This window comes from Nocardia sp. NPDC050718, assembly GCF_040654235.1.
In the GTDB taxonomy this organism is placed as follows: Bacteria; Actinomycetota; Actinomycetes; order Mycobacteriales; family Mycobacteriaceae; genus Nocardia.
The window spans coordinates 895,991-1,114,216 of sequence record NZ_JBFAHQ010000001.1 but is presented as its reverse complement, the minus strand read 5'-3'; the positions used below and the strand labels follow the sequence as shown (position 1 = coordinate 1,114,216).

Here is a 218,226-nt window from a genome sequence, read left to right as displayed (position 1 = left end):
GCCCCTCTCACCCTCTTGGTGTGTGGGGGGGGGCGCCCGCCGCGCCCCCCCCCCCCCCCACGCCGCACCTCAGTTCCAGGCGGCGAGCAGCTTGCTCGCTTCGGCGCCGAGTGCCGCCTGCAGCAGCGGCCCGAAGCTGATCCGGCCGACGCCGAGTTCGGCGAGATGCGCCCTGGCCGGCGTCCCCGGCTGTGCGATCGCGTTGATCGGCAGCGGCAGTTCGGTGGCGAGCCTGCGCTGGACCTCGTCGGAGTGCCAGCCCACCGGGTACAGCGAATCCGCGCCGGCGTCGGCGGCCAGCCGCAGCCGGGCGATCACCCGGTCGACCCGGTCGGCCTCGTCCCCGTCCTGACGCAGGAACAGATCGGTGCGCGCGTTCACCACGACGTGCACCCCCGCCGCGTCGGCCGCCGCGCGCAGCCCGCCGACCAGCTCGGCGTGCTCCTCGGGCGAGCGCAGCCGCTTGCCCTCGCTGTGCACGGTGTCCTCGATATTGAGCCCGACCGCGCCCGCGCCGAGCAGCCCCTCGATCAGCCGCGCGGGTTCGAGCCCGTAGCCCGACTCGATGTCCACCGAGACCGGCACCTCCACGGCCCCGGTCACCTGGGTGACGCGCGCGAGCAGTTCGTCGAAGGTCATCCCCTCGCCGTCGCTACGCCCGACCGAATCGGCGACCGGATGGCTACCCAGCGTGAGCCCCGAAAAGCCCGCGGCCACAGCGACATTCGCCGACCACGCGTCCCACACGGTCGGCAGCACCACCGGATCACCGGGCTGGTGCAGTTCGAGCAGAGTCTTCGCTTTCGCGTCCAGAGAGGTCATACCCGCGATGATGCCGCACCGCGGCCGCGCGCGCCGTAGACCGAGCTAGACGCACCCCGATCGCGGCGGGCAGTTGAGCTGAACATCGAGCACGCGCGCGCCTGGCCCCTCCGCGCCGAGCCGGTCGTGCTCGTTGACGAGCTTGCACGAGCCCAGCGACAGGCACCCGCAGCCGATGCAACCGGTGAGGTTGTCGCGCAGCCGGGTGAGCTGGGTGATGCGGTCGTCGAGGTCCTCGCGCCAGGTGGTGGACAGCGTCTCCCAATCGCGGCGGGTGGGTGTGCGGCCTTCGGGGAGCCGGTCCAGCGCCGAGCGGATCTCACTGAGTGGGATGCCGACGCGCTGGGAGATGCGGATGAAAGCGACCCGGCGCAGCGTTTCGCGAGCGTAGCGCCGTTGATTGCCACTGGTTCGACGACTCGATATGAGACCTTCACGTTCGTAGAAGTGCAACGCGGACACTGCAACTCCACTACGATCGGATAGCTGCCCGGGGGTCAGCTCCTTCGTTTGCCAATCGGCCGTCGTCATCTGCGCTCCTCCCGTTTTCGCCCTCAACAATACTTGAGGTTTTCGTGGCGTGTACGAAAAACGGGAGGACTCCGCACCCACCGGGTCTGCGGGTCTTCCGTGCCGACGCGCGCTCCGCGGATTACGGTTTCCGCATGGGAACCGCCCCCGACTCGCGCCTGGCCGTCACCTCCGAGGTCGGCACGCTCCGGACGGTGCTGCTGCACCGCCCCGGCGACGAACTGCGCAGGCTCACCCCCAGCAACAATGATCAGCTGCTCTTCGACGGCATCCCCTGGGTCGAACGCGCCCAAGCCGAGCATGATTCCTTCGCCGCCCTGCTGCGCGAACGCGGCGTGGAAGTCCTGCTGCTGTCGGACCTGCTCGCCGAAACGCTCGAGGTGAGCGGCGCGGCCAGGATCCAGGGTATCTCCGCCGCCGTCGACGCCCGCAGGCTGGGCCACGGCCTGGCCGATCAGCTCGCGGCCGAGCTGCGCAAGGTCGAGGCCCGCGAGCTCGCCGACATCCTGATGGCCGGGATGACCTTCGACGAGCTGCCGTTCGGCCCGGACACCACCTCGCTGGTGCGCCGGATGCACCACGGCGGCGACTTCGTCATCGACCCGCTGCCCAATCTGCTGTTCACCAGGGACTCCTCGTTCTGGGTCGGCCCCAAGGTCGCGATCACCTCGCTCGCGCTGCCCGCCCGCATCCGCGAGACCTCGATCACCGATCTCGTCTACGCCTTCCATCCGCGCTTCCTCGGCGTGCGCCGCGCCTACGAATCGCACACCGCGCCGATCGAGGGCGGTGACGTGCTGCTGCTCGCGCCGGGCGTGGTGGCGGTCGGCGTCGGCGAGCGGACCACCCCCGCGGGCGCGGAAGCGCTGGCGCGCAGCCTCTTCGACGACGACCTCGCGCACACCGTGCTGGTGGTGCCGATCGCGCAGAACCGCGCGACCATGCACCTGGACACCGTGTGCACGATGGTCGACACCGACGCGGTGGTGATGTACCCGGGCGTGCGGGAAACCCTGCGGGCGTTCACGATCCGCCGCGAGGACGGCTTCTCCGGCCGCGGCGACCTGGACCGGATCAGCATCACCGGACCCGAACCGTTCCTGCCCGCCGCGGCCGCCGCCATGGGCATCGCGAACCTGCGGGTGATCGACACCGGCCGCGACGGGCCGACCGCCGAACGCGAGCAGTGGGACGACGGCAACAACACGCTGGCACTCGCGCCCGGCGTCGTGGTGGCCTACGAGCGCAACGAGATGACCAATTCGCGGCTGATCGACGCCGGTGTCGAGGTGCTCACCATCCAGGGCTCGGAGCTGGGCTCCGGCCGGGGCGGTCCGCGCTGTATGTCCTGCCCCCTGGCCCGAGACGAGGTGTGAGCGAGCGTGTTCCACGTCGAGCTGTCCGCCGATTCCGCCCAACCGCCCTACGAGCAGTTACGCATGGCCGTGATCGAACAGGTCCGCGCGGGCACGCTCACCGCGGGCACCAAGATCCCGACCGTGCGCGCCCTGGCCGCCGACCTCGGCATCGCGCCGAACACCGTCGCCCGCGCCTACCGGGAACTCGAAGCCGACGGCGTGCTCGAGACCCGGGGCCGCCAGGGCTCGTTCATCGCCTCCTCCGGCGACCCCACCCGGGACATCGCGGGCCGCGCCGCCGTCGACTACGTGACGACCATCCGGCGGCTGGGCCTGCCCGACGCCGATGCCGTCACCTTCGTCCAGCGCGCGCTGGACAGCTGACCCGGGCTAGCGCCAGCTCGGGAGCCAGAGGTGGTCCTGCCAGCTGGCCGGACTGATCGGCTGGGCCGTGAGAATCGGCCACAGCCAGACGAAGTTCGCGATCACCAGGCCCAGATAGATGCTGACGATCAGCAGGCCCAGGGCGTAGCGCTCGTTCACCGGGGCTGGGAGATAGGTGCCGGTGGGACTGCGGGGTATCCCCGCCGGCCGGGCCGAACCGAGGATGTCACCGAGGATCAGCGCGACGCCCATCGCCAGGAACGGCGCCAGGACGACCGCGTAGAAGAAGTACATCTGCCGGTCCAGGGTCAGGAACCAGGGCAGCAGGCCCGCGCCGTAGCCGACCAGCACCGCCGCGTAGCGCCAGTCCTTGCGCACCACCGAGCGCCACAGCATCCAGCCGAGCGCGGGCAGCGCCAGCCACCACAGCGCGGGAGTGCCGACGGCCATCACGGCCTTGACGCACTGCGACTCGCCACAGCCGGTGACGGTGCCGTCGGCGTAGTAGTAGAGCATCGGGCGCAGGCCCATCGGCCAGGTCCACGGCTTGGATTCCCACGGGTGATGGTTGCCCGCGGAATTGGTCAGGCTGGAATGGAAGTCGAGGGTCTCGCCCTGGTAGTACCAGAGCGAGCGCAGCGCGTCGGGCAGGAACGCGAACGGTCCGCCGGTGCCGACCTGATTGCCGACCGCGTACCGGTACACCCCGGACTCGCTGGCGAACCAGGCCCAGTACGAGGACAGATACACCACCAGCGGAATCACGACGAGCGCGTACAGCGCCGGACCGACATCGCGGACCAGCGTGCCGACCCACGGCCTGCGCACCCCGTACGCGCGCCGCGCGCTGACGTCGAAGGCCACGCTGAGCAGGCCGAAGAACATGATGAAGTAGATGCCCGACCACTTGGTGCCGCAGGCCAGCCCGAGCAGCACGCCCGCGCCGAACCGCCACCAGCGCACGCCGAGTCGCGGTCCCCAGTCGGTGATCCCGACCCGGCCCGCCAGATCCGCGCGGGCCAGCCGTGCGCGCACGTCGTCGCGGTCGACGATGAGACAGCCGAAGGCGGCGGTCACCAGCAGCGCCATGAAGATGTCGAGCATGCCGATGCGGGAGGAGACGAAGGTCAGCCCGTCGGCGATGAGCAGGATGCCGGCGAACGCGCCGATCAGCGTCGAGCGCGACATGCGCCGCACGATCCGGATCACCAGCAGGACCAGGACGGTGCCCGCCAGCGCCGCCGTGCCGCGCCAGCCCCAGGCGTTGTAGCCGAACAGCGCCTCGCTGATCGCGATGAACTGCTTGCCGACCGGCGGATGCACCACCAGGCCGTAGGCGGGGTTGTCCTCCACGCCGCCGCCGGTGACCATCTGCCAGGCCTGCGGCGCGTAGTGCTTCTCGTCGAAGACGGGGGTGCGCGCATCGGTCGGATAGTTCAGGTTCGCGAACCGGGTGATGGCCGCGATCGCGGTGAGTACCAAGGTGACCGCCCAGCCGCGGGCGGTGTCGAGCGGGCCGAAATCCGGCGTCGGTCGCAGCGGAGCCGGACCGACCAGCACGGAGGCGGGCCGTGACGGTGGCATCGCACGCGTTTCGGTCACCGGGATCACGCCCCGATCGTAGGCGGTGCGCCCAGTGAAGTCCGACCCGACACTTGTCCCCCTCCTCCGATGCGCGAACCGGCGGGGCGCGCGCGCCTGACAGAATGACCCAAACTACCGGAGAGGCTGGACGACACTGTGTTGGTCTTAGCGGCTACGCCGATGGGCGACATCGGGGACGCGTCCCAGCGACTGCGCGACGCGCTCGGCTCGGCCGATGTGGTCGCCGCGGAGGACACCCGCCGGACCAAATCGCTGGCCAAGGCGCTGGGCGTGGAGATCACCGGCCGGGTGGTCAGCTTCTACGACCACGTCGAAACCGCCCGTATCCCCGCCCTGCTCGACGACCTCGCCAGCGGCCTGACCGTGCTGCTGGTGACCGACGCGGGCATGCCGTCGGTCAGCGACCCCGGCTATCGCCTGGTCGCCGCCGCCGTCGAGCGCGATCTCCCGGTCACCTGCCTGCCGGGCCCGTCCGCGGTCACCACCGCGCTCGCGCTGTCCGGGTTGCCGGTCGAGCGGTTCTGCTTCGACGGTTTCGCGCCGCGCAAGGGTGGTCAGCGCCGGGAGTGGTTGCGCACCTTGGCCGCCGAACAGCGCGCGTGCGTCTTCTTCGAGGCGCCGCACCGGCTGGCCGACTGCCTGGCCGACGCGGTCACCGTCCTCGGGCCCGACCGGCGCGCGGCCGTCTGCCGGGAACTCACCAAGACCTACGAGGAGGTCGTGCGCGGCACGCTCGGCGAGCTCGCCGCCTGGGCCGTCGAGGGCGCGCGTGGGGAGATCACGGTGGTACTCGCCGGGGCCCAGCCGGTCTCGGCCGATCCCGCCGATCTCGTGGCCGAGGTGGAGGCCCTGGTCGAGTCCGGCCTGCGGCTCAAGGACGCGTGCGCCGAGGTCTCGGCGGGGCGTGGCGCTTCCCGGAAAGACCTGTACGAGGCGGTCCTGGCCGCCCGCAGCGAGAGCTGAGCCGCCGCGCGGCTCCGCCCGGGTCGGCGAGTTCCGCACCGGCTCAGCGATCGAGGACGGCGAGCATGCCCGCGACGGCCCGCGGCCAGGTGAACTGTTCGGCGCGGGTGCGGGCCGCTTTGCGGCGGCCCGAGGTGGGCATGGCCAGGACGTCGGTGACGGCCTGGGCGAAGGCGCGGGGGCGGTCGGCGGCGATGGCTCCGCATTCGGCGGTGACGATGTCGGCCAGTGCCGAGGAGCGGCTGGCGACGACCGGGGTGCCGGCGGCCAGTGCCTCCAGGGCGGCGAGGCCGAAGGTCTCGTGTGGGCCGGGGGCGAGTGAGACATCTGCGGTGGCAAGCAGTTTCGCGACCATGGACCGGTCGCTGATGAAGCCGGTGAAGTGGACCGACGGCGCGCCGCCGGGCAGGGCGGGCAGGGTGCGGGCGCGGCGTTCGAGCGATTCGCGGCGCGGGCCGTCACCGGCGACGACCAGCCGGGCGGGTAGCCCGGCGCGATGCAGCGCGCCCACCGCCTCGATGCTGCGGTCGACCCGCTTCTCCACCGACAACCGGCCGCAGTGCACCAGCAGCGGATGCCCCTCGACCCCCAGGTCGGCGCGCAGCCTGCGGTCGCGGCGGCGCGGACTGAACAGGTCGAGGTCGACGCCGAGCGGCACCAGTTCCACATTGGGGGCGCCGATACGCTGGAACTCCTCGCGCGCGAAGTCGGTCGTGCACACCACCATGTCGTAGTCGTCGGCGGTGCGGCGGTTGGCCACGTCGGCGCACCGCCGCGCGGCGGGCCCCGGCAGGAACTGCCCGAGCAGCCGATCGAGCCGCTCGTGCGAGATCATCACGCTCGCCACCCCGCGCCGCCCGGCCCACCGCCCGAACCCGCGCAGCGTGAGCCGATCCGACACCTCGAGCACATCGGGCCGCAGCCCACCGAGCACATCGGCGACCCGCCGCGGATCGGCCGCGCGATACCCACCGGTGAACGGAATCGCCACCGCGGGCAGGGTGATCCGCAACGCCCCGGTCGGCAGCACTTCCTCACCGCGCCGCGCCCCCGGCACGATCAGCACCACCTCGTGCCCCGCCGCGACATACCCCTCCCCCAGATGGTGCAGGGCGGTGCGCAACCCACCCGATCGCGGGCCGTAGAAATTGGCGAGCTGCACGATGCGCACTCGCCGATCGTCCAGCCGCGCGGGTTACCCACGGAACCGGGCCGTGGAACAGCGCGTGAACAGCGGCGAAAGAAGCGGCTAACCGGGTTCGGGTGGGTCGTCGGACCAGACGCGGAGGAGGCCGTGGCCGGTGGCGGCGGTGGTGATGGTGACCAGTTCGGCGTTGGCGCGGATCCAGGGGGTCTCGGCGAAGCGGACGCGGAGGGCGAGGCGGCGCGACGTGCCGGGGTGGTGGGCGACGTCGGCGCAAGCGGCGCGGAGGGCGGCGAGGTCGATCGGGTCGACCGTGGGGCGTTCCACCGCCCAGCGGTCCAGTGGGGGTGGCGGGTCGCCCGCCCACTCGTAGATGAGGCCGCTGGACAGCAGGATCAGGCCGACGCCGACGCCGCTGTGCTGGGAGACCGCGCGCAGCATCGTGATGTCGGGGTCGACCGCCGCGGCGTCGTCGTCGAGTTCCGGGATGGCGTGCATCAGGGCGCTCACCCGGCGCGGGCCGGGGCGGGCCCTGGTGATCATCTGGAACCGGCGCGGGCACTCGTCGTCGCCGAGCATGTCGACCTGGCCCTGCCAGCGTCCGCCCGGTACCAGCTCGGTGGCCATGGCGAAGTACTCGACCCGGCCGTCGAAGCGGACCATCCGGCCGAACGCGTCGGGCGGGGTGCGGATCACCCGCACGTGCTCGGGTTCCCTGGCGAAGACGAGTTCCTCCAGGCCGGGACCGTGGTGGGCCAGCTCGGTCACCGAGTCCCAGTCCCAGGCCGCGACCCGGCGGCGGGGCCGCACCGGCTCGTCGACCGGGCCGGTCCAGACCTGCACGCCGTGGACACCGCCGAACGCGCACCGCACGGGCTCGGTGAGCACCAGGGTGTCACCGACTACATCGCGGGTCGATGCACCGCGCTCCTGGCACCGCCGCACCGCCTCGCGCAGCAGCCGCGCCCTGGCCGTCCCGATCGCGCGCGGCCACCGCGACGGTGGGAGCCAGTCGCGCGCGTGCGCGTCCACCGCGACCAGCGTCGGCGCGAGATCCTCGGCGAGGGTCTCCACCAGCAGCCATCCGCCTGCCGACATCACCGCGATCAGCTCGGCGCCACGCCGCGTCCCGCGCGGGGCAGATCGAGGTCGAGGGGGATGCGTCCTTCCCGCAGTTGCGCTTCGACTTCCTCGGCGGGCATCGGCCGGGCGATGAGAAAGCCCTGCGCGCGGTAGCAGCCGAGGCCGACCAGGGTCCTGGCCGCCATCGGCGTCTCGACGCCCTCCCCGACCACGCCGAGCCCGAAGGACCCGGCCAGGCCGATGATCGACTTCACGATCGCCAGGTCGTCGTTGCTGTCGCCGAGGCGCTGCACGAAACCGCGGTCGATCTTGACCGCGTCGACCGGCAGGGCCTTGAGGTGCGAGAGCGAGCTGTAGCCGGTGCCGAAGTCGTCGATGGCGATCTGCACGCCCATCCGCTTGAGCCCGCGCAGGGTGAGCCGGGTGCGCACGAGATCCTGCACGACCACGTGCTCGGTGATCTCCAGGCAGACCGAGCTGCCGTCGATCCCGAACAGCCGCAGGATGTCCTCGATCCGCTCTACGAAATCGGCGCTGACCAGCTGCACCGGCGACACATTGATCCGGATCACCACATTGGCGGCCAGCCCGCGGCGGCGCCAGTCGGCGAATTGCGAACAGGCCGACCGGATGACCCAGCGCCCCAGCTCACCGGCCAGATTGGTGGCCTCGGCCACCGAGACGAACGCGCCGGGCGGCAGCAGGCCGCGGGTGGGATGCTGCCAGCGGACCAGCGCCTCCAGCGCCACGATCCGGCCGGTACGCAGGTCGACCTCGGGCTGGTAGTGCAGCACCAGCGAGCCGTCGGACACCGCGCTGCGCAGGTTGAGTTCCACGTCGTCCTGGAGTTCGAACTGCGCGCGCATGGCGTCGGTGAACACCGCGACCCCGTTGCCGCCGCCCGACTTCGCCGACAGCAGGGCGTGATCGGCGCGGCGCAGCACGTCCGACACCGAGGTCTCGCCCGGAAGGCCGAGCGCCACACCGACGCTCACCCCGCGGCTGACCGATTCCTGCCCGACCGACACCCGGCGGCCGATCAGCTGCTGGATCCGGGTGGCCTCGAGTTCGGCGGCCACCGCGTCCATCGGCGCGGCGGGCACGATGACGAACTCGTCGCCGCCGAGCCGGGCGATCATGTCGCCGGGTTCCAGGTTCTGTTTGAGCCTGCGCGCCAGCGTGCGGATGAAGTTGTCGCCCGCGCTGTGGCCGAGGAAGTCGTTGAGTGCCTTGAGCCGGTCCAGGTCGAGGAAGAAGGTGGCGATCGGGCCGGGTTCACCCGCGCGCAGCCGCTCCTCCATGTACTCGAGCAGGGCGCGGCGGTTGGCCAGGCCGGTCAGGTCGTCGTGCAGCGCGATGTAGCGCAGCTTCTCCTCGGCGACCACGCGCGCCTGCAACTGAGCGAACAGCGCGGCGATGGCCTTGAGCACGTTGAGTTCCCGCTTGGACCACGCCCGGTCGCCCATCTTCACGAAACCGAGCACACCGGTCGACTCGCCGCGCGAGACCAGCGGCACGCAGGCCATGGCCACCTCGGGAATGCCCGAGGACTTGCGGATCGTCTCCTGGTAGTCGGCGCTCTCGCCGCCCGGCCGCACGATCAGCGGCTCGGTGGCGAACTCGAGGGCGCGGAACACCGAATCCGCGTGTTCGAACTCGACCGTGTGCAGCGGGTCGGGGTCGGGGACCTCGGGGCGCCGCGGCCATTCCGCGACCAGCACGGTCGCGCGCTTGGCGCGATCGGTGTGGCGCAGATAGCTGACGTCGACGTCGAAATGATCGACGAGGGAGGCGAGCACCCGCTCGCTCGCCGCCACCATGGTCGTGGCGTCGACACCCATCAACTCGGAGGCGACCTGCGTCACCAGTGAGTCGAGCGTTTGCCGAGGCACGTTGTCTCCGATCCGCGCTATCCGTCGTTCCTACTGCCGGGCACCGGCAACCGTCGACTGCGAACGCTCGCAGCCGCGGCGTAGCTCAGACGAAGAACCAATGCCACGTTCTCATCCTCAGGGATCCCCAGCAGGTCCTGGAAAAGCCTCTGAATGTTGGCAAGTGTATCTGTGAACTCGGAAGAAACGATGCGCAAATCCTCGCGCCGGTCGGCATAGAGGAACACCGGGGACACCGGCTGCACCGCCAGCCCCAGTAGTTGCGCCCGTAGCCACACCCTTTCCACTGCGGCACCGGCCATCGCGTAGTCGGCAAGATCAGGCGTACCCCCTGCTCGCGCGCGGAAACCGATCGCGACCAGAGCCGAGCTCGAGCGCACCCGATCGACGGTGAATTCACCCAGCGCGGTGCCCGCCGACCACTCGCGCAGCCGGTCCATCACATCGGTGCGCCTGCCGACCTGGAGCTTGGCCAGTTCGTCGGGCGCCGGGTCGAGCGTGCGCACGTCGATGCCGGTGCGGACATCCTCACCGGGCCAGCGCAATTCACCGTAGAGCTGCTGGTGCAGCTGCGGCGTGAGGTAGCGGACCCGATCGCTGGCGCCGAGCAGCGCCGCGGCCTCGGCCAGCGCCTCGACCCCGGTGATCGCGTGCACGGTGGCGCCCTCGGCCGCGGCGGCGGTGCCCAGGGCGGGCACCACGGTGCCGGGCAGCGGCGCGACGTCACCGAGCCTGCGATTGGTGTGCCTGGCCAGCGCGAGCGGGTAATCCGCGGCCAGATCGGCGTCGGTCCCCGCGCGCAGCCGCAGCCGGGCGAGCAGGGGGCCCGCCGGATCGTCGACGCGCAGCTCCGGCTCGCCGAGCAGGCCGTGCGCGGCCGCGGCGGCGCGGGCGTTGTGCAGCGCGGCACCCACCGCGACGGCGCTGCCGCGCAGGCCGATGTCCATCGCGGTCGAACCGGCCGGGTCGAGGGCGATCTCGATCAGGTCCGCGGTACCGCGCAGCCGCCACGGCTGCACATTGCCGCCCGAGGGCGCGCGCTGGGCGCAGGCCAGGATCGCCGCGACCGGGTCGGCGGGCGGCGGTTCGTCGGCGGGCGGCTCGGGGGCCTGGTCGACGCCGTCGTCGAGGTAGCCGGGTTCGGCGAGGGAGTCCAGCGCCGCCTCCAGGTCGACGCGGGTCCGGCCGGAGGACAGCTTGGCGCCGAGCCCGATCCGGCGCACCGCCGCGGTCACGATGGCCGCGCCCAGCTGCACGTCACTGCCCAATTGCGGCCAGGTGGTGATCGTTTCGCCGATCTCGGCCAGGCTGGCCGCCATCCGCGAGGACAGCTGGCCCGGGTCGAGGATGCGCAGCACGTGCGGCGCCTTCCCCTTGGTGTCGAGGTCGGCCAGCTGGGCGCCGGTGGTCGTGCCGAGCAGCCCGTGGAAGGGTTCGCGGCCCGGTTCCAGGTCGTAGCGCTCGACGTCGAAGAGCCCGCGGTCGCTGGTGTCCATCAGCAGCGGGATCCGGTGCCTGCGGGCGGCCTCGCGGACCGCGAACTTGATGTCGAGCGAATCGCATTCCTCGACGACCACCGAGAGCCCGTCGAGGAATTCGTCGGCGGTGTCGGTCAGCACGCCGGCGGACCAGATCTCCACCGGCAGGAAGGGGTCGAGCTCGGCGATCCGGCGCGCGGTGACCACGGCCTTGTTGACGCCGACGTCGAACAGCCCGCCCGGCACCCGGTTCAGGTTCGACAGCTCGATGGTGTCGAAGTCGGCCAGCCGCAGCAGCCCGCACGCGCCCTCCAGCGCCAGCGTGTACGCGACGGAGTGGCCGACACTCTGCCCGACCACGCCGACCGTCAGCCCGGCGAGGCGCTGCTGTTCGGCCCTGGTGAGCTTGTTGCGGTTGCGGTCGGAGCGGATCACCTGGAAGGCCGCGGGGCCGAGGATCGCGACGAGCGCGTGCCGCCACGGGTAGTAGACCCACCGTTCCTCGTCGGGGTCGAGCCCCGGCGGCAATCCGGTGAGCTGAGCCAGCTCGGCGCGCAGGCCCGCGCGCAGGTCGTAGGTGCCGATGCCGGGCGCCGCGGCGAGCTGCCGCAGGGTTGCCGCATCGGTGGGGTCGGTCGGATCGAGCACGAGGGGGCGGTGGTCCGCGGCAGGCGGGTCCGGTTCGGTCATCTACGGATCCGACCCACGAACCGCGCCACCGCGTCCCGACCGGCGCGACGGTGAACGCGCCGCAACCTCTTCTCGTTGCGCGCTGCTTCGACAGCCATCGTGTTCCTAGCTCCGTGCTACGCGCCCGCGCGCGGTCGGCGTCCTACCGATGCCGACTGGTGCAGTATCCGTCATCCGCAACGTTTGCACCAGACGAGTGGCTATTTTTCCGATAACCGTCCGAGACGGTTGAAATAACCGCAGCTCAGAAGGGGTGTGAATACGGAAGCCCCCGAGATCCAGACCGATCGGTTCGAATCCGGCTAACCGTCAGCTATCGACTGTGATCGAAACGAACAATTCTACGGTGTCCGGGCCGTGCCAGACCTCGATCTCCTCGCGATAGGCCCGCGAAATCTCCGCCGACGCCGTCGCGTCGTCGACCTGGGCCCAGACATCCTCGACCGGATCGTGGTAATCGCCGTTGGGAGCGAAGCGGGCGTAGATGCCCTTGGGCACCCGCACCATCAGGTCACCGACCGGCACGTCGTCGGGCGTCGCGTACTCGCGGGCCACCAACGCGTTCCAGTTGCCGGCCGGATCGGGGACGTAGACGGTGTGCAGCGGCTCGCGCCCGCCGGGGCGGTCGCGCAGGCGGTCCTTGAGGAACTCGATCAGGTCGCTGTTGCTCACCTTGAAGCTCGGATGGACCCGCGGCACGGCCAGGCCGCCGTACAGTGCGCCACCGCGCACCACGATCGTGTAGCTCATCGCGGATCGACCGCCAGGTACAGGTCGATCTTGTACGCGTGCGGGTAACACTCGAAATCGCCGGTGAAGGTGCGCTTGATCTGGTTGTGCTCCTCGGCGTAGGCGATCTGGGTCCACAGATCCGTCATCACCTGGGGAAAGTTACCGACCGAGGAGAAGCGCGCGTAGGTGCCGCGCGGCAGCCGCGCCGCCAGATGTCCGCGGGTGACCTGATCCAGCGACGCGCACTGGTAGCCGACGATCTGGGTGTTGTAGGTGCTCAGCTCACCGGTGTAGTCGGTGTAGGCACTGGCCAGCGGGCCGCCCAGATCCTGGTGCAGGACGGCCGACCACGCGGCTTCGAGATCCCGGTCGCGCAGCTCTCCGAGCGCGCGCTTGGGACTGCGGACCGGCAGACCGGCCACCCATGTCTCGTCCCGCTCGACGATTTCGAACTGCATTGATGACTCTCTCGAAGGGTCGGCTCGGTGGGGCCATGCTACCAACTTCGCGCTCGACAGCCACGACACACCGAGTTGTGCTTACCCCAACCTAACCACACCTGAGCTGGTCAAACGTCCACCACCACGCCGCGACACCCCGGCTTATTGTCGGATTCACCTGAATGCCCTATGCTCCCGCGCTCGTGTGGGTACGCGCGGCGCTCGAACCGCGAAAACAAGTGGTGCAGTGGGCGATCGTCGTCGTGATCGCGGTACTGGCCGGGTATATCGCGGTCTTGCTCGGCGACTCGCGGCACTTCTACACCGACGACACCGAGGCGCAGTACGTGCCGATGTGGCAGCTGCTGGGCAACGAACTCAGGGCGGGCCGGTTCCCGGCGATGGTGCCGTGGGAGTGGATGGCGGGCAACTACAGCCTCGAGGAGGCCGGGCTCTACAACCCGCCGCAGCTGCTGGTCTACCTGCTCGCGCCCTCGTTCGACGATCTCGCGCTGTACGCGACCGCGGTGAAGCTGGTGTTCTCCACGATCGCGGCGCTCGGCGTGTTCCGGATCTGCCTGGCCTACGGCGCCCGCGCGCCCTGGGCCGCCGTGGCCGGGGTGGCGTTCCCGTTCAGCGGCTGGTTCCTGTTCTTCGACGAGGCCAGCTGGTTCACCTCGCACACCGGCACCGCCTGGCTCGTGCACGCGTGGGCCTCGGCCGTGCTCTACGCCAGGGGCCGCTCGGGACCGATCCCACTGTTCGTGTTCCTGTACCTGGCGCTGACCATCCAATACGCCTTCCCCGCCGTCGAATCCGGCCTGATGATCGCCGCCGTCGCCGCCGGCGAGTTCCTGTACCGGCGCCGCTGGGCGCCGGTGCTGCGGCTGCTCACCGTGTCCGGTCTCGCGGTGGCCGCCTCGATGGTCGCCAACCTGCCGATCCTGCTGTCCTCGCAGGCCACCTGGCGCGGCGACGTCTCCACCATCCACAACGACCCGTTCCTGACCGTGCCGTGGTCGGAATCGCTCAATGCCAGCCTGCCGAGCACGGTGCCCGCGTTCACCGCGTGGTGGGGCCACGTGCAGCCGCTGCCGATGGTCTACATCGCCTGGTTCGTGATCCCGGCGCTGGCGTTCATCGACTGGAAGGCCGCCGCGCGCACCGCCGCCGAATGGAGCGGGATCGCGCTGTTCGCCGTCGCCGCGCTGATGTGGACCGCCGGACCCGGCGCGATCGGCCCGCTGCGCTGGCCCGCCCGGGTGCTGCCGATGCTGGCGATCGCCCTGCTGGTGCTGGTCTGCGTGCTGCTGAGCCGCCACGGGGTGTTCGCCTCGTCCCGGCGCCGGTACTCGGCCGCGGGCGCGCTGATCGGCCTGCTGTTCATCCGGTCGTTCTCGGCCGCGCCGAAACTGCTCGAACGGCATCTGATCGCGGTGGTCTTCGTGGTCGCGCTCGGCGCCGGCGTCCTGTGGCTGGCCAGGAATCGCGGGATCGGCGCCGCCGCCGCGCTGACCATCGTCGCGACCTTCCCGATCGCCTTCGTCCAGGTGGCCGCCGCCCCCGCGACGCCGCTGTCGTACGGCTTCCCCGAGCGGCGCTCCGAGATGACCGCCGCGTTCCCCGACTTCGGCGGTCGCACACTGCAACTGGCCGACCGGATCATGGTCCGCGACGAGGACCGCACGCTCGCGGCGACCTACGGCTCGATCGCGCTCGGCAGCTACGCCAAGAACCTCGGCCTGCAGTACGTGAACGGCTACACCCCGGTCGGGCACGCGGCCTTCGCCGGGCTGCTGTGCATGGCCTGGGACGGCGGCACCTGCCCCGACGCGTATCGCCGGGTGTTCGCGGTCGAGCCGTCGACCGATACCCCGGTCGTCGACCTGATGCGGATGGATCGCGTCGTCCTGCAGCGGGCCCAGTACCCCGACGCGGGCGAGAAGCCCGCGCCGCCCGGCTGGAAGTTCGTCCACTACCCCGGGCACGAGCAGCAGATCTGGGTGCTGGAGCGGGTCAATCCGCTGCCCTCGCCCGGCGACCTCATCGCGCACGAGTCGGGCGTGCACGCCACCGTGATGCCGGAGGCGGGCCTGACCAACCGGGCCACCGTCTCCTCGGGCACCGGCGGCCGGATCGTGCTGGCCCGCCTGGCCTGGCCCGGCTACACCGCGAGCCTGGGTGACCGGGAGATCCCCGTGCGCGCCGTCGCGGGCACCTTCGTCGCCGTCGACATCCCGCCCGGCACGCACAACGCGCAGCTCACCGTCACCTGGCGGCCGCCTGGCCTGGCGATCAGCTTGACCAGCGCGCTGCTGGCGGTGCTCGGGATCGGGCTGCTGCAGTGGTGGTTCCGGCGCGGCGGGCGCGAGCCCGAGCTCGACCCGGTCGTCGACGACGCCGCCACGCCGCAGGCGCAGCGCCCGGTCGCCGTCGAGGCCTGAGCTCAGGCGCCGATGGCGGCGGCCAGGTGCGGCCACGCCTCGTGCAGGTCGGCCTGGAACTGTCCCCAGGTGTGCGCGCCGGTCGGCCGGTGGACGTAGGTGGCCGGGATGCCGAGCTGCCCGAGGCGACCCGCGAAGGCCGCGGTGCACGCCCCCGCGATCGTCTCCAGCGGCGGCATGGGGAGCCCGCGGTCGGCCGCGCCGGGCAGGCCGGTGGCGGCCGACAGGAAGATCGTCTTGCCCGCCAGCGCGCCCGCGTTGGCGAAGACGTCGTGTTCACGCCAGACCGCGCCGCCCGGAACGCCCCACATGTTGCCGGGATTGCCGCCGCCGCGCGCCGCCTGCGCGCTGACCATCGTGATACCGAGTGGGTCGGCCGCCCAGGGGCAGCCGCTCAGCGCGGCCACCGCGGTGAAGCGGGAGCCGCCGCGGATGGTCAGGTCCAGCGCCGACGACGCGCTCATCGACACGCCCGCGATGGCATTGCGCCCGCTGGTGCCGAGCGCGCCGTCGATCACGCCGGGTAGCTCCTCGGTCAGGTAGGTCTCCCAGCGGGCCCGGCCGACGCCGGGATCGTCGGCGATCCAGTCGGTGTAGAGCGTGAACGCGCCGCCGACCGGCATCACCACGTTGACGTGCTTGTCGGCGAAGAAATCCCGCACATCGGTGTTGTCCCACCAGGAGATCCCGTCGGCGCCGCCGCCGGCGCCGGTCAGCAGGTACAGCGTCGGCGCACCCGCCCCCGCCGCCGCGAGCACCCTGTTCTGGATCACCCGGCCCATCGCGGGCGAGTACACATCGAGCTGAGCGGCCCGCCCACCCAGCGGCGCCTCCCCCGCCACATACGCCCCCGGATCGGCCTTCGCCTGCACACCCCCCAGCGAAGCGACGATCGCGCACACCACAGCAAGCCACAGTCTCGATGCAGTCACCCTTCCGGTATACCCCTCGGAATCACGGCGCACACGTGGTCACACCCGCCCCATCTGTCACAGGTTCCAGACAGTGACGAGGGTCACGCATGAGCTGATCGATGGTCCAGATTCTGCCCCCAGCTGCGGTTTCGCGCGCCACCATAGAGCCCTGAACGGCGAAAACAAGGTGATTTGTGTCAGAGGTGAACGGAATACTGGCCCGCGCCCGATGAGTTGGACCGACGGACTCCGTCTTCTCTCACGTGGTGCCGGGACACAGCCGACCCGGCATCGGGGCACCGCACGCCCAGCCGATCCCGCTCCTGGAGGTACCCCGATGCCCGCCGAACTAACCCCGCCGACGACGAAAGGCGGGACGCCGACCGTCATCCGGGTGCTGGTGCTCGCGACCTTCGTGGTGATCCTCAACGAGACCATCATGATCAACGCCATCCCGCGGCTGATGAGCGATCTGCACGTCACCGAGGTGGCCGCGCAGTGGGTCTCCACCGCCTTCATGCTGACGATGGCCGCGATCATCCCCACCACCGGCTGGTTCCTGCAGCGGGTCACCACCCGCCAGGCCTACGCGATCGCGATGGGCGTCTTCATCGCGGGCACCGTGCTCTCGGCGCTCGCGCCCACCTTCACGGTCCTGCTGATCGGCCGGATCATCCAGGCCGGCGGCACCGCGGTGATGATGCCGCTGCTGATGACCACCCTGATGACCGTGGTGGCCGAGCAGGATCGCGGCCGGGTGATGGGCAACGTCACCCTCGCCATCTCGGTCGCGCCCGCGATGGGCCCGGTCATCTCCGGGCTGATCCTGCAGATCGACGTCCCCGCGATCGACTCGTGGCGGCTGCTGTTCGTGGTGATGCTGCCGATCGCCGGTGTGGTCACCTGGCTGGGTCTGCGGCAGCTCGAGAACGTCGGCGAACCGCAGCCCGGTGTGCTCGACATCCCCAGCGTGCTGCTGGCCGCGCTCGGCTTCGGCGGCCTGGTGTTCGGCCTGAGCAAGTTCCACAGCGGCAACTACGCCACCCCGGCGCTGATCGTCGCGGGCGGCGCGCTGCTGATCGCCACGTTCGCCTGGCGTCAGATCCGGTTGCAGCGCACCGGCACCCCGCTGCTCGACCTGCGGGTGCTGCTGTCGGGCACCTACGCCAAGGCGCTGGTGCTGATGGCCATCGCGTTCCTGGCGATGATGGGCTCGATGATCCTGCTGCCGCTGTACCTGCAGAACCTGCGGCACCTGAGCCCGCTGGAGACCGGTCTGCTGGTGATGCCGGGTGGTCTGGCCATGGGTCTGCTCGGCCCGACGGTCGGCCGACTGTTCGACAAGTTCGGCGGGCGCCTGCTGGTGATCCCCGGCTCGATCGGCATCGCCGTCTCGCTGGCGGGCTTCACCCAGATCTCGCTGACCATGCCGTACTGGCAGCTGCTCGCCCTGCACATCCTGCTGATGATCTCGCTGGCCGCCGCCTTCACCCCGGTGTTCACGCTGGGTCTGGGCGCGCTGCCGATGCACCTGTACTCGCACGGCAGCTCCATGCTGGGCACCCTGCAGCAGGTGGCCGCGGCCTTCGGTACCGCGCTGGTGGTGACGATCATGTCGGCCCGCAGCACCTCGCTCATCGCCGAGGGCACCGACCCGGTCACCGCGAGCCTGGACGGCATGCGCCTGGCCTTCGCGGTCTCGGCGGGCCTTGCGCTGATCGTGATCGCCATGGCGGTCCTGCTGCCGAACCGCTCGGCGGGTGACCCGCACGGCGCCCACACGCCCGAGGTCGCCGACGAGCCGGAGACGCCGCAGCTGGTCAAGAACTGAGTCATCGCTGGTAGCAAGCCCCCGGTCGCCGCGCGCGGCCGGGGGCTTTCTTCGGTCGGCCCGGCGTTGCGTGCCACGATCCGGCGCCGCGGGCGGGTTAGGTTCGCTCCCATGGTCGCCGACGCATCGCGGGTACGCGTGGACAGTGAGTTCGCTCCGCTGCGCACGGTGGTGGTGTCCCGCAGCGAGTTCCGGGCACCGGCCGACGCCGCGGTCTTCGGGCACACGCTGCCGGTGGAACCCGGTGCGGTGGAGATCCTGGACGCGGTGTGGGGCAAGGACTTCGGCGAGGTCTACCCGGACAAGCAGCGGGCCTGGGAGGCCGAGCGCGCCGAGCTGACCGCGGTCTTGCGCAGATACGGCGTCGAAGTGCTGCGCCCGCGCCTGTTCACCGATGCCGAGAAGGCGGCGACCGGACCGGCCGGCTACGCCAACTTCTTCGTCCGCGACCCGTGGTTCACCGTCGGCGACCACGTCATCGAGGGTGTGCTGCAGTTCCCGCACCGCAGGGCGGAGGTGCTCCCGAGCCGGGAGCTGCTGCTGGACCGGGTGCTGCCGTCCACCGCGCGCTATGTCTCGCTGCCGCAGCCGGAGATCGTCGCGCCGGGGCAGGCCGGGCCGGGGCCGTTTCTCGAGGGCGGCGATGTGCTGGTCCTCGGCGATCAGGTCTTCGTCGGCTGCTCGGGGATGGCCACCAACGAGCTGGGCTACCGCTGGCTCGCGAAGTACCTGGAGCCCTTCGGTTTCACCGTCACCCTGGTCCGGCTGCCCGCGCACGTCCTGCACCTGGACTGCGCGCTCGGGCTGGTCCGGCAGGGCCTGCTGATCGCCTGCCCCGACCGGCTGCCCGACGGCCTGCCCGCCCCGCTGCGCGGCTGGGACATGATCGAGGTCGACGAGGACGAGGCCGCCGCCATGGCCACCAACGGCCTGCCCATCGACGCCGACACCTACATCACCGACCCGGAGTTCGCCCGGGTCGGTGACGCGCTGAAGGAGCGCGGCGTCATCGTCGAGTACATCGATTTCTCGGTCTCGCGCCTGTTCGGCGGCGCCTTCCGCTGCTCCACCCAGCCCCTGCTGCGCGCCCAGGCCGCCACGCACCGCTAGCGATCGGTCCAGCTGACCGGCAGGGCGTGCACGCCGTAGATGTTCATGTCGGTGCGCAGCCGCACCTCCCCGGCGGGCACGGCGAGCGCGAGGGTCGGAAAGCGGCGCAGCAGGCCGGCGAAACCGGCGCGCATCTCGATGCGGGCCAGCTGCTGGCCGAGGCACTGGTGGATGCCGTGGCCGAAGCTCGTGTGGCCCCGCGCTTTCCGGTGGACGTCGAGGGTATCGGGATCGTCGAAGCGCAGCGGGTCGCGGTTGGCGGCCAGCAGCGAGACGACGACGGTGGACCCGGCGGGAATCGTCTCGCCGCACAGTTCGATGTCCTCGGTGGCGTAGCGATAGAAGATGTCGGCGACCGACAGGTAGCGCAGCAACTCCTCGACGGCATCGGGAACCAGCTCCGGGTCCGCGTGCAGCAGGGCCAGCTGCTCGGGGTGCTCGAGCAGCGCGAAAGTGCCGAGCGCCAGCATGTTCGCGGTGGTCTCGTGCCCGGCGAGCAGCAGCAGGAAGGCGATCCCGGTCAGCTCCTCGATGCTCAGGTCGTCGTGGCGGGCCAGGTCGGACAGGATGTCGTCGCCGGGCTCGGCCCGCTTGCGCTGCACCAGTTCGGCCAGGTACATGTTCATCGCGCCGAACGCGGCCATCTTCTCCTCCAGCGTCTGGTCCTTGACCAGGAACTGGGCGGAGTTGGCCTGGAAGTCGGCCCGGTCTTCGTAAGGGACGCCGAGCAATTCGCAGATCACCAGCGAGGGCACCGGCAGCGCGAAGGCCTGGACCAGGTCGACGGGCGGGGTCAGCCGCGCCATCTCGTCCAGCTGCCGCTCGGTGATCTCGACGATGTGCTCTTCGAGCTGCTTCATCCGCTTGACCGTGAAGGCGCCGGTGAGCTTGCGGCGCAGCCGGGTGTGGTCCGGCGGGTCCATCGCGACGAACAGGCCGGGGATCTGCGGGGACGGCTCGGTCGCGACCGGCATGCCGGGGGTCTCGTAGGGCACGTGCACGATGCCGAGGTCCTGGCGGGAGCTGAACCGGGTGTCGGCCAGCAGCCTGCGCACCGCCTCGTACCCGGTGACCAGCCAGCCTTCGTGCCCGTCCGGGAAGATCAGCGGGCTGACCGGCCGGGCCGCGCGCAGCCGGGTGATCGCGCGGGGCGGATCGAAGGGGCCGGCGTCACGGTCCAGGGGCAGGCCGTGCGGGACGGGAATGGTGTCACTCATTGTCTTTCCTTGTCGGAGAGGAGGATTCACGGGAGACGAAGGTGATCGCTCCCGACGGGCACAGCAGGACGGCCTCGTGAACGGCCTGCTCCCACTCGGCCGCGCGGGTGGTGGCATGCGCGAGAACGCGACCGTCGTCGGGGTCCTGGTCGAAGACGTCGGGAGCGGTCAGCGCGCACATGCCCGCGCCGATGCAGCGCTCCCGGTCGACCCGCAGTTCCAGCACGGCCGGGCTCAGACGGCGGCGGTGTGCCGGATGACGATGTTGCCCAGCGCGTTCCGCGCGGACACCGTGACGGTGTCGCCCGACGGCGCGACCGGCGCCAGCAGGTTGCGCACGCTGCCGACCGTCGCCGCGGTCTCCAGCCGCACCGCGCTGCCGGGACGCACGCCCACCTCGACCTCGCCCACCGAGGTCTCCAGCCGGAACTCGCCGCGGGTGGCCTCGCCGATGCGGATATCGCCCTTGGCGGTCTTCGCGGTGACCGAGCCCAGCGGACGCTCGACGACGATGTCACCGAGGGACACCGTCAGGTCGCACTCGCCGAGTTCGCCCGCGCCGAGCAGGCGGCCCACCCCGGCGGTGCCGGTGAACCGGGAGCCGGTGGGGACCTCGATGGTCACCTCGATCGAGGGGTTGCCGCCGAAGGGGGTGTAGGTGCGCCAGTTCTTCGGCGTCGTCACCGTGAGAACGCCGTCGGCGCACTCGACCCGGGTCTGCTCGGCGGCGCGCACGTCGGCCTTCTTGGCCGCGTCGGCGGGCCGGATCTCGACGACGGCGTCGCCGCGATCGGCGGCGACGACGGTGACGCTCGCGGACAGGACGTCGACGGTGACGGCGATCGGCTGCGGGGTCTGGAAGGTGTACATGCGAATCTCCTGGAGATCGGGGCTCCCGGTGGGGGCCGCGTCGTTGATGGGACTACTGTCGCGAGCCCGCCTGACACCGACCTGACACCGACCTGACGCCCCCGCTGACGCGTATCCGGACCGGCGACCAGTTGACGCGCGAGGCACAATGGGCCGGGTGCAGATCGGGATATTGGGGCCGCTGGAGATCCGGACGAAGGACGGTGGATCGATAGCGGTACCGGGCGCCCGGCTGCGGGCGCTGCTCGTCGCGCTGGCCCTGGAACCCGGCCGCGCGGTGTCGAAAGAGCGCCTGGTCGACTGGATCTGGGGCGAGCAGCCGCCCGCCGACGCGGCGAACGCCCTGCAGGCGCTGGTCTCCCGTCTGCGCCGGGTGCTGCCCGACGGCGCCATCGACGTGCAGGCCGGCGGCTACCGGCTGACGGTGGCGCCCGACGCCGTCGACGCGATCCGGTTCGAGCAGCTCGTCGACCGCGCGCGCGGCGGCGACGACGCGCACCGGGCCCGGCTGCTGAGCGAGGCCACCGATCTGTGGCGCGGCGACCCGATGCGCGACCTCGGCGACAGCGCGGCCGTCGACGCGGTGATCACCCGCTTCGACGGGCTGTACCTGGCCGCCCTGGAGGACCGCTACGAGGCGCAGATCCAGCTGGGCGACGGCGCCGACCTGGTCGCCGAGCTGACCGAGCTCGTGGCCAGGCATCCGGTGCGGGAGCGACTGGTCGCGGCGCTGATGCGCGCCCTCGGCGCGGCGGGCCGGGCGCCCGAGGCGCTGATCGTGTACCAGCGCGCCCGGACCGCTCTGGCCGACGAACTGGGCGTCGACCCGTCACCGGAGCTGTCGGCGCTGCACGTCGCGCTGCTGCGCGGCGAGGTCGGCGCGCGGCCGCAGGAACGCACGACCAACCTGCGCGCGGAACTGACCACCTTCGTCGGCAAGGACGCCGATATCGCCGTGGTCCGCGAACTCATCGCCGAGCACCGGCTCACCACCCTCACCGGCCCCGGCGGCTCGGGCAAGACCCGGCTGGCCGTGGAGACCGCGCGAACCATGCTCGGCGACCTGCCCGACGGCGCCTGGCTGGTGGAACTGGCCGCCGCCGACGCCAACGGCGACCTGGCGCAATCGGCCCTGGCCGCGCTCGGCCTCCGCGACGCGCTGCTCGGCAGCTCGCCGAACGCCGAACCGATGGACCGGCTCGTCGCCGCGATCCGCGACCGCGAGACCCTGCTGATCCTGGACAACTGCGAGCACGTGATCGAGGCGGCCGCGACCTTCGCCCATCGGATCCTCGGCGAGTGCACCCGGCTGCGCATCCTGGCGACGAGCCGGGAACCGCTCGGCATCACCGGCGAGGCGCTGTGGCAGGTGCGGCCGCTGACGTTGCCCGGCGCGGTGGCCGATCCGCGCGAGATCGAGTCCTCCCCCGCCGTCGCCCTGCTGCGCGACCGGGCGAGCGCGGTGCGCACCGACCTCGGCACCGATCCGGACACCTGGGCCACCATGGCGCGGGTCTGCCGGGCGCTCGACGGCATCCCGCTGGCGATCGAGCTGGCCGCGGCCCGCCTGCGCACCATGTCCCTCGACCAGCTCGCCCACCGCCTCGACGACCGGTTCCGCCTGCTGACCGGCGGCAGCCGGACCGCGATCGCGCAGCACCGGACCCTGCGCGCGGTGGTCGACTGGAGCTGGGAACTGCTCAGCGACGCCGAACGCCGGGTGCTGTCCCGGCTCGCGGTGTTCGCCGGTGGCGCGAGCCTGGAAGCGGCCGAACAGGTCTGCGCCGGCGACACCGTCGAGCAGTGGGAGGTGCTCGACCTGCTCACCGCGCTGACAGAAAAGTCGCTGCTGGTCGTCACCGAGGACCCGGCCCCGCGCTACCGCATGCTGGAGACGATCAAGCAGTACGCCGCCGACCGGCTGGTCGAAGCCGACGACGCGGAGCAGGCCCGGCGAGCGCACCTGGACTACTTCACCGGGCTGGCCGCAACCGCCGAGCCGCACCTGCGCCGCGCCGAGCAGCTGACCTGGCTGACCGTCCTCGGGGCCGAGCACGACAACCTCGCCCTGGCGATGCGCGGCGCGCTCGCGAGCGCGGACGCCGCGGCGGCGATGCGGCTGGCCGGGGCCGCGGGCTGGTACTGGTGGCTGGGCGGGCACAAGGGCGAGGGCACCGAGCTGGTCATCGCGGCCGCCGAACTGCCCGGCGAGGTCGACGACGAGACCAGGGCGCTGGTGTACGGGCTGGTCGTGCATTTCGTCACCTCGGGCCGCAACGACGAACAGCAGGTCGCGGAATGGATCCGCAAGGCGCACCGATTCGGCCGCGATGCGATCGGCAGCCATCCGGCGCTGCGGTTCACCGCCGCGCTGGAGCGCATGCTGGGCGGCCCGGACGAATACCTGCCCGCCTTCGAATCGGTCCTCGGCGACGATGATCCGTGGGCGCGCGCACTCGCCCGGCTCCAGCTGGGCAAGCTGCGCACCGTACTCGGGCACAGCGGACCGGAGCCGGACGAGTATCTCGCGCAGGCGCTCACCGAATTCCGCGCGCTCGGCGAACGCTGGGGCATGTCGTTCGCCCTCACCGAGCTGGCCAACCGGACCGCGATGCGCGGCGAATTCGCCGACGCCGTCGTCCTTCTCGACGAGGCCGTGGCGGTGGTGACCGAGGTCGGCGCGATCGAGGACGTGGTCGCGATGCGGGCGCGCCAAGCGCAGCTGCACTGGCTGCTCGGCGATCCGGACGCCAGCGCGGGCGCGCTCGCCGAGGCGCAACGCTGCGCCGATCTCAACGGCTGGCCCACCGCGCTGGCCGAAGTTGCCCTGGCGCGTGCGGAACTGGCCCGCTGGAGTGGCGACCCCGCCCTCGCGCACGGGCAGATCGTCCGCGCGCGGACCCTGCTCGGCGCCGACGCCGAACAGCCGAATGTCGGTGCGATGGTGGAGATCTCGCTCGGCTACCTCGCCGACGACCTCACCGAGGCCGCGAATCACTGCGACGCCGCGTTCCGTTCGGCGACGGCGGCGGGCCACGCGCCCCTGCTGGCCTACGTCCTCGTCGGGATCGCCGACCTCGCGGTGCGCACCGACCAGTACGAACAGGCCACGCGGCTGCTCGCGGCCGGCACCGCGGCGCGCGGACTACCCGATCACTCCCATCCCGACGTGGCCAGGATCGAGCGGATCGCCCGAGATCGCCTCGGCGACACGGCCTTCACCGAGGCGATGCGCGAAGGCGCGGAAGCCGACCGACCGGCCCTGGTCGCGCTCACCCTCACCCGGTGACCACAGCCGACATCGCCTCGGTGACCACATGGTCACCGAGGCGATGAGGAGCTGAGCCGGGCCGCGCCGAGACCGGTCACGCCCGCTTGGTGAAGGTCGCCCGCGACCACAGGTAGCCGACGACCGCGAAACCCGCGCACCAGGCCAGTGCCGCCCAGGTGTGGCCCGCCGAGGGGTGGCCGGTCAGGAAGCCGCGCACCGACTCGATGATCGGAGTGAACGGCTGGTACTGGGCGAACTGCCGGACGCCCTGGCCCATCTTGTCGGCGGGCACGATCGCGCTGCTCACGAAGGGCAGCATGATCAGCGGCACCACCGACATGCCCGCGGCCTCCGGGGTTTTGGCGGCCATGCCGAGGGCGACGGTGAGCCAGGCCGCGGCGAAGGCGGTGGCCAGCAGCACCCCGAGCGCGCCGAGCCACTGCGCCGCGGTCGCCGGCGAGCGGAAGCCCAGGGCGAACCCGACACCGAGCACGGAGGCGATGGCGACCACATTGGTCAGCATGCTCGCCGCGACGTGGCCGGTCAGTACGGCGCCCCGGGAGACGTCCATGACCTTGAACCGGTTGATGACACCGGTGGTCATATCGGAGCTCACCGACACCGCGGTGCCGGACAGGCCGTAGCTGATGGCCAGCATGAGCATGCCGGGCACCGCGTAGTCGATGTAGTTCTCGCCGACATCGAAGGCGTCACCGAAGACGTAGACGAAGATCAGCATCATCACCACCGGCATCAGGGCCGCGTTGAAGATGGTGACGGGCGAGCGGGTGATGTGGGTGAAGTTGCGGCGCAACATGACCGACGAATCGAACAGCGCGGCGGACAGGGTGCTGGGTGCGGTGGTGGTGCTCATCGGGCTTCGGCCTCCGTGGTGGGGTGCCCGGTCAGGGCGAGAAAGACGTCGTCGAGGTCAGGGGTGTGCAGGGAGACCTGCTCGGCCTCCAGGGCGTGGGCGGCGAGCCGATCCAGCAGGGCCCGCAGGGATTTCGAGTCACCGTCGCCGGGGACGTTCAGGGTCAGCGCGTCCTGGTCGGGGGTGGCGCCGGGCAGGATCCGCGCGGCCGTGGCCAGTTCGGTGGCGTCGGCGAAGCGCAGCCGGACGTGGCTGCCCGGGATGCGGCGCTTGAGCTCCTCGGCGGTGCCCTCGGCCACGATGCGGCCCTGGTCCAGTACGGCGATCCGGTCGGCCAGCTGGTCGGCTTCCTCGAGGTACTGGGTGGTGAGGAAGATCGTCACGCCATCGGCGGTCAGCTCGCGCACGATCTCCCACATGGTGCGCCTGCTGCGCGGGTCGAGTCCGGTGGTCGGCTCGTCGAGGAAGACGATCTCGGGCTTGGTCACCAGGGTCATCGCCAGGTCCAGCTTCCGGCGCATGCCACCGGAGTAGCTCGCGGCCGGCTTGCCCGCCGCTTCGACCAGGTCGAAGCGTTCGAGCAGCCCGGCGATCACCCGCTTGCCCGCCGGACCGCGCAGGCGGTGCAGGTCGGCCATGAGTTTCAGGTTCTCCGCGCCGGTCAGCAGGTCGTCCACGGCCGCGAACTGGCCGGTGACGCCGATCGCCTTGCGGACGGCCTTGGTCTCGGTCGCGAGGTCGTGGCCTGCCACCCTGGCGGTGCCGCCGTCGGCGGTCAGCAGGGTGGTCAGCACGTTGACCGTGGTGGTCTTGCCCGCGCCGTTGGGGCCGAGCAGGGCGAAGATCGTGCCCGCGTCGACCCGGAGGTCGATGCCGTCGAGGACGGTCTTGTCCCCGTATGCCTTGCGCAGCCCGGAGGCCGCGATCGCTGTGTTGTTCATGACGATCACCGTCGCCGGTGCAGCTGATACCGGGCTGACACCGCCCTGACATCCCCGCTGACGCCATCGGCGGCGGCCGTGCCAGTGGCATGTCAGTCCGGCGTCAGGTCGGCGTCAGCGCAGGCGGCGACGGTGGTTCTCGTGAACAGCACCGCCTTCGCCGCCCCGCCCCTGCGTCCCGCCCTCGTCGTGCTGCCGCGCATGGACCTGTCCGGCCGCGTGCGGCGGTTCCTGCGCGCCGATCACCCGCTCGCGCAGCTGATCCGCTTCGCGCTGGTCGGCGGCGCCAGCAATATCGCCTACGTCGCGCTGTTCGTGGCCTGCGCCGGGCTCGGCCCGCTGGCCGCCAATGTCACGGGGTCGCTGGTGAGCACGGCGATCGCGAACGAGCTGCACCGTCAGCTCACCTTCCGGGCGGCGGGCCGGGTCGGCTGGTTCACCGCGCAGTGGGAGGGCGGCGGCCTGGCCCTGATCGGCCTGCTGACCAGCACCGCCGCCCTGGCCGGGCTGGACGCGCTGGCGCCCGGCCTCGGTCAGTTCGCCCAGGCGGGCGCCGTGCTCGCCGTCATGGCGACGGCGGGTGGCCTGCGCTTCCTGGCCCTGCGCGGCCTGTTCTGAGCCGGGTGGCTCAGCGCGTCGGGCGGGTGGTGGCCTTGGGGTCGCGCCAGAGCCCGAGATCGAAGTACAGGGTGGTCATGTCGTCCCACATGACCGACCACGGCTGCTTCGGTCCCGTGCAGCGCCAGACCGCGACCATGCGGTCGATGCCGGGGATGCCCATCGGATCGTCGAGCTGCGTGACCCGCTCCACCTCGGTGAACCGGGCGCGCAGGTCGGCCTCGGCGGTGTCGAGCCCGAGGTAGATCACCGAGGTCGCCGAGTCCGGCGGCGGCCCGAAGAAACCGAAACCCCGGCTCGGGCTGTAGGTGGCGGGCAGACCGTGTTGCCCGCCGAATTGCTCGACGGCGCCCGCCTGCCAGTACCCCTGCACGACGACGGCGGAGTTCGCCTTTTCCTCGGGCGTCAGCGTGTGGTAACCGGCACCGACCGCGGCCACCATTTCCGACCAATTGGTGGTGCCCCAGAACGCCGATCGGAAGCCGAGATCGATGGCGTCCTCGGCCTGCATGCGCCAACTCGCGGGCAACGGTGTGACGGTGATCATGGCGATGAATGTCAGCACCGAGATTCCGGCGATCGGAATCAATGCCAGGTTCATCCAGCGTTTACGGTCGAACTGCCAGAGGCCGACGGCGCCGAGGGCGAACATCGCGGGAAAGAATCCCGTCGGGTAATACGGCCGGCCGTGCGTGACGACCACGAATGTGGTCATGATCACCAAGGCGACCGCGATGAACCGATACGGGCGCAGCGATTCCTGTTTGTACACTGCCCAAAAGCCGAACGCGAGCAACAACGCGCCGAGCGCGCCGGCCAAGCCGACCCACTGCGGAAAGAAACCGGGCGGACCGTAGCCGGTCGCGTCCTGCTCTGCGCCGATGATCGAGCCCATGGCCAGCTGCGGCCAATTGTGCTGGGACTGCCAGATCAGGATCGGGATCAGCGAGGCGGCGAGGATGCCGGTGGCCACCCACAGCGCGGGGCGGCGCAGGATCTCCCGCGGACCACACAGCACCACGGCCAGGCCCAGACACGCCCAGACCAGCGGAATCATCCACTTCACCTGCATGTCCAGCGCGGCGACCAGGCCCGCGACGACGAGCAGCCGGTCCTGGCGGGTGCGCACCCAGCGGATGAACAGCCAGGTGATCACCGCGGTGAAGGTGGCGTCGAAGGAGAAGGTGCTCAGGATGACCTGGGTCGCCACCAGGTACGACGTCGCGTAGGTGCCCGCGGCGAGCAGCTGCGCCCGGTGACTGCCGCGCAGTTCGTAGGCGATCAGCGCCGACACGACGACCGCGCCGACGCCCATCACCACCGCGGGAAAGCGCAGCGCCGTCGTCGATCCCGGCGCGAGCACATCCGCGATCCAGGCGAACAGCGGCACCACCACGCCCTGATCGGCGTAGGTGTAGTCGAGCCGCCTGCCCGCCGACAGGAAGTAGAGCTCGTCACCGAAGAACTCGTAGCGTCCCGCCGTCACGGTCAGCGCTATCGCGGTGATCGTCGCGATCAGCGCGACGCCGCGAAAAGCGAACGACGGGTCGGTATTCGGAATTTCCGGCTCGGCGCGAACCGCGACGACCGCTGTCATGAATTACCCCTGGTACTCCCACAGACGCATTCGGCGCCCCCTCCCGACTGGTGGCGCCACATCTGTTCGCTGATGAACCGATTCCTCCCCGGCAGCGAACTTGATGAGCGCGAGCGCTCGCGGTCCTGCTCGGATTATCCAGTTTCGGAGAACGTTAATACTTGCTACCAGGCTCCGCAAATACACAGCACAGCCATAGCGGATCGCTGTAAATGGGCAGGGTGAGGCTACCGCGAAATTGTGACCTGGGTAATAAATTCCAGGTGAACAAATGTGTAACGCGAGTCATTCGATGTGCCGGAACGCAGAACGAGTCATTCGGATACGCGTCGGTAACCATTCAGCGGACCGACAAAAAACGAAGTACCCCACGAACATCGGTGCAAACCATATTTTTATGGGCATGTTCGCGGGGCACCCCGTACGTAGAATCCGCGCCGCGCCGACCAGGACGACGGCGGCCGGCTCACGGCAGCAGCTGCTCGATTCTGGCGGTGCAGAAGCCGGTGATGTCCATCTCCGGCGGCAGCCGCACCCGGTGGGCCATCCGCAGCAGCGGCACCGAGAGCAGGACGGCGGCGAGGATCTCGTGGTAGCGCAGATTGCGCACCGCCCTCCCGGTACGCCGCTCGTAGTACGCGATCGTCTCCGCCCGGGTCGGCGTACCGGGCAGGGGCGCGATGCCCTCGAATTCGCTACTGGCCCAGTCCAGGAACAGCAACCACGCCAGATCCGCCTCCTGGTCGCCCAGGTAGGCGATCTCCCAGTCGAGCACGCCGGTGACCTGGAATTCGCTGTCGTAGAGGATGTTCGACATCCGCGCGTCGCCCCAGCAGAGCACGACCCGCTCCGGCTCGTACGCGTGTTCGCGCAGGTACGACACCGCGCGGCGGTAGATATCGGGCACCGCGCCGCCACACGCCCAGACCAGCGCCGCGTCCAGGTAGTTGACCACCTGCTCGATCGGCCCGCCGCCGTGCCGGGGCAGCGCGAGGAAGTCCAGGCGCAGCGCCCGCCAATCCAGGCGATGGATCGCCACGATGGTATCCACACACCCCCACCACATCCGGGCCCGCTGCTCCGGCGTCGCCTCGAAGTAGTTGCCCGCCACGTGATAGGACGGGAAGTCGCTCGGCGCTTCGCCGTCCAGCCTGCTCATGACGAAATAGGGGCTGCCAAGGGAGTTCTCGGCGCGATCGACCCACTGCACGGTCGGCACCGGGATGTCCGTCGCCGCCAGCCGCTGCATGACCAGCACCTGCCGCAACAGGTCGTAGTCGGGGAACAGCGAGACCTCCGGCGGGCGCCGCAGGACCAGCGGCAGCGCCCCGGTTTCCCGCTCCACCTCGAACAGATAGGTCTCGGTGGCGAATCCCCGTGTGGTGCGGGCGAAGTCGCGGATACGCGCGCTGTCGCGGATCGAGAGGTGCCGGCGCACCATCGGTTCGAGCGCGGTGCCGAGCTGCTCGGCGGGCAGCCGGGCCGCGCTCACGGCCGGTACCCCGGGAACCCGTAGCGCGCGTTGCGGCCGAGGAAGACCATCTCCACCAGGCCGTAGCCCACCCGGCCCGCGGATTCGATGCGGCAGAACGTCTCGCTGAGCATGCTGGCCTGCTTCAGGTCATCGACATCGGTGAGATCAGCGACGAAGTGGTCGCTCCAGGACTCCCCGCGCCACATCCCCGAGGCGTAGCCACGATAGGTGTCGTAGCCGGCGATGCCGGGCCAGAAGTCCGACACCGGCGTGATGGTGAATTCCCGATGCCGCTCATCGGCGCTGCGCACCGTGAAACTGCCGCCGCTGACGATGCGGAAGTCGTCCCGGAACGTCAGCGCGTGACCGGCGTCGACGACCGGCACGATCGGCTTGCCGGAGCCCAGTTTCGGCAGCACGTTTCCTTCGAAGTGCCAGCGTTGCCCGTCGGCCGTCTCGCGCTGGGCGAAATGGACCAGCTCGTCCTCGAACTGGAAGATGCCCATGTAGTAGAGGACACCGTCGGGAACCTCGCCGGGCTGTAGGTGCTCGCCCTCGCCCAGGCTGCCACCTCCGCCACCGTGGCGGGTGCCCCAGGAGTGGTCGCGGCCGAACCACCACGTCTCCGGATCGATCTCGTAGCGTTTGCCGTCGGCTTCCAGCCAGCCGGTTATGCGGCCGTTCTGGTAGTAGCGGCGGGCGTCCTCGCGGATCCGGCCCCGGGTCCGGAAGAACGCGGGTTCCTGCTCATAGGCGGGGAATTCGCCCTCGAAGTCCAGCTGCAACGCCACGCCGGAGTCGTTGGCGCCGAGGGTCGCACGGACCTTGCGCAGCGGCTCGATCACCTCGTAGCGGTAGGGCCCGACCTGCCAGGCACCCAAACCGTCGTAGCGGTCCCCGATTTCGCGCGACATCCGCACCACGTGCGCGGTCTTGTTGCCGACGGTGATCATGGCGTACGCGTCGGCGACATTGCGGTTGGGGTAGCGCGCCATTCCGGTCATGACACTCACCGATCCGGTGGTGTCGAATCCGTACATGACGACCCGCTCGGTCCAGCGCAGATCGCTCTGCAGGACGTGGTCGAAGGTCGTCGGCAGCTGATGGCAGAGCAGCTCGTCCTGGGGAGTCAACATCGTTGGAGACCTCTTCTCGGGATGGTTGGCGCCGGCGCCGGTGACGATGGGGGCACCGCGCCGGTGGAATCGAACGGAATCGATGCGGTGACGCTCGGCAGCGCGAGCTCAGCCGATCAGGTCGGCGCGCAGGGCGGCCACGGTCTCGTCGCTGAGCCCGAGGCCGTCGGTGAGGTAGTTCTCGACCGAGCCGTAGGACTGGTCCAGCTGCGCCAGCCCGGCTTCCAGGAAGCTCGCTTCGACGCCGAAGATCGGGTCGAAGATCGCGGCGGCCGCCTCGCCGTATTCGGCCACGATCGCGTCCCGGCGCGCCTTGATCGACGCCGCGGCGTACTCGTTGGAGAGCAGGAAGTCCGACATGATCGTCTCCCGCGACACTCCCGCCAGCCCGAGCAGCGTGGCGGCCACCCACCCGGTGCGGTCCTTGCCCATCTCGCAGTGGAAGAGCTGACGGCCGTCGGTCGTCGCGAGTTCGCCGAGCAGCTGCCCGATCGCCGCGCGTTCGGCGGCACCGGTCACGAACGTCCGATACACGCGCTGCGCGAGCGCACGGGCTTCGTCGGGCGTGCGCACCCCGGCCGCCTCGTCCGCGATATTGCCGCCGAGAATCGGGATGTTGCGATAGCCGGCACCGGCGGGCAGCCGATCGGGCGCCTGCGCGACCTCGGCGGGGCCACGCAGGTCGTAGACCATCCGCACACCCACCGTCTGCAGCGTCGCCAGGTCGACGTCGTTCGGGTCGACGACATTGGACCGGTAGAAGACGCCCTGATTGACCCTGCGCCCCTGCGCGCCCACGTATCCGGAACCGGTGCCCGCGACATCGCGGAAATTGTCCACCGAGGTCAACCGGGGCGCATCGGACCCGACCGGGTCACCGAAACTGCCTGAGCCGCTGGATGATCCGCTGCCGAGACCCGGAGCGGACGGCTCGGCCACGGCGAGTCCGCCGCCGAGCAGCACCGCCCCGGCGAGGACGGCGGCGCACGCGACGCGAGCCAGGGAATGAGCGCGATGTGTCATGAGAATCCTTTCGGCGGCACGGCGAAGGCCCGTGCCGGGCACCCCACATTTGCCGTTACAGACTGTAACGACGGGGTCGTGACACAATGTAACGGCAACCACAGTCGAGCGCAAGGGGTATCGGTGACCACACGACGTACCGAGGGACATCGCCTCGGCTCCAAACGCGATGCCGCCGTGGACACCGCGGTGCTGGACGCGACCCGCGCCCTGCTCGTCGAACGGGGTTACAGCGGTACGAGCATCGACGCCATCGCCAAACGCGCCGACGTCGGCAGGCCGACCATCTACCGTCGCTGGCCGTCCAAGGCGCACATCGTCAACGACACCATCTACCCGGCGGTCCTTCCCGAGCTGGACCCGGCCGACGACCTCGCCACCGAGCTCGGTCGACTGATCGGCGGCGCGGTCACGGTCTTCGCCGACCCGGCGGCGCGCGAAGCCGCGCCCGGCCTGATGAACGAGGTGCGCACGGACGCGGCGCTGCACGATTCCCTGATCAGCGGCCAGCTGGCGGGATTCCGCGCCGCCCTGGCCGACCGGATCGAGGCGGCCGCCCAGCGGCACGAGGTCCGCGACGGCCTTGACGTGGACATCGTCATCGACGTCATCGTCGGAGCGGCGATCTTCGCCCTGTCGGTCCGCGATGTCGAGGACACCGACGCGCTGACGTCGGGCCTCACCGACCTGCTGCTCCGCGGGATCCTCGCCCCACCGGACACCACCACGACCGCGCCATCCGTGGACTGACACCGGCCCGGCAAAGCCCGGGTTACCGGTTCGCCCCCCGGAAAAGCAGAAGGGCCCGGTCTGCCGACCGGGCCCTTCGTTGTGGAGCTAAGGGGAATCGAACCCCTGACCTTCTCGATGCGAACGAGACGCGCTACCAACTGCGCTATAGCCCCGTGCGGCTCTGGCGAACCGCGCTGTGACACTGTATCAGGCGTTGCGCCCAGATACCGAATCGGTACTCTGACCTGCTGTTCTGCGTGGTTCGACCAGTTATTCGCCGACGGCGCGCCCGAGGTCTTCGACCCGGGTGCGGAGGGCGCGTGCGGTGGCCGGATCGAAGGTTTCCAGGTGCTCGAACATCGGGTCCTCGTCGTCGGTGTCGAGCAGGGTGGAACGGCGGCGCAGGGCCCGCGCGGTGTCGCGGTCCATGGTGCGCCGGGTCGTCGCCGCCTCGGGGGTGGCGGTCTCCTCGCGGCGCTTGCCCCGGGTGAGGCGAGCCGCGCGCCTGCGGCGGATCTCCTCCTCCACGTGGACCTGCTTGCGCAGGTAGGCCAGATAGCCCACCAGCACGGCCGTGGACAGCCCGCACGCCCACCAGAACATCGAGTTCAGCAGCAGGCCGAACGCGGCGAACAGGATGGTCGCGATGATCAGCCCGAGCACGGCGCGCTGCCGGAAGCTGTAGCGGGCGGCGCGGGCGATGGCGTCGGCCTCGGGGTCGTAACCGCCGCGGCCGCGCCGGTTCGGGACGAAGTCCTCGTCGTCGTCGGCCGGCTCGGCGGTGTCCTCGGCGATGTCATCGAGCCGGGCGGGCGGCGCGGGTGGGATGCGCGCGGCGACCGGCGGGTCGACGGCGGCATCGTCGTCCGCGGCGGCATCGTCCTCCGGATCCGATTCCGCCGCAACGTCATCGATCGCGGGAGGTGCGGAATCGGCCGCCTCGGTGGCGGCTCCGGGCTCGTCGCCGGTCGCGGCGTCGTCGAGGTCGGCCTCGGCGTCGGCCGCGGCCTCGAGTTCCGGTGTGGGGGTGAGCAACTCGTCGTCAGCTTCGGTGACGGGCTCGTCGGCCGGTGTCGTCATCCGATCCTCCGAATCAGTACGGTGGGGGCGCTTGGTCAGCACACGGGGGCGGTAGTCGGGGTCGGTCTCGTGACCGCCCGCAGCCCCGATGCGAATCCGTCGTTCGGCCCCGCCACGGTGCAGCACACGCGTGGCGAGTGCGGCATCGGTGGTGCGGCGGATCCGGGGATGCCGGTCCGCCAGGATCGGGAACAGGACGAAGACCCACAGCACCACAAGTCCGATCCACAGGATCGAATTCGGCATCGCGGTCATCACCTCCCGTCCCCGCCTGCGCGTTTATCCATAGTTGGACGCACTACCGACGTCCGTAGGTTAATTCGGACACGCCTGCCCTCGCGGCAGGCGCGCCGTGCACACCTGCCACATGAGTAACAGAAATTTCACGGCAGCGCCGCTCGACCCTCTCTGACCAGGCGATCGACGACGGTGCCCATAACTTCTTCGACCGTCAAGCCCACCAGCAGGTGATCCCGCCATTCGCCGTCCACATCGAGATAGCGGCGCAGCAAACCCTCTTCGCGGAACCCGACATTGCGCAGGACCGCCTGGCTGGCCAGGTTCTCCGGCCGCACCGTGGCCTCCACCCGGTGCAGGCCGACCGGCCCGAAGCAGTGGTCCAGACCCAGGGCGAGCGCGGCCGTGGCGACGCCCTGGCCACCGAGATCCTTGGCCACCCAGTAGCCGATCCAGGCCGAGCGCAGCGCGCCGCGCACGATGTTGCCGATCGTCAGCTGTCCGCTGAACTGCCCGTTGACCTCGATCACCAGCGGGATCATCGCGCCCCGCCTGGCCTCGGCCTTCAGGCTCGTCCACAGCGACGGCCAGTTGGACGCGTGATTGCGCGCCTCCCAGCTGCCGCGCCCGGTCGGCTCCCAGCGCTCCAAATGGTCGCGATCGCGCAGCCGGATCCGGCTCCACGCCGCGGCGTCACGGAAACGCACCGGGCGCAATGTCACCTGGCCACCCGCGACGATCACCGGACCGAGCCGGGCGGGCCATCCGGGATGCTGACCTGCCCGGAATACGTTCATCGAGTCCACTGATCAGCCGCGCTGCGCCAGGAAAGCGACCCGCACCTCGTCACCGGTGCGGAAATCGGTGTCGTCGGGCTCCACCACGATGAGGCTGTTGGCCTCGGCCAGCGTCGCCAGCAGATGCGACGACCCGCCGTTGCCGTTGCCCAGCGGCTGCACCAGATAGTCACCGGTGGCCTCGTCACGCAGCAGCTGCGCGCGCAGATAGCCCTTGCGACCTGGCATCGAGGTGATCGGAGTGATGGTGCGGGCGTTGACGATCCGGCGCATCGGCTGCCTGCGGCCCAGCGCGATCCGGATCAGCGGACGCACCATCACCTCGAAGACCACCAGCGCGCTCACCGGATTCGACGGCAGCAGGAAGGTCGGCACCTCGTCGCGACCGAGCCTGCCGAAACCCTGCACCGAGCCCGGATGCATGGCCACCCGGTCCACCTCGAGTTCACCGAGCCCGTCCAGCGCCTCGCGCACCTGCTCGGAGGCCCAGCCGCCGACCGCGCCGGCGATCACCACGACCTCCGAGCGCACCAGCTGACCCTCGACCACATCGCGCAGCCTGCGCGGATCGGCGCTGACGATGCCGACCCGGTTGACGTCGGCGCCCGCGTCGCGCGCGGCCGCAGCCAGCGCGTAGGAGTTCACGTCGTAGACCTGACCGGGGCCGGGCGTGCGATCGATATCGATCAGCTCGCCGCCGATGGAGATCACCGACAGGCGGGGGCGCGGATGCACCAGCACCTTGTCCTGCCCGACCGCGGCCAGCAGGCCCACTTGGGCGGCGCCGATGATGGTGCCCGCGCGAACGGCCACGTCGCCGGGCTGCACGTCGTCGCCGATGCGGCGGACGTAGTCGCCCGAGCGGACCGGCTCGAAGACCTTGATCCTGGCCCGGCCGCCGTCGGTGAAGTCCAGCGGCAGCACCGCGTCGGCCAGCGTCGGCAGCGGAGCGCCGGTGTCGACACGCACGGTCTGGCGCGGCTGCAGCCGGATGGGCTGGCGCGAACCGGCGACCACCTCGCCGACCACCGGCAGGGTGAGGTCGATCAGTTCGCCCTCTTCGTCGCGCACGTCGGTGCCGGCGGCGGAGACGTCGACGCTGCGCACCGCGTAACCGTCGATGGCGGCCTGATCGAAGCCGGGCAGCGGCCGTTCGGTGACGACGTCCTCCGCGCACAGCAGACCCTGGGCCTCGGATATCGCGACCCGGACCGGCCTGGGTGCGACCGCGGCCGCGGTGACCTTGATCAGCTGATCCTCAACCGAGCGCATCGAGCTCCTGTGTCTATGTGTCCATCGCTTGCCGCGCTTACGCGTTCGGGGAGTTGGGATCCCACTCCGGGCTGAGCCGGAACTTCAGCCACTCACGCAATTGCGGGCCGTATTCCTCCCGCTCGAGGGCGAAATCGACGGCAGCTCGAAGATAGCCGCCCGGGTTACCCAAATCGTGGCGCGACCCACGGTGGACGACCACATGGACCGGGTGTCCCTCCGCGATCAGCAGGGCGATCGCGTCGGTGATCTGCAGTTCCCCGCCCGCGCCCGGCTCGATCCGGCGCAGTGCGTCGAAGATCACCCGGTCGAGCAGGTAGCGGCCGGCCGCGGCCAGGGTCGAGGGCGCGTCGGCCAGCTCGGGCTTCTCGACCATGCCCTTGACCCGCAACACGTCGGCCTCGGCGCCCTCGGTCAGCTCCTCGACGTCGAAGACGCCGTACGCGCTGACCTGCGACTTCGGTACGTCGATGGCGCACAGCACCGAGCCGCCGCGCTCCCGGCGCACCCGGCTCATGGTCTCGAGCACGCCGCACGGCAGCACCAGGTCGTCGGGCAGCAGCACGGCGATGGCGTCCTCGTCGTCGTCGAGCGCCGCCTCGGCCTGGGCCACCGCGTGGCCGAGACCCAGTGGCTCCTCCTGCACGACCGAGGTCACGTCGAGCAGGCCGGGCGCCTTGCGGACCTTCTCCAGCAGCGCGAACTTGCCGCGCTCGGCCAGGGTGCTCTCCAGCACCAGATCCTCGACGAAATGGGCGACGACGCCGTCCTTGCCCGGCGAGGTCACGATCACCAGCCGCTCGGCGCCGGAATCGGCGGCCTCGGCGGCGACGAGCTCGATGCCGGGGGTGTCGACCACCGGCAGCAATTCCTTGGGCACCGTCTTGGTGGCAGGCAGAAACCGCGTTCCGAGTCCGGCCGCGGGTACCACCGCAGTGCGGAAACCGGAAGTCTTGTCTGTCATGCGCATACCCTATCCATTCAGCGTGCCGTCCGATCGCCCGTCGCGACGATCCGGCGTCGGCAAGAGCTTAGGGTGGTCGCTGTGGAGATGCCCGGTGAGCGCACCAAATATGCGTGGCGCAGCCACATCCTCGCCGAACGTGCGCAGGTCGGGGCCGCCGAGCACGCGCGCGAGGCCGCGGCGCTCGCCGCCGCGATCGGCCCGCTGGCCGGGGCCGATGACGTCGTCTGCGCGTATGTCCCGATCCGCGGCGAGCCCGGCGATCTGCGCATGCTCGACGCGCTGCGTGTGCGCAACGCCACGGTGTTGCTGCCGGTGACCGGGGAGCCGGGGCCCCTGAGCTGGGCGCGCTACGAGGGCCCCGATTCGCTGCGCAAGGCCCGCTTCGGCCTGCTCGAACCGACCACGGCGACGCTGCCGCCGGACACCGTGGCTACCGCGGCGACGATCCTGGTGCCCGCGCTCGCGGTGGACCGCCGTGGCGTCCGGCTGGGGCGCGGGGCCGGGTACTACGACCGCACGCTGGGTGCCGCCGGGATCAGCACTCGCCTGATCGCCGTCGTCCGGGATAATGAACTCGTCGACCGGCTGCCGGAGGAACCGCACGACCGGCGAATGGGGTGGGCACTGACGCCCGGCGGTGGCCTGCGTGAACTCGGCGGTGACCGGCCCGTTCCCCCGGAATGAAACGGCGATTTCCGACGTTGGCAGTGTCGGCGGTAGAGTGCTAGATCGACGAGACTTGCGGAGGATCCTGTGCCAACTTATTCATACGCGTGCACCGAGTGTGACAACCGCTTCGACATCGTTCAGTCCTTCTCCGACGACACGCTGACGGAGTGCCCGCAGTGTTCCGGGAAGCTGCGGAAGCTGTTCAACTCGGTGGGCATCGTGTTCAAGGGCAGCGGTTTCTACCGCACCGACAGCCGGGGCGGCGCGTCCACCGCGAGCGAGCCCGCGAAGTCCTCCTCCTCGGACAGCGGCAGCAACGGCAGCAGCTCCACCTCGACGTCGACCACGAGCTCGACGCCCGCCGCCGCGAGCTGATCCCCGCCGGTTTGTCCACAGCCCCCGAGTTGTCCACAACCAGGACTTTCACCGGCTGATCCCCGCTGCCACGCTCCTAGGCTTCGGGCATGACTCGCAGTCTTGCCGATCTGGGACGTGGCAGTTCCTGGCGCTTCGCCCTCGGTAACCGCCCGGCCTGGGCCGACGCACTGCTCGCCCGCCGCATCGCGGCCGCCGTGCTCGCGCTGGTCGCGCTGGCGCTGTTCGTCCGCGGCGATCCAGGCACCACCCGCGACGACGTCGTCGTCGCCGCCCGCGAGCTGGCCCCAGGCCGACTGCTCACCGCCGACGACCTGCGCGTCGATCGGCACGAATCCCGTTCGCTGCCTTCGGGTTCCGTCACCGACCCCGCCGTCCTGCTCGGCGCGACACTCACCGGCGCGATGCGCGCCGGGGAAACCTTCACCGATCTGCGCGTGGTCGGCCCCCGGCTGGCGGCGGCCGCCGCGGGCAGTCCCGAGGCGCGGATCGTGCCGATCCGGCTGGCCGATCCCGCGGTGGCCGAGGTGTTGCGCGCGGGTGACCGGGTCGATGTCGTCGGGGTCGAGGACGCGGGCGGCCCCGGCGCGAGCAAGCCGGCGCGCACCCTCGCCACCGATGCCGCCGTCGTTCTGGTCACCGCGACCGGTGAGCGGCGCTCCGGAGCGGAACGGGTGGTCCTGGTCGCGCTGGACGCCGAATACGCCACGGCCGTCGCGGGCGCCTCGTTACGCACGGCGCTGACGGTGGTCTTCCATTGACGGCGGGAGGGTGGCGCCGGACGCACCCGGACGCAGTTCGCGAGAAATTTGCCGCAACTCTCGTTAGCATCACACAGGAACCAGCACGACCGTTCGCAGCATTCGACACGGAGCGCAGCGCCTGGGGCCGGCTCCTGCACGAAGGAGACATCGGCAATGCTCAAAGGTTTCAAGGATTTCCTGCTCCGCGGCAACGTAGTCGACCTGGCGGTCGCCGTCGTGATCGGCACGGCCTTCGTCGCGATCGTCACCGCGTTCACCACCGGAATCATCAACCCCTTGCTGGCGGTCTTCGGCGGAAGCAACGAGCTGGGTCTCGGTTTCCAGCTCGTCGCCGACAAACCGGCCACCTTCGTCCAGATCGGACCGATCATCACGGCGGGCATCAACTTCCTGCTCATCGCGGCGATCCTGTACTTCGTCCTGGTGCTTCCGTCCACCCTGGCCAAGAAGCGGATGGGTATCGAGGACGACCTCACCGACAACGAGGTGCTGGTCCAGATCCGCGACCTGCTCGCCGAGCAGGGCAACACCTCCAACGGCAAGCACGGCATCCTGCCGGAGCCGTCGCGGGGCAACGGCGACCACAACCGCTGAGGCCGGACGACACCGTAAATCGGGGCTGGTCCAGGGAACTCGCGTTCCGGGACCAGCCCCGATCTCTGCCTACCGAACCGTCAGCCGAGGCTGAAGGGCTGACCCCACAGCGTGACCCAGCTGATCACATTGTCGGTCTCCACCTCGACGCTCACGAACGAGCGCGCCTGGGCGTAGCCGCCACAGCCGGACAGGCCGATGGTCTCGTCGGCCCAGGTCACCGAGCCGCTGCCGTTCTTGAAGGCATTGCGGGTCTTGTGGGATTCCTCGCCGTAGTCGTCGGGCATCTCCAGGTCGAGGACGTAGAACGACTTGGACTGGCCGGGGCCGAGCGAGAGCGCTCCGCCGCCGAGGCCCACCGCGCCCTCGGAATCGAACCCGCCTTCGGCGCGCGGGCCGCCGCCTTCGATATTGACCTGGCAGCCGACGGTGTAGCCGGGGAAGATCTTGCCGCCGCCACCGCCCGAGACCGACACCTGCGCACTGCCCGACACCCAGGCATTCCGGTGCGCCGGCGTCGATCCCATCGAGGGATTGATGTTCGCGGACTCCCCGACCATGCTGATGTCGACGACGGTGCCGTCGGACAGGGTCTTGCTGATATGCCCGCCCGGCAGCGGAACGAAGGTGTCGGCGTGTGCCGCACCGGTGGAGAACAAGCCCAATGCCACGGTCGCCGCGGCGGTGAGACCGGCCGCGCGCGCCATGCTTCCAACATTGATCATCACTGTTGACCCCTCGAGGGTGAATTCGTGTGAGCTAGCGAGAATTTCGTCGACTCGGCCGCGATCAGCCGATGCTGAACGGCATGCCGTACAGGGTGGTCTTCGAGTAGTGGTCACCGATGATCTCGACCACCGTGTACGACCGGGCCTGGGCATAGCCCGCGCACCCCTGGATCTGGATCTCGGCGTCCTGGTACTCCACCGAGTAGACGCCCGGCTTCAGGATGTCCTTGGAACTGATCTGGGCGAAGCCCACCTCACCGGGACCGAGATCCAGGCCGATGGAGGCCTCACCGATCGCGCCGTCGGTGTCAAGACCGACGCCGACCTGGCCCCCGATCGCGTCGTCGCCGATGCTCACCTGGCAGCCGACGATGTAGCCCGTACTCAGTTGCGACGCACCGTGGGTCGACGAATTGTTGGAACCGGGACGGTTGGACGGGCCGTTCCACGGACCCACCTCGCCCTCCGGGGTGACCTGCACGTCGGCGCGAGCGTTGCCGGAAACCCAGACGACGCGGCCCGCACCGTTGGCGGCCAGCGACGGCGACACGATCGCGCTCTCGCCGGTGCGGCTGACGGTGACGCCGGGACCGTTCTTCTGGCCGTCCGGCAACGGAACGAAGGTATCCGCGTTGGCAGCACCGGCCGACAACAGGCCGATCGTCACGGCCACTGCGGCACCGGCGCCGAAGGCGCCGCGACGCACGCGGTTGGTGCGGTTCTCGCTCATACTTCCCCTCGAGGTGTACGCAAAATCGACCTCGACCGTCGAGGTCGATATCTGTGCTGCGCCCGGACCCAGCCCAGACGGGTCCGCGGACCGCGTCGCTGGCAACAGGGCGGACTCGCCCAGCCGGAAGGTGTATCGAGAAGCTGAAAAGCAAATTTCGCCACAAACATAATGAGGCAACCCGGCAATGTCCAGCGCCACAAACATTGCAGAGACAACAAAACGGGCCGGTCGCAACTGCGACCGGCCCGTTGTGCGTTCGTGATCGAACAATCAGCCCAGGCTGAACGGCTGACCCCACAGGGTCACCCAGCTGATGACGTTGTCGGTTTCGACCTCGACGCTCACGAAGGCACGAGCCTGCGCGTAGCCGCCGCAGCCGGACAGACCGATGGTCGAATCCGACCAGGTCACCGAGCCGGCGCCGTCCTTGAACTTGTTCGACTTGCCGTGCGACTCGGAGCCGTAGTCGTCGGCCTTCTCGATGTCGAGAATGTAGAACGACTTCGACTGGCCGGGGCCGAGCGAGAGCTCGCCGCCGGTGCCGACGCCACCGGAAGCATTGCCCTCCCAGTCGCTTTCGACCGTCGCGTCACCGGAGACACCGCCGCCGGCGATGTTGACCTGGCAACCCACGGTGTAACCGGGGTAGATCTTGCCGGAGCCGCCGTCGGAGACGGTGACCTGCGCGCTACCGGAGACCCACGCGTTGCGGTGCACCGGGGTGGAGCCCATCGACGGGCTGATGTTGGCCGACTCGCCCACCAGGCTGATGTCGACGACGGTGCCGTCGGACAGGGTCTTGGTGATGTGGCCACCCGGCAGGGGAACGAAGGTGTCGGCGTTGGCCGCGCCCGTCGAGAACAGGCCGACGGCCACGGTGGCCGCGGCGCTGACGCCCGCCATCCGCGCCATGAACTTACGGTTGATCATAGGAATTGTCCCTCGAGATTGAGTTCGCCGCAGCGAGAAGAAGATTCGGGCCGGTTCGAAAGACGTCAGCCGATGCTGAACGGCATGCCGTACAGGGTGGTCTTCGAGTAGTTGTCACCGATGATCTCGACCACGGTGTACGCCCGGGCCTGCGCGTAGCCGGCGCAGCCCTGGATCTCGATCTCCGCGTCCTGGTAATCGATCGCGTAGGTGCCGGCCTTCTGGATGTCCTTCGAGCTGATCTGCACGAACTTGACCTCGCCCGGGCCCAGGTTGACGCCGATCGAGCCGCCGGCGCTCACGCCACCGGTGCTCAGGCCGCCGGAGACGCCGGCGCCGATCGCGTCGTCGGCGATGCTCACCTGGCAACCGACGATGTAGCCGGTGTTCAGCTGGGAGGTGCCGTGGGTGGAGGAGTTGTTGGAACCGGGGCGGCCGGACGGGCCGTTCCAGGGGCCGACCTCGCCCTCGGGGGTGTCGGCGACCTCGGCCAGCGCGGTGCCGGAGACCCAGACGACGCGACCCGCGCCGTTGGCGGCCAGCGACGGCGAGATCAAAGCGTGCTCACCCGTGCGGGTGATGGTCACGCCGGCAGGGCTCACCTTCTGGCCGTCCGGCAACGGCACGAAGGTGTCGGCGTTGGCGGCACCGGTCGACAGCAGGCCGAAAGCCACGGCGGCCGCGGCAGCGCCGACGCCCGCGGCACGGGCGCCGCGGCGCACACCGGTGGTGCGGTTCTCGCTCATACTTCCCCTCATCAGTGTCTAACAGCCGGTCTCGACTTTCGAGACCGGACGGGTGGACCTCACAGGCCCAGCTCAGTGTGTCGCCCCTTTGTTGCCGTTACGTAACCAACTGTTATTTCGACGATACGGACGGGGCCGGTGTGGCGAACCCGAGCCAGGGTTCCACCGGATGGTTCAACGCACAGAAGCGGGGTACTGCGGGGACCAATAGTTGATGGCTCGATGGCGAACATTAAACGCTGTGCAGCCGTTCCGGCAACGAAAGAGTTCGTAAATTTCAATGTGACCCCAAGCACAGGTGCGCACATCGCCACATGCTTTGACGTGCATAAATGCATCGGAGATCAGCGGCGTCAACGGGACTGAACCGGAGATGGTTACTGGTGAGTTTCGAACACTTATACGACAAAGGACCACGCTTTCGCGTGGTCCTGAGGAATTGTCACCCGTTCGCAATCACACCCGAAACGGCATTTCGGTGAGTGCCTATTACGTAGCGGCTACGTAGATAACGGTAAGGTCACCCGTGGTGCGGTGGCACCTGCGAACGTAACCATTCGTCGTTATCCGAGCGCCCCCCGCGCTCGTCGCCGGTGGTTTCGGGCAGCACGTCGCCGAAAATACGGGCCAGGCGCGCGGCCTCGGCGGCCTTGCGCCGGACGGCCTCCTGGTCCCCCGGCGACGTGCTGTCCGACGACGTCATCGCCGTCACTCGTCCAATCCGGAGAGCTCATCGATCACCCGGCTCGCGAGCGGGCCCAGCGTGGCCATGCCGTCGCGGATGGCGGAGCGGGTGCCCGGCAGATTCACCACCAGGGTGCTGCCGGAGATGCCCGCGACGCCGCGCGACAGACCCGCGTCCAGCGAGCCGGCCACCCGGCCCGAGGCCCGCAGCGCCTCGGTGATGCCGGGCAGTTCCCGGTCGAGCACCTGCACGGTGGCCTCGGGGGTGATGTCGCGGGGCGACATGCCGGTGCCGCCGACCGAGATCACCAGATCGACGCCGCCGATCACCGCGGTGTTGAGCGCGTTGCGGATCTCGACCTCCTCGGCCTGCACCGTCACCGAGGCGTCGACGAGGAAGCCCGCCTCGCTGAGCAGTTCGGTGACGAGCGGGCCGAACGAATCCACGCCGCCATGCGCCGTCCGATCGTCGACGACAACAACCAGTGCACGCCCTGCCACGGGAGCATCGATGTCCATGCTCATCACCGTAGCGCCTACACACGACAGCGCCGCGCTCGAACGCATCATCGGCCGCCCTCCGCCGCGGCGCCGGTGAGGGTGACCTCGACCGTCTTGGCATTGCCGCCCTGCTCGTCGGTGTAGGTGAGCTTCACCTTGTCGCCCGGCTGATGCGAGCGGACCGCCGCGATCAGCGCGTCGCCGGAGTCGATCGGCCGGTCGTCGAGCCGGGTGACGACCGCGCCCGCGGGCACGCCCGCCTTCGCCGCGGGCCCGTCCGGGGTGACCTCGAGTACCCGGGCCGCGGTGTCCTGCGGCCGCAGCTTGATGCCGATCTGGGCGTAGGTGGCGTGGCCGGTCTTGATCAGTTCGTCGGCGACCCGGCGGGCCTGATCCACCGGGATGGCGAAGCCGAGGCCGATCGATCCGCTCTGCGCGCCGCCGGCGGCCTCGCCGCCGAGGCTGGCGATGGCGGTGTTGATGCCGATCAGCTTGCCCTGGCCGTCGACCAGCGCGCCGCCGGAGTTGCCCGGGTTGATCGCCGCGTCGGTCTGGATCGCGTCGATCACCGGGTTGACCTGGCTGGGGGTGCCCTCACCGCTGGTCGAGACCGGGCGGTTGAGCGCGGAGACGATGCCGGTGGTGACGGTGCCCGCCAGGCCGAGCGGCGAGCCGATCGCGATCACCGGCTGCCCGACCGCGAGCCCGTCGGAGGTGCCGAGTTCGATCGGGGTGAGCCCGCTCTTGCCGCTGACCTTGATGACGGCCAGGTCCGAGACCGGATCGGCGCCGATCATGGTGGCCGGCGCGGTGCTGCCGTCGCTGAACACCACTTCCATCTTCGCCGAGGCGCCCGCGCCGGCGGCGACGTGATTGTTGGTGAGGATCAGGCCGTCGGTGGACAGCACGACCCCGGAGCCCTCGCCGGAGGCGCGCGCACCGGCCACCTTGATCATCACGACGCTGGGCAGCACCCGCTGGGCAACCGCCTGGGTCGACCCGGCCGGGGCGTTGGCGACGTTGTTGACCGCGGGCTTGGGCGCGTCGAGCGCGTTGGTCACCGGGGCGGACTCGGAACCGGTCGCCAGCACGCCGACGACACCACCGATACCGCCACTGACCAGTGCCAACGCCGTGGCTCCCGCCACCAGACCGAGCCGCAGCGGCTTCCGTGGCGGCGCGACGACACCGCCGGGCTGTCCCCCGAAGGCGGGCGGAACCTGCTGACCGTGCGACACGCCGTAAGCGGACACGCCGGGCAGTGGCGCCGTGCCATAGGAATCCGCGGCGCCGTAGGGCTGCGGCGAGCCGTACGGCTGCTCGGCGCTGTGGGAGGACGCGGCGCCGTACGGCTGCTCAGGGGCGTGGGGCGGCACCGGGCCGGTGGGATGGCCGCCCGGCTGAGCCCCGGGGAACGGGCCCGGCTGACCGGGGTGCGGCACCCCACCGAAGGGTTGGGCGGCACCGGCGGCGGGCAGCTGGCCCGAGGCCGGACCCGGACCGGGGAACGGTGCCCCGGCGGGATGATCCGCGCTGCCCGGTCCGGAGTCGGCGGGCTGGTCAGCAGGTCGCTGCTGGGGATCGTCGGTCATGGTGTCTGTCTCCTCACGCTTGCCTACCAGCTTCGTGACGGGTACTGAGAGGCGGCTGAGATCGTCCCGTCAGTTCGCCGAGACTCCGCGGATCACACCGAACCGGGCTCGGAGTCGTCCGGAACCGCCGGTGCCTCACCGGGCAACACGATCCGGACCAGAGCGCCGCCACGGTCGGAGGTGTCGATCGCGATCGTGCCACCGTGCTTGGTCACCACCTGCTTGACGATCGCGAGCCCGAGCCCGGAACCCGGCATCGACCGCGAGGCCGTGGTCCGGTAGAAGCGCTCGAACACCAGCTCCCGTTCGTCGCTGGGGATGCCGGGACCGGCGTCGGCGACCACCAGCTCGAGCAGGCCGGGCCCGGCCGGGCGCATGGTGATCCTGACCTCGGCGTCGCCGGGACTCCACTTGGCGGCGTTGTCGAGCACGTTGAGCACCGCGCGTTCCAGGCCCGCCTCGTGCCCGTAGACGAACCACGGGCGCAGTTCGGCGGTGAAGGTGATGCCGGTGCGCCTGCGCCGCGCACGCTCGAGCGCGCGCTCGGCCACCTCGCCGAGATCCACCCGCTCGTAGACGGTTTCGGGCGCGTCCTCGCGGGCCAGGTCGACCAGGTCGCCGACCAGCGTCGAGAGCTCCTCGATCTGGGCGACCACGTCCGCGCGCAGTTCCGCCATGTCCTCGTCGGGCAGCTGCGGCGCGCCCGGCCTGCCCGAGGCGATGAGCAGCTCCATATTGGTGCGCAGCGAGGTCAGCGGGGTGCGCAGTTCGTGGCCGGCGTCGGCGACGAGCCTGCGCTGGCGGTCGCGGGATTCGGCCAGCGCCCGCAGCATCGTGTTGAAACTCTCGGTGAGCCTGGCCAGTTCGTCGTCACCGGTGACCGGGATCGGGGTGAGGTCGTCGGTGCGGGCGACCCGCTCGGTCGCGGCGGTCAGCCGGGCGATCGGGCGCAGGCCGGTACGGCCCACCGCGGTGCCCGCCGCGGCCGCGAGCACGACGCCACAGGCGCCGACCACGAACAGCAGCCAGGCCAGCCGATCGAGCACCTCACGGGTGCGGTAGAGCTTCTGCGAGATGATCAGCGTCGCGCCGCTGTGCGTGCGCGCGGCGAGCACCCGCTGGTCACCGACGGTGCGCAGCGACGAGTTGATCTTGCCGTCGGCGACGGCGAGCTCCTGCGCGCCGACCGGCGGAATCGTCTGCTGCGGCGGCATGTACGGCTTGTGATCGGCGTAGATCAGCGCGACGCCGACATCGTTGGAGAACAACCCGGCCAGCACGATCGACTGGAAGCCGAGCGTCTCGAAGTTGTTGTTGATCATCGTCGCCGCCCTGGCCTCGAGCTGGGCGTCGACGTCGGCGTAGAGCGCGCGGGCCACCATCGCGTAGGCGGCGATGGAGGTGACCGCGACGGCGATGAGCACCACCGACGCGGCCAGCAGGGTCACCCGCCAGCGCAGCGACACCGAGCGCGTCAGCGGCATCGGTGGGCGCATCTCCCCCGCGTCCGGCGGGCGCCGCAGCACGGCGACGGCGGGTTCCTTGGATGCCATCGCGGCCGCCTACGGAGGGGTCTCGCGCAGCACGTACCCGACGCCGCGCACCGTGTGGATCAAGCGTTCCTCGCCGTCGGCCTCGGTCTTGCGCCGCAAATAGCCGATGTAGACCTCCAGCGCATTTCCCGAGGTGGGAAAGTCGTAGCCCCAGACCTCTTCGAGGATGCGGCCGCGGGTGAGCACGCGACGCGGATTGGCCATCAACATCTCGAGCAACGAGAACTCGGTTCGGGTGAGGCTGATGGCGCGATCGCCGCGCGAGACCTCCCGGGTGACCGGATCCAGCGACAGATCAGCGAACACCATCGCTTCCGACGCCTCGCCCGGGTCGGGTGCGCGCCTGCGCAGCAACGCGCGCAAACGCGCCAGCAATTCCTCCAACGCGAAAGGCTTCGGCAAATAATCGTCGGCGCCCGCGTCGAGGCCCGCGACTCGTTCGGAGACCGAATCCCGGGCGGTCAATACCAGAATCGGCAGATCATCGCCGGTGCTGCGCAGGCGGCGGCACACTTCGAGGCCGTCCAGCCTGGGCATCATCACATCGAGAACCAGGGCATCGGGCCTGGCCGCGGTGACTTTCTCCAACGCGTCCATGCCATCCACCGCCAAGTCGACGGTGTAGCCGTTGAAGCTCAGCGACCGGCGCAGTGATTCCCGCACCGCGCGATCGTCGTCGACTACCAGAATGCGCATGTGCCCAGTTTGCCGTGAACGACTGAGAACGTACTGAGAGGGGCACGCTCCGCGTGGCGGTCGCGATGTGCCAGCGTATATTCGGCGAATTGCAGACCGTGTGGTCCGGATTGCCGATGCCCACCCAGCCGGGTATCTTTCCTGCGGTAAAAGAAGACCTCCAGTTGGTTCTGCGCTCGCATCGCTCCGCGACCTCCCCGCGCGGGCCGGGGTCTCACGTGGAAGCAGAGGCAACGCACGCGGATGGAACCTGCATCGCGCTCCTGGCAATTCAGCCTGTCGAACTGGTCGGTTACGCGCAAGGTCGGTGTGGTGCTGGTGCTGCCGGTGATGCTGGCGACCACGTTCGCCGTGCTCCGGATCAACAACGAGCTGCAAATGATGACGCAGCTCAGCGCCGCCACCGAGCAAGCCACCGTCATTCGCCCGGTCGTCAAATTCGCCACCGCCACCGAGCAACTCGCGGTCGCGGCGACGGCCAACTGGGGCGCGATCGCCGACCCGCAGACGGACGCGGCGCTCACCACCTACGACCAGGCGCTGGCCGAGGTACAGAGCGCCATGCGCTCGGCCCGGCTCTCGCCGACGATCCAGACCGAGCTCACCGCGGCCACCGCGACCGGCGCCACCCTGCGCAACACCGTGCGCGGCGGCTCCCCGGCGATGGTCGGTGAGCAGTCCGACGAGATCGCCGAGCGGATCGCGAACGCGCTCGCACAGACGCCGAACGTCGAGGACTTCGTCGTCCAGCGCTACTTCCTGCAGCTGACCGCGCTGCATCAGGCGCGCCGGATCCTCACCCACCAGCGTCTGCTGGTCGTCTCCCCCGACGCGGGCCGCAGCCAGAGCGCGCGGGCGCGGATGCTGGTCGAGCTCGGCTCCGAGATGACCACGATCATGACCTACGCCATGATCATGCCGGAGAAGGCGGGCAGCCGGGCCGCGATGATGGACGCCGTCCAGACCAGGATGAGCGTGCTCAGCCAGAACGCGGGCGACCCGACCAGCAACGCCGCGGTGCTCAACACCCTCCAGGTCAGCGCCGACACCTACGCGTCGAGCCTGAACCAGCTGCTCGACAGCATCGACCACACCCTCGAGACCAACACCGCCAACGCGCAGACCGGCGCGCTGCGCGAGACCACCCTGGTGCTCGGCATGCTGCTGGCCGGCCTGGCGCTGGCCCTCGCGGTGGCCCGCACGCTGGTCGTCCCGGTGCGCAGGCTGCGGCGCGACGCGCTCGAGGTCGCGCACGTGAAGCTGCCCGACGAGCTCGCGGTCGTCCGCAGCGGCGGCGCGACCCCCGAGATCGCCCCGGTCGGCGTGCATTCCACCGACGAGATCGGCCAGCTGGCCCGCGCCGTCGACGAGATCCACGAGCAGGCCCTGAACCTGGCCGCAGACCAGGCCCGCCTGCGCCTGCAGATCGGCAACATGTTCGAGACGCTGTCGCGGCGCAGCCAGTCGCTGGTCGAGCAGCAGCTCGCGCTCATCGAGGAACTCGAGCACGACGAGGACAACCCCTCGCGCCTGCAGACGCTGTTCCGGCTCGACCACCTCGCCACCCGCATGCGCCGCAACGGCGACAACCTGCTGGTGCTCGCGGGCACCGTGCTGCGCCGCGGTCACCTGCCGCCGGTGCCGCTGTCGGACATGCTCTGGAGCGCGGTCTCGCAGGTGGAGGACTACCAGCGGGTCGAGATCGGCAACGTGCCCGACGGTGTCGTCGCCGGTGAGTCCGCGGTCGACATCGAGCACCTGCTCGCCGAGCTCATCGACAACGCCCTGCGCTACTCGCCGCCGAGCACCTCGGTGGCGGTCATCGTCGGCCGCGCGGTCGACGGCGGCTACCTGATCGAGATCACCGACCGCGGTCTCGGCATGTCCGCCGACGACCTGCAGACCACCAACGACCGGCTCGCCTCCGGTGGTGAGGTCACCATCGAGACCGCCCGCCGGATGGGTCTTTTCGTCGTCGGCCGACTGGCCAAGCGGCACACCATCACCGTCAGCCTGCGGCGCACCTCCACTCAGGCGCCGCAGCCGGGCATCACCGCGAGCGTGCACCTGCCCAGCGCGCTCGTCTCGCCGCCGCCCACGGTGTCGGGTCCGCCGACCGGCCCCAACCCGATCGTGTCGACCGGCTCGCACGCGCTGGTGCCCTCGGCCATCGGCCCGCACGCCCTGACCCCCGCCGACATCACCGGCCCCAACCCGGTCATGTCGCCGACCGGCCCGAACCCGCTCGTCGTACCGGTCCCCGCGGGCCCGAACCCGCTGGTGCCGACGGGCCCGAACCCGCTGGTGCCGACGGGCCCGAACCCGCTGGTGCCGACGGGACCGAACCCCCTCGTGCCGACCGGCTTCGGTCCCACCGAGCACATCGAGCCGCCGAGTGCCCCGCTGACCGGAGCCGGCCTGCCGCAGCGGCGGCCCAACGGCCAGGAACCGCCCGCACCCGTCGAGCCCGAGCCGGAGCCCGAGGAACCGACCGGACTGTGGGCCGAGCACGAGCACGACACCGACGACCTGCCGGTCCCGGCGACCGCCCCGGCTGACGAGGCCCCGGCCAGGACGATCGGCCTGCCGCAACGCGTTCCCGCCTCCGCGCTCAGCGAGCTCACCGAGACACGGCAGGTGCCGCGCTTACCCGAGCCCGAACGGGCACCCGAGCCGACGCCCGCGCCGGTCGCCGCGGCGGATCCGATGCCGACCGCGAGCACCCGGCTGCAACCGGTGCCCGGCGAGGCCCCGACCCCCATCTATCAGCGGATGGTCTCGGAATGGCTCGTCGAACCAGCTTCCGCCACTGCCGAATCCGGCGGCAACGGCGCATCATGGAGTTCCCCCGGAGACGCGGGCTGGTCGGCAGCGGCCAGCGCGGGCAATCCACCGACATCGTCGCGCACCGTCGGTGGCCTACCGATCCGTAAACCGGGCGCCCAGCTGGTCCCCGGCGGTCTCACCCCGGCCGAGGAGGCGGGTGCTCGCGATCCCGAGGAGATCCGCAACAACTTGACCAGACATCTCAGCGGCGTCCGCAGTGGCCGTGCCGAGATCCAGTACAACGACGGAGGCCTCGAATGAGCAACGCGCACCCCACGGACGAGAATCTGAATTGGCTGGTCGCCCGCTTCACCCGGGACGTGCCCGGCGTCTCGCACGCGGTGCTGGTCTCGGCGGACGGTCTGCTGCAGGCGACCAGCCCGCACCTGCCCTCGGACCGGGCCGAGCAGCTGGCCGCGGTGACCGCGGGGCTGGCGAGTCTATCGATGGGCGCGGCGCATCTGTTCGACGGCGGCAAGGTCATGCAGTCGATCGTCGAGATGCAGCGGGGATACCTGCTGGTGATGAGCGTCGGAAACGGCTCGCACCTCGCGGTTCTGGCCAACAAGAGCCACGACATCGGCCGCATCGGCTACGAGATGGCGCTGCTCGTCGACCGAGTGGGCTCGGCGGTCACCGCCACCGCCCGCTCCGCCGGCTGAGGTGAGATGTCGAGTCCGTACGGATCAGAAAACCGGCCGACGACCAGGGTCAGGCCCTACGCTCTGACCTCGGGCCGGACCGAGCCCGCGATCTCGCTGCCCTTGGAGGCAGTGGTGGAGACGGTCTCCTACACCGCGCACATGGAATGGCCCGTAGGGGACTTGCGCACCGAAATCGTGCGACTGGGTACACATCGGCTCTCGGTCGCGGAAATAGCTGCATACCTCGGACGCCCACTGGGTATGGTCCGGGTGATGATCGGCGATCTCGTAGTCGGCGGGATTCTTCGAGTGCATTCGACGCTGACCGAGCAGGCGAGCTATGACGAACGCCGATCACTGATGGAGAGGACTTTGCGTGGACTCCGTGGCCTCTGAGGGCATGCGCCCCCCGAACCCCGATCAACGGGTCGCGTCGACCAAGATCGTCGTGGCAGGCGGATTCGGCGCAGGCAAGACGACTTTCGTCGGTGCGGTGTCGGAGATCGTTCCGCTGCGCACCGAGGCGATGGTCACCCATTTCTCCGACGGCATCGACGATCTCGCCGAGACGCCGGAGAAGGAGACGACCACCGTCGCCATGGACTTCGGCCGCATCGTGCTGCCGGGCAACCTGGTGCTGTACCTGTTCGGCACGCCCGGCCAGAAGCGGTTCTGGTTCATGTGGGACGACCTGATCCGCGGCGCCATCGGCGCGGTGGTGCTGATCGACACCCGCAGGCTGGAGGACAGCTTCGCCGCGGTCGACTTCTTCGAGGCGCGCGGGCTGCCGTTCCTGATCGCGGTGAACCGCTTCCCGAACGCGCCGCGTTTCCCGATCGCCGAACTGCGCGAGGCGCTCTCGGTGCGCGAGGGCATCCCGATCGTCGACATCGACGCGCGCAACGCGGTCGAGGTCAGGCAGGCGCTGGCGGCGGTCACCGAGTACGCCATCGCGCAGCTCGAGCCGCAGCAGTTCGAGGAGGCCGGCCGGCGTGGCTGACCTGCTCGCCGCGACCGGCGCCGAGACGTTCGGTCGCGGCACCGGCATCGCCTGGCTCGCGTTCGGCCTGTCGGTCCTCGGCGCGCTGGTGGCGTTCGCCTGCGTGCGGCACGCGAAGTACTCCCAGCGGTTCCGGCTGCTCTGGCTGACGATGGCGGCGGTCTCGCTCGGCGGGGTCGGCCTGTGGCTGGCGAATTCGGTGGCGCTGCTCGGCATCCGGGTGCAGGAGACCACGCTGCGGTACAACGCGGCGCTCGGCGCCGCGGCGGCCGCCACCGCGGTCGTCGGCGTGCTGGCCGGCCTGCTGATCGGCGGCCGGACCCCGCAGTTGCCGCGGCTGATCATCGGTGGGCTGACGATGGGCCTCAGCGTCGGCCTGTCGACCTACCTGACGCTGGACGCGCTGGCGGTGCAGGGCACCGTGGACGAGTCGCTCGGGCTGATCGGTGTCTCCGTGCTGGCGTCGATGGCGCTGTGCACCGCGACGCTGTGGGCGTTTCAGGTCGTGCGGGTGGTCCTCGTGCGGGTGGCGGCCTCGGCACTGTTCGCGGTCGGCGTCGCCGCCGTGTACTACACCGCGCTCGCCGCACTGGAGTTCACGATCGATCCGGGCAGCCGGACGCCGGGCGGGCTCACCCCGTTCGACCTGGTGTTCCCGATGTTCGTGCTCGGCGCTCTCGGCCTGACGGTGCCGATCACCGCGGTGCTGATCGCGCCGGACCGGCGGGACGCGGCCGAACGCCAGCGCGAGGCGCGCACCGTCGCCGCCCGGTGACCAGCTAACGTCCGGTTTGTCGGAAAATTTGTGAACGAGCGCCCCGCTCGCGGAATCCATCGCGGCGGACCGCATTCGGCCCGAAAACCGCCCCTGAAGTGGCGATGAGCGGGTTCTCCTTAACCGGAGAACCCGCCCTCCCGCACGAGAGTACATACCCGCCAAGGACTCCGCATCAGTCACTCGGGAATTTTCTTGTGCCACAAAACAAACCAAGAGTTGGTTATGCGCCTTCCAGCAATCACCCGGCAAGCCGTCCGCCCTGCTCACGCCAAGTGGCATCTGTCACATCGGTAACCGGCCGATTGCCCGGCACCCACCGATCCGGCGCTGAGCAGGCACGACAACCGCACCGAAAGCCCCCTGGACAGCGTGCGCGGAAGAACCGGCCGCTGACGGCGCGTTCGGCCCCCACCAGGCCCGTCAGCGGGTTATCGTCGGCCGGGGCGCATTCGTCTCGCCCAGCACATCCAAGGTTCGTTCGAAGGAGTTCGCATGGCCGTCAACGTGGTGCTCGACAAAGTTCTCGACAAGGAATACGAGAACAAGACGCTGAAGGAAATCCTCGCCGCGCCGCCGTCGGCCCTGGCCGGCCTGACCGAGGCGCACGACAAGCAGCTGCTCGAGGCCCTGAAGATCAAGACCATCGCCGACCTCGGCAGCAACAAGTTCTTCCAGCTCGCCGCGGCCCTGGCCGAACTGGCCGAGCGCGAGGGCTGATCCCTCGCACCAGCGACGACAACGGCCTGCCGGACGTATCCGGCAGGCCGTTGCTGTTGTCCGATCCCCGATCCGGGTTGTCCCCTCCGAACCAGCTCTCGAACTCCGCGTACGGGCGAACCTAGATCCGCGACGGGTCGATCAGACCCTTCCGCACTGCCCCAACGATACGACGCGGCACCCGGTATTCCACACCGGCGACGGTGACCGGAACCAGCTGCGGAACGGCGGCTTTCCACTGCGACCGCCTGCTGCGGGTGTTCGACCGCGACATCCTGCGCTTCGGCACTGCCATGGCTCAGCCCTCCTTGCCTGCGCGCGAACGCTTTCCGTACTTGCGCTCGAACTTCTCCACCCGGCCCTGGGTGTCGAGATTGCGATGGGTGCCGGTCCAGAACGGATGCGAATCCGAGGTGACGTCGACGACCAGCAACGGATACGTCGCGCCGTCGGTCCATTCGACGGTGCGGTCGCTGGTCGCGGTCGACCGGGTCAGGAACCGCTTGCCGGTGCTCGAATCCTCGAAGACCACCGGGTGGTAGTCGGGGTGGATGCCCGCTTTCATGACGTTTCTCCTCTCTCGGTGCGCTCGCCCGCCGTGGCCGGGGCCTCGGACGGATCGGCGCAGGGGTCTTCGTGCCAGTCGCCGAAGGGGTCGTCCCACAACGCGACTCGTTCCGGCGCCCGGTCGACCAGCAGCAGCTCGTCGTCCTCGACCAGTGCCCAGTGCAGCGCGTGCCGGATCTCGGCGGGATCGGCGTCGTGGGCCAGGATCACCAGCGACACATCGCGATCGCCGAACCGCTCGTCCCAGCGCAGCGCGGCCATCGCCCGGCGGTCCGGATCGGCCTCGGCCTGCTCCTCGGCGCTCATCGCGGCCAGCCAGCGACCGGCGCCGCCGACCCGCAGGCCACCGCCCGCCGATTCCAGCCAGACCACCTGGTCGGGCTGGGTGGCCAGCCAGATCCGGCCGCGCGCGGTGACCACGCCGTCGAACAGCACGTCCAGCGCGTCGTGCAGCCGGCCGGGATGGAACGGCCTGCGCGCGGCGAATTCGATGAGCGAGACGCCGCAGTCGGTGGTCAGCGGCGGCTGACCGCGCAGCAGCGGAGCGTGGGCGTCGAAGATCCGGCCGCGGCGCGCGTCGGCCGGGACGCGGGTCAGCAGCGCGCCGACCTCGACCGCGTCGAAGGCGGGCAGCTCGTCGAGCCAGGCGACCGGCGCGGTGGGCGTCATCCGGCCGAGGACGGCGCCGAGCCGTTCGCGATCGAGCGCGTCGACACCGGTGGCCAGCACCACCAGCGCGTCGGCGAATTCGACCTGGCCGACGGCCACCTGCGCGACCGTCCGCTCGTCGTCGGCCGCGGCGAGCCCGCGGTCGGCCAGCACCTCGTCGCCGGTGGCGTCGGCCAGCCACTGCTGCCCGTCCAGGCAGGTCAGCGTGGCCTCGATCCGTACGTTCCGGCTCGCGGGCCCGTCGACCCGGTCCGCCACTCCGGTCACCTCGACCGTGTCGATCGCGTGGCACAGCGCCTCGGCCTCGATGGCCGGGTCGAGCGCGAGCACGATGCGGCGCACGTGCTCGCGGGCGGCGAGCGTGCACAGCATCGGCAGCAGATCCGCGCGCAGCGTGCAGGACACGCAGCCGTGCGCGAGCTCGAGCACGGTGGTCGTGACGGTGCCCGCGGTGCGCACCGTGCGCCGCACGACGCCTTCGCGCAGCTCGGCGAGGTCGTGGTGCACCACCACGGTGCCCGCGTCCTCGCTCAGTGTCGCCGCGATGTGCTCGACGCCGGTCATGGCAGGTCCGGAGAAGCCGGCCAGCAGCACGACGGGCGTTCTCCGGTCGGACTGGTCCAGCACCCGAAACCCCTTTCGATAACGATTTTCATTTACGTTACCCCAACGGTACAGTGCAGAATAACTGTTGTCGAAAATGGTTGTCATCACCATGGAGGGAGGTCGCATGTCGGCCCACTGCCAGGTCACCGGTCGCAAGCCCGGCTTCGGAAAAGCCGTCTCGCACTCACACCGGCGCACCAACCGGCGCTGGAACCCCAACATCCAGCGCAAGACCTACTACCTGCCCAGCGAGGGCCGCCGCATCACGCTGACGGTCTCCGCCAAGGGCATCAAGACCATCGACCGGGACGGGATCGAGGCCGTGGTGGCCCGCATCCGCGCCCGCGGCGACAAGATCTAGGAGGAGCGCCCATGGCCTCGAAATCGACCGATATCCGGCCGATCGTCAAACTCAAGTCCACCGCGGGGACCGGCTACACCTACGTCACCCGCAAGAACCGCCGCAACGACCCCGACCGGCTGGTCCTGCGCAAATACGACCCCGTCGTGCGCAAGCACGTCGACTTCCGCGAGGAGCGCTGATGGCGAAGAAGTCCAAGATCGCCCGCAACGAGCAGCGCCGCGCGATCGTCGAGCGCTACGCCGCCCGGCGCGCCGAGCTCAAGGAGCTCATCCGCAAGCCGTCCACCGGGGACGCCGAGCGGGCCGCCGCGCAGGCGGAACTGCGCAACCAGCCCCGCGACGCCAGTCCGGTACGATTGCGCAATCGGGATGCAGCCGATGGCCGGCCACGCGGCCATCTCCGGAAGTTCGGCCTCTCCCGTGTTCGTGTGCGCGAGATGGCCCACCGGGGCGAGCTCCCTGGGGTCCACAAATCGAGCTGGTAGACACCCACTGATCTCGTGAGAAGGAACATCGCATGGCAGTGAAGCGAGCACCGTCCAAGAAGGCACGCGCCGAGCAGGGCCGTAAGCCGAAGAAGAACCCGTTGATCGCCGCGGGCATCGAAGTCGTCGACTACAAAGACGTCAACCTGCTGCGCACCTTCATCTCCGACCGCGGCAAGATCCGCAGCCGCCGGGTGACCGGCCTGACCCCGCAGCAGCAGCGTCAGGTCGCCGTCGCGGTGAAGAACGCGCGCGAGATGGCGCTGCTGCCCTTCACCAGCCGGTAGACATCGCGGAATCAAAAGTGGCCCCGAAGCTGTTGCCTCGGGGCCACTTTCGTTGTGCAGGCGATGAACGCTGCGGCTACGTCATCACGGGATGGTGAGGACCTGGCCCGCGTTGATCAGGTCCGGGTTGTCGATACCGCTGGCCGACGCGATCTCGTGGTAGCGGTTGCCGTCGCCGTAGAAACGCTCGGAGATGGCCCACAGGGTGTCGCCCGGCTCGACCGTGTAGGTCTGCGCCGCGGGCGGCGGGGGGACCTCTTCGGCGATCGGGGCGGCGGCGACCGGCTCCGGCTCGGCAGCCGGGGCGGGCAGCGGGTTGTCGGTGTTGGTGGCGGTGGCCCACGCGACCGAGTCGTCGGTGCCGTAGAGCACGACGTTGCGGTCGGGCTGCACCACCAGGCGCTCGACGTTCTTGCCGCTGGTGTCGGTCGCCCAGACGCGCGAGCCGTCACCCTTGTAGATGACGAAGTCGCCATCGTGCTGCAGGGCCGCGCGCTGCACGTCCTGCCCATGAGTCTGTGCGGCCCACACGACGTTACCGTCGGGCTCGGTCAGCACAAGGTTGCCGTCCGGCTGCAGGGCCAGGGTGTACGCACCGCCGGTCAGGGACTGTCCCAGTCCCAGTTCTTCGCCTACGCGCAGCGTGTCGCCCACGTTTGTCCTTTCGAAGATCCAGTTGCAGAGCATCCAACATCAGTGATGCTCGCCGCTTGCCACGGCGTCGCATCGGAAGCGAATGTAGTCCCCACCGAGCCGAAACGGGTGAGTTACGCGCAGGGTTCGCGGAAAGTTCACTGTGGGGAGTATCGCGTTTAGAATGCCCCACTCGGCCGGGCGAGCGCGCACGCCACGCCGACTAGGCTCACGGTATGCGAACGACGTCGCGTTTCACCGCCGCCGCGGCCGCCCTGGCCGTGCTGCTGGGCCCGATCACCGCCTGCTCGAGCTCCGATGACGCTGCACCCCAATCGAATTCGACGACAACGAGCGCCCGGCCGGAAGACGGCAACGCGAGCCTCGGCCATCGATTCACGCCCGATCCCACCATCGTCAACCCCCATCCCCTACCCTTCACCTCGTGGACCCGCCTGAGCGACAACACGATCGGCGTGAATTTCCAGACCGGTAACCCGGAGTGCTACGGCGTCGACGTCACCGTCACCGAGTCGGCCACCGCCGTCGCGGTCGCCCTGCGCGGGGGCACCCGCGCCGACGCGGTCGGCAAGATGTGCACCATGAACGCCGTCTTCGGCACCGTCGAGATCACCCTGGAGTCGCCGCTGGGCAGCCGCCAGGTGGTCGACGCCGGATAACGAGAACGGGTGCCGCACCGAGGATTCGGTGCGGCACCCGTCCGGGTTCGCCGTGACTCAGTGCGCGAAGTGACGCGCTCCGGTCAGGTACAGGGTGACGCCGGCTTCCTTGCAGAGCTCGACGGTGTCCTTGTCGCGGATCGAGCCACCGGGGTGCACGATCGCGCGCACGCCGGCGGCCACCAGGATCTGCGGGCCGTCGGAGAACGGGAAGAACGCGTCGGACGCGGCGACCGAGCCCTTGGCCCGCTCACCGGCCCGCTCGACGGCCAGCTTGCAGGAGTCGACCCGGTTGACCTGACCCATACCGACGCCGACGGCGGCACCGTCGTCGGCCAGCAGGATCGCGTTCGACTTCACGGCACGGCAAGCGCGCCAAGCGAATTCGAGGTCGGCCAGGGTGGTGGCGTCGGCCGGGTCGCCCGCGGCGAGGGTCCAGTTGGCCGGATCGTCGCCGGTGGCGTCGAGGACGTCGCGGTCCTGCAGCAGCGCGCCGCCGCTGATCGGGCGCAGCTCCACACCCTTGCGCTGCGGCGCCTCGGCCACCAGCACGCGCACGTTCTTCTTGCGCTGCAGCACCTCGACCGCGCCGGGCGCGTAGCCGGGCGCCACGATGACCTCGGTGAAGATCTCGGCGACCTGCTCGGCCATCTCCACGCTGACCTCGCGGTTGGCCGCGATCACGCCGCCGTAGGCGCTGACCGGGTCGGTGGCGTGGGCCTTGCGGTGCGCCTCGGCGATATCGGCGCCGACGGCGATGCCACACGGGTTGGCGTGCTTGATCACCGCGACGGCGGGCTCGTCGAAGTCGTAGGCGGCGCGCCAGGCGGCGTCACCGTCGGTGTAGTTGTTGTACGACATCTCCTTGCCGTGCAGCTGCTCGGCCTGCGCGATGCCGACCGTGCCGTCGTTGCTGGTGTACAGCGCGGCGGCCTGGTGCGGGTTCTCGCCGTAGCGCAGCACCGCGGCGCGCTCCCACGAACCGGCGACCCAGCCGGGGAACTGCTCGGTCTCGGGCTGCACGGCGGGCACGGCGACCGAGCCCATCCAGCTCGCGACGGCCACGTCGTAGCTCGCGGTGTGCTGGAAGGCCTTGGCGGCCAGGCCGGTCCGCTCGGCGAGGGTGAAGCCGCCGGACTTCACCGCGGCGAGCACGTCGTCGTAGTCGTTGACGTCGACGACCACACCGACCGAGGGGTGGTTCTTCGCGGCGGCACGCACCATCGACGGACCGCCGATGTCGATCTGCTCGACGCACTCGTCGATGCTCGCGCCGCTGGCCACCGTCTGGGTGAACGGGTAGAGGTTCACCACCACCAGCTGGAAGGCGTCCACGCCCAGCTCGGTGAGCTGGTCGACGTGCTCCGCGCGGCGGGTGTCGGCCAGGATGCCCGCGTGCACCCGGGGGTGCAGGGTCTTGACCCGGCCGTCGAGGGTCTCCGGGAAACCGGTCAGGTCCTCGACCTTGGTGACCGGAATGCCCGCCTCGGCGATCTTGCCCGCGGTCGAACCGGTCGACACCAGCTCCACGCCGGCGGCGTGCAGTCCGGTGGCCAGCTCGATGAGCCCGGTCTTGTCGTAGACGCTCACCAGCGCCCTGCGGATCGCCTTACGTTCACTCACCGGCGTGCTCGCTCATCTGGAATTTCTGCCTTTCGTCCGTCGGAGACAATGCCTCGGGTGGCGACAGCGGCGATGACCTCCGCCAGCAACCGTCGCTCGACAACCTTGATGCGCTCGTGCAGGGCGGCCTCGTCGTCGCCGGGCAGCACGTCGACCGCCTCCTGTGCGAGGATCGGGCCGGTGTCGACGCCACCGTCGACCAGGTGCACGGTGCAGCCGGTGACCTTGGCGCCGTAGGCGAGCGCGTCCCGCACCCCGTGCGCGCCGGGGAACGAGGGCAGCAGCGCGGGATGGGTGTTGATGAACCGGCCGCCGAACCGCTCGAGGAACGCGGGGCCGACGATCTTCATGAAGCCGGCCGAGACGACCAGGTCGGGCCGGAAGGCGTCGACGGCCTCGGTCAGCGCGCGATCCCAGGCGGCCCGATCGTCGAAGTCCCGCACCGCGACCCGGAAGTGCTCGATCCCGGCGGTCTCGGCGTGTTCGGTCGCCTGGCACACCCGGTCGACGCCGACCGCGACGATCTTCGCGGGATAGCCGGGCTCGCGCGCGGCGGCCAGCAGCGCGTTGAGCAGCGAGCCGGTGCCCGAGGCGAGGACGACGACGGTAGCCGGTGTCCCTGCGGGCTTCCACTGGGCAAACGAGGACGTCAGCGCTCTACTCCTGCGTGTGTCGGGTGGCGGCGATCGGCGATACCGCCGGGTCGAGCTTAACGACCGGTGCTCTTGTCACCTTCCGGCAGGTCCGACTCGACGACCTCCGCGTCGACGATGTCGTCGGTCGGCGGGGCCGTCGAGCCCGGCGCGGCGATACTCACCTCGACGTCGTCGTCGAAGTCGGTGACCAGTTCGGCGTCGACCTCGACGGCGGAATCGTCGTCGTCGTAGTCGGGTTCGTCCTCGTCGTCGTAGTAGTAGTCGTCTTCGTCGTCGTACTCGTCGTCGAAGTCGTCGTGGTCGGCGTAGGTGTCGTCGTCGTACTCGTCGAAGTCGTCGGCCGGGGCGGCGGGGGCGAGGAAGCGCCGGGCGAAGAACATGCCGACGAAACCGCCGAAGCCGAACCAGGTGACCATCAGCACGACCAGCATCAGCAGGTCGACCCCGGCGCGGCCGACGGCGCCGAGCTGTCCGCCGCCGAGGATCGCGAGCACGAGGAAGATCAGGGTGGACAGCGCGGCGGAGGTGAGCGTCGCCCACGGCGCGCCCGGCCGGTCGTCGCTGGTGCGGCCCAGCTCGATACCGCCGAGCACCCCGACCGCGATCGGGATCAGCAGCAGCACCGGCCACCAGGCCGCCGACGGCCCCTCCGGCAGCGGGATCAGCGCGGGCAGCGCGGGCACCGGTCCGGCGGTGACCCCGAACAGCCCGACCGACCCCGCGCCGAACTGCACCGGCGCGCCGCACAGCATTCCGGCCGCGGCGATCACCACGTTCGGCAGATAGAGCAGCGACAGCAGCGTCATGCCGAGCACGTCGGTGACGTTGTGCGCCTGGTCGTACGCGCCGTCGAGCCGGGACAGGTGCAGGAAGAACGACACCGCCGTGGCCAGCGCGGCGCAGCCGAGCATCCGCAGCACGGTGCGCCGGGCGGCGCGGGCGCCGAGCACGGCCCACGCCGGGATCTCGACCGGCAGCAGCGCGCACACCGAGGGCCAGGCGCGGGTGGCGATCCCGCCCGCCGCCGCGCCGAGGTAGAGCACGAGCACCCAGCCGAACGCGGTCACCGGGCCGGGTGGTTCGAGCGGGGTGACGCCCGCGGCGTCACCGGTGACGGCCAGGCAGACGGCGGTCATCAGCAGCGGGCCGGCGAGCACGGCGCCGACGAGCCAGCCGAGGTCGACCGGGGTGGGACGGCGGGGCACCGCGCGGGCGCATTCGCGGGCGGCCATCAGGACCAGGATCATGGTCGGGACGAGCGGCAGCACACCCAGCGTCGTCCGGCCGACGGTCAGCGGAACCTGATGGGCGGCGAGCCAGGTCGCCGCGACCGCGCCGGGCGCGCTGGTCAGATCGGTATCGGTGGTCAGCATGACCACCAGGACCAGCAGGACCGTCGCCGCCAGCCCACAGATCGTCGGCCGGGCGGCGACCAGCAGCAGCGTGCGCGCCCGCTCGGGCGACAGCAACCACCAGGGCGGTTCGTGACCGTGCCCGGACGGCGGTGCGGTGGCCTCCCCGTCACCGCGTGACCCGGAGGTCCGGCGCACGAGGGCGTTACGGGAGCTCATGACAATTCAGCGTGGCAGCTTCCCCGGCGGGCGCGGGTCAGGCGCGCCGCGAGCCCACAGGCGCACCTGTGGGCTCGCGATCGAACCTGTGCCACGCGCGGCGGCCGTCGGTTTACTTGTTGTCGTCGGTCGGGCGGAACGCCGTCGTCGCGTCGGACGCCGGGTCGGCGTTCTGCTCGCCGCCGAACGGCTGGCCCTGCTGCGGCGCGGCCGCACCGGGCTGCGCGCCACCGTAGGTCGGCGCGCCGAAGGGCTGACCCTGACCGGGCTGCTGCCCGCCGAAGTGCTGGGTCGCGCTCTCGTCCGGCCGCGGCTGCGCCTGCGGCGCGGCACCGTAGGGCGACTGCTGCTGCGGCGCACCGTACTGCTGGCCGTACGGCGACTGCGGCGGCTGCTGGCCGTAGGACGGCTGCTGGCCCGGCTGGCCGTAGGACGGCTGCGGCGCCTGCGGCACCGACGGCTGGCTCTGCTGGCCGTACGGCGACTGGGTCGGGTACTGGCCGCCGGTCTGGCTCTGGCCGTAACCGCCCTGCCCGTACGCCTGCTGGCCGGTGCCCTGGCCGTAGCCCTGCTGGCCGTAGCCCGGCTGCTGGCCGTACTGGCCGTACTGACCCGGCTGCTGCTGCGGCTGGGCGGGCTTGGGCGCGGGCGGCTTGATGATGCCCAGCTCGAACAGCACCGCGACGATCGCGGCGGCCGCGGTGAGCAGCGCGAAGACGATCACGATGTAGGCGCCGAACTCCAGCTCGGCGCCCTCGGGGACCGAGAAGGTCAGCGCGAGCACGGCGAACAGGCCCGCCACCGCGGCCGCGGCCGAGGCGCCGAGCAGCTTCTGCTTGGGCAACAACGACACACCGGCCAGCAGACCGGCCAGCAGCACGATGCCCAGCGTGGCCGAGCCGCCGAAGTAGGCGAAGAAGCTGTCGGTCTCGTCGCTGCTGACGGTGGTGCCGCCGATCGTCACCGGCTTGGTGCCGACGAACGGCAGGAAGCCGAGCAGGAAGGTCAGCACACCGAGGCCAGCGGTCGCCGCGGTCAGAATGAAGGGCAGCCCTTTGCCTTCCGCGTCGGTCGCGGACGATGGCGCAGCGCCGGCGGCACCGGTGCTCGGGCCCTGGCTGGGCGCGGCGGGTGTCGCGGGTGCGTTGTACCCGGAGCCCCCGGTCGGGTAGGACATGTCGTCGTCTCCTTGTCGAGTCGTGCGCACGGTCGCGTCGAACTGACTGGTGCTGATCCGGTTACTGACGCTACTGCACGTCCTGTCCCCGGTCATCACCTACCGAGCGGGCTGTGGACAACCACCGCCCTGTGCAGAATCGACGAAGGCCGCCCCGGTCAAACCTGGAGGCGGCCTTCGTAGCTGTTGCGTGCGGATCAGGCGGAGGCGATGGACGCCTTCTCCAGGATCTCGCGCGCGAGCGCGGCGGTGGCGGACGGCGTCTTGCCGACCTTCACACCCGCGGCCTCGAGCGCTTCCTGCTTGGCCTGCGCGGTACCGCCGCCGCTGGAGACGATGGCGCCCGCGTGGCCCATGGTCTTGCCCTCGGGCGCGGTGAAGCCGGCGACGTAGCCGACGACCGGCTTGGTCACGTTGGCCTTGATGTAGGCCGCGGCCCGCTCCTCGGCGTCGCCACCGATCTCGCCGATCATGACGATGATCTTGGTCTCCGGGTCCTTCTCGAACGCCTCGATGGCGTCGATGTGGGTGGTGCCGATGACCGGGTCGCCGCCGATGCCGATCGCGGTCGAGAAACCGAAATCACGCAGCTCGTACATCATCTGGTAGGTCAGGGTGCCCGACTTCGACACCAGGCCGATCGGGCCCTTGCCGGTGATGTTGTTCGGGGTGATGCCGACCAGCGCCTCGCCGGGGGTGATGATGCCGGGGCAGTTCGGGCCGATGATGCGGGTCTTCTCGCCCTTCTCCACGTTGTAGGCCCACGCGTAGGCGGAGTCCTGCACCGGGATGCCCTCGGTGATGACCACGAGCAGCGGGATCTCCGCGTCGATGGCCTCGACGATGGCGTCCTTGGAGAAGGCGGGCGGCACGAACGCGATGGAGGTGTCGGCGCCGGTCTTCTCCATCGCCTCGGCGACGGAAGCGAACACGGGCAGCTCGATCTCGTTGCCGTCTTTGTCCGTGTGGGTGACGGTGGTGCCGGCCTTGCGCGCGTTCACGCCACCGACGACGTTGGTGCCCGCCTTCAGCATCAGCGCGGTGTGCTTGGTGCCCTCGCCGCCGGTGATGCCCTGGACGATGACCTTGTTGTCCTTGTTCAGGAAGATGGACATGTTCGTGTTCCTTACTTGGCTGCGGCCAGTTCGGCAGCCTTGTCGGCGCCTTCGTCCATGGTCTGGGCCAGCGTCACCAGCGGGTGGTTGGCCTCGGCGAGGATCTTGCGGCCCTCGTCGACGTTGTTGCCGTCGAGACGGACGACCAGCGGCTTGGTGGCCGCGTCGCCGAGGATCTCCAGCGCCTTCACGATGCCGTTGGCGACCGCGTCGCACGCGGTGATGCCACCGAACACGTTGACGAACACGCTCTTGACCTGCGCGTCGCCCAGGATGACGTCCAGACCCGCGGCCATCACGGAAGCCGAAGCGCCACCGCCGATGTCGAGGAAGTTGGCCGGCTTCACGCCGCCGTGGTTCTCACCGGCGTACGCGACGACGTCCAGGGTCGACATGACCAGGCCGGCGCCGTTGCCGATGATGCCGACCTCACCGTCGAGCTTGACGTAGTTGAGGTCGTTCTCCTTGGCCTTCAGCTCGAGCGGGTCGGTCGCGTCGACGTCGGCGAAGTTCAGGTGATCGGGGTGCCGGTACTCGGCGTTCTCGTCCAGGGTGACCTTGCCGTCGAGGGCGAGGATCTCGTCCTGCGGGGTGCGCACCAGCGGGTTGACCTCGACCAGGGTGGTGTCTTCGGAGATGAAGACCTCCCACAGCTTCTGGATGGTCACGGCCGCGGCGTCGAGCACGTCGGCGGGCAGGTGGCCCTTCTCCGCGATCTCACGGGCGAAGGCCAGGTCGACACCCTTGACGGCGTCCACGGCGATCTTGGCGAGGCGCTCGGGGGTCTTCTCCGCGACCTCTTCGATCTCCATGCCGCCCTCGACCGAACACATGGCCAGGTAGGTGCGGTTGGACCGATCGAGCAGGAAGGAGATGTAGTACTCCTCCGCGATGTCCTTGGCCTCGGCGACAAGGAGCTTCTTGACGATGTGGCCCTTGATGTCCAGGCCGAGAATGTTCTGCGCGTGCGTGAACGCGTCCTCCGGGGTGGCGGCGTACTTGACGCCACCCGCCTTACCACGGCCGCCCACCTTGACCTGCGCCTTGACCATCACCGGCTTGCCGATTTCCTCGGCAATCGCGCGAGCTTCTTCGGCCGTGTCGCAAACACGACCCTCGGACGAAGGCACTCCGTGCTTAACGAAGAGCTCCTTCGCCTGATATTCGAAGAGATCCATGTACTCACCGTCTCGTCTGCGTTGCTATGACAACGTCTTTGTTGGCGGCCCGACGTCGGTAGCGGGTCGGGTCGGACTCTAACCAGTCACATGGAGGGCCAATCGGCCACATTCATCCTAAGTGGCGCAGGTCACGACGTGTTACGGGAGGTCGGGAAAACCGCTGGCCAAGGCTACTGGTGAGTAGTTTTTCGGCGATTTCCGACACCGTGGCAGGTCGGGACATGTAAACCCGTGACCCCTCACGATCTACTACGTTATGTCGTCGAAGGTCCTCACCCGAGAGGCCTCGAAATGGTGAGATATTCCGACGCGTTACGGTGACGAATCTCACACACTACGGTACGTTTTCGACCAGCGCTTGCCACTCTGCAATCGCTTCGTTACCGTCAATGCGGTCGAAGTCACAACCAGGTCACGACAACCAGGTCACGACTGGCAAGTCAGGACTGAGGAGGACGACAAGCTTGAGGCACGTCAGCACTCGCTTGGAACAGCCGTCGGCGATTCGGCGCAGCCGATGAACCACCGCTCCACCTTCACAGTCGAAGATCGCACCAACTCCGGCCACCGTTACCGGTACACCGACGAGTACACCTCGCACCCGCAGGGCAGGCGCGCGCCCGCCGCGGCGCCCGAGCCCGCGTGGCCGCAGCAGAACACCTGGCAGGACCAGAACCACTGGAACGCCGACAACGCGTGGACCCCCGCCGAGGACGAGTGGACTCCGGACGAGTCCGACACCTATGACTCCGGCACCTACGCCACCTCGTGGGAGCCCACCCGCGCCACCGAATCCGAAGAGCAGGCGCCGCGCCGCGCCGAACGTCGTGGTGGCGCGCACCGCGTGCCCGCTCCCCCCGCCGCGCTGAAGGGCCGCGCCGCGGTCATCGCCGTCGCCGCGGGCGCTGTCGTCGCCGCCGGTCAGGCCGCGATGGCCGATCCGGGCCAGCCTGCGCACGGTGTCGACTACGAGGCCGCCGGTCAGATCCACGAGATCGCGGCCCAGTCGATGAGCACCGCCGATCTCGACGAGAACGGCACCGGCGCTTCGGTTCTCGACGCCACCACCATCGCCGACAAGAGCCACTTCGACGACATCCTCGCCAAGGGCCAGAAGTTCGCCGAAGATCTCGCCGCGCAGGAATCGGCCAAGCTGCGCCCGCTGTTCGCGAAGTTCACCTCCGGTAACTACACCTCCGGTTTCGGCGCCCGCTGGGGTGTGCAGCACCTCGGCATCGACGTCGCCGGTCCGATCGGTACCCCGATCTACTCGGTCGCCGACGGCACCGTCATCGAGGCCGGGCCCGCCTCCGGCTTCGGCATGTGGGTGCGCGTCCTGCACGACGACGGCACCGTCACGATCTACGGCCACATCGACACCGCGACCGTGGTGCAGGGTGAGCGGGTCATGGCGGGCGATCAGATCGCCACCATGGGCAACCGCGGCTTCTCCACCGGCCCGCACTGCCACTTCGAGGTGTGGCTCAACGGCACCGACAAGATCGATCCGGTCCCGTGGCTGGCCACCCGCGGCATCAGCCTGGGCGCCCAGCGCGACTGAGGTGAGGTGATCAGCGGCACCCTTCCCAGTGCCGCCGGTCCCGGTTAGCGTTCCAGTCATGGCTGGTACGACGAAGTACACGCAGTTCATCGCGCTCCCACCGGAATCCGTGTGGAGCGTCCTGGGGGATCTCGAACAGTGGCCGGAGTGGAATCCGGGCGTGCGGTCGGTGCGGATGCACGGGCCGGTCGCCGTCGGCGCCACCGGTGACTACCTGCCGAGCGGACAGGTCGCGGCGCGTATTCACGGCCGATTCGGCGAATCGTTCACCGTCACCACCGTCATCCCCGACCGGGAACTGAGCATCGAACAGCCCGAACCCGCCGGGACCATGCGGCTCACCTGGCGGCTGACCCCGCGCGACGGCGGCACCGAGATCACCCAGGAGCTGCGGTTCACCGGTCCGTCCGCCGCGGCGGCGCGCGCGGTGGTCCGGCCGTTCATCGAAACCGATGCGCGCGTGAACTTCTCGCGGCTGGCGCGGCTGGCCGGGCTGGTGCCCGCCGACGACGCGCTCACCGTGGTCATCGCCGGTGGCACCGGTGCGCTCGGCACCCAGATCGCCGCCGACCTCACCTGTCGCGGCCAGCGCGTCACCCTGCTCACCCGCAGGCGCGTGCCCGCGCTGCCGTTCCGGCAGACCGAATGGGACGGCCGCTCGGTCGGCGCCTGGGCCGCGGAACTGCGGGAACCGGGCAGGCTCGCGGTGATCAACCTGGCGGGCAAGCTGGTCGACTGCCGGCCCACCGAACGCAACATCACCGAACTGCGCACCAGCCGGGTCGATTCCACCGCCGCCCTGGTCGCCGCCGCCGGGCTGCGCGACACCCCGGTCGACTACTGGGTGCAGGCCAGCACCACCGCGATCTGGTCGGACGCGGGCGAAACCCGCTGCACCGAAACCACTCCCCTGCCCGTGGGCCTGCCGCAGATGACCGGCGTCGCCCAGCCGTGGGAGGAGGCGTTCGATCCGGCCCGCGCCGCGCACTGGACGATCCTGCGCACCTCCATCGTCCTCGACCCCGACGCGCCCGCGCTGAAGCGTCTCGCCCAGCTCACCAAGGCGGGCCTCGGCGGCCGGGTCGGCCCCGGTGACCAGTGGTTCAGCTGGATCCACATCGAGGACTGGCTCGCCGTCGTCCGGGCGACGCTCGGCCTCGATCCCGACCTCGGCCTCCCCGACGGCATCCTCGTCGCCGCGACCGAATTCCCGGTCCGCAACACCGAACTCATGGCGACCCTGCGCCGCCTGCTGCACCGGCCACCGTCGCCGCCGACCCCGGCGGCGATCCTGAAGGTCGGCGCCGTCGTCCTGCGCACCGACCCGGCTCTCGGCCTGACCGGCCGCCACGCCACCTCGGAAGTCCTGCACAAGGCGGGCTTCGCCTTCCGCTATCCGACTCTCGACGAAGCCCTGACGGATCTACTGCCGCACTGAGGTTCGCCCTACAGCTTCACAATGGTCCGGCTGAACTGGGGGATCAGCCGGATCTTTCCGGCCGTGCCGAAGTCGATGGTGACGGTCGCCAACGGGCCGACACCGTCGGCGGCGACCACCCGGCCCAGGCCGTACTTGTCGTCGCTGACCCGATCGCCCACGGCGAGTACGAGATCGGTGTTGTTCCGCTTGACCGCGCCGCCGCCCGGCGCGGGCCTGCGCTGGCCGGTGCCGCCGCGCACACCGGGACGCTGGTCCCAGCCGTCGCCCCTGGTCCAGTCGCGTTCGAAACCGCTCTCCTCGCGCCTGCGGCCACGCTGGACGGGCGAGACCACCGGCTCCAGGCGACGCCAGTCCAGCAGGTGCTGCGGGATCTCCTGCAGGAACCGCGATTCCGGGTTCGACACCGGCTGGCCCCAGCCCGAGCGCACCACGGCACGCGAGAGATAGAGCCGCTGCCGCGCCCTGGTGATGCCGACGTAGGCGAGCCTGCGCTCCTCGGCCAGCTCGGTCGGATCGCCCAGCGCGCGCATGTGCGGGAACTGGCCGTCCTCCCAGCCGGTCACGAAGACGACCGGGAACTCCAGGCCCTTCGCGGTGTGCAGCGTCATCATCGTGACCACGCCTGACCCCTCGTCGGGGATCTGGTCGGTGTCGGCCACCAGCGACACCCGCTCGAGGAACGCCGCGAGCGAGCCGGGCTCGGGTTCGCCGTCGCCCGCCTCCGGCAGCAGGCCCTCCTCGCGCGCGGCCTCGGCGTTGTTGAACGCCTCGGAGCTGAATTCGCGGGCCACGCTGACCAGTTCGTTCAGGTTGTCCAGGCGCGCGCCGTCCTGCGGATCGTCGGAGGCTTCCAGTTCGGCCCGGTACCCGGTGCGGTCGAGCACCGCGTCGACGACATTGCCCACGTCGGGATACTCGCTGTCGGCACGCTTTCCGGCCGCGCGGATCTCGTCGAGCAGGTCGAGGAAGCCGGCGATGGCCCGCACCGCCCTGGTGTTCAGCAGCGCGACCTTGCCGTCGGCGGCGTCGCGCAGCGCGGCGGCGAAGCCGATGTCGCGCTGTTCGGCGTGCACCGCGACGCACGCCTCGGCGCGATCGCCGATCCCGCGGCGCGGGGTGTTGAGGATGCGGCGCAGGCTCACCGCGTCGTCGGGGTTCTCCAGCACGCGCAGGTAGGCCACCACATCGCGGACTTCCTTGCGCTCGTAGAACCGGACGCCGCCGACCACCTTGTACGGCAGGCCCATCCGGATGAAGATCTCCTCCAGCGCCCGCGAATTGTTGTTGGTGCGGTAGAAGACCGCGACATCGCCGTAGTTCGCGTCGCCCGCGTCGACCAGCTTGTCGATCTCCTTGGCGACGAACGCGGCCTCGTCGTGCTCGTTGTCGGCGACGTAGCCGGTGATCAGCTCGCCCTCGCCCGAGTCGGTCCACAGCTTCTTCTCGCGCCGGCCCTCGTTGCGCGAGATCACCGCGTTGGCGGCGGAGAGGATGTGCTGGGTGGAGCGGTAGTTCTGCTCCAGCAGAATGGTTTCCGCGTCGGGGAAATCGCGCTCGAATTCCTCGATGTTGCGGATCGTCGCGCCGCGGAAGGCGTAGATGGACTGATCCGCGTCGCCGACCACGCACAGCTCGCTCGGCTCGACGCCGGCTTCCTCGTCGGTCTGCGCGCTGTGGTGGCCGACGAGTTCACGCACCAGGACGTACTGCGCGTGGTTGGTGTCCTGGTACTCGTCGACCAGGACGTGCCGGAACCGGCGCCGGTAGTACTCGGCCACCTGCGGGTGGTTCTGCAACAGCGCGACCGTCTCGCCGATCAGGTCGTCGAAGTCCATGGCGTTGGCCGCGCGCAGCCGCTTCTGGTACTCGGCGTAGACCCGGGCCACCAGCGCGGGCAGTTCGGTCTCGTCGGCCTCGGCGTCGGCGGCGGCCTGCTCGGGCCCGATGAGTTCGTTCTTCAAGTTGGAAATTGCGGTGGCCAGCAACCGCGCCGAATACTTCTTGGTGTCGATGTCGAAATCGCGGCTGATCATCGTCAGCAAACGGCGCGAATCGTCGGCGTCGTAGATGGAGAAATTCGAATTCAGGCCCGGCAACAGGGCGGCCTGCATCCGCAGAATGCGCACACAGCTGGAATGGAACGTCGAGACCCACATGCTGGCCGCGCGCGGGCCGACCAGCCCCGCGACCCGCTCGCGCATCTCGGCGGCGGCCTTGTTGGTGAAGGTGATCGCCAGGATCTGCCCGGTGTGCACGCCGCGCGCGGCGAGCAGGTAGGCGATGCGCCGGGTGAGCACCGCGGTCTTGCCCGAGCCGGCGCCCGCGACGATCAGCAGGGGCGAGCCCGCGTGCACGACGGCCGCGCGCTGCTGCGGATTCAGTCCGTCGAGCAGGCGTTCGGTCTCCTCGACGCGGCGCTGCTCGCGTTCCTTGCGGCGCTGTTCCTGCTCGGCGCTGTGCCGCGCCGCCGCCTCGGCCAGCCCGCCACCGGACGCGCCGGAACCACCACCGTCCCGGCGCGATAGCTCCGCGGGCGCGGACGCTGGTTCACTGGGATCGGCGGCTGAGGCGTGGGGAGCGACCGTGATATCCATCGTCTGTCCACGCTACCGGCGGGCACCGACAGGCGGCGAACCGCGGGCTTCTCAGCTGATTCACAAACACAACTGTTTTGCATGGCTGGGGGCCCGTGGCACACTGGGCCTCATGGCCAGTGCTTCTCCGCATGCCCGGATCGGCAAACGATCCGATATCGTGGCGGTGCGCGCGGCTATTTGCGCACTCCCGGGGGGATCACGTACCGCCCATCGGGAAAGTTTCAGGGTGAAGGAACAGATCGGGTAACAGGCCGTGCGGCCCCACCGATCCAAGTTCTGACACGAGGAGATGAATGATGAGCACCCCTGCTACGACCACCGGGTCCGATTCGGCTCTGCCGCAATCCGAGGCGGAGATCGAGAAGCTCCGCCTCGAGATCGACCAGCTCGACGCCACGATCCTCGCCGCGATCAAACGCCGGAGCGAGATCTCCCGGATCATCGGCCGTACCCGGATGGCCTCCGGTGGTCCGCGCCTGGTCCACAGCCGCGAGATGAAGGTGCTCGAGCGCTTCAGTGAGCTCGGCCAGGAGGGCCACACCCTCGCCATGCTCCTGCTCCGCCTCGGCCGAGGTCGCCTCGGCCGCTAGGCACCGACCAAGCCACGCGGCGGACCACCAGTTCGCCGCATCCACAAAGCCGCCCCGGGTGCGACACCTTCCCCGGGGCGGTTTCGTGTCTCAGGTCAGCGCGACGTACTTCGTGTTCAGGTATTCCTCGATGCCCTCGATGCCGCCCTCGCGCCCGAAGCCCGATTCCTTGACGCCACCGAACGGCGCGGCCGGGTCGGAGATGACGCCGCGATTGACGCCGACCATGCCCGTCTCCAGCGCCTCCGACACCCGCAGCGCCCGGTCAAGGTCCCGCGTGTACAGGTAGCTGACCAGGCCGTATTCGGTGTCGTTGGCGGCGGCGACACCCTCCTCCTCGGTATCGAAGGCGACGATCGGGGCAACCGGGCCGAAGACCTCCTCGCGCAGGATGCGCGCCGAGGCGGGCACGTCACCGAGGACGGTGGCCGGGTAGAACCAGCCGGGGCCACCGGGTGCCTTGCCGCCGAGCAGCAGCTGGGCGCCCTGGTCGACGGCGTCGTCGACCAGCTCGCTGACGATCTCCCGCTGCTCCTCGCTGACCAGCGGACCGAGGGTGCTGGCCGGATCGGTGCCCGGCCCGAGCACCACGGTGTCGGTCATCGCGGCGACCAGCTTGGCGGTGAACTCGGCGACCACCCCGCGCTGCACGTGGAAGCGGTTGGCCGCGGTGCACGCCTCGCCGCCGTTGCGCAGCTTCGCCTGCATCGCGCCCGCCACCGCCGCGTCGATGTCGGCGTCGTCGAACACGACGAACGGGGCATTGCCACCCAGCTCCATCGAGGTGCGCAGCAGCCGGTTCGCCGACGCCGAGACGAGCTTTTTACCGACCTCGGTGGACCCGGTGAAGGTGAGTTTGCGCAGCCGCGGATCGTCGATCAGCGGGCCGGTGACGGCACCGGAACGCTGGGTCGTGACCACCGACAGCACGCCGTCGGGCAGCCCGGCCTCGCTGCACAGCTTGGCCAGCGCCAGCATGGTCAGCGGGGTCGCCGAGGCGGGCTTGACGATCATCGTGCAGCCCGCGGCGAGCGCGGGCCCGATCTTGCGGGTGCCCATGGCGAGCGGGAAGTTCCACGGCGTGATCGCCAGACACGGACCGACCGGTTGTTTTGTCACCATGATCCGGCCGGTTCCCGACGGCGCGTGCAGGTAGCGGCCGTGCACCCGCACCGCCTCCTCGCTGAACCACCGGAAGAACTCGGCGCCGTAGCGCACCTCGTTGCGGCTCTCGGCCAGCGCCTTGCCCATCTCGAGGGTCATCAGCAGCGCGAACTCCTCGGCCCGCGCGGTCAGCTGCTCGAACACCGTCCGCAGGATCTCGCCGCGCTCGCGCGACGGGGTCGCCGCCCATGCCTCGCCCGCCGCGACGGCCGCGTCCAGCGCGCGCATCGCGTCGTCCGGCGTGGCATCGGCGACCTGCGCGATCACCGAGCCGTCGGCGGGATTGCGCACCGCGAAGGTGCCACCGCCCGTCGCCTCGACCGGCCCGGAGCCGATCCACAAACCCTTCGGTACGAATTCGAGTACGTCACGTTCGGACACCATGGGAGTCAGCGTAGGCCGCGGGCCGGGAGCGCACATCCAACTGCGGCGCCGGACTTCATCGGACGCTGTAATGTCGGCTGACGTGAGCAGCGACATCACCGCGTCGGCGGCTTGGCAGGCACTGTCGGACAACCACCGCAGCGTCGCACCCCTACACCTGCGCAAACTGTTCGCCGATGATCCGGCGCGCGGCAAAGACCTAACCGTGCGGGTCGCCGACCTGCACATCGACTACAGCAAGCATCGGGTGACGCGCGAAACCCTCGCGCTGCTCGTCGATCTCGCCCGCACCGCGGGCGTGCCGGAACGGCGCGACGCGATGTACGCGGGCGCCCACATCAACACCTCCGAGGACCGCGCGGTCGGGCACATCGCCCTGCGGCTGCCGGTCGGCGATCAGCTCAGTATCGACGGCACCGACGCCGACGCCGAGGTGCACGAGGTGCTGGGCCGGATGGGCGAATTCGCCGATTCGGTGCGTTCGGGCGAGTGGCGCGGCGCGACCGGCGAGCGCATCACCGCCGTGGTCAATATCGGCATCGGCGGCTCGGATCTCGGGCCCGACATGGTGTACCGCGCGCTGCGCCACTACACCGATCCCGGCATCGAGGCAAGGTTCGTCTCGAATGTCGACCCGTGCGATCTGGTCGCCAAGCTCACCGGGCTCGACCCGGCGACGACGCTGTTCATCGTCGCCTCCAAGACCTTCTCCACCCTGGAGACCCTGACCAACGCGACCGCGGCCCGGCGCTGGCTGGTCGCCGCGCTCGGCGAGGACGCCGTCGCCAAGCACTTCGTCGCGGTGTCGACCAACGCGCAGCGGGTGGCCGAGTTCGGCATCGACCCCGCGCACATGTTCGGCTTCTGGGACTGGGTGGGCGGCCGGTATTCGGTCGACTCCGCGATCGGCCTGTCGGTGATGGTGACCATCGGCAAGGAGCAGTTCGCCGAATTCCTCAGCGGAATGCACGCCGTCGACCGGCATTTCGCCACGGCTCCGCTGGAGCAGAACGGGCCGGTGCTGCTGGCCATGCTCGGGGTCTGGTACACGAATTTCTTCGGTGCGGAATCGCGCGCGGTGCTGCCGTATTCGAACGACCTGGCCCGCTTCCCCGCCTATCTGCAACAGCTGACGATGGAATCCAACGGCAAGTCGGTGCGCGCCGACGGCACCCCGGTGACCACCTCGACCGGCGAGATCTTCTGGGGCGAGCCGGGCACCAACGGCCAGCACGCCTTCTACCAGCTGCTGCACCAGGGCACCCGGCTGATCCCGGCCGATTTCCTCGGTTTCGCCCGCTCCACCGACGACCTGCCGACCCGCGACGGCACCGGCAGCATGCACGACATCCTGATGAGCAACCTGTTCGCGCAGACCAAGGTGCTGGCCTTCGGCAAGACCGCCGAGGAGATCGCCGCCGAGGGCACCGATCCTGAGCTGGTGCCGCACAAGGTGATGCCGGGCAACCGGCCGAGCACCACGGTGCTGGCGCCGGAGCTCACGCCGTCGACGGTGGGTCAGCTGATCGCCCTCTACGAGCATCAGGTGTTCGTCGAGGGCACCGTGTGGGATATCGACAGTTTCGATCAGTGGGGCGTCGAGCTGGGCAAGCAACAGGCGCTGGAGCTGATGCCGCTGCTCAGCGAGCCCGCGCAGCCGGTGACGCAGGGCGATTCGTCGACCGACGAACTCATCGAGTGGTATCGGGCCCATCGTCGCTGACCTCGGTGCCCGTCGCCGCCCGCGCGGCGGCGGCGCGGTCCGCGGCGGCGATCCGGGTGTTCACGCTGTTGGTCGCGATGGAGATCAGCGTGCCGAGGACGACCAGGTCGAACACGATCTGCACCATCGTCGCGATGCGGGCCGCCTGACCCACCGCGTGCACGTCGCCGTAACCGATCGTGCCCAGGGTGACCATCGTGTAGTAGAGCGCGTCGGTGCGCGTCGTCAGACCCTGGAACTGGCCGGGTTGCAGCTGCTGGAGCCGGAAGTAGTACAGCGAGAAGACCACACAGACGACGCACACCACGAGCAGCACACCGTCGACCCGGCCGCCCGCCGAGGTCGGCGCGTTCAGGAAGTGCTCGACCCGACGCCAGACCAGCCAGCCGAGCCCGATGATCCCGGCGATGAAGGTGCACACCCCCATCACCCGGCCCGGCCACGCGTTCAGGTCGAAGAAGAACCCCACCGGCACGCTGTAGTAGAGCAGCAGCGCGAACACGGCCGCCGCCGCGTTGCGCAGCGCGTGCCCGGGCATGCGGGTCCGCCACCGTCGCGTCATCGCTCCATGATTGCCCGCCGAGCGCCCATTTCCGCGCGTACGCGCCGACAGCGGGCCGCGACCGACCACCACTGCCGAGTCAGCTAGCCGATCCGATAGCCCTCCCCGTCCGCCGTCAGCACCTGATCGGCACGTGGTCTGCTCCCCGCGACGAGGTCGGCATTGCGCAGATCGCTGTCGGTGACCTTCACTTTCGCCTGCGCCGGCGTGCGACCACCGACGGTGTGCCGGTGCAGCAGCCGCTCGGTGAGGACCTCGCGGGGCGCGTCGAGGTACCAGCAGGCGTCGAGCAGCCCGCGTACCGCTGCCCACCCGGGCGCTTCGGTGTCGGTGAGCAGCAGGTAGTTGCCCTCGACGACGACGATGTCCTCGTCGCGCACGACCACTCCGGCCTCGGTCGGCTCGTCGATCGCCCGGTCGAACAGCGGCCACGGCACCGGTTCCCCGATCCGCGACCGCCGCAGCGCGCGCAGGTCGGCGACGAATCCGGCGGCGTCGAAGGTGTCGGGCTCCCCCTTTCGCGCCAGCGCGCCCCGCGCGCGCAGCGCCGAGTTGCGCAGGTGGTAACCGTCCATCGGTGCCACCACCGCGCGCCGCCCCGCACGGGCGAGTTCGGCGCACAGCCCTTGCGCCAGCGTCGATTTGCCCGCGCCCGGCGGACCGGCGATACCGAGCAGGTACCGCTGCCCCGGCACGCCGGCCGCCGGAACGCGCCGGGCGAGGTCGCGCACCGACAGGAGGTCGCTCGTCGAGGTCACCGGATCACCCTAGGCGACAGCGAATGCCCGTCGGCGGTCGTCGACAGGCGCACCGGTGGCGGTCCGCTCGATCCGCCACGCGCCGCCGGGCACGAGCATCCAGAACGCGGGCGGGAACGCCACCTGCCACGGCGGCGCGTGGCGGTGGCCCCGACCGGCTCGGCGCCACCGGCCGCGATCGGCGCGGAGACGGCGGCCGCGATCGGCGCGGAGACGGCGGCTCAGGCCAGGTCGACGAAGGCCCGTTCGATGATCGAGCCGGTGTCCGCCCCGACGGGCAGCGTGCCGAAGGCGATGCCCCAGTCGGCACCGAGCCGGGTCGCGCAGAAGGCGTCGGCGACCGCCGGGTGACCGTGGCGCACGAGCTGCGCGCCCTGGAGGACCAGTGCCATCAGTTCCACGACCCGGCGGGCGCGGTACTCGATGTCGGACAGGTCGCTGAGTTCCTTGCCGACGCGGTCGATCGCGTCGTCCAGGCGCGGGTCGGCGCCGCGGGCGAGGCCGACCTCGGCGAAGTACGCCTCGACGGTCTCGGGCTGACGGCCCATGGCGCGCAACGCGTCCAGCGCGGCCACATTGCCCGAGCCCTCCCAGATCGACATGAGCGGCGCCTCCCGGTACAGCCGGGGCATGCCGGACTCCTCGGCATACCCGTTGCCGCCCAGGCATTCCAGCGCCTCGGCCGCGTGCGCGGGCGCCCGCTTGCACACCCAGTACTTGGTGATCGCCAGCGCGATCCGGCGCAGCGCCGCCTCGGCCGGGTCGCTGCCCGCGCGGTCGGTGGCACCGGCCAGGCGCATCATCACCGTGGTCGCGGCATCGGACTCGATCACCAGATCGGCCAGCACATTGCGCATGGCGGGCTGGTCGATGAGCTTGGCGCCGAACGCCTCCCGGTGCCTGGCGTGGTGCACGGCGGTGACCGCGCCGAGCCGCATGCCGGTGGCCGAGCCGATCACGCAGTCGAGGCGGGTCATGTTGACCATCTCGATGATCGTCTTCACGCCCGCGCCCTCGGCGCCGACGAGCCAGCCGGTGGCGTTCTCGTACTCGATCTCCGAGGACGCGTTGGACTTGTTGCCCAGCTTGTCCTTGAGCCGCTGGATGCGGATCGGGTTGCGGGTGCCGTCGGGCAGCACGCGCGGCAGCAGGAAGCACGACAGCCCGCCTGGCGCCTGGGCCAGTGTCAGGAACATGTCCGACATGGGCGCGGAGGTGAACCACTTGTGCCCGACGATCCGGTACGCGCCGTCCGGCTGCGGGGTGGCGGTGGTGGTGTTGGCCCGCACATCCGAGCCGCCCTGCTTCTCCGTCATCGACATGCCCGCGATGAGCCCGGCCTTGGTCGACGGTTCGCGCAGGCCGAATTCGTAGGTGCGCGAACCGAGCAGCGGTTCGTACTTCGCGGCGAGCTCCGGATTGTGGCGCAGCGCGGGCACCACCGCGTAGGTCATCGAGATCGGGCACATGTGCCCGGCGTCGGCGATGCCCCAGGTGTAGAACTTGGCGGCGCGGGCGGTGTGCGCGCCGGGCCGCTCGTCGAGCCACGGCGAACCGTGCAGGCCGTGCGCGACAGCGACATTCATCAGGTCGTGCCAGTGCGGGTGGAACTCCACCTCGTCGACGCGATGCCCCCAGCGGTCGTGGGTGTGCAGCACCGGCGGGTACTCGTTGGCGAGCCTGCCCCACTCCTGCGCGGCGACATCGCCCGCGAGCCTGCCGAGTTCGCGGACCTCGGCCTCGGCCCAGCCCGCGCCCTCCCGGTGCAGGCCCTCGAGCAGCGCGGGGTTGCGCGCGGCGTCGAAGGGGACGAGCGGGGGCACCTGGTTGAACACTTCATGGGTCGGCATGGCCGGAACTCCTTCGACTACGACGTTTCCGGGCGCGCACCCAGGGCGCGCACGGCGAAAGCAACCAATTCGGGGATGACGGTCTCGGCATGCGGCGCGGCGGCCAGCGGACCGACCAGCACCTCGCCGATCGCGCCGACCAGCGCGGCGGCGCTGATCGCGGTGTCCTGCGCGGGCAGGCGGCCCTCGGCGATGCCGTGCGCGATCGCGGCTTCGAACGCGGCGGCGAACGCGCGCCGGAACTCGAGCCGTTGCGCGTCGACAGCGGCGTCGACCGGCTCGGCCAGCAGCACGTACGCCAGTTTCGGGTTCTTGAGCGCGCGCCCGGCGAAGGTCTCCACCGCCGCGCTCACCCGCTGCAGGACATCGCCCTCGGCCACCGCGGCGCGGACCGCCTCGACCTCGCGGGCGACCACGGTCTCGAAGACCGCGGCGACCAGTTCGGCCTTGTTCTCGAACTGCTTGTAGACCGTGCCGGTGGCCACGCCCGCCTCCGCGGCGACCGCGGCCATCGAGAGCCCGGCGAAGCCGTCGCGGGAGAGCACGCGGGTGGCGCCCTGCACGATCAGCGCCCGTTGCGCGTCGAGCCGGGCCTGCACGGCCGGGGTCCTGCGGTACACCATACGAAGAAGTGAACCACCGATTCACCCCTTCACACAAGGGGCGATCCGCCGTATGGTCGAACGATGTCAGTACGTGTCGAACACGCGGGCCCGGTCACCACCGTGATCCTGGACCGGCCGGAAGCCCGCAACGCCGTCGACGGCCCGACCGCCCGCGCCCTGGCCGACGCCTTCCGGGCGTTCGACGCCGACCCGAACGCCTCGGTGGCGGTGCTGTGGGGCGAGCACGGCACCTTCTGCGCCGGCGCCGACCTCAAGTCGCTGGGCACCGAGAACAGCAATCAGGCCACCGTCGAGGGCGACGGCCCGATGGGACCCACCCGGCTGCGGCTGTCCAAGCCGGTGATCGCCGCGGTCGCCGGCTACGCCGTGGCGGGCGGACTGGAACTGGCGCTGTGGTGCGATCTGCGGATCGCCGAGCAGGACGCCACCTTCGGCGTCTTCTGCCGGCGCTGGGGCGTGCCGCTGATCGACGGCGGCACCGTGCGGCTGCCCCGGATCATCGGTGAGGGCCGGGCACTGGACCTGATCCTCACCGGCAGGCCGGTGAGCGCGCCGGAGGCGTTGCAGATGGGCCTGGTCACCCGGGTCGTCCCGACCGGTGACGCCCGCCGGGTCGCCGAGGAACTGGCCGCCCAGCTGGCCGCCCTCCCGCAGACCTGTCTGCGCTCGGACCGCGCCGCGCTCTACGAGCAGCACGGCCACCCCGAGGACGCGGCGATGCGCATCGAATTCCAGCACGGCCTGACCGCGCTCACCGGCGGCGCGCTCGACGGCGCCGCCCGCTTCGCCGCGGGCGCGGGCAGGCACGGTAGCGCCGACCAGCGGTGATGGACCGACTGACGGTCGTCGACGAGATCTTCCTGCGCACCCATCGCGGTATGGGCACGCCCATCGCCCTCCAGGGGCTCTGGCGGATCCCGGACGCGATGGAACCCGCACTGCTGCACCGGATCCACGATCGGCTGCGGGTCGGCGACCTCGGCCGCCGGGTGGTCCGCGCACGTGTCCCCGGAGCGCGGCGCGGCTGGCGGCCGAACACCTCGGCCCATCCCCTCGACCGCGCAGGCACCCCGCTGCCGGAGCACGCGATCCTCCCGTGGGCCGACACACTCGGCACCGACCTCGACCCGGAGTTCGGTCCCGGCTGGCGGCTGTCCTGCGCGCCGCTGCACGACGGCGGAACCGTTGTCGCCCTGACCTGTTCGCACGCGCTGGCCGATGCCCGCGGCCTCATCCACGCGGTCGACGCCGCCCTCGGTGAACTCGGCGCCATCGACGACGACCTACCCGACACACTCGCAACCGCATCGGACTGGGCCGATGCCCGCGCCCAGTGGGTCACCATCATCGGCGGCACGGCACGCGCCCTGCGCCGTGGGATTCCCCGGCCCCCCGCCACCACTACGCACGAGCCGTCGCCGGACAGGTCCGTCCACAGCACGCTGCTGGTCTTCGACGCCGCCGAGTGGGACGCCACCGCCGCCGCGACCGGCGGAACTCCCAACAGCCTGTTCATCCACCTGGTGGCGAACATTCTGTGGGAGACCGGCTTCCAACATCCGGGGATCGCCGCGAGCCTGCCGGTCGACACCCGCGACGAACCGCGCGTGGACAACGACCTCGCGATGACCGAGATCGCGATCGACCGCACCGATACCCCCGCGACGATCCGCGACAAGGCCCGCACCGCCTACCTGCGCCGCATGTCGAGTCCCGCGGGACTGCCGGAGGAGATCCTCCAGGTCCTCCCCGACCGCTGGGCCTACGCGCTCAGCCGGGGCGCGGGCGAGCGAGACATCCTGTGCTCCAACATCGGAACGCTGCCCGACAGCCTGCGCGCGGTCGGCACGCACCACTGCGACCGCGTCGCCGCGCGCGCGATCCACCCGGGGATCACCGATCTCCCTCGCACCCGGCTCGCCGGGTATCTGTCCCGACTCGGCGATACCTACACCCTCGCGCTGGTCAGCCTGGCCGCGGACCGCGAGACCCTGCGCACCGCGCTGTCGCGGGCCTGCGCCACGGCCGGAATATCCGCCGCGAGTTGGTGATCCGGCCGGACCGGTGTCCGGCCACGCCCGCGTACCTCGACCTCAGCTAGCCGTCATTCCGGTGAGCAGGGCCCGCAACCCCCAGACGAACTGATCCACCGAGTTCCACGCGGCGATCTCGTCCAGGTGCGCGGCCGTGCGCGGCCACCGGGTGCCGTCGAGTTCGTCCAGGGCGGCCCTGCGCTGGGCGATCCGCTCGGATTCCGGTGGTAGCGGCGGCTTCCCGTCGGTCTCGGCGACCTCGAGCGCGACCGCGCCGAGTACCTGCACGATCACCGCGTACACCCCGTGCGCCCGGGTCTGCGCGGGCAGCCCGCCGCGCGCCAGACAGCCGAACATCGCCTCGCCGACATCGCGCGCCGCCGGGCCGTCCATGGGACCCGACATCATCAGCGTGGCGACCGCCGGATGCGCCAGCAGCTGGTCCCGCAGGCCGAGGGCGAACTGGATCACCGCGGCGGTCCACTCCACGCCGGGATCGACGAGCGGGCCGAGCGGCACCGCGGCGAGCACCCGTTCGATCACCGCGCGCTCCAGGTCAGCGCGGCTGGCGACATAGGTGTACACGGCGTTCGGGTTGACCCCCAGCCGCCCGGCCACGGCCCGGATCGAGAGGGCGCTCGGTCCGCCTTCGTCGAGCAGGTCGAGCGCGGTGTCGACGACCTGCCCCTCGGTGAACGACCGCCGCGTCGGCCGCGGCGCACCGGCCGCGGCGCGCCGACCTGTTGACTTCTCCTCAGGCATGCGATGGACTGTACCCCGTACAGCTACCTGTACTCCGTACAGCCAGAATGGAAATCTCATGCGCACCAAGCCATGGCCCGCCATCACGCTGCTGATCGCGGCCCCGCTCCTGATGAACCTGGCCTTCACCGGTCTGGGTGTGTCGTTCGACTACCCCGACGTCCTACAGCTGCCCGCCACCGAGGCACTCGCGAAGTTCCGCGGCGAGCAGACCACCGTCGTCGCGCTGTTCACCCTGCTCGCCGCCGCGGCCTGCGCCTTCGCCCCGCTGGCCGTCCTGGTCGGCGGGCTCGACGACGCGCCGACCATGCGGTGGGCCGTGCGGGTCGGCATCGCGGCCGCGATCGTCCAGACGGTCGGCCTGCTGCGCTGGCCGCTGCTCGTCCCCTGGCTCGCCGACCGGGTCGCCACCGAGGGCCCCGGCTCCCCCGCGATCGGCACCTTCGAGACTGCCAACACCGTCCTCGGCACCGTCATCGGCGAGACCGCCGGCTACACCCTCACCGCGCTGTGGACGGTCCTGGTCGTCCGCGCGCTGCGCGATCGCGTCCCCCGCTGGTTCGCCGTCCTCGGCTACCTCGGCGCGGCCGCCGTCGCGACCGGCGTGCTGGTCCCGCTCGGCGTCGAGGCGGCCGGGCTCACCAATTTCCTCGGCTACCTGCTGTGGAGCGGCTGGCTGCTGGCCTTCGCCGCGCTGCTGATCCGCTATCCGGTGAGGCCGAGTCTGGTGGCCAGCCAGGGGAGTTGATCGCGCAGCCCGGCGGACCACAGCGCGAAGCTGTGCCCGCCGGGCAGCACCCGCAGCCGGACGTCCATCCCGGCGTCCTTCGCCGCCTGGTACATCCGCTCGACCTGCGGGCGATAGGTGTCGTCGTCGGCGCCGACCACGAACGCGCCGGCGGAGTCCGGGTAGGACCGGCTGCGCAGCAGGTCGAGCGGGTTGACCCGCAGCAGGGCGGCGGTGTCGCCGCCGAAGGCCGCGTCGACCGTGCGCCGGCGATCACCGAGCGTCGGCTCGTCCTCCCCGGACAGGTCGAGGAAGGTGGGATAGACCTGCGGATAGTTGGTCGCCAGTTGCAGCGCGCAGGTCCCGCCGTAGGACAGTCCGCCCACCGCCCAGGCGCGCGGATCCGGGTCCACCTGGAGATTCGCCCGGACCCACGCGGGCACGTCGACGGCCAGATACGTGGCGACATTGCCCAGCCGGGAGTCCAGGCACAGTGGATTCGCCAGCTGACTACCGGTGCCGTCGGCGACCACCACGATCGGCGCGAGCCCGTGGTGCGCGCGGGCGAAGGCGTCCATCGTCTCGACCAGCTGCCCGCCGACGATCCAGTCGTCGGGCGCGCCGGGCTGACCGGCGAGCAGGACCAGCACCGGCAGCAGCGGCCGTGGATCGGCGAAATAGGCCGGTGGCAGATAGATCTCGGCGGCGCGGGCGGTGAACCCGGACTCGGTCGGCGGCACCGTCGCGGTCAGCACCTTGCCGCCGGGCGGCAGTCCGGCGGGCTCGGTCCACACCGCTTCCAGCGGCCGCCCGCTCACCACCGACGCGGTCCTGCTCAGCGCGCTCGCGTCGACGCGCTGGATGTCGTCGATGCCAAGCGCCGAACCCACCGTCGGATACGACGCGTAGACGAGATTGATCCGGACACCGACCGCCACCAGCACCGCGACCGCGGCGAGCAGGGTCACGAGCGCGGTCCACACCCTGCGGCGCACCAGGATTCGCGGCACCACCAGCAGCACCGCCGCCACGCCGACGCCGATCAGCGCGTAGACCGACACCGCGATCGGATCGGGGAACGGCCGCCACACCTCTTCGACGAACAGGTACAGCGCGACGGTCACCACGGCGGCCGCCAGCAGCACGATCGGCATCGTCGTCGTGACGTAGCGCCGCGACCGCGCGCACAGCAACCACACCGCACCCAGGACGCCGAGCAGGGTGAGCGTCACCGGGAGCCATCCGGCGAGCAACGACAGATCGGTGATCCTCGACATCGCTGACCTCCACAGATGCCACCTCGACGCGCGGACCCGGGTCCGCGCGCGGCCACGATGACATACGGTACACAGACGACTTCACCGCGTCCGCGTGGCGCACTCGCAGCAAAGGGTGGATCGATGGACGACGACGCAGCTGCCACCACGCCCGCCCCGCCGGGCGCACTCGCCACCGCCGCTACCGTGCTCCGGCGAGTGCCGTTCACGGTCGGCTTCCTCGTCCTGGTGATCCTCCTCGGCCTCGCGACCGGTGGCCTGTGGCGGCGGCTCGACGCCAGGTCCTGGTTCCCCGACATCGCCTACGGCTGGCCGCCGCTCACCGAGGGCAAGTGGTGGACCCCGGTGTCCGGCTGGTTCTTCGGGCTCACCCCGTTCCAGTACGCCGTCATGACAGTGCTTTTCGCGCTCGCGGTGGGCTGGGCCGAGTGGCGGCTCGGCACCGCGCGCACCGCACTGGTCTGCGTCAGCGCCCAGCTGATCGGCGTGCTCGTCGCGTCGACCCTCGTCGGGGTGCTGCAACACACCCATCTCGGCTGGGCCGATCGGCTGGCCGAGGTCCGCGACGTCGGATTCACCACCGCGGCCCTCGCCGCGATCGCCGCGGCCTCGGCGACGCTGCGCTCGCCCTGGCGGCTGCGGGTGCGCGCCGTGCTGGCCGCGCACGTGTCGATCACCTTCCTGTTCGAGTCGACCTTCGCCGATCTCACGCACCTGATCGCGGTGGCGCTGTGGTTCCCGCTGGGCGAGAAGCTGTTCAGCACCACCGAGCACGGCTTCTGGCCGCGCACCCGGCGCGAGGTGCGGATGCTCGCCTTCATCGGGCTGCTGCTGATCGCCGCGGTCTCGGTGCTGGTGTACTTCTTCCCGACCGACAGCCTGCTCGGCCCGACCGGGGAGGAGCGCGGCTCGCTGTGGAGCACGATCGTGACCGTCGCGGTGATCGCGGTGATCGCCGATCAGCTGCGCAAGGGCAGGCGCTGGGCCTGGTGGATCGCGATCGGCTACGGCACCGTGCACGTGGTCCTCACCCTGGTGCTGCTCGGGGTGGCCATGGGTACCGACTACGCCACGACCGGCGCGGTGACCGTCGGCACGGCGCTGCTGTGGGCGGGCGAAGTGGCCCTGCTCTACGGCGGACGCGGCGCGTTCCGGGTGCCCAACCGGCGCAAGATCACCGGCGGCGCGCTGTCGGGGACCGAGCCCGGCGCCGCGGCGCGCGCGCTGCTGGCCCGCTTCGGCGGCAGCACCATGTCGTGGATGATCACCTGGCCGGAGAACAAGTACTGGTTCGCCGCCGACGGCGAACGCTGCGTCGCCTACCAGCGGCACGCGGGCACGGTGATCGTGCTGACCGATCCGGTCGGCCCGCCGGACCTGCTGCCCGACACTCTCGCCCGCTTCACCGACCGCTGCGAAGCCGACGGCCTGGTGCCCTGCCTGTTCTCCACCACCGGCGCCGTCGCCGAGCTGGCGGGCGAACTCGGCTGGCGCAGTGCGCAGATCGCCGAGGACACGATCGTCGACCTGCCGCAGCTCGAGTTCAAAGGCAAACCGTGGCAGGACATCCGGTCGGCGATCAACAAGGCGAACAAGGAGGGCATCTCCTTCCGGATGGTCCATCTCGCAGAGGAGCCGTTCGCGGTGCTGGCGCAGGTGCGCGCGATCTCGGAGGAGTGGGTCGGCGAAAAGGGCCTGCCGGAAATGGGATTCACGCTCGGCGGGGTCGAGGAGGCGCTCGACCCCGAGGTGCGGGTCGGCCTGGCGATCGATACCGACGGCAGCGTGCACGGCGTCACCTCGTGGCTGCCGGTGTACGCCGCGGGCGGCGAGATCCGCGGCTGGACCCTCGATGTGATGCGCAGGCGGCCCGACGGCTTCCGGCCGGTCATCGAATTCCTCATCGCCTCGGCCTGCCAGACGTTCAAAGAGGAAGGCGCCGAGATCGTTTCGCTCTCCGGCGCCCCGCTGGCGCGCAGTGCGGGCACCGACGACGCCGAGCCGATCGATCGACTGCTCGAAGGACTCGGCGCCGCCATGGAGCCGTACTACGGATTCCGGTCGCTGCACACGTTCAAGGCGAAGTTCCAGCCCCGCCACGAACCGGTGTTCCTGTGCTACCGCGACGAGGCCGACCTGCCGCGGATCGGCATCGCGCTGACGAAGGCGTACCTGCCGGAGGTGTCGGCCAAGGACCTGATGGCTCTGAGCGCGGCACCGCGCTGAGGCCGCCTCAGCCGACGATCACCGGACTCGGCGTCACCCGGGCCGCGACATCGGCGGGCACCTCGACGCCGGGTTCCAGATCGGCGGCGTCGATCGGTTCGCCCCAGACCTGGCGCAGCGGCAGCACGCCCGCCCAGACGCCGCCGGTCTCGATATCGGCCGCGTCGTCGTTGGGGCCGCCGGTCCGCACCTTCACCGAGGCCTCGGTGAGATCCAGCGCGAGCACCATGGTGGCCGCCATCTCCTTGCGACTGGGCGGGCGCACCCGGTCCCAGGCGCCCGGCGCGGCGTGCTCGACGATCACCCGCAGCGCGTTGTCGCGCTCGGCCTCGTCGGTGACCAGCGCCGCGCGGCCCCGGATCACCGCGGACCGGTAGTTCATCGAGAAGTGCATGGCCGAGCGCGAGTAGACCAGTCCGTCGACGTGGGTCACCGCGATCGAGATCTCGGTCCCGATGGCGGCGCGCATGTTGCCCGCACCGGTGGAACCGTGCAGGTAGAGGGTGTCGCCCGCGCGGCCGTAGACGGTCGGCAGCACCACCGGCGAGCCGCCGAGCAGCACGCCGAGGTGGCAGACCAGGCCCGCGTCGAGCACCGCGTCGAGCTCGGCGCGGTCGGCGCGGCCACGTTCCTTGGACCGCGTCAGAGTGGTGCGCGGGGTCGGCGACAAGGGGGTGCGGGTGCTGTCGTGCGTGGTCATAAGATGAGCTTCGCCGATGAAGTGGACCGCAGACAGGTCCACTTCGGCAGTAGATCAACAGGCCAATTCGAGGTGGGCGATGCTCGACGATCTGCCGATTCCGCTCGACCGGACCGCGCCGGAACCGCTGTCGGTGCAGGTAGCCGACGCCCTGCGCGCCGCGGCGACGGGCGGGGTGCTGCGCGTCGGCGAGCGGCTGCCGTCCTCACGCACCCTCGCCCGGCGGCTCGGGGTCAGCCGGGCGGTGGTGTCGACCGCCTACGACCAACTGCACGCGGAAGGCTGGATCGCCGGGCGGCGCGGGTCGGGCACCTATCTGCGCACCGCCCCCGCCGCCGCGCCGCCGCGCACCGCCCCCGGTGGCGACACCGATCCCGACGCGGGCCTGCTCGATCTGGGTCCGGGCGCGCCGTGCGCGGACGCCGTCGACCCGGCCGCCTGGCGCCGGGCCTGGCGCGCGGCGGGCGACCAACCCGCCGATGCCCGCAAGGACCGGGCGGGCGAACCCGCCTTCCGGACCGTCGTCGCCGAGCACCTGCTGCGCCATCGCGGCCTGGCCGCCGGGACCGCCTCGGTGGTGCTCGCCACGGCGGGGACCAGCGCGGGGGTCGGCGAGCTGGCCTCGGCGCTGCTACGTCCCGGCGACACCGTGGCGATCGAGGACCCCGGCTATCAGCGGGCCGTCGGCGCGTTGCGGGCGGCGGGCATCCGTGTGCTGCCCGTCCCGGTCGACGCCGACGGTCTGCGGGTCGACCTGATCCCGGCCGGTGTGCGCGCGGTCTACTGCACACCGGCGCACCAGTTTCCGCTCGGCGCGCGGATGCAGGCCGCGCGCAGGGTCGAGCTGATCGAATTCGCCAGGGCGACCGGCACCTTCGTCATCGAGGACGACTACGACGGCGAATTGCGCTACGACACAGCGCCGTTACCACTGCTCGCCGCGATGGCGCCCGACGTGGTCGTGCATCTCGGCACCACCAGCAAGATCATCGCCACCACGCTCGGCGTCGGCTGGCTCGTCGCCGGGCCCGAGATCGCCGACGCGGTGCTCGCCCACCGCGCCGACACGGGCACCGCCCCCAGCCCGGCAGGCCAGCGGGTGCTCAGCGAGTTCGCCCGGCACGGCGACCTGGCCCGGCACCTGCGCAGGCTGCGCCGGGTGGTGCCGCCGCGACGCGCCCTGGTGGTCGACGCGCTCGCCCGCCACGGCCTGCCGGTGGTCGGTGACGACGCGGGCTCGCACGTGGTGGTCGAGCTCCCCGACGCGGCCGCCGAGCAGCGCGCGATCGCCGCCGCCCGCGCCCGCGGCGTCCTGCTCGACGGCCTCGCCCGGCATCATCTCGGCGCGGAGTACCGGTTCGGCGTCGCCATCGGCTACACCGCGCCGAGCCGGGCCGAACTGGCCGCCGCGGTGCCGATCGCGGCCGACTGCCTGGCCGCCGCCCGGCCCGATCTCCCCCGGTAGCGCCGCTGATCGCCGCGCCGCCACCCGGCACGGTCGTAGCATGGACCCCGACCCGGTGCGGGTCGCTGTTCGGGCACTACCCCTCCGACCATCGAAGTGGTGAGCACATGAACGATCAGGACATTCTGGCGCGGATCAAGCAACTGGTCGACGACGAGCACGCCCTGCGCGCCAAGGCCACCGCGGGCGAGATCGACCCGGTCGCCGAACGCCAGCAGCTGGCCCAGCTGGAGGTGATGCTCGACCAGGCGTGGGATCTGTTGCGGCAGCGCCGCGCCCGCTCCGGCGCCGACGAGTCCCCCAACGACACCGAGATGCGTTCCCCGCGTGAGGTCGAGGGCTATCTGCAGTGACCGACGCCGAATACGATGTCGTCGTCCTCGGCGCGGGCCCGGCCGGTGAGAACGCCGCCGCCTACGCCATCGCGGGCAGCGACCGCACCGCCGCGCTCGTCGAACGGGAGCTGTACGGCGGCGAGTGCAGCTACTGGGCCTGCATCCCCAGCAAGGCGCTGTTGCGCTCCGGCGCGGTCCTCGGCCTGAGCCGGGCGATGCCGGGGGTGACCGCGAGCGGCCCGCAGGTGGCCGACGTGCTGGCCCGCCGCGACGCCTTCACCCACGATCGCGACGACAGTTCCCAGGTCGACTGGGCGAAATCGGCCCGCATCGACCCGGTGCGCGGCTCCGGCAGGCTGCTGGGCGAACGACTCGTCGAAGTCGCCACCGATGACGGCGTGCGCGTCCTGCGTGCCCGCCACGCGGTCGTGCTGGCCACCGGCACCACCGCCACCATTCCGCGTATTCCCGGCGTCGCCGAGGCCCTGCCGTGGATCTCCCGCGACGTCACCAATCTGACGGTCGTCCCGCGCCGGGTCGCCATCATCGGCGGCGGCGTCGTCGCCTGCGAGGCGGCCACCTGGCTGGCCGAGCTGGGCGCCGAGGAGGTGACGCTGCTGGTCCGCGGCGACCGCCTGCTGCCGCGCGCCGAACCGTTCGCCTCGGAGCTGGTGCTGCGCGGCCTGCGCGACACCGGCGTCGTCACCGTGCGGCTGCACACCGAACCGTCGCTGATCTCCCGCCGCGACCCCGCCGACACCGGTGTCGGCCGCATCCACGGCGGTCCGGTCACCCTGGTCCTCGACGACGGCGAACTCGAGGTCGACGAACTCGTCGTCGCCACCGGCCGCACCCCCGCCACCGACGGGCTCGGCCTCGACGCCGTCGGCCTGCCCGCGGGCTACGTCGAGGTCGACGACCAGCTGACCGTGCGCGGGGTGCCCGGCGACTGGCTCTACGCCGTCGGCGACGTGAATCACCGTGCGGCACTGACCCACATGGGCAAGTACCAGGCCAGGGTGTGCGGTGACGTCATCGCCGCGCGCGCCGAGGGCAGGCCGCTGGACCGGCCCCGGTTCACCGCGAGCGCCGACCACCAGCAGGTGCCCCAGGTCGTCTACACCGCACCGGAACTCGCCTCCGTCGGCATCACCGAACACGAGGCGCGCACCGCCGGGCACGCGGTCGGCACCGTCGAGATCGATGTCGCCGTGGCCGGTTCGTCGCTGTCCCGCGACGATTTCCGCGGCCGCGCGAAACTCGTCGTCGACACCGCCTCGGACCGCCTGCTCGGCGCGACCTTCGTCGGTCCCGACATGGGCGAGCAGTTGCACGCGGCGACCATCGCGGTGGTCGGCCGGGTGCCGCTGGAGACGCTGTGGCACGCCGTGCCGTCGTTTCCCGCCGTCAGCGAGTTCTGGCTGCGCCTGCTGGAAGCGTGGCGCGACCGCTGAGCCCTACTTGAGCAGCCGCGACATCCGCCGGTCGGCGAGCACCTTGCCGCCGGTCTGGCAGGTGGCGCAGTACTGGAACGAACGCTCCGCGTAGGACACCTCGCGCACGGTGTCACCGCAGACCGGGCACTTCAGCCCGGTGCGCGCGTGCACCCGCATGCCCGATCGCTTCTCGCCCTTCAGCCGGGCCGCGTCCTGCCCGACCGAGCGCTGCACGGCGTCGAGCAGGACCTCGCGCATCGCGGTGTAGAGCTGCGAGACCTTGTCCGCCGCCAGTGTTCTCGTATTCGCGAACGGCGAGATCTTGGCGGTGTGCAGGATCTCGTCGGAGTAGGCGTTGCCGATGCCGGCGATCAGTGTCTGGTCGACCAGCGCGGTCTTGATCCGCTGCGAGGTGCCCGCCAGCAGCGCGGCGAACTCGTCCTCGGTGACCGCCAGCGCGTCCGGTCCGAGCCGCGCGATGCCGGGCACCGCCTTCGGATCGTCGACGACATAGACCGCAAGCCGCTTCTTCGTCCCCGCCTCGGTCAGGTCGATCGACGGCGTCGCCCCCTCCGGCGTGAAGAAGTGCACCCGCAGAGCCAGCGGCGATTTCCCGCCCGGCTTGGGCGGCAGTGGATTCGGTTCGTCCACCCAGCGCAGCCAGCCGCCCCGCGACAGATGGGTGATCAACCACAGCCCGCCGCAGTCCATCCCGAGGAACTTGCCCCAGCGCCCCGCCCCGGTGACATCGCGTCCGGACAGCGCCGTGACCGGCGGGTCGAACGTCTTCACCGCGCTCAGCGCGGCCACGTCGACTCGTCCCACCACCGCGCCGACGGCATGATCCCGCAGGAACTGCGCCAGCGCCTCTACCTCGGGTAGCTCGGGCACCCGGCCAGTTTATCGGTCATCGGCCGCGCAGGAGATATACGTCCATGATCCAGCCCTTGGCGGCGCGCAGCTCCGCGCGCCGGGCCACGATCCGCTGCTCGACCTCGCGCAGCGGTCCCTCGATCAGGGTCTCGTCGGGCATGCCGAGGTAGGCGCCCCACCAGATGTGCACGTCGTCGCCGGGGATCTCGGTGAACGCGCAGTCGCCGTCGAGCATCACCACCGTGGAGCCCGCGCCCAGACCCTCCTCGCGAAGCCTGCGTCCGGTGGTGACGTGGACCGGCTCGCCGATGCGGTGCAGCACAACGCGGTGGCGGGCGGCCAGGGCGGCGACGCTGGTGACGCCGGGGATCACCGCGTAGTCGAACTCCGCGCGGCCGCGGGCCAGCACGTGCTCGACCATGCGCAGGGTGCTGTCGTAGAGCGCCGGGTCGCCCCACACCAGGATCGCGCCGACCCCGTCGACCTCGGCGAAGGCGGCCTCGAGCAGTTCGGCGCGGCGTTCGTGCCAGTCCCGCACGACACCGGCGTAGTCGTCGGGGGTGCGGTCGCGCGGCGGGTCGGTGATCTCGATGATCCGGTGCGGGCCGGGGACGTGCTCGGCCAGGATCGCGGTGCGCACCTCGACGAGTTCCCGTTTCTCGGCACCCTTGCCGATGACGAAGAAGGCGTCGGCGTGTCGCATGGCCTTGATCGCCTGCATCGTCACCTGGTCGGGGTCACCGGCACCGATGCCGATCACGTAGAGCTTGCGCATACGCGGAGACTTTGCCAGGTGCCGCGCACCGTAGAATCGCCAGGCGTGGCCACCCCTGATACGCAGTACGAGGATCTGCTCCGGCACGTGCTGGAGAACGGCACCCCCAAAGCGGATCGCACCGGCACCGGAACCCGCAGCATCTTCGGTCATCAGCTGCGCTACGACCTGGCCGAGAGCTTCCCGCTGATCACCACCAAGCGGGTCCACCTCAAGTCGATCGCCTACGAGCTGCTGTGGTTCCTGCGCGGCGATTCCAACGTGTCCTGGCTGCAGGAGCACGGGGTGACCATCTGGGACGAGTGGGCCGACGCCAAGGGCGAGCTCGGCCCGGTCTATGGCGTGCAGTGGCGCTCCTGGCCGACGCCCGACGGCACCCACATCGACCAGATCGCCCAGGTGCTGCACACCCTGCGCACCGACCCGGACTCGCGCCGGATGATCGTCTCGGCCTGGAACGTGGCCGACCTGGACAAGATGGCCCTGGCGCCGTGCCACGCCTTCTTCCAGTTCTACGTGGCCGACGGCAAGCTGTCCTGCCAGCTGTACCAGCGCAGCGCCGACCTGTTCCTCGGCGTGCCGTTCAATATCGCCAGCTACGCGCTGCTCACCCTGATGGTGGCCCAGCAGACCGAGCTCGAGCCGGGCGAGTTCATCTGGACCGGTGGCGACGTGCACATCTACGACAACCACGTCGACCAGGCGCGCGAGCAGCTCGGCCGCGAGCCCTACCCGTTCCCGACGCTGCACCTGCGCCCGGCGGCGGGCCTGTTCGACTACACCTACGACGACATCGAGCTCACCGGCTACCGGCACCACCCGGCCATCAAGGCGCCGGTGGCGGTGTGACCGGGCAGATCGGCCTGATCTGGGCGCAGGCCGCCGACGGCGTCATCGGCGTCGACAACACCATCCCGTGGCGCCTCCCCGAGGACATGGCCAATTTCCGGGACACCACCATGGGTCATCCGGTGATCATGGGCAGGCGCACCTGGGACTCGCTGCCCGCGGCCTACCGTCCGCTGGCCGGCCGCCGCAACATCGTGGTCACCCGCCAGACCGATTGGGCGGCCGAGGGCGCCGAACGCGCCGCCTCGCTGCCCGACGCGCTGGCCCTGGCCGGACCGGGTGATCTCTGGGTGGCCGGCGGCGGCGAGATCTACCGCGCCGCGCTCCCCCTGGCGACAACGCTGCTGGTCACCGAGGTCGACACGCGGGTGACGGGCGACGCGTTCGCCCCGGTCATCGGCCCCGAGTGGCAGGCGCCGGAAACCCCGTGGCAGGAATCGAAAACCGGTCTCCGCTACCGCATTCGCCGCTACACCCGGCGCTGACAACGCCTGGCTAACGGTCTGGCAAAACGCCCGACCGCGGGCACGGTCTCGGGCATACTCCCAGATACCAAGCCCCGCGAGAGCCTGCGAAAGGCGCTATGCCATGGACAAGAAATCGCTGACCGCGGTGGCCCGCCAACAGCTCAAGCTGGCGGCCACCTCGACGAGTGGCCGGAGTTCGCAGACCGTCATCGGCGGCCACACCCATGCGCTGCGCCAGACCGTCGTCGCGTTGACCGAGGGCCAGAGCCTGGCCGAGCACGACAACGCGGGCGATGCCACCATCCAGGTTCTCAGCGGCACGCTGGTCCTGATCGCGGGCACCGACGAGTGGAAGGGTTCGGCGGGCGATCTCATCGTCGTCCCGCGCGCCCGGCACAGCGTCAAAGCCATCGATGACGTGGCGTTTCTGCTGACAGTCGCCAAATAAGGGTTGCCTGAGGGTCGCTGACACGCCAGGGCGTGCCGCGAACCTGTCCGCGCGGCGCTCTACTCTGGACGGCATGGGTGAGCCACAGCCGATCCTCGAACCGCTCACGCCGGCCGCCATCTTCCTCGTCGCCACCATCGACGAGGGCGGCGAGTCGGCGGTCCGCGACCTCTTGTCGAATATCTCCGGTTTGCGCCGTTCGGTGGGTTTCCGGGTGCCCGGCGAGGGCCTGACCTGCATCACCTCGATCGGCTCGACGGCCTGGGACCGGCTCTTCACCGGACCCAAACCCGTTGAGCTGCACGAATTCCCCGGCTACAACGGGCCGATCCACAGCGCGCCGACCACCCCGGGCGACCTGCTGTTCCACATCAAGGGCGAGACCCAGGGCGCCTGCTTCGAACTCGCCATGGCGATCGGTGAGCGCCTGCGCGACGCCGCCACCGTCGTCGACGAGACCGTCGGTTTCCGGTACTTCGAGCAGCGCGACCTGCTCGGTTTCGTCGACGGCACCGAGAATCCCGAGGGCGGCGCGGCCGCCTCGGCGGCGCTGATCGGCGCCGAGGACCCGGATTTCACCGGCGGTAGCTACGTCATCGTGCAGAAGTACACCCACCCCCTCGACCAGTGGAACGCGCTCTCGATCGAGGAGCAGGAGCGGGTGATCGGGCGCACCAAGCTCGGCGACTACGAACTGCCCGACGACATCAAGCCGGCCAATTCCCATGTCGCGGTGAACACCCTGATCGACCCCGACGGCACCGAACGCCAGATCGTGCGCGCCAACATGCCGTTCGGCACCGTCGGCCAGGGCGAGTTCGGCACCTACTACATCGCCTACGCCGCCACCCCGAGCGTCACCGAGCGCATGCTGGAACGGATGTTCCTCGGCACCGGCGAAGCGGCCTACGACCGCATCCTCGACTTCTCCTTCGCGGTCACCGGCACCCTGTTCTTCACGCCCACCGTCGATTTCCTCGACGACCTGCCGGACGCCCCCGACTCCGTTGCCACCGAAGAAATTTCCGATTCGCTGCCCGTGTTCACCCCTGTGGAACGGGCCGACGCCGCCGCTTCCGGTTCGGACGGTTCGCTCGCCATCGGCTCGATGAAAAGGAGTATCTGAATGAACAACCTGCATCGCGAACTCGCGCCGATCACCGGTGAGGCCTGGGCGCAGATCGAAGAGGAAGCCACCCGGACGTTCAAGCGCAATATCGCCGGACGCCGGGTCGTCGACGTCTCGGGTCCGCACGGGGTCGCGTACTCGGCGCGCAACCGCGGCAGGTTGACCGCGATCTCCTCGCCCGACGACGGTGTCGTCGCCCACCAGCGCGTGGTGCAGCCGCTGGTGGAACTCCGGGTGCCGTTCACGCTGAAGCGCAGCGAACTCGACGACATCGAGCGCGGCGCGGGCGACGCCGACTTCGACAACCTCAAGGCCGCCGCCCAGAAGATCGCCTTCGCCGAGGACCGCGCGATCTTCGAGAGCTACGCCGCCGCCGGCATCACCGGCATCCGCGACGCCGCCTCCAACGCCCCGGTCGCGCTGCCGAGCAATGTCGTCGACATCCCCGACGCGATCTCGCACGCGCTCACCGGGCTGCGCCTGGCCGGTGTGCAGGGCCCGTACTCGGTGGTGCTCAGCGCCGAGCTGTACACGCAGGTCAGCGAGACCTCCGATCACGGTCACCCGATCCGCACCCACATCGAGCGGCTGATCGACGGCGAGATCATCTGGGCGCCCGCGATCACCGGCGGTTTCGCGCTCACCACCCGTGGCGGCGACTTCGAGCTGGCGCTGGGCCAGGACCTGTCGATCGGCTACCTCAGCCACGACGCCGAGACCGTGCAGCTCTACTTCCAGGAGACGTTCACCTTCCTCGTCGAGACCTCCGAAGCGGCGGTATCGCTCGGGTCGTGAACCCGGCGCGGCCCACCCCGCTAGGGTGGGCCGCGAGTTCGTGAGAGGGAGGTTTCGCATGGCGGTCGTGCGTGCCGGTGTCGTGCCCGCTGGTCGGAGCCTGTTCTACTGCCTGATCGGGGTGCTGGTCACCACCGGTGTCATCGGGCTGTTCGTGGCGATGTTCGGGGTGAACCGGGTGATCACCGGCCTGCTCGTCGGCGCGATCGCCGGGGTGGCGGCGGGTGCGGCGCTGTTCGTGCGCGATGTCGTCGAGCTCACCGAGCACGCCATCTACGCCAGGACGCCGTTCCGCTCGGCGACCGTGCCGTGGGATCGCGTCGTCGCCGGGCGCTTCACCCTCGACGAGCGGTCCCGCTGGGCGCTGGCGCTGGACCTGAACGGCGGCTCCGCCGACGAGCTGGTCCTACTGTCCATCCCGCCGGTGGTACGCCCGGTGGCCGGCGCCTACGACATGCGCAAACGCGAGCAGGTCACCGAGATCCGGGAGTTCTTGCGCGCCAAGCGGATCCCGGTCACCGTGCTGCCCGAGATCGCGGGCGCGCTGAACCAGCACTGGCAGATCGCGCCGCCCACCTCACGCTGACGCCGCCCCCGACGTGAATCTCCGCCGGTAGTCCGAGGGCGACACGCCGAGCCGCGCCAGGAAGGCCCGCCGCAACGCCTCGGCGCTGGTGAACCCCGCGTCGGCGGCGGCCCGGCTCACCGAGCTGCCCGCCTCCAGCCGGGCGCGCGCGAGATCGAACCGTACGCTCGCCGCGTACTCGGCCGGGCTGAGCCCGACCTCCTCGGCGAAGAGCCGGGTCAGATGGCGCGGACTCACATTGACGTGCCGCGCGAGTTCCCGCACGCTGTGTCGCTTCGCCGGATCCCGCGCGATGAGATCGGTCACCGAGCGCACCGGTCCCGGCGGCGACGCGGCCGCGCGCAGCGGCGTCGAGAACTGGGTCTGCCCACCCGAACGCTGCAGATAGACCAGCAGCCCCTGCGCGACCTGACGCGCGATCGAGCTGCCGAGATCCTCCGCCACCAGCGCGAGCGCGAGGTCGATGCCTGCGGCGACTCCGGCCGAGGTCGCGATGTCGGCCTCCCGCACGAAGATCCGGTCCGCCTGCACGTCGACGCGCGGGTACCGGCGCGCGAGTTCGGCGGCGAACTTCCAGTGCGTGGTCGCGCTGCGCCCGTCCAGCATCCCCAGTTCGGCGAGGACGAAGGCGCCGCTGCAGATCGAGACGACCCGACGGCTGCGCGCGGCGAGGGTGCGCGTGGCCTCGACGAGATCGGGCCGGACGAAGTCGTCGGGCCGGACCTCGCTCCCCGGGACGACGAGCGTGTCCAGCGCGGGCGCGTCGGCCGCTGCGGCCGTCACAGCAACCCCCTGGCCGACCGAGCTCTGCACCGGCGCGCCGGTGGGTGAGAACAGCAAGACCTCGTAGGCGTCGGCGAACTGATTCGCCTCGATGAAGACCTCGGCGGGACCGATGTAGTCGAGCGCTTTGACCCCGTCGAACAGGAGAAACCCGATACGTCGTGTCCCACTGAATGCGGTGTGCCGGACGCGATCCGGGGGTACAGACATGCCGATGAATCTAGTGCTTGTCCGAAATAGCGGGATCCGCGGCTGTTCCGGTAGGCGACAGCCGACACGCGCGTCGACAACTATGGGCAACCTATCCATCCGCATCTCCGACAGGACCGCAATGCCCTACTTCACCACCTCCGACGGCGCCGAGATCTACTACTCCGACTGGGGCACCGGTCGACCTGTCGTCTTCAGCCACGGCTGGCCGCTCAGTTCCGACGCGTGGGCGCTGGAGCGCAAGACCTTCGCCGATGCCGGCTACCGCGTCATCGCCCATGACCGCCGCGGTCACGGCCGTTCGTCGCAGCCGTGGCAGGGCAACGACATGGACACCTACGCGCGTGACCTCGCCGAGCTCGTCGAATCGCTGGACCTGCGCGATGTCATCGTGGTCGGGCACTCCACCGGCGGTGGCGAGGTCGTGCGGTACGCGGCGCGGCATGGCAGGGACCGGGTCGCCAAGGTCGTCACCATCGGCGCGGTGCCGCCGATCATGGTCGCGACCGACACCAACCCCGACGGCCTGCCGATCGAGGTGTTCGACGGCATCCGCGCCGGTGTGCTCGCCGACCGCTCGAACTTCTACCAGGAGCTCGCCCCCTCGTTCTTCGGCTTCAACCGCGAGGGCGTCGCCGTCTCGAAGGGCGCGCAGGACGACTTCTGGCGCCAGGGCATGCTCGCGGGTATCCAGGCCGCCTACGAGTGCGTCGCCGCGTTCTCGGCGACCGACTTCACCGAGGATCTGCGGGCGCTCGAGGTGCCGATCCTCATCGCGCACGGCGACGACGACCAGATCGTGCCGATCGCGGGCGCCGCGCTGAAGTCGATCGAGCTGGTGAAGAACGGGACGCTCGAGGTGTACCCCGGCGCTCCGCACGGCATCTTCGGCGCCTACCAGCAGGAGCTCATCCAGGACATCCTGGCGTTCATCGAGAGCTGAGGGAAGTCGGCGCTCAGGCGGGATCGGTGTCGATCTCGCCGAGGCGCGCGAGCAGGGCCTCGGCGTCCGCGCCGACCTCGCCACGGTGCCCGACTATCCGCATGATCGCGTCCGGGATGACGTGCTCGGTCTCGGCGGCCGCGGCCCCCTCGTCGGACCGGATCGCGATCACCGTCTCGACCAGCCGGAACGGCAACATCCGCACCTCATCGGACTGCCCTGCGGCGGCGCAGGATTCGGCGGTGAGCCGTTCGTAGTGCTCGCGGAGCTCGTCGCGGCGGCGCCGGAACGCGGCGAATCGTTCGGTGCGCAGTTCGGGCAGCAGATACAGCGCGCCGAGATTCCAGCGCGCGCTGCGCAACTGGCGCACGTCGAACAGCGCGAGCGCGTAGAGCTTCGTCGCCGCAGCCGCCTGCTCGCCGATCATCCGCTGCGCCAGCTCGACCGGGCCCGCGACGGTTTCGGCGAGCAGCGCGTCGAGGATGTCGTCCTTGGCGGCGAAGTGGTGATACAGCGAGGCCTGCCTGATCCCGACCGCGTCGGCCACCGCCCTGGTGGAGGTATTGGCATAGCCCTTGGTGGTGAACAGTTCCGCCGCCGCGTCGAGGATCTCCGCGCGCGGCGTCGTCCCCTGCCTACGCCGCTGTTCCAGCCGGGGACGCCCGGGACCGAGGTTTGCCACCCCAAGATTCTGTCACCGGGTCCCGACCTGGGCCGCAGCGGGCACCTCACCAGGGACGATGCCGGTCGGTCGAATTCCTGTCACTCGATAGAAACGTGGGCAACGCAGAAGTTACCGCGGGCCCCACAGCCGATACACGCACGACACCGTTCGAGCGATCGCGCGCGCAAAACTATCGACTGATAGATATTTGGCCGCACCGCCGAAGGACACCGACATGGCCACGACACTCGATACCGCTGCTGTTCCGCCCGACACCGGCCGCGACAGCGCCGATCTCGCCGCATTCGGCTACCAACCGGTCCTGCACCGCAAGCTCGGGCGCTACGCGTCCTTCGCGGCAGGGTTCTCGTTCGTCTCCATCCTCACCACGATCTTCCAGTTCTTCGGCTTCGGCTATTCGTTCGGCGGCGCCGCGTTCTTCTGGACCTGGCCGCTGGTCTTCGCCGGCCAGTTCCTGGTGGCATTGAACTTCGCCGAACTGGCCGCCCGGTATCCGATCTCCGGCTGTATCTATCAGTGGTCGCGCCGCCTGGCGGGCGGGCTGATCGGCTGGTTCGCCGGCTGGATGATGGTGATCGCGCAGGTTGTCACGGCCGCCGCGGCCGCCATCGCCCTGCAGGTGGTGCTGCCGACGATCTGGAGCGGATTCCAGTTCATCGGCACCGACACCGCGCTGACCTCCCGCGACGGCGCGATGAACGCGGTGCTGCTCGGCAGCGTGCTGCTGGTGGTCACCACCACGATCAACGTGATCGGCATCGACCTGATGTCGAAGATCAACTCCATCGGCGTCACCGTGGAGATCGTCGGCGTGCTGGCGATCGTCGCGCTGTTCTTCACCAGCACCGAGCGCGGCCCCGGTGTGGTCCTGCAGACCGACCAGGCCGCCCCCGGCCCGTACTGGGCGGCGTTCCTGGTCTCCGGCCTGATGGCCGCGTACGTGATGGTCGGCTTCGACTCCGCCGGTGAGCTCTCCGAGGAGACCAAGAACCCGCGCCGGGTCGCCCCGCGCACCATTCTGCTCGCCCTGTCGGTGTCGGCACTGGGCGGCGGGCTCATGCTGCTCGGCGCGCTGATGGCCGCGCCCAGCCTGTCCGACGGTGAATTGGCCTCGGGCGGACTGGCGTACGTCATCACCGCGAAGCTGAACAGTCCCGCCGGATCGGTCCTGCTCGGCTGTGTCGCGGTCGCGGTGATCGTGTGCACGCTGGCGATCCAGACGGCCGGCTCGCGCCTGATGTTCTCGATGGCCCGCGACGGCAAGCTGCCCTTCTCCAAGGCCCTGTCGACCGTGCACCCGCGCTTCGGCACCCCGGTGTGGCCCGCCGTGGTGATCGGCGCGCTCGGCATCGGCCTGCTGGTACTCAACCTCGGCAACCCGGCCATCTTCGCCACTCTGGCCAGCGTCTGCATCGTCAGCCTGTACCTGGCGTACCTGCTGGTCACCGTGCCGCTGCTGGTGCGCCGGATCAAGGGCCTGCCCGCCGTGGACGACCCGACGCTGTTCACCCTCGGCCGCTGGGGCGTCCCGATCAACGCCCTCGCGGTGGTCTGGGGCATCGCGATGGTGATCAACCTGGCGTGGCCGCGCCCGGAGGTCTACACCCCGGCGGGCGGCAGCTGGTGGCAGCTGTGGGCCGGTCCGCTGTCGGTGGCGGTGATCCTCACCGTCGGCGCCATCGTCTACCGCTTCGTGGTGGCCACCAAGGACGAACTCCCCCGCACCGAAACCGTCCCCGCTACCGCGTAATTCGCGCAGGCGCCGCGATTCGACCGGGAATCGCGGCGCCACGCACACGGCCTGCACGCCGTGCCCGATCGATCCGTTCCCGCCCATCGCTCGCCGAGGAGATCACGATGACGAGTACCCAGTCCACCGACGGTGCCAGGGCGCACGCGCGCGCTCAGGCCGCCACGGCCACGATCGCGCGGCCGGAGACGCCCGCCGGGGTCGATCCCGCCGCAGTCGTTCTCGCGCAACGCATCCCCACCGGCGGCTACGCGAATGTGGTGCTGGGCCGGGGCACTCGGGTCCGGCTGGCCGATCCGTCCGGCACCGCCTGCGCGCACCTGTTCCTGCTGCGCGCCGAATCACCGTGGGAGCGGCTCAATGTCGCCGACACCGTGAAGGTGCCGTGGCAGGCCTACCTGAGCGCGGGCCACCCCCTGCTGTCCGATCAGGGCCGGGTGCTCGCCACCGTCCTCGCCGATTCGTCCGGCCACCACGACACGCTGTGCGGACCGAGCGCCGAGGGCCGCCACCAGCTGCACCTGGCCGGGGCCAAGCAGGGGCTGGAGCCCCGCGACATCGGTCCGTCGGTCTCGCTGTTCCGTGGCGTCCGGGTCGAGGCCGACGGCGCTCTCGTCCCGACCGGCAACGCCAACGCGGGCGCCGCGGTCGACCTGCTGATCCACCTCCCGGTGACGCTGCTGGTCGCCAATGCCGCCCACCCGCTCGACGATCGGCCCACCGGCGACCTCGACCTGCTCGCCTGGTCCGCCCCGGCCGAGCTCGCCACCATCCCCAACGACGACCCCGAGTACCGACGGGCCGTGGACAACACCGAAGCCGCCTGGGCGGCCGCACCGACCTCGGAGGTTCTGGCATGAGCACGGCGACCACCCGCACCGTCGTCCTCGACGAGACCGTCCCCGCCCAGGCGCCGTGGTCGGCGATCGTCCGCGCGGGCGATCAGCTCGAGATCATCGACCTGCACGGCAATCAAGCCGTCGACTGCCTGCTCTACTCCGCCGCCGACCGCACCGATCGCTACAGCGCCCAGGCCACGATCGCCGCGCAGCGCAATATCTTCCTCACCACCGGCAGCGTCCTGCTGACCGAGGCGGGCACCCCGCTGATGACGGTGGTCGCCGACGAGGTCGGCAACCACGACACCATCGCCGGTGCCTGCTCGCAGGAATCCAACACCCTGCGCTACGGCCACCACACCCGCCACCAGCACGCCTGCGTGGAGAACTTCCTCACCGCCGCGCTCGAATGGGGGCTGGGCAAGCGGGATCTGGTGTCCAACATCAACTGGTTCATGAATGTCCCGGTCGAGGCCGACGGCACGCTCGGCATCGTCGACGGACTGTCGGCGCCGGGCAAGAAGGTCACCCTGCGCGCCGAGGTCGATACCCTCGTGCTGGTCTCCAACTGCCCGCAGATCAACAATCCCTGCAACGGTTTCGACCCGACGCCGGTCCGCATGGTGGTGACCCGATGAGTCTCACCGACACCCGATCCGCCGTGGTCGACACCGCCCTCCCCTCGGTCACCCCGGAGCGCCACACTCCCGTGGCCGCCCCTACCGGCACGCGCCCGGCCGAAGTCGGCCCCTCAGCGCTCGACCCGGTCGCGGGCACCCGGTCCCTGCAGGTCCTCCGCCCCGGCATGCAAACGACCGTGCAGGACTGGCCCGGTCGAATCGGCTACTGGCACATCGGCGTTCCGCCGTCCGGCCCGATGGACGATCTGTCGTTCCGGCTCGGCAATCGGGTGCTCGGCAACCCGGAGGGCGCGGCGGGGCTCGAATGCACCCTCGGTGGGCCCGCGCTGCGCTTCAGCGAGTCGACGTGGGTGTGTGTCACCGGCGCGGTCGCCGACGTGCGGGTCGACGGACGGCCGGTCGAGCAGTGGCGCACCGTCGAGGTCCCGGCTGGTGGCGTCCTCGACGTCGGCGCCATCCGCGGCCCCGGCATGCGCACCTACATCCTGGTGGCCGGCGGTATCGAGGTCGAGCGATTCCTCGGCAGCACGGCGACTTTCACCCTCGGCAAGTTCGGCGGCGGTACCGGCGCTGCCCTGCGCGCCGACGAGTCGCTGACGCTGGGCGCACCGGGGACCCGCCTCGCTCCGGCGGTCCCGATGGGCGATATCCCCGCCTTCGGGCACCGCTGGGAGCTGGCCGTCACCGAGGGACCGCACGGCGCGCCGGAGTTCTTCACCCGTGCCGACTTCGACACCATCATCGGCACCGACTACGAGGTGCACTTCAACTCCGACCGCACCGGCGTGCGCCTGATCGGCCCGAAGCCGGAGTGGGCCCGCACCGACGGCGGCGAGGCGGGCCTGCACCCGTCCAACATCCACGACAACGCCTACTCGATCGGCGCGCTCGACTTCACCGGCGACACCCCGATCCTGCTCGGCCCCGACGGCCCCAGCCTGGGCGGCTTCGTCTGCCCGGTGACGGTGGTCGCGGCCGATCGCTGGAAGCTCGGCCAGCTCACCCCGGGCGACAAGGTCCGTTTCGTCCCCGTCCGTGCCGAACACGCCGCGCCCGCCGGCGAACTCGGCGCGCGCCGCCGCGCATCGTTCGGCACGGTCCTCTCGGCCGGGCGCGACGGCGACGACGGCATCCTGCGCCGCACCGCGATCGACGACGAGACCGGCGTGACCTACCGTCGCCAGGGCGACGACGGCGTCCTCGTCGAATACGGCACACTCACTTTGGATCTCGGCCTCCGCGCGCGGGTCCACGCCCTGCACCAGCACCTGATCGCGGCCGGGCCGCGCGGGGTCGTCGAACTCACCCCGGGCATCCGCTCCCTGCAGATCCGGGTCGACCCGGCCGTCCTTCCGATCGCCCGGCTGCTGGACCTGCTCGCCGAAGCCGAAGCACAGCTGCCGAATTCCGATCAGCTCGTCGTCCCGAGCCGCACCGTGCATCTCCCGCTCTCCTGGGACGATCCCGCCACCCGTGAGGCGATCACCCGCTACATGCACGGTGTCCGCGCCGACGCTCCGTGGTGCCCGTGGAACATCGAGTTCATCCGCCGCATGAACGGCCTGGACTCGGTGGACGACGTCTACCGCACCGTCTTCGACGCCGAATACCTGGTCCTCGGCCTGGGCGATGTCTACCTGGGTGCCCCGGTCGCCACACCCACCGATCCCCGCCACCGGCTGGTCACCACCAAGTACAACCCCGCCCGTACCTGGACGCCCGAGAACGCCGTCGGCATCGGCGGCGCGTACCTGTGCATCTACGGCATGGAAGGACCCGGCGGCTACCAGTTCGTCGGCCGCACCACCCAGGTCTGGAACCATCGCGCGCGACCAACCGGCACCGCGGGGCCCGGTGTCGACCGTTTCGCCACCGACCCCGAAACACCCTGGCTGCTGCGGTATTTCGACCGCATTCGCTGGCATCCGGTCGAGCCCGACGAGCTGCTCGACCTCCGGGCCGACTTCGCCGCGGGAAAGGTCGACGTCGCGACCGAGGACGGCGAGTTCCGCCTGGCCGACTACCGCGCCTTCCTGCGCGACAACGACGCCGCCATCACCGATTTCCGCGCGGTGCAGGCCGACGCGTTCGCCGCCGAACGCCACTCCTGGCGCGCCACCGGCGAACTCACCGACTGACCCCGGCTCAGGTCCGGGGCGGCTGGTCGGCGATGGCCGTGGCCGAGGGGTTGGTGGCATCGCGGATGATGCGCAGGCCGGTGACCAGCCCGTCGAGCTGGTCCGGGGTGAGCAGGCCGGTGAGCCAAGTCTCCAGTGCGTCGAGGTAGTCCGGGAGGACTTCTTCGAGGCGGCTCGCCCCCGCCGAGGTCAGGGCCGCGTAGGCACTGCGGCGGTCGGTGGGATCGAGTTGCCGTTCGACGAGGCCCGCCTTGGCCAGACGGTCGACCAGGCGGGTGACGCCGCTGGTCGACAGGTCCGTCTGGGTGGCCAGGTCGGACATGCGCAGGCGGCGGTTCGGTGAGCGGCTCAGGCGCATGAGGGCGTTGAGGTCGAGGCCGGAGAGGCCGTGCGCGTGCCAGGTCGGTTCGACCTTCGCGATCAGCCCACTGTTGGCCTCGAAGAGCAGGCCGGAGATGGTCAACCGGGGGTCGTCGAACAGTTCGTGCATGAGACCACCCTAGCCGATGCTTGCCATGCGGATAGTTGACACGAGGAATACTTAGGAGTAGATCTATGTCTACGCAATATTCCTCGCAGCAACTAATGGAGTGGTCATGCAGCAGACGTGGGTCGCCGGGTTCCGGTCGGGTGTCATCAGCCCGGACGAGCAGATCAAGCTCGCCGAATCGCGGTCGTTCAGCGACGAGACGGTGCGGCAGGTGCTGCACATGGCGGGCGGCGGCGACGCGGTGCGGGTCCGCCTGTCCAACCGGTACGGGTCGACGCCGCTGATGATCGGCGGCGCGCGCCTGGCCGCGCGCAAGGAAGGTTCGGCGATCACCGCCGACGTCGAGGTTCGCTTCGGCGGCGCGCCGATCACGGTCATCGAGCCCGGCGCCGAGCTGGTGAGCGATCCGCTCGACCTGGCCGTCGCCGCGGGTGACGACCTGCTGCTCAGCCTGTACCTCCCCGGACCGACCGGCCAGGCCACCTTCTCCCACCAGCCCGGCGAGATCGCCTACCTCGCGGCGGGCGACCGCACCGCCGACGTGGAACTGCCCGGCGCGCAGGAGGTTCCGTTCCGATTCTTCGTCACCGGTGTCGACGTACTCGGCGCGGCGCAGCCCCCGATCGCCGTGGCGTTCGGCGACTCCTGGTTCGAAGGTGTCGGCACCACACTCAGCGCCAATCGCCGTTCCGTCGACGTCGTCAACGAGCGCCTGACCCGGGGCTGGGTGGTCAACAACGGCATCGCGGGCAATCGGCTCACCGCGCGCGAGATCGGCGAATCCGGCTTGGCGCGTCTGGATTCCGACGCCATCCAGGTGCCCGGCGTCACCGACATCCTGGTGAACTTCGGCATCAACGACCTGATCCTCGGCGCAATGGGCGGCCAGCCCTCCGCCACCACCGAGCAGCTGATCGCCGGTTTCACCGAGCTCGCCGAGCGCGTGCACGCGGCCGGTCTGCGCGTGCACGTCGCCACCATCGGCCCCTACGCCGGCTGCGTCTTCCCCGGCATGCCGCTGCTGGAAACCCAGCCGACCCGGCACGCTGTCAACGACTGGCTGCGGACCACCGATCTCTTCGACTCGGTCTTCGATGTCGACCGCGCGGTGGCCGACCCGGAGCGGCCCGACTTCCTCCGCCCCGAGTTCGACAGTGGCGACGGCATGCACCTCAACGACGCGGGCGCCGCGGCCATGGCGCACACGCTCGACCTGACCGCGCTGTTCACCGGCGCCTGAGCGCCCGCTCTCACGGTGTGGTGAGGACGGTCTTCCCCGAGGCGTGCCCCCGCGCGAAGATCTCGACGGCGGCCGCCGCGTCCGACAGCGGCAGGCGGCGCTCGATCACCGGGCGCAGCGCTCCGTCGGCGGCTAGGCCCGCGAGATATCGCAGGTCGGCCGCCGCGGGGCGCATGAGCAGCGCTTTCAGCGTCTGACGGACGAACAGGTCGGTCAGGACGACCTCGCCGAGCCAGCGCACGGGGCCGAACCAGTTGTCGCCGGGTGCGGCGGCGGAGGAGATGAACACGCCATCCGCCGTCAGCACCCGGCGGCATTCGCGGAGTCCGCGGTTGCCCGCCAGATCGAAGAGCACGTCGTACGGCACGTCCGTGTCGGTGAAATCCTCCGCGGTGTAATCGATCACGACATCCGCGCCGATACCGCGCACCATCTCGCGGTGCCGGGTACTGCACACCGCGGTCACGTGCGCCCCGAGCGCCTTCGCGATCTGTACCGCGAAACTGCCGACCCCGCCGGACGCGCCATTGATCAGAACCCGGTGTCCCGGTGCGACTTCACCGATGTCGCGCAGACCCTGCAGGGCCGTCATGCCCGAATCCGGTATCGCCGCGGCCTCTTCCATACTCATCGCGGCGGGCACGGTGGCGATCGCATCGACATCGGCGGTCGCGTATTCGGCGAAGGCGCCACTCGGCACGACACCGAAAACCCGGTCACCCACCTGGAATTCGGTGACCAGCTCGCCGACTCCGACCACCTCGCCCGCGAGGTTCTGCCCGATCATCCGATGCTTGGGCCTGCGCAGCCCGAACCCGAGCCGCAGCAGATATGGGGTCCCGGTGAGCAGGTGCAGGTCCCCGCTGCACAGCGAAGCCGCCCGCACCCGGACCACCACCTCGCGCGGACCCGCCACCGGGCGCGGCACGATCTCGGTCCGCAGCACCTCGCTCCCGCCGTACCGGGGAGCCACCCACGCGGTCATCGACGCCGTATCCACCTCGGTCATGCCGTCCCTCATTTCGCACTTACAGCGTAAGCCTGATGGTTCAGACGGTACGCTTACGCCGTAAGTGGGTCAAGGAACGAGTCAGGAGCCGCATGCCACGCACCCCGTTGACCAGGGAACGAGTCCTGCGCGCCGCGATCGACCTCGCCGATCAGGAGGGCCTGGACGCACTGTCGATGCGCAAGCTCGCCAAGGCGGTCGGTGTGGAGGCGATGTCGCTGTACAACCACGTCGCCAACAAGGAGGACCTGCTCGACGGCATCGTCGACCTGGTCGTCGCCGAGATCTACGTCCCCCGCGCCGACGGCGACTGGCGGGCCGAGCTACGCCACCGCGCGACCTCGGCGCACGAGGTCCTGCTCCGGCACCGCTGGGCCACCGGCCTGCTCGGTTCCCGGGTCAATGTCGGCCCCGCCATGCTCCGCTACATCGACGCCACCCTGGCCTGCCTGATCACCGCGGGCTTCAGCTACGAGCAGGCCGACCGCGCGTGGAACGCCCTCGACAGCCACATCTACGGCTTCACCCTGCAAGCCATCAACTTCCCCCTCGACCCCGCCGAATACGCTTCGGCGGCAGAGCGATTCCTGCCTCTCATCCCCCTCGAGACACACCCCCACATGCACGCCCTGGCCGCGCTCGTCATCGACGGAACCCATTCCGGTATCGCCGATTTCACCTTCGGGCTCGATCTGCTCCTAGGTGGGCTGGAACAGTTGCTCCGGCCCACCTAGGACGTCAGCGTTTCCGAACGCCGCGCGATCGGGTGGCTCGATCAGCCCGGAACCAGGTCGGCGCTCCGGCGAAGCCCGTCGGGCGCCTGATCCGCGTGAGGCGTGACCTCCATGACCGCTTCGGCGACGGCGAGGCAGGCGCCGAGGCGTGGCGGGCGCCGCAAGCCGGTATCCCGTTCCAGGAGCAGCCGGACAGCGGCCCACGGGAGGTTGATGTCGGCGAAGGCGGTGTGGAACAGGCCCGCCGAGGGGCGGGGGTTGGCTTCGAGCAGGACGGGCTGTCCGGCCCGGTAGCGCAATTGCACGTTGGTCAGGTAGGCCAGTTCGAAATGGCGGACCAGGCGGCGGGCGATGTCGACGACCTCGGGGTCGTCCAGGAGCATGCGGAAGCGCCCCTGTTTGGCGCGCGGAATGCCCACCAGGAGTTCACCTCCCGGCGCCGAGAGGCAGTCGATGCTGATCTCCGGGCCCTCGAGGAACGGCATGACGAGCAGCGGGGGCACGGATTCGCCCTCCTCCGCCGCGCGGCGCAAGGCACCCGCCACCGCCTCGACCGAGGCGACGGGGCGCGGCGCCACCCGCAGGCTGGCCAGGGTCAGCGGGCGGTCGTCGAGAATGCGGAAGCCGAACGCCGAATACTCGCCGCTGGGCTTGATGCACAGCGTTTCCCCGCCGCGCGAGAGCTCGTCGACGGCGGCGTAGAACTCGTCGGCGTCGGTGGCCTCCCGCCACGGCGGCACGGGAATGCCCGCCGCCCCGGCACTCTCGTAGGTGCGGACCTTGCTGGTCAGCGCCCGCACCGCCGCGGGCGGCGAACACATGAGACTGGTGCCGATCGCGGCGAAGTCCGCGGCCCGGCCCGCGAGCGCGTCCAGGCGCCGGGGCGGGATGAGGACATCGATCCGGTGCGTCCGACAGAAGTCGAGCGCGAACTGCGCGTATTCCTCGTTGCCGACATACCGAGGTTCGATCGCCGATACATCGCACACCGAGAGGGCAGCCGCACTCGGATCCACATTGCTGGCATAGACGGTGACATCCACACCGTCGGGGTTCTCGCGCAGTAACCGCATCACTTGAACAGTCGCCGCGCCCGCACTGCTCAGCCAAATCCGAAGCGTTATGGCAACCGCTCCCTTCCCGTTCCCGTAGCGAACCCGGACCATATCCCGGTTCCGCGTCGCGAGCATTTCGGAACGAAAGACAGCACGTCACGCCCCGGATATCACGGGGGTGCGCGGCGGGAGCGAACGGATCAGCGGACGCTAGCGCGGGAGCAGCGCACCGGGCTGGCGGTCGCCCGTGGAGTGCTGGTGCTGCTCGCCTACCAGGGGAAACAGGGTAGGCGAGCAGCGTGGGGCTACTCGGCGACGATCACCGTGATGTCGCCGTCGGCCGCGTCGGTCGGGTCGCCGGGGGCGACGAACCAGTGGGTGACCTCGCCGTCGGTCAGGTCGTCGGCGACCGGGCCGTCGGGGAGGACCGACAGGGCGCCCGCGGTGGCGGAGACCAGGAATTCCTGGACGGCCGCCGGGCCGGAGGCGTGGGTGGTGAAGGTGGTGCCTTCGTAGTCGACGCCGTGGGTGTCGCGCAGGGACTCGGCGAGGGCGAGCGCGGCGCTCTGGGTGAGCGTCGAGATCGCACCGGCGGTGGCCAGGACGAAGGCGGGGTGGTCCTCCGACAGCGGGCGGACCCGGTCGGCGTAGGAGACGGGATGCGCCGCGGCGGCGGCGATCTCGGCTTCCACGTCGGGCAGGATCAGCCAGTCGCCCGCGGCACCGGCGACGGGGGCGTCGCTGATGCCGTAGGCCGCACCGGTCGCGGCGATCTCGACGCCGGACAGCTCGCCGGCGAACAGGACCGCGGCCCCGGCCTTCTGGATGGCCCAGGCGGCGAGGACGGAATCCACGCTGCGCGGCAGCGAGATCGCGACGATGTCGCCGGGGCCCGCACCGCGCGCGATGAGCACGCGGGCCAGCTGCGAGGACTTGCGATCCAGTGCGCTGTAGGCGATCTCGCTGTCGCCGCGGAGCAGAGCGGGGGCCTGCGGGTCCGCTTCGACGACCTCGGCGAGCACCTTGGCGACCGTCTGCGCGCCGACACCGGCCGTGCCGACGGGGGCCGAGACCGCCGCGGTCACACCGGATTCGGCGAGCAACTGGGCGCGTTCACCCGCGTCGAGGATGTCGATGTCGCCGACCAGGCCGGTCGGGTTGTCGAGCAACTCGTCGAGGACCCGCAGCAGTCGCGCGGACAGCGTGCGGACCTCGTCCTCGGTGTAGGTGCTGCGCAGGTAGCGCATGGTGATCTCGATGGTGGCCTCGGCCATCACCACCAGCGTGAGCGGGTAGTGGGTGGCGTCGTCGAGGCCGACACCGGTGACCTGCATGCCGTCGATCGAGCTCGCCGCGGTGACGGCGTCCTTGTCCATCGGGTACGACTCGAACACCAGCAGCGTGTCGAACGCGGCACCCGCGCCGGCCACCCGCTGGATGTCGGACAGCCCGACGTAGTGGTGGCTGAGCAGGTCGGCCTGCTCGGCCTGCACCCGCTTGGTCAGCTCCTCCGCGCTGATCCGGTCGTCGATCTGGATCCGCACCGGCAGGGTGTTGATGAACAGGCCGACCATCGACTCGACACCGGGCAGCTCGGCCGGGCGGCCGGACACGGTCGCGCCGAACACCACGTCGTCACGGCCGGTGAGGCGGCCGACGACGATGCCCCACGCGGTCTGCAGCAGCGTGTTCACGGTGACGCCGAGTTCACCGGCGAACTTGCCGAGCGCCCTGGTGCGGTCGGCGTCGATCTCGACGATGACCTTGCCCAGCTCGTAGCGCTCCTCGGTGCGCGGCGCGGGCGCCAGCTGGGTGGGGCCCTCGACCCCGGCCAGCGCCTCGGCCCAGACCCCCAGCGACACCTCACGATCCCAGCCCGAGAGGAAGGACAGGAAGTTGCGGTAGGAGGCCACCCGCGGCAGCGCGGTGAGGTCACCGTGCACCGCGTAGAGGACCAGCAGGTCGCGCATGAGCAGCGGCATGGACCAGCCGTCGATCAGGATGTGGTGCACCGTGATCGCCAGGTGGGACACGCCCTCGTCGGTCTTGTACAGGCCGAAGCGGATCAGCGGGGCCGTCGCCATGTCGAACTGGTTGGCCCGGTCGGCGACCAGCAGCTGCTGCATGCGCGGCAGGCGCTCGGCCTCCGGCAGGTCGGTCAGGTCGACCTCGCGCCACGGGACCTCGAGCTCCGACATCACGACCTGCACCGGCTGACCGGCCGAGTCGGTGACGAACGCGGTCCGCAGGTTCGGGTACCGGTCGAGCACGGCCTGGGCCGCGCGCCGCAGCCGCTCGGTGTCGAGCGTGCCGGTCAGGTCGAGGACGGCCTGCACGGTGTAGACGTCGACGGTCGCCGAGCTGAGCATGGCGTGGAACATCAGGCCCGCCTGCAGCGGCGAGAGCGGCCAGATCTCCGACAGCGCCGGGTAGGTGCCTTCCCACAGCTCGATATCGGACTGCTCCACCCGCACCAGCGGCATGTCGGACGGGGTGAAACCGCCCGCGTCGGCGCGCTGCGCGTGGGTGGCCAGCGCGGTGAGCGCGGCCACGAACAGGTCGGCGAACTCCTGGGCCTGGTCGGCGGTGAGCAGCCCGGTCGGGAACGCGATGTTCGCGCCCAGCTGCGGGCCCTCGTCGCCGTCGTTGACGATGGCGTTGATGTCCAGCGTCGCGTTGGCGGGCATGTCCAGGTCCATCTCGGCGTCGAGCTGGCCCAGGTCGGCCACCGGCACCCAGCCGAGTTCGGCGAGCTCGGCGGGGATCTCGCCCGCCGTCGCGCGACCGAGGTAGTTGAAGCTGATCTGGCCGACGGACGGCAGATCGGCGCCCTCGGTGGTCAGGTACTTCAGCATGCCGTAGCCGATGCCCTTGTCGGGCACGGCCAGCATCTGCTCCTTGACCGACTTGATCACCTCGCCGAGCACGGCGCCGCCGGCGAAGGCGTCGTCGAGATCGGCACCGGCCAGATCCAGGCGGACCGGGAACGCGGTGGTGAACCAGCCGACGGTGCGCGAGAGGTCGGCACCGGCGACGATCTCCTCCTGGCGGCCGTGGCCCTCCAGCTTGATCAGCGCCGCGGTCCCGGATTCGTCACCGCGCCACCGCGATACGGCCAGGGCGAGCGCGGTGAGCAGACCGTCGTTGACACCGCCGTGGTACAGGCCGGGGATGGCCGTGAGCACCGCGTCGGTGACCTCCGGCGACAGGGTGACCTGCACCCGGTCGACGGTGGCGAAGGTGTCGACCCGCGGGTCGAACGCCCGCGCGCCCAGGCGCGGATCGGTCGTGGCCGAGACCTCGCGCCAGAACGGCAGTTCCGCGCGGCGATCGGTCGACTGCTCGACCAGGCTGTGCGCCCAGCGCCGCATGGAGGTGCCGTTGGCGGGCAGCGCGACCGGCTGACCGGCCGCGATCTGGCCCCAGGCCATGCCGAGGTCCGGGATCAGGATGCGCCAGGAGACACCGTCGATCACGAAGTGGTGGCCGACGATGAGCAGCGCGTCGCGACGGCGCGGGCCGTCGGGGTTCTCGCCGAAGGCGAACCAGACGAACTGCACCATGGCGGCGTTCGCCGGATCGAGTCGGCCCATGGCCTCGTCGTATTCGACCGAAGCCTGCTTGGACAGCTGCTCGTCGGTGACCTCACCGGCCACCTCGACGCGCCGCACCAGCGCGGCCACGTCGACCTCGCCGGGCGCCAAAGCCTCAAAGACCCAGCCCTTCTCGGCATCCTCGGCCACCCGCGAACGCAGCACGTCGTGGTGGTCGAAGACCGCGCCGATGGTCGCGTGCAGGACCTCGTCGGTGAGGTTCTCCGGCAGGCGCAGCACCATCGACTGGGAGAACCGGTCGTAGGTGGAGCCGCTGCTCAGGATCTGGCGCATGATCGGCAGCATCGGGATGTCACCGACACCGCCGCCCGGCAGCTCCTCGAGCACGATCTGGTCGGCGTCGCCCGCGAGCACGGCGATCTCGGCCAGCCCGGCCACGCTGCGCTTCTCGAACACGTCGCGCGGCTTGAACAGCACGCCGCGGTCCTTGGCCCGCGAGACCAGCTGGATGGACAGGATCGAGTCACCGCCGAGGGCGAAGAACGAGTCGTCCAGGCCGACGGCGTCGACGCCGAGCACCTCGGCGAAGACGGTGGCGATGATCGCCTCGACCTCGCTGGTCGGCGTGCGGAACTCGCGCGGGGCGAGCACCGGCTCGGGCAGCGCGCGACGATCCAGCTTGCCCGCGGGGGTCAGCGGGATCTCGTCGAGCACCATGACGGCGGCGGGCACCATGTGCGCGGGCAGCTGCTGCGCCGCGTACTCGACCAGCTCGGCCGGGTCGGCGGCCGCGCCGGGGGTCGCCCGGACGTAGGACACCAGGATGGTGGCGCCCGCGTCGGTGGTGCGGCCGATGGTGGCGGCGAACTCGACGTCGCCGTGCGCGGTGAGGACCGCGTCGATCTCGCCCAGTTCGATGCGGAAGCCACGGATCTTCACCTGGAAGTCGTTGCGGCCCACGTACTCCACGACGGCCTTGCCGTTGACGGTGCGCCAGGCGACGACGTCACCGGTGCGGTACAGCCGCTCGCCCTCGGCGTACGGGTTGGCCACGAAACGCTCGGCCGTCAAGCCGGGACGCGCGTGGTAGCCGCGGGCCAGCGCGACGCCGCCCAGGTACAGCTCACCGGCCACGCCCTCGGGGACCGGGCGCAGGCGATTGTCGAGCACGAACACGGTGGCGCCCGCGATCGGGCCACCGATGTTCATGGTGTCGCCGGGCAGCAGCGGGTCGGACAGGTTGGTCGCGATGGTCGCCTCGGTCGGGCCGTAGGCGTTGTAGAACCGGTGCTGCGCCGGATCGGTGCCCGCGCTGTGCCAGTTCGCCACCAGGTCGACGGGGGCCTTGTCGCCACCGACGATCAGCGCCTCCAGTCCGGCCAGCGCCGCGGGTTCCATCGACGCCGCGACCAGCGGGGTGAGGAACACGTGGGTCAGCCGCTCGCCCACGATGATCTCGGCCAGCTCCTCGCCGCCGACCACGCCGACCGGCGTGATCACGAGGGTGCCCGCCGAGCCGACCGCGAGCAGGAACTCGAGGATCGACGCGTCGAACGACGGCGACGCGAACGCCAGCGTGCGCGCGTCCGTGTCGAGGCCGAACTGCGCCACCTGGGCGGCGGCGAAGTTGGCCACACCGGTGTGGCTCACGACGACGCCCTTGGGCAGGCCGGTCGAGCCCGAGGTGTAGATCATGTAGGCCGTGCTGCCGGACCGGACGGCGCCGTGGCGATCCGCGTCGGTGATCGGCGCTGCGGACTGTTCGGCGAGCTCGGTGTGCAGCGCCGCGTCGTCGAGGACCAGCCAATCGCCCAGTGCGGGCGCGGGCAGATGATCGACCTCGGACGACATCGTGATGCCCAGTGCCGCACCCGAATCCGACATCATGTGCGCGATGCGCTCGGCCGGATACTTCGGGTCGACCGGCAGGAACGCCGCGCCCGACTTGACCACGGCCCAGATGGCCAAGGTCGTCTCGAGCGAGCGCTGCATGGCGATGGCCACGACCGTCTCCGGTGCGGCACCGCGCTCGATGAGCACCCGCGCCAGGCGCGAGGAGGCCGCGTCCAGCTCGGCGTAGGTCAGCGAGCGAAGGTCGCCCGGCTCCGTCGCGAGGAGTGCGCCGAGCAGTCCGGTGTCGGCCGCTGCGCCGGGGGCGACGATGGCCTGACCGGTCGGGTTGGCCGCCACGGCCTGGGCCAGCAGTTCGGGCAGCGTGCTCGTCGACGCGGCGGGACCGCCGGTGCGGGTGAGCAGTTCGGTGCGCTCGGTGCCGTCGAGGAGTTCGAGATCGCCGACCGGGGTGGTGGTGTCGGCGACGACCTCGGCGAGCAGCCGCTGGAAGCGCTGCGCGAACGTCTCGACCGTCGACTGATCGAACAGGTCACTGGCGTAGGAGAACTCGGCGTAGGCGCCCGCCGCGTCGCCGGCCTGCGCCTCACGCACGGTGAGCAGCAGGTCGAACTTGGCGGTGTCGACGTCGAAGTCGACGGCCGAGACCGACAGGCCCGGCAGTTCGAAGCCGGCGTCGGGCAGGTTCTCGAACGACAGCGCCACCTGGAACAGCGGGTGCCGCGCGGTGGAGCGCTCGGGGTTGAGCAGTTCCACCAGGCGCTCGAACGGGATGTCGGCGTGCGCGAACGCGGCCAGGTCGGCTTCCTTGGCCTGGGTCAGCAGCTCGCGGAAGGTGAGCTGGGCGCCGACCTGGGTGCGCAGGGCCAGGGTGTTGACGAACATGCCGATGACGTCGTCGAGTTCGGCCTCGCCACGGCCGGCGATCGGGGTGCCGATGACGATGTCCTCGGTGCCCGACATGCGTGCCAGGAACACCGCGAGGGCGGTGTGCACGACCATGAACAGCGTCGCGTTCTGCTCGCGGGCGATGGCCGAGAGTCCGGCGTGGATCTCGGTGCCGATCGGGAACAGCACCCGGCCACCGGCGAAGGACTGCGTGCTCGGACGCGGCCGGTCCAGCGGCAGGTTCAGCTCGTCGGGGACACCGGCGAGCGCGCGCTTCCAGTAGTCGGCCTGCTGGGAGATCAGGCTGGTCTCGTCGGCTTCGGAGCCGAGCACCTCGCGCTGCCAGACGCTGAAGTCGGCGTACTGCACCGGCAGCGGTGCCCAGCCCGGACGCTCACCCGTGGCGCGGGCGGCGTAGGCCACCATGACGTCGCGGGTCAGCGGGGCCATCGACCAGCCGTCGGCGCTGATGTGGTGGGCGACGAAGACGAGCACGTACTCCTCGGCTGCGATGCGTCCGGCGGGCCCGGAGGCGGTAGCGGAGCGTGACCAGGCAGGGCCCTCGGGCGCATCGCCATCGGATACAGCGACGCGCATGAGCTTCGCGCGCAGCGGGACTTCGTCGAGCACGTCGAAGCCGGTGGAGATCAGCGCGGCGATCTTGTCGCGGACCTGGTCGGGGGCAACGGTTTCCGGCGTCAGATCCGGGACATTGCCCTCGACCGGCAGGATCACCTGGTGCGGGGTGCCGTCGGTCGACGGGTACACCGTGCGCAGGGTCTCGTGCCTGGCCAGCACGTCGGCGACCGCGAGCTGGAGCGCCTCGACATCGAGCGCGCCCGTCAGGCGGACGGCGACCGGAATGTTGTTCACCGCGGAGCTGGTGTCGAACTGGTTCAGGAACCACATGCGCTGCTGCGCGAGCGACAGCGGCACCTGCGCCGGACGCGGCCCGGCGACCAGCGCGCGCCGTCCACCGGCACCGGCGCCCTGCTCCACCTTCACCGCGAGCCCGGCGACGGTCGACGCCTCGAACAGCAGGCGCACGGGCACCCGGCTGTCCAGGGCGGCGCCGAGGCGGGCCGCGACCTGGGTGGCCAGCAGCGAGTTGCCGCCGAGGGCGAAGAAGTCGTCGTCGGCGCCGACGCGCTCGGCGCCGAGCACGTCCGCGAACACGCCCGCCACGATCTCCTCGATCGGGGTGGACGGCGCGCGGAACGCCTGGGCCTCGAACTCCGGCTCCGGCAGCGCCTTTCGATCGAGCTTGCCGTTGACGTTCAGCGGCAGCGCGTCCAGCACGACGAACGCGGCGGGCACCATGTACGACGGCAGCCCGGCGGCCAGCGTCGACTTCACCTGCGCCACATCCACATCCGTACCAACCAGGTACGCCACCAGGCGATCGCCGGTGCGCGGGTCGGACTTCGCGATGACGGCGGCCTGCGCGATCTCGGGCAGCGCCAGCAGCGCGGCCTCGATCTCGCCGAGCTCGATGCGGAAGCCGCGGATCTTCACCTGGAAGTCGGTGCGGCCGCGGTAGTCGAGCTCACCGTTGTGCCAGGCCACCAGGTCACCGGTGCGGTACATGCGGGTACCGGGGGTGAACGGGTTGGCCACGAAACGGTCGGCGGTCAGGTCGGGGCGGCCGAAGTAGCCGCGCGCCAGCTGCGCGCCGGCGAGGTACAGCTCACCCGCGACGCCGTCCGGCACCGGACGCAGTCGCGCGTCGAGCACGTACACCTGGCTGTTCCACTCGGGCCCACCGATGGAGACCGAACCCTGGTCGGCGGCGTTCACCCGATGCGAGGTGATCGAGACCGCGGCCTCGGTGGGGCCGTACAGGTTGAACAGCTCGGTGCGCGGGAACGCGGTGCGGACCCGCTGCGCCAGCGAACCGGGCAGCGCCTCACCGATGGCGAGAATCCGCCACAGCGAATCGGGCATGCCCGCGGCCAGCAGCGCGTCGAGCATCGACGGCACCACGTGCAGCGTGGTGACCCACTCGTTCGCCATCAGCTCGTTCAGGTACGCCGGATCGCGATGGCCGTCGGCCGAGGCGATCACCAGGCGGCCACCGCAGACGGCGGCCGACCAGAACTCCCAGACCGAGAGGTCGAAGGTCGCGGCGGTCTTGAGCAGCACCGCGTCGGCGGCGTCCATGCCGAATTCGATCAGCTTCCACTGCAGCTGGTTGGCGATGGCGCCGTGCGGCACCGCGACACCCTTCGGGCGACCGGTCGAACCGGACGTGAAGATCACGTACGCGGTGTGCTCCGGACGCAGCGGCTCGGTGCGCTCCGCGTCGGACACCGGTGCGGCGCCGACGTTTTCGAGATCGAGCTCGTCGATGCGCACCAGCGGCGCGACCGCGGTGTCGAACTCGGCCTCGGCGTTGGTCAGCACGCAGACCGGTGCCGCCGTCTCGAGGATGTAGTTCGTGCGCTCGGCCGCCTGATCCGGGTCGACGGGCACGTACGCGCCACCGGACTTGGCGACGGCGTACATGGCGACGATCAGATCCACCGAGCGGCGCAGCGCCAGCGCGACGCGGGCCTCCGGGCCGACGCCGAGCGAGATCAGGTGCCGCGCCAGGCGATTCACCTTGGCGTCGAGTTCGGCGTAGGTCAGCTGGGCGCCGTCGTCGGTGACCAGGGCGGTCGCCTTCGGGTCGGCCGCCACGGTCGCGTCGAGCAGCGAGACCAGGGTGGCCGCGGTGTCGACCCGGTAGCCGGTGGCGTTGCGGGTGTCCAGGATCCGGGTCCGCTCGGCCGGTGCCAGCAGTTCGATGTCGCCGACCGCGGTGCGCGGGGTGGCGACGATCGCGCCGAGCAGGCGGACGAATCGCTCGACGAAGCCCTCGACCGTGGCGTGGTCGAACAGATCGGTGGCGTAGGTGAAGATGCCCGAAATGCCTTCGGGCTCACCGGCGTCGCCGTAGCGGTCGGTGGCGATCAGGTGCAGGTCGAACTGCGACAGCTGGGAGTCGATGTCGAGTCCGGACACCGTCAGGCCCGGCAGTTCCAGGGTGGCGCGGGTCAGGTTCTGGAACGACAGGCCCACCTGGAACAGCGGGTGCCGCGCGGTGGAGCGGACCGGGTTGAGGACCTCGACCAAGCGCTCGAACGGCACGTCGGCATTGGCGAACGCCGCGATGTCGTCCTCGCGCTGGCGGGCCAGCAGCTCGGTGAACGCCTCGCCGCCGTCGACCTTGGTGCGGAACACCAGGGTGTTGACGAACATGCCGATCATGTCGTCGAGGGCGGCCTCGCCACGACCGGCCATCGGGGTGCCGATGGCGATGTCGTCGGTGCCCGACAGGCGGGCCAGCAGCACCGCGAGGGCGGTGTGCACGACCATGAACAGCGTCGCGCCCTCGGCGCGGGCCAGCTCGACCAGCGCGCGGTGGGTGTCGGCGTCGATCCGGACGTCGACCTTGCTGCCCGCGAAGGTCTGCACGGCCGGACGCGGGCGGTCGGCGGGCAGGTCGAGCTGATCGGGCAGCTCGGCCAGGGCCTGCTTCCAGTGCGCGACCTGCTTGGCCGCCATCGAGTCCGGATCGTCCTCGCTGCCGAGCAGTTCGCGCTGCCAGATGCTGTAGTCCGCGTACTGCACGGCCAGCGGGGCCCAGCCCGGCTCCTGGCCGGTGGAGCGAGCCGCGTAAGCGGTCATCAGATCGCGGGTCAGCGGGGCGACCGAGGAGCCGTCACCGGAGATGTGGTGCACGACCATGGCGAGCACGAACTCGTCGGTGCCTGCCACGCGGAACAGGGCGACCTTCAGCGGCACCTCGACGGTGACGTCGAAGATCGTCGACATCAGTTCCGCCACCGCCGTTTCCACCTCGTCGGCGGCGACGGTGCGTTCCAGCAGGTCCGGCGCGGCCTGCGCGGGCGACAGGATCACCTGCGCCGCACCGGCGTCGGTCTGCGGGTAGACGGTGCGCAGGATCTCGTGGCGCGACACCAGGTCGGTGATCGCGGCCCGCAGCGCGGCCACGTCGAGGTCGCCGGTGAGGCGGACCGCGACCGGCACGTTGTAGGCCGCCGACTGGGTGTCGAAGCGGTTGAGGAACCACATGCGCTGCTGCGCGAGCGAGAGCGGGATGTGCTCGGGGCGCGGAGCGGCGGTGAGCGCCTTGCGATCACCGGTCTCGGCGTGCTGCTCGACCCGCTGGGCCAGTGCGGACACCGTGGACGCCTCGAACAGCAGGCGCACGGGGATGCGGGTGTTCAGCGCCTCGCCGAGGCGCGCGGCGACCTGCGTGGCCAGCAGCGAGTTACCGCCCCAGGCGAAGAAGTCGTCGTCGAGACCGAAGCGCTTGTCGGCACCCAGGCGCAGGACCTCGGCGAAGGTGGCCGCCACGAGCTGCTCGCTCGGGCTGACCGGCGCGCGGAACACGGCCTTCTCGACCTCGGGCTCCGGCAGGGCCTTGCGGTCGAGCTTGCCGTTGGCGTTCAGCGGCAGGGCGTCGAGCCGCAGGAACACGGTCGGGACCATGTACGACGGCAGCTCGGCGGCCAGCGCGGTGCGCAGGGCCAGCTTGTCGAACTCCGCACCGGTCACGACGTAGGCGACCAGGCGGTCACCGACGACGGGATCGGTGTGCGCGAGCACGGCGGCCGAGGTGATGCCGTCCTGCCGCAGCAGCGCGGCCTCGATCTCGCCGAGCTCGATGCGGAAGCCGCGGATCTTCACCTGGAAGTCGGTGCGGCCCCGGTAGTCCAGTTCGCCGTCGGCGTTCCAGGCCACCAGGTCACCGGTGCGGTACATGCGCTCGCCGAGCGCGGAGAACGGGTCGGCGACGAAGCGGTCGGCGGTGAGATCGGCGCGACCGTAGTAGCCGCGGGCCAGCTGCGCGCCGGCCAGGTAGAGCTCACCGGAGACACCCACCGGCACCGGCCGCAGGCGCGAATCCAGCACGTAGACACGGCTGTTCCACTCCGGCGCGCCGATCGACACCGACACCTGGTCGGCGTCGGTGACCGCGTGGCTGGTGATCGAGACCGCGGCCTCGGTCGGGCCGTACAGGTTGAACAGTGCGGCGGTGTTGGCGGTGCGGAAGCGCTGGGCGGTGGACGCGGGCAGCGCCTCACCGATGGCGAGCACCCGGCGCAGCGTGCGCGGCAGCGCGGCACCGGATTCGGTGAGCAGCGCGTCGAGCATCGACGGCACCACGTGCAGCGTGGTGACGCCGGTGCCGCGCATCAGGTCGTTGAGGTAGGCCGGGTCGCGGTGCCCGTCGGCGGTCGCCACCACCAGGCGGCCACCGGCGACGGCGGCCGTCCAGAACTCCCAGACCGAGAGGTCGAAGGTGGCGGCCGTCTTGAGCAGGATCGCGTCATCGGCGCCGAGGCCGAATTCGGCCGTCTCCCACAGCAACTGGTTGACGATCGCGCCGTGCGAGACCGCCACGCCCTTGGGCTTGCCGGTCGAGCCGGACGTGAAGATCACGTACGCGGTGTTCGCGGGCACCAGGGCGCCACGGCGCTCGGTGATCGTGGCCGGGCTGACGGCGCTCAGGTCGAGCTCGTCGAGGACGACCACTTCGGCCGCCGCCGTGTTGAATTCGGCGCTCGCGGTGGTCAGCACGACCGCGGGCGCGGCCGTCTCCAGGATGTAGTCGGTGCGCTCGGCAGGCTGGTCCGGGTCGATCGGTACGTAGGCAGCGCCCGTGCGGGCCACCGCGTACATCGCGATGATCAGCTCGGCGGAACGGCGGATGGCCAGGGCCACCCGGTCCTCGGTGCCGATACCCAGCGAGATCAGGTGCCGGGCAAGACGGTTCACCTCGGCATCGAGCTCGGCGTAGGTCAGCTCACGGCGACCATCGGTCTCGTCGACGACCAGCGCCACCGCATCGGGGGTCGCGGCCACGGTCGCGTCGAGCAGCGACACCAGGGTGGCGTCGGTGTCGACAGTGTGCGCGGTGTCGTTCCACGCGGTGACGATCCGCTCGGTTTCCGGCGCGGCGAGCAGGTCGATGTCGCCGACCGGCACCGACGCGTCGGCGGCGACGGCGTCGAGCACCAGCAGGAAGCGGTCGGCGAAGCTCTGGACCGTCGCCTCGTCGAACAGGTCGATGGCGTAACCGAATTCGGTGACCAGCTGGGCCGGTGCGCCGTCGTCGGTGTAGCGGTCGTAGAGGGTGACGTGCAGGTCGGTCTTGGCCAGCTGCGAGTCGTAGTCGACGGCGCTGACGGTCAGGCCGGGCAGTTCGAAGGTGGTGTCGGCCAGGTTCTGGAACGACAGGCCCACCTGGAACAGCGGGTTGCGCGCGGTCGAGCGCACCGGGTTGAGCACCTCGACCAGGCGCTCGAACGGCACGTCGGCGTTGGCGAAGGCCTCCAGGTCGCGTTCGCGCACGTCGGCGAGCAGTTCGGCGAAGGTGGCGCCGGAGTCGACGGCGGTCCGGAACACCAGGGTGTTGACGAACATGCCGATCAGGTCGTCGAGCTCGCGCTCGCCACGGCCCGCGATCGGCGTGCCGACGGCGATGTCGTCGGTGCCGGACAGGCGCGCGAGCAGCACCGCGAGGGCGGCGTGCACGACCATGAACAGCGAGGCGTTGTTGGCCCTGGCCAGGTCGTGCAGCGCGGCGTGGCGCTCCGGGTCGATCTCGAAGCGGATCGCCTTGCCCTGGAACGACTGCGCGGGCGGGCGCGGCCGGTCGGCGGGCAGTTCGAGCTGGTCGGGCAGACCCGCGAGGGCCTTGCTCCAGTACGCGACCTGCTTGGCGGCCAGCGATTCCGGATCGCTCTCGTCGCCGAGGACCTCGCGCTGCCACAGCGCGTAGTCGGCGTACTGCACCGGCAGCGGCGCCCACTGCGGGGCCTCACCCTGCACGCGGGCCACGTAGGCGGCCATGATGTCGCGGGCCAGCGGGCCCATCGACGAGCCGTCGGCGGAGACGTGGTGCACGGTGAACGCGAGCACGTGGTCGGTGGCCGACAGCTCGAACAGCGCGACCTTGAGCGGCACCTCTTCGGTGACGTCGAAGGTGGTCATCGCGAATTCGATGACGGTGCCGAGCAGGTCGGCCTCGGCGACGGCGATGTGGTGCACCACGGCGCGGCTCTGCGCGATCGGCAGGATCACCTGGTGCGGGCCGTCGGCCGAGCGCGGGTAGGTGGTGCGCAGCATCTCGTGCCGGGCGAACACGTCGCCGATGGCCTGCTCGAGCGCGGGCACGTCGAGCTCGCCGGTGAGGCGGACGGCCAGCGGGATGTTGTCCACGGCCGAGGTCGAGGTGTCGAACTGGTTGAGGAACCAGTAGCGCTGCTGGGCGGGCGAGAGCGGGATGATCGCGGGCCGCTCCCCCGCCGTCAGGCGCGGGCGGGCGCGGCCGGAGCCCGCGTTGTGCTCGGCGCGGGCGGCGAGCGCGGACACGGTGGACGCCTCGAACAGGTCGCGCACCGAGAGCTGGGTGTCCAGGGCCGCGCCGATGCGGGCGGTGACCTGGGTGGCCAGCAGCGAGTTGCCGCCGAGTTCGAAGAAGTCGTCGTCGGCGCCGACCCGGGTCACCCCGAGCACGTCGCCGAAGGTGCCCGCCACGATCTCCTCGATCGGGGTCGAGGGCGCGCGGAACACCTTGGCCTCGAACACCGGCGCGGGCAGCGCCTTGCGATCGAGCTTGCCGGAGGCGTTGAGCGGGAAGGCGTCCAGGATCACGTACGCGGTCGGCACCATGTAGCCCGGCAGCGCGCCGCCGAGTTCGGTGCGCACGGCGTCGAGGTCGACGCTCGCCCCCGCGGCCGGGATCACATAGCCGACCAGCTGGTCGCCCAGCCGCTCGTCGGAACGGACAACAACCACCGACTGGGCGATCTGCGGCAGCGCGGTGAGCGCAGACTCGATCTCACCCAGCTCGATCCGCAGGCCGCGCAGCTTCACCTGGAAGTCGGTGCGGCCCAGGTACTCCAGCTCACCGTCGGCGGTCCAGGTGACGAGGTCACCGGTGCGGTACATGCGCGCACCGTCGGCACCGAACGGGTCGGCGACGAAGCGGTCCGCGGTCAGGTCCGGGCGGGCGACATAGCCGCGCGCCAGCTGGACACCGGCCAGGTACAGCTCGCCGGGCACGCCGACGGGCACCGGGTGCAGGCGCGAATCCAGCACGTACACCTGGGTGTTGAAGACCGGGGCGCCGATCGGCACCGAGGTGGTGTCGGCGTCGGTGACCTCGTGGAAGGTGACGTCGACCGCGGCCTCGGTGGGGCCGTACAGGTTGTGCAGGGCCGCGCCGGTGAGCGCGCGCAGGCGCTGGGCGGTCGGCGCGGGCAGCGCCTCACCGGAGGCGAAGACCAGGCGCAGGCTGCTGGCGGTGGCGGTGCCGTCGGCCAGGGCCACGGCGGCGGTCTCGGCCAGCTCGGCCACGAACACCGACATCATCGACGGCACGAAGTGCGCGGTGGTGACGCCCTCGGCATCGATGATCGCGGCCAGGTAGGCCGGGTCACGATGACCGTCGGGCTTGGCGACGACGAGGCGGGCGCCGATCTGCAAGGGCCAGAAGAACTCCCACACCGACACGTCGAAGGTGGCAGGCGTCTTCTGCAAAACCACGTCGGACGCGGTGAGGCGGTAGGCGGCCTGCATCCACACCAGTCGGTTGACGATCGCGCCGTGGCTGACCGCGACACCCTTCGGGCGACCGGTCGAGCCCGACGTGAAGATCACGTACGCGGTGTTCTCCGGCCGCAGCGGCGCGCTGCGCTCGGCATCGGTGACCGGCGCGGCGGAGTAACCCGTCAGGTCCAGGCTCTCGATGTGCAGCGCGGTGGTGGTGCCCGCGTCGAATTCGTCGGCGGCCGTGGTCAGCACGCACACCGGGGCGGCGGTCTCGAGCACGTAGTGGGTGCGCTCGGCCGGGTGGTCGGGGTCGAGCGGCACGTACGCGCCACCGGCCACGCTCACCGCGTACATGCCGATCACCAGGTCGAGCGAGCGGCGCATGCCGAGCGCGACCATGGTGTCCGGGCCGACGCCCTGGGCGATCAGGTGCCGGGCCAGGCGGTTCACCTTCGCGGCGAACTCGCCGTAGGACAGACTCGTCCCTTCGAAGGTGAGGGCGGTCGCGTTCGGGCTGGTCAGGGCCTGCGCCTCGAACATCGACACCAGCGTCGCGGCCTGGTCGACCGGGTGCGCGGTGGCGTTCCAGCCGGTGACCACCTGGCGGTATTCGGCCGGGGCCAGCAGGTCGACCTCGCCGATGGCGCGCTCGGGCGCCGCGACGACCGCGGTCAGCATCCGCACCAGGCGCTGCGCGAGCGCGGCGATGGTGTCGGCGTCGAACATGTCGGTGGCGTAGGCGAATTCGGCGAGCATGCCGTCGGCGGAACCGTCCGCGCGATGCCGGTCGGCCAGGTTCAGGTGCAGATCGAACTTGGCGGTGACCACGTCCAGCGGCACGCCGGCGACCTCGAGGCCGGGCAGCTCGAAGGCCGCCTCACCGGTGTTCTGGAACGACAGCATCACCTGGAACAGCGGGTGACGCGCCTGCGAGCGGGCCGGGTTGAGGATCTCCACCAGGCGCTCGAACGGCAGGTCGGCGTGGCCGAAGGCGGCCAGGTCGCTCTCCCTGGTCTGCGCGAGCAGGGCGGTGAACGGCTGGGCCGGGTCGACCGCGCTGCGCAGCACCAGCGTGTTGACGAACATGCCGATCGCGTCGTCGAGAACCGCTTCACCACGACCGGCGACAGCGGTGCCGATGGCGATGTCGTCGTTGCCGGACAGGCGGGCCAGCAGCGCCGCGAAGGCGGCGTGCACGACCATGAAGAGGCTGGCGCCATGTTCGCGGGCCAGCGCGTTCAGGCTCGCCGCCAGCGTCGGGTCGATCGAGAACTCGTGCACGCCACCGCGGTTGGAGGCCACGGCCGGACGCGGCCGGTCGGCGGGCAGGTCCAGCTGATCGGGCAGGCCGGCCAGGTGCTGCGACCAGTACGCGACCTGCTGGGCGATCATCGAGGACGCGTCGTCCTCGGCGCCGAGGGTCTCGCGCTGCCACAGCGCGAAGTCGGCGTACTGCACCGGCAGCGGCGCCCAGCCCGGCGCCTCACCGCGCGAGCGCGCGGCGTAGGCGATCATCACGTCGCGGGCCAGCGGGCGCACCGACCAGCCGTCGCCGGAGATGTGGTGCACGACGAAGACGAGCACGTGGGTGTCGGGGTGGGAACCGTCCATGGACCCGGCGACGCGCAGCAGCGCGGCGCGCACCGGCACCTCGGCGGTGACGTCGAACCCGGCCAGCACCAGTTCGCTGATCCGGTCGCGGATCTCGTCCTCGCCGACCGTGATCGGGGTGAGCGCGATCGGCACCTGGCCCGCGGGCAGCACGACCTGCACGCCCTGGCCCTCGGCGGTCTCGGGGTAGACGGTGCGCAGCACCTCGTGCCGGTCGACCACGTCGGCGACGGCCTGGCGCAGGGCGTCGATGTCGAGGTCACCGGTCAGGCGGACGGCGAGCGGGATGTTGTTGACCCCGGTCGCGCTGTCGAAGCGGTTGAGGAACCACATGCGCTGCTGGGCCAGCGAGAGCGGGATCTGCTCCGGCCGCGGCCCGGCGACGAGCTCGCGGCGGCTGCCGCTGCCCGCGTGCGATTCCACCTTGGCGGCCAGCGCGGCGACCGACGGCGCCTCGAACAGCACGCGCACGGGGACGCGGGTGTCGAGCGCGGCGCCGAGGCGGGCGACCACCTGGGTGGCGATCAGCGAGTTGCCGCCCAGGTCGAAGAAGTCGTCGTCCAGGCCGACGGCCCGGTCCCCGGACAGGCCGAGCACCTCGGCGAAGGTGGCGGCGACGATCTCCTCGATCGGCGTGCTCGGCGCGCGGAACTCGCGCGCCTCGAACACCGGATCGGGCAGCGCCCGGCGATCCAGCTTGCCGTTGGCGCTCAGCGGCATCTCGTCGAGCACGACGAACGCGGCCGGGACCATGTACGACGGCAGCTGCGCGGCCAGATGCGCACGCAGCGCGTCGATCTCGGTGGTAGCACCGGCGGCGGGCACGACGTAGCCGACGAGCTGGTCACCCGTGCGGGCATCCGAGCGGACGACCACGACCGACTGCCCGACGCTCTCGTGCGCGGTGAGCGCGGCCTCGATCTCGCCGAGCTCGATGCGCAGACCGCGCAGCTTGACCTGGAAGTCGGTGCGGCCGAGGTAGGTGATGACACCCTGCTCGTCGCGGCGCACCAGGTCACCGGTGCGGTACATGCGCTGACCGTCGGTGCCGAACGGGTCGGCGACGAAGCGGTCGGCGGTCAGATCGGCGCGGCCGAAGTAGCCGCGCGCCAGCTGCGCGCCGGCCAGGTACAGCTCACCGGCGACCCCGGCGGCGACCGGGTGCAGCCGCGAATCCAGCACGTAGGCCTGCGAATTCCAGACCGGCGCGCCGATCGGGACGGCACCGTCGACCCGCTCGGCGACCTGGCCGTGCGTCGCGTGCACGGTGAACTCGGTGGGGCCGTACAGGTTGAACAGGGCCGCGTCGCTCACCTTGCGCAGTGCGGCGACCGCGTCTCCGGTGAAGGCCTCACCGGCGATCAGCAGCGCGCGCAGCGAGGACAGAGCTCCGCCCGCGACAGCGGCGGCATCGATGCTGCCTGCGAAAACGGTGAGCATCGACGGCACGAACGAGGTCATCGTGACGCGCTGCGCCGCGATGACATCGGCGAGGTACTGCGGGTCGCGGTGACCGTCCGGGCTCGCCACGACGAGCCGGCCGCCGGTGCTGAGCGGGCCGAACAGCTCCCACACCGACACGTCGAAGGTCGCCGGGGTCTTGAACAGCACCACGTCGTCGGCGCCGATGCCGTATTCGCCGGTGATCCAGCGGATCTGGTTGACGACAGCGGCGTGCGACACCGCGACGCCCTTGGGCCGACCGGTCGAACCGGAGGTGAAGATGACGTAGGCCGGATGCTGCGGACGCAGCGGCGCGATGCGCTCGGCATCGGTGACCGGGGCGTCGGCGTAGGCCGCCAGCTCGACGCTGTCGATGGCCAGCGTCGGCAGCTCGCCCGCGTCGAAACCGTCACGCGCCGTGGTGAGGACGACCTTGGGGGCGGCGGTCTCCAGCACGTAGGCGATGCGGTCGGCGGGCTGGTCGAGGTCGAGCGGCACGTAGCCGCCGCCCGCTTCCTGCACCGCGTAGGCGGCGACCACCAGGTCGATGCTGCGGCGCAGGCCGAGCGCGACCAGGGTCTCCGGGCCGACGCCAGCCTCGATCAGGCGATGCGCCAACCGGTGCACGCGCGCGGCGAATTCGGCGTAGGTCAGGCTCGCGCCGGTGGCCGGGTCGACGATCGCGACCGCGGTCGGGGTGGCGGCGGCCTGGCGGGCGAATTCGTCGACCAGGGAGCCCGCGCCGGGCAGCGCGCGCTCGGTGTCGTTCCAGCCGAGCACCGCCAGCGCGTTCTCGGTGGTGTCGAGCAGTTCGAGGTCGCCGACGGCCCGATCCGGCGTGGCCGCGATCGCGGCGAGCAGGCGGGCGAAGCGGGTGCCGAAGCGGTCCATGGTGGCCGCGTCGAACAGGTCGGTGGCGTAGATCAGCTCGGCGACGATGCCCGAGGGGGAATCGGCAGGCTTCTCGGTGAGCACCACGTTCAGGTCGAACTTGGCCACGTCGATCGGCAGCTCGACGCCGCTGACCGTCAAGCCGGGCAGCTCCAGGCTCGCCTGGGCGGTGTTCTGGAAGGCCAGCATGACCTGGAACAGCGGGTGCCGCGCCTGCGAGCGGGCCGGGTTGATGATCTCGACCAGGCGCTCGAAGGGCAGATCGGCGTGACCGAAGGCCGCGATGTCGCTCGCGCGGACCTCGCCGAGCAGGTCGGTGAAGCTCGCGTCGCCGTCGACCTCGGTGCGCAGCACCAGGGTGTTGACGAACATGCCGATCAGGTCGTCGAGGGCGCGCTCGCCACGGCCCGCGATCGGGGTGCCGATGGCGATGTCGTGCTCACCGGACAGCCGCGAGAGCAGCAGGGCCAGCGCCGCGTGGGCGACCATGAACAGCGTCGCGCCCCGGCTGCGGGCCAGCTCGGCCAGCGCCGCGTGGGTGTCGGCGTCGATCTCGAAGGTGTGCGTGGCGCCGCGACCGCTGGCGACCGCGGGGCGCGGCCGATCGGCGGGCAGGTCCAGCTGCTCGGGCAGGCCGCGCAGGCGCTCGCCCCAGAACGAGATCTGCTGGGCGATCACGGATTCGGCGTCGTCCTCGTCGCCGAGCACGGCGCGCTGCCAGAGCGCGAAGTCGGCGTACTGCACCTCGAGCGGACGCCAGGCCGGCTCCGCGCCTTCGACGCGGGCGCTGTAGGCGGTCATCACGTCGCGGGTCAGCGGGCCCATGGAGAAGCCGTCGGCCGAGATGTGGTGCACGACCAGGGCGAGCACGTGTTCGGTGGGGCTGATCTCGAACAGGGCGGCGCGGAACGGCACCTCGGCGGTGACGTCGAAGGCGGTCAGCACCAGCGCCGAAAGGCGCTGCGGCAGTTCGGCACCCGTGGTTTCGATCGGCGCGAGGTCGGGGATGACCTTGCCGGTCGGCACGATCACCTGGTGGGCAGCGCCCGCGACCTCCGGGTAGTAGGTGCGCAGCGACTCGTGGCGGGCGAGCACGTCGGCCACGGCCACCTGCAGCGCCTGCCGGTCGAGCAGACCCGACAGCCGCACGGCGGCCGGGATGTTGTCCACCGCGGACTCGGGGTCGAAGCGGTTGAGGAACCACATGCGCTGCTGGGCCAGCGACAGCGGCACCCGCTCGGGGCGCTGCTGCGGGACCAGGGCGGCGCGGCGGTCCGTGCCGGAGTGCGTCTCGGCGCGCGCGGCCAGGGCGACGACGGTCGAGGCCTCGAACAGCTCACGCACGCCGAGGTCGGTCTCCAGCGCGGCCGACAGGCGGGCGGCGACCTGGGTCGCGGTCAGCGAGTTGCCGCCGAGGGCGAAGAAGTCGTCGTCGAGGCCGACCCGCTCCAGGCCGAGCACGTCGGCGAAGGTGGCGGCGACGATCTCCTCGACCGGGGTGGTCGGGGCGCGGAACACCGCGGCCTCGAACACCGGCGCGGGCAGCGCCTTGCGGTCGAGCTTGCCGGAGGCGTTGAGCGGGAACTCGTCGAGCACGATGAGCACCGCGGGCACCATGTAGGCGGGCAGGTTGTTGCCCAGTTCCTCGCGGGCGTCCTCGATGTCGACGGTGCGGCCCGGCGCGGCGATGACGTAGGCCACCAGCTGATCGCCGGTGTGCTGGTCACCGCGGACCACGACCACCGACTGGGCGACCTCGTCGAGCGCGGTCAGCGCCGACTCGATCTCGCCCAGCTCGATGCGCAGACCGCGCAGCTTCACCTGGAAGTCGGTGCGGCCCAGGTACTCCAGTTCGCCGTGCTCGGTCCAGGCGACGAGGTCGCCGGTGCGGTACATGCGGGCGCCGTCGTCGTCGAAGGGGTTGGCGACGAAGCGGTCGGCGGTCAGGTCCGGCCGCGCGACGTAGCCGCGCGCCAGCTGGGTGCCCGCCAGGTACAGCTCACCCGCGACACCCACCGGAACCGGCCGCAGCCGCGAATCCAGCACGTAGACCTCGGTGTTGAACACCGGGGCGCCGATCGGGACGGTGTCGGTGTCGGTGTCGACGACCTCGTGGAAGGTGACGTCGACCGCGGCCTCGGTGGGGCCGTACAGGTTGTGCAGGGCCGCGCCGGTGAGCTCGCGCAGGCGATGCGCGGGCTTGGGCGGCAGCGCCTCACCGGAGGCGAACACCATCCGCAGCGACTCGCAGCGCGCGGCCGCGGCGTCGGCGACGAAGACCGCGAGCATCGAGGGCACGAAGTGGGTGACGGTGACGCCCTCGGCCAGGATGATCTCGGCCAGGTAGGCCGGATCGCGATGCCCGTCCGGCTTCGCGACGACCAGACGCGCGCCGATCTGCAAGGGCCAGAAGAACTCCCACACCGACACGTCGAACGTGGCAGGCGTCTTCTGCAGGACGACATCGGCCTCGGTCAGGCCGTACGCCGACTGCATCCATACCAGCCGGTTGACGATCGCGCCGTGGCTGACCGCGACACCCTTCGGACGACCGGTCGACCCCGACGTGAAGATCACGTACGCGGTGTTCGACGGCCGCAGCGGCACCGTGCGCTCGGCATCGGCGATGGGGGTGTCGGAGTAGCCGACCAGGTCGAGCAGGTCGATGCGGACCTGCGCGGTGTCGATCTCCAGATCGGTGCCCGAGGTGAGCACACACACCGGATCTGCCGTCGCCAGAATGTATTCCGTGCGCTCGGCCGGGTGATCCGGGTCCAGCGGCACGTACGCGCCACCGGCCACGCTCACCGCGTACATGCCGACCACCAGGTCGATCGAGCGGCGCATGCCAAGAGCCACATAGGTTTCCGGGCCGACACCACGATCGATCAGCCAGCGCGCCAGGCGGTAGACGCGCTGGGCGAACTCGGCGTAGGACAGGCTCTCGCCCTCGAAGGCGAGCGCGGTGGCCTGCGGGGTGCGCGCCAGCTGGGCCTCGAACATCGAGACGAGCGTGGCGTCGCGGTCCACCTCGTGCGCGGTGGCGTTCCAGTCGCGCACGACCAGCTCGCGCTCGGCGGTATCGAGCAGTTCGATATCGCCGACGGCCACACCGGGTTCGGTGGTGATCGCGGTGAGCACCCGGATCAGGCGCTCGGCGATGCGGTGCACGGTGGCGGCGTCGAACAGGTCGCTCAGGTAACCGGCCCGGATGCGCAGCTGGGTGTCCAGCTGCGCGATCAGCGACAGCGGGTAGTGCGTGGCGTCGGCGGCGTCCAGGCCGGTGACGGCCATGCCGTCGATATCGGCGGCCTGGGCCTTGATGCCCTCGGCGTCGACCGGGTAGGACTCGAAGACCACCAGCGAGTCGAACAGGCCACCGATGCCGGCGGCCGACTGGATCTCGGCCAGGCCCACGTAGTGGTGGTCGAGCAGGTCGGCCTGCTCGCCCTGGGTGCGGGTGAGCACGGCGCGCACCGATTCGGCGGCGTCGAAGCGCACCCGGACCGGGACGGTGTTGATGAACAGGCCGACCATGGACTCCACGCCGGACAGCTGTGCCGGACGACCCGAGACGGTGGTGCCGAACAGCACGTCGTCGCGACCGGTCATCCGGCCGAGCACGATCGACCAGGCGACCTGCAGCACCGTGTTCGGGGTGACGCCGAGGTCGGCGGCCAGCGCGACCAGGCGGGCCGTGGTCGGCTCGTCCAGGTCGAACAGGTACTCCTCCGACAGGGCCGCGATCTCGCGGCCCGCGTCGGCACGAGCCAGCAGGGTGGGCTCGGTGACGCCGCGCAGCGCGTCGGACCAGGCCGCCACCGATACCGAGTGATCCTGCTGGGCGACCCATTCCAGGAAGTGCCGGTAGGAGCGGACGGCGGGCAGCGCGCTCGCGTCGCCGTGCAGGGCGTAGAGCGCGAGCAGGTCGCGCATGACCAGCGGCGTCGACCAGCCGTCGAGCAGGATGTGGTGGTTGGACACCACGAAGCGCCACTCGTCCTCGGCGATCCGGATCAGCGTGAAGCGGATCAGCGGCGGCGCGGCCAGGTCGAAGCGGGCGTTGCGGTCGGCCTCGACCAGGTCGGCGAACTCACCGTTCTCGGTGCGATCGTGCTCGGCCCAGGCGACCTGGGCGTGGTCGAGGACGATCTGCACGGCGTTGCCGTCGTGGTCGGTGACGAACGCGGTACGCAGGGTCTCGTGCCGGTCCAGCAGGGCCTGGGCGGCGGCGCGCAGACGGGTGGCGTCGACGCGGCCGGTGAGCGTCAGGACCGCCTGCGCGGTGTAGACGTCGACCGAGTCCGCGGCCAGGCGGGCGTGGAAGAACAGGCCCGACTGCAGGGCGGCCAGCGGCCACACCTGGGTCAGCTCGGGGTACCGCTTCTCCCAGACCTCGATATCGCCCTGGGTCGAGCGCACCAGCGCGAAGTCGGACGGCGTGTGGCCGCCCGCGTCGGCCGAGTTGGCGTGCCGGGCGACGGCTTCCAGCGCGGTGACCCACAGGTCGGCGAACTCGCGCACCTCGGCGGCGGCGAGCAGGGTGCTCGGGTAGCCGATATTGGCGCTGAGCTTGTCGCCGACGACGATCGCGTTGACGTCCAGCGGCGCCATCGCGGGCATGTCGGCGTCGTAGGCGCCGCCGAGGGCGGCCAGCTCGGGCGCGGGAATCCAGCCGAAGCCGCGCAGCGCGTCGGGGACGTCGCTGTCGGCGACGCGGCCCAGGTAGTTGAAGCTGATCTGACCGGGCAGCTGGGTGGGCAGTTCCGCCGCGGTCTCGGCGTTCATGTACCGCAGCAGGCCGTAGCCGATGCCCTTGTCGGGCACGGCGAGCAGCTGCTCCTTGACCGCCTTGACGGCCTGCCCGAGGGCAGGGCCACCGGCGAGCGCGGCGTCGATGTCGATGCCGGCCAGGTCGAGGCGGACCGGGAAGATCGCGGTGAACCAGCCGACGGTGCGGGACAGGTCGGCGCCGGGCGCGACCTCTTCCTCACGGCCGTGGCCTTCGAGGCGGACCAGCAGCTGATCGCCGGTGGCGGCGGCGCGGGCGGCCCGCCACTTGGCGGCGGCCAGGGCCAGCGCGGTGAGCAGACCGTCGTTGACGCCGCCGTGGAACAGCGCGGGCACGGTGGTCAGCAGGGCCTTGGTGACCTCGGCGGACACCTCGACCGGTAGCTTCTCGATGACGCCGGAGACGTCGACGGCTGGGTTCATCGGCCGCTCGGTGAGCAGCGGATCCGGGGTCGCGACGACCTCGCGCCAGAAGTCCAGCTCGGCGGCGCGTTCGGGGGTGCGCGCCTCGTCGGCGAGCGCGTGCGCCCAGGCCCGCATGGAGGTGGCCGGCGCGACCAACTCGGGCTGCTGTCCGGCGGAGAGCTGGCCCCAGGCCGCGACGAAATCGGGCACCAGGATGCGCCAGGAGACGCCGTCGACCACGAGGTGGTGGGCGACGACGATCAGGCGTCCGGCGCGGGTGACCTTCGCCGGAGCCGCGCCGTCATCGGTCGCGGGCAGCGAAACCGCAGGCACCGACGCGCTCACGGTCGGCTCCAGCCATACGAACCGGACGACCACACCGGTGGCTGGGTCCAGCCGGTCCAGGCTGGCATCCAGTGCGGCGGAAGCGATCTCGACCAGCTGGTCGTCGGTGGCGTCGGCCGGGAAGGTGCTGTGGTCGATCAGCGCGTCGGCGTCGACCGCGCCGACCGGCGCGGTGTCGACGACCCAGCGGCCGTCGACCTGGTGCAGCCGCGAGCGCAGCATGTCGTGGCGGTCGATGACCGCGCCGACGGTGGCGGCGATGCCGGCGCGGTCGATGCCGACCGGCAGTTCCAGCGCCATGGTCTGGTTGAACCGGTCGAACGAGCCGGACCGCTCGGCCATGAACCGCACGACCGGGGTCAGCGGCATCTCGCCGACGCCGCCACCGGGCAGCTCGGCCAGCGTGACCGCGGCGGCCGAGGCCACATCGGCGGTCTCGGCGACCGAGGCCAGACCGGCGACGGTGCGCTGCTCGAAGACGTGGCGCGGGGTGAACAGCACGCCGCGGGCCTTGGCCCGGGAGACGAGCTGGATGGAGACGATCGAGTCACCGCCGAGGGCGAAGAACGAGTCGTCCACGCCGACCCGCTCGACGCCGAGCACCTCGGCGAAGACCTCGGCGATGGTCTGCTCGATGGAGTTGCGCGCGGCGCGGAAGGTGACCTCGGTGGCGAACACCGGCTCCGGCAGCGCCTTGCGGTCGAGCTTGCCGACCGGGGTCAGCGGCACGTGGTCGATCACCATGATCGACGAGGGCACCATGTACGCGGGCAGGCGATCCTCGACGTGCGCGGTCAGCGCCGCGACATCGATCGACTTCCCCTGCGCGGCAACCACATACGCGACCAGCGAGACCGCGCCCGCGGTGCTCTTGTGGCCGACGGTGGTGGCGAAGTCGACGGTCTCGTGCGAGGCGAGGGCGGAGTCGATCTCGCCCAGTTCGATGCGGAAACCGCGGATCTTGACCTGGAAGTCGGAGCGGCCGACGTACTCGACGGTGCCGTCGGCGGTCCAGCGCACGACGTCACCGGTGCGGTACATCCGCTCCCCCGGCACGAACGGATCGGCGACGAACCGGTCGGCGGTCAGCCCGGCACGGGCGTGGTAACCCCGCGCCAGCTGGATGCCCGACAGATACAGCTCACCCGCGACACCCACCGGAACGGGCTGGAGCTGGGCGTCCAGGATCAGCGAGCGCATGCCGCGGGTCGGGCCACCGATGGTGACCAGCTCGCCCGGCGTCAGCGCGGCACTGATGTTGGTCATGATCGTGGTCTCGGTGGGGCCGTACCCGTTGTGGAAGGCACGCGTCGTGCCGTCCGCCAGCGGAACCGCCCACTTGCTCACCAGATCGGCGGGTACCGCCTCACCACCGGCGACGAGGACCCGCAGCGAGTCCAGCCCGCTCGGGTCGAAGGTCGCCAGCGCGGCGGGGGTGATGAAGGCGTGGGTGACCCGCTCGGCGCGGATCAGCTCGGACAGTTCGTCACCGCCGTAGACACCCGGCGGGACGACGACCAGCGCACCGCCGCGGGCCAGCGCCAGCAGCAGTTCCAGGATCGAGGCGTCGAACGAGGGTGACGCGAAATGCAGTGCGCGGCTATCGGAATCGAGGGCGTAGCGCTGCGCCTGCTCCTCGCCGAAGTTCGCCAGACCGGCGTGGGTGACCACGACGCCCTTGGGCACACCGGTCGAGCCGGAGGTGTAGATGACGTAGGCGGGCTGCTCGGGCGTGGTCGCGCGGACCAGCTCGGCGTCGTCGATCGGGCCGCCGTCGAAGGCGTCCAGATCCAGCTCGTCGAGCACCAGCCAGCGTGCCGATTCCGGCAGACCGTCCCGCACGGACGCGACGGTCAGGCCAAGCGGTGAACCGGAGTCGGTGACCATGTGGGCGATGCGGTCGGCCGGGTAGGTCGGGTCGACCGGCACGAAGGCGGCGCCGGTCTTGGCGACGGCCCAGGCGGCGAACACCGAGTCGGCCGAGCGCGGCACACCGACGGCGACGAGGTCTTCGGCGCCGATGCCCTCGGCGATCAGCAAGCGCGCCAGTCGGTTCGAGCGCTCGTCGAGTTCGGCGTAGGACAGAGCTGTCCCCTGGAACACGACGGCATCGCCGGTCGGGTTCAGGGCGACGGCCTCGGCCAGCAGGCTGCGCAGGGTGCGCGCGGGCACCGGCGGCTCGCCGACGCGGAACACCAGGTCGGTCCGCTCGGCGGCGTCGAGGACGTCGATCGCGCCGACGGTCACCGACGCGTCGGCGGCGACGGCCGCGAGCACGCGCTCCCAGCGGGTCGCGATGGTGTCGACGGTGGCCTCGTCGAACAGTTCGGTGGCGTAGTTCAGGGCCAGTGCCATGCCGCCGCTGCCCGGCTCACCGAGCTCGGACAGGGTGAACTGCAGGTCGAAGCGGGCGACGCTCTCGTCGAGATCGAGCGCGGAGACCGCGAGACCGGGCAGTTCCAGGGTGGTGCGATCCAGGTTCTGGAAGGCCAGCATCACCTGGAACAGCGGGTTGCGCGACTGCGAGCGCTCCGGCGCCAGCAGTTCCACCAGCCGCTCGAACGGCACGTCGGCATTGCCGTAGGCGTCGAGGTCGGCCTTGCGGGCCTGCTCGAGCAGGTCGGTGAAGGACTCGGCCGGGCGCACGCCGGTGCGCAGCACCAGGGTGTTGACGAACATGCCGACCAGGTCGTCGAGGGCCTGCTCACCACGGCCAGCGATGGGCGTGCCGATGGCGATGTCGTCGGAGCCGGACAGGCGCGACAGCAGCACCGCGAGCGCGGTGTGCATGACCATGAACAGCGACGCGCCCTGGCGACGGGCCACCTCGTCGAGCTTCGCGATCAGTTCCGGCGCGAGCTCGCGGTGCACGGTGGCGCCGCGATGCGAGGCGATGGCCGGGCGGGCCCGGTCGAACGGCAGGGTCAGCTCGTCGGGGACACCGGCGAGCTGGCGCTGCCAGTACCCGACCTGGCGCGACAGCAGCGAGTCGGCGTCGTCCTCGGTGCCGAGCACAGCGCGCTGCCAGATCGCGAAGTCGGCGTACTGCACCGGCAGCGGCGCCCAGCCGGGCGCGGTGCCCTGGGCACGAGCGGTGTAGGCCAGCATCACGTCGCGGGTCAGCGGCGCGATGGAGAAACCGTCGGCGGCGATGTGGTGCACGACCACGACGAGGACGTGCTCGTGCTCGCTCGCCTTGAACAGCCGGGCGCGCAGCGGAACCTGTTCGGCCACATCGAAACCGGTGGAGACGAACTCGGTGACCGTGTCGAAGAGCCGGTCCTGGGCGACCGTGACCGGGCGCAGGTCCAGCGAGATGCGTTCGGCGGCCACGATCTGCTGCACCGGGGTGCCGCCGTGCTCGGGGTAGCGGGTGCGCAGCGATTCGTGCCTGCGCACCAGGTCGGCCAGCGCCAGCGCCAGCGCCTCGGTGTCGAGCGCGCCGGTGAGGCGGATGGCCACGGGCAGGTTGTAGGCCGCCGAGGTGGTGTCGTACTTGTTGAGGAACCACATGCGCTGCTGCGCGAACGACAGCGGCACCAGCTCACCCTCGGTGCGCTCACGGGCGACCAGCGCCGCGCGGGCGGTGCCGCCGGTGTGCGATTCCACCCGGGCCGCGAGGGCTTCCACGGTGGAGGCCTCGAACAGCGCGCGCACCGGCACGGTGGCGCCGAGCGCGGCGCCGATGCGGGCGACCACGCGGGTGGCGATGAGCGAGTTGCCGCCGAGGTCGAAGAAGTCGTCGTCGACGCCGACCCGGTCCAGGCCGAGCACGTCGGCGAAGACCGCGGCGACGGTCTCCTGCACCGGGGTGACGGGGGCGCGGAAGGCCCTGGCCTGCACCGCGGGAGCGGGCAGGGCCCGGCGGTCCAGCTTGCCGTTGACGGTCAGCGGGATCCACTCGAGCCGCACCAGCGCGGCCGGAACCATGTAGGCGGGCAGCTGTTCGGCGGCGCCGCTGCGCACGACGTCGAGGTCGGGCTGGGCGTCGCCGTCGGCGACCACGTAGGCGACGATGCGCTGGTCGCCCGGCTGGTCCTCGCGGACGATGACCGCGGCCTGGGCGATGCCGGGCTGGGCCAGGACGGCGGCCTCGATCTCACCGAGCTCGATGCGGAAGCCGCGGACCTTCACCTGATCGTCGGCGCGGCCGAGGTATTCGAGTTCGCCGAAGCGGTTCCAGCGCGCGAGGTCACCGGAGCGGTACAGGCGCGAGCCCGCCTGGTTCGGACCGGCGAGGGGGTTGGCGACGAAGCGGGTGGCGGTCAGGTCGGGGCGGCCGAGGTAGCCGCGCGCCAACTGCGGTCCGGCGACATACATTTCACCCGCGACGCCGACCGGCACCGGCCGCAGGCGGTTGTCGAGCACGTACACGCCGAGCCCGGCGATGGCCCGGCCGACGACCGAACCGGCCGCGGCGGCAATGGTTTTCGCGTCGAGCGCGCGGTACGACACGTGCACCGTGGTCTCGGTGATGCCGTACATGTTGACCAGCGTCGGCGCGCTGTCACCGTGCCGGGCCACCCAGTCGGAGAGCCGGCGCAGTTCCAGTGCCTCGCCACCGAAGACGACGTAGCGCAGGGCCAGCGGCGCCAGGCCGGGTCCGGCGATCCGGTCGGCCTCGGCGAGCTGGTAGAACGCCGAGGGCGTCTGGTTGAGCACCGTGACCTGCTCGACCCGCAGCAGTTCCAGGAACTGCTCGGGCGAGCGCGAGGTGTAGTAGTCGACGACGATCAGCGAGCCGCCGAACAGCAGCGGACCCCACAGCTCCCACACCGAGAAGTCGAAGGCGTAGGAGTGGAACAGCGTCCACACATCGCGCGGGCCGAAGCCGAAGTCGCGATCGGTGTTGGCGAACAGGCGCACCACGTTCCGGTGCGCGACCGCGACGCCCTTGGGGCGGCCGGTCGAGCCGGAGGTGTAGATGACATAGGCGACGTTGTCCGGCGAGAGCGGCGCGATCCGATCGGCGTCGGTGATCGGCTGATCGTCGGCGTCCTCGATATTGCCGGTCTCCACGGCGAAGCCGTCGAGCACCACCGAGGGCAGGTGCGCGGGCACCGTCACCTGGACGGTGGAGTCGAGGACCACGCTGGTGGGGCGGGAATCCTCGAGCACGTAGGCGATGCGCTCGGCCGGGTAGGTCGGGTCGACCGGCACGTACCCCGCGCCGGTCTTGACGACGGCCAGCAGCGCGACGACGAGATCGAGCGAGCGCGGCAGGATGACCGCGACCAGCGACTCCGGGCCCGCGCCGTCGTCGATCAGCCTGCGCGCCAGCACATTCGCGCGGCGGTCGAGCTCGGCGTAGGTGAGCGACTCGACGCCGAACTTGGCGGCGATGCGGTCCGGGTAGGCCGCGGCGGCCGCGTCGAACAGGTCGACCAGCGTGGTGTGCTTGTTGCCGAACAGGCCGCGACGGTGACCCGCCGGGGTGCTGGCGTCGTGGATCACCGGCAGGGCGATGGCGTCGGCGCCCGAGGACACCCAGCGCTGCGCGACGTCGCGCTGTTCGGCCTCGCCGAGCAGGTCGATGTCGCCGACGATCACGTCGGGGTTCTCGGCGACGCTGCGCAGGATGCGCACCAGGCGGTCGCCGAAGGCGGCGACGGTCTCGGCGTCGAACAGATCGGTGGCGTAGTTCCAGGACATGGCCAGCGAGCCGTCGGCGGCCTCGCCCACGGTCAGCTGCACGTCGAATTTCGCGGTGCCCGGGTCGAAGTCGACGACGTCGAGGTCGAGGCCGGGCAGCGCGACGGTGCCGGTGTCGGCGGCGGTGGCCGCCTCGAAGGTCAGCGCCACCTGGAACAGCGGGTGGTGGGCCTGCGAGCGGGTGGGGCTGAGCACGTCGACGAGCCGCTCGAACGGCACGTCGGCGTTGGCGAAGGCCGACAGGTCGACCTTGCGGACCTGGTCGAGCAGGTCGCCGAAGCTGCCGCCGAGGTTCACCTCGCTGCGCAGCACCAGGGTGTTGACGAACATGCCGACGAGGTCGTCGAGGGTGCGCTCGCCACGGCCCGCGATGGGGGTGCCGATGGCGATGTCGGTGCTGTTGGACAGGCGTGCCGCCCAGGTGGCCAGCGCGGCGTGCATCACCATGAACAGGGTGACGCCGTGCGCGCGGGCGATCTCGGTCAGCGCCTGGTGCAGCCGGGCATCGACCGAGAAGCGGTACAGGTCACCGGCATTGGTGGCGATCTCGGGACGCGGGCGGTCGGCGGGCAGCTCGATCTGGTCGGGCAGGTCGCGCAGTTGCTCGGTCCAGTAGGCGATCTGGCTCGCGGCGACCGACTCGGGATCGGACTCCTCGCCGAGCACCTCGCGCTGCCACAGCGTGTAGTCGGCGTACTGCACCTCGAGCGGCGCCCACGCGGGGACCTCGCCCCGGACGCGCTCGGTGTAGGCGACCACGACATCGCGCAGCAGCGGGCGCAGCGAGAAGCCGTCACCGCTGATGTGGTGCATGACCAGCACGGCGACATGGTTGCGCTCGTCGACGCGCAGCAGGCTCGCGCGGAACGGCACCTCGCGGGTGACGTCGAAGTGCACGCCCGCCAGTTCCACGACGCGGGCGACGACCTCGTTCGCGGTGACCGGCTGGGCGGGCAGCGCGAAGCGGACCTCGTCGGCGGGCAGGACCTGCTGGTACCCGGCGCCCTCGAGCTCGGGGTAGAACGTGCGCAGCGACTCGTGCCGCGCGGTCACATCGGCGATGGCCGCTTCCAGCGCGGCGACGTCGAGGTCACCGGTGAGGCGGATGGCCACCGGGATGTTGTTGACGGCGGTGCGGTTGTCGAAGCGGTTGAGGAACCACATCCGCTGCTGGGCCTGCGACAGCGGCACCAGCTCGGGACGCGGCTGCGGCACCAGCGGGATGCGCCCGCCGCGGCCGGTGGCGGTCTCCACGCGGGCCGCCAGCGAGGCCACGGTCGAGGCCTCGAACAGCGCGCGCAGCGGCACCTGGGTGTCGAGTGCCTCGGACAGGCGCGCGGCGACCCGGGTGGCGACCAGCGAGTTGCCGCCGAGCTCGAAGAAGTCGTCGTCGAGGCCGACCTGGCCGGCGCCGAGGACCTCGGCGAAGGTGGCGGCGACGATCTGCTGCACCGGGGTGACCGGCGCCTGGAAGGTGCGCGCGGCGAACACCGGCGCGGGCAGCGCCTTGCGGTCCAGCTTGCCGGAGGCGTTGAGCGGGAAGGCGTTCAGCACCACGTAGGCGGCCGGGACCATGTACACCGGCAGCTCGGCGCCGAGGGCGTCCTTGACCGCGTCGGTGTCGACGATCGAGCCCTGCTGCGGGATGACGTAGGCGACCAGCTGATCGCCGGTGCGCTCGTCGGCGCGGACCACGACCACCGACTGGGCGATCTGCGGCAGCGCGGTGAGCGCCGACTCGATCTCACCGAGTTCGATGCGCAGACCGCGCAGCTTCACCTGGAAGTCGGTGCGGCCCAGGTATTCCAGCTCGCCGTCCGGGGTCCAGGTGACGAGGTCACCGGTGCGGTACATGCGCTCGCCGGGCGCGAACGGATCGGCGACGAAGCGGTCCATGGTGAGGTCGGGGCGACCCACATAGCCGTGCGCCAGCTGCACGCCCGCGAGATAGAGCTCACCCGCGACACCCACCGGAACGGGCCGCAGGCGCGAATCCAGCACGTAGAGACGGGTGTTGAACACCGGCGCGCCGATCGGCACGGTGTCGGTGTCGGCGTCGGTGACCTCGTGATAGGTCACGTCGACCGCGGCCTCGGTGGGGCCGTACAGGTTGTGCAGCGCGGCACCGGTCAGCTCGCGCAGGCGCTGCGCGGTCGGCGACGGCAGCGCCTCACCGGAGGCGAACACGTTGCGCAGCGAGACACAGTCCGCGGCAAGGGGTTCGGTGACGAACACGGCCATCATCGACGGCACGAAGTGCACCGTGGTGACCTGCTCGGCGGCGATCAGGCGGGCCAGGTAGGCCGGGTCGCGATGTCCGTCCGGCTTGGCCACCACCAGGCGCGCGCCGACCTGCAGGGGCCAGAAGAACTCCCACACCGACACGTCGAAGGTGGCCGGGGTCTTCTGCAGCACCACGTCGTCGGCGGCCAGGCCGTAGGCGGCGTGCATCCAGACCAGGCGGTTGACGATCGCGGCGTGGCTGACCGCCACACCCTTCGGGCGACCGGTCGAGCCGGAGGTGAAGATGACGTAGGCGGTGTTGTCCGAGCGCAGCGGACGATGCCGGTCGGCGTCGGTGACCGGCTCGGCCGACTGGCCGGACAGGTCGAGCTGGTCGATACGCACCTCGCGCCCGGCCACGCCGGGCAGGCTCTCGCCGGAGGTCAGCACGCAGACCGGCTGCGCGGTCTCGAGGATGTGCTCGATGCGCTCGGCCGGGTGATCGGGGTCCAGCGGCACGTACGCGCCACCGGCGGCGGACACGGCGTACATGCCGACCAGCAGGTCGATCGAGCGCCGCATGCCAAGGGCCACATACGATTCCGGGCCGACACCGGCGTCCTTGAGCCAGCGCGCCAGCTGCCGCACACGCACCGCGAACTCGGCGTAGGACAGACTCGTCCCCTCGAACGTGAGCGCGGTCGCGTCGGGCGTGCGCGCGACCTGCGCCTCGAACAGGGCGTTGAGGGTGGCCGGGTCGTCGTCGCTGGGGGTGCTCAGCGCGGCGTCGACGGCGAATTCGGTGTCGTTCCAGCGGTCGAGCACCAGGGTGCGCTCGGCGGCGTCGAGCAGTTCGATGTCACCGACGGCGACCGCCGGGTCGGCCACGACGCCCTCGAGCACGCGCAGCAGGCGCGCGCCGAAGGTGGCGGCGAAGCCGGCGTCGAAGAGGTCGGTGGCGTAGACGAGTTCGGCCTCCATGTGGCTGTCGTCGTCGGCGGGCACCTCGCTGAGCGCCAGCTGCAGATCGAACTTGGCCACGTGCTGGTCGATGCCCAGCTCGGACACGGTCAGGCCGGGCAGTTCCAGGGTGGTGCGGCCCAGGTTCTGGAACGAGAGCATCACCTGGAACAGCGGGTGGCGCGCCTGCGAGCGGGCCGGGTTGAGCACCTCGACGAGGCGCTCGAACGGCACGTCGGCGTGCGCGAAGGCGGCCAGGTCGTGCTCGCGGACCCGGGCCAGCAGCTCGGTGAACGAGGCGGCCGGGTCGACCTGCGCGCGCAGCACCAGGGTGTTGACGAACATGCCGACCAGGTCGTCGAGCGCCTGCTCGCCACGACCGGCGACGGGGATGCCGACGGCGATGTCCTCGGTGCCCGACAGCCGCGACAGCAGCACCGCGAAGGCGCTGTGCACCACCATGAACAGCGTGGTGCCGTGCTCGTGGGCGACCCGGTTCAGCGCGTCGACGAGCTCGCCCGGCACCTCGAAGCGGTGCGTGCCCGCCTGGTAGGTGGCCTGCGCCGGCCGCGACTTGTGGCCGAGGCGCAGCTCGTCGGGCAGATCGGCGAGCGCGCCGCGCCAGTAGTCGAGCTGCTCGGAGATCAGCGAGGTGGGATCGGTCTCCTCGCCGAGGGTCTCGCGCTGCCACAGCGCGTAGTCGACGTACTGCACCGCCAGCGGCGGCCAGCCCGGCTCGGCATTGGCCGTGCGCGCCACGTAGGCGGTCATCAGGTCGCGCACCAGCGGGCGCAGCGAGAAGCCGTCGGAGGCGATGTGGTGGACCACCATCACCAGGACGTGCTCACGCTCGCCCAGCTCGTAGACCCGCAGGCGGACCGGGGCGTGCGCGGTGACATCGAAACCGCGCCGGGCGAACTCGTAGAGCGAGATCGCCATGTCGGTCTCGTCGGCCTCGACCAGTTCCAGCTCGGGGATGGAAACGGCGGCGGCGAGCACCTTCTGGTAGGCGGTGCCGTCGTGCGAGGGGTAGACGGTGCGCAGCGACTCGTGCCGGGCGATGACGTCGGCCACCGCGCCACGCAGCGCGGGCAGATCGAGCAGGCCCTGCAGGCGCACGGCGACCGGGATGTTGTAGGTGCCCGCGTCGCCGGTGTCACCGAGATCGAAGCGGTTGAGGAACCACATCCGCTGCTGTGCCAGCGACAGCGGCGGGTGCTCGGGGCGCGGCCGCGCGGTGAGCTCGGCGCGCACGCCGGTGCCCGCGTGCGACTCCACCCTGGCCGCGAGCGCGCCGACGGTCGGCGCCTCGAACAGGGTGCGGACGCCGACCTCGGCGTCGAGGGCCTTGCTCAGGCGGGCCGCGACCTGGGTCGCGACCAGCGAGTTGCCGCCGAGGGCGAAGAAGTCGTCGTCCACGCCGACGCGATCGGCGCCGAGCAGGTCGGCGAAGATCTCCGCGACGATCTCCTCGATCGGGGTCGACGGCGCGCGGAACACCTTGGCCTCGAACACCGGCGCCGGTAGCGCCTTGCGGTCGAGCTTGCCCGAGGCGTTGAGCGGGAACTCGTCGAGCACGACGAGCGCGGCGGGGACCATGTACGCGGGCAGCTCGGCGGTGACGCCCGCCTTCACGGCCGCCACGTCGATGCCCGAATCCGCTTCGGGCACCACATAACCCACGAGCTGATCGCCCGCATGCGCGTCGGCGCGCACGACCACGACCGACTGCGCGACGCCCGGCTGCGCGAGCAGGGTCGCCTCGATCTCGCCGAGCTCGATCCGCAGACCACGCAGCTTCACCTGGAAGTCGGTGCGGCCCAGGTAGTTCAGTTCCCCGTCGCGGGTCCAGGTGACGAGGTCACCGGTGCGGTACATGCGCGAACCGGCCGCGCCGTACGGGTTGGCGACGAAGCGGTCGGCGGTGAGATCGGCCCGGTTCAGGTAACCGATGGCGAGCTGATCGCCCGCCAGATACAGCTCACCCGCGACACCGGGGGCCACCGGATGCAACCGCGAATCCAGCACGAACACCTTGGTGTTCCACACCGGACGGCCGATCGGCACCGACTCCACGTCGGTGTCGACGACCTCGTGATAGGTGACGTCGACCGCGGCCTCGGTGGGGCCGTACAGGTTGTGCAGGCGGGCGCCGGTCAGCTCGCGCAGGCGCTGCGCGGTCGGCGCGGGCAGCGCCTCACCGGAGGCGAACACCTGACGCAAGCGGACCGCGTTGCCGTTGCCGTTGCTGCCGAGGGTGGACACGAACACCGACAGCATCGACGGCACGAAGTGCGCCGTGGTGATGCCGTGCTCGGCGATGACCTGGGCCAGGTACACCGGGTCGCGGTGCCCGTCGGGCTTGGCGACGACCAGGCGCGCGCCGGTCTGCAAGGGCCAGAAGAACTCCCAGACCGACACGTCGAAGGTGGCGGGCGTCTTCTGCAGCACCGCGTCGGCGCCGTCGATCGGGTACTCGTGCTGCATCCACAGCAGGCGGTTGACGATCGCGGCGTGGTCGACCGCGACGCCCTTGGGGCGGCCGGTCGAACCCGACGTGAAGATCACGTAGGCGGTGTTGGTGGCGCGCAGCGGCTGGGTGCGCTCGGCGTCGGTGATCGGCGCCGAGCCGAAATCGGCGGGCGATTCGATGTTCTCGACGGCGAGCACGGTGACGCCGTCGGCCTCGAACGCGTCGCGGCGGCTGGTGAGCACCAGTTCCGGCCGCGCCGTCTCGAGGATGTGGCCGATGCGGTCGGCGGGCTGGTCGGGGTCAAGCGGCACGTACGCCGCGCCCGCCTGCAGCACCGCGTACATGGCGACGACGAGTTCGGTGGATCGCCGGATGGCCAGTGCCACATGCGCACCCGGGCCGACACCGTCCGCGATCAGCCTGCGGGCGATGCGGTTGGCGCGCTCCTGGAGCTCGCGGTAGCTCAGCCGCTCGTTCTCGAAGACCAGCGCGACCGCGTCGGGGGTCCGCTCGACCTGGGCGTCGAACAGCAAGACCAGGGTGCCGGCGGGCACCGGGCGCGCGGTGTCGTTCCAGTCGACGAGGACCTGCGCGTGCTCCTCCGGCGCGAGCAGATCGATGTCGCCGACGGCGACCTCGGGATCGGCCACGATCGCGGCGAAGATGTTGTCCAGCCTGCGCGCGAACGCGGCGACCGTCGACTCCTCGAAAAGGTCGAGGGCGTAGGAGAACTCGGCCGACATACCGCCGGCCTCACCGTCGGTGTCCTGCACCTCGGTCAGCGTCAGCTGGAGGTCGAACTTGGCCAGCTGGGAGTCGTAGTCGATGCCGCTGACCGACAGGCCGGGCAGCTGCAGCGAGGCCTGCTTGTTGTTCTGGAACGACAGCATCACCTGGAACAGGGGATGGCGCGCCTGCGACCGCGGCGGGTTGAGCACCTCGACGAGCCGCTCGAACGGCACGTCGGCGTGCGCGAACGCCTGCAGGTCGGTCTCGCGGGCCTGGTCGAGCAGGGCCGCGAAGGAGGTCGCGCCCTCGACCTGGCTGCGCAGCACCAGGGTGTTGACGAACATGCCGACCAGGTCGTCGAGGGCCTGGTCACCACGGCCGGCCACCGGCGTGCCGATGGCGATGTCGCTGGTGCCGCTGGCGCGGGCCAGCAGCACGGCCAGCGCGCTGTGCATGACCATGAACAGCGAGGCGTTGTAGCGGCGGCCCAGTTCCACCAGGGCGCGCTGGGTGTCGCCGGAGATGACGAAGCTGTAGGTGCCACCGCGGTAGCTGGCCACCGGCGGGCGCGGATGGTCGGCCGGGAGCACCAGCTCGTCGGGCAGATCGGCGAGTTCGCGGGTCCAGTAGTCGATCTCGGAGGAGATCAGCGACTGCGGGTCGTCCTCGGAGCCGAGGACCTCGCGCTGCCAGAGCGCGTAATCGGCGTACTGGACCGGCAATTCGGCCCAGGTCGGCGCCTCCCAGGAGGTACGCGCGGCGTAGGCGACGATGACATCGCGCGACAGCGGCGCCATCGACCAGCCGTCGGCGGAGATGTGGTGCACCACCATGCCGAGCACGTACTCGGTCTCGCTGATCTCGAAGAGCCGTGCGTGCAGCGGCACTTCGCTGGTCACGTCGAAGGCCATCGAGGCCAGGTCGATCAGGTGATCGATGAGGTTGTCCTCGGTGACCCGGTACGGGGTCAGGTCGGGGACGATCTGCGCGGCGTCGAGCACCACCTGCACCGGTCCGTTGCCCGACTCGGGGAACACGGTGCGCAGCGACTCGTGCCGGTCGATCACGTCGATGACGGCGACCTGCAGCGCGGCCACGTCCAGCTCGCCGGACAGGCGGATCGCGACCGGGATGTTGTTGACCGCCGAGGCGGTGTCGAAGCGGTTGAGGAACCACATGCGCTGCTGGGCCAGCGACAGCGGCACCAGGTCGGGCCGCTCGCGGGCGACCAGCGCCTTGCGGGCGCCGTCACCGGCCTGGGACTCCACCCGCGCGGCCAGCGCCGCCACGGTGGGGGCCTCGAACAGCATCCGCACTGGCACCCTGGTGTCCAGGGCGATACCGATGCGGGAGGCGACCTGGGTGGCGATCAGCGAGTTGCCGCCCAGCTCGAAGAAGTCGTCCTCGACACCGACCCGGGACAGCTCGAGCACGTCGGCGAAGACCTGCGCGACGATCTGCTCGATCGGGGTGGTCGGCGCGCGGAACTCACGCACCTCGAACACCGGCGCGGGCAGCGCGCGGCGGTCGAGCTTGCCGTTGACCGTCAGCGGGACCGCGGCCAGCACCATGATCGAGGACGGCACCATGTAGGCGGGCAGGCGCTGCGCGACATGCTCGGTCAGCGCGGGCACATCGATCGAGCTGCCGGGCACCGCGACGACATAGGACACCAGCGAGGTGCTGCCGCCCTTGTTCTTGTGGCCGATGCTGACCGCGAAGTCGACGGTCTCGTGCGAGGCCAGCGCGGAATCGATCTCGCCGAGTTCGATCCGGAAACCGCGGACCTTCACCTGGAAGTCGGAGCGGCCGACGTACTCGACATTGCGGTCGGCGGTCCAGCGCACCACGTCACCGGTGCGGTACATCCGCAGGCCGGGCGCGTAGGGGTTGGCGACGAAGCGGTCGGCGGTCAGCGCGGCGCGCGCGTGGTAGCCACGCGCCATGCCGATGCCGCCGATGTAGAGCTCACCGGCCACGCCCACCGGCACGGGGCGCAGGCGGTCGTCGAGGATCAGGGTGTGGACACCGCGGATGGGTCCACCGATGACGACCCGCTCCCCCGGGATCAGGCCCTCGGAGAGGTTGGAGGCGATGGTGGTCTCGGTCGGGCCGTAGACATTGCCCAGCATGCGGCGCGAACCGTCGGGCAGGCGCACCGCCCACTTGGTGACCAGCTCCGGCGGGACCGCCTCACCACCGGCGGCCAGCACCCGCAGGTGGTCCAGGCCGCGCGCGTCGAAGGTGGCCAGCGCGGCCGGGGTGACGAACGCGTGGGTGACCTCCTCGGTGATGAGGATGTCGCGCAGTTCCTCACCGCCGTAGACGCCCGGCGGGACAACGACGAGCGTGCCGCCGCGACCCAGCGCCAGCAGCAGTTCCAGCACCGACGCGTCGAACGACGGGGAGGCGAAATGCAGTGCGCGGGTGTCGGAGTCGAGCGAGTACAGGTCGATCTGCTCGGCGCAGAAGTTGGCCACGCTGGCGTGGGTGACCACCACGCCCTTGGGCACACCGGTGGAACCGGAGGTGTAGATCAGGTACGCGGGCTGGGCCGGATCGGTCGGGCGGACCAGCTCGCGCGGGGCCAGCGGCGCGTCGGAGATGTCGTCGAGATCGATGTCGTCGACCTCGATCCAGCGCACCGATTCCGGCAGCTCGTCGGCCTCGGAGGTGACCGTGATGCCTACGGACACACCGGCATCGGTGATCATGTGCGCGATGCGGTCGGCCGGGTAGTTCGGGTCGACGGGCACGAACGCCGCACCGGTCTTGGCGACCGACCACACCGCCAGCACCGACTCCAGCGAGCGCGGCACCGCGACGGCGACGAAGTCCTCGGCGCCCAGGCCCTGCTGGATCAGCAAGCGCGCCAACTGGTTCGAGCGGCGATCCAGTTCGCCATAGGACACAGCGGTCCCCTCGAACACCACGGCGGTGGCCTCGGTGTCGAGGGCGGCCTGCGCCATCAGCTGCGGCAGGGTGCGCGCCACCGCGGCGGGCGCGCCGTAGCGGGTGATCAGGTCGGTGCGCTCGGCGTCGTCGAGCACGTCGATGGCGCCGACGGTGACCGCCGGGTCGGCCAGGATCGCGTCGAGCACGCGCCGCCAGCGCAGCAGCAGCTCTTCCACCGTCGACTGGTCGAACAGGTCGACGGCGTAGGTGAGCACACCGGTCATGCCCGACAGCGAGCCGGTGACGGTGTGTTCCTCGGTCAGCGTCCACTGCAGGTCGAACTTGGCCATGTCGACCTCGACCTCGTCGGCGTCGACCGACAGGCCGGGCAGCTCCAGGGTGCCGTGCGACATCTCCTGGAACGACAGCACCACCTGGAACAGCGGATGCCGCGCCTGCGAGCGCGACGGGTTGAGCACGTCGACGAGCCGCTCGAACGGCACATCGGCATTGGCGAACGCGCTCAGGTCGGTCTCGCGGGTGCGGGCGAGGAACTCGCTGAACGGCTGGGTCGGGTCGACGTCGGAGCGCAACACCAGGGTGTTGACGAACATGCCGATCAGGTCGTCGAGGGCCTGCTCACCACGGCCGGCGATGGGCGTGCCGACCGCGATGTCGGTGGTGCCCGACAACCGCGCCAGCAGCACCGCCAGCGAGGCGTGCATGACCATGAACAGGGTGACGCCGTTGGCGCGGGCCAGCGCGGCCAGCTGCTCGTGGGTCTGCGCGTCGATCTCGAAACCGACCCGGGCGCCACGGAAGCTCTGCTGCTGCGGGCGCGGGCGGTCGCTGGGCAGGTCGAGCTGGTCGGGCAGGCCGTCCAGTGCCCGCTGCCAGTAGTCGAGCTGGCGCGCGGCCATCGACGTGGGATCGCTCTCGGCGCCGAGCAGTTCGCGCTGCCACAGGGTGTAGTCGCGGTACTGCACCGGCAGCGGCGCCCAGCCGGGCGCCTCCCCCGCCGAGCGGGCCAGGTAGGCGGTGGCGACGTCGCGGGCCAGCGGGCCGAAGGAGAAGCCGTCGGCCGCGATGTGGTGGACAACGAAGGCGACCGCGAATTCCGGTGTGCCATTGGTCGTTCCGCCGGTCACCTGGTAGATCCGCACGCGGATCGGCAGTTCCAGGGTGACGTCGAAACCGGTGGAGGCGAACAGGATCAGCTCGTCGTGCAGCAGCGACTGATCGATCGGGGTCACCGTGATGCCCAGATCGAACTGGTCGGCGCCGAGCACCTGCTGGAAGCCGCCGTCGGCGTCCGGGAAGATGGTGCGCAGCGATTCCTGGCGCACCACGACGTCGTCGAGCGCCGAGATCAGCGCGTCGACGTCGACGCGGCCCTTCATCCGCACCACGAAGGGCAGGTTGTACGTCGGTGCGGCGGGGTCGAACTGGTTGATGAACCACATCCGCTGCTGGGCCAGCGACAGCGGCACCTGCTCCGGATGCGGCAGCGCCACCAGCGGCGGGCGCGCCGCGGAGATGTCGGCGGGCGTCGCCGATTCGGCGCGCGCGGCCAGCCCGGCCACGGTCGGGGTCTCGAACAGCGCGCGCACACCCAGCTGGATGCCGAACGCGGCGCCGATGCGGGCCACGACCTGGGTCGCGACCAGCGAGTTGCCGCCGAGTTCGAAGAAGTTGTCGTCGGCGCCGACCCGCTCCTGGGACAGCACATCGGCGAAGATGCCGGCCACGATCTGCTCGGCCGGGGTGCGCGGCGCGCGGAAATCGCCTGCGGCGGCGGTGAAGACGGGCTCGGGCAGGGCCTTGCGGTCCAGCTTGCCGGAGGTGTTGAGCGGGAACGCGTCGAGCACCATGATCGACGCGGGCACCATGTAGCTGGGCAGCTTCTCGGCGACGAACCTGGTCAGCGACACCGGATCGGCGGACTGGCCCGGCGCGGGCACCACATAGGCCACCAGCTGCTGACCCGTGGCGGTGTCGACCACCAGCACCGCGGCCTGGGACACGCTCGGGTGCGCGAGCAGGTCGGTCTCGATCTCGCCGAGCTCGATGCGCTGACCACGGAACTTCACCTGGAAGTCGGTGCGGCCGATGTACTCGAGCACGCCGTCGGCGTTCCAGCGCACCAGGTCACCGGTGCGGTACATGCGCTCGCCGGGCGCGCCGACCGGGTTGGCGACGAAACGATCCGAGGTCAGGTCCGGGCGGCCGCGATAGCAGCGGGCCAGCTGACGACCCGCCAGATACAGCTCACCCGGGGCGCCGATCGCGGCCGGGCGCAGCCGCGAATCCAGCACGTACACTTCGACATTCCACTCGGGGATACCGATCGGCACCGTGACGGTGTCGGCCTCGGTGGCCTCCCAGTAGGTGACCGAGACCGCGGCCTCGGTCGGGCCGTACAGGTTGTGCAGACCGGCGGTGGAGATCGCGCGCAGACCGGCGGCGGTCTCCGGCGGCAGCGCCTCACCGATGACGAAAACGGCACGCAGCGTTTCGCATTGGGCCCGGGTGGCGTGCGAGACGAACACCGTCAGCATGGACGGTACGAAGTCGGTCACGGTGACGCCGTGACGTTCGATCATGTCCGCGACGTAGAGCGGGTCACGATGACCGTCGGGCGAGGCGATGACCAGCTCGGCGCCGACCATCAGCGGCAGGAAGTAGCCCCACAGCGACACGTCGAAGGTGGTGGCGGTCTTCTGCAGGTAGACGTCGTCGGCGGTCAACCGGTACTCGTCGAGCATCCACAGCTCTTGGTTGACGATCGCGTGGTGGGTGACCGCGACGCCCTTGGGGCGGCCGGTCGAACCCGAGGTGTAGATGACGTAGGCCGTGTTGTCCGGGCGCAGCGGCGCCAGGCGCTCGGCGTCGGTGATCGGGGTGTCGGCGAACGCGGCGGTGTCGAGGGTGTCGAGTTCCACCCTGGCCACCGTGCTCGGTAGGTCCAGGTCGTCGCCGGTGGTGGTCAGCACGCAGACCGGTGCCGCGGACTCGAGGATGTAGGCGGTGCGGTCGGCCGGGTGATCCGGATCGATCGGCACGTACGCGCCACCGGCGCGCAGCACCGCGTGCATACCGATCACCAGGTCCAGCGAGCGGCGCATGCCGAGCGCGACCAGCGACTCCGGGCCGACGCCGTCGGCGATCAGGAACCGGGCCAGGCGGTTGACCTTCGCGCCGAACTCGGCGTAGGTCAGGGTCTCGCCCTCGAAGTTCAGGGCGATGTTGTCCGGGGTCAGCGGGATCTGCGCGTCCAGCAGCGCGGGCAGCGTGGTCGCGGGGACCTCGTGCGCGGAGTCGTTCCACTCGGTCAGCGAGCGTTCCAGCTCGGCGGCGCCGGTGACCGGCAGCGACCACACGGCCGCGGCCGCGTCGGCGGCCAGGAAGCGGTCGAAGAACTCCAGGAACCGGGCGTGGTGCGTCGCCGCGTCGGCCGCGGAGTACAGGTTCGGGTTGGTCTCGAAGTCGATGTGCGAGCGGGTGCCGCCGTGCGACTGGTAGAAGTTGACGCCCAGGTCTTCGATCGAGCCGGTGGAGAGCACGTTGAGGGTGCCGTCCATGTCGCCGAAGCGCAGCTCGTTGTCGAACAGCATGATGTTGACCCACGGGCCGAAGAACTCCGTGGCGACCATGCCCTCGCCCGCCGAATCGCGGCGGATGTCCTCGTGCCGGTACCGCTGGTGGCGCAGCGCGCCGGAGACCTCGGTGGTGACCGAGCGCAGCAGCTCGGCCACGGTGGTGTCGTGGCCCACGCGCAGGCGCAGCGGCACGATGTTCGAGGTCACACCGCCGGAGCGGCGCATCACGGCGGTGGTGCGGCCGGTCACCGGCAGGCTCAGGATCACGTCGGAGGTGCCGGTGATCTGCGCCAGGTACGCCGCGAAACCGGCGATCAGCAGCGGCGCCGAGGTGGTGTCGTGGCGGGCGATCGCCTCACCGAACAGCTCGTCCTGAGCGGGGCTCAGGGCGGCGCTGGTGACGTCGTTGACCGGCGAGGGCGGCGCGGAGCGGCCGGTGAGGCTGCTGCCCTCTTCCAGCCCGGCGACGCGCTGGGCCCAGTGCGCCTTGTCGGACTCGAAGCGGGAGCTGTCGCGGTAGGCGATCTCCGACTCGTAGAGCGCGCGCAGATCGGTGGCCTTGTTGGCCGGCGCGTCGACGCCGGTGACGGCCGCGGTGTAGAGCTGTGCCGTGCGGGTGACGAAGTTGTTGGCGCCGAAACCGTCGAGCACGATGTGGTGGACGCGGGCGTACCAGTACCAGCGCTCGTCCTCGAGCTGCAGCGCGGCGGCCTGGACCAGGCGGTCGGCGACGATGTCGAGCGGGCGGCTGTACTCGGCGCGCATCCACGCCGCCGCGGCGGCCTCGGGGTCGGACTCGTCACGCAGGTCGACGTAGATCAGCGTGTCGTCGAGGGTGAGGTCGACGGTCTGCATCGGCTCGCCGTCGATCTCGACGATGCGCAGGAACCCCGACTGCTGCTCCGCGGCGGCCTGCGAGCTGACCTGCTCGAGCACCGCGACGTCGAGCCGGCCACGCAGGTCGACGAACTGGGCGATGTTGATCGGCACCTGTGGGTCGACGTGCTGCGCGTACCAGATACCCAGCTGTGCGGGCGAGAGCGGGAAGTACTCCGCAGAGACTCCACGTCCGTCACCAGTTTCGCCGTTTCCGCCGAAATCCAGCCGGTCCAACCCAAACCTCGCTTCCGGAACACCTGCGCAGGCGCTCCCCGACGACACCGGAACGCAGGCGCCTCAGCTGTAGAACTAGCGTGGCGCCTGCGTCTCGGGTTCAGTTCTCGAAATCAATCAGGCAAAAAATGTCCATTGGCACTATCTGTCGGCCCGTCCGATCGGTTACATGGCCGAGACCATGCCCACGTCCGTCGGACCGGCAGCGCCGGTGTGCTCGTCGCAAACCATCGCACCAATCTACCGGTGCGCTCCCCCGGCAACCAACCACGTCCATAGCGACGCGGCATAGACCCAGGTAGACCGTCGCCACCCCGTTAGCTGACGCTTGTCTGCGTCCTCACATCGTCGCGAGAGCCCTTCTGCGCCGCGGGGAATGAGGCGTGGATCACACCAACCGGTCTGTCTCGACGGGCGCGCGCAAGCGGGCAGGGTCGTAGAGGTGGGACTGGGCGCAGTCGATCGCGGGGGTGAGGGCTCGGCCGACCAGGATGACGGCGGCTTGGCGGAGGTCGGCGGCTTCGACCCGGTCGGCGATGTCGGTGAGGGTGCCGCGCAGGATCAGCTGTTCGGGCTGGCTGGCGCGGTAGACCACGGCGACCGGGCAGTCGGGGCCGTACTCGTCGATCAGTTCCTTCGCGAGGACGCGGACGCGGGTGATCGCGAGGTGCAGGACCAGGGTGGCGCCGGTGGCGGCGAAGGCGGCCAGGGCCTCGCCCTCGGGCATCGCGGTCGAGCGGGCCCGGGTGCGGGTGAGGACGACCGATTGGACGACCTCGGGGACCGTCAGCTCGGTGCCCAGCGCCGCGGCCGCGGCGGCGTAGGCGGGGACGCCGGGGGTGATGTCCCAGGGGACGCCGACGGCGTCGAGGCGGCGGACCTGCTCGGTGAGGGCCGAGTAGATCGACGGGTCGCCCGAGCAGAGCCGGGCGACGTCGCGCCCCGCCCGGTGGGCGCGCACGAGGTGGTCGGTGATCTCGTCCAGGTCGAGGCGCTGGGTGTCGATCAGTTCGGTGCCGGGCGCGCAGTGGGCCAGCACCTCGGGGTCGAGATAGGTGCCCGCGTACAGGCAGACCGGGCTGTCGCGCAGCAGGCTCACCGCGCGCACCGTGAGCAGGTCGGCCGCGCCGGGGCCCGCCCCGATGAAGTGCACCGTCATGCCAGCAGCGTAGATCGCGACCCGCCGGTTCCCACCCGCGGTACCGGGCCCCGCGACCGTGTGACGTCGGCCGGTGGATCGGCGGGCAGGTCCGGCCCTGGCGCTGTCGGCCACGCGGTCCGGCACACCGGCACCAGCCCGCCCGTGGCCCACGGTAGGCGGCCGATGCGGTCGCCCGGTTCACCCGAATCGGATGAACCGTGGCACGCTCAGCGCGCCCCCGGCCGCACGAAGGTCGATGCGAGCTGCAGGTTGTTCCTCGGGTTCAGGTCGGTGCCGGTGCTCGAGACGTGCAGGAACGAGGTGATCAGCGCCAGTCGCCGTGGTGCCTCCAGCACGACGGTGAAGGTCCTGGTCTCGCCCGCCTCCAGGGTGGCGAGGCGGAACCGGACGTGGGTCGGCTGGGCCTCGCCGCCGCCGGGATCGATCAGCCTGCTCCAGCCCTGGGTCGACAATCTGGCCTCGACGCCGGTCGCCTGCCGACCGCCGACGTTGGTGACGGTGACCGTCGCCGTCACCCGCTCGCCCGGGTCGGCGGTGCGCGGTATGTCGAGGCGGACGGCGACATCGCCGGGATGGTCGCCCGGTGACTGGCCCGCTCGCAGCACCCACAGTGTCGTCGTGCCGCGGCTCGGCGCGACGCCGGTGGCCGGGTCGCCGGAGTAGTCGGCGGTGACCAGGTGGGTGCCGAAGCCGAGGTGGGAGACGTCGACATCGCGGGCGATCGCGCGGCCGTTGTCGACGGGAACCGGCGCGCCGAGCGGTGTTCCGTCGGCGGCGAACTGGACGGTGCCGGTGTCGACATCGCCCGCGGGGTCACGGGCGACGGTCGCGGTGAGGTCGAGCTGTTCGAAGAAGGTGACCGGGTTGTGGCTCGCGGTCACCGTGGTCGTCGAGGTCGCGGTGTAGACGGTGAGGTCGGCCTCGGTCCGCGACTGGGCGTAGACGTCGTCGCCGAGATAGTGCGCCTCGACCGTGCCCGCGCCGGCGCGCAGCGGCGGTGAACCCGCCGTGCCGTCGGCGGCGAGGGTGACCGGGTCACCGAGCGGCGCACCGTTCTGGGCGAACTGGATGGCGCCGGTGGGGGTCGGCGCGTCCGGCTGCGGCGTCGGCACGGTGACCGTCGCGCCGACGACCGCACCCGCCAGCACCGGTGGCGGCGGCAGCGTCAGATGGATCTCGGTGGGTACCTTCACCGACTGCACCAGCAGGCCGACGCTGCCGAACACCGGCGCGAAGACCCGGGTCGGGTCGTCGGCCAGGTAGGTCGCCAGCACGTGGTGGGTGCCCGGTGACAAGCCGCTGATCGCGGGCAGCGTCGCCACCCCGTCGACCAGCTCGATCGGTCCCGGTGTCGCGACACCGTCGATCTCGAAGCGCACGTGCCCGGCCGGTGTGCCGAAGGCCGGTGTGGTGCCCGGCCGCTGGCCGACCTTCGCGCTGAAGCTCACCGGCTGACCGACCTGCGAGATCTGGTCGGGCGCGCTCGTGGTCACCTCGATCTCGGTCGGCACCTGGTCGTCGTGCAGCCGGAACACGGCGCCGCCGATCAGGTGGGCCGGGTCGTCGGTGGCCGCGGCCTGGACCAGGAAGCCGCCGGCCAGCTCCCCCTGCTGGGCGGCGGGCAGCGCGGTCAGGTCCACCTCGGCGAAGCCGTCGGCGTCGGTGCTCACCCGGGTGCTCTCGCCGCCGTCGGCGAACACCGCGGCGCGTGGCTGCCCGGCGGGCATCGAGAAGGTGATCGACTTGCCCGCCTGTGGTCCGTGGATCGCGTCGACGAACCGCACCCGCAGCGGCTCGGCGAACGGCTGCCCCGAGTACGCGCTCTGGCTGTTGCCCGAGATCAGTTCCACCCGGCTGCGTTTCGACGGAATCGGGACGATCAGCTGCACCTTGCCGTCGTTGAGCCGGTCGCGATTGCCGTAGCTGCCGTCGGGACCGTTGTAGAAGTGCGGCCGCTGCCCGGCGACCGGGACGACCATCGACTGGCCGCCCCCGCCACCACCGCCACCACCGTCGTTCCCGTCCTGGGCGCCGTGCCCCTTGCCGCCGCCGTGGCTGCCGCCACCGCCACCACCGCCGCCACCCCCGGTGGAGCTGCCGGTCGCGTGGCCGCCGTCGACGCCGCCTTCACTGCCGCCCTCGCCACCGAAGCCGCCACCGAAACCACCGCTGGTGCCGTCGCCGGGGCGTGGACCGCCGCTGCCGCCGTCACCGCCGCCTGCGCTGAAGCCGTTGCCGCCACCACCGCCGCCGCCACCCGCGACGACGACGGGCTCGCTGTCGCGCGACGGCCTGGTCCCGCACTCGGCCGCGTTCTGGCTCACCGCCGACGCCCCGCCGCCGCCCGCGCCGCTGTAGGAGGCACTGGAGTCGGCGGTGCCGCGCGCGCCGCCCTTGCCGTAGCCCCAGCCGCCGCCCGATCCGCCGTAGCGACCGACGTCGATCTTCAGTTGCTTGCGTTCCTGCACGGCGATGACCGCCTGCACGCCGCTGCCGGCGCCGCCGGTGCCGACATCGCCGTAGTCGTGGCCGCCGCCCGCGCCCGCCGCGCCGAGCACGTCGGCGAAGATCTCGTCGACGCCGTCACCGACGCAGTAGTACTGCGCGGCATCGCCGTGCACACCGAAGGTCGTCGTCCGGACGCCGTCGGCGGAGGTGAGGAACAGGACGTAGCCGTCGCCGGAGACCGAGGCCGTGGTCACGCTCGCCTTCGACAGGCTCGACGACGCGTAGGACGTCCCGCCACCACCGCCCGCGCCACCCGCGCCCGGCGCCGCGTGCGGGCCGTGCGAGATCGGTGTCTGCGGCCCCGCGGCACCACCGCAGCCGCCGCCCTGCCCGTCGCCGCCCTGGTAACCGCCACCGCCACCACCGCCACCACCACCGCCGCCGGTCGTGTCGAAGGTGTGGCCCGCGCCGCCCGCGCGGGGACCGCCGCAGGTGAGGCCGCTCGGTGTGGTGCCCGCCGGATTGTTCTCGCCCGCACCGCCGGTCCACGGCGGCCCTTCCTGCCAGCCGACCGCCGCGCTGCCGTCGCCGCCGTTCCCGCCGTCGCGCCGGGAGCCGCCACCGCAGTAGAAGAAGGTCGAATCCTGCACCGGCGACACCGAATAGCAGTCGGGCGCGTTGCCGCCCGCTCCGCCACCACCGCCCGCGACCAGCACCGGCGTGTTGTCGGCGCCGAGCACCGCCGACGCGCCACCGCCACCGCCGCCGTCCCAACCGCTCGAATACACCGTCCCGAAGTTGGTGACCTGATCGACCGCCTCGCCCCTGGCCCCACCCGAGGCGTACGGCGAGAACCCACCGTTCTCCCCACCCGCGCACCCGACCTGGACCTGGAACTCCTGTTCCGGCGTCACCCGCAGACCACCGCTGACCTGACCGCCGAGCCCACCGATCCCGGTGAAATTCGGGTTCGGCGTCTGCCCCTGACCGCCGACCGCCTCGATATAGAGGCTCGTCGTCCCGGCGGGCACCCGGTAGGTCTGCGACCGCGCGCTGCAATAGAACACGTCGATCGCGAGTCCGGACTCGGGATCGTCGAAGTGCTCGGACGCGCGCTCGACGGGCGGACCGGGCGGCTGCGACTGCGCGAGTGTCGCGGTGCCGACGACCAGCACCGCGCCGAGGGACGCGGCCAGCCAGGCCCGTGTCGCAGTTCGTCCGGCCATGCCAGAGCTCCGTTCGCCAGCGCCGTTGCCTACGAAACTTGACGAAACGGTAGCGGTGGTTCCGGCCTCGGCCCGGCAGCGACGCGCGTTTTTCCGCTGGTCATCGGGGTTGTCGACGGCGCGATCCGGCAGGCGGGCGGTGCCGCGGGCGGCGGGCAAGTAAGTTCGGAACCGACGGCGAGGGCCGACACGACGACAGGGGAACCGCGGTGCGGAATTCGGACACGACCACCGGCGCGCGCCGCGCCGCCACGGCGGGCATCGCGGTCGCCGCGCTCCTCGCCGCCGGCTGCGCGACCGGCGACAAACTCGACGGCACCGCCGTCGCCTCGACGGATGCCTTCGTGCCGAGCGCGGACAACCAGGATCCGTCCCGCGAGATCCCCGGTGTCGAGATCACCGAGTTCCCGCCCGGGCTGCACGTGACCAGCACGCAGCGGGTCGCCTACCCCGTGATCCCGCCGCTGGGCGGGCCGCACGACAGCCGGTGGGCGGCCTGCGACGGCGTCGTCTACGCGACGGGCGTGCGCACCGAGAACGTGGTGCACTCGATGGAGCACGGCGCGGTGTGGATCGCCTACAACCCGGACAAGGTGAGCGCCGAGGACCGCGCCGCGCTCGCCGCGCGGGTGACCGGCAAGCCGTACACCCTGATGTCCCCGATCCCCGGCATGGCCCATCCGATCTCGCTGCAATCGTGGGGCCATCAGCTGAAACCCGACAGCGCCGCCGATCCCCGGATCGACCAGTTCATCCTCGCCCTGCGCGAGAACCCCTACACCACCCCGGAACCGGGCGCGACCTGTTCGTCCCCGCTGTTCGACCGCACCAACCCGCCGCCGTTCGACCCGACCGCGCCCGGCCCCGACGCCGTCGACCCGAACAGCGACGGCAGCACGGCCCCCGGCCTGCCTACGCCGTCACCTGGAAGTGGGCGATGATCTTGGTCGGCCGCACCCGCACGACCAGCTCCCCCGCCACCCCGTTCCGCTTGCCGAACTCCTCGGCCTTTTCCTGACCCATGTAGCGCGCCGCGATCTCGGTCGCGGTCCGCACCAGCTCGTCGAGGTCCTCGGACAATGTCACCGTCCCCTGCACCTCCACCAGCGCGTACGGCGGTTCCTCCAGATCCACGCACAGCGCCACCCGCGGATCCCGCGCGAACGCCCGCCCCTTGGCCGTGTTCTTCCCGGTGTTGAAGACCAGCTCGTCCCCCTCGACGATGAACCACACCGGCGTCACCAGCGGCCGCCCGTCGGCACCGGTGAACGCCACCTTGCCGGTTCGTGTGCCCTGGGAAAGGAATTCGCGCACCTGGGGATCAGCGAGTGAGGCCATGCGATCAGGGTAGGCGGATGTCCGGGCGAACTCGGGCTGCGACCGCGCGTGTCAGATGGCGCCCTGTTCGCGGGCCGTGGCGACCGCCGAGGTGCGGGACTTGACGCCGAGTTTGGCGTAGATGTGGACCAGGTGGGATTTGACCGTGGTCTCGCTGAGGAAGAGTTGTTTGGCGATGTCGCGGTTGGACAGGCCCGCGGCGACCAGCCGCAGGACCTCGACCTCGCGGGGGCTCAGGGTGGTGTCGGCGCGGCGGACGCGGGTCATCAGGCGGGAGGCGACCGTCGGGGACAGGACGCTCTCGCCCGCGGCGGCGGCGCGGACGGCGGCGAGCAGTTCGGCAGGCGGGGTGTCCTTGAGGAGGTAGCCGACGGCGCCCGCTTCGATGGCGCCGAGGATGTCGGCGTCGGTGTCGTAGTTGGTGACCACCAGGACGTTCGGCGGGGTGGGCAGGGCGCGCAGGTCGGCGGTGGCGGCGGCGCCGGAGCGGCCGTCGCCGAAGCGCAGGTCCATCAGGACCAGGTCGACGGGGTCGGCCGCGCAGAACGCCACGGCCGCCTCCGCGTCGGCGACATCGCCGACGACGGTGATGTCGTCGGCCGACTCGAGCAGGGCGCGCAGCCCGGCCCGCACGATCGCGTGGTCGTCGGCGAGCAGCAGCCGGATCACGCGACCGCTCCCAGCGGGAAGGACACGGTGACCGCGGTGTGGCCCGGCTCGGATTCGATCGTCATCCGGCCGCCCTGCTGCTCGACGCGGCTGCGCATGGCCGCCAGGCCGAACGCCCCGGCGCGGGGTCCGGCCAGCACGGCGGGGTCGATGCCGACGCCGTCGTCGACGATGTCGAGGTGCACGTCGGTGTCGTCGTAGGTGAGGGTGACCCGCATGCGCCCGGCCCCGGCGTGCTGGACGACGTTGGCGACCGCGCTCTGCGCGATCCGCACCAGCGCGGCCTCCACCGGCATCGGCAGCCGCTCCGGCTCGCCCTCGACGAGCAGCTGGGTCGACAGCGCGGCCGACCGCGCGCGCTCGCAGATCCGGTCCAGCGCTTCGGCCAGGGACTGCCCGTCCAGCGCGGCGGGCGACAATTCGTCGATGAGCCTGCGGGTTTCGGCCAGGTCCTCGGCGGCGGTCTCGCGGGCGAGCCGGATCCGGTCCAGCGCTGGATGATCCGGCGCCGCCTGCTCGGCCGCGTGCAACAGCAGCTGGATGCTGCTGAGCCCCTGCGCGACGGTGTCGTGGATCTCCTTGGCCAGCCGTTCGCGTTCGGCCAGTTTGCCCGCGGTGCGTTCCTGTTCGGCGAGAATCGCTCTGGTGCCGAGCAATTCGTCGATCAGCCGCTCGCGCTCCACCGCTTCGCGATACAGCGCCTGATAGCCGAGCCCGATGCCGATGGCGACCAGCGCGCCGAGCACCGGCCCGACCACCGCGCCCACCGACCAGCCCCGGTGCGCCGCGAATCCGACGACACCGACCGCCGTCGCCACCACCACCGCGAGCAGGTTCCACGGCCGCGGCAGCAGATGCAGGTAGAGGAAGAACAGGCCGAAGGCGAGATACACCGCGTCCGGCGTGAGCCCGAGCAGCGCCAGCCACAGCACGGTCAGCGCGGCCAGCCACACCCCCACCATTCGCGAATCCCAGCCGGTCGCGTCGGCGGCGCGGGCCGAGGCGGGGACGCCGGCGGCGACCCGATCCCCCGAACGCCGGAGCAGCTCGGTGCCGGCGAAGTAGACGGCCAGCCAGACCACGGTCAGCACGACGACGCCCACACCGTGCCCACCCCCGCCGGGTAGCAGCGCCCGCACCGCGACCACCACACCCAGCACCGTCACCAGCACATGCAGGCCGAGCCGCAGCGTGGTGACCACCGGGGTCAGGGGGGACGAGTGCACCCGACCAGCTTATGTGCGGCTACCGGACCGGCATCCATCGAAAGGTGTAAACGCGGACCGACCTTGGGTGGAGCGCGTTTCGTGCGCCGGTGCGATGGCGGGACGGCCCTCGACGGCGAGAGTGGAGGCATGTTCGTCGCACTCCGAGACCTGCGCGCCGCCCGCGGCCGCTTCCTGCTGATCACCACCGTCGTCCTGCTGGTGGCGGTGCTGGTCAGTTTGCTGAGTGGGCTCACCGCCGGGCTGGCGCACCAGAACATCTCCGCGGTGCAGGGCCTGCGCGCCGACCAGGTGGTCTTCGCCGAGACCGGCGCCGATCCCTCCTTCGATTCCTCGGTGCTCACCGAGGAGCAGATCGCGCGGTGGCGCGCGCTGGGCGGGATCGAGGTCACCCCGGTGGGCATCTCCCGGGCCCGCGCCGAGCACGCGGGCGCGAGCCCGGAGCAGGTCGCGCTGTTCGGCGGCGACCCCTCGGCGTTCAGCAATCACCCTGCTACCGCGCCGGGCGCGGTGGTGCTGAGCTCCGGCGCCGCCCGCGAACTCGCCGCGGGCACCGGCGACACCGTGGTGCTGGCCGGGCACGAGTTCACCGTCGCCGACGTCGCGGGCGACGAGTGGTACAGCCACACCCCGGTGATCTGGACGAGCATGGCCGACTGGCAAGCCGCCAGCCCCCGGGCCGGTGCGGCGACCGTGCTCGCCGTGCTCGGCGACGACCCGCGCAACGGCATCGACGCCGAAGCCGGGACGCACACGGTGCCCGCGGCGAACGCGGTCGAGGCGATCGGTTCCTACCAGGCCGAGAACAGCTCGCTGACCCTGATGACCGTGCTGCTGTTCGCTATCTCCGCGCTGGTGATCGGCGCCTTCTTCACCGTGTGGACGGTGCAGCGCCAACCCGACATCGCCACCTTGAAGGCGCTCGGCGCGACCACCGGGTCACTGGCCCGCGACGCGCTGGCCCAGGCGGCGATCGTGCTCGTCACCGGGGTCGCGCTCGGGCTCGGCATCACGACGGTGGCCTCGCTGTTCCTCGGTGACGCCATGCCGTTCGTGCTGTCGCTGTCGACGACCCTGGTGCCCGCCGTGGCCCTCATCGCGCTCGGCCTCGTCGGCGCCGCGGTCGCGCTGCGCTTCCTGTTCACCACCGATCCGCTGACCGCGCTCGGCGCGACCCGCTGAAGGACCTCCCCATGGCACTCACCCTCACCGACGTCACCCTCACCTACCCCGACGGCGCGGGCAGGCTCACCGCCCTCGACCGGGTGAACCTGCACGTCCCCGGCGGCACCATCGCCGCCGTCACCGGCCCGTCCGGCTCGGGCAAGTCGAGCCTGCTCGCGGTGGCGGCGACGCTGATCCGACCCGACGCGGGCGCCGTCGTCCTCGACACCGACACGGGCAGTACCGATCTCGCGACGCTGAGCAGGCGCGCGGCGTCGACGGTCCGCCGCACCGCGATGGGCATCGTCTTCCAGCAGCCGAATCTCATTCCCGCGCTGACCGCCCTCGAACAGCTGGAGGTCACCGCGCACCTGGGCGGCAAGCGGCGGGCCGGCCGGGCCGAAACCAGAACGCGCGCCACCGAACTGCTCGCCGCGGTCGGTCTCGCCGAGCACGCGGGCAAGCGGCCCGCCCAGCTCTCCGGTGGCCAGCGCCAGCGCGTCAACATCGCCCGCGCCCTGATGAACGACCCGGCTCTGCTCGTCGTCGACGAACCGACCAGCGCCCTGGACACCGAACGCGGCGCCGCCGTCCTCGACCTGATCACCTCCATCGCCCGCGCGCACCGGGCCGCGACGATCCTGGTCACCCACGACCCCACCCACCTGCACCGGATGGACGCGGTCTACCGGATGACCGACGGGCGCCTGCGCCCGGTCGAGGTGCCCGCCCCCGCCTGATCCGGCGCGCCCGGCGAGCGCCGATCGCCCGCCGGGGGCAGACTGGACCGATGAGCGATCCGACCCAGCTGATCGTGGTCGACGCGGCCAATGTCATCGGCGCCAACGCCGACGGTTGGTGGCGCGACCGCGCGGGCGCCGCCCGGCGGCTGCTGTCGAGCATCGCGGACCTGACCACCCGGCTCCCGGCGTCGACCGCGGTGACCGTCGTCCTCGAGGGCGCCGCCAAGGCCGCCGCCGACGGCGCCGAACCGACCGCCCCGCGACTGACCGTCGTCCTGGCCGACCGCTCCGGCGACGACAAGATCGTCGACGTGGTCGCCGAGGCCACCGGCTACGACCGGGTCACCGTCGTCACCGCCGATCGGGAACTGCGCCGCAGGGCCGACGCCTACGGCGCGGATTCGGTCGGCCCGCACTGGCTGCTGCGCCAATTCGACTGACCGGCGGACTGTTCCACCGATCAGGCGGGTGACGGCGCCAGCGCGGCCAGCGCCATCTGCCGCAGCACCGGCCTGGCCTTGCTCGCCCGCGCCGGCGCGGCGCTGTGCGGGGTGGAGTTGATCAGCCCGAAGGCCGCGTGGGCCTGCACGCGGGCGGTGTCCTCGGCCAGGCCGGGATGCACCTCGCGCAGCACCTGCACCCACACCTCGACGTACTGCCGCTGCGTGCGGCGCAGGGTGCGGCGGTCGGTGACGGGGACGTTGTCGAGGTCGCGGTCCTGGATGCGGATGAGCTCGGGATCGTCGAAGGCGAAGTCGAGGTGGAAGTCGACCAGCCCGACCAGCGCTTCGGCGGGCGATGCCGCCGCGGCCACGACCGCGCGCCCACCGGCCAGCAGCCGCTCACTGACTCCCACCAGCAGCTCGACCAGCAGCGCTTCCTTGTTGGCGAAGTGCCGGTAGACGGCGGGTCCGCTGATCCCCACGGCCGCGCCGAGATCGTCGAGGCGCACGCCGAAGAAACCGCGATCGGCGATCAACCGGGCGCCCGCGTCGAGCAACTGCTCGCGACGCTGGGCTTTCATCAGTTCGCGCCGGGTCACCGGGGCGGGCTCGACCGTGGCCAACCTCGACTCCCTTCCACCGGGTCTGGACAACTTGGTTAGTCAAGATTAACCTGAATTTCAGTTATTGGCGATTAACCGGATGGCAGGATGGCGGGATGACGGTTACGCACGACCTCGACAACGGCCCCACGACCGCGACGAGCAACCGGGACGCCCACCGCGCCCTGGTCGACGAGCTGCGCGAGCGGCTGGCGACGACGGCGCTGGGCGGCCCACAGAAGTCGCGCGAGCGGCACGTCGCCAGGGGCAAGCTGCTCCCCCGCGAACGGGTCGACCAGCTGCTCGACCCGGGCAGCCCGTTCCTCGAGCTGTCCCCGCTGGCGGGCAACGGCATGTACGGCGACGAGTGCCCCGGCGCGGGCGTGATCGCCGGTATCGGCCGCATCGCGGGCCGCGAGTGCCTGGTGCTGGCCAACGACGCGACGGTCAAGGGCGGCACCTACTACCCGATCTCGGTGAAGAAGCACCTGCGCGCGCAGGAGGTGGCCGCGCAGAACAACCTGCCGTGCGTGTACCTGGTCGACTCCGGTGGCGCCTTCCTACCGCGCCAGGACGAGGTGTTCCCCGACCGCGAGCACTTCGGCCGCATCTTCTACAACCAGGCCAACATGAGCGCCAAGGGCATCGCCCAGATCGCGGCGGTGATGGGCTCGTGCACCGCCGGCGGCGCCTACGTGCCCGCGATGGCCGACGAGGCCGTCATCGTGCGCGACCAGGGCACCATCTTCCTCGGCGGCCCGCCGCTGGTGAAGGCGGCGACCGGCGAGGTCGTCACGGCCGAGGAGCTCGGCGGCGGCCTGCTGCATTCGCGCACCTCCGGCGTCACCGACCACCTGGCCGACGACGACCGCGACGCGCTGCGCATCGTCCGCAAGATCGTCGGCACGCTCGGCCCGAAGCCCGAGGCGCCGTGGGAGGTGCTGCCGAGCACCCCGCCCGCCAAGCCGGAGGACGAGCTCTACGACGTGGTCCCGGTCGACCCGCGCACTCCCTACGACGTGCGCGAGGTGATCGACCGGATCGTCGACGGCGAGGCCGGCTTCCACGAGTTCAAGGCGGAATACGGCAAGACCCTGGTCACCGGTTTCGCCCGGATCCACGGCCACCCGGTCGGCATCGTCGCCAACAACGGCGTGCTGTTCGCCGAATCCGCCATGAAGGGCGCGCATTTCATCGAACTGTGCGACAAGCGCAAGATCCCGCTGCTGTTCCTGCAGAACATCACCGGCTTCATGGTCGGCCGCGACTACGAGGCGGGCGGCATCGCCAAGCACGGCGCGAAGATGGTCACCGCGGTGGCCTGCGCGCGGGTGCCGAAGCTGACCGTGGTGATCGGCGGCTCCTACGGCGCGGGCAACTACTCCATGTGCGGACGCGCGTATTCGCCGCGCTTCCTGTGGATGTGGCCGAACGCGCGGATCTCGGTGATGGGTGGCGAGCAGGCCGCCTCGGTGCTGTCGACCGTGCGCGGCGAGCAGCTCGACAGCGCGGGCCAGCCGTGGTCGGACGAGGATCAGGAGGCCTTCAAGGCCCCGATCCGGGAGCAGTACGAGACCCAGGGCAACCCGTACTACGCGACGGCGCGGATCTGGGACGACGGCGTCATCGCGCCCACCGACACCAGAACCGCGCTCGGCCTTGCCCTCTCGGTGTGCGCGCAGGCGCCGCTCGAGCCCGTTTCCTACGGCGTCTTCCGGATGTGAGCGACATGCTGAACAAATCCCACCCCGTCGACTTCGACACCGTCCTGGTCGCCAATCGCGGCGAGATCGCGGTGCGCGTCATCAAGACCCTGCGCGCCATGGGTATTCGCTCGGTCGCGGTGTACAGCGACGCCGACGCGGGCGCCCGCCACGTGCGCGAGGCCGATGTGGCGGTGCGCCTCGGACCGGCCCCGGCCCGCGAGAGCTACCTGTCGATCGAGAAGGTCGTCGACGCCGCGATCCGCTCGGGCGCCCAGGCCGTGCACCCCGGTTACGGCTTCCTGTCGGAGAATTCGGCGTTCGCCGCCGCGCTGGCCGACGCGGGCATCGTGTTCCTCGGCCCGCCGGCCAAGGCGATCGAGGTGATGGGCGACAAGATCACCGCCAAGAACACCGTCACCGCGTTCGGCGTCCCGGTGGTCCCCGGCATCGCCGAGCCCGGCCTGACCGACGAGCAGCTGATCGCCGCGGCGGCCGAGGTCGGCTACCCGGTGCTGGTGAAGCCGTCCGCCGGTGGTGGCGGCAAGGGCATGCGCCGGGTCGACCGGGCCGAGGACCTGCCCGCGGCGCTGGTCAGCGCGCGGCGCGAGGCAGGTGCGGCCTTCGGCGACGACACGCTGTTCCTGGAGCGGTTCGTCACCCGGCCCCGGCACATCGAGGTGCAGGTCCTGGCCGACAAGTTCGGCAATGTCGTGCACCTGGGCGAGCGCGAGTGCAGCTTGCAGCGCAGGCATCAGAAGGTGATCGAGGAGGCGCCCTCGCCGCTGCTCGACGCCGCGACCAGGGCCCGGATCGGCACCGCGGCGTGCAATACGGCGCGCAGCGTCGACTATGTCGGCGCGGGCACCGTGGAGTTCATCGTCTCCGCCGACCGGCCCGACGAGTTCTTCTTCATGGAGATGAACACCCGCCTGCAGGTGGAGCATCCGGTGACCGAGCTGGTCACCGGGGTCGACCTGGTGGAATGCCAGGTCCGGGTGGCCGCAGGCCAGAAGCTGGGCCGGAGCCAGGACGAGATCCACCTGGTCGGGCACGCGATCGAGGCGCGCGTCTACGCCGAGGATCCGGGCCGCGGCTTCCTGCCCACCGGCGGCACGGTGCTCGCCCTCGCCGAGCCGAGCGGCCCCGGCGTGCGGGTCGACTCGGGTCTGGCCGAGGGCACCGTGGTCGGCAGCGACTACGACCCGATGCTGTCGAAGGTGATCGCCCGCGGCACCACCCGCGCCGACGCCCTCGGCGCGCTGGACCGCGCGCTGGAACAGACCGTGCTGCTCGGCGTGACGAGCAATATCGAGTTCCTGCGGTTCCTGCTCGCCGACGAGGACGTGCAGGCGGGCCGCCTCGACACCGCGCTGCTGGACCGCCGGGTGAGCGACTTCCGGCCCGCCGCGGTGACCGACGACGAGTTCGCCGCCGCCGCGGCCCATCACTGGCTGCGCCGCTGGCCCGTGTCCGGCGGCGACCCGTGGTCGACCCCGTCGGGCTGGCGGCTCGGCACGCAGGCCCCGACCTCGATCCGGCTCGCCGCCGGTGACCAGGTGCGCCATGTCTTCATCACCGGCACACCGGAATCGGCGATCGTGCGGATCGAGGACGGTGAGCCGCAGTCGCTCTCAGCCGCGTCGAGCCCCGACGGCCTGGTCCTCACCCTGGACGGGCTGCGCCGCGAGTTCCGCGTGGCCGAGGCCGACGATCAGCTGTGGGTCGGTCACGCGGGCAGCGTCGCCGTGCTGCGGGAAGTCGCCGAGGCGAGTGTGCGTGGCGACTCCGCCCATGTCGGCGACGCCGAGATCCGCAGTCCCATGCCGGGTTCGGTGATCGCGGCCCCGGTCGCCGACGGCGCGACCGTCGCGGTCGGTGATCCGGTGATCGTCATCGAGGCCATGAAGATGGAGCACGCGCTCACCGCCCCCGTCGCGGGCACCGTCGAGGTGCTGGTGGCACCGGGCGCCCAGGTGAAGCTGGACCAGGTGCTGGTCCGCGTCGTCGCCCACCCTGTCGAAACCGCTGTCGAAGAGACCGAGCGCGAAGGAACCAACGCATGACCGACTACCTGTCCACCGGCTCGCTGCCGGACGAATACCGCCAGCTCGCCCTGACCGTGCGCGACTTCGCCCAGCAGGTCGTCGCGCCCGTCTCGGCGAAACACGATGCCGAGCACAGCTTCCCGTACGAGGTCGTCGCCGGCATGGCCGACATGGGCCTGTTCGGCTTGCCGTTCCCCGAGGAGTTCGGCGGCATGGGCGGCGACTACTTCGCCCTGTGCCTGGCGCTCGAGGAACTCGGCAAGGTCGACCAGAGCGTGGCCATCACCCTCGAGGCCGGTGTCTCGCTGGGCGCGATGCCGATCTATCGCTTCGGCGACGACAAGCAGAAGACCGAGTGGCTGCCCCAGCTCACCAGCGGACGTGCGCTGGCAGGCTTCGGCCTCACCGAACCCGACGCCGGCAGCGACGCGGGCGGCACCCGCACCACCGCCGTCGAGGACGGTGAGAGCTGGGTGATCAACGGCGCCAAGCAGTTCATCACCAACTCCGGCACCGACATCACCCGGCTGGTCACCGTCACCGCGGTGACCGGGCAGACCGGCGGCAAGAAGGAGATCTCCACCATCCTGGTGCCGACCTCCACCCCCGGCTTCGTCGCCGAACCGGCCTACAACAAGGTCGGCTGGAACGCCTCCGACACCCACCCGCTGAGCTTCACCGACGTGCGGGTGCCGAAAGAGAACCTGCTCGGCGAGCGCGGCCGCGGCTACGCCAACTTCCTGCGCATCCTCGACGAGGGCCGCATCGCCATCGCCGCGCTGGCGGTCGGCGCCGCGCAGGGCTGCGTGGACGAGAGCGTCCGCTACGCCGGTGAGCGGCAGGCGTTCGGGCAGGCCATCGGCCGCAACCAGGCCATCGCGTTCAAGATCGCCCGGATGGAGGCGCGCGCCCACGTCGCCCGGACCGCCTACTACGACGCGGCCGCGCTGATGCTGGCGGGCAAGCCGTTCAAGAAGGCCGCCTCGATCGCCAAGATGGTCGCCAGCGAGGCCGCGATGGACAACGCGCGCGACGCCACCCAGATCTTCGGCGGCAACGGTTTCATGAACGAATACCCGGTGTCCAGGCACTACCGTGACAGCAAGATCCTGGAAATCGGTGAGGGCACGACGGAGGTGCAGCTGATGCTGATCGCTCGGGAGCTGGGTCTGTGACCGAGACACGACGGGTCGTCCAGCGGGGGCTGTGGTTCGAGGAGTTCGAGATCGGCACGATCTACGAGCACCGGCCCGGCCGCACCATCACCGAGGCCGACAACGTCCTGTTCACCACGCTGACCATGAACACCCAGGCGCTGCACCTGGACGCGAACTTCGCCGACGCGCAGCCGCCGTTCAACCAGCGGCTGGTGAACTCGATGTTCACCCTGTCGACGCTGGTCGGCCTCTCGGTCGCCCAGCTCACCCAGGGCACGCTGGTGGCCAATCTCGGGTTCTCCGAGATGTCGCTGCCCGCCCCGCTGTTCCACGGCGACACCATGTACGCCGAAACGCTGGTCACCGACAAGCGCGAATCCAAGAGCCGCCCGGGTGAGGGCATCGTCGGCCTCACCCACACCGCGCGCAACCAGGACGGCGTGATCGTGGCGAAAGCCGTGCGGCAGACCCTGGTCCGGAAGGCCCCGACGGCATGAGCGGTCAGCGCCCGGAGGAACTGCCGTGCCGCACCATCCCCGGGCGCCCCGGCCCACCGGAAGGACACAGCATGACGATGACCGGAGACAGCGTGAAGCCCTGGGAACCGACCGGACCGGCCTGGCTGTTCTGTCCGGCCGACCGGCCCGAGCGCTTCGCCAAGGCCGCCGCGGTGGCCGATGTGGTGATCCTCGACCTCGAGGACGGCGTCGCCGCGGGTGACAAAGCCGCCGCGAGAAAGGCGCTGATCGAGACCCCACTCGACCCGCAGCACACCGTGATTCGCGTGAACGCGGTCGAGACCGAGGAGTACGCGGCCGACCTGGCCGCCCTCGCGCAGACCGCCTACCGGCGGATCATGCTGCCCAAATGCGAGTCGGCCGAGCAGGTCAGGAGCCTGGCGGGCTACGAGGTGATCGTGCTGATCGAGTCGCCGCTCGGCGCGGTGCGGGTGGCCGAGTCGGTCGCCGCCGAGAACGCCATCGGCGTGATGTGGGGCGCCGAGGACCTGGTCGCCGGACTCGGCGGCAATTCGAGCAGGCACGCCGACGGCAGCTACCGCGACATCGCCCGGCACGTGCGCTCGACGAGCCTGCTGGCGGCCAAGGCCTTCGGCCGGTTCGCCCTGGATTCGGTGTTCCTCGACATCAAGGATCTGGAAGGGCTCGCGGTGGAGACGCTGGACGCGGTGGCCGTCGGCTTCGACGCCAAGGTGGCCATCCATCCCAGCCAGGTGGCGGTGATCCGCGAGGGCTACGCGCCCGATCCCGAGGAGATCGGCTGGGCGCGCCGCGTGCTCGCCGAGGTGCCGAACCACCGCGGCGTCTTCGCCTTCGAGGGCCGCATGGTCGACGCACCGGTGCTGCGGCACGCGGAGCGGATCGTCCGCCGGGCCGAACTGCCCGGCTGAGCAGCACCCGGCGCGCGGGACGAATATCGCCCGAGCGCCGGGTAATCATCGGCCGGACCGCCCCCGGCCCGCGCCAATCCACAGGAGGACCTCCGATGCAACCGCAATGGGAACCGACCGCCCAGGACATCGCGTCGGCACGGATCACCGACTTCGCCGCGTTCGTCAGCGGCCGGACCGGCGAGCAGTACCCCGACTACCAGGCGCTGTGGCAGTGGTCGGTCGACGACATCGCCGGCTTCTGGCAGGCGCTGTGGGACTACTTCGAGCTCGGCCCGATCGCCGACGGCGTGCTCGGCGATCGGGCGATGCCCGGCGCGCGGTGGTTCCCGGGGACGCGGCTGAACTATGTCGACCAGGTCGTCCGGCAGGCGCGGTTCGACCGGCCCGCCGTGCTCGCGCTGAGCGAGGACGCCGAGCCGCGCGAGATCTCGTGGAGCGAGCTGATCGAGCAGGTCACCGCGTTCGCGGCCACCCTGCGGGCCCAGGGCGTCGAGGCGGGCGACCGGGTGATCGGCTACCTGCCGAACATCCCCGAGGCCATCGTCGCCTTCCTCGCCACCGCGAGCATCGGCGCGGTGTGGAGCGCGTGCGGCCAGGACTACTCGGCCAAGGCGGCGCTGGACCGGCTCGGCCAGCTCGAGCCGACCGTGCTGGTCACCGCCGACGGCTACCGGTTCGGCGGCAAGCAGCACGACAAGCGCGCCGACATCGCCGCCGTGCGGGACGGGCTGCCCGGGTTGCGCGCGACGATCGCGGTGTCGCAGCTCGGACTCGAGGTGCCCGGCGCGGTCGCGTGGTCGGACGCGGTCGCCGATCCAGGGCAGGGCGTGATCGAGACGACCGCGGTCGACTTCGATCATCCGCTGTGGATCGTGTTCTCCTCCGGCACCACCGGCCTGCCCAAGGGCATCGTGCACGGACACGGCGGCGTGCTGCTGGAACACCTGAAAGCCGTTGCCCTGCAATCCGATATCGGACCCGACGACACCTTCTTCTGGTACACCAGCCCCAGCTGGATGATGTGGAACTTCCAGATCGCCGGCCTGCTCACCGGCGCGACCGTGGTGACCTACGACGGCAGCCCGACCGCGGGTGGCCCGGACGCGCTGTGGCGCCTGGCCGCCCAGGTCAGCGCCACCGTGCTCGGGACCAGTCCCGGATATGTCCTCGGGTGTATCAAGGCGGGGTCGGTGCCGCGGACCGACCACGATCTGTCGGCGCTGCGCACTGTCGGGATCACCGGGTCGGCGCTGCCGGAGTCGAGCGCGCTGTGGCTGAACGAGAACGCGGGCGAGCACGTCCAGGTGAACTCGATCAGCGGCGGCACCGACGTGGTGTCGGCGTTCATCGGCGGCGTGCCCACCGTGCCGGTGTGGCCGGGCGAGCTGTCGGCGCCGTATCTCGGGGTCGCGCTGGACGCCTTCGACGAGGCGGGCGCGCCGGTGCGCGGTGCGGTCGGCGAGCTGGTGGTGACCGAGCCGATGCCGTCGATGCCGGTGCGCTTCTGGCGCGACGAGGACGGAAAGCGCTACCACGACGCCTATTTCGACACCTACCCCGGTGTGTGGCGGCACGGCGACTGGATCACCCTGACCGAGCGCGGCAGCGTCGTCGTGCACGGCCGTTCCGACTCCACCCTCAACCGGCACGGCATCCGGATGGGCAGCGCCGACATCTACCAGGTCGTCGAGCAGTTCCCGGAGATCGCCGAGGCCCTGGTGATCGGCGCCGAACAGCCCGACGGCGGCTACTGGATGCCGCTGTTCGTCGTCCTCGCCCCCGGCGCCACCCTCACCGACGACCTGAAGACCCGGATCGGCACCGCGATTCGCACCGAGGTCTCGCCCCGCCACGTCCCCGACGAGATCCGCGAGGCCCCCGGCATCCCGCACACCCGCACCGGCAAGAAGCTGGAAGTCCCGATCAAGAAGCTCTTCCAGGGCGCGGACGCGGCCCGCGTGGTCGAACGCAGCGCCGTCGACGACCCGTCCCTGCTCGACTGGTATGCCCGGATCACCCCACCCCACAAGGCATGAGTACTCATCGTGTCGGTGGTGCGTGTCACCATCGACACGATGAGCCGCCACACCACATTCCGATACTGCCTCGATCCCCCGGTCGAGCAGGAGCGGCTGCTCGACCGTCACTGCGGCGCTGCCAGGTTCGCGTTCAACCAGAGTCTGAGCACAGTGAAAGCCGCACTAGCCCAGCGGAGACGAGATCCACGGCACTCGGTGCCCTGGACCGGCTACGACTTGATCAATGCTTTCAACGCATGGAAAAAGACGGAAGCAGCGGGGCGAACTTTTGCCGTGGATCACGCCGGTGTGGCCGAAGTTCACGTGACGGGGCTGGCGTGGCGTTCCCACGTTTGCCAGCAGGTCTTCGAAGAAGCCGCCGTCGACTGCGGCCGCGCTCTGGCAGCCTTCACACACTCACGCACCGGGAAAGGCAAAGCCAGGCGAGTCGGGTTTCATCGCCTCGTTCCGGCTCCGCAACAAGCATCGTAAGAGCGGCCATGCGGCAATCCGGGTCGGTGATTCCGAGACTCCGCGATCGGTAACTCTGCCTGGATTCGGCGCAGTCAGAGTTCGTGATGACACGCGAAGGCTGCGACGAATGATCGCCAAAGGACGCGCGAAAATTCTGTATGCCACAGTCACTCGGCGGGCAGAGCGATGGTGGATCAGTCTGACCACCAACGCAGCCGACCTGCACCCGAATCGCCATCACCGACCCCGCGACCCCAGCGACCACGGCGGCTGGGTCGGAGTCGACCTCGGATTGTCGACGTTCGCGGTCGCCGCCACCGCCGATGGAGCGGAAGTCGCACGTCTCGGCACCTCGCCCAAACCACAGGCCGCCGCGCTACAGCAGCAACGTTCGCCTCACGAAGTCGTTGTCGCGGAAGCAGAAAGGGTCACACAACCGTCGAGTCGCCGCAGCAAGGCCCGCACGCCATCACGGTCGAATCGCACGTTCTCGCTATCACTTCATGCACCAGGTCGCCAACCTGCTGGTCAATACCCACGACCGAATGGTTGTCGAGGATCTGCATGTGTCGGGCATGCTCCGCAACCACCGGATGGCTCGTACGATCGCCGATGCCGGGTGGGCGAACTTCCTGCAGACAGTGCGCTACAAACAGGCATGGCGCAGCGGCACAATAGCGACTGCGGACCGTTTCTACCCGTCGAGCAAGCGCTGCTCGGTGTGCGGCTCCGTCAACGCGACACTGACGTTGTCGGATCGAATATTCCGGTGCGATTGTGGATACCACGCCGACCGTGATCGGAATGCCGCGGCGAACCTCGCACAGTGGCCCTCAGCTCAACTGGACCCACCACGATCCCCGGACCTCCGAGCAGGTGGCCGGGCTACCAATGTCCGCAGACGGGAGGGCGCTGACCGAGACCTTGCTGGTGTCGGTGAAACCGTCCTGGTTGAAGCGGAAACCGAGATTCTTGCCGACCATGGCATGATTCGACGACGCCCGAGAAGGGCGGTGTCCGAGCACCCGTGAGGTCCTTGGACATGCTGCAATACACTTCTGGCATGAATGTCGGCGAGTCTCGTGGTGCGCGTGGATCGGTAGTCGGCGGAGCGAAGGACGGTGTGCGACGGCGGCCGAAGAATCGGCGCGCGCAGATCGCGGCGACCTCGGCGATGGCGTTCGGCGCGGCCGGCTATCACGGGGTGAGCATGGAGGACATCGCCGCCGGGCTGGGGATCAGTTCGGCGGCGCTGTACCGGCACTACCCCAGTAAGTACGCGCTGTTCCGGGAGGAGCTGCTGCGGGTCGGGGAGGCGTTCACCGCCTCGATCACGGTGTCCGATGACGGGTCACCGATCGCGGCGGAACGGTTGCGGCACATGCTGACCGGGCTCATCGGCGCGACGGTGGAGAACCGCGGCACGGTCACCCTGGTGCGCTGGGAGAGCCGCTATCTCGAGCCCGCCGACCGGCTGGTGCTCGACGAGCAGCGGGCCTCGGTGCTGGTCGCCCTCGACGAGCAACTGGCGGTGCTGCGGCCGGAACTGACCGCACCGGATCTGCGGATGCTGTCCACCGCCATGTTCGGCGTGATCACCAGCATCGCCGACCATCACGCCGCGCTGCCCGCCCGCACGCTGAACCGGCTGCTGAGCGCGGCCTGTCTGGCGCTGGCCGGGGACGAATTGCCGCCCGCGGCAGCGGTTTCCGAGCAGGCGACCCAGGTCGAGATCCCGGAGTCGTTCAAACACGAACTGCTGCTGCGCAAAGCGGTCGAGCTGTTCCACGAGCGCGGCTACCCGAACGTGAGCGTCGAGGACATCGCCTCGGCCGCGGGTCTGTCCGCGGCCTCGGCGGTGTACCGGTTCTACCGCGGCAAGAGCGATATCCTCGCCGCCGCGTTCCGCCGCGCGGCCGACCGGGTCTCCGGCGCGATCGGCCCCGCCGTCGCGGGCACCCCCGACAGCGGCGCCGCGCTGGACGTGCTGATCGCCCAGTTCGTCTCCGACACCTTCGACGAGCGCGCGCTGGCGGTCGTCTACTACGCCGAGTTCGGCCACGTCCCCGCCGAGGAACGCGCGGTCCTGCGCAATATCCAGCGTCTCAGCGTCCAGGAGTGGGCCCGCCTGGTCCGCGAGGTGCGCCCCGAACTCTCCGCCGCCGAAGCCCGCTTCCTGGTCCACGCCGCCTTCGCCCTCGTCATCGACCTCAGCCAGATCTACGGCCCCGACCCCATCGCCTGCCGAGCCCGCGTAGCCCACCTCATGCACCGAACCCTCCTCGGCTGACCTGCGGAATTCACCCGTTGTGTGTGAGGGCGGGGGGTGGTGGCGTGTTTACGGTGGGCGTTCGAGGTGTCGGACGGAGCGTGTATGGGTGGTCGGGCAGGTGGCGAGGGTGGGCTGAGTCGGCGGCGCTTGCTGGGGTTGGGGGCGGCGGTGGGGGCGGCGGCCGTGGTGCCCGGGTGCGGGGGTGGGGAGCCGGTGCCCTCGGTGGTGACGTCGACGGGGGCGCCGGATGTGCTGGAGCTGGCGACCGAGGCGTATGTGTTCGGCTATCCGATGATCATGCTGGACATGATGCGGGCGGCGAGTGGGCCGACCAACACCTTCGATCACAGCGTGCTGCCCGATCCACTGGATCGCGGGGTGGCCCGGCTCAGCCATGACATGGTGTATTCGCAGGCGTGGCTGAATCTGGCGGACGAGCCGCTGGTGCTGCAGATCCCCGGGATGGAACCGGACCGGTATTGGCTGTTCCAGCTGCTCGACGGGTGGGGCAACACCGTGCACGACCTGAGCAGCGAGCAGCCGCGCACGGGGGCCGACGCCGAGGGGCCGCCGTACACCTATGTCATCGCTGGTCCGCGCTGGACCGGGTCGCTGCCGCCGCACACCACCCTGCTGCACATGCCGTCGGAGCTGGCGACGATCGTCGGCCGGATCCAGATCAACGGTGTCGCCGACGCGCCGCGGGTCAACCGCTGGCAGGAGGAGATCCGGCTGGTGCCCGCAGGTGCCTGGCAGCGCCGCGAGTACGACGCGACGATCAGCAGGGTGCACCCGATCGACCGCGGGCCGGAGCCGCCGGTCAAGCGGATCGCCGCGCTGGACGGGCGCACCTACCTCAATCGGCTCTGCCGGTTGATGGTCGCCGATCCGCCCGCGGCCGCCGACGCGCCGCTGATGGATGAGCTGGCCGCGATAGGTGTTGTCCCCGGTGGCACCGTCGACAACGAACCCGTCGACGTGCTCGACGAGGCAGCCCGCCGGGCCCACCGCCGGATCGCGGGCTGGACTGATCCGAACGCGCGCCGCGTCAACGGGTGGGAGATCCCCGTCGACCTGGGCACCTTCGGCACCGACTACCTGCGCCGCGCGGCGACGACGATGCGCTCACCCGGCAAGGCACCCCTGCGCGACGTGCTCTACGCCGAACTCTGGGCCCCGACGACCGACGACGCGGGACGACCCCGCCGCTACCGCATCCGCTTCGAGCCCGGCCGGTGGCCGCCGGTGGAGGCCTTCGCCGCGATCACCGCCTACGACCCCCAGGGCTTCCTGGTCCCCAACCCGGCCGGGATCTACTCGGTCGGCCACGCCCCGCCGGTGGTGGCGGGCCCGGACGGCACGGTGGAGATCGCCGTCCAGCACGCGGACCCGCGCCCCGGCACCCCCACCGGGAACTGGCTCCCGATCCCGGAATCCGGCGAGTTCTCCCTGACGATGCGCCTGTACGCACCCCGCGCGGCCGCGATCGACGGCGACTGGGAACCGCCACCGATGACCCCGGTGGCGTGATCACCCTCAGCCGATGGTGGCCCGCACCGGGACGGACGCGGCCGGGGCCGTGAACACCGCCACGTAGTAGTCCGGGACGACGCAGACGACCGGTTCGGTCGCGGTCAGCACCGGACGCAACCGTTCCGCCGAAAAGGCAAGGTAGGCACCGTCGTTGTGGCACCCGGTGAGGACGAAGGCGAACGCGCGATCACGCGCGGCGCGCTGCGACACCACCGAGTTCACCCGATGGGCCACGGTGGCATCGAGCCCGGCGGTGAACGCGGCGAGCTGATCCGGCTGCGAGACTTCCGCACCGCGCAGCGCGGCGCCGAGCGTGATGCGCTCGACATGGGCGAGGGTCGCGGGACCGGGTGGATCGGGACGGTCACCGCCGAGCCGGGTATCCGGGGGCACCTCGTCCCTCGGTAGCGCGAACACCGCCAGGATGTCCCACGGCGCCGCGCATTCCGGCGGCGGATTGTCCGCGCCGGTCAGGCGGACGGAGTAGTCCGCGGTGCCCTGGGTGGTCAGCTTCGCGCCGTCACCGGGCGAACACCCCGCGCCCCAGGAGAAGGCGAGCAGCGCTTCGGAGCCGAGGTCGCGGCGCGACAGCTGGTCCGCGAGCCGACCGGACCCGTCGCCGGGGAACCGCCCGACGAACTGGTCGATGTCGGCCTGCGACCGCAGAATCGTGTGGACATCGGGCAGTCCCCGGTCGGACTCGAACACCACCGGTTCGGCGTGCTCGACATCGCGGGCGGTGGACGTGCGCCGTGGCGGATCGGAGTCCGCCGACGAGGCGAACAGCGCCCCCAGGTACCCGCCTGCCAGCAGTCCCACCAGCAGCGCCACCACGATTCCGGACCGGTTGCTCGTCGTACTCCCCATACCCCACTGTACGTAGGGCGGCGGTCAGCCCTCGTTGGCCATCGCGGCGATGAGGGAATTGGGGCGCATGTCGAGCCAGTGGGACTCGACGTACTGGAGACAGGAGGTGCGGGTCGCGGCGCCGAAGGCGACAGTCCAGCCGCCGGGCACCGCGGCGAAGGTGGGCCAGAGGGAGTGCTCCCCCTCGGCATTGACCAGCACGTAGAACTGGGCGTTCTCGTCGTCGAACGGATTGCTCATCGGATTGCCTTCCTGAGGGGGTGGGGGTCAGCTCGCGGCGCGCTCGGCGGGGGTGCTGAGGTCGAACGAGTCGCTCGGGGCGTCGGGGTCGCCGGTGAGCAGACCCAGGGCGCGGGAGAAGCGGCGCAGCAGGGTCGCGGCGGCGCGGTCGTCGAAACGGTCTGTGCTGTATTCGAGTTCGAGGCCGAGATTGCCGTCGGGGTCGGCATGGGTGGAGACGATGAAGTGCACGCCGTCGGCCACCGTCGGTCCGTCGAAGCGCAGGGCGGTGAGTTCGAGGCCGGGGACGCCGAACGCCTCGGCGCCGGTGTCGAGGTAGCTCAAGGTCACCGCGCCGAGCGGCCCGGCCAGCGCGCACGACTCGCTGGTCGCCGCGGTGGCCGAGGACACCACGGGATCCGGTTCGGCGCACAGGATCTCGGACAGCGTGGTCGCGCCCGCCACGGCCGTGCCTGCCTGCCAGGCCAGCAGCACCGTCATCGCGGCCCGGACGACCGCGAACGGCGGAACCGCGTGCCGCCGCGACAGTTCGGTGATCCGCGCCCCGATCCCGGCACCGATCCTGGCCCGCATGCTCGCACCGTGGCCGAGCAGCGATTCCAGCGCGCCCACGGTCGCCGCGCCGGCTGCGCCGAGGCGGACGAGCGCGGCGGTGGTGCCGTCGATCTCCCAGCGCGCCAGCTCCCCGGTGCGGAACATCCGCTCCCCCGGAATGCCGAACGGGTTGGCGACGAACCGGTCCGAGGTGGCGCGCGGATCGTCGCGATAGCCCCGAGCCAGCTGCGCGCCGGACAGGTACAGCTCACCGGCGACACCGGGACTGGTCGGGCGCAGCCGCCCGTCGAGCACGTAGACCCGGCGATTCCATTCCCTGACCCGCACCGGCGGGGGCTCGGGGGTGTCCGCGCCGGGCGCGGCGGGATAGGTGAGGGTGACCGTGGCCTCGGCCCTGCCGTAATCGTGGTGCAGCCGAGCGCCGGTCACCGCGCCGAAGGCCCGCACCTCGGCCGCGCTGAGCGGCGCGCCGAGGACGACGACGCTGCGCAGCGAGCCGATCGCGGCGCGCAGGCCCGCGCGGTGCACGTGGTCGGTGAACGCGGCCAGCCGCGGCGGCGTGAAATCGGCGGCGGTGACGCCGTAGTCGGCGACCAGGCTCGCTAACCGCACGGGGTCGGGTGGTTCGGTCAGGACGACGGTGGCTCCGACCCGCAACGGCAGCACGTAGCCGTGCCACTCGGTCACCTCGCCGATGGCGGCCTGGTGCAGGTAAACATCGCGCCCGGTGAAGCCGTGCCTGCCCTGCATGCCGGTCAGCCGGTGCACGGCGGCGATGTGGCTGATGGTGATGCCCTGGGTCGCGCCGTGCGGGTACAGCACGAAGGCCGGGTGTTCCGGCAGCACCGGGGTGCGCCGTTCGGCCCTGGTGATCGGCTCGTCGGAATAGTCGGCGAGCGGCACGTCGTCGACCACGACCGACGGAATGTCGTACACCGCAGCGTGATCGCGCGAGCGCACGGTGAGCACCAGCGCCGGGTTCGCGACCGGCGGCAGCACGGCGGGACTGCTCGCGGTGTCGACCGGCACCACGGCGCCACCGGCCTTGAGCACGGCGTACATCGCCACCACCAGTTCCACCGAGCGCGGAACATCCACCAGCACAGCCGATTCCGGACCGATACCGAGCGCGGTCAGGTGCCGGGCCAGCTGGTTGGTGCGCCGGTCCAGGTCACCGTAGGTGATGATCGAGGCCGCGCCGCCCGTGCTCGGGGCGTGCACGACCGCCGGGTCGAAAGGGGTCGCGGCGGCCTGCGCTTCGAACTCGTCGAGCAGCAGCTCACCGGGCAGTCCACCGTGCGGCGCCGCGGTGACCTCGTCGGGGTCGACGCGGCCGACGAACTCGAGTTCGGCGGTCCAGCCGTCGCCCGGCGGCCTGCGCCGCACGAGGTCGCCGGTGGCGAACATCCGGTCGTCCACCGGGCCGATCGGGTTGGCCAGGAAGGTGGCGGCGGTGGCCTGGCGCCCGAGGTACCCGCGCGCCAATTGCACACCGGAGACGTAGAGTTCGCCGATCTCACCGTCGGGGACGGGGCACAGCTGCTCGTCGAGGATCAGCAGCTCGACATCGTCGGCGGCCGAGCCGAGCGGGACCGACTCGAGGTCGGCGCCGGTCACCTCGTGCGCGACGACCTCGCCCGCGGTCTCCGGCCTGCCGTAGACGTGCCACAGGGTCGCGCCGCTCACCGCGCGCAGCGCGGCCGCGGTCTTCGCGGGCAGCGGGGCGCCGCAGCTCAGAACGATTCGCAGCGAGTCGAGCCGTTCCTCGGCGTCGGGCAGCGCGGCTAGCGCGGCGAGCTGCTCGGGGTCGAAACAGGCTGCGGTGGCGCCGGTCTCGGCGATCGAGCGGGCCAGCGTGTCGCTCGTCGGCAGCACCAGGGTGGCGCCGGTCTGCAGGGCGAGCAGCAGCTCCCCCACGCTCGCCTGCTCGCTCAGCGGCGCGTGCCAGAGCACCGCGTCACCGGGGCCGAGACCGCAGAGCCGCTGGCGCCACACCGAATTCGCCTGGGCGGCACGGTGTCCGACGACCACGGCGCTGGCGCCCGACACGTCGACGATCAGGTAGGCCGGATTGTCCGCGCCCGGCCCTGGCAGGTCGTCGGCGCTGAGATCGGCGGCGGGCTCGGCGTCGATCCCCAGGACCGGGACGCCGGCGGGATGGGCCACCTCCGGCGCGGTGATCACCAGGACGGGCGCGGCGAGGGCGACGGTGCGCTGCCGCACGTCGGCGGGGGCGTCCGGGTCGAGCAGGACGAACGCGCCGCCCGCCGCGATCACCGCGTGCACGGCGACGACCAGGTCGGCCGAGCGCGGCAGCGCCACCGCGACCGTGGTCTCCGGCCCGACCCCGCGGGCGGCCAGGCAGACCGCCAGCGCGTCGACCCGTTCGCCCAGCTCGCCGTAGCTGAGCTCGGTCGCGCCGTCGCGCACCGCGACGGCATCGGGATCCTGGCGGATCTGGGTGGTGAAGGCGGCGAGCAAGGTGGCGGGATCACGCCTGCGCTCGTCCGCCGGGTCACGCAGCAGCGCGTCGAGCGAGACAGCCGCCGTGACCGAATCCGTGTGCGACATCAGAGTTGTCCTTCCGAGTCGTCAGCCGACCCCGACCGGGCGATCACCGCGGCGGCATCGGTCACCAGTGTTTGCAGAGTGGTGGTGAGTCCGGACGCGCCGAGTGCGGCGAGCACGCCGGGCACCAGCCCGGCCAGCGCGACGTTCACCAGCGCTTCGGGTTTCATCGCGGCGCCCATCGCCTTGCTCACCGCGGTGAGCTTGGCGTCGAGCGTTCCGAACGAGATGGCGTGCTCGCCGTGGGCGAATGCCACGGTCGCCGGCGCGAGCCGAGCCGCCGAGCCGACGAGGCCCGGGAGATCGGCGATGGTGTACGTGCGCGGACGCGGGGTCTTCTCCGCGTCGGTGCGCACATCGATCGCCCGCACGGTGACGGCCGGGTCGGCCGCGACGGCCGCGAGGACCTTGCGGAACCGCTCGGCCAGAATCCGGACGGTCGAGGCGTCGAAAAGGTCGGTGGTGTAACCGAAGTGCACGTCGAGCCCGTCGAGCGCACCGGCCGCGTCGTAGCGCTGCAACGCGGTCAGGTGCAGGTCGAACTTGGCTTCGCCGAGTCCGGGGTCCAGGGTCCGCACGTGCAGGCCGGGGAGTTCGATGCCACCGGGCGGCATGTTCTGGAAGGTGAGCATCACCTGGAACAGCGGGGTGTAGGCGGCCGAGCGGGTCCGGCCCATGGCGTCGACGACCTGCTCGAACGGCACGTCGGCGTGCGCGATGGCGGCGAGGTCGCGCCGCCTGGCCTGGGCCAGCAGATCGGTGAACGGCGCCCGCGAGTCCACCTCGGTGCGCAGGACGACGGTGTTGACGAACATGCCGACCAGGTCGTCGAGTTCGCGGGCACCGCGTCCGGCCACCGGCGCGCCGATGGTGATGTCGGCGCTGCCGGACTGCTTGGCCAGCAGCACCGCCAGCGCGCTGTGCACCAGGGTGAACAGCGTAGTGCCGTGTTCGCGGGCGACCTCGTCGAGGCGCCGGGTCAGGGTCGCGTCGATCTCGAACCGCTCTGCCGCGCCGCGCATCTCGCGCCGGGTGGCGCGGGGGCGGTCGGTGGGCAGCGCGAGCAGTTCGGGCGCGCCGGACAGTTCCCTGGTCCAGTAGGTCAGCTGCTGGGTGAGCACGCTGTCCGGGTCGGCGTCGGTGCCGAGCAGCTCGTGCTGCCAGGCGCTGAAGTCGCCGTACTGGATCTCCAGTGGGGCCCAGCCGGGTTCGCGGCCCTCGCTGCGATCGACGTAGGCGCGCACCAGGTCCCGGGTGAGCGGCGCGATCGAGTAGCCGTCGGCGCTGATGTGGTGCACCACGACGACGAGGACGTGATCGTTCGCGCCGAGCCCGTAGAGCGCCACCCGCACCGGCGGCGCGGCGGTGATGTCGAACGGCTGGGACACCAGGGCGGTGATCCTGGCCTCGACATCCGCGGCGGCGACCGGGATCGGGGTGAGTTCGACCGCGGCGGACCAGGCGGGCAGCACCTGCTGGACCGGTCCCGCCGCCGTGTCGGGGTAGCGGGTGCGCAGGGTGTCGTGCCGCGACAGCAGGTCGCCGACGGCCGATTGCAGGGCAGGCAGGTCGAGTTCGCCGGTCAGCCGGATGGCGGCCGGGATGTGATAGGCCGCCGACTGCGGTGCCAGCTGGTGCAGCACCCACATGCGCTGCTGCGCGGGCGAGAGGACCGCGGGTCCGTCGCCGGTGCGCCGGGTCAGCGGCGGGCGGGCGAGCGAGCGGTCCAGGCCGCCGAGCCGCTCGGCCAGCGCGGCCACGGTCGGGGCGTCGAACACCTCGGCCACCGGCACCTGCGCGCCGAGCGCGGCACCGAGCCGGGCGGCCAGCCTGGTCGCCATCAGCGAGTTGCCGCCGAGGGCGAAGAAGTCGTCGTCCAGGCCCGCGCTCGCGCAGCCGATCACCTCGGCGAAGGTCCGCGCGACCAGCTGTTCGGCCGCGGTGACCGGCGCGCGGAAGACCGCGTCGCCGAACTCCGGCTCGGGCAGCCGGGCCCGGTCGACCTTGCCGTTGGCATTGAGCGGCAACGATTCCAGCACCACCAGGGCGGCGGGCACCATGTACGCGGGCAGTTCGGCCGCGAGCTCACCGCGCAGTTCCGCCGCGATCGTGTGCTCGTCGCCGGGGGTGAGATCGGCGACCGCGGCATAGGCGATCAGGCGCGCACCAGCACGCTCATCGGTCTTCGCCACGGCGACCGCCGCGCGCACGCCTTCGCACCGCAGCAGCGCGGTCTCGACCTCGCCCAGCTCGATCCGGAAGCCACCGATCTTCACCTGGAAGTCGGCCCGCTCGAGGTACTCCAGGGTGCCGTCGGCGCGCCACCGGACGATGTCGCCGGTGCGGTACATGCGGGAGCCGGGCTGTCCTGTCGCCGCGAAGGTTCCGAAGGGGTTGGCGACGAGGCGATCTGCGGTCAGCGCTTGGCGACCGTAGTAGCCACGGGCGAGCTGGTCGCCCGCGAGGTACAGCTCACCGGCGACACCGACGGGGACCGGCCGCAGGCGGGCGTCGAGGACGTAGAGCGCACTGTTCCAGGCCGGTGTGCCGATCGGCACGACGTGCGAGGGATCCTGCGCCACTTCGTATTCGGTGATCGAGACGGCGGCCTCGGTCGGCCCGTACAGGTTGTGCAGGCGGGCACCGGTAGCGCGGGCCCGGAACTCGGTGGCCGTGGCGGCGGGCAGCGCCTCACCGATGGCCAGGACCGCGCGCAGCGAATCCGGCAGGGCCGGTGTGGCCTCGGCGGCCAGCAGCATGCCGACCAGCGACGGCACCGCGTGCAGCACCGTGACGCCATGCCGGGTCATGGTGTCGCGCAGCCGATCCGGATCGCGTTCGTCGCCGGGCCGGGTGACGATCAGTGCCCCGCCGGAGGTCAGCGGCGACCAGAACTCCCAGACCGAGAGGTCGAAGGTGGCCGGGGTCTTGAGCAGCACCCGGTCCGCGCCGGTCATCTCGAAGCGGTCGTGCAGCCAGGCCAGCTGGTTCACGATCGCCGCGTGCGGCACGGCCACACCCTTGGGCAGGCCGGTCGACCCCGACGTGAAGATCACGTACGCGGGATGGGCGGGCCGCAGTGGCGCGATGCGCTCGGCATCGGTCACCGGCGCGTCCGAAAGCTCCGACAGCGCAGTGTGATCCAGCTCGAACACCGGCACGTCCACGGCGATCGGCAGCCCGTCGGCGGCGGTGGTGAGCACGCACAGCGGCGCGGCCGTCTCGACGATGTAGGCGATCCGGTCGACCGGGTGATCGGGGTCGATCGGCACATACGCGCCGCCGGCCCGCACCACGGCGTGCATGGCGATCACCAGGTCCGGCCCGCGCCGCATGGCCAGCACGACCGTGCGTTCCGGGCCGACGCCCTCGGCGATCAGCAGCCGGGCGATCCGGTTCACCCGCGCGTCGAAGGCGGCGTAGTCCAGCGCCGTGCCGGTCGCGGCGTCGACCAGGGCGAGCGCGCCGGGGGTGGCGGCCGCCTGCCGCGCGCCGAGCTCAGCCAGCGTGACCGGTTCCACCGCGTGCGCGGTGGCGTTCCAGGTGTCGAGCAGCAGGCCGCGGTCGGCACCGAGCAGATCGAGATCGCCGACCACGGTTTCCGGTGCGACGGTGACGGATTCGAGGATGCGGCGCAGCTGAGCGGCGAACCGCTCGGCGGTGCCCGCGTCGAACAGGTCGCTCGCGTAGCCGAGCGCCAGCTCGATGCCCGCGGGCGCGCCGTCGGCCGTGTAGTGGTCGAGGGCGAACAGGTGCAGGTCGAATTGCGCGACACCGGAGTCGAATTCGATGTCCGAGATGGTCAGGCCGGGCAGCTCGAGCTGCCCGCGCTCGTGGTTCTGGAACGAGTAGCCGACCTGGAACAGCGGGTGCCTGGCGGTGGAGCGAGCCGGGTTGAGCACCTCCACCAGGCGCTCGAACGGGACGTCGGCGTGCGAGAACGCGGCGATGTCGGCGGTGCGGGCGGCGGCGAGCAGGTCGGTGAACGGCGCGTCGCCGGCGACCGGCGTGCGCAGCACCAGCGTGTTGACGAACATGCCGATGACCTCGTCGAGTTCGGCTTCGCCTCGGCCCGCGTTCGGCGTGCCGACCGCGATGTCGGCGGTCCCCGAGAGCCGGGCCAGCAGGGCGGCGAAGGCCGCGTGCACCACCATGAACAGCGTGGCGCCGTTGCCACGGCCGAGGGCGACCAGGGCGGCGTGCAGCTCGGCGTCGACGGTGAAGCCCACCTTGTCGCCGCGCAGGCTCTGCCGGGCCGGGCGGGGCCGGTCGGTCGGCAGGGTCAGCTGGTCGGGCAGCCCGGCCAGCTGGGCCTGCCAGTAGCCGACCTGCTGGGCGGCCACGGAGTCCGGGTCGGCCTCGTCGCCGAGCAGCTCCCGCTGCCACAGCGCGTAGTCGGCGAACTGCACGGCGGGCGGCGTCCAGCCGGGCGCGGTGTCGGCCAGCCGCGCGGTGTAGGCGCGCATCAGGTCCGCGACGAACGGCGCGATCGACGAACCGTCGGCGGCGATGTGGTGCAGGACCGCGGCAAGCACGAACTCGTGCTCGGCCGCGGCTCCCACCTGGAACAGGCGCAGCCGGACCGGGATCTCGGCGGTGACGTCGAAGGTGGTGGCGGCCAGCTCGGCGATCGCGCCGGGCAGGTCGGCCGCGGTGACGGCGACCGGCTCGAGCACCGGCACCGCCTGCGCGGCCGGGCTGATCGCCTGCACCGGCACGCCGTCGACCTCCGGGTACACCGTCCGCAGCGATTCGTGGCGGGCGACCAGATCGGTCACCGCCGCCCGCAGCGCGGCGACATCGAGGTCGCCGGACAGGCGCAGCGCGAACGGGATGTTGTAGGCGACCGAGGCGCGGTCGAAGCGGTTGAGGAACCACATCCGCTGCTGGGCGGGCGAGAGCGGCAGCTGCTCGGGGCGGGCCCGGCCGACCAGCGCGGGCCGGTCGACCTTCGCCTGCGCGTCCACCGCGGCGGCCAGCTCGCCGACCTGCGGCGCCTCGAACAGCGCGCGCACACCGACCCGGCGATCCAGCGCGGAGCCGATCCGGGCGACCGCCTTCGCGGCGAGCAGCGAGCTGCCGCCCAGCGCGAAGAAGTCGTCGTCGGCGCCGACCGGCTGATCGTCGGCGCCGGTGCGGCCGAGCACCTCGGCGTACACGGCGGCGATGATCTCCTCGGTGACCGTGGCCGGCTTGCGGTAGACGGTGGTCTCGAAGACCGGCGCCGGCAGCGCGGCCCGGTCCAGCTTGCCGTTGACGGTCAGCGGGATCCGCTCGACCGGCACGACCGCCGCCGGGAGCATGTGCTCGGGCAGTGTGCGGGCCAGCTCCTGGCGGATGGCCGCCGCGTCGATCCGGCCGGTGTCGGGCCCGGCGACCAGGTAGGCCACGATCCGCGGCTCGTCGACCAGGTCGGTGCGCACCAGCACCGCGACCTCGCGCGGCGCCACCGAGCTGTGCAGCAGCGCGGCCTCGATCTCGCCGAGCTCGACGCGGAAACCGCGCAGGTTCACCTGCTGATCGGCCCGGCCCAGGTACTCCAGATCGCCGTCGGCGGTCCAGCGGGCCAGGTCACCCGAGCGGTAGGCGATGCTGCCGGGGGCGCCGTAGGCGTCGGCGACGAACCGGCTCGCGGTGAGGTCGGGCCGAGCCAGATAGCCGCGCGCCAATTGCGCACCGGAGACGTAGATCTCGCCGGGCACGCCCACCGGCACCGGCCGCAGACGCGAATCCAGCACGCGCACCGTCAATCCCGCGAGGGCACCGCCGATGACGCTGGCCGAACCGGTCTCCGGGGTGATCTCCCGGTACGAGGCGTGCACCGTGGTCTCGGTGATGCCGTACATGTTCACCAGCCGCGGCGAGCGCGGGTACCTGGCGAACCAGCCGGTCAACCGCTGCGGTTCCAGCGCCTCACCACCGAAGATCACCGTGCGCAGGGCGTAGTCGCCCGGCGCGGCGGCCAGGTCGGCGGCGATCAGCTGGTAGAACGCGGACGGGGTCTGGTTGAGCACGGTCACCCGCTCCGCCAGCAGCAGCTCGCGGAACTGCTCGGGCGAGCGCGAGGTGTAGTAGTCGACCAGCACGATCGAGCCGCCGGTCAGCAGCGCGCCCCACAGTTCCCAGACCGAGAAGTCGAAGGCGTAGGAGTGGAACATCGTCCACACGTCCGACGGGCCGAAGCCGAAGTGGCGCTCGCTGTTGTCCAGCAGCGCGAGCACGTTCGCGTGCGGGATCACCACGCCCTTGGGGCGGCCGGTGGAGCCGGAGGTGTAGATGACGTACGCGGTGTTCGCGGGGACCAGCGGCGCGCGCCGGTCGGTCGCCGCCAGCGGCGCGGCCGCGAAGCCGGTCAGGTTCTCGGCGGCGGGGTCGATCACCGGGCCGCCGAACCAGTCCCTGGCCAGCCCGGTGGCCGTGTTCGCGATCGCGCACAGCGGGCGGGCGTCGTCGAGGACGTACTCGATGCGGTCGGCCGGGTAGTTCGGGTCGATCGGCAGGTAGCCGCCGCCCGCCTTGAGCACGGCCAGCAGCGCGACGGCCAGTTCCACCGAACGCGGAAGGGCGACGGCCACCAGGGTTTCCGGGCCGACCCCGGCCCCGACGAGGCGCCGGGCCAGCCGGTTGGACCAGGCGTCGAGCTGGTCGTAGGTGAGCGTGGCGCCCGCGGCCTTCACCGCGACGGCGTGCGGGTGGCGCGCGGCGATCGCGGCGAACCGGTCCAGCATGGTCTCGGCACCGGTGGCGACCGCGTCGCCGGTGGTGGCCCAGTCGTGCAGCATGCGCTGCTGTTCCTCGGCGCTGAGCAGCTGGATGTCACCGACGACGACGGTCGGATCGGCGACCACCGCGGCCAGCACCTGGGTGAACCGGCGAGCCAGCACGGCGATGCTGCCCGCGTCGAACAGGTCGGTGGCGTAGGCGATCTCGATGGCCATGCCGTCGGCGCGGCCGTCGACGTCGCCGGCTTCGGTGAGGGTGAACTGCAGGTCGAACTTCGCCACCGCGGCGTCGATGTCGATCGGCGCGACCCGTAGTCCGGCGGCGGTCAGCGCGGGCACGGTGAAGTTCTGCAGCACCAGCGCCACCTGGAACAGCGGGTGGCGGTTGCGCGCCCGCGCCGGGTCGACGGCGTCGACGATCTGCTCGAACGGGACGTCCGCGTGCGAGAGGGCGTCGAGGTCGCCGGCGCGCACGGCGTCGAGGGTGGTCTCGAACGCGGCGCGCGGGTCGATCTGGCTGCGCAGCACCAGGGTGTTGACGAACATGCCGATCAGCCCGTCGAGGGCGGCCTCGCCGCGACCGGCGACCGGGGTGCCGATGGCGATGTCGCTGCCGCCGGAGAGCCGGGCCAGCAGCACGGCCAGCGCGGCGTGCACGGTGCTGAACAGGGTGGCCTCGTGCTTGCGGGCAAGTTCGCGCAGCTCGCTGTGCAGATCGGAGTCGATCTGGAAGCGGTGCACCCCACCGTGGAAGCTGGACTCGGCCGGGCGGTGCCGGTCGGTCGGCAGCTCCAGCTGCTCCGGCAGTCCGGCCAAGCCGCGCCGCCAGAACGCCAGCTGCGCGTGCGCCAGCGAGTCGGGATCGGCGGCGTCGCCGAGGTTCTCGTCCTGCCAGAGCGCGTAGTCGGCGTACTGGATCGGCAGCGGCGCCCAGTCGGGGGCGTGGCCGGCGCGGCGGGCGGCGTAGGCGGTCATCAGGTCGGCCGCCAGCGGGCCGAGGGAGAAGCCGTCGGCGGCGATGTGGTGCACCACCAGCACGAGCACGTGCTCGTCGTCGACCGCGAACAGGGCCGCGCGCAGCGGGATCTCGGCGGTGAGATCGAACCGCACCGCCGCGCGGGACCGCAGCAGCGCGGGCAGTTCGGCCGCGCTGACCGGCTCGGCCCGCAGCGTGACGGGCGCGGCGTCGGCGATCAGCTGGGCGGCGCCGTCGGGGCCGTCCGGGTAGCTGGTGCGCAGGGTCTCGTGCCTGCCGATCAGATCGGCGAGCGCCGCCTCGAGCGCGGTGATGTCGAGCTCGCCGGTCAGCCGCAGGGCGACCGGGATGTTGTTCACGGCATCGCCCGAGCCGTCGGCGTCGGCGAGGTAGCGGTTGAGGAACCACATCCGGCGCTGCGCGGCCGAGAGCGGAATCCGCTGCGGGCGTTCACGGGTGGTGAGCTCGACCCGTCGCCCGGTGCCGCGCAGCGCGGTGCAGCGGGCGGCCAGCTCGACGACGGTCGGCGCGTCGAAGAGCAGCCGCACCGGCACCCGGGTGTCGAGCGCGGCGCCGAGGCGGGCCGCCACCTGGGTGGCGTTGAGCGAGTTGCCGCCGAGGGCGAAGAAGTCGTCGTCGAGGCCGACCTCCCGGTCGGCGGGGAAGCCGAGGACCGCGGCGAAGACGCCGGCCACGATCTGCTCCACCTCGGTGACCGGGGCGCGGAAGACCGCGGCCGCGAACACCGGCGCGGGCAGCGCCTTGCGATCGAGCTTGCCGGAGGCGTTGAGCGGGAACTCGTCGAGTTCGACGAAGGCGGCCGGGACCATGTAGGCCGGGAGCGTGCGGGTGAGCGAGGCGCGCACCCCGTCGACGTCGAGGTCGGCGGCGGGGACGAGGTAGGCCACCAGCAGGTCGTCACGGACGACGACCGCCGCCTGCCCGACCTCGGTCAGCCCACCGAGCGCGGCCTCGATCTCGCCGAGCTCGATCCGCAGACCGCGCAGCTTCACCTGGAAGTCGGTGCGGCCCAGGTATTCCAGCTCACCGTCGGCGGTCCAGGTGACCAGGTCACCGGTGCGGTACATGCGCTCGCCCGAGGCGAACGGGTCGGCGACGAAGCGGTCGGCGGTCAGGTCGACCCGGCCCGCGTACCCGCGCGCCAGCTGGGCACCGGCCAGATACAGCTCGCCGGGAACGCCGACCGGCACCGGGCGCAGCCTGCCGTCGAGGACGTAGACGCGGGTGTTGTGGACGGGCTCGCCGATCGGCACCGAGACGACATCGGCCGCTGTCACCTCGTGGAAGGTGACGTCGACGGCGGCCTCGGTCGGCCCGTAGAGGTTGTGCACCGTGGCCCCGGTCAGGGCGTGCAGCCGGTGGGCGGGCGCGGGCGGCAGGGCCTCACCGGAGGCGAACACCATGCGCAGCGCGGCGCACCGGTGATCGGTCGCCGGCGCACCGTCGATGGCCGCGACGAACACCGACAGCATCGACGGGACGAAGTGCGCGACGGTCACCGACTCGGCGTCGATCAGCTCGGCCAGGTAGGCCGGATCACGATGCCCGTCGGGCCGGGCCAGCACCAGCCGGGCACCGATCTGCAAGGGCCAGAAGAACTCCCACACCGACACGTCGAAGGTGGCCGGGGTCTTCTGCACCACGGTGTCGGCCGCGGTGAGCCGATAGGCGTCCTGCATCCACACCAGGCGGTTGACGATGGCGGCGTGCGAGACCACGACGCCCTTGGGCCTGCCGGTCGAGCCGGAGGTGAAGATCAGGTAGGCGGCGTCGGCCGGGGTCAGGGTGGCGAGCCGGTCGGCGTCGGTGATCGGCGCGGCCGGGTAGTCGGTGGTGTCGAGCTGTTCGAGCTCGAGCACCGCGACGGAACTCGTCTCGGGGAGGTCGAGTCCGTCGACGGCGCGGGTGAGCACGCACACCGGCGCGGCCGCGTCGATGACGTGCGCGAGGCGCTCGGCCGGGTGCTCGGGGTCAAGCGGCACGTAGGCGCCGCCCGCGGCGAGCACGGCGTACATCGCGACGACCAGATCGGTCGAGCGGCGGATGCCGAGGGCGACCGTGCGATCGGGCCGGACGCCGATCGAGATCAGCAGGCGGGCCAGGCGGTTCACCCGCTCGGCGAACTCGCCGTAGGTCAGGGACTCGCCCTCGAAGGTCAGCGCGATCGCGCCCGGGGTGCGCGCGGCCTGCGCCGTGAACAGCGAGACCAGCGTCATCGTCTCGTCGACCGGGTACGCGGTGGCGTTCCAGGTGTCGAGGATCCGGGTGCGCTCCGCGGCGCCGAGCAGGTCGATGTCGCCGATCACGACACTGGGATCGGCGGTCACCGTTTCCAGCACCCGCAGCAGGCGGGTGCCGAAATCTGTGATGGTCTGCGCGTCGAACAGGTCGGTCGCGTACTCGAAGCGGGCGAGCAGGCCGTCGGTGGTCTCGCGCAGCGTCAGCTGCAGGTCGAATTTGGCGGTGTGGGTGTCGATCTCGATCTCGGCGGCGGTCAGGCCGGCCAGTTCGAGTTCGGTCCTGGAGTTGTTCTGGAAGTCGAGCATCACCTGGAACAGCGGGTGCCGGGCGGTGGAGCGCTCGGGGTTGAGCGCCTCGACCAGCCGGTCGAAGGTGACATCGGTGGCGGCCAGTGCGCGCAGATCGCCGTCGCGGACCGTGCCGACGAGGTCGGCGAAGGTGACGGCCGGGTCGACCTGGGTGCGCAGCACCAGGGTGTTGACGAACATGCCGACCAGCTCGTCGAGCGCCTGATCGCCGCGAGCGGCCACCGGCGTGCCGATCGAGATGTCCTGCTGCCCCGACAGTTTCGCCAGGGTGGCGGCGAACGCGGCGTGCAGCACCATGAACAGCGAGGCCTGGGCATCCGCGGCCACAGCGCGCAGCCGCTCGGTGAGCGCGGCGGACACCGCGAAGGTGTGCCGGGCACCGCGCCCCGAGGCGACGGCGGGCCGGGGCCGATCGGCGGGCAGCGCGAGCAGATCCGGCAGATCGGCGAGTTCCGCTGTCCAGAAATCGATCTGGCGCGCCATCGGCGAGTCCGGGTCGTCCTCGGCGCCGAGGGCGGCGCGCTGCCACAGCGCGAAGTCGGCGTACTGCACGGGCAGTGGCGCCCACCCCGGCTCGGCACCGGACAGGTGGGCGGCGTAGGCCACCATCACATCGCGGGTCAGCGGCGCGACCGACCAGCCGTCGGCCGCGATGTGGTGCAGGACCAGCACGAGGACGTGCTGCTCGGCGCCGAGGCGCAGCAGGTGCAGGCGGACCGGCGGCTCCTGGTCCACCGCGAACGGCACCGCGGCGAGGGCGCGGACGCGGTCGTCGAGCGCGGCCGGGTGGACGGACTCGGGCTCGAGCGCGATGGTCAGCTGCTCGGCGTCGAGCACCTGCTGGAAGGGGATGCCGTCGACGGCCGGGTAGCGGGTGCGCAGCGCCTCGTGGCGGGCGAAGACGGCGGCGACCGCGGCGGTCATGGCGGCGTGGTCGATGGTGCCGGTCAGCCGGATCGCGGCGGCGATGTTGTCGGCGACGGAGTCGGCGTCGAACTGGTTGAGGAACCACATGCGCTGCTGCGCGTAGGACAGCGGAATCCGGTGCGGCCGTTCCCCCGCCACCAGCGGCGGGCGGGCCACGGTGGTCTCGGCCGTGCCGAGCGCGGCCGCGAGGCCGGTGACGGTCGGCGCTTCGAACAGCGTCTTCAGCGACACCGCGCGGCCGAGCGCGGCGCCGAGCCGGGAGGCCACCTGGGTGGCGATCAGCGAGTTGCCGCCGAGGGCGAAGAAGTCGTCGTCGGCGCCGACCCGCTCGACCCCGAGCACCTCACCGAACACCTGGGCCACCACGGTCTCCACGCCCGCGGCGGGCGCCCGGAAAGCGCGCGCGGCGAAGACGGGTTCGGGCAGCGCGCGGCGGTCGAGCTTGCCGTTCGGAGTGAGCGGCAGCGCGTCGAGCAGCACGAACGCCGACGGGACCATGTGCGCGGCGAGGGTGCCACGCAGGGTCGCGGCGAGCTCGGCGCCGAGGTCGGCCGATGCCGCGTCCGGCACCACGTAGGCCACCAGCTGGTCACCGCGATGCGCGTCGGCCCGCACCAGGACGACGGCCTGGCGCACCGACGGCTGGGCCAGCAGCGCGGCCTCGATCTCGCCGAGCTCGATCCGGAAACCGCGCAGCTTCACCTGGTCGTCGTTGCGGCCCAGGTACTCCAGGGTGCCCGCGTCGGTCCAGCGGACCAGGTCACCGGTGCGGTACATGCGCGCGCCCGGCTCCCACGGGCAGGCGACGAAGCGGCCCGCGGTGAGCGCGGCCCGGCCGCGGTAGCCACGGGCCACCTGCGCGCCGGCGACGTACAGCTCACCGGCGACACCGGCGGGCACCGGCTGCAACCGGTCGTCGAGCACCCACTGCGCGATGCCGCGCAGTGGCGTGCCGAGGGTCAGCGGCGAACCCGCCGTCAGCGGGGCGCTGATGTTGGTCGCGACGGTCGTCTCGGACGGGCCGTAGGCGTTGACGAACGCGCGGGGCACGGTGCCGCCGGTCCAGCGGGCGACCAGATCGGGCGGGCACGCCTCGCCACCGACCATCACCATCCGCAGGTCGTCGAGCTGTTCGGGATCGAGCACCGCCAGACCGGAGGGGGTCATCAGCGCGTGGGTGACCCGCTCCGCGGCCAGCAGCTGCGCCAGTTCGGCGCCGACGTGGCGGCCCATCGGCGCGATCACCAGGGTGGCGGCCGAATTCACCGCGAGCAGCAGCTCCATCACCGAGATGTCGAACGACGGCGACCCGACCTGCAGCACCCGCGCGTCGGCGGTGCCGAACATGCGCGCGGACTCCTCGGCGGCGAACCCTGCGATGCCGGCCTGGGTCACCAGCACGCCCTTGGGCAGGCCGGTGGAACCGGAGGTGTAGATGACATAGGCCAGGTGCGTGGCGCGCAGCGGCCGCACCCGATCGGCGTCGGTGATCGGAGCGCTGGAGCGGGCGGCGCACTCGGCCATCAGCTTCAGTTCGTCGAGCACCAGCCAGTCGGTGGGGCCGGGCAGCGCGGGCTGCGCCTCGGACACCGTAAGACCGACTCGCGCGCCGGAATCGGTCACCATATGGGTGATCCGATCGAGCGGGTAGCTCGGATCGACGGGCAGCCAGGCCGCGCCGGCCTTGGCGATCGCCCACACGGCGAGCACCGATTCGACGGAGCGCGGAATCCCGACCGCGACGATGTCGTCGGGGCCGACCCCACCGTCCACCAGCACCCTGGCCAGGCGCGAGGACGCCCGGTCGAGTTCCCGGTAGGTGAGGGCACGATCGCCGTCGGTGACCGCGATCCGGTCCTGGTCGGCCGCGACGGCGGCGGCGAGCAGGTCGGGCAGCAGGCCGGTGGCGGTGACGGGCGCGCCGCGCATGCCGGTGAGGCGGGCGTACTCGGCCCGCGACAGCAGCGGTAGTTCGCCGACAGGAGTGGCGGGCGCGGCGACGGCCGCGGCGAGTAGTCGGGTGAACCGCGCGCCCAGCTCGACGATCTCGGCGTCGTCGAACAGGTCGGTGGCGTAGAGGACGACGGCATCGATGCCCGCGGGTTCGCCTGCGGCGCCGCGCCTTTCGTCGAGGGTGAACTGCAGGTCGAACTTGGTGATGTCGAGTTCGATCTCCCGCACCGACACCGGCGAGCCGCCCAGCTCGAAGCTGGTGTCCAGGCCGGCCTGGAAGTTCAGCGCCACCTGGAACAGCGGGTGCCTGGCCTGCGAGCGCGCCGGGTTGACCACGTCGACCAGCCGGTCGAACGGGACGGTGGCGTGCGCGAAGGCCGCCAGGTCGGTCTCGCGGGTGTGCTCGAGCGCGGCGGTGAAACTCACGGCCGGGTCGATCTCGGTGCGCAGCACGAGGGTGTTGACGAACATGCCGATCAGATCGTCGATCGCCCGGTCGCCGCGGCCGGCTACACCGGTGCCGATGGCGATGTCGGTGCCGCCGCCGATCCGGGCCAGCAGCACGGCCAGCGCCGTGTGCAGCACCATGAACAGCGACGCGCCCGCCTCGGTGGCCAGCTCGGCCAGCTGCCGGTGCAGGCCGGCGCCGATGGTGAAGCCGGTCCGCGCGCCGCGCAGGCTCGGCGCCACCGGCCGCTGGCGGGCCGACGGCAGTTCCAGCTGATCCGGCAGACCAGCGAGAGTCCTTTCCCAAAAGGCGATTTCGCGCGAGGCGAGCGACTGCGGATCGGTCTCCGCGCCCAGCAGTTCACGCTGCCACAGGGCGTAGTCGGCGTACTGGACGCTCAACGGCGCCCAGCCGGGCTCGAGCCCGACGGTCGCCGCCTGGTACGCGGCCAGGACATCGCGCACCAGGACCTGGAGCGACACACCGTCGGCCGCGATGTGGTGCAGCACGACCGCCAGCGCGCACTCGCCCGCCGGGTCGGCCGCCGCACCCGCGACGACGAAGATGCGGGCCCGGAACGGCGCCTCGTGTTCGAGATCGAAACCGGCGGAGGCGAATCGGGCGAGTTCGGCGTCCAGCTCCGCGGCGGCCACCGTGGTCGGTTCCTCGACGCGGACGATCCCGGCGTCCCGCACGACCTGTTCGGCCACCTCGCCGCCGGGCACGTCCACCGCGGGGAACACGGTGCGCAGCGCCTCGTGCCGGTCGACGACCGCGTTCAGCGCCGCGACCAGCGCGGACAGATTCGCGGTGCCGCGCATCCGCACCACGAACGGCATGTTGTAGCCGGGGGCGGACGGATCGAAGCGATTGAGGAACCAGATCCGCTGCTGCGCGGGCGAGAGCGGGATCAGCGCCGGGCGCGGGCCCGCCGCGAGCACCGGCAGCTGAGCGGTGACACCCGCGTCGGCGCGCTCGGCGACCGCGGCGGCCAGCCGGGCAGGCGTGGTCGCGCCGAACAGGTCGCGGACACCGAGCCGGAGACCGAGATCGGCGCCGAGCCGGGCCGCCACCTGGGTGGCGACCAGGCTGTTGCCGCCCAGGGCGAAGAAGTCGTCGTCGCGGCCGACCCGGTCCAGACCGAGCACCTCGCCGAACACCCTGGCCACCGACTGTTCCACCGGTCCGACGGGTTCGGCGTAGGCGACCACGACGCGGGCGGGCGCGGGCAACGCCCTGCGGTCGAGCTTGCCGGAGGCGTTCACCGGCAGGGCGTCGAGCAGCACGAACGCGGCGGGCACCATGTACGCGGGCAGCGCCCGCAGCGCGGCCTCGCGCAGCAGGTCCACCGCGACCGCGCCCGGCTCGGCCTCCACCACATAGGCGACCAGCTGTTCGCCGACACCCGCGTCGTCACGCACGACGACGACGGCGCGTACCGCGCCCTCGACCCCTTCGAGCACGGCCTCGATCTCGCCGAGCTCGATCCGCAGACCGCGCAGCTTCACCTGGAAATCGGTGCGGCCCAGGTATTCCAGTTCACCGTGGGTGGTCCAGCGGACCAGGTCGCCGGTGCGGTACATCCGCTCGCCCGGCGTGCCGAGATCGGCGACGAACCGCCCGGCGGTGAGCTCGGGCCGTCCGACGTAACCCCGGGCGAGCTGTACCCCCGACAGATACAGCTCACCCGGAGCCCCGACCGGTACCGGCCGCAGCCGCGAGTCGAGAACATGGAGCCGGGTGTTGAACACCGGCGCGCCGATCGGCACCGTGGTCCGGTCCGCGTCGTTCACCTCGTGGAAGGTGACGTCGACCGCGGCCTCGGTCGGGCCGTAGAGATTGTGCAGCCGCGCGCCGGTGAGCAGCCGCAGCCGCTGCGCCAGGGCGGCGGGCAGCGCCTCGCCGGAAGCGAAGACCAGCCGCAGCGAGGTGCGCTCGGCGATCTCCTGCTGCGCCAGAAAGGCTTCCAGCATCGAGGGCACGAAATGCGCGACGGTGACGCCGTATTCGGCGATCACACCGCGCAGGTAGCCGGGATCGCGATGGCCGTCCGGCTCGGCGAGCAGCAGCGTCGCGCCGATCTGCAAGGGCCAGAAGAACTCCCACACCGAGACGTCGAAGGTCATCGGGGTCTTCTGCAACACCACGTCGACACCGTGCAGCCGGTAGGCCTGCTGCATCCACACCAGCCGGTTGACGATCGCGGCGTGCTCGACCGCGACGCCCTTGGGCAGGCCGGTGGAGCCGGAGGTGAAGATGACGTACGCGGGCTGTCCTGGACGCAGCGGCGCGGTGCGCTCGGCGTCGGTCAGCGGCGCGTCGGCGTAACCGGTGAGGTCGAGCGCGTCCACGGCCAGCACCGGCAGCGCGTCGGCGCCGGGCGCGCCGTCACGCGAGGTGGTGAGGACCACGGCCGGGGCGGCGGTGGCCAGGATGTGCGCGATCCGCTCGGCCGGGTGATCCGGGTCGATCGGAACGTAGGCCGCGCCGGCGGCGAGCACCGCGTACATGGCGACGACCAGCTCCGGCGAACGCCGGATACTCAGCGCCACCAGCGCTTCCGGGCCGATCCCGTCGGCGCGCAGCCGCCGGGCGAGCCGGTTCACCCGCTGCGCGAGCTCGCGGTAGGTCAGGGTCGCGGTGTCGTCACCGGCCATCCGCACGGCGACCTCGTCGGGAGTGCGGGCGACCTGGGCCTCGAACAGCGCGGGCAGCGTCGCGGCCGGCACCGCGCGCTCGGCCAGCGCGGCGGCGACGTCGAAGCCGGTCGCGTTCCAGATCTTGGTGCTGACCTGCAGTTCCAGCTCGGTCGCGACCTCGATCGCGCCGACCGCGGTGTCCAGGTCGGCGGCGGCGAGACGTTCGAGGAAACCGAGGAAGCGGGAGTGGTGCCGGGCCAGCGTGTCCGGGTCGTAGAGGTGCGGGTTGGCCTCGAAGTCGACGTGCACGCGATCGCGGTCGCCGTAGTAGACGTTGAGGCTCAGGTCCTCGATCGGGCCGGTGGACAGCACCCGGTAGCGGCCCGTGGTGGTGCCGAGGGTGAGGTCGCTGCGGAAGAGCATGAAGTTGGCGAGCGGGCCGAACAGCGCGCGCCGGGCGGGGCGGCCGTCGTCCTCGGCGTCGCGGCGGATGTCCTCGGCGCGGTAGCGCTGATGCCGCAGCGCGCCCGCCACCTCGACGCGGGCCGCGCGCAGCAGCTCGCCCCAGGTGGTGGCCGCGCCCGCCGCGCCGGTGGGCAGGCGCAGCGGGACGATATTGGACAGCATGCCCGCCGAGCGGCGCATCACGGCGGTGGTGCGCGCGGTGACGGGCAGGCTGAGCACCGCGTCCGGGCGGTCGGTGAGCCGGCCGAGGTAGGCCGCGAAGGCCGCGAGCAGCACCGCGGAGATGGTCGAATCATCGCTGGCGGCAATGGTTTCCAGCCGGTCGACGAGCTTCTCCGAGAGCCGTCCACCGGTCACCAGGTTGATCGCGGCGCGGGGCGCGGTACGGCTGTCGAGGCTGGTCGGGCTGTCCAGGCCGGCGATGCGCTCGGCCCAGTGCTCGCGGTCGTTGGCGAAGCGGGTGCTCTCGCGGTAGCGCTGTTCGCCGTCGACGAGCTCGGCCAGGTCGCCGGGAACCGCCGCCTTGGCCTCGGTCCCGAGGATCCGGGCGGTGTAGAGCTCGGCGATGCGCTGGGAGTTGGTGAAGGCGCCGTAGCCGTCGAGCACGATGTGATGTCCGCGCAGGTACCAGAACCAGCGGGCCTCGCCGACGCGCAGCACCGCGCCCGCCACCAGGCGGTCGGTGAGCAGGTCGAGCGGCGCGCCGAACTCCGCGCGCATCCACTCGTGCGCGGCGGCGACGGGGTCGTCGTGGTGGCGCAGATCGATCAGTGGCAGTTCGCTCTCGACCGGGATGGTGTGGTCGACGACCTGGTAAGGGACACCGTCGGATTCGCCGATGCGCACCAGCGGGGAACCGTAGGCGTGCGCGGCCTCGGCCGTGACCTGTTGCAGCACAGCCGCATCCAGCTCACCGGTGATGTCGACGTACTGGGCGATGGTGATCGGGACCTCGGGGTCGAGCAGCTGCGCGTACCAGACTCCCAGCTGGGCCGGTGTCAGCGGGAACGGTGCCGACGCCGTGGCGGCGACCTCCGCTTCCTGCGGTCGCGCGCTGAACCCACCCAACTCCGTACCGTGCACCAGAGCCTCCTCGAATCGCGAAAAAAAGCAGAGGCGAACCGTTTTCGGGCAGCACGAAGACACCTTGGTACTCCGTGGAGCGAGAAATTCGCCTTTGAGCGCGGTGGGCGCAACCGCCCCACTCGCGCAGGATCCCCGACAGATCATGTGGACGAGATCGACGGTCCTCCTGGACCGCCGGCGCGACGAACCGGTCTGTCCGTCGCGGGGTGCCTAGCTGTTGATCGTTCCTCCAACATCGCGGCCGCGGCCCGAACCTCGCGCCTCGGCTATGTCACTTACATCACATGGCTGCCTGTCCATGCATTGCAGACACTAGGCGGTCAGTTAATAAAAAGGAACTTTTTCCGATAAAAAACTCGGACAAACGTCCAGTCTCTCCGGGGAGGTTGCCACGACCTGGGCATCAGTGTGTGCCACACCACATCTTCGGCAGATGTGTGAGCTACCACACTTTCAGAACGGGAGACTATGAGCCGAAACGTTGCATCTGCGTTGCATCGGTACCGAGGCGCCGATCGAGCACCCGGATCTTGGCCTCGATCTGCGCATACAGGGGCGAATCGCGGTCGACGGTGGACCGGTACGCGGCCCACGCGGCGGCGTCGTCGCGGCCTTCCGGGCCCGCGGTCCACCGGCGCAGCACGCCGGGATCGGCGGAAGCGAGCACCGCGGTGCGCAACCGCACCCGAAGCTCGTCGCGGATGTCGCAGATGCCCGGAGCCGACGATCTCGGGAGCACCGGACCGGCGTACAAGCGCAATGCGGATTCGATATCACCGGAGTCGAGCGCGGCCCGCAGGGCCTCCACATCGGTTGCGACATGGACGCGCAGACGGTAGGGGCGCGATCCGACGACCGACGCGCCGATCACCGACCGCAGGCGCGACATCGCCGCGCGGATGGTGCCGTTGTCCAGATCGGTGTCGTCGAGCAGCAGCGCCAGATGATCGGCGCCGAGCCCCTCGGGATGTTCGGTGAGCAACAGCAGGATCTCGGCGTGCCGCTGGGACAGCGACACCCGCTCCCCCGCCACCGTCAATTGCGGCTGGCCGAGTCCGAGGACCTCGAGTCCGAGCCGGGCCGGTTCGCTATCGGCGGCCTGCTGGCCGGCGCGGCCGGGCTCGGCCGCGGGCACCCCGCGACCCGCCCGCATCGCCCGCAGCACCAGATCCATCTCGGCCGCCGTCGCCGCGGCCTTGACCAGAGCGAGGATTTCAGGCTTGGCCACCCGCATCCCGCCGGCAATCATCAGCACGCCGATCAACCGGCCGTCCGGCTCGTGCACGGGGGCCGCCGCGCCGGTGATCTGATGCATGCGATGGAGGAAATGTTCGGGTCCGTGAATCCACGTCGCCCGGCCGGTGCGCACGACGAGACCGACCGCGTTCGTCCCGATCCGGCGCTCGCTCAGATCGTCGCCTTCGCGCACGCCGATCTCGGCAGCGGCGGCGACCTGTTCCGGATGACCGTGCACCGACAGCACCCGGCCGAACTGGTCGGCGACCGTCACGATCAGTCCAGCCCGCGCCGCGTCCTGGACCAGCAGTTTGTCGATGAGTGGCATCAGCGCGGCAATGGGATGAGCATCCCGGTAACGCACCAGATCGGCACCACGAAGACCGCGACCGTCGAGTATGTCCGTCGGATCGATTCCACCACGCGTACTGCGCAACCAGGACTCGAGAACGAGCGGACGCAACAGGCCGGCCAGCTGGGTCAGCTGGTCACCACCGGCACTGAGAAAACCATGGGCCTGTGCGGCATAGGCTTCCAGAGCTCCGAGCTGTGCGCCCGACTCTGCCGCCTGCCGTGGGGGCCGCCCACCTGCGAGATTGCTGACCATTTGCCTTTCTTTCCCGCTACAAACTGTACCGGTGAGTTATCGGCAGCCTCGTCAGAAGTGTGGGTTTGTCCCGCAGGTCACATTGTGGTAGCAGATGTCACTTCGTCACACCCGGTGTCGACGGGCTATCACTGTGGCGAGCAGCACTGTCGCGGCCTGTGGGCCGCGGCCCAACGGGACGGGCACGATCGACAGATCGGCCACGGTCAGGCCCGCGATGCCGTGCACCCGGCCGTGGTCGTCGACCACGGCGCGCGGGTCGTCGGCGGGGCCCATCCGGCAGGTGCCCGAAAGGTGCTGGGACGTCCCCAGATGCGAGCGTAGCCAGGCGTCGTCGATGGTGCCGAGCGGCCGGTCGAGGATCCGCGCGGCGACCTCGACCCCGGCGCGCAGCCGGTCGCGGTCGGCGGCGGCGCGCAGATAGCCCTGGTCGATCCGGGCGGGAACGGCCGGGTCGGCCGAGACGAGGGTGAGTGTGCCGGTCGACTCCGGATACATCAGCGCGACGCCGAGCCGGCGCAGGCCCGGCGTGAACATCGGGGTATACGGACGCAGTTCGAGGTCGTCGAGTTCCAGGACGTATTCGAGGGCGACGGCGCTCGTCGTCGGCGCGGGCGCCGGGTACTCGACGCCGATCTCCGGATGGTCGGTGCACCACTGCCCCACCGGCGCGGGCCGCACCACCGGCACACCGAGCGAGCGCAGCAGCGGCTCCGGGCCGATGCCCGAGCGGATCAGCAGCGCGGCCGATTCCACCGCGCCCGCGCACAGGATCACCCGGTCGGCGTACGCCGTGCCGTGTGCGCGACCACGCGCCCACTCGACGCCGACCACCCTGGCGCCGCGCACCACCAGGCGGGTCACCATCGTCGCGCCCGCGATCGTGAGGTTCGGGCGGGCGAGTGCGGGATAGAGATAGAGATGGGTGAACGCGGGGCCCGCTCGGCGACCGTCCGCGATCGCCAGCGGCACGCGTCCGAAGCCCACCGCACCCGGTGGGTGACCGGGAATCTCGACTCCGGCGCGAGCTTCCCGGCCCGGGGGGCGCGCTTCGGGGCGGGCGTTCAGGTCGGCGATCTCCGTGAAACCCATCGCCGCGCACCGCGCAGCGAAGTCCACGCTGACCGGAGCCGGGTCGGCCGTGCGGCGGATCGGGATCGGACCCGTGGCGCCATGACCGGGCGCGGCGCCGAAATCGTGGTCGGTCTCCACGTCGCGGAGAAAGGGCAGCACGGCGTCGAACGACCAGCGCGCGCTCCCGGCCGCCGCGCTCCACGCGGCGAAGTCGGCGGCGGGCGGACGGACGAAGTAGCTGCCGTTGATCGCGCCCGAACCGCCGATCAGCTTGCCCCGCACGATATCTCCCGGGTACCGCCACACCACGGCGGATTCCGGGCCGACCGGCAGGTGCCCCGGATCGAGCAGCCGAGCGGGTACCTCGGCGGCCGAGGCCCAGACCGGTCCGGCCTCCAGCACCCGCACCGTCCGCGCGGGGTCGGCGCTGAGCTCGGCCGCGACCACGCAGCCCGCCGACCCGGCGCCGACGACGAGAGTGTCCGTCACGTGGGCGAACTCAGCGCGGCGGCACGCTCGGCTTGAGCGCCTCGAAGCTGCGGGCCCTGATCACGCCGAGCCACAGGCCGCTGCCGTAGGCCACGTCGTCGAGCCGCTTGTAGGCGACGTACCGCACCGGGTCGAGGCCGCCCGCGTCGCGGTGGGTGAACCAGTCGGCCAGACCGTCGGCCAGCGCCATCGTGATCGCGATCTTGCGGATCCGCCGGGAGGCGAGCACCGCGATCAGGGTCACCGGCCAGTAGTCCCGGCACATCGCCGAAGCCAGCCGCCACATCCCGGCGAAATAGCCGCGCGCCAGATACACCGCCGCGATGCGCGTCGGATTGTCCAGTTCGGTGAACACCCGCCGCATCCGGACGAGGGCGGTGGCCAGCGTGACCAGCCCGCCGAGCAGGCCCCACTTGGACAGCGTCGCGAAAAGGATGCTCGCCAGCACCGTCCAGGTCGGCACCGACAGCGGCGTGACCATGCCCGCGTGCCGCTTGCTCAGCGGCGCGGCGCCGGTGCCGTAGAACAGCCTGCGGCCGAACCAGGCGCGGAAGGCCACCCGGTGATCGTGGGCGACGTGCGCGGCGGGCTCGTAGCGCAGCCGCCAGCCCGTCCGTTCCAGCCGCCAGCACAGGTCGACGTCCTCGGCCACCTGCATCGACTCGTCGAAGCCGCCCTCGCCGAGCAGCGCGGCGCGCCGGGTCAGCAGGGCCGCGCTCGGGACGTAGGACACGACACCGCGCGCGTGCACCGCGGACTCGCGCCTGCCCAGATCGAGCGAGGACCGGGTGTGCTCGTAGCGGGCCAGCGCGTTGGACTCCTTGTCCAGCGCGACGATCCGCGGCGCGACCAGCGCCACCTGCGGATCGCTGAAGTGCCCGAGCATGACCTCGAGCCAGCCGCTGCGCGGCACCACGTCGGAGTCCAGGAACGCGACGAAGCCTGTTGTCGCCGCCCGTAATCCGGCATTGCGGGCGGCGGCCGGACCGAGCGGGGACTCGTGCCGCAGCACGGTCACCTGCCCGCGGCCCTGCCGCGGCGGGATCAGCACCGGCTCGTCGGAACCGTCGTCGACGACGATCACGTTGTGCCCACGCAGGGTGGCCAGCAGCCGCATCAGCCCGTCGGCGTTGTTGTACAGCGGGATGACGACGGTGACGTCGTCGAGCGAGGGCAGCAGTCGCGGCCGCGGGTTCGCCACACCGGAATCGAGCAGCCGGCGGGCGACGATCGCGGACTTGGTGTCGGTCACCTCCAGGTACCCGTCGCCGATCAGCTCGGCGGCCTCCGGGGCCAGGCGCATGATCCGCGCGGGCGATCCACCGATCAGGATCCGACCCCCGGAAAATGCGCGTACCCGTGGATCGATCCGTACCCCGAAGCCGTCGGGCAGACGATCATGGCGCATTCCTCGCATGCTATTCGCACTCGAGCTCGCAGACATCATCACCCCACAAAAAAGGAGGAAAGTCCGCCAGAAATGCCGCCGTGACCGAAAACCGGGCGCGTCAACAAGATCGGCAGCGCACTTTCGGCAACCGGCCTGTCTATCCGAGTGGACTCTCGTTGCACGCCTTGGCAGGAGCGCGCTTGACCGTCAACGGCAGCGAGACCCGACCACGGGTACGAACCGGGCGCGAATGGTCGACCGCGGGTCGCGGAATCGTGCGCCCCGGCATCGACAGCGCCGCTTCGCCGTAGCCCTGCACGCATTCCGGGTCGGGACCGTTGGCGGGCAGGCCGGTGAAGAACTTGGCCGCCATGCAGCCGCCACGGCACGCGTCGTAGTGCGAGCACTTGGTGCACGCGCCACCGTCGACCGGCTCGCGCAGCTCGGCGAACAGCTCCGAGGTGGTCCACACCGCGTCGAAACCACCGTCGGCGACGATGTTTCCGGCCTTGAACCGGTCGTGGATGGCGAACGGGCAGGCGTAGACGTCACCGACCGGGTCGACCAGGCACACCACTCGCCCCGCGCCACACATGTTCAGGCCGGGCAGCGCGGAACCGAACGCGGACAGGTGGAAGAACGAGTCGCCGGTGAGCACGCCCTCGCCGTTGGCGACGAGCCAGTCGTAGAGCTCACGCTGCTGTTCGGGCAGCGGGTGCAGTTCGTCCCAGACGTCGGCGCCGCGGCCGGACGGACGCAGCCGGGTCAGCCGCAGGGTCGCGCCGTAACGGTCGGCGATGGCCTTGAATTCGTCGAGCTGGGCGATGTTGTGCCGGGTCGCGACGACCGAGAGCTTCGCGTCCTTGAAGCCCGCGTTGTGCAGGTTCTCCAGGGCACGGATCGCGGTGTCGTAGGAGCCGGGGCCGCGTACGGCGTCGTTGACCGCGGCGTCGGCGCCGTCGAGCGAGATCTGCACGTCGACGTAGTCGCTGGCGGCCAGCCGCGCGGCGACCTCCTCGTTGATGCGAACGCCGTTGGTGGAGAACTTGACCCCGACGTGGTGGGCGGTCGCGTAGTCGACCAGTTCCCAGAAGTCGGGCCGCACCGTCGGCTCACCGCCGCCGATGTTGACGTAGAAGATCTGCATGCGCTCGAACTCGTCGATGAGCGCCTTGCACTGCTCGGTGGTCAGCTCGTTCGGGTCGCGGCGACCCGACGAGGACAGGCAGTGCACGCAGGACAGGTTGCACGCGTAGGTGAGTTCCCAGGTGAGGCAGATCGGTGCCGCCAGGCCGGATTCGAACCGGTCGATCAGCCTGCCGCCCTGGGTGGTGTCCGTGGAGGCAGGCAGGCTCACCGGCGTGACCGGCGTGACCGGGCCCGGCGCGGGCACGATCATGTCGGTGTCGGCCAGCTGTGCCAGCGCCTTGATGTGCGCGTCGGGCACGCCGACGCCCTTGGCTCGCAGCGCGTCCCGCACCGAGGCGTGGGCCGGCAGCGACTGCACCACGTCGACCAGATCGCGGCTCTTGAGGAACGAGAGCTTGCGGGTGCCGAAGTGGTACAGCAGCGCACCGAAGGACTCCGGGCGCAGCGAGACGCGCGGATGCAGCGCCCAGCGGGTGTCGAGATCGAGCACGCCTGCCTCCATGGTCAGTACACGCCGCACATGCCGTCGATGCTGACCTCTTCGATCAGCGTCTCGGTGACCAGGTCGGCGTCGGATTCGACGGTCGCAGGCGTTGCGTTCTCGGGCATGACTACCTCCATTGTGTTGCCGGTCACCGCCGACTTTAACGTCAGTGACTGCCATAAAGGGCGGAATTCGAAAATCTCGATGGCCGCGAGCGCCTCGGCGCACCCCTCTAGACTTCCGGGAGCAGGACGGGAACGCCGCCGGTGAGCCCGGTGGCAGTAGAGGTGAGGCGGAAGCTTGCGTAACCACGGAGGGGCAGGGAGCGGCGCGCATTCCACACTCTCGGAGTCGGAGATCGTCGAGGCGGCGCTGCGCGTCGTGCGCGAGGACGGCGTGGAGAAATTGTCGATGCGCAGACTCTCCCGCGAGCTCGGCGTCTCGCCGATGGCGCCGTACTACTACGTCGCCGACAAGCGGGAACTGCTCGATCTGGTGGCCAGCGCGGCACTGCTGGGGGTGCGTAAGCCCACCCGCGAGTCGGGGCCGTGGCAGGAGCGCCTGCGCGACCTCATCGATCAGATAGACGATAAACTGCGCAGGCATCCCGGCCTGGGCGACATCCTGCTCGAGCAGATGCTCGGCAAGCAGCTCGACCTGATCGACGCGGTGATGGAGATCCTGTTCGACGCGGGCTTCAGCGACCGCAACGTGCTGGCCGCGTATGCGACCATCCACACCTACCTGTTCGGGCGCAGCCGGGTGAATCCGCGTGACCGCTCCGCCCCCGCGGACGTGCTGTTGCCCGAGGCGGTGGCGCGGGCCACGAAGTACATGGCGGACCTGCGCGGCAAGTACTCCTACGACTTCGGGATGGAGGTACTGGTCGCCGGTCTCGAGGCACAGCTTGCCCTGCAGGCGCGTCCCGACCTAGCATGAAACTGAAACACGTTCTAGTTTTGTTCGAGAGGACGACATGACCACAGTCGAGGTTCCGCACGGTTCGCGCTCGGTGGTGCTGCGGGTCGCCGCGGTGATCGCCGAAACGGCCGACACCCACTCCGTGGTCTTCGAGGTGCCCGCCGACCTCCGCGAACGCATGGCCTACACCCCGGGCCAGTTCCTGACCCTGCGCATCCCCAGCGACCAGACCGGCTCGGTCGCGCGCTGCTACTCGCTGGCCAGCTCGCCGTTCACCGACGATCTGCCCAAGGTGACGGTCAAGCGCACCGAGGGCGGCTACGGCTCGAACTGGCTGTGCGACAACATCTCCGCCGGTGACGAACTCGAGGTGCTGCCGCCCTCGGGCGTGTTCACCCCCAAGAACCTCGACGAGGACCTGCTGCTGTTCGGCGCGGGCAGTGGCATCACCCCGGTGATGTCGATCCTGAAGTCGGCGTTGTCGCAGGGCAACGGCAAGATCGTGCTCGTCTACGCCAACCGCGACGCCGACTCGGTGATCTTCGCCGACGAACTGCGCGACCTGGTCGGCAAGCACCCCCAGCGGCTGTCGGTCATCCACTGGCTGGAACCGCTGCTCGGCCTGCCCACCGCCGACATGCTGGCCACCCTGGTCGCCCCCTACACCGCCTACGAGGCGTTCATGTGCGGCCCGAAGCCGTTCATGGACCTGGTCCACGACGCGCTGGCCACCCTCGAGGTGCCGCGTGCCCGCACCCACGCCGAGGTGTTCAACTCGCTGGCGGGCGATCCGTTCGCCGACCACGCCCCCGTGGAGATCTCCGACGAGGAGGCCGCCGACGCCGCGACCGTCGAGGTGGAGCTCGACGGACAGGTGCACGAGCTGTCCTGGCCGCGCAAGCAGACCCTCGTCGACATCATGCTCGACAAGGGCCTGGACGTGCCGTACTCCTGCCAGGAGGGCGAGTGCGGCTCCTGCGCCTGCACCGTGCTCGAGGGCAAGGTCGAGATGGGCAACGCCGAGATCCTCGACCCCGAGGACATCGAGAACGGCTACATCCTGGGCTGCCAGGCCCGGCCGGTCACCGACCACCTCAAGATCCAGTTCTGAGCGGGCGCGCCGCCTAGCGCATCGCGCGGTAGGCGGCGCGTTCCTCCGGGGTCAGGTGCTCGACGGCGTAGCTCAGCGCGGTCCGGCCCATCCGGGCGGCATTCGCGTCGAGGAATCCGGTGAGGACCGCGGGATCGACGCGTTTGCCGATCTCGCGCAGCATCCAGCCGAGCGCCTTCTGGATGAGGTCGCGGCGGTCGTCGAGCAGCTCGCTCGCCAGTTCCAGCGTGGTGCTCGGATCGCCCGCCTTGATGAAGGCGAAGGTGGACAGCAGCGCCACCCGCCGCTCCCACAGCGAGTCCCGCCGCGCCAGGTCGAAGAGCAGGCCGCGGTCCTTGTCGAGCAGCCACGGGCCGACGATGTTCTCGGCGGAGGCGTCGACCAGATCCCAGTTGTTCACCCGGCCCCGGCGCACCGCGTCCAGGTAGAACTCGACCATCTCCGCGCGCGCCGCGTCGTCGCGGGTGCGCGGTTTCGACGCCGCGGCGAAGCGGGCGTTCAGGACGAACAGCGCGGCCAGCCGTTCCTCGTGCACCGGGCTGTCGAGCAGGTCGCCGATCTGCTTCAGCGCAAGCGTGCCGAACTGTTTGGCGACCTTGCGCGTGGCGGGGACACGGACGCCGAGGAAGACATCACCCTCGCCGTACTCGCCCGCACCGGTCTTGAAGAACCGTTGCAGGTGGATGGCATCGGCGGGATCGGCTTGCTCGGCGAGCGCCGCCCGCACCTGCGCGGCAGTGGGGAGCTCGGACACAGGGCACCTCCGGCGTCGGGGAATTCTCTCGCATTCAACACCGGTAGGCCGACAGATCCGCGCCGACATCCGGCAGGCGTCGGCGCCCTCGTGGGGGATGGCTTCAGCCGGGCAGCGCGCCGACCACGCGGCCGGACTCGAAAGTAGCGGCGCTGCTGGGCAATTCCCCCGGCCTGCCGCTGGTGCGTACCGTGACGCTGCCGCTGCCGGTGGTCGGGCGGCCCAGCTCGTCCATCTTGCGGATCGTCTGGGCGGCGACGGCCTGGGCACTGTCGAACAGGCGGACACCGTCCGGCAGCGCGCCGATGATGGCATCGACGACCAGCGGATAGTGCGTACAGCCGAGGACGACACCCTCCACGTCGGCGGGAGTGCGGGCGGCGGCGTCGGCGATGGAATCGGCGATGGCGGGCAGGTCGCCGCGGTCGATGGCGTCGGCCAGGCCGTGGCAGGCCACCCCGACCACCTTCGCGTCACCGGCGAACCGGGCGATCAGGTCGGCCTGATAGCTGCTCGCGGTGGTCGCCGCGGTGGCCCACACGGCCACCGACCGGCACTGGGCCGCCGCGGGCTTGATCGCGGGCACGGTCCCGATCACCGGCACCGCGTCGCCCACCTCGGCCCGCACGTGCGCCAGCGCCGTCACGCTCGCGGTGTTGCACGGCAGCACGATCACCTCGGCGCCGAGTTCGAGCGCCTGGCGCGCCGCGCCGAGCACCCGCTCGACCACCCAGTCCTCCGGCTTGGGCCCCCAGGGCGCGCCGTCGGGGTCGAGCAGGAGCAGCAGATCCACGTCGGGACGCATTGTGCGCAACCACGCCGCCGTCGGCAGCAGGCCGAGGCCGGAATCGATAAGCGCGACGATCACGGGGTCCACCGTATTACAGGCCCGCGAAACGACCTGTCGCGACCGTATCCGCGCCCGGCTACACCAGTTCGATCTCGTCGAACCCCACCGTCAGGGTGTGCCGCCGTTCCCGCAGGACACCGCCTTCGCGGTGCACGCTCCCCTCCGCGAATTCCAGCCGCACCGTGGCGCGGCGGACATCGACCTCCTTGACCACACCGCAGACACCGCTGAACGGGCCCTCCGGGAAATAGACGACATCACCGGCCGAGTACTCGGTAAACCCCACGGCGCCACAGTAATCCAGGCCGGTGACAAGTTCGGCGGCCTCGGCCGGTTCTGTGCCGCCGTCCCGACGAATCGGCGCGGCGGCTGTGAACCTTTCCGGATCAGCCCGCGGCGGCGAGCAGATCGGCGACCGGGGTGTCGGTGGCCAGCTTGGCGCGCAGCTTCATCACCTGACCGGTCAGGCCGGCGCCGAGAACGGCGGTGAGGATGCCGTCGCGGGAGTAGTAGACGAGGAACTTGCGGCCGTCGTCGCTGACCACGGTGACGTCGTCGGCGGGCGACGGGGTGCCCAGCGCCTGGATCTTGACGTCGTACTGGTCGCTCCAGAAGTACGGCACCCGCGCCGCGGTCGGGGCCGCACCGCCGAGCATCGCGGTGACCAGCAGCTTCGCCTGCTCGCCCGCGCTGGTCCAGTGCTCGACGCGCTTGCGGACGCCGGTGTCGTGCTGCCAGGCGGCGACGTCGCCGACCGCCCAGACGGCGTCGGCGGAGGTGCGGCCCACCTCGTCGGCGAGCACGCCGCCGCCGGCGGACGGCTCGGCCAGTTCGATGCCGGAATCGGCCAGCCAGTCGGTCACCGGGACCGAACCGACCCCGATCACCACCAGATCGGCCTCGACCTCGGTGCCGTCGGTGAGCAGTGCGCCGCGCACCCGGCCGGCGTCGTCGGACCGCAGCGTGTCGACGCCGACGCCACAGCGCAGGTCGACGCCCTCGGCGCGGTGCATGCGACCCACCAGGCCGCCGATCTGCTCGCCGAGCACCGAGGCCAGCGGGGTCGGCTGCGGCTCGACGAGGGTCACCTCGACCCCCGCGGCACGGAAGCTGGCGGCCAGTTCGCAGCCGATGAAACCGGCGCCGATGATCAGCGCCCGGTTCGCGCCGTCCAGCTCGGCGCGCAGGGTCTGCGCGTCCTCGTGCGCGCGCAGCACGTGCACGCCCGCCACCTCGGGCAGCCCGGGCAGCCTGCGCGGCCGCAGACCGGTCGCGATGATCAGCTGGTCGTAGCCGAGCGCGCTGCCGTCGGCGAGGGCGATCGTGCGGGCGGCGGTGTCGACGCCGGTGACCGCGGTCCCGAGGCGCAGCTCGATGTCCTTCTCCGCGAAGAACTCCGGCGGACGCAGGGTGGTGTCGTCGGTCTCGCCGCGCACGAACTGCTTCGACAGCGGCGGGCGGTCGTACGGCGGGCGCGACTCGTCGCCGAGCAGCAGCACGCCGCCCTCGTACCCGGCCCGGCGCAGTTCCTCCGCCGTGCGCAGACCTGCCAGACCCGCTCCGACGATCACGATGGGCGCGCTCATACCTGTGTCCTCTCGGCATGTGCGGCGCCCGCCGCGCTCACGCGAGCCACCGCCGCCGGGAGCGACCGCCCATGCCATGTCCTTGTGTCGCGGGCCACTACGGCCCCCCGAATGTTTGTACCAGTGACCCCGCCGCAGGTGATACCCACGTCGCAACGCAACCGTGCCGGTTCCGATATCGACCGGGCGGTCAATCAGGAGTAGACCGAGGTCAGAAGTATTTTTCGTCTCTCGAGGAGGCAGTTCCCATGTTCACAGACAGCCGCGCACAGGATCTTCTCGCCGTCGTGCTCGGCGCATTCACCGCGCTGTCGCCCCTGTGGGTCGACACCAACGACAACGCCCGCTGGACCCTCATCGTGCTCGGCGTCCTCATCGCCGCGGCCGGACTGGTCCAGATGGCACGGGCGAGCATGACCGGCGCCGACTACGCGATGGGCCTGTTCGGCGTCCTGCTGTTCATCTCGCCGTGGGCGATGGACTTCACCGCGTTCAGCGGCGCATCCTGGACCGCATGGGTGGTCGGGGTAGTGACGGCGGTGGTGGCGGTCGCCGCGCTGCCGGCGATGAACGAGCGCCTGCACAAGATGGCTCCGCATCACTGATGCCGGGCCGACGCGTCGGGCGCCGCAACGCGAAACGCGATGGCGACGCCCGGCAACTCATTCTGGATGCCGCCGAGAACCTGTTCGCCGCACAGGGATTCGACGCCACCCCGACCGCGGCGCTGGCCGCGGCCGCCGGTGTGCCCAAGGGCCTGGTCTTCTACTACTTCCCCACCAAGAACGCGATCCTGTCCGCGCTGATGCGCGAACGCGTTCCCACCCAGCCGCTCGACGACCTCGACGCCGTCGTCGCCCCCGGTGATCCCGCCACCAGCCTGGTCAACCTCGACACCGCGATCAATCTGCGCGATCACCACTCCTCGGTCCTGCGCGTGATCATGTGGCGCGAGGCCGACACCCACCCCGACGTCCGGCGCACCCTGCGCAACCTGCGCGACCAGCTCCTCGACGCCACCGCCCGCGTCCTGCAGGCCAGCGTGCCGACACCGGTGCGCCCGAGCACCCTGCACGCGTGCGCGTCGGCCTGGGTCTCGGCCATGTTCGCCATCGCCAGCACCGACCGCCTGCACGCCCTGGACGGCGTCCCCGTGCCGACCCCCGACGATCTGCTCGATGTCGCCCAGGTGGTGGCGGCGGGGATGACCCAGCTGGGCTGAGGACCGTCCTCAGCCCAGCGCGGCCACCCGCTCGTCACCGGTCACCCCGACCGCGTCCCTCCCGCCCCGCAGGACCCGCACGGCCACCACACCCAGCACGACGTGCAGGATCGCGGCGACCGACGCGACCGCGTGCAATCCCGTGACGAACGCGCCGCGTGCGTCTTCGAGTACCGCGCGACCCATACCGGGCAGCCGCAATGTCTCGCCGAGCGTCGGCGCGAGATCGGGTCCGGCCAACCGGAACACCAGCGCGGCCAGCGAGCCGAAGACCGCGATCCCGAACGCGTTGCCCAGTTCGTTGCCGGTCTCGGCGAGCGCCGCGGCCGACCCGGCCCGCTCGGGCGGCACCGCCGCGACGGCGATCTCGGCCACCACACTGAACGAGATCCCGTAGCCGATACCGGCGACGGCGGTCGCGGCGATGTACCAGCCGCTGCCGCCCGCGTCGTCGGCGAGCAGCAACAGCGCCAGCCCCGCCGCGATGAAGAAATGCGCGCTGATCAGCGCGTTCGACGAGCCGATCCGGGCGACCACGGCCGGGGTCACGACCGCGGCCACGGTGAGCACGACAGCTCCGGGCACCGCGAGTGCCGCGGCATGGGCGACCGTGAGCCCGAGCACGGATTGCAGGTAGGTGCTCGCGAGATAGGCGGTCGCCGACCACGCCGCCAACGGCAGGAACCCGGTGACGATCGCGATCGCGAACACCGGATTGCGGAACAGCCCGAAGTCGACGAGCGGGCGCGCGAGCCGGAACTGCCTGCGCGCGAACCAGCCGAGCAGCAGCACGCCCGCCACCCCGGCCACCGCTGCGGCCACCGACGGACCGGCCGCGGCCGCGTGCTTCACCGCGTACATGGTGAGCAGCAGCCCGGCCGCCGAGGCGAGCACACTCGCCACGTCGACCCGGCCGGTTCCGGGTGCCCGCACCTCGCGCAGCAGGATCGGCGCCAGCAGCAGGAACACCAGCAGTACAGGCAGATTGAGCAACAGCACCGAACCCCACCAGAATCTGGTGAGGAGCTGCCCCGCCACGATCGGCCCGATCGCGAAGCCCGCGGCGAAGGTGGCGGCGAAGATCCCGATGGCCTGCGCCCGCGCGCGTGGATCGGCGAACAGGGTGCTCAGAATGGCCAGCGCCGACGGCAACAGCGTCGCCCCGGCCACGCCCATCAGCACGCGCAGGCCGATCAGGATCTCCGCGCTCGGCGCGAATGCCGCTGCCGCCGAGGCGATGCCGAAGACCGCCGCGCCCACCAGCAACAGCCGCAACCGGCCGTACCGATCACCGATCGCGCCGAAGGCGATCAGCAGCGAGCCGACCGCGAAGCCGTAACTGTCCAGGATCCACAGGGATTGGTCCGCGGACGGGGTGAGCGCGTCGGTGATCGCGGGCATGGCCAGGAACAGCACCGAACCGTCCATGGCGACCAGCAGCACCGGGCCGAGAATCACCAGCAGGCCGAGCCAGGCCCGCAGCGGTGTGGGTGGGGTGTCGAGTCGAGTCATGCCCCGAATCTGCGGCCATCCGCGCCCGGCAACCAGCCCCGGTGATGGGTACACCTCGCGGGGATACCCGGCGGCTCGCGCTCCTGCCTACGATCGGAAGGCATGGAGCTGGAAAGCCTCGGCACGTTTCTCAAGGCCCGCCGCGACCGGGTCACACCCGAGCACATCGGGCTGCGGACCTACGGCGCGACCCGCCGGGTGCCCGGCCTGCGCCGCGAGGAGCTGGCCCAGCTGGCCGGGGTCAGCGCCGGGTATTACACGCGGCTGGAGCAGGACCAGGCGGGAACGGCATCGGCGCAGGTCATCGATGCCATCGCGCGGGTACTGCGGTTGGACGCCGCCGAGACCGCGCACCTGCACAATCTGGCCGGATCGCCCGCCACGCCGCGGCTGACGCGGGCCGAGCCGGAACGCGCGCACCCCAGGGTCCTGGCCCTGCTCGACGCGCTCGGCGAGAGCATGCCCGCCGTGATCCTCGGCCGCCGAGGTGACGTCCTGGCCTGGAACCGCACCGGGCACGCCCTGTTCGCCGATCACCTCGACGTCGCCGCGCCCGCCGACCCGGCGGTGCGGCCGTCGGTCCCGCGCATGTTCTTCCTCGATCCACTCAGCCGGGACCGGCACCGCAACTGGTCCGAGCTGGCCCGCGTCCACGTCGCGTACCTGCGCCTGACCGCGGGCCGCTACCCGACCGACGCGCACCTGGCCGAACTGATCGGTGAACTCGCCATGCGCAGTACCGAATTCGCGACCCTGTGGGCCGAGGGGGAAGTCGCCGATTGCACCGTCGGCGCGATGCGCCTGCACCATCCCACCGTCGGCGATGTCGATGTCGACTACCAGGTGTGGTTGCAGCCGGACAGCCCCGACCACCGGCTCGAGGTCTACACCCCGCGCGACGCGAGCTCCGCCGACGCGCTGGGCCTTCTCGGCCGACACGCGGTCCGAGCCGGTGGCGCCGTGTCCGTGGACACGACGCCACCGGTGTCTTCTCAGCCGCGCGCGATGATCGACTCCGCGACACCGGCCGGAACCGGCGCGTAGGAGTCGAACACCATGGCGTAGGTCGCCCGGCCCCGGGTCTTCGAGCGAAGATCCCCGATGTAGCCGAACATCTCCTGGAGCGGAGTCAGGGCCCGCACGACGCGCGCGCCCGACCGCTCGGTGAGCTCGGTGACCCGGCCGCGCCGGGCGTTCAGATCACCGATCACCTCACCGAGGTACTCCTCCGGGGTGACGACCTCGACGGCCATCACCGGTTCGAGCAGCACCGGCTTCGCCCGCGCGACCGCGGCACGCACCGCCGCCGCTCCGGCCAGCCGGAACGCCAGGTCCGACGAATCCTGCACGTGGGCGGCGCCGTCGAGCAGCGTCACCCGCACGTTCACCAGGGGGAACCCGGCGAGCGCGCCGACCCGCAGCGCGTCCTGCGCGCCCGCGTCGACCGCGGGGATGTACTCCCGCGGCACGCGCCCACCGGCCACCCGGCTCTCGAATTCGTAGACCGCGCCGTCCTCGGCCACGTGCGGCTCCACCGCGATCACCACCTTGGCGAACTGCCCGCGCCCGCCCACCTGCTTGCGGTGGGTGTACTCGAACTGTTCGACGGCGGCGGTGATGGTCTCGCGATAGGCCACCCGCGGTGCGCCGATCTCGGCCTCGACCCGGAACTCCCGCCGCATCCGGTCGACCAGGATCTCCAGATGCAGCTCGCCCATGCCACCGATGACCGTCTGCCCGGTCTCGGCGTCGACCCGCACGGTGAACGTCGGATCCTCCTCGGCCAGGCGCGCCAGGGCGGTGCCCAGCTTGTCCTGATCCGCGCGGGTCCGCGGTTCGATCGAGACCGCCAGGACGGGTTCGGGGAAGACCATCGACTCCAGCACGACCGGCTGGTTCCGATCGCACAGGGTGTCGCCGGTGCCCGTCTCCTTCAGGCCGATGACAGCGCAGATCTGCCCGGCCTGCACCCGATCGACGGCGATCTCGGTGCTCGAATGCATCTGGAACAGCTTGCCCAGGCGCTCCTTTCGTCCAGTGGTCGAATTCAGTACGGTCGCACCGGGTTCGGCGCGGCCCGAGTAGACCCGCAGGTACACGAGCTTGCCGAAGAACGGGTGCAGCGCGACCTTGAACGCCAGCGCCGCGAACGGCTCGGCGACATCGGGTGCGCGCTCGATGTACGCGCCCTCCGGCGAGAACCCGTGCACGGCGACGACATCCAGCGGCGACGGCAGGTAGTCGACGACCGCGTCCAGCAGCGGCTGCACGCCGACATTGGCCAGCGCCGAACCGCACAGGACCGGGTAGGCGCGCGCGTCGATCGTCATCGTGCGGATGGCGGCCTTGAGCACGTCGACCGGGATCGGCGCACCGGCGAGGTAGCGCTCCAGCACCGCCTCGTCGGCCTCGGCGACCGCGGCCACCAGCGCCTCGCGGTGCAGTTCGGCCTCGACGCGCAGTTCGTCCGGGATCTCGACGATCTCGAACCGCGCGCCGCGGTCGGTGTCACCGCGCCACACCTTCGCCGTCATCTCGACCAGGTCGACGATGCCGTCGAACGTGCTCTCGGCGCCGATCGGCAGCTGGATCACCAACGGCCGCACGCCGAGTCGCTCCGCGATGGTCCGCACGGTGAACGCGAAGTCCGCGCCGAGCTTGTCCATCTTGTTCACGAAACAGATCCGTGGCACGCCGTAGCGATCGGCCTGCCGCCACACCTGCTCCGACTGCGGCTCGACACCTTCCTTGGCATCGAACACGGCGACCGCGCCGTCGAGCACCCGCAGCGACCGCTCCACCTCGACGGTGAAGTCGACGTGGCCGGGGGTGTCGAGGATGGTGATCTCGTGCTCGTTCCACCGGCAGGTGGTGGCCGCGGCGGCGATGGTGATGCCGTGCTCGCGCTCCTGGATCATCCGGTCCATGGCGGCGGTGCCGTCGTGGACCTCACCCAGGGTGCGGGTGACACCGGTGTAGAACAGGATGCGTTCGGTGGTGGTCGTCTTGCCCGCGTCGATGTGGGCGGCGATGCCGATATTGCGCAGGCGGGCGAGGTCGGTCCGTCTCGTAGTCATGGGAATCCCCCAGTACGTCAACTAGTTCGGTCGAAGAAGTCGACGCTCGACAGTTACGCGTTCCACCGGACGGCACGGGCATCGAATCACGCGCCGCCCCACCGGCGCCCGAGGACCCGATGCGAACTAGCGCCGCGACAGCGGACGTACCGTAACCATGCCCCAGTTCTACCCGCCCGGAGGCCGCGCTGTCCAAGGATTTCCAGGAGTTCCCGCTCCGCGGCGGCCGACCGGGACGGGTGGCGGGCATAAATCCACCGGCAAGGCAGTTCGTCTCGACGAGGGGACATCGCTGTTCGGGCGGTGGCCTCGGCCAGCGCGTCAGCCCACCCAGAGGAGACCCACCGATGACAGCGGCATTCGACCCGCACGATCTGCTCGCGGCAGCGAAGCTCGGCGTACTCGCCACCATCAAGGCGGACGGACGGCCCCAGCTGTCCCCCGTCACCCCCTACTACGACCGCGCGGCCGGGGTCATCTACGTCTCGATGACCGAGGGCCGCGCCAAGACCAGCAACCTGCGCCGCGACCCCAGGGCCGCCTTCGAGGTGACCGCGCCCGACGGCTGGTCCTGGGCCACCGCCGAAGGCAGCGTCACGCTGACCGGGCCCGGCACCGATCCCGACGGGCCGGAGGTCGCCGCCCTCGTCGACTACTACCGCGCCGCCGCGGGCGAACACCCGGACTGGACCGAGTACCGCGAGGTGATGGTCGCCGATCGCCGCGTGCTCATGGCGCTCACCGTCGAACACGTCTACGGCGCCAAGATCCGCTGATCGCCGGAACCGCCTCGGCGCCAAGAACTCTCAGGGCACTGCCAGAGCGGCTCGGTACCGTGGGCGAGACCAGCCCGTTCGTCATCATCATCAGGCAGGAGAAACCGTTGAGTCAGGAATCGTTGTTGCACCGGGTCGTGCGGGGGATGAACGCCGGCGTGGTCGCGCTGACCGAAGCCCCCGTCGTCGGCAAGTTCCTCGGTAAGGCGTTCGCACAGGTCAGCTACGTCGGGCGGCGCTCGGGACAGACCTTCAGCACCCCGGTCAACTATCGCCGCTCCGGGGACGAGTACATCATCGGCGTCGCGCTGCCCGACAAGAAGAAGTGGTGGCGCAACTTCCTCGGCGAGGGTGGCCCGGTCACCCTGCGCATCGACGGCGTCGACAAGCCCGGCCACGCGGTGACCCACCGCGACGACCGCGGCCGGGTCACCGTCCGCGTCCGCCTCGCCCCGGCCTGATCCCGCCGCTCAGCCGCCCGGCGTCGTCAGGAACGCGGTGACGTCGGGCGCGAAGCGCTCGTGCTTGATCGCGCCGAGGTGGTTGGTGTCCGGGTAGACCACGAGCCGGGCGCCCGGGATGCCGTCGGCGGTGTGCCGGAAGGTGTCGACGGAGTAGTACTCGTCCCGGTCGCCGCCGACCACCAGGGTCGGGGCGGTGATGTCGGCCAGCCGGCCGTCGAGGTCGAAGGTGTCCTCGGCCCGCACGAAGGCGAGGGTGTCGGCCGGATTCTTCGGCCGCACCAGCGGATCGGCCAGCCACGCGACCGCCCCGGCCAGCCGCGCCTTGACCGGCGACTCGATGCCCTGGGTGGCCAGGTGCTGCAGCGACCGCTTGCCCGCGGCCGCGGCCGTCGCGTACTTCATCTGTGATGCCCTGGCCGCGTCCTCGAGCCGATACCCCGACGAGGCGACCACCAGCTTGCGCACCGCCGCCGGCTGATCCGCGGCGAGCTGCAAGGCCAGCGATCCTCCCGAGGAGATCCCGAGCACGTCCACCGGCGCACCGAACTCCGCCAGCAGCCCCTCCGCGTGCTCCCGCGCGATATCGGCCATCGTGGTCCCCGCCGCCATCCCCGGCGCCCGATTCACCGCGTACACCCGAAAGTTCCTGGCCAGCGGCGCCATCGTCTTGACCTCCGCCCGCCGCACCAACCCCGTCGGATTGGCATGATCCGGCATGAACCACCGCAGGAACACCAGCGTCGGCCCCTCCCCGAACGCCAGATACGGCATCCCCCGCCCGAGCACGCCCTCGACAACCTCGAACCCCTGCACCACAGCCACGCGCACCTCCGTCCGTCCGATGAACTCCCGTGGACGCTACCGAGTACCGCGTCCGCGAGCGATGACCTCCGAGGTCATCGCGGTGGCTCCCCCGGAAACGCCGAACGGCGCCGCTCCCGGGGGAGCGACGCCGTTGCGGTGTCAGTCAGTCAGAGACTCACTTGATGATCTTCGTGACGCGACCGGCGCCGACGGTGCGGCCACCCTCACGGATCGCGAAACGCAGGCCCTCGTCCATGGCGACCGGCTGGATCAGCTTGACGGACATCTCGGTGTTGTCACCGGGCATGACCATCTCGGTGCCCTCGGGCAGGGTCACAACGCCCGTCACGTCAGTCGTACGGAAGTAGAACTGCGGACGGTAGTTGTTGAAGAACGGGGTGTGGCGGCCGCCCTCGTCCTTCGACAGGATGTACGCCTGGCCCTCGAACTCGGTGTGCGGGGTGGTGGTGCCCGGCTTCACGACGACCTGGCCACGCTCGACATCTTCGCGCTTGATGCCACGAACCAGCAGACCGACGTTGTCGCCCGCCTGGCCCTGGTCGAGCAGCTTGCGGAACATCTCGATACCGGTGACGGTGGTCTTGGTGCTCTTCTCGCGGATGCCGACGATCTCGACTTCCTCGTTCACGTTCACGATGCCGCGCTCGACGCGACCGGTGACGACGGTGCCACGACCGGTGATCGTGAAGACGTCCTCGACCGGCATCAGGAACGGGAGCTCGGTCTCGC

At 70.9% G+C, this 218,226-nt stretch carries 151 protein-coding genes and 1 tRNA gene (1 of these 152 running past the window's edge); 69 read left to right on the top strand and 83 right to left on the bottom strand.

From position 1 onward, the window contains the following. Positions 1-69: 69 nt before the first annotated feature. Positions 70-822 carry an isocitrate lyase/phosphoenolpyruvate mutase family protein gene (locus AB0H54_RS05125; protein ID WP_357342842.1) on the bottom strand — a complete coding sequence of 251 codons (753 nt, stop codon included), beginning with the start codon at positions 820-822 and terminating at the stop codon, positions 70-72. 45 nt (positions 823-867) lie between these two features. Beyond that, positions 868-1,353 carry a redox-sensitive transcriptional activator SoxR gene (soxR, locus tag AB0H54_RS05120; RefSeq protein ID WP_218717207.1) on the bottom strand — a complete coding sequence of 162 codons (486 nt, stop codon included), beginning with the start codon at positions 1,351-1,353 and terminating at the stop codon, positions 868-870. Positions 1,354-1,487: 134 nt separating this feature from the next. Between soxR and arcA the strand changes: the two genes are divergently transcribed. Then, positions 1,488-2,729: an arginine deiminase gene (gene arcA, locus AB0H54_RS05115; protein WP_357342840.1), complete on the top strand. Its 1,242-nt coding sequence runs from the start codon at positions 1,488-1,490 to the stop codon at positions 2,727-2,729. Between the two features lie 6 nt (positions 2,730-2,735). Beyond that, on the top strand, positions 2,736-3,095 hold the full coding sequence (locus AB0H54_RS05110; RefSeq protein WP_357342838.1) for a GntR family transcriptional regulator: 360 nt from the start codon (positions 2,736-2,738) through the stop codon (positions 3,093-3,095). Between the two features lie 6 nt (positions 3,096-3,101). Here the strand turns inward: AB0H54_RS05110 and AB0H54_RS05105 are convergent, their stop codons facing one another. After that, positions 3,102-4,679, bottom strand: a complete 1,578-nt coding sequence (locus AB0H54_RS05105; protein WP_355274613.1) for a phospholipid carrier-dependent glycosyltransferase — start codon at positions 4,677-4,679, stop codon at positions 3,102-3,104. Positions 4,680-4,835: 156 nt separating this feature from the next. Between AB0H54_RS05105 and rsmI the strand changes: the two genes are divergently transcribed. Then, positions 4,836-5,663 carry a 16S rRNA (cytidine(1402)-2'-O)-methyltransferase gene (gene rsmI / locus AB0H54_RS05100; protein WP_355273409.1) on the top strand — a complete coding sequence of 276 codons (828 nt, stop codon included), beginning with the start codon at positions 4,836-4,838 and terminating at the stop codon, positions 5,661-5,663. 43 nt (positions 5,664-5,706) lie between these two features. On the opposite strand, the gene AB0H54_RS05095 is transcribed toward rsmI, so the two are convergent. The 6 genes from AB0H54_RS05095 to AB0H54_RS05070 all read right to left on the bottom strand — a co-directional run bounded on the left by AB0H54_RS05095 (position 5,707) and on the right by AB0H54_RS05070 (position 13,140). After that, positions 5,707-6,834 carry a glycosyltransferase gene (locus AB0H54_RS05095; RefSeq protein ID WP_357342836.1) on the bottom strand — a complete coding sequence of 376 codons (1,128 nt, stop codon included), beginning with the start codon at positions 6,832-6,834 and terminating at the stop codon, positions 5,707-5,709. Positions 6,835-6,912: 78 nt separating this feature from the next. After that, positions 6,913-7,905 (bottom strand): GAF domain-containing protein, encoded by a 993-nt coding sequence (locus AB0H54_RS05090; protein ID WP_357342834.1) that lies wholly within the window; start codon positions 7,903-7,905, stop codon positions 6,913-6,915. Positions 7,906-7,913: 8 nt separating this feature from the next. Further along, a complete protein-coding gene (locus AB0H54_RS05085) occupies positions 7,914-9,782 on the bottom strand; it encodes an EAL domain-containing protein (RefSeq protein ID WP_357342832.1) in 1,869 nt (622 codons plus the stop codon). A 17-nt stretch (positions 9,783-9,799) separates the two neighbouring features. Beyond that, positions 9,800-11,950, bottom strand: coding sequence for an Rv1355c family protein (locus tag AB0H54_RS05080; RefSeq protein WP_357342830.1), 2,151 nt, complete (start codon positions 11,948-11,950; stop codon positions 9,800-9,802). 309 nt (positions 11,951-12,259) lie between these two features. Next, on the bottom strand, positions 12,260-12,700 hold the full coding sequence (locus AB0H54_RS05075; RefSeq protein WP_355273421.1) for an AraC family transcriptional regulator: 441 nt from the start codon (positions 12,698-12,700) through the stop codon (positions 12,260-12,262). Further along, positions 12,697-13,140: a GyrI-like domain-containing protein gene (locus AB0H54_RS05070; protein ID WP_019049207.1), complete on the bottom strand. Its 444-nt coding sequence runs from the start codon at positions 13,138-13,140 to the stop codon at positions 12,697-12,699. The genes AB0H54_RS05075 and AB0H54_RS05070 overlap by 4 nt, the downstream gene beginning before the upstream one ends. Before the next feature lie 164 nt (positions 13,141-13,304). On the opposite strand from AB0H54_RS05070, the gene AB0H54_RS05065 reads away from it, so the two are divergent. Then, the gene (locus tag AB0H54_RS05065) at positions 13,305-15,566 is read left to right on the top strand and encodes a hypothetical protein (protein ID WP_357342827.1); all 2,262 of its coding nucleotides are present in this window, start codon (positions 13,305-13,307) and stop codon (positions 15,564-15,566) included. A 2-nt stretch (positions 15,567-15,568) separates the two neighbouring features. Here AB0H54_RS05065 and AB0H54_RS05060 read toward each other — a convergent pair whose 3' ends face one another. Then, a complete protein-coding gene (locus AB0H54_RS05060; protein WP_357342825.1) occupies positions 15,569-16,498 on the bottom strand; it encodes an alpha/beta hydrolase family protein in 930 nt (309 codons plus the stop codon). A gap of 319 nt (positions 16,499-16,817) precedes the next feature. Here AB0H54_RS05060 and AB0H54_RS05055 point away from each other — a divergent pair, with 319 nt between their 5' ends. Both AB0H54_RS05055 and AB0H54_RS05050 read left to right on the top strand, forming a co-directional pair. Next, positions 16,818-18,311, top strand: coding sequence for an MDR family MFS transporter (locus AB0H54_RS05055; protein ID WP_357342823.1), 1,494 nt, complete (start codon positions 16,818-16,820; stop codon positions 18,309-18,311). A 111-nt stretch (positions 18,312-18,422) separates the two neighbouring features. Beyond that, on the top strand, positions 18,423-19,421 hold the full coding sequence (locus AB0H54_RS05050; RefSeq protein ID WP_357342821.1) for an amidinotransferase: 999 nt from the start codon (positions 18,423-18,425) through the stop codon (positions 19,419-19,421). On the opposite strand, the gene AB0H54_RS05045 is transcribed toward AB0H54_RS05050, so the two are convergent. From AB0H54_RS05045 to AB0H54_RS05035, 3 genes are read right to left on the bottom strand one after another with little or no spacing between them, the layout of a single operon-like run. Further along, positions 19,418-20,638, bottom strand: coding sequence for a cytochrome P450 (locus AB0H54_RS05045; protein ID WP_357342819.1), 1,221 nt, complete (start codon positions 20,636-20,638; stop codon positions 19,418-19,420). The genes AB0H54_RS05050 and AB0H54_RS05045 overlap by 4 nt on opposite strands. Continuing rightward, positions 20,631-20,864 carry a ferredoxin gene (locus AB0H54_RS05040; RefSeq protein ID WP_357342817.1) on the bottom strand — a complete coding sequence of 78 codons (234 nt, stop codon included), beginning with the start codon at positions 20,862-20,864 and terminating at the stop codon, positions 20,631-20,633. The genes AB0H54_RS05045 and AB0H54_RS05040 overlap by 8 nt, the downstream gene beginning before the upstream one ends. Before the next feature lie 8 nt (positions 20,865-20,872). Then, positions 20,873-21,508: a DUF4097 family beta strand repeat-containing protein gene (locus AB0H54_RS05035; RefSeq protein WP_357342815.1), complete on the bottom strand. Its 636-nt coding sequence runs from the start codon at positions 21,506-21,508 to the stop codon at positions 20,873-20,875. A gap of 148 nt (positions 21,509-21,656) precedes the next feature. Here AB0H54_RS05035 and AB0H54_RS05030 point away from each other — a divergent pair, with 148 nt between their 5' ends. Then, positions 21,657-24,797, top strand: coding sequence for a BTAD domain-containing putative transcriptional regulator (locus tag AB0H54_RS05030; protein ID WP_357342813.1), 3,141 nt, complete (start codon positions 21,657-21,659; stop codon positions 24,795-24,797). A gap of 76 nt (positions 24,798-24,873) precedes the next feature. On the opposite strand, the gene AB0H54_RS05025 is transcribed toward AB0H54_RS05030, so the two are convergent. After that, the gene (locus tag AB0H54_RS05025) at positions 24,874-25,653 is read right to left on the bottom strand and encodes an ABC transporter permease (RefSeq protein ID WP_355273443.1); all 780 of its coding nucleotides are present in this window, start codon (positions 25,651-25,653) and stop codon (positions 24,874-24,876) included. Next, entirely contained in the window at positions 25,650-26,594 is a 945-nt protein-coding gene (locus AB0H54_RS05020; protein ID WP_357342810.1) for an ATP-binding cassette domain-containing protein, read from the bottom strand. The genes AB0H54_RS05025 and AB0H54_RS05020 overlap by 4 nt, the downstream gene beginning before the upstream one ends. Before the next feature lie 201 nt (positions 26,595-26,795). Between AB0H54_RS05020 and AB0H54_RS05015 the strand changes: the two genes are divergently transcribed. Beyond that, positions 26,796-27,212 (top strand): GtrA family protein, encoded by a 417-nt coding sequence (locus AB0H54_RS05015; RefSeq protein WP_357344201.1) that lies wholly within the window; start codon positions 26,796-26,798, stop codon positions 27,210-27,212. Between the two features lie 10 nt (positions 27,213-27,222). Here the strand turns inward: AB0H54_RS05015 and AB0H54_RS05010 are convergent, their stop codons facing one another. From AB0H54_RS05010 to AB0H54_RS04995, 4 genes are all read right to left on the bottom strand, one after another. Next, the gene (locus tag AB0H54_RS05010; RefSeq protein ID WP_357342808.1) at positions 27,223-28,809 is read right to left on the bottom strand and encodes a glycosyltransferase family 39 protein; all 1,587 of its coding nucleotides are present in this window, start codon (positions 28,807-28,809) and stop codon (positions 27,223-27,225) included. Between the two features lie 466 nt (positions 28,810-29,275). Beyond that, entirely contained in the window at positions 29,276-30,301 is a 1,026-nt protein-coding gene (locus AB0H54_RS05005; RefSeq protein ID WP_357342806.1) for a phosphotransferase family protein, read from the bottom strand. After that, positions 30,298-31,419, bottom strand: coding sequence for a hypothetical protein (locus AB0H54_RS05000; RefSeq protein ID WP_357342804.1), 1,122 nt, complete (start codon positions 31,417-31,419; stop codon positions 30,298-30,300). Before AB0H54_RS05000 ends, AB0H54_RS05005 begins: the two co-directional genes overlap by 4 nt. Positions 31,420-31,527: 108 nt before the next feature. After that, the gene (locus tag AB0H54_RS04995) at positions 31,528-32,442 is read right to left on the bottom strand and encodes a tyrosine-protein phosphatase (RefSeq protein ID WP_357342802.1); all 915 of its coding nucleotides are present in this window, start codon (positions 32,440-32,442) and stop codon (positions 31,528-31,530) included. Between the two features lie 123 nt (positions 32,443-32,565). On the opposite strand from AB0H54_RS04995, the gene AB0H54_RS04990 reads away from it, so the two are divergent. Beyond that, positions 32,566-33,192: a TetR/AcrR family transcriptional regulator gene (locus tag AB0H54_RS04990; protein ID WP_357342801.1), complete on the top strand. Its 627-nt coding sequence runs from the start codon at positions 32,566-32,568 to the stop codon at positions 33,190-33,192. 82 nt (positions 33,193-33,274) lie between these two features. Here the strand turns inward: AB0H54_RS04990 and AB0H54_RS04985 are convergent. The 5 genes from AB0H54_RS04985 to AB0H54_RS04965 form a co-directional block, all read right to left on the bottom strand. Further along, positions 33,275-33,347: transfer RNA gene (locus tag AB0H54_RS04985), tRNA-Ala, on the bottom strand. Between the two features lie 97 nt (positions 33,348-33,444). Next, positions 33,445-34,500, bottom strand: a complete 1,056-nt coding sequence (glpR, locus tag AB0H54_RS04980) for a gephyrin-like molybdotransferase receptor GlpR (RefSeq protein ID WP_357342799.1) — start codon at positions 34,498-34,500, stop codon at positions 33,445-33,447. Positions 34,501-34,637: 137 nt separating this feature from the next. Continuing rightward, on the bottom strand, positions 34,638-35,288 hold the full coding sequence (locus AB0H54_RS04975) for a GNAT family protein (protein WP_218721735.1): 651 nt from the start codon (positions 35,286-35,288) through the stop codon (positions 34,638-34,640). A gap of 12 nt (positions 35,289-35,300) precedes the next feature. After that, positions 35,301-36,560 carry a gephyrin-like molybdotransferase Glp gene (gene glp / locus AB0H54_RS04970; RefSeq protein ID WP_355273458.1) on the bottom strand — a complete coding sequence of 420 codons (1,260 nt, stop codon included), beginning with the start codon at positions 36,558-36,560 and terminating at the stop codon, positions 35,301-35,303. 37 nt (positions 36,561-36,597) lie between these two features. Beyond that, positions 36,598-37,524: a UTP--glucose-1-phosphate uridylyltransferase gene (locus tag AB0H54_RS04965; RefSeq protein ID WP_355273461.1), complete on the bottom strand. Its 927-nt coding sequence runs from the start codon at positions 37,522-37,524 to the stop codon at positions 36,598-36,600. 87 nt (positions 37,525-37,611) lie between these two features. On the opposite strand from AB0H54_RS04965, the gene AB0H54_RS04960 reads away from it, so the two are divergent. From AB0H54_RS04960 to mscL, 4 genes are all read left to right on the top strand, one after another. Beyond that, positions 37,612-38,211, top strand: a complete 600-nt coding sequence (locus tag AB0H54_RS04960; RefSeq protein WP_357344199.1) for a 5-formyltetrahydrofolate cyclo-ligase — start codon at positions 37,612-37,614, stop codon at positions 38,209-38,211. Between the two features lie 69 nt (positions 38,212-38,280). Further along, positions 38,281-38,571: an FmdB family zinc ribbon protein gene (locus AB0H54_RS04955; RefSeq protein WP_355273463.1), complete on the top strand. Its 291-nt coding sequence runs from the start codon at positions 38,281-38,283 to the stop codon at positions 38,569-38,571. An 89-nt stretch (positions 38,572-38,660) separates the two neighbouring features. Continuing rightward, positions 38,661-39,332: an SAF domain-containing protein gene (locus AB0H54_RS04950; RefSeq protein ID WP_357342796.1), complete on the top strand. Its 672-nt coding sequence runs from the start codon at positions 38,661-38,663 to the stop codon at positions 39,330-39,332. Between the two features lie 156 nt (positions 39,333-39,488). After that, the gene (gene mscL, locus AB0H54_RS04945; protein WP_357342794.1) at positions 39,489-39,929 is read left to right on the top strand and encodes a large conductance mechanosensitive channel protein MscL; all 441 of its coding nucleotides are present in this window, start codon (positions 39,489-39,491) and stop codon (positions 39,927-39,929) included. 80 nt (positions 39,930-40,009) lie between these two features. Here mscL and AB0H54_RS04940 read toward each other — a convergent pair whose 3' ends face one another. From AB0H54_RS04940 to AB0H54_RS04900, 9 genes are all read right to left on the bottom strand, one after another. Then, on the bottom strand, positions 40,010-40,654 hold the full coding sequence (locus AB0H54_RS04940) for an MspA family porin (protein WP_357342792.1): 645 nt from the start codon (positions 40,652-40,654) through the stop codon (positions 40,010-40,012). 64 nt (positions 40,655-40,718) lie between these two features. Further along, complete coding sequence (locus AB0H54_RS04935; protein WP_357342790.1) at positions 40,719-41,387, bottom strand: MspA family porin; 669 nt, start codon at positions 41,385-41,387, stop codon at positions 40,719-40,721. A gap of 273 nt (positions 41,388-41,660) precedes the next feature. Next, complete coding sequence (locus AB0H54_RS04930) at positions 41,661-42,320, bottom strand: MspA family porin (protein WP_357342789.1); 660 nt, start codon at positions 42,318-42,320, stop codon at positions 41,661-41,663. 65 nt (positions 42,321-42,385) lie between these two features. Next, entirely contained in the window at positions 42,386-43,066 is a 681-nt protein-coding gene (locus tag AB0H54_RS04925) for an MspA family porin (protein WP_218721722.1), read from the bottom strand. Between the two features lie 520 nt (positions 43,067-43,586). Next, complete coding sequence (locus AB0H54_RS04920) at positions 43,587-43,769, bottom strand: hypothetical protein (RefSeq protein ID WP_355273476.1); 183 nt, start codon at positions 43,767-43,769, stop codon at positions 43,587-43,589. Positions 43,770-43,774: 5 nt separating this feature from the next. Further along, on the bottom strand, positions 43,775-44,317 hold the full coding sequence (locus AB0H54_RS04915; protein ID WP_355274623.1) for a MogA/MoaB family molybdenum cofactor biosynthesis protein: 543 nt from the start codon (positions 44,315-44,317) through the stop codon (positions 43,775-43,777). Then, positions 44,317-45,843 carry a trypsin-like peptidase domain-containing protein gene (locus AB0H54_RS04910; protein ID WP_357342788.1) on the bottom strand — a complete coding sequence of 509 codons (1,527 nt, stop codon included), beginning with the start codon at positions 45,841-45,843 and terminating at the stop codon, positions 44,317-44,319. The genes AB0H54_RS04915 and AB0H54_RS04910 overlap by 1 nt, the downstream gene beginning before the upstream one ends. Before the next feature lie 92 nt (positions 45,844-45,935). After that, complete coding sequence (locus tag AB0H54_RS04905) at positions 45,936-47,396, bottom strand: HAMP domain-containing sensor histidine kinase (RefSeq protein WP_357342786.1); 1,461 nt, start codon at positions 47,394-47,396, stop codon at positions 45,936-45,938. A 9-nt stretch (positions 47,397-47,405) separates the two neighbouring features. Further along, positions 47,406-48,092 (bottom strand): response regulator transcription factor, encoded by a 687-nt coding sequence (locus tag AB0H54_RS04900; protein ID WP_355273484.1) that lies wholly within the window; start codon positions 48,090-48,092, stop codon positions 47,406-47,408. Between the two features lie 243 nt (positions 48,093-48,335). Between AB0H54_RS04900 and AB0H54_RS04895 the strand changes: the two genes are divergently transcribed. The 6 genes from AB0H54_RS04895 to AB0H54_RS04870 all read left to right on the top strand — a co-directional run bounded on the left by AB0H54_RS04895 (position 48,336) and on the right by AB0H54_RS04870 (position 54,057). Then, positions 48,336-51,179, top strand: a complete 2,844-nt coding sequence (locus tag AB0H54_RS04895; RefSeq protein ID WP_357342784.1) for an ATP-binding protein — start codon at positions 48,336-48,338, stop codon at positions 51,177-51,179. Further along, entirely contained in the window at positions 51,176-51,580 is a 405-nt protein-coding gene (locus AB0H54_RS04890) for a roadblock/LC7 domain-containing protein (protein WP_019049250.1), read from the top strand. The genes AB0H54_RS04895 and AB0H54_RS04890 overlap by 4 nt, the downstream gene beginning before the upstream one ends. 6 nt (positions 51,581-51,586) lie before the next feature. Continuing rightward, on the top strand, positions 51,587-51,958 hold the full coding sequence (locus AB0H54_RS04885) for a DUF742 domain-containing protein (protein ID WP_355273490.1): 372 nt from the start codon (positions 51,587-51,589) through the stop codon (positions 51,956-51,958). 4 nt (positions 51,959-51,962) lie between these two features. Beyond that, a complete protein-coding gene (locus AB0H54_RS04880; protein WP_218717093.1) occupies positions 51,963-52,562 on the top strand; it encodes an ATP/GTP-binding protein in 600 nt (199 codons plus the stop codon). Beyond that, on the top strand, positions 52,555-53,337 hold the full coding sequence (locus AB0H54_RS04875) for a hypothetical protein (RefSeq protein WP_357342781.1): 783 nt from the start codon (positions 52,555-52,557) through the stop codon (positions 53,335-53,337). Before AB0H54_RS04880 ends, AB0H54_RS04875 begins: the two co-directional genes overlap by 8 nt. A gap of 495 nt (positions 53,338-53,832) precedes the next feature. Then, positions 53,833-54,057, top strand: a complete 225-nt coding sequence (locus AB0H54_RS04870; RefSeq protein WP_355273495.1) for a hypothetical protein — start codon at positions 53,833-53,835, stop codon at positions 54,055-54,057. 121 nt (positions 54,058-54,178) lie between these two features. Here AB0H54_RS04870 and rpmF read toward each other — a convergent pair whose 3' ends face one another. From rpmF to AB0H54_RS04855, 3 genes are read right to left on the bottom strand one after another with little or no spacing between them, the layout of a single operon-like run. Continuing rightward, the gene (gene rpmF / locus AB0H54_RS04865) at positions 54,179-54,352 is read right to left on the bottom strand and encodes a 50S ribosomal protein L32 (protein WP_357342780.1); all 174 of its coding nucleotides are present in this window, start codon (positions 54,350-54,352) and stop codon (positions 54,179-54,181) included. A 3-nt stretch (positions 54,353-54,355) separates the two neighbouring features. After that, positions 54,356-54,622 (bottom strand): type B 50S ribosomal protein L31, encoded by a 267-nt coding sequence (locus AB0H54_RS04860; RefSeq protein ID WP_357342778.1) that lies wholly within the window; start codon positions 54,620-54,622, stop codon positions 54,356-54,358. Then, positions 54,619-55,920: a GTP-binding protein gene (locus AB0H54_RS04855; RefSeq protein WP_357342776.1), complete on the bottom strand. Its 1,302-nt coding sequence runs from the start codon at positions 55,918-55,920 to the stop codon at positions 54,619-54,621. Before AB0H54_RS04855 ends, AB0H54_RS04860 begins: the two co-directional genes overlap by 4 nt. A gap of 103 nt (positions 55,921-56,023) precedes the next feature. Here AB0H54_RS04855 and rpmB point away from each other — a divergent pair, with 103 nt between their 5' ends. The 4 genes from rpmB to rpsR are packed head-to-tail and all read left to right on the top strand — an operon-like array spanning position 56,024 to position 57,034. Further along, positions 56,024-56,260 carry a 50S ribosomal protein L28 gene (gene rpmB, locus AB0H54_RS04850; RefSeq protein ID WP_019049258.1) on the top strand — a complete coding sequence of 79 codons (237 nt, stop codon included), beginning with the start codon at positions 56,024-56,026 and terminating at the stop codon, positions 56,258-56,260. Between the two features lie 11 nt (positions 56,261-56,271). Next, positions 56,272-56,442, top strand: a complete 171-nt coding sequence (gene rpmG, locus AB0H54_RS04845) for a 50S ribosomal protein L33 (RefSeq protein ID WP_019049259.1) — start codon at positions 56,272-56,274, stop codon at positions 56,440-56,442. After that, on the top strand, positions 56,442-56,747 hold the full coding sequence (gene rpsN, locus AB0H54_RS04840; protein ID WP_357342774.1) for a 30S ribosomal protein S14: 306 nt from the start codon (positions 56,442-56,444) through the stop codon (positions 56,745-56,747). Before rpmG ends, rpsN begins: the two co-directional genes overlap by 1 nt. Positions 56,748-56,779: 32 nt before the next feature. Then, positions 56,780-57,034 carry a 30S ribosomal protein S18 gene (gene rpsR, locus AB0H54_RS04835; protein ID WP_022566236.1) on the top strand — a complete coding sequence of 85 codons (255 nt, stop codon included), beginning with the start codon at positions 56,780-56,782 and terminating at the stop codon, positions 57,032-57,034. Between the two features lie 84 nt (positions 57,035-57,118). Here rpsR and AB0H54_RS04830 read toward each other — a convergent pair whose 3' ends face one another. Continuing rightward, the gene (locus AB0H54_RS04830; RefSeq protein ID WP_355273511.1) at positions 57,119-57,688 is read right to left on the bottom strand and encodes a LysM peptidoglycan-binding domain-containing protein; all 570 of its coding nucleotides are present in this window, start codon (positions 57,686-57,688) and stop codon (positions 57,119-57,121) included. A gap of 215 nt (positions 57,689-57,903) precedes the next feature. Between AB0H54_RS04830 and AB0H54_RS04825 the strand changes: the two genes are divergently transcribed. After that, the gene (locus tag AB0H54_RS04825) at positions 57,904-58,347 is read left to right on the top strand and encodes a hypothetical protein (RefSeq protein ID WP_357342772.1); all 444 of its coding nucleotides are present in this window, start codon (positions 57,904-57,906) and stop codon (positions 58,345-58,347) included. 57 nt (positions 58,348-58,404) lie between these two features. On the opposite strand, the gene purH is transcribed toward AB0H54_RS04825, so the two are convergent. The 6 genes from purH to sucC form a co-directional block, all read right to left on the bottom strand. After that, entirely contained in the window at positions 58,405-59,970 is a 1,566-nt protein-coding gene (gene purH, locus AB0H54_RS04820) for a bifunctional phosphoribosylaminoimidazolecarboxamide formyltransferase/IMP cyclohydrolase (protein WP_357342770.1), read from the bottom strand. After that, positions 59,967-60,623 (bottom strand): phosphoribosylglycinamide formyltransferase, encoded by a 657-nt coding sequence (gene purN / locus AB0H54_RS04815; RefSeq protein WP_355274625.1) that lies wholly within the window; start codon positions 60,621-60,623, stop codon positions 59,967-59,969. The genes purH and purN overlap by 4 nt, the downstream gene beginning before the upstream one ends. A 56-nt stretch (positions 60,624-60,679) precedes the next feature. Beyond that, positions 60,680-62,197, bottom strand: coding sequence for a DUF6350 family protein (locus AB0H54_RS04810; RefSeq protein ID WP_357342768.1), 1,518 nt, complete (start codon positions 62,195-62,197; stop codon positions 60,680-60,682). A 112-nt stretch (positions 62,198-62,309) separates the two neighbouring features. After that, on the bottom strand, positions 62,310-63,374 hold the full coding sequence (locus AB0H54_RS04805) for a DUF5336 domain-containing protein (RefSeq protein WP_355273520.1): 1,065 nt from the start codon (positions 63,372-63,374) through the stop codon (positions 62,310-62,312). A 197-nt stretch (positions 63,375-63,571) separates the two neighbouring features. Continuing rightward, the gene (sucD, locus tag AB0H54_RS04800; RefSeq protein ID WP_355273523.1) at positions 63,572-64,489 is read right to left on the bottom strand and encodes a succinate--CoA ligase subunit alpha; all 918 of its coding nucleotides are present in this window, start codon (positions 64,487-64,489) and stop codon (positions 63,572-63,574) included. Between the two features lie 11 nt (positions 64,490-64,500). Beyond that, the gene (sucC, locus tag AB0H54_RS04795; protein ID WP_355273526.1) at positions 64,501-65,667 is read right to left on the bottom strand and encodes an ADP-forming succinate--CoA ligase subunit beta; all 1,167 of its coding nucleotides are present in this window, start codon (positions 65,665-65,667) and stop codon (positions 64,501-64,503) included. Positions 65,668-66,187: 520 nt separating this feature from the next. On the opposite strand from sucC, the gene AB0H54_RS04790 reads away from it, so the two are divergent. Together AB0H54_RS04790 and AB0H54_RS04785 are read left to right on the top strand one after the other, a co-directional pair. After that, positions 66,188-67,231: a M23 family metallopeptidase gene (locus AB0H54_RS04790; RefSeq protein WP_357342766.1), complete on the top strand. Its 1,044-nt coding sequence runs from the start codon at positions 66,188-66,190 to the stop codon at positions 67,229-67,231. Positions 67,232-67,289: 58 nt separating this feature from the next. Beyond that, positions 67,290-68,669: a DUF1731 domain-containing protein gene (locus AB0H54_RS04785; RefSeq protein WP_357342764.1), complete on the top strand. Its 1,380-nt coding sequence runs from the start codon at positions 67,290-67,292 to the stop codon at positions 68,667-68,669. An 8-nt stretch (positions 68,670-68,677) separates the two neighbouring features. Here AB0H54_RS04785 and pcrA read toward each other — a convergent pair whose 3' ends face one another. Continuing rightward, on the bottom strand, positions 68,678-71,266 hold the full coding sequence (gene pcrA, locus AB0H54_RS04780; RefSeq protein WP_357342762.1) for a DNA helicase PcrA: 2,589 nt from the start codon (positions 71,264-71,266) through the stop codon (positions 68,678-68,680). A 299-nt stretch (positions 71,267-71,565) separates the two neighbouring features. Here pcrA and AB0H54_RS04775 point away from each other — a divergent pair, with 299 nt between their 5' ends. Next, the gene (locus tag AB0H54_RS04775; protein WP_022566231.1) at positions 71,566-71,859 is read left to right on the top strand and encodes a chorismate mutase; all 294 of its coding nucleotides are present in this window, start codon (positions 71,566-71,568) and stop codon (positions 71,857-71,859) included. Positions 71,860-71,949: 90 nt separating this feature from the next. Here AB0H54_RS04775 and AB0H54_RS04770 read toward each other — a convergent pair whose 3' ends face one another. After that, positions 71,950-73,407, bottom strand: coding sequence for an NAD-dependent succinate-semialdehyde dehydrogenase (locus AB0H54_RS04770; RefSeq protein WP_357342760.1), 1,458 nt, complete (start codon positions 73,405-73,407; stop codon positions 71,950-71,952). An 82-nt stretch (positions 73,408-73,489) separates the two neighbouring features. On the opposite strand from AB0H54_RS04770, the gene pgi reads away from it, so the two are divergent. Further along, complete coding sequence (gene pgi, locus AB0H54_RS04765; RefSeq protein ID WP_357342758.1) at positions 73,490-75,130, top strand: glucose-6-phosphate isomerase; 1,641 nt, start codon at positions 73,490-73,492, stop codon at positions 75,128-75,130. Here the strand turns inward: pgi and AB0H54_RS04760 are convergent. The 4 genes from AB0H54_RS04760 to AB0H54_RS04745 all read right to left on the bottom strand — a co-directional run bounded on the left by AB0H54_RS04760 (position 75,099) and on the right by AB0H54_RS04745 (position 78,923). Beyond that, positions 75,099-75,692, bottom strand: coding sequence for a potassium channel family protein (locus AB0H54_RS04760; protein ID WP_357342756.1), 594 nt, complete (start codon positions 75,690-75,692; stop codon positions 75,099-75,101). The genes pgi and AB0H54_RS04760 overlap by 32 nt on opposite strands. An 83-nt stretch (positions 75,693-75,775) precedes the next feature. Continuing rightward, entirely contained in the window at positions 75,776-76,450 is a 675-nt protein-coding gene (locus AB0H54_RS04755; protein WP_357342754.1) for a nucleoside/nucleotide kinase family protein, read from the bottom strand. Positions 76,451-76,671: 221 nt separating this feature from the next. Beyond that, positions 76,672-78,300, bottom strand: coding sequence for an acyl-CoA dehydrogenase family protein (locus AB0H54_RS04750; protein WP_357342753.1), 1,629 nt, complete (start codon positions 78,298-78,300; stop codon positions 76,672-76,674). 17 nt (positions 78,301-78,317) lie between these two features. Further along, a complete protein-coding gene (locus tag AB0H54_RS04745; RefSeq protein ID WP_355273547.1) occupies positions 78,318-78,923 on the bottom strand; it encodes a TetR/AcrR family transcriptional regulator in 606 nt (201 codons plus the stop codon). A gap of 63 nt (positions 78,924-78,986) precedes the next feature. On the opposite strand from AB0H54_RS04745, the gene AB0H54_RS04740 reads away from it, so the two are divergent. Together AB0H54_RS04740 and AB0H54_RS04735 are read left to right on the top strand one after the other, a co-directional pair. Continuing rightward, a complete protein-coding gene (locus AB0H54_RS04740) occupies positions 78,987-79,754 on the top strand; it encodes a crotonase/enoyl-CoA hydratase family protein (RefSeq protein ID WP_357342751.1) in 768 nt (255 codons plus the stop codon). Continuing rightward, the gene (locus tag AB0H54_RS04735) at positions 79,754-80,977 is read left to right on the top strand and encodes a hypothetical protein (RefSeq protein ID WP_357342749.1); all 1,224 of its coding nucleotides are present in this window, start codon (positions 79,754-79,756) and stop codon (positions 80,975-80,977) included. Before AB0H54_RS04740 ends, AB0H54_RS04735 begins: the two co-directional genes overlap by 1 nt. Positions 80,978-81,019: 42 nt before the next feature. Here the strand turns inward: AB0H54_RS04735 and AB0H54_RS04730 are convergent, their stop codons facing one another. Further along, positions 81,020-81,721: a TetR/AcrR family transcriptional regulator gene (locus AB0H54_RS04730; RefSeq protein ID WP_357342748.1), complete on the bottom strand. Its 702-nt coding sequence runs from the start codon at positions 81,719-81,721 to the stop codon at positions 81,020-81,022. Positions 81,722-81,779: 58 nt separating this feature from the next. On the opposite strand from AB0H54_RS04730, the gene AB0H54_RS04725 reads away from it, so the two are divergent. Beyond that, positions 81,780-82,469 carry a DUF4386 family protein gene (locus AB0H54_RS04725; protein WP_357342746.1) on the top strand — a complete coding sequence of 230 codons (690 nt, stop codon included), beginning with the start codon at positions 81,780-81,782 and terminating at the stop codon, positions 82,467-82,469. Here AB0H54_RS04725 and AB0H54_RS04720 read toward each other — a convergent pair. Further along, positions 82,427-83,725: an alpha/beta hydrolase-fold protein gene (locus AB0H54_RS04720; RefSeq protein WP_357342745.1), complete on the bottom strand. Its 1,299-nt coding sequence runs from the start codon at positions 83,723-83,725 to the stop codon at positions 82,427-82,429. The two genes, AB0H54_RS04725 and AB0H54_RS04720, sit on opposite strands and share 43 nt — an antisense overlap. A gap of 123 nt (positions 83,726-83,848) precedes the next feature. On the opposite strand from AB0H54_RS04720, the gene AB0H54_RS04715 reads away from it, so the two are divergent. After that, positions 83,849-85,951 carry a DUF2156 domain-containing protein gene (locus tag AB0H54_RS04715; protein ID WP_357342743.1) on the top strand — a complete coding sequence of 701 codons (2,103 nt, stop codon included), beginning with the start codon at positions 83,849-83,851 and terminating at the stop codon, positions 85,949-85,951. Between the two features lie 7 nt (positions 85,952-85,958). Here AB0H54_RS04715 and AB0H54_RS04710 read toward each other — a convergent pair whose 3' ends face one another. Continuing rightward, positions 85,959-86,651, bottom strand: a complete 693-nt coding sequence (locus AB0H54_RS04710; protein WP_357342742.1) for a pyridoxamine 5'-phosphate oxidase family protein — start codon at positions 86,649-86,651, stop codon at positions 85,959-85,961. A 79-nt stretch (positions 86,652-86,730) separates the two neighbouring features. Between AB0H54_RS04710 and AB0H54_RS04705 the strand changes: the two genes are divergently transcribed. The 3 genes from AB0H54_RS04705 (at position 86,731) to AB0H54_RS04695 (ending at position 89,905) form a co-directional block, all read left to right on the top strand. Then, entirely contained in the window at positions 86,731-88,116 is a 1,386-nt protein-coding gene (locus tag AB0H54_RS04705) for a PLP-dependent aminotransferase family protein (RefSeq protein WP_357342740.1), read from the top strand. 107 nt (positions 88,117-88,223) lie between these two features. Then, entirely contained in the window at positions 88,224-88,469 is a 246-nt protein-coding gene (locus tag AB0H54_RS04700; RefSeq protein ID WP_355273570.1) for a DUF2630 family protein, read from the top strand. Then, entirely contained in the window at positions 88,466-89,905 is a 1,440-nt protein-coding gene (locus AB0H54_RS04695; protein WP_357342738.1) for an NAD(P)/FAD-dependent oxidoreductase, read from the top strand. The genes AB0H54_RS04700 and AB0H54_RS04695 overlap by 4 nt, the downstream gene beginning before the upstream one ends. A gap of 3 nt (positions 89,906-89,908) precedes the next feature. On the opposite strand, the gene AB0H54_RS04690 is transcribed toward AB0H54_RS04695, so the two are convergent. Further along, on the bottom strand, positions 89,909-90,778 hold the full coding sequence (locus AB0H54_RS04690) for a DNA-formamidopyrimidine glycosylase family protein (RefSeq protein WP_355273576.1): 870 nt from the start codon (positions 90,776-90,778) through the stop codon (positions 89,909-89,911). Positions 90,779-90,794: 16 nt separating this feature from the next. Beyond that, positions 90,795-91,535: a precorrin-6A synthase (deacetylating) gene (gene cobF / locus AB0H54_RS04685; RefSeq protein WP_357342736.1), complete on the bottom strand. Its 741-nt coding sequence runs from the start codon at positions 91,533-91,535 to the stop codon at positions 90,795-90,797. Positions 91,536-91,580: 45 nt separating this feature from the next. Here cobF and AB0H54_RS04680 point away from each other — a divergent pair, with 45 nt between their 5' ends. The 6 genes from AB0H54_RS04680 (at position 91,581) to AB0H54_RS04655 (ending at position 95,809) form a co-directional block, all read left to right on the top strand. Further along, positions 91,581-92,384, top strand: a complete 804-nt coding sequence (locus AB0H54_RS04680) for a thymidylate synthase (protein ID WP_357342735.1) — start codon at positions 91,581-91,583, stop codon at positions 92,382-92,384. Further along, positions 92,381-92,869: a dihydrofolate reductase gene (locus AB0H54_RS04675; protein ID WP_357342733.1), complete on the top strand. Its 489-nt coding sequence runs from the start codon at positions 92,381-92,383 to the stop codon at positions 92,867-92,869. Before AB0H54_RS04680 ends, AB0H54_RS04675 begins: the two co-directional genes overlap by 4 nt. Before the next feature lie 103 nt (positions 92,870-92,972). Further along, positions 92,973-93,299, top strand: coding sequence for a cupin domain-containing protein (locus tag AB0H54_RS04670; protein ID WP_355273587.1), 327 nt, complete (start codon positions 92,973-92,975; stop codon positions 93,297-93,299). Positions 93,300-93,372: 73 nt separating this feature from the next. Beyond that, positions 93,373-94,425: a Dyp-type peroxidase gene (locus tag AB0H54_RS04665; protein ID WP_357342731.1), complete on the top strand. Its 1,053-nt coding sequence runs from the start codon at positions 93,373-93,375 to the stop codon at positions 94,423-94,425. Next, positions 94,426-95,223: a family 1 encapsulin nanocompartment shell protein gene (locus tag AB0H54_RS04660; protein WP_357342729.1), complete on the top strand. Its 798-nt coding sequence runs from the start codon at positions 94,426-94,428 to the stop codon at positions 95,221-95,223. A gap of 58 nt (positions 95,224-95,281) precedes the next feature. Further along, a complete protein-coding gene (locus AB0H54_RS04655; RefSeq protein ID WP_357342727.1) occupies positions 95,282-95,809 on the top strand; it encodes a hypothetical protein in 528 nt (175 codons plus the stop codon). On the opposite strand, the gene AB0H54_RS04650 is transcribed toward AB0H54_RS04655, so the two are convergent. Beyond that, positions 95,801-96,802, bottom strand: a complete 1,002-nt coding sequence (locus tag AB0H54_RS04650; RefSeq protein ID WP_357342726.1) for a DJ-1/PfpI family protein — start codon at positions 96,800-96,802, stop codon at positions 95,801-95,803. The two genes, AB0H54_RS04655 and AB0H54_RS04650, sit on opposite strands and share 9 nt — an antisense overlap. A 121-nt stretch (positions 96,803-96,923) precedes the next feature. Between AB0H54_RS04650 and AB0H54_RS04645 the strand changes: the two genes are divergently transcribed. After that, positions 96,924-97,745: an alpha/beta hydrolase gene (locus AB0H54_RS04645; protein WP_357342724.1), complete on the top strand. Its 822-nt coding sequence runs from the start codon at positions 96,924-96,926 to the stop codon at positions 97,743-97,745. Positions 97,746-97,758: 13 nt separating this feature from the next. Here AB0H54_RS04645 and AB0H54_RS04640 read toward each other — a convergent pair whose 3' ends face one another. Continuing rightward, positions 97,759-98,427: a helix-turn-helix domain-containing protein gene (locus AB0H54_RS04640; RefSeq protein ID WP_357342722.1), complete on the bottom strand. Its 669-nt coding sequence runs from the start codon at positions 98,425-98,427 to the stop codon at positions 97,759-97,761. A 217-nt stretch (positions 98,428-98,644) separates the two neighbouring features. Here AB0H54_RS04640 and AB0H54_RS04635 point away from each other — a divergent pair, with 217 nt between their 5' ends. The 4 genes from AB0H54_RS04635 (at position 98,645) to AB0H54_RS04620 (ending at position 103,798) form a co-directional block, all read left to right on the top strand. Then, complete coding sequence (locus AB0H54_RS04635; RefSeq protein ID WP_357342720.1) at positions 98,645-100,180, top strand: amino acid permease; 1,536 nt, start codon at positions 98,645-98,647, stop codon at positions 100,178-100,180. A 107-nt stretch (positions 100,181-100,287) separates the two neighbouring features. After that, positions 100,288-101,040: a DUF1989 domain-containing protein gene (locus AB0H54_RS04630; RefSeq protein ID WP_357342719.1), complete on the top strand. Its 753-nt coding sequence runs from the start codon at positions 100,288-100,290 to the stop codon at positions 101,038-101,040. Beyond that, positions 101,037-101,657: an urea amidolyase associated protein UAAP2 gene (locus AB0H54_RS04625; protein WP_355273604.1), complete on the top strand. Its 621-nt coding sequence runs from the start codon at positions 101,037-101,039 to the stop codon at positions 101,655-101,657. The genes AB0H54_RS04630 and AB0H54_RS04625 overlap by 4 nt, the downstream gene beginning before the upstream one ends. Continuing rightward, positions 101,654-103,798 carry a 5-oxoprolinase/urea amidolyase family protein gene (locus AB0H54_RS04620; protein WP_357342717.1) on the top strand — a complete coding sequence of 715 codons (2,145 nt, stop codon included), beginning with the start codon at positions 101,654-101,656 and terminating at the stop codon, positions 103,796-103,798. The genes AB0H54_RS04625 and AB0H54_RS04620 overlap by 4 nt, the downstream gene beginning before the upstream one ends. A 7-nt stretch (positions 103,799-103,805) precedes the next feature. Here the strand turns inward: AB0H54_RS04620 and AB0H54_RS04615 are convergent, their stop codons facing one another. After that, positions 103,806-104,288 carry a MarR family transcriptional regulator gene (locus AB0H54_RS04615; RefSeq protein WP_357342715.1) on the bottom strand — a complete coding sequence of 161 codons (483 nt, stop codon included), beginning with the start codon at positions 104,286-104,288 and terminating at the stop codon, positions 103,806-103,808. A 106-nt stretch (positions 104,289-104,394) separates the two neighbouring features. Here AB0H54_RS04615 and AB0H54_RS04610 point away from each other — a divergent pair, with 106 nt between their 5' ends. Then, positions 104,395-105,528: a GDSL-type esterase/lipase family protein gene (locus AB0H54_RS04610; protein WP_357342713.1), complete on the top strand. Its 1,134-nt coding sequence runs from the start codon at positions 104,395-104,397 to the stop codon at positions 105,526-105,528. Between the two features lie 10 nt (positions 105,529-105,538). On the opposite strand, the gene AB0H54_RS04605 is transcribed toward AB0H54_RS04610, so the two are convergent. Then, complete coding sequence (locus tag AB0H54_RS04605) at positions 105,539-106,537, bottom strand: NAD(P)-dependent alcohol dehydrogenase (protein WP_357342711.1); 999 nt, start codon at positions 106,535-106,537, stop codon at positions 105,539-105,541. 92 nt (positions 106,538-106,629) lie between these two features. Between AB0H54_RS04605 and AB0H54_RS04600 the strand changes: the two genes are divergently transcribed. Continuing rightward, on the top strand, positions 106,630-107,271 hold the full coding sequence (locus tag AB0H54_RS04600) for a TetR/AcrR family transcriptional regulator C-terminal domain-containing protein (RefSeq protein WP_357342709.1): 642 nt from the start codon (positions 106,630-106,632) through the stop codon (positions 107,269-107,271). Positions 107,272-107,312: 41 nt separating this feature from the next. Here AB0H54_RS04600 and AB0H54_RS04595 read toward each other — a convergent pair whose 3' ends face one another. The 4 genes from AB0H54_RS04595 to AB0H54_RS04580 all read right to left on the bottom strand — a co-directional run bounded on the left by AB0H54_RS04595 (position 107,313) and on the right by AB0H54_RS04580 (position 157,153). After that, on the bottom strand, positions 107,313-108,437 hold the full coding sequence (locus AB0H54_RS04595) for an ATP-grasp domain-containing protein (RefSeq protein WP_357342707.1): 1,125 nt from the start codon (positions 108,435-108,437) through the stop codon (positions 107,313-107,315). 194 nt (positions 108,438-108,631) lie between these two features. Beyond that, positions 108,632-152,317, bottom strand: coding sequence for a non-ribosomal peptide synthase/polyketide synthase (locus AB0H54_RS04590; RefSeq protein ID WP_357342705.1), 43,686 nt, complete (start codon positions 152,315-152,317; stop codon positions 108,632-108,634). A gap of 388 nt (positions 152,318-152,705) precedes the next feature. Then, the gene (cobM, locus tag AB0H54_RS04585; RefSeq protein ID WP_357342703.1) at positions 152,706-153,476 is read right to left on the bottom strand and encodes a precorrin-4 C(11)-methyltransferase; all 771 of its coding nucleotides are present in this window, start codon (positions 153,474-153,476) and stop codon (positions 152,706-152,708) included. A 209-nt stretch (positions 153,477-153,685) separates the two neighbouring features. After that, positions 153,686-157,153 (bottom strand): Ig-like domain-containing protein, encoded by a 3,468-nt coding sequence (locus AB0H54_RS04580; RefSeq protein ID WP_357342701.1) that lies wholly within the window; start codon positions 157,151-157,153, stop codon positions 153,686-153,688. 209 nt (positions 157,154-157,362) lie between these two features. Between AB0H54_RS04580 and AB0H54_RS04575 the strand changes: the two genes are divergently transcribed. Continuing rightward, a complete protein-coding gene (locus tag AB0H54_RS04575; protein WP_357342700.1) occupies positions 157,363-158,094 on the top strand; it encodes a DUF3105 domain-containing protein in 732 nt (243 codons plus the stop codon). Here the strand turns inward: AB0H54_RS04575 and AB0H54_RS04570 are convergent. From AB0H54_RS04570 to AB0H54_RS04560, 3 genes are read right to left on the bottom strand one after another with little or no spacing between them, the layout of a single operon-like run. Next, entirely contained in the window at positions 158,066-158,491 is a 426-nt protein-coding gene (locus tag AB0H54_RS04570) for a PPOX class F420-dependent oxidoreductase (protein WP_357342698.1), read from the bottom strand. The two genes, AB0H54_RS04575 and AB0H54_RS04570, sit on opposite strands and share 29 nt — an antisense overlap. A gap of 51 nt (positions 158,492-158,542) precedes the next feature. Then, complete coding sequence (locus AB0H54_RS04565; RefSeq protein ID WP_357342696.1) at positions 158,543-159,160, bottom strand: response regulator transcription factor; 618 nt, start codon at positions 159,158-159,160, stop codon at positions 158,543-158,545. Continuing rightward, positions 159,157-160,386 (bottom strand): sensor histidine kinase, encoded by a 1,230-nt coding sequence (locus AB0H54_RS04560; RefSeq protein ID WP_357342694.1) that lies wholly within the window; start codon positions 160,384-160,386, stop codon positions 159,157-159,159. Before AB0H54_RS04560 ends, AB0H54_RS04565 begins: the two co-directional genes overlap by 4 nt. 129 nt (positions 160,387-160,515) lie before the next feature. Between AB0H54_RS04560 and AB0H54_RS04555 the strand changes: the two genes are divergently transcribed. The 3 genes from AB0H54_RS04555 to AB0H54_RS04545 are packed head-to-tail and all read left to right on the top strand — an operon-like array spanning position 160,516 to position 162,733. Beyond that, positions 160,516-161,568: an ABC transporter permease gene (locus tag AB0H54_RS04555; protein WP_357342692.1), complete on the top strand. Its 1,053-nt coding sequence runs from the start codon at positions 160,516-160,518 to the stop codon at positions 161,566-161,568. Between the two features lie 11 nt (positions 161,569-161,579). After that, positions 161,580-162,290 carry an ABC transporter ATP-binding protein gene (locus AB0H54_RS04550; RefSeq protein WP_357342690.1) on the top strand — a complete coding sequence of 237 codons (711 nt, stop codon included), beginning with the start codon at positions 161,580-161,582 and terminating at the stop codon, positions 162,288-162,290. 50 nt (positions 162,291-162,340) lie between these two features. After that, the gene (locus AB0H54_RS04545) at positions 162,341-162,733 is read left to right on the top strand and encodes an NYN domain-containing protein (protein ID WP_357342688.1); all 393 of its coding nucleotides are present in this window, start codon (positions 162,341-162,343) and stop codon (positions 162,731-162,733) included. A 20-nt stretch (positions 162,734-162,753) separates the two neighbouring features. On the opposite strand, the gene AB0H54_RS04540 is transcribed toward AB0H54_RS04545, so the two are convergent. Beyond that, positions 162,754-163,317 carry a helix-turn-helix domain-containing protein gene (locus tag AB0H54_RS04540; protein ID WP_357344197.1) on the bottom strand — a complete coding sequence of 188 codons (564 nt, stop codon included), beginning with the start codon at positions 163,315-163,317 and terminating at the stop codon, positions 162,754-162,756. 137 nt (positions 163,318-163,454) lie between these two features. Here AB0H54_RS04540 and AB0H54_RS04535 point away from each other — a divergent pair, with 137 nt between their 5' ends. The 10 genes from AB0H54_RS04535 to AB0H54_RS04490 all read left to right on the top strand — a co-directional run bounded on the left by AB0H54_RS04535 (position 163,455) and on the right by AB0H54_RS04490 (position 175,951). After that, positions 163,455-165,062, top strand: coding sequence for a carboxyl transferase domain-containing protein (locus AB0H54_RS04535; protein WP_357342687.1), 1,608 nt, complete (start codon positions 163,455-163,457; stop codon positions 165,060-165,062). A gap of 5 nt (positions 165,063-165,067) precedes the next feature. Beyond that, positions 165,068-167,107: an acetyl/propionyl/methylcrotonyl-CoA carboxylase subunit alpha gene (locus AB0H54_RS04530; RefSeq protein ID WP_357342685.1), complete on the top strand. Its 2,040-nt coding sequence runs from the start codon at positions 165,068-165,070 to the stop codon at positions 167,105-167,107. Beyond that, positions 167,104-168,264, top strand: a complete 1,161-nt coding sequence (locus AB0H54_RS04525; RefSeq protein WP_357342683.1) for an acyl-CoA dehydrogenase family protein — start codon at positions 167,104-167,106, stop codon at positions 168,262-168,264. Before AB0H54_RS04530 ends, AB0H54_RS04525 begins: the two co-directional genes overlap by 4 nt. Further along, entirely contained in the window at positions 168,261-168,743 is a 483-nt protein-coding gene (locus AB0H54_RS04520) for a MaoC family dehydratase (RefSeq protein ID WP_357342681.1), read from the top strand. Before AB0H54_RS04525 ends, AB0H54_RS04520 begins: the two co-directional genes overlap by 4 nt. A gap of 71 nt (positions 168,744-168,814) precedes the next feature. Then, on the top strand, positions 168,815-169,654 hold the full coding sequence (locus AB0H54_RS04515; protein WP_357342679.1) for a CoA ester lyase: 840 nt from the start codon (positions 168,815-168,817) through the stop codon (positions 169,652-169,654). Between the two features lie 95 nt (positions 169,655-169,749). Further along, positions 169,750-171,693, top strand: a complete 1,944-nt coding sequence (locus AB0H54_RS04510; RefSeq protein ID WP_357342677.1) for an acetoacetate--CoA ligase — start codon at positions 169,750-169,752, stop codon at positions 171,691-171,693. Positions 171,694-171,711: 18 nt separating this feature from the next. After that, on the top strand, positions 171,712-172,167 hold the full coding sequence (locus AB0H54_RS04505; protein WP_357342675.1) for a helix-turn-helix domain-containing protein: 456 nt from the start codon (positions 171,712-171,714) through the stop codon (positions 172,165-172,167). Between the two features lie 305 nt (positions 172,168-172,472). Further along, on the top strand, positions 172,473-173,180 hold the full coding sequence (locus tag AB0H54_RS04500) for a transposase (protein ID WP_357342673.1): 708 nt from the start codon (positions 172,473-172,475) through the stop codon (positions 173,178-173,180). Positions 173,181-173,212: 32 nt separating this feature from the next. Continuing rightward, a complete protein-coding gene (locus AB0H54_RS04495; protein WP_355273659.1) occupies positions 173,213-174,439 on the top strand; it encodes a TetR/AcrR family transcriptional regulator in 1,227 nt (408 codons plus the stop codon). A gap of 204 nt (positions 174,440-174,643) precedes the next feature. Next, positions 174,644-175,951, top strand: coding sequence for a DUF1254 domain-containing protein (locus AB0H54_RS04490; RefSeq protein WP_357342671.1), 1,308 nt, complete (start codon positions 174,644-174,646; stop codon positions 175,949-175,951). A gap of 6 nt (positions 175,952-175,957) precedes the next feature. Here AB0H54_RS04490 and AB0H54_RS04485 read toward each other — a convergent pair whose 3' ends face one another. From AB0H54_RS04485 to mftA, 9 genes are all read right to left on the bottom strand, one after another. Continuing rightward, positions 175,958-176,821 carry a hypothetical protein gene (locus tag AB0H54_RS04485; protein ID WP_357342670.1) on the bottom strand — a complete coding sequence of 288 codons (864 nt, stop codon included), beginning with the start codon at positions 176,819-176,821 and terminating at the stop codon, positions 175,958-175,960. A 24-nt stretch (positions 176,822-176,845) separates the two neighbouring features. Continuing rightward, positions 176,846-177,061 carry an MbtH family protein gene (locus AB0H54_RS04480; protein WP_218719668.1) on the bottom strand — a complete coding sequence of 72 codons (216 nt, stop codon included), beginning with the start codon at positions 177,059-177,061 and terminating at the stop codon, positions 176,846-176,848. A gap of 27 nt (positions 177,062-177,088) precedes the next feature. Beyond that, positions 177,089-180,187: an AMP-binding protein gene (locus AB0H54_RS04475; RefSeq protein ID WP_357342668.1), complete on the bottom strand. Its 3,099-nt coding sequence runs from the start codon at positions 180,185-180,187 to the stop codon at positions 177,089-177,091. Then, positions 180,187-197,967 carry a non-ribosomal peptide synthase/polyketide synthase gene (locus AB0H54_RS04470; RefSeq protein WP_357342666.1) on the bottom strand — a complete coding sequence of 5,927 codons (17,781 nt, stop codon included), beginning with the start codon at positions 197,965-197,967 and terminating at the stop codon, positions 180,187-180,189. The genes AB0H54_RS04475 and AB0H54_RS04470 overlap by 1 nt, the downstream gene beginning before the upstream one ends. Positions 197,968-198,436: 469 nt before the next feature. Further along, on the bottom strand, positions 198,437-199,534 hold the full coding sequence (locus tag AB0H54_RS04465) for a GAF domain-containing protein (RefSeq protein ID WP_357342664.1): 1,098 nt from the start codon (positions 199,532-199,534) through the stop codon (positions 198,437-198,439). 384 nt (positions 199,535-199,918) lie between these two features. Then, a complete protein-coding gene (mftG, locus tag AB0H54_RS04460) occupies positions 199,919-201,376 on the bottom strand; it encodes a mycofactocin system GMC family oxidoreductase MftG (protein ID WP_357342662.1) in 1,458 nt (485 codons plus the stop codon). Between the two features lie 10 nt (positions 201,377-201,386). Next, positions 201,387-202,784, bottom strand: coding sequence for a mycofactocin biosynthesis glycosyltransferase MftF (gene mftF, locus AB0H54_RS04455; protein ID WP_355273679.1), 1,398 nt, complete (start codon positions 202,782-202,784; stop codon positions 201,387-201,389). 139 nt (positions 202,785-202,923) lie between these two features. Beyond that, entirely contained in the window at positions 202,924-204,417 is a 1,494-nt protein-coding gene (gene mftC, locus AB0H54_RS04450) for a mycofactocin radical SAM maturase (protein WP_357344195.1), read from the bottom strand. 2 nt (positions 204,418-204,419) lie between these two features. Beyond that, on the bottom strand, positions 204,420-204,524 hold the full coding sequence (gene mftA, locus AB0H54_RS04445; protein ID WP_355273682.1) for a mycofactocin precursor MftA: 105 nt from the start codon (positions 204,522-204,524) through the stop codon (positions 204,420-204,422). Between the two features lie 175 nt (positions 204,525-204,699). Between mftA and mftR2 the strand changes: the two genes are divergently transcribed. Continuing rightward, positions 204,700-205,338, top strand: coding sequence for a mycofactocin system transcriptional regulator MftR2 (mftR2, locus tag AB0H54_RS04440; protein WP_218719662.1), 639 nt, complete (start codon positions 204,700-204,702; stop codon positions 205,336-205,338). A 37-nt stretch (positions 205,339-205,375) separates the two neighbouring features. Next, on the top strand, positions 205,376-206,431 hold the full coding sequence (locus tag AB0H54_RS04435; protein ID WP_357342660.1) for a ferredoxin--NADP reductase: 1,056 nt from the start codon (positions 205,376-205,378) through the stop codon (positions 206,429-206,431). A gap of 13 nt (positions 206,432-206,444) precedes the next feature. Here AB0H54_RS04435 and AB0H54_RS04430 read toward each other — a convergent pair whose 3' ends face one another. The 4 genes from AB0H54_RS04430 to AB0H54_RS04415 form a co-directional block, all read right to left on the bottom strand. Beyond that, complete coding sequence (locus AB0H54_RS04430) at positions 206,445-207,185, bottom strand: DNA alkylation repair protein (RefSeq protein ID WP_357342658.1); 741 nt, start codon at positions 207,183-207,185, stop codon at positions 206,445-206,447. A 103-nt stretch (positions 207,186-207,288) separates the two neighbouring features. Then, on the bottom strand, positions 207,289-208,053 hold the full coding sequence (locus tag AB0H54_RS04425) for an aspartate/glutamate racemase family protein (protein ID WP_357342656.1): 765 nt from the start codon (positions 208,051-208,053) through the stop codon (positions 207,289-207,291). Positions 208,054-208,111: 58 nt separating this feature from the next. Then, a complete protein-coding gene (locus AB0H54_RS04420) occupies positions 208,112-208,321 on the bottom strand; it encodes a hypothetical protein (RefSeq protein ID WP_355273697.1) in 210 nt (69 codons plus the stop codon). Between the two features lie 100 nt (positions 208,322-208,421). Beyond that, positions 208,422-209,621, bottom strand: a complete 1,200-nt coding sequence (locus AB0H54_RS04415) for an FAD/NAD(P)-binding oxidoreductase (RefSeq protein WP_357342654.1) — start codon at positions 209,619-209,621, stop codon at positions 208,422-208,424. A gap of 248 nt (positions 209,622-209,869) precedes the next feature. On the opposite strand from AB0H54_RS04415, the gene AB0H54_RS04410 reads away from it, so the two are divergent. After that, entirely contained in the window at positions 209,870-210,226 is a 357-nt protein-coding gene (locus AB0H54_RS04410) for an SPW repeat protein (protein ID WP_355273703.1), read from the top strand. Next, positions 210,226-210,843 (top strand): TetR/AcrR family transcriptional regulator, encoded by a 618-nt coding sequence (locus tag AB0H54_RS04405; RefSeq protein WP_357342652.1) that lies wholly within the window; start codon positions 210,226-210,228, stop codon positions 210,841-210,843. Before AB0H54_RS04410 ends, AB0H54_RS04405 begins: the two co-directional genes overlap by 1 nt. A gap of 9 nt (positions 210,844-210,852) precedes the next feature. Here the strand turns inward: AB0H54_RS04405 and AB0H54_RS04400 are convergent, their stop codons facing one another. Further along, positions 210,853-212,355 (bottom strand): MFS transporter, encoded by a 1,503-nt coding sequence (locus AB0H54_RS04400; protein WP_357342650.1) that lies wholly within the window; start codon positions 212,353-212,355, stop codon positions 210,853-210,855. 102 nt (positions 212,356-212,457) lie between these two features. On the opposite strand from AB0H54_RS04400, the gene AB0H54_RS04395 reads away from it, so the two are divergent. Beyond that, entirely contained in the window at positions 212,458-213,399 is a 942-nt protein-coding gene (locus AB0H54_RS04395) for a helix-turn-helix transcriptional regulator (protein WP_357342648.1), read from the top strand. On the opposite strand, the gene fusA is transcribed toward AB0H54_RS04395, so the two are convergent. Further along, positions 213,348-215,432 (bottom strand): elongation factor G, encoded by a 2,085-nt coding sequence (gene fusA, locus AB0H54_RS04390; protein ID WP_357342646.1) that lies wholly within the window; start codon positions 215,430-215,432, stop codon positions 213,348-213,350. The two genes, AB0H54_RS04395 and fusA, sit on opposite strands and share 52 nt — an antisense overlap. A gap of 347 nt (positions 215,433-215,779) precedes the next feature. Between fusA and AB0H54_RS04385 the strand changes: the two genes are divergently transcribed. Together AB0H54_RS04385 and AB0H54_RS04380 are read left to right on the top strand one after the other, a co-directional pair. Next, the gene (locus AB0H54_RS04385; protein ID WP_355273717.1) at positions 215,780-216,208 is read left to right on the top strand and encodes a PPOX class F420-dependent oxidoreductase; all 429 of its coding nucleotides are present in this window, start codon (positions 215,780-215,782) and stop codon (positions 216,206-216,208) included. Between the two features lie 146 nt (positions 216,209-216,354). Beyond that, positions 216,355-216,669 carry a nitroreductase/quinone reductase family protein gene (locus AB0H54_RS04380; protein WP_355274635.1) on the top strand — a complete coding sequence of 105 codons (315 nt, stop codon included), beginning with the start codon at positions 216,355-216,357 and terminating at the stop codon, positions 216,667-216,669. 9 nt (positions 216,670-216,678) lie between these two features. Here AB0H54_RS04380 and AB0H54_RS04375 read toward each other — a convergent pair whose 3' ends face one another. Then, positions 216,679-217,494 carry an alpha/beta fold hydrolase gene (locus AB0H54_RS04375; RefSeq protein ID WP_357342644.1) on the bottom strand — a complete coding sequence of 272 codons (816 nt, stop codon included), beginning with the start codon at positions 217,492-217,494 and terminating at the stop codon, positions 216,679-216,681. Positions 217,495-217,651: 157 nt separating this feature from the next. Continuing rightward, positions 217,652-218,226, bottom strand: the end of a protein-coding gene (gene tuf / locus AB0H54_RS04370; RefSeq protein WP_355273724.1) for an elongation factor Tu. It continues 616 nt past the right edge of the window; only the last 575 of its 1,191 coding nucleotides appear in the window; its start codon lies off the right edge, out of view — the gene reads right to left on this strand; the stop codon is at positions 217,652-217,654.

Coding starts and splice junctions, on each gene's coding strand:
- mftF (WP_355273679.1), bottom strand. CDS start 202,784: ATGCGCCATGATCGTCTGCCCGACGGCTTCGGGGTACGGATCGATCCA.
- AB0H54_RS04630 (WP_357342719.1), top strand. CDS start 100,288: ATGACGAGTACCCAGTCCACCGACGGTGCCAGGGCGCACGCGCGCGCT.
- AB0H54_RS04975 (WP_218721735.1), bottom strand. CDS start 35,288: ATGAACGTATTCCGGGCAGGTCAGCATCCCGGATGGCCCGCCCGGCTC.
- AB0H54_RS04510 (WP_357342677.1), top strand. CDS start 169,750: ATGCAACCGCAATGGGAACCGACCGCCCAGGACATCGCGTCGGCACGG.
- AB0H54_RS04570 (WP_357342698.1), bottom strand. CDS start 158,491: ATGGCCTCACTCGCTGATCCCCAGGTGCGCGAATTCCTTTCCCAGGGC.
- AB0H54_RS04395 (WP_357342648.1), top strand. CDS start 212,458: ATGGAGCTGGAAAGCCTCGGCACGTTTCTCAAGGCCCGCCGCGACCGG.
- AB0H54_RS04825 (WP_357342772.1), top strand. CDS start 57,904: ATGCGAACGACGTCGCGTTTCACCGCCGCCGCGGCCGCCCTGGCCGTG.
- AB0H54_RS04965 (WP_355273461.1), bottom strand. CDS start 37,524: ATGACAGACAAGACTTCCGGTTTCCGCACTGCGGTGGTACCCGCGGCC.
- AB0H54_RS04710 (WP_357342742.1), bottom strand. CDS start 86,651: ATGACCACGCACGACAGCACCCGCACCCCCTTGTCGCCGACCCCGCGC.
- AB0H54_RS04730 (WP_357342748.1), bottom strand. CDS start 81,721: ATGCCTGAGGAGAAGTCAACAGGTCGGCGCGCCGCGGCCGGTGCGCCG.
- AB0H54_RS05105 (WP_355274613.1), bottom strand. CDS start 4,679: ATGCCACCGTCACGGCCCGCCTCCGTGCTGGTCGGTCCGGCTCCGCTG.
- AB0H54_RS05065 (WP_357342827.1), top strand. CDS start 13,305: ATGCCCTATGCTCCCGCGCTCGTGTGGGTACGCGCGGCGCTCGAACCG.
- AB0H54_RS04535 (WP_357342687.1), top strand. CDS start 163,455: ATGACGGTTACGCACGACCTCGACAACGGCCCCACGACCGCGACGAGC.
- AB0H54_RS04620 (WP_357342717.1), top strand. CDS start 101,654: ATGAGTCTCACCGACACCCGATCCGCCGTGGTCGACACCGCCCTCCCC.
- AB0H54_RS04610 (WP_357342713.1), top strand. CDS start 104,395: ATGCAGCAGACGTGGGTCGCCGGGTTCCGGTCGGGTGTCATCAGCCCG.
- AB0H54_RS04635 (WP_357342720.1), top strand. CDS start 98,645: ATGGCCACGACACTCGATACCGCTGCTGTTCCGCCCGACACCGGCCGC.
- cobF (WP_357342736.1), bottom strand. CDS start 91,535: ATGCGCAAGCTCTACGTGATCGGCATCGGTGCCGGTGACCCCGACCAG.
- AB0H54_RS05090 (WP_357342834.1), bottom strand. CDS start 7,905: ATGTCGGCAGGCGGATGGCTGCTGGTGGAGACCCTCGCCGAGGATCTC.
- AB0H54_RS04525 (WP_357342683.1), top strand. CDS start 167,104: ATGACCGACTACCTGTCCACCGGCTCGCTGCCGGACGAATACCGCCAG.
- AB0H54_RS04740 (WP_357342751.1), top strand. CDS start 78,987: ATGTCAGTACGTGTCGAACACGCGGGCCCGGTCACCACCGTGATCCTG.
- AB0H54_RS04715 (WP_357342743.1), top strand. CDS start 83,849: ATGGACGACGACGCAGCTGCCACCACGCCCGCCCCGCCGGGCGCACTC.
- AB0H54_RS05125 (WP_357342842.1), bottom strand. CDS start 822: ATGACCTCTCTGGACGCGAAAGCGAAGACTCTGCTCGAACTGCACCAG.
- AB0H54_RS04960 (WP_357344199.1), top strand. CDS start 37,612: ATGCCCGGTGAGCGCACCAAATATGCGTGGCGCAGCCACATCCTCGCC.
- AB0H54_RS04515 (WP_357342679.1), top strand. CDS start 168,815: ATGACGATGACCGGAGACAGCGTGAAGCCCTGGGAACCGACCGGACCG.
- AB0H54_RS04615 (WP_357342715.1), bottom strand. CDS start 104,288: ATGCACGAACTGTTCGACGACCCCCGGTTGACCATCTCCGGCCTGCTC.
- AB0H54_RS05080 (WP_357342830.1), bottom strand. CDS start 11,950: ATGACCGAACCGGACCCGCCTGCCGCGGACCACCGCCCCCTCGTGCTC.
- AB0H54_RS05015 (WP_357344201.1), top strand. CDS start 26,796: ATGGACCTGTCCGGCCGCGTGCGGCGGTTCCTGCGCGCCGATCACCCG.
- AB0H54_RS04550 (WP_357342690.1), top strand. CDS start 161,580: ATGGCACTCACCCTCACCGACGTCACCCTCACCTACCCCGACGGCGCG.
- AB0H54_RS04925 (WP_218721722.1), bottom strand. CDS start 43,066: ATGAGCGAGAACCGCACCACCGGTGTGCGCCGCGGCGCCCGTGCCGCG.
- sucD (WP_355273523.1), bottom strand. CDS start 64,489: ATGTCCATCTTCCTGAACAAGGACAACAAGGTCATCGTCCAGGGCATC.
- AB0H54_RS04905 (WP_357342786.1), bottom strand. CDS start 47,396: ATGGCATCCAAGGAACCCGCCGTCGCCGTGCTGCGGCGCCCGCCGGAC.
- AB0H54_RS04385 (WP_355273717.1), top strand. CDS start 215,780: ATGACAGCGGCATTCGACCCGCACGATCTGCTCGCGGCAGCGAAGCTC.
- rpmF (WP_357342780.1), bottom strand. CDS start 54,352: ATGGCAGTGCCGAAGCGCAGGATGTCGCGGTCGAACACCCGCAGCAGG.
- AB0H54_RS04900 (WP_355273484.1), bottom strand. CDS start 48,092: ATGCGCATTCTGGTAGTCGACGACGATCGCGCGGTGCGGGAATCACTG.
- AB0H54_RS04940 (WP_357342792.1), bottom strand. CDS start 40,654: ATGATCAATGTTGGAAGCATGGCGCGCGCGGCCGGTCTCACCGCCGCG.
- AB0H54_RS04485 (WP_357342670.1), bottom strand. CDS start 176,821: ATGGGGAGTACGACGAGCAACCGGTCCGGAATCGTGGTGGCGCTGCTG.
- AB0H54_RS04400 (WP_357342650.1), bottom strand. CDS start 212,355: ATGACTCGACTCGACACCCCACCCACACCGCTGCGGGCCTGGCTCGGC.
- AB0H54_RS04660 (WP_357342729.1), top strand. CDS start 94,426: ATGAACAACCTGCATCGCGAACTCGCGCCGATCACCGGTGAGGCCTGG.
- glp (WP_355273458.1), bottom strand. CDS start 36,560: ATGCGCTCGGTTGAGGATCAGCTGATCAAGGTCACCGCGGCCGCGGTC.
- AB0H54_RS05025 (WP_355273443.1), bottom strand. CDS start 25,653: ATGAGCACCACCACCGCACCCAGCACCCTGTCCGCCGCGCTGTTCGAT.
- sucC (WP_355273526.1), bottom strand. CDS start 65,667: ATGGATCTCTTCGAATATCAGGCGAAGGAGCTCTTCGTTAAGCACGGA.
- AB0H54_RS04760 (WP_357342756.1), bottom strand. CDS start 75,692: ATGACGCGACGGTGGCGGACCCGCATGCCCGGGCACGCGCTGCGCAAC.
- mscL (WP_357342794.1), top strand. CDS start 39,489: ATGCTCAAAGGTTTCAAGGATTTCCTGCTCCGCGGCAACGTAGTCGAC.
- AB0H54_RS04540 (WP_357344197.1), bottom strand. CDS start 163,317: ATGAAAGCCCAGCGTCGCGAGCAGTTGCTCGACGCGGGCGCCCGGTTG.
- rpsN (WP_357342774.1), top strand. CDS start 56,442: ATGGCGAAGAAGTCCAAGATCGCCCGCAACGAGCAGCGCCGCGCGATC.
- AB0H54_RS04745 (WP_355273547.1), bottom strand. CDS start 78,923: ATGGTGTACCGCAGGACCCCGGCCGTGCAGGCCCGGCTCGACGCGCAA.
- AB0H54_RS04910 (WP_357342788.1), bottom strand. CDS start 45,843: ATGACCGACGATCCCCAGCAGCGACCTGCTGACCAGCCCGCCGACTCC.
- AB0H54_RS05055 (WP_357342823.1), top strand. CDS start 16,818: ATGCCCGCCGAACTAACCCCGCCGACGACGAAAGGCGGGACGCCGACC.
- AB0H54_RS04465 (WP_357342664.1), bottom strand. CDS start 199,534: ATGCCACTCATCGACAAACTGCTGGTCCAGGACGCGGCGCGGGCTGGA.
- AB0H54_RS04435 (WP_357342660.1), top strand. CDS start 205,376: ATGACCACAGTCGAGGTTCCGCACGGTTCGCGCTCGGTGGTGCTGCGG.
- AB0H54_RS04720 (WP_357342745.1), bottom strand. CDS start 83,725: ATGTCGAGGATCACCGATCTGTCGTTGCTCGCCGGATGGCTCCCGGTG.
- AB0H54_RS04750 (WP_357342753.1), bottom strand. CDS start 78,300: ATGCCGACCCATGAAGTGTTCAACCAGGTGCCCCCGCTCGTCCCCTTC.
- soxR (WP_218717207.1), bottom strand. CDS start 1,353: ATGACGACGGCCGATTGGCAAACGAAGGAGCTGACCCCCGGGCAGCTA.
- AB0H54_RS04810 (WP_357342768.1), bottom strand. CDS start 62,197: ATGAGCTCCCGTAACGCCCTCGTGCGCCGGACCTCCGGGTCACGCGGT.
- AB0H54_RS04915 (WP_355274623.1), bottom strand. CDS start 44,317: ATGCGTTCGAGCGCGGCGCTGTCGTGTGTAGGCGCTACGGTGATGAGC.
- AB0H54_RS04785 (WP_357342764.1), top strand. CDS start 67,290: ATGGCTGGTACGACGAAGTACACGCAGTTCATCGCGCTCCCACCGGAA.
- AB0H54_RS05020 (WP_357342810.1), bottom strand. CDS start 26,594: ATGAACAACACAGCGATCGCGGCCTCCGGGCTGCGCAAGGCATACGGG.
- AB0H54_RS04725 (WP_357342746.1), top strand. CDS start 81,780: ATGCGCACCAAGCCATGGCCCGCCATCACGCTGCTGATCGCGGCCCCG.
- AB0H54_RS05030 (WP_357342813.1), top strand. CDS start 21,657: ATGGGCCGGGTGCAGATCGGGATATTGGGGCCGCTGGAGATCCGGACG.
- AB0H54_RS04655 (WP_357342727.1), top strand. CDS start 95,282: ATGGCGGTCGTGCGTGCCGGTGTCGTGCCCGCTGGTCGGAGCCTGTTC.
- AB0H54_RS04480 (WP_218719668.1), bottom strand. CDS start 177,061: ATGAGCAATCCGTTCGACGACGAGAACGCCCAGTTCTACGTGCTGGTC.
- AB0H54_RS05050 (WP_357342821.1), top strand. CDS start 18,423: ATGGTCGCCGACGCATCGCGGGTACGCGTGGACAGTGAGTTCGCTCCG.
- AB0H54_RS05010 (WP_357342808.1), bottom strand. CDS start 28,809: ATGACAGCGGTCGTCGCGGTTCGCGCCGAGCCGGAAATTCCGAATACC.
- AB0H54_RS04580 (WP_357342701.1), bottom strand. CDS start 157,153: ATGGCCGGACGAACTGCGACACGGGCCTGGCTGGCCGCGTCCCTCGGC.
- AB0H54_RS04775 (WP_022566231.1), top strand. CDS start 71,566: ATGAGCACCCCTGCTACGACCACCGGGTCCGATTCGGCTCTGCCGCAA.
- AB0H54_RS04625 (WP_355273604.1), top strand. CDS start 101,037: ATGAGCACGGCGACCACCCGCACCGTCGTCCTCGACGAGACCGTCCCC.
- AB0H54_RS04700 (WP_355273570.1), top strand. CDS start 88,224: ATGAACGATCAGGACATTCTGGCGCGGATCAAGCAACTGGTCGACGAC.
- AB0H54_RS04705 (WP_357342740.1), top strand. CDS start 86,731: ATGCTCGACGATCTGCCGATTCCGCTCGACCGGACCGCGCCGGAACCG.
- AB0H54_RS05035 (WP_357342815.1), bottom strand. CDS start 21,508: ATGTACACCTTCCAGACCCCGCAGCCGATCGCCGTCACCGTCGACGTC.
- AB0H54_RS05075 (WP_355273421.1), bottom strand. CDS start 12,700: ATGAGCTACACGATCGTGGTGCGCGGTGGCGCACTGTACGGCGGCCTG.
- rpsR (WP_022566236.1), top strand. CDS start 56,780: ATGGCAGTGAAGCGAGCACCGTCCAAGAAGGCACGCGCCGAGCAGGGC.
- AB0H54_RS04380 (WP_355274635.1), top strand. CDS start 216,355: ATGAACGCCGGCGTGGTCGCGCTGACCGAAGCCCCCGTCGTCGGCAAG.
- AB0H54_RS05070 (WP_019049207.1), bottom strand. CDS start 13,140: ATGCAGTTCGAAATCGTCGAGCGGGACGAGACATGGGTGGCCGGTCTG.
- AB0H54_RS04645 (WP_357342724.1), top strand. CDS start 96,924: ATGCCCTACTTCACCACCTCCGACGGCGCCGAGATCTACTACTCCGAC.
- AB0H54_RS04530 (WP_357342685.1), top strand. CDS start 165,068: ATGCTGAACAAATCCCACCCCGTCGACTTCGACACCGTCCTGGTCGCC.
- AB0H54_RS04870 (WP_355273495.1), top strand. CDS start 53,833: ATGGCCGTCAACGTGGTGCTCGACAAAGTTCTCGACAAGGAATACGAG.
- rpmG (WP_019049259.1), top strand. CDS start 56,272: ATGGCCTCGAAATCGACCGATATCCGGCCGATCGTCAAACTCAAGTCC.
- cobM (WP_357342703.1), bottom strand. CDS start 153,476: ATGACGGTGCACTTCATCGGGGCGGGCCCCGGCGCGGCCGACCTGCTC.
- AB0H54_RS04930 (WP_357342789.1), bottom strand. CDS start 42,320: ATGATCAACCGTAAGTTCATGGCGCGGATGGCGGGCGTCAGCGCCGCG.
- mftA (WP_355273682.1), bottom strand. CDS start 204,524: ATGCCCGAGAACGCAACGCCTGCGACCGTCGAATCCGACGCCGACCTG.
- AB0H54_RS04650 (WP_357342726.1), bottom strand. CDS start 96,802: ATGTCTGTACCCCCGGATCGCGTCCGGCACACCGCATTCAGTGGGACA.
- AB0H54_RS04885 (WP_355273490.1), top strand. CDS start 51,587: ATGTCGAGTCCGTACGGATCAGAAAACCGGCCGACGACCAGGGTCAGG.
- AB0H54_RS04475 (WP_357342668.1), bottom strand. CDS start 180,187: ATGTCGCACACGGATTCGGTCACGGCGGCTGTCTCGCTCGACGCGCTG.
- AB0H54_RS04670 (WP_355273587.1), top strand. CDS start 92,973: ATGGACAAGAAATCGCTGACCGCGGTGGCCCGCCAACAGCTCAAGCTG.
- AB0H54_RS04935 (WP_357342790.1), bottom strand. CDS start 41,387: ATGAGCGAGAACCGCACCAACCGCGTGCGTCGCGGCGCCTTCGGCGCC.
- mftC (WP_357344195.1), bottom strand. CDS start 204,417: ATGGAGGCAGGCGTGCTCGATCTCGACACCCGCTGGGCGCTGCATCCG.
- AB0H54_RS05045 (WP_357342819.1), bottom strand. CDS start 20,638: ATGAGTGACACCATTCCCGTCCCGCACGGCCTGCCCCTGGACCGTGAC.
- AB0H54_RS04860 (WP_357342778.1), bottom strand. CDS start 54,622: ATGAAAGCGGGCATCCACCCCGACTACCACCCGGTGGTCTTCGAGGAT.
- AB0H54_RS04950 (WP_357342796.1), top strand. CDS start 38,661: ATGACTCGCAGTCTTGCCGATCTGGGACGTGGCAGTTCCTGGCGCTTC.
- AB0H54_RS04410 (WP_355273703.1), top strand. CDS start 209,870: ATGTTCACAGACAGCCGCGCACAGGATCTTCTCGCCGTCGTGCTCGGC.
- AB0H54_RS04500 (WP_357342673.1), top strand. CDS start 172,473: ATGGAGCGGAAGTCGCACGTCTCGGCACCTCGCCCAAACCACAGGCCG.
- AB0H54_RS04545 (WP_357342688.1), top strand. CDS start 162,341: ATGAGCGATCCGACCCAGCTGATCGTGGTCGACGCGGCCAATGTCATC.
- AB0H54_RS04890 (WP_019049250.1), top strand. CDS start 51,176: ATGAGCAACGCGCACCCCACGGACGAGAATCTGAATTGGCTGGTCGCC.
- AB0H54_RS04995 (WP_357342802.1), bottom strand. CDS start 32,442: ATGACACATCGCGCTCATTCCCTGGCTCGCGTCGCGTGCGCCGCCGTC.
- AB0H54_RS04665 (WP_357342731.1), top strand. CDS start 93,373: ATGGGTGAGCCACAGCCGATCCTCGAACCGCTCACGCCGGCCGCCATC.
- AB0H54_RS04805 (WP_355273520.1), bottom strand. CDS start 63,374: ATGTCCTACCCGACCGGGGGCTCCGGGTACAACGCACCCGCGACACCC.
- AB0H54_RS04605 (WP_357342711.1), bottom strand. CDS start 106,537: ATGACCGAGGTGGATACGGCGTCGATGACCGCGTGGGTGGCTCCCCGG.
- AB0H54_RS04920 (WP_355273476.1), bottom strand. CDS start 43,769: ATGACGTCGTCGGACAGCACGTCGCCGGGGGACCAGGAGGCCGTCCGG.
- AB0H54_RS04405 (WP_357342652.1), top strand. CDS start 210,226: ATGCCGGGCCGACGCGTCGGGCGCCGCAACGCGAAACGCGATGGCGAC.
- AB0H54_RS04415 (WP_357342654.1), bottom strand. CDS start 209,621: ATGAGCGCGCCCATCGTGATCGTCGGAGCGGGTCTGGCAGGTCTGCGC.
- AB0H54_RS04600 (WP_357342709.1), top strand. CDS start 106,630: ATGCCACGCACCCCGTTGACCAGGGAACGAGTCCTGCGCGCCGCGATC.
- AB0H54_RS05000 (WP_357342804.1), bottom strand. CDS start 31,419: ATGTTGACTCCCCAGGACGAGCTGCTCTGCCATCAGCTGCCGACGACC.
- arcA (WP_357342840.1), top strand. CDS start 1,488: ATGGGAACCGCCCCCGACTCGCGCCTGGCCGTCACCTCCGAGGTCGGC.
- glpR (WP_357342799.1), bottom strand. CDS start 34,500: ATGCCGAATTCGATCCTGTGGATCGGACTTGTGGTGCTGTGGGTCTTC.
- rpmB (WP_019049258.1), top strand. CDS start 56,024: ATGTCGGCCCACTGCCAGGTCACCGGTCGCAAGCCCGGCTTCGGAAAA.
- AB0H54_RS04495 (WP_355273659.1), top strand. CDS start 173,213: ATGAATGTCGGCGAGTCTCGTGGTGCGCGTGGATCGGTAGTCGGCGGA.
- AB0H54_RS04790 (WP_357342766.1), top strand. CDS start 66,188: ATGAACCACCGCTCCACCTTCACAGTCGAAGATCGCACCAACTCCGGC.
- AB0H54_RS04555 (WP_357342692.1), top strand. CDS start 160,516: ATGTTCGTCGCACTCCGAGACCTGCGCGCCGCCCGCGGCCGCTTCCTG.
- pcrA (WP_357342762.1), bottom strand. CDS start 71,266: ATGGATATCACGGTCGCTCCCCACGCCTCAGCCGCCGATCCCAGTGAA.
- AB0H54_RS04595 (WP_357342707.1), bottom strand. CDS start 108,437: ATGGTCCGGGTTCGCTACGGGAACGGGAAGGGAGCGGTTGCCATAACG.
- AB0H54_RS04895 (WP_357342784.1), top strand. CDS start 48,336: ATGGAACCTGCATCGCGCTCCTGGCAATTCAGCCTGTCGAACTGGTCG.
- AB0H54_RS04735 (WP_357342749.1), top strand. CDS start 79,754: ATGGACCGACTGACGGTCGTCGACGAGATCTTCCTGCGCACCCATCGC.
- fusA (WP_357342646.1), bottom strand. CDS start 215,432: ATGACTACGAGACGGACCGACCTCGCCCGCCTGCGCAATATCGGCATC.
- AB0H54_RS04880 (WP_218717093.1), top strand. CDS start 51,963: ATGCGCCCCCCGAACCCCGATCAACGGGTCGCGTCGACCAAGATCGTC.
- AB0H54_RS04770 (WP_357342760.1), bottom strand. CDS start 73,407: ATGGTGTCCGAACGTGACGTACTCGAATTCGTACCGAAGGGTTTGTGG.